We start from the raw sequence: 230,686 nt of genomic DNA on the forward strand, positions 1-230,686 counted from the left end.
TCCCTGAGAGAAGGATACATTAACCGGGAAAACGGGTAAACTTAACGAATAGGTCTAAAAATGCCTGTAGATATCATCTTGGCAAGTTATTCGCGACCATTACACATCTTAACCTGATGAAGGAGGCTGTATCTATATGTCTAAATACAGAACGATTGTGATCGGAACCGGACCTGCGGGTCTGACAGCAGCGATATACCTGGCTCGTGCGAATCTGAAACCGCTGGTGATTGAAGGTCTTCAGCCAGGTGGGCAATTGACAACGACTACAGACGTCGAGAACTTCCCGGGTTTCCCGCAAGGTATTATGGGGCCTGAGTTGATGGACAACATGCGTAAGCAAGCAGAACGTTTTGGGGCTGAATTCAAGAATGGCTGGGTGGAAGAGGTTGACTTCAGTAAGCAACCTTTTAAAGTAAGTGTGGGGGGCATTGGTGAATTGGAGGCAGACTCCATCATTATCTCCACAGGTGCTTCGGCTCGTTATCTCGGTATTCCGGGTGAGCAGGAAAACGTAGGGCGGGGAGTAAGTACTTGTGCAACATGTGACGGATTTTTCTTCCGCGGCAAAAAGATCGTTGTGGTGGGCGGTGGCGACTCCGCTATGGAAGAAGCAAGCTTTTTGACTCGCTTTGCTACAGATGTTACGTTGGTTCACCGCCGGGATGAACTGCGCGCATCCAAGATTATGCAGGATCGGGCCCGCAGCAACGAGAAAGTGAAATGGGCTTTGAACCGTACACCGCTTGAAGTTGTGCCTGAAGCAATGGGGGTCAAAGGGTTGAAGGTCCGCAACAATGAAACAGGCCAGGAAGAGTTGCTCGAAGCAGATGGTGTATTCGTTGCAATCGGGCACACACCAAACACTGGATTCCTTGGTAACGCTATTGCACTGGATGACCATGGGTATGTTGTGGTGAAGCCAGGAACAACAGAAACCAATATTCCTGGTGTATTTGCTTGTGGTGACGTTCAGGATACAAAATATCGTCAGGCTATTACAGCTGCAGGATCAGGTTGTATGGCGGCGATGGATTGTGAAAAGTTCCTGGAGGGAAGTATCGTGCACGATTGGAGCGAAACGCTGGATAAGTAATACGCATGACAGCCCTACGGTTTGGAATAAACTAGCATAAGAGACAACGGGAAGTCTCATGAACTGAGAGAAGCCGGAGGGCTTCTCTTTTTTTGAAACGATGATGGGCATGATTTCGTATACATAAGGGGTATATTAGCTGTGAGGTGAAGAAGTTGGGGGAAATGATAAAAGATTGGCTTCAGAATGCAACGGTTAGACGTTTTTTGATCCTGCTGTTGTTCTGTTTAATTTTGTTCAGTATGGGGAGTATGCTTCATATGATTCTGCTGTTGTTCCTGGTGACTTATGTCATGAACAGGCTACAGCATCTCATTACAAAAGGTTTGAATCGCTTTTTTCCAATCGACTATAAAGTCGTGGTCATTCTGCTGTATATGATTGTGATAGCCGGAATTGTACTTGGTATATCCAGATATTCACCACGGATTGTGGATCAGGTTGTGCAGTTAACCAACGAGATTATGAAATTTCTCGACACGGCTGATGGTGATAATTTTGCCTCCAAGATCGCAGGTTATCTGCAGTCCTTCGACATTAAAAATTATACCAACGAAGCGCTGAAATACATTTTTGCCTTTAGTAAATGGCTGGAATTCATCCTGTTGGTTATTATTTTGAGTTTGTTCTTCCTGTTGCAGAAAAAAGAAATCTATAAATTCACGTCCAAGTTCAAAACAAGTAAAATCGGTTGGTTCTATAATGAAGTGGCATACCTGGGCGACAAATTTGTATCTTCTTTTGGTAAAGTCATTGAAGCGCAGTTGCTAATTGCCGTATTTAATACGGTGCTGACGATGCTCGGATTGTGGATCTTAGGTTACCCTTACCTATTCGCGTTAACAATTATGGTCTTCCTGCTCAGTCTGGTGCCTGTTGCAGGGGTTATGATCTCCCTTGTGCCGCTCTGTCTGATCGGGTATCAAATGGGCGGATTGCAGATGGCCATCATCGTGATCGTTATGATCATCATTATTCATGCGCTGGAAACATACTTCCTGAATCCGAAGCTCATGGCGCACAAGACCAAGTTACCGATGTTTTACACCTTTATCGTGCTGATTCTGTCGCAACATTTCCTCGGCATCTGGGGCTTGATTATTGGTATTCCAATCTTTGTCTTCATGCTGGACATTCTGGATGTAAACAAGATGGAGAAGACCGAAGAGCCTGTGCGAGTAGAGACGAAGTTGTAATTTGATTCTTGAGAGTTTCTAAACTGTGCAAAAAAAAGAATAAACGCCTCCAGTGCTTCGCTGGATGGCGTTTTTTTGTTATACCCGCACCTGAGGTGAGGGGTATCATGGGTGATTTAGTTAACAATGTCATGGTGATCAGATGACCATTGTCATTTTGTATGAATGGAACGAGGGATAATGAAATATCATGAGTTGAGGCTCCCCTTTCTATCAGGGGAGGAGGGAGCATGGCGTTTTAATAGATTAAAATGAGGTTGTATACGCATTCAAAAATGGTGTGTGATGTCGTTCACAACCCTGCCAAAGCATGTTGCGCGTGAGGTCTTCTCGTCTTGACCCCGGCGTATCCTTCAATTATAGTTGGTACGTAGGACTTAAACTATTTTAGATAGATAAAGGTGGCTTGCAGCATGTCTGAGAAAATCTACGTTGGGGTCGATCTCGGCGGAACAGCAATCAAGGTCGGTATATGTGATGATCAAGGTCAGCTTATGCATACGTATGAAGGACCGACTGAAGTGGACCAGGGCGTTGACACGGTTATCGCCAACATCGAGAAGTATGTCCGTCATATCGTAGCCGAATCGCCATACAGCTGGGAACAGCTTGAGGGTGTCGGAGCAGGAGTCGCCGGTTTCACGAATGTACGCGAGGGGATTATTGTTCATGCTCCTAACATCGGATTTCGGAATGTAGCCATTCGTTCGGTTCTGGAAGAGCGTCTGGGCAAGCCTGTCAAAATAGATAATGATGCGAACGTTGCTGCTCTGGGTGAAGCTTGGGCTGGAGCCGGCAAGGGTGTAGACAATTGTGTATGCTTCACACTCGGTACAGGCGTTGGCGGCGGTCTCATCCTGAACGGTAAAATCTATCAAGGGTTTTCCGGCATGGCCGGGGAACTGGGCCACATCAGTGTTGTGCCTGATCTGGAAGCAATCAAGTGTGGCTGTGGTAAAATGGGATGTGTAGAGACGGTATCATCCGCAACAGGTATCATTCGCATGGCGAAGGATGCTGTAGAGCGTGGTGATCATACGTCCCTTGCTTTGGTAGACAAAATCGCTGCCAAGGAAGTGTTTGATGCGGCCAAAGCAGGCGATGAAGTGGCACTGCGGATTGTAAACCGTGCGGCTTATTATTTGGGCAAATCCATGGCAACCGTAGCGGCTGTACTGAACCCGGAATTATTCATTGTTGGCGGTGGAGTATCCAAGGCAGGCGACTTCTTGTTTGATGAGATTCGGACTGTGTTTGCTCAATTGACTCCAGAGCCGTTGCAACAAGGTGTTCAGATTTTGGAAGCTACACTGGGTAATGATGCAGGAATCGTAGGCGCGGCAGGTCTCCTCTTACGTTCGTAGTACCTTTGTAACACGATATATCCGACAGCAATATGATAAGGAGGGGACATTTATGCTTGACGGTGAAGGCTCACCAGGCACAGGCGCCACGCTCATTATCATTACGGGCATGTCCGGAGCGGGTAAAACGATAGCTGTGCAGAGCCTGGAAGATCTGGGGTTTTTCTGCGTAGATAATTTACCGCCTGTTCTAATTCCTAAATTCGCGGAATTGATCGAACAGTCGAATGGCAAGATTGGCAAGGTAGCGCTGGTCATCGATCTTAGGGGACGTGAATTTTTCACAGCATTGTCCGAGTCTTTAAACTATATCAAGGATCATTTTACGATTCACTGCGAAATTCTATTTTTGGATGCAACCGATTCGGTTCTGGTTCAACGTTACAAAGAGAGTAGACGTAGACATCCGTTAGCGCCAGAAGGTATGCCGCTGGATGGCATTAAGCTGGAGCGCAAGATGCTGGAGGAACTTAAAAATTCAGCAACTCAGGTGCTGAATACCAGCACCATGAAGCCTGCTCAATTGAAGGAGCGCATCATCTCACGTTTCTCTCACTTGGAGAGCCAGATGTTGTCCGTGAATATAACGTCCTTCGGATTTAAATACGGTATTCCGATTGATGCGGATCTCGTATTTGATGTTCGTTTTTTACCGAATCCGCATTATATTGATCATTTGCGGCCGAATACAGGACAAAATAGTGAAGTGTATGAATATGTTATGAAATGGCCGGAAACGCAAGCGTTTCTGACCAAGCTGCTGGATATGCTGCATTTTCTGATTCCGCAATACCGGAAGGAAGGCAAAAGCCAGGTTATTATTGGAATCGGCTGTACCGGAGGCAAGCATCGTTCGGTAGCAATATCGGAATATTTGGGCAAAATGCTCGGAAGCAGTGAGACTGAAGCTGTTACCGTAAGCCACCGCGACGCTGACCGGGACCGTCATTGAAGAGGGTGAAGGGATGAAAGAGGCCGGACCACGGAGAGAACGTCCGAGAATCGTTGTTATGGGCGGCGGAACCGGATTATCTGTGATGTTACGCGGTTTAAAAGAGAAGCCGATGGATATCACGGCCATCGTTACGGTTGCTGATGACGGTGGGAGTTCAGGGATCTTGCGCAGTGAGTTGCAAATGCCGCCGCCAGGCGACATTCGTAACGTTCTCACCGCGCTGGCAGATGTTGAGCCACTGCTTTCGGACATGTTAAAGTATCGTTTCAATACAGGCGCGGGGCTTGCAGGCCACAGCCTGGGTAATTTGATATTGGCTGCAATGACGGATATATCAGGCGACTTTGTGACCGCTGTGCGGGAGCTTAGCCGCGTGTTTGCCGTTAGAGGTCAGGTGCTTCCGGCAGCAGGTCAAGCTGTTGTGTTACACGCTGAGATGGAGGATGGATCAATTATTACTGGTGAGTCCAAAATCCCTGAAGCAGGCGGGCGTATTAAACGTGTCTTTCTTGAACCGGATCACGTGGAGCCGTTGCCAGAAGCTGTGGAGGCTATACGCCAAGCAGATGCGATTCTGATTGGCCCAGGTAGTCTATACACGAGCATCCTTCCTAATCTGCTTGTGCCCAAACTGGCAGAAGCTGTCGTTGAAACGGATGCGGTGAAGATGTTTATTTGTAACGTAATGACACAGCCGGGAGAGACCGATAATTATACAGTGAGTGATCATCTTAAGGCAGTGCATGATCATATTGGTCACCAGCTCTTTGACTACGTGATCGTGAACAATGGTGACATTCCGCTACAAGTGCAGAATAAGTATGCGGAAAAAGGAGCAAAACCGGTTGTTCTCGATATGAATGTGCTGAAAAGTTCAGGTTATCAGGTTGTCGCAGATACGCTGGTATTGTTCAAAACCTATCTGCGCCATGATGCTGATAAGCTCAGCCATCATATTTACCAACTGGTCCAAAATTGGATGTTACGGAAGAGGTGAAGTCCCATGTCATTTGCAGCACAGACCAAAAAAGAATTAACGATGATTGAAAGTGAAGCGTGCTGCGAACAGGCGGAACTTTCAGCCCTCATCCGTATGCTTGGTGCAGTGCAGTTATCGAATAAAAAAGTCATCTTGGATATTTCGACAGAGAATGCTGCGATCGCAAGAAGGGCATACTCTCTGCTTAAAAAGCATTTTCAAGTGCATACGGAATTGTTGGTTCGCAAAAAAATGCGGCTGAAGAAGAACAATGTGTATATTGTTCGTGTTCCGTCTATGGTTCAGGAGATTCTAAAGGAGCTGCACATCGTCTCTGAAGGATTCTTGTTTACTCCTGGCATTAATGAAGAGTTACTGGAGAAGAATTGTTGTAAGCGAGCCTATCTTCGTGGTGCGTTTCTGGCAGGTGGTTCCGTAAATAACCCGGAGGGCTCCTCATATCATCTGGAGATTGCGTCCATGTATGAAGAGCATTGTCAGGCACTGGTGGATTTGGCTAATGAATTTCATCTTAATGCCCGGTGTATAGAAAGGAAAAAAGGATTCATCCTATACATTAAGGAAGGCGAGAAAATCATTGAGTTGCTTAGCATCATTGGTGCTCACCAGGCCTTGTTCAAGTTTGAAGATGTTCGAATTATGCGGGACATGCGTAACTCGGTGAATCGAATTGTCAATTGTGAGACAGCTAATCTGAACAAAACGATTGGCGCAGCGGTTAGACAAATCGACAATATCCGTTTACTGCAAAAGGAAGTAGGTCTGGAATCTCTTCCGGATAAGCTACGTGAGGTAGCTGAGGTAAGGCTTGCTCATCCCGATATCAATCTGAAGGAAGTAGGCGAATTGCTAAAAGGTACGGTGAGCAAATCGGGCGTGAACCATCGCCTTCGGAAGATTGATGAGCTTGCTGAGAAAGTGCGTGCGGAACGTTAAAGTTGAAGGTTGAAACGAATCATTTAGGTTTAAGGTTTGTTATGACCTTACCAGGTCGTGTTGGGTTACTCGTGCGGGTGAAGGAGAGGCTTCGGCTCTGGATTTTTGCCTATGCTGGCGGGCTATGTTTTTTCTTCTAGTGTCCTGCACGGGTTAATGGTATAATGTTGTATAAATATAATTGTGTATTTAATGTCCAGATTTCATAATAGGGGGTAAGTTTCTATGACAAAGCACCCGGTAGTTGTCCGTTTGAAAACGGGTCTCCATGCCAGACCTGCAGCACTGTTCGTTCAGGAAGCGAATAAGTACTCATCTGAAGTGTTCGTCGAGAAGGACGATAAAAAAGTAAATGCTAAAAGTATCATGGGAATCATGAGCCTTGCGATCAGTACAGGTACAGAAATCCATATTAGTGCTGAAGGCGCGGATGCGGATCAGGCTGTAAACGCTTTAGTTAGTCTGGTTAGCAAAGAAGAGCTTGAGAATCAATAAGCTTCATGAACTCCATTCAATCCATGAAGAAGTCCCGCAAGGGGCTTTTTTGCGTTTTATATAAAATTTAATTAAACGGGTCCGTCAAGTGCAACATTATGGAATTTGTCCCGTCTGTTAAGGTATCAAATCGCTTCAAGTTTGAGAAGTTAACATATGAGGAGGTTATTCGTAATGGGTAAACAATGGATGAAACCGTTTGGTGCAGTGCTGGTGGCAAGTTCGTTGCTGGTCGGAGGAACGGCTTATGTAGCTCCAGGAAATTATGCTTATGCTGCCGAAGTTCAGGGCGTACAGCAAAATGTAATCAATGTCGTAGGTAAAGGTGAGATTCAAGTGAAGCCGGATATTGCCTATCTGTCCATCGGTGTGAACAGTACTGCCGATACTGCGGCGTCAGCTCAGAAGGCAAATGCTGCTAAGATTCAAAAGGTTACTAATTTGCTGAAAAACACATGGAAGATTAGTGCCGATGATATTCAAACCAGTCAATTTTACGTGCAACCAAACTACACGTATAGCGAAAAAGATGGACAGAAAATTAAAGGTTACACAGCACATCACACATTGACAGTAACATATCGTGATATGGACAAGATTGGTGAACTGCTGGATGCAGCCTCCCAAGCAGGGGCCAATAATATTGAAAATGTACGCTTTACAGTAGAGAATCCAGAGAAATACGAATCCGAAGTGATTGCTAAGGCGGTAGCTAATGCAGATGTGAAAGCAGGAGCGATCGCTAAAGCGGTTAAACGTCAGCTGGGTACTGTTCTATCGGTAAGTCAGCCGGATGCTAATGTTCCTGTGTTCTATGCATCAGAGCTCATGTCGCAAGCGAAGAGTGAATCAGATGCAGGTACACAGATCGAAGCTGGTCAGGTCAAAGTAAGTACCGTTCTGAATATCACATATGAGATGAAGTAAGGAACTTTGCACTTCACGGGATAAAATATTAAATATTAAGAATTTAAAATAATGACAAAAGCACTGTCCTTCGGGGCAGTGTTTTTTTGTTGCACATGCTGGCTTTGAGGAAGTAAGGGGAGAATTATTATTAAAATACCTACAGGAGAATAGGGTATATTATGTCGTTTTTGTATCATTGTTCGTGACAAAACGTTCATTTTAGATAGGTGAAATTGTCTGGTTTTCATCAATATTGTAACTGGAGCTGTAAATCTTTCGTTAGTTTAGCTAGCTATAATAAATAACGTAAGCGTCATGACCTACGCAATTAAAATAGTTTTACATAAAGCACTGGCGCAATAACACCAAAATGTTGAGAGGGGATTAATGAATGAAACCATGGAATAGTGCACTGCTCGCGGCAGGCATCTTAATAGGTGGGGGTTCCGTATGGCAGGGGAGTTTTGCTCAAGCAGCTTTCGTACCTTCTAAAGTAACAACTCCGATTGAAATTGCATTAAAAGCAGAAGGAAATAGCAAGGGAAGCACCTCCCCAACGCTGATCTCGAGCAAAGTGAAACAAAGCAAAGTAAAGGTATTATCAACTACCGCCAAAGTCCAGATTAAAAACACAGAGGTGGCTTTGGAATATCCCCAAGTGAGCGGATTGAACAACAAAAAGGCTGAATCGGCTATCAACAAGGTGCTGAAAAACGAGGTTGATGCATTGGTGGCAAATTTCAAAAAAGAAGCAAAGGGATTTGAAAAACCTACAGCAGAGCACCCGCATGAATTAATGAGTTCATATGAGGTGATGTATAACGAGAATGGTGTAATTAGTTTTGTAACGTCAAGTTACGCAATTCACGGAGGGGCAAACGGTAAAAATATTCGTAATGGACACACATTTGCACTGAGTACAGGCAAAGAGTTGACTCTGTATGATGTCTTGCAAAACAGTAAATCCATGCTTGATAAGCTCAGCAAGAACGTTGGGGAGCAGTTGGAAGCTAAATACAACGTCCGAAGCGAATATAAAGGTCTGGATAAAGATCAGGATTTCTATGTAACTCCTAAAGGGGTCGTGGTGTTCTTCCAACAATATGAGTACACTTCCCGTGCAGAAGGGTTTCCCGAATTTACTTTTAAATATAAAGAAGTTCTTCCTAAAGGAGCAGTACCTTTCAGTAACCTGAAAAAGAAATAAATGACGAACATGAAAAGAAGATTTAATTTCGCAAATTGGAACAATAGCTGCAGATCTTCCCAGGAATGGGTTAATGGTTAGTAAGAGGTTAGCGTGTGACTAATACACAATCGTCGTATATGGTGACGTAAGCAATGAATCTGAGGGTGAATAACAGAGAGGAGTTTTTTAGATGAAAACATGGAAAAAGTGGACGAGTGCATTATTGGCAGCAGGTGTAATTATGGGAGGAAGTACAGCGTGGGTGGATCAATCGGTTCAAGCAGCATCCGTATCTGCCAAAGTAACTGCACCGGCTGAAGTAACGTTGAAATCAGGTGGAAAAACCCTCACGCAAAAAGGGTTGCTCCAAGGTGGATCTACATGGGTGGCGCTGACAGCAGTTAAGGATGTAGCAGGTGGGACATTGAAATATGATGCAAAAACAAAGTCATATACCGTAACTGCAGCGAACAATGCAATGACTGTGAGTTTGATGGATGGACAGCCAAACGTGTATATTAATGGTTTTTATCCTCAAGTGGAAGCAAAGTTGATCCAGGGTCGTTTGTACATCCCGTTCTCTGCAATGAGAGATTATTTGGGTGTACAGGGTAACTGGGATGCCAAAACCAAAACACTGACCCTGAGTAAAGTGAAACAAAATAACGTTCAGGTAAAATCGACCAAAGCGAGTGTAACCGTTAAAAATGCTGAGGTGGATGTGCAATACCCGCAAGTGAGCGGACTAGCGAGCAAAGAGGCCGAAGCTGCGATTAACAAAGTGCTCAAAGATGAAGTGGACACCGCTGTTGCGGCGTTCAAAAAACAAACGTCAGAATTCGGTGGAGCAACCGCAAATCGTCCATATGCATTCGAAGCTTCTTATGTGGTGACTTACAATGAGAACGGTGTGCTGGGTCTGATCACTCAACGTTATGAGGACTATGCAGGCGCACATGGCATGACGACTCGCACCGGTCATACGTTTGCTCTCGACACAGGTAAAGAGCTGTCACTGGATGATGTAATTGCAAACAGCAAATCGATGCGTGAAACGATCAGCAAAAAGGTTGGCGAGCAACTGAAAGCGAACGCGGGAGCCCTGAACGACTACAAAGGCCTTAACAAAGATCAGGATTTCTACGTGACACCAACAGGCGCAGTGGTATTCTTCCAGTTGTATGAGTACACCGCGTATGCGGAGGGCTTCCCTGAATTCAAGTTCACTTACAAGGATATTCTGCCTGAAGGAACCGCACCATTCAGCAACGTAGCTTCTGAGAAGTAAGTTCGTTTTAGCTTAGATGAAATCATAAAATGAAATAAATTCAAGTCAAAACAAGACAAGAGCACTTATACCCTTTATTCGTGAAAAATAATAAACCAGAAGCCTCCGTCAAAGCAAGAATGACGGGGGCTTCTGGTTTATGCAGGCAAGGCACCCCAAGTCCGGGTGGTGAGATTGCCTGTTATAATTAAAAAGCACAGAGCGTGCTCACCTATATTCAAGTGATGCCCGCCCTGCGCTTATTTACGTTGTCTCCAGGCAGCTAAAGCTTAGATGCCTTGGGAGCCTACGTTTTGGATTACTTTATCGATGATACCATAATCGGCTGCTTCAGCAGCACTCATGAAGTAATCACGATCTGTATCTTTTTCGATACGCTCCAGGGGTTGACCTGTGCGCTCGGAGATGATGCGGTTCAAGGTATCACGCATTTTCAGAATGCGACGTGCACGGATTTCGATGTCCGAAGCTTGACCTTGTGCACCACCAAGAGGTTGGTGAATCATAATTTCACTGTTTGGCAACGCAAAACGTTTGCCTTTTGCACCGGCATTCAACAAGAATGCACCCATGGAAGCCGCCATACCTACGCAGATCGTAGATACATCCGGTTTAATGAACTGCATTGTATCGTAAATTGCCATCCCCGCTGTGATGGATCCGCCTGGACTGTTGATGTATAGGTGAATGTCTTTCTCCGGATCTTCCGCTGCCAGGAACAACATCTGTGCCATGATGGCATTCGCGACAACGTCATTCACGTCGCTGCCAAGGAAAATGATACGATCCTTCAGCAATCTGGAATAAATATCATAGGCGCGCTCACCCCGGTTGCTCTGTTCAACGACCATTGGAATATAACTCACGTGAAAAACCTCCTCGGAAATGTAAATGTTAAATGGTGTTTATACTTAAACTGTTACCGTATTAACCACATCATAAACAATCTCAAACAAAAAGTCAAAGAAAGTCAAACTAAGTTTGAAAAAAAAGAAACCTTTCCGGTTTCGTTGGTTAAATGCATTATGAGCTGTTAAAAAATTAAGTGGCGCGCCCGCCAAGAATCGAACTTGGATCTCAGGCTTCGGAGGCCTACGTCATATCCATTGGACCACGGGCGCAAATTATGTGACAGCAATAATGATTATAGCTTATGCACTGGTGAATTGCAAGCAGTTGCTTTGCATGAACATGGTGTGGTTTTCCTTACGATGAATGGGCTCACGTTGTCTTTCATGAATGGGCTGAGCTATTCCGAAGATGGTTTGAATTGTTTCGGAAATGATCATGATGAAGAAGAATGGATAAAGCTTGTATTTCGGTACATGCTATTAGAGGTTTTGGACATGCCCTATGAAAATGAAACACAGCAAGATATAGATGTTATGTGTGGACTTCTTCTATATATGGTGTGAGATCCTCATTTCCTTATCTCGATGTGTAAAGGTTGTGAAAATAGGCGCGTACAAACGCCTGCTAACCTGTCGAAATAAGCAATCGAAACACTTGCATCTCGCGTCAGTTTTAGGTAGAATGAACGTGGGACTTAAAAAGTTAACCCGGGACATTTTAAGGCCATGCAGAAAGCTTGGAACATGAAGCTTGCGGGAGTGGAAAGCATGCGAACGATCTTGGAAGTGCAAAAGCAGCTTCTGCCCGATCTCATGGATGTCTTGAAAAAACGCTATACGATTCTGCACCAGATCATGTTATCGGATGTGATTGGGCGGAGAACGTTAGCCAATTCCATGCAGATGACCGAGCGGGTTCTGAGAGCTGAGACCGATCTGTTAAAGGCTCAGGGACTTATCGAAATTGACAGTGCAGGGATGAAGATCAGCGAGGCGGGTTATAATTTGCTGCAGCAATTAGAACCTGTCGCGAAAGAGCTGTTTGGATTATCCGAGCTGGAAGAGCGAATCAAGCAAGCCTACGGTCTGCAAAAGGTAGTCGTGGTTCCTGGTGATTCGGATATATCTCCTTACGCCAAAAGGGAGCTTGGAAGAGCTGGAGCAAAAGCTCTCAGCAGTATCATGAATGACAACGACGTTGTCGCTGTAACAGGCGGATCAACAACGGCCGAAGTCGCAGAACAACTCACACCACCGACTTCAATGAAGGGTGTCTGGTTTGTACCAGCACGTGGCGGGTTGGGAGAGAGCCTGGAAATTCAGGCAAATACGATTGCATCCACGATGGCAAAACGGACAGGGGCTCAATACAAACTCCTGCATGTACCGGATTTGCTTAGTGACCATGCCTATGAATCACTGATCCAGGACCCGGGAGTTCAGGAGATTTTACAGCTGATCAGGCAATCGCGCATCGTAATTCATGGCATTGGTGATGCTGTGGAGATGGCGAAGAGACGCAAGCTTGCACCGGAGATCATTGACGAACTTCAGGAGCAGGGAGCTGTATCGGAGTCCTTCGGGTATTACTTCAATGGTCAGGGTGAGGTGGTACATACCATGCTTACGCTGGGCATGCGGCTTCAGGATATCGAACGCACCGATGTAGTCATTGGCATTGCGGGCGGCAAAAGCAAGGCAGCTGCCATCCATTCCGTACTGCGGTTCGGACAGGAAGATATTCTGATTATTGATGAGGCTGCGGCCGAAGTCATCGTCGCTGACATGGAAAAGATCTAACTTTTCAGAGATGAAATGGTTTTATTTTGAACACAACTCTTGTTGTCTTGACGGACTTTACCGTCTGTCTTGAATATATAGTTTCATAAAAAACTAATCAAAACTTGGGAGGAACTTACTCATGATTAAAGTAGGTATTAACGGTTTTGGACGTATTGGTCGTTTGGCATTCCGCCGTATTCAAAATGTAGAGGGCATTGAAGTTGTAGCAATCAACGACTTGACTGACGCTAAAATGCTGGCTCATTTGCTCAAATATGATACAACTCAAGGTCGCTTCGATGGCGATGTTGAAGTACATGATGGTTTCTTCAAAGTAAACGGCAAAGAAGTTAAAGTACTTGCTAACCGTAACCCTGAAGAACTGCCTTGGGGAGACCTGGGTGTAGACATCGTTCTGGAATGTACTGGTTTCTTCACAACAAAAGAAGCTGCTGAGAAACACTTGAAAGGTGGAGCTAAGAAAGTTGTTATCTCCGCACCAGCTACTGGCGACATGAAAACCATCGTTTACAACGTAAACCATGAAATTCTCGACGGTACTGAAACTGTAATCTCCGGCGCATCTTGCACAACAAACTGCCTGGCACCTATGGCAAAAACACTGCAAGACAAATTCGGAATCGTTCAAGGTTTGATGACTACAATTCACGCTTACACTGGCGACCAAAACACATTGGATGCTCCACACCCTAAAGGTGACTTCCGTCGTGCTCGCGCAGCAGCTGAAAACATCATTCCTAACACAACTGGTGCTGCTAAAGCAATCGGTCTGGTTATCCCTGAACTGCAAGGCAAATTGGATGGTGCAGCTCAACGTGTACCAGTAGCTACTGGTTCCCTGACTGAGCTTGTAACTGTTCTGGGCAAAAAAGTTACTGCTGAAGAAGTTAACGCAGTTATGAAAGAAGCTTCCGATCCACAAACTTTCGGATACACTGAAGACGAAATCGTATCTTCCGATATCCAAGGAATCACTTTCGGTTCCCTGTTTGATGCAACTCAAACTAAAGTTCTGACTGTTGGCGACCAACAACTGGTTAAAACTGTAGCTTGGTATGACAACGAAATGTCCTACACAGCTCAATTGGTTCGCACATTGGAGCACTTTGCAAAAATGATCAAGTAATATCTGTAATAACATAGAGCGGAAACAGATTGTTATTGTTTCCGCTCTTTATATATGGATATTTAGTTAATTTCTCATGAACACCAGGACTGACAAGGGATTCAGCTCTTGAAAGGTTCACCAAATACATGGGTGCGGAGGAAATAGAGATGAACAAAAAAAGTGTACGCGATATCGAATTGAATGGAAAACGGGTATTTGTCCGTGTAGATTTCAATGTGCCGCTCGAAGATGGTAAAATTACAGATGACAAACGTATTCGTGCAACACTGCCTACGATCAACTTCCTGATCGAAAAAGGTGCAAAAGTAATCTTGGCGAGCCACATGGGACGTCCAAAGGGTGAAGTTGTAGAATCCATGCGTTTGACACCAGCAGCTGAGCGTTTGTCTGAATTGCTGGGTAAACCGGTTACTAAAGCGGATGATTCCGTAGGTGAAGCGGTTAAGGCTCAAGTCGCGGCATTGAACGATGGCGACGTATTGTTGCTTGAGAACGTTCGTTTCCACGCAGGCGAAGAGAAAAACGATCCGGAACTGGCAAAACAATTTGCTGAACTGGCTGACGTATTCGTTAACGATGCATTCGGCGCTGCTCACAGAGCACATGCTTCGACTGAAGGAATCGCTCACTTGCTTCCAGCAGTGTCCGGTTTGTTGATGGAAAAAGAGCTTGATGTGTTGGGTAAAGCCATCTCCAACCCTGAGCGTCCTTTCACAGCAATCATCGGTGGTTCCAAAGTAAAAGACAAAATCGATGTGATCGACAACCTGCTTAACATTGCAGACAACGTAATCATCGGTGGTGGTTTGTCTTACACATTCATGAAAGCTCAAGGCCACGAAGTAGGTCAATCCCTGCTGGATGAGTCCAAATTGGATGTAGCACTTGGCTTTATCGAAAAAGCGAAAAAATTGGGTAAAAACTTCTACCTGCCAGTGGATATCGTAATCTCTGACGATTTCAGTGCGGACGCAAACACAAAAATCGTTGAAGTTGGCGACATTCCTGCAGATTGGGAAGGTATCGACATCGGTCCTAAAACACGTGAGATCTACGCTGACGTTGTTAAAAACTCCAAACTGGTTGTATGGAACGGACCTATGGGCGTATTCGAAATCGAGCCATTCTCCCACGGTACTCGTGCAGTAGCAGAAGCTTGTGCTACAACATCTGCTTACACAGTTATCGGCGGAGGCGACTCTGCAGCAGCAGCTGAGAAGTTCAAATTGGCTGACAAAATGGACCACATCTCCACAGGTGGCGGTGCATCGCTCGAGTTCATGGAAGGCAAAGTGCTTCCAGGCGTAGTTGCATTGAACGACAAGTAAGCTTTAAGCTATAGCATGAAGGAGTTGAAACCAATGAGAACACCAATTATCGCGGGTAACTGGAAAATGTTCAAAACGGTTTCCGAATCCAATGACTTCATTCAGGAAGTTAAAGGAAAAGCGGAAGTCGCAGGCGTAGAAACAGTAATCTGTGCACCTTTTACAAACCTGCCATCTCTGGTAGAAGCTGTGAAAGGCACTAACATCAAAATCGGTGCACAAAATCTTCACTTCGAAGACAATGGTGCGTTCACTGGTGAAATCAGCGGTATCATGCTGAAAGAACTGGGTGTTGATTACGTGATTATCGGTCACTCGGAGCGCCGTCAGTATTTTGCGGAAACCGATGAGACTGTCAATAAAAAGTTGCATGCAGCATTCCGTCATGGATTGACTCCAATCTTCTGCCTTGGTGAAACGCTTGAAGAGCGCGAAGCAAACCAAACAAAAGACGTATGTAAAGTGCAAACCGAAGCGGCTTTTGCAGGTCTGTCTGCAGAGCAAGCGGCACAAGTCGTTATCGCTTATGAGCCAATCTGGGCGATTGGTACAGGCAAATCCTCCACATCCCAAGATGCGAATGAAGTTATTGCTTACATCCGTACATTGGTGAAGGATCTGTACAACGAGCAGGTTGCAGATGCGGTTCGTATCCAATACGGCGGCAGCGTGAAACCGGAAAACGTAACAGAATACCTCGGACAAAGCGACATCGACGGCGCACTTGTTGGCGGTGCCAGCTTGCAGCCGGCTTCGTTCATCGCGCTTGTTGAGGGGGCGAAGTAAGATGACAGCTCCAAAACCTGTAGCACTGATCATTATGGATGGCTTCGGTCTGCGTAACACGGTGGAAGGCAATGCGGTAGCGCAAGCCAAGAAACCGAACTATGACCGTTTCATGAGCCAGTTCCCACACACAACTTTGACTGCATGCGGTGAGGCTGTAGGTTTGCCGGAAGGACAAATGGGGAACTCCGAGGTAGGTCACTTGAACATTGGTGCCGGCCGGATCGTATATCAGGATTTGACCCGTATCTCCAAATCGATTCGTGACGGCGAGTTCTATGACAATGAAACACTTGTCAAAGCGGTGCGCGAAGCGAAACAGAACGGTAAAAAGCTTCATCTCTACGGCTTGTTGTCCGATGGTGGCGTACATAGTCACATCGACCACTTGTTCGCGATGCTGGATCTGGCTAAAAAAGAAGAAATGAATGAAGTATACATTCATGCCTTCCTGGATGGCCGTGATGTTATGCCGGATAGTGGTAAAGACTTCATGCAGAAGCTGATCGCTAAGATTGATGAAGTGGGTGTAGGTAAAATCGCAACGGTTCAAGGCCGCTACTATGCTATGGACCGTGACAAACGCTGGGAGCGTGTGGAGAAATCTTACCGTGCCATCGTTTATGGTGATGGGCCGAAATACACTGATCCACTCAAAGCGGTTGAGGAATCGTATGAGAAATCCGTATTTGATGAGTTCGTTGAACCAACGGTTATCGTTCAAGCGGATGGTGAGCCGGTAGGTCTGGTAGAGAGTGGCGATTCCGTCATCTTCCTGAACTTCCGTCCTGACCGTGCAATCCAGTTGTCGCAAGTATTCACGAACTCCGATTTCCGCGGTTTCGATCGTGGGCCGAAGTTCCCTGTGGGCTTGCACTTTGTGTGCCTGACGTTGTTCAGCGAAACGGTTGAAGGTTATGTGGCTTACTCGCCTAAAAACCTCGACAATACGCTGGGTGAAGTGCTGGTACAGAATAACAAAAAACAACTGCGTATTGCAGAAACGGAGAAGTACCCGCACGTAACCTTCTTCTTCAGCGGCGGCCGTGACGTAGAGCTTCCGGGCGAAACTCGCGTGCTGATTAACTCACCTAAGGTGGCGACGTATGACCTGCAACCGGAGATGAGCGCTTATGAAGTAGCCGATGCAGCAGTCCGTGAGATTGAAGCGGATAAACACGATGCGATTATCCTGAACTTTGCTAACCCTGACATGGTTGGACACTCCGGTATGCTGGAGCCTACGATCAAAGCGGTTGAAGTGACGGATGAGTGCATGGGTCGCGTTGTAGACGCGGTACTTGCCAAAGGCGGCGTGGTGCTGATCACTGCGGATCATGGTAATGCGGATATGGTGTTTGATGAGCAAGGACGTCCGTTCACAGCTCATACAACGAACCCGGTTCCATTTATCGTGACTGATCCAAATGTAACGTTGCGTGAAGGTGGAATTCTGGCCGATATTGCGCCAACGATTCTTGACCTGATGCAATTGCCACAACCGGAAGAGATGACAGGTACATCTGTCATTGCTACCCGTAAGTAAGTTGCACAGCCAACATATATGAAATTGGGAAGTTTGGCGTTTGCCCCTGAACGGAGGCAGCAGAAATGGTCTGAAGAAGCGTGAGCGTTCGCCTTTATCACTAGGATTCCAACCTATGAGAATAAGTTCAAAGGAATCCGGGGATAACAGCGATCGGAAGACGATTCTGCTGATGTAGTGGATAAGGGGAAACACAAGTGGTCCTAATTTTTAATAAATTCAAAATTAAAGGAGATTATCACTCATGACTATTATTTCTGACGTGTACGCTCGCGAAGTCCTCGACTCCCGCGGTAACCCTACAGTTGAAGTTGAAGTATACCTGGAGTCCGGCGCAATCGGACGCGCAATCGTTCCATCCGGTGCATCCACTGGTGCCCACGAAGCAGTTGAGCTTCGCGATGGTGACAAATCCCGTTACCTCGGCAAAGGCGTTCTGCAAGCTGTTAAAAACGTAAATGAAATCATCGCTCCAGAAGTAATCGGTATGGATGCTTTGGATCAACTGGGTATCGACAGATTGATGATCGCTTTGGATGGTACGCCAAACAAAGGTAAATTGGGCGCAAACGCAATCCTGGCTGTATCCATGGCTGTAGCTCGCGCTGCTGCTGATGCTCTGGAATTGCCACTGTATGTTTACCTGGGCGGATTCAACGCGAAAGCATTGCCAGTACCAATGATGAACATCATCAACGGTGGTGAGCACGCTGACAACAACATCGACGTACAAGAGTTCATGGTATTGCCAGTTGGCGCACCTAGCTTCAAAGAAGCTCTTCGCGTAGGCGCAGAAATCTTCCACAACCTGAAATCCGTACTGAGCTCCAAAGGCTTGAACACAGCTGTAGGTGATGAAGGTGGTTTCGCACCAAACCTGGGTTCTAACGAAGAAGCAATCACTACAATTATCGAAGCAATCGAAAAAGCTGGTTACAAACCAGGTGTTGACGTATTCTTGGGTATGGACGTTGCTTCCACTGAGTTCTACAAAGATGGTAAATACACTTTGGCTGGTGAAGGTAAATCTTACACTTCCGCTGAGTATGTTGACCTTCTGGCTTCATGGGTTGAGAAATACCCAATCATCACGATTGAAGACGGTATGTCCGAAGATGACTGGGATGGTTGGAAATTGCTCACTGAAAAATTGGGTGACAAAGTACAACTCGTTGGTGACGACTTGTTCGTAACGAACACTGAGCGTCTTGCTAGAGGTATTGAGCAAGGTATCGGTAACTCCATCCTGATCAAAGTAAACCAAATCGGTACCCTGACTGAAACATTCGATGCAATCGAAATGGCTAAACGTGCAGGATACACAGCTGTAATCTCCCACCGTTCCGGTGAGTCCGAAGACAGCACAATCGCTGACATCGCTGTTGCAACAAACGCGGGTCAAATCAAAACGGGTGCTCCTTCCCGTACAGACCGTATCGCAAAATACAACCAATTGCTTCGCATCGAAGATCAATTGGATGAGCTTGCTCAATACAATGGTCTTAAAGGATTCTACAACCTTAAAAAATAAGCTGTGTACACAGCTTTTCGGGCAAGCCGGGTAACCGGCTTGTCTTTTTTATGATTATATATGGTGCTGTAGAGTGTGGATGTAGTAGCTATATGAATACTTGGTGTCCAATTTTGAAATTTAAGGGAAATAGGGTGTGGTGTACTACTTGTATCACGCCTATAGCTATGCTACAATTAAAGTAACTGTTTTTATGGTCAGATGTTATGCCCACATGGGTAGGAGGTGGAAAGAATGGATATTGCTTTGAAATTGCTGCTCGTTGTTTTCTCGATCGGTCTAATCACTGTAGTATTGCTGCAGCACGGGAAAAGCGCTGGTTTGGCGGGTGCCATCTCCGGTGGTGCGGAACATCTTTTCGGTAAAACGAAAGCGCGCGGATTGGATCTTTTCTTGCAACGTGCAACGGTGGTACTGGGTGCAGGATTTATGATTTTGGCTGTTATTGTTACGATCGTTTCGAAGTAACTTGCAGTCAAGTTACAGCAAGAAACCGAATAGCTGAAGCCAATGGCTTAACGGATAAACCTTCGTTTCGTGCAGAAACGGAGGTTTTTTAGTAGAAATTTATTGCTCCAAAGTTTTCCATTTATATTCTATATAGGCCATCTAGTCCTTCATGAAATTGAGGGATACTGTATTTTGCTTGTAACTTCTGTTCGATTCCCCCTTACTGTTTTAGAGACCCATTTCAGGCAGGTATGCCCCGGCGAGATGTAAAAATCCTGTGATTAATACTTCAAACGTATAGATGAGATTTGTGGTAAAACTAATTTTCTAAATGCTAATTTAAATCAGATCGGGCATATCACATACTGCATAAACTGTTTGAAGGAGCAGACTCAAACGGCTAACTTGGAACGTTAAGAGACCAAGGGTCTTTTTTGGGTAGCTACGGATGGGCTGGATTGAATTCGTGTATACTAGGGTATGAGATAGTAAGGGCGCGGTAATCATACGCATTTTACTATATGGCATCTGTACGAATACGGCACGAATTCCGATACATAAAGAGAAGAGATCAGACTATACTCTTACGTTTCCCGAGGTGAAAACTAATGATAACCGAACAACAATTGCTTGACTTCATGCGGGAGACCGCTTATAAACCGATGACTTATCAGGAGCTGGAACAGCACTTTCAGATTGAAGATGCTGCTGATTTCCGAGCCTTTTTGATTATGCTGAATACGCTGGAGGAATCCGGCCAAATTTTGCTGACCAGTAACAACCGCTATGGTATGCCAGAACGTATGAATCTGGTGCGTGGGCGCTTGCAGGCGCATGCGAAGGGGTTTGCTTTTCTGATTCCAGAAGACCGCGAACACCCGGACGTATATATCCATGCCAATGATATGAAAAGTGCAATGAATGGCGATATTGTGCTTGTGAAAGTAACGTCCCAAGGGCCGTCCGGTGGACGTCTGGAGGGTGAAATTGTACGGATTGTGACGCGTGCAATTACACAAGTTGTGGGTGTTTTTCAGAGCCACGAAGTGTATGGATTTGTAATTCCGGATGATAAACGGATTAATCGTGATATATTTATCCCGCGTACGAATTTTGCCGGTGCTGTAGATGGACAGAAGGTTGTTGCCAAGATTGTCAGTTATCCGGAAGGCCGTGCAGCCGCCGAGGGTGAAATTATAGAGATTTTGGGTCACAAGGATGAGCCAGGCATTGATATTTTATCGGTCATCCGCAAACACCAGCTGCCTGAAGCTTTCCCGGATGAAGTGATGCAAGAAGCGGAAAAAGCACCGGACTCCATTACGGATGAAGAGATTATTCAGCAGGGACGTCGCGACTTGCGTGGTCTGAACATCGTTACGATTGATGGTGAGGATGCGAAGGATCTGGATGATGCGGTTAACGTGGAAAAACTGCCGAACGGCAACTACCGTCTGGGCGTGCATATTGCCGATGTAGGTTACTACGTGCGTGAGAACTCCAAACTGGATCAGGAAGCATATAATCGCGGATGCAGTGTGTATCTCGTGGACCGGGTTATTCCGATGCTGCCACAACGTCTGTCGAACGGAATCTGTAGTTTGCACCCACAGGTGGATCGTCTGACGTTGTCTTGTGAGATGGAATTTAACGACCAGATGAAGGTTGTGAAACACGACATTTTCACGAGTGTTATCAAAACGAAGGAACGTATGACCTATACCAACGTACGCAAAATCCTGGAAGGCGAAGAGCCGGAATTGCTTGAACGTTATAAAGACTTGGTGGATGATTTCCACCTGATGAAAGAGATTGCCTTGAAGCTACGTGCGATGCGTATGCGCCGCGGGGCGGTTGATTTTGATTTTGAAGAGTCCAAAATCATTGTCGATGAGAATTGCAAACCGGTGGATATTGTGAAACGGGAGCGTTCCATTGCAGAACAAATCATTGAGGAGTTCATGCTTGCAGCCAATGAGACCGTAGCGGAGCATTTTCACTGGCTTAAAGTGCCGTTCATCTATCGTGTCCATGAAGACCCGGATCAGGAAAAACTGCAAAACTTCCTCGCTTTTGCGGCGAATTTTGGACACCAGGTCAAAGGGCGTGGCAATGCCATTCATCCAAGGGCGCTTCAATCACTACTGGAGGATATTAACGGTACGAAAGAGCAGACGGTCATCAGCACGATGATGCTACGTTCCATGAAACAAGCGAAGTATGATTCGGAGATGTCTGGCCACTTTGGTCTGGCTGCTGAGTTCTATAGTCACTTTACATCCCCGATTCGTCGTTATCCCGATCTGGTTATTCACCGGGTCATTCGTGAAGTGATTGAGAACAAAGGAGCATTACCGGAGAATCGCCAAGAGTATCTGGCAAGCCGGATGTCGGATATCGCCCAGCAGTCTTCAGAGCGCGAGCGTGTGGCGGTGGAAGCTGAGCGCGATACGGAGAAAATGAAGAAAGCCGAGTACATGCTCGACAAGGTCGGCGAAGAGTTCGAAGGCATCATCAGCAGCGTAACCAGCTTCGGTATGTTTATTGAGCTGGAGAACACGGTAGAAGGTCTGATTCGACTTAGCGTACTGACAGATGACTATTACCATTTTGATGATCAGCATATGGCCTTGATTGGTGAACGCACATCCAAAGTATTCCGCATTGGCGACGAAGTCAAAATTCGCGTAGCACGTGTGAGTATGGAAGAGTACACGATTGATTTTGAAATGGTCGATATGAAGCCTCGTCGAGAACGCGATGGCGGTTTCGATCGTGGTGCTCGCGGTGGTAAAGGTGGTCGTCCTGGTAGCGGCGGCGGCCGAGGCGGAGCCAAAGGTGGCTTCGGTGGAAACCGTGGCGGAAAAGGCGGTGCTGCAGCTGCTGGTTCAGGCAGTAAACGTGACCGCGGCGGCAGATCTGCAGAAGAGAGTGGTAAAGGTGCCCGCGGTGGCCGTGGTGGAGCGGCAAATGCCGGAGCAAGCGCAGGCTCATCAGCAGGTGGGTTTGCTGGTAAAGGCAGCGGTAGACCGAAAGGTGAACGTCGTGCGAGTGATGCAAGTGCAGGCACAGGCGCTTCAGGTAGTCGTGGTAAAGGTGCGGTAAGCTTTGGTTTTGGTTCGGGTAAAGGCGGATACAGCTCTGCCCCGGCTGGTCAGGATAGCGGATCAGGTGAACGTAGCCAAGGAAATAGCCTGAATGGTAGCAGCCGTGGAGAAGGAAGCTTCAAATCCGGTAAGGGCGGTAGCGGTAAAGGTGGCAAAGGCGGAGGTAAACGTAAGAACACCTCACCTAGCGGTATTTTTATCGGGGAAAATGCTACACCGGGCGGCGCGCAAGAAGGCGGAGCACCTCGCCGTAAACGTAAGAAAAACAAAGGCGGGGCCGGAAATGGGACAGCCGCTTTTGTTAGGAAGAAAAAGAAGTAAGTGAGAAGCCAGAAGGGGCGGCGCAGGCCGCCTCTTTCTTGATTTTAACAGCCGTCCTTGCTACAATTAAGGTCTGGCACAGGTTTTTTGGTGCAACATGGATGCTATGCTGGTACAGCATGGTACGGGTTTATTTTACGAAGAAGGAGTGAGGACATGGGCAAGAATGATGGGCAGAATAAAGTGCTTGCACAGAACAAAAAGGCTTCCCATGACTACTTCATTGAAGATACGTATGAAGCGGGCATGGTGCTGACTGGCACAGAAATCAAGTCGATTCGTAACGGTCGTGCGAACATTGGAGACTCATTTGCAACGATTCGTAACGGTGAGATTCATATTCACAATATGCATATTAGTCCTTTTGAACAAGGAAATCGGCATAATCCGCTTGATCCAACACGCACTCGTAAATTGTTAATGCATAAGGTGCAAATTCATAAGCTACTTGGGTTGTCCAAGCAGGATGGATACAGCATTGTGCCGCTGAAAATTTATATTCGTAATGGCTATGCGAAGCTGCTACTTGGCTTGGGTAAAGGTAAGAAGCAGTATGATAAACGTGACACTGCCGCGAAGCGGGATGCTCAACGTGATATCCAACGTGCACTGCGCGAGAAGCAGAAGGTTGCGCGTTAAAAGAGAACGACGTTTCGCCAATGTTCATTCGCATCGATTCGCAATGTGTAGGTATGTTAAGCCTTATAGCTTAGCTGGCCGAGGCAGAAAACGATAAGCGAAGAATGATTAGAAACTCGGAATCGATGGAGCCTCGCAGTTTGCCTATGTATGGGTGAGTGTGAGGCTTTTTATTTTGTAGATTGCGTAAATTTGTGCATCGGTGGGTAAATTAATTAAACCAACGGTTGTAGCTGGGTAAACTTTACTTCCGCTGAGTCACGCGGTATAATATGTAGACGATTGAGCCTGATGGCTTGGTTAGTTGGATAGTCTGGATAACCTTTCATCTGCGCTCAGTAGACTGGATTGCTTTCCAGCAATCTGCACTATATCGGTGCTTCGGGCTGTGATATGATTATTCATGTAGCAGACAGGAATGCCGAGTATGTAAGAAACATCTTTTCACCTTGGAGGGATTAGATGTGCAGCACCTTTGCTCCGTATTCACGGATTAATCCTGGAGCCCTTCTTAATTGAGGGGGCGTTTATGGATTCGACGGGGATAGTTCGAGCATGGGTAGCGGGTAGTGGGGACGCGTCCGCTTCATCAACGCTAAAGCCTATTAAACGGCAAACAACAAACAAACTACGCTTTCGCAGCCTAAGAAACTGTGTGCGTGCTTCTACCCTGCATCGCCCATGTGACAGGACTAGGGGCTAACAAGTAGTGGGATACGCTGTCACATCTCCGCCTGGGGTGTGCTGAAGAAGACAATCAGGCTGACCCAACGTATAGCCGGTTACGGGGCGATACTCGGGTGACATCAAAACTGTGACTACACCCGTAGAAGCTTATGTGTCGTTATCTTCGGACAGGGGTTCGACTCCCCTCGCCTCCATTAGATTCAAATCAAAAGCCATCAACCAGTGTTCTGGTTGGTGGTTTTTCTGTTTATGATATAATAAGCATAAATTTAGATTGGGGGACTCCAGATGTTTGAAACTCGAGAACAGCTCCAAGAAATCTTAAAAAAAGCCAATCAACATGCGCGGAAACAAGCTAAAGAATCAGGTGCCTCAATTTATTATATAAAAAACAACAAACGTGTTCGTGAGGATGCCGCGGGTAATAAATTTGAAATTATATTTGATGCTACTGGGAAACGCCAGGAGTTTGAGTATCATGAATGAAATCAGACCAGTCATGACTGTGTTTGCGGGTACCAATGGAGCAGGGAAAAGTACACTTAGCATGCAAATGAGAGAGTGGCTTGGTGAACTGGTTGATCCGGATCAAATTGCTAGAGATTTGAAGCCAGAGAATCCGCGCAGTGCTGACCTATCTGCTGGTAGGGAAGCTGTAAAAAGGATCCGATCTCTCATTAAAAGTAGTGTAAACTTCGCTATTGAAACGACATTGTCCGGATCATTTGTTTTAAAACATATGGAAATTGCAAAAGCAAACAGTTACGAAATTGTTGTTTACTATATCGGTCTTGAGGATGTTCAAATGCATATAGATCGAGTTGCATCTCGTGTTGAACAAGGTGGACATTGGATTGCAGAAGAAGACATTCGTTATCGATATGGTCAGTCATTGAAGAACCTTATACCGGCTCTGGCCATTGCAGATCAGGTAATCATTATTGATAATACATACGAGCCTTTAATTGTTGCGGAAATCAGACAGGGTAATTTGATTTATTGTGTGGAGTGCATACCCGCATGGGCTAATCCTGTTCTTAAGGATTACTGATACTCGGGTGACATCAAAACTGTGACTACACCCGTAGAAGCTTATGTGTCGTTATCTTCGGACAGGAGTTTGATTCCCCTGGCTTCTATGCCTCTATTAGAGTCAAAAAACCATCGATCAGTGTCTGATTGGTGGTTTTTCTGTAGATTAACGAAGTACATTAAAATATAAAGAAAGGAGCCCTAATTGATGTATATACGATATTTTAAAGGTGCAGGCGGTTCATTATTCATAAGTATTCTAATTTATCTATTAACGGTACCAATCTACAAAGAGTATCTCACATTTCAACTGGGAATGATCGCTTTATACATTTATGCTAGTTGCATATTGGGGATCATCGTATATTCAATCCTTGTTAAGTATAAAAAAGAGACAAATTATATATTTTGTTTCTTGTTATATATCCTATTAGGAGGTTTGGCAGCTATAGCCTACTGGCCGCTATTTTTCATTTTTATAGCAGGTTCCGTGGTGTTTTATTTAGTTCAAGTAGTACAAAAAATAAGTTCCCTATAGTGTTGTCCATATCGGGGCCCATATTCTTAATTATAATCCTTATTCTGAACTAATGAAAAAGATATGAGCTACCCTTTTACAGGCCAAGAAGTCGATCCATTCTGTCTCGAATTCAATAAAACTGGTGAACAAGAAATACTACATAAAGGAGTGAACCCCAGATGAGTGAAAAGCACTGGCTTGTCGTGCAATATCCGCTAAAGAGTGCCAACGGTAGCAAACGTGATCAGTGGTTGAAGGAGAAGGTTATGGATTATCTTGAAACTGCTCTAACCCAGCATGAACTGGGGGAAGTGGATGGATGCGACATGGGAAGCAGCGTGGCTGATCCGAAAAAATATGTGATGAACATCTTCTGTGTGGTGGCGGATGAAGAGCGGGGCATAGCATTGGTCAAAAAAGTACTTCGAGAGAGCCGGCTAGATTACACCCGCATCCTCGTTGCAACTATGCCTTACGGCACAGAAGGCAGCTACACGCTGAAATTTGCCTCCAAAAAGGGCGTCACTGAGTTCTCGCTATAATCTCAACTACGTATTCAATATGAGCGATCTTCACAGCTAACCGTGAAGGTCGTTTTTTTTACGCCGAATAGGACACATCCACATTGAGTTCAGCTTTTTTCCACCTAACGCCCAACCTCTCTACCAATACAAACCGGCACAAAGCGATAAAAGGTGTTGAGGCTCTTCCAGATCCAGGCATATAATATACAATTGTATGCAGTCCGAGGGAGCGTAAATCTCTCGGAAATCTGAGAAGAATGGAGGGTCCTGTATTGAGCAGGAAGTTAAATCTGATGTTACGTATAAGAGAGTTTATGCAGCGTAAACCCAAAACACTCGCCTTTAAAATTCCCTTTGCGTACTTTGTTATTATTCTGCTAACGGTGGCGTTTAGTGCGCTGGTGTTGAACCGTATTTCGGAAAATGATGCGCAACAGAAGATCAACGAAGCATCTCTGCAGACGATTACGTCGATCCAGACGAATGTCAATCTGATGATCGAGAATGTGAACAATTATTCGAAAATGATTTTCTCCGATCCGAACCTGCAAAACCTGCTAAGGCAAGGCAATGTATATTCTAATTTGCAGATGCAATCCAAGGTTAGTTCGTATTTGACCAACCTTATGCAAGCGGTTCCAATAATTGATTCAGTCTACATTTATGACAATTCGGGTCACCGTTTTTCGGTGGGTACACAGCAGTGGCCGGCTTTTCTCGAAGCGAATGTGAAAGATGCACCGTGGTATGAGCAAGCTCTAAATTACAAAGGGCGATACCTGCTCAGGCTGAATGGCGGTGACAGCAACGAAAAGGAAGCCGGAGTCGGAGCGGTAGCAGAGAACATTAACAACACTGTATACACATGGGCAGATGTAAAAGAGAATAAACGTCAGAACTCTCCTAATCATGAATTTGTTAACAAAGTGACGAGCAAGAACTCGAACAATAATGATCAAGGCTATGAGCAACTCAATAGAGAAATTCATGAAAACGAAAACACTAGCAACATGGACAGCAAAAATACCAACGATATAAACAATAGTCAAAATGTCGGCAGGACCCCGGCCAACGGAAAAAGTTCAGAAATGGAGACTGAGAACGAAACAGAACAGGGAGAAGAAAAAGATAAAGAAAATGAAAATAAGAAAGAGAAACAAAAAGAGAAAGTGGTCTCTTTTATTCGTCTAATGCGTGACCTGGATGATACCTCTCCACTCGGCTTTCTGGTCATGAATATCAAAGAGAAATCCATTGCGCAGGCTTACGCTAATCTACCGGCATCCGATTCATTTCAGGTAGCCATTCTGGACGAGCACCAGCAGATTATCGCATCGAATGCCACTACAAATACGGCAACGAACACCATGACAAATGCTGTAAAGAATGCAGATTCTACTTCTTCTTCAACATCTCTGGCATACACAGCCTCATCAAAATCTACCGCACATACGGCAACTCCAACAACTACGGAATCAGAAGAGGCAATTCCATCTGATGCTTCCTCGTCCACAGCTCAGAAACAAGCAAGTATGCAAGAGATTTTAGAGGCCAATCAAGCAAAGTTAAAACAGGCATTTCAGGAACAGCCTTCAGGCGTTCTGACTCTACATTCCGGAGGACAAGATTACGCGGTGACCTACCGCTCAGCAGGTGAAGATCAGTGGAAGTACATCAGCATGAGTCCATATCGTGCAACGGACACCCGCAACACATCTCTAGTTCTGCTTGCTTTTATGCTGCTGGCGGTGAATGGGTCTGTCTTTTTTGTCAGTTCTTTTATTATCTCTCGTAGCGTCATCAAGCCGATTCATAAGTTACTCCGATCCATGCAAAAAGCACCCAGTGGCAACTTCCGCAAAGTTAAAGTGGAGCTGAACAGTTACGAATTCCAACAGCTTTACAGTGGCTATAATCAGATGATTGAGCAGATCGAGCAGATGCTGAGTCGAATCATTCAGGAGCAACAGACGATCCGCCGAGTTGAGCTAAACACGCTCCAAGCACAGATCAAACCGCATTTTCTGTACAACACACTCGACTCGATTACTTCTCTGGCGATGTCGGGTATGAACGATAAAGTGTGCGAGATGCTGGAGGCACTCGGAAGTTATTATCGGCTGAGTGTGAGCAAAGGCAATGAGGTCATCACACTACGCGAAGAGGTTGAGATTGTACGTCATTATTTGATCATCCAGCAGGTACGTTATCCGGGTGTATTTGAGGTGCAATACGATATCGAGCCGGACTGTGAGCAGATGATGATTCCAAAACTCGTACTCCAGCCGTTGGTTGAAAATTCACTCTATCATGGCATTCGCGCCAAGGGCAGCTCAGGCATTATACGTATTCAGGCGCAGCAATCGGGAGATAGCGTTACTTTAACACTTACAGACGATGGAGCGGGGATGTCCGAGGAACAAGTGCAGCAGATTCAGTGCACAGAAAAGCACAAATTCTTAAGGCCTGTGCATGATCAGTCACAGTCTAGCTCCAATGTGAATGCAAGCTTTGGTCTGTGGGGAACGATGGAGCGGCTGCGTATTTTTTATGATCGTGAAGATGTGTTGAATCTTAAGAGTGTGCCTGGAAAAGGAACCACCATAACCATTACGATCCCGAAGGGAGACGTTGGATCATGGAACCATTAAAAGTATTGCTTGTGGATGACGAATATCTCATCCGAAATCTACTACGTATGCGCATCGATTGGCAGGAACAAGGCATGCAGATCGTTGGCGAAGCCTGTGATGCGGCAGAAGCCTTAGAGCAGATAGAGTTGTTACATCCCGACATCGTATTCACGGATATTTATATGCCCAAGATGGACGGCATTGAGCTGAGTGGTCTCATTTTGAAGCGTTATCCGAACATCAAAATTGTAGTGGTGACAGGACATGATGAATTTGAATATGCACGTCAGAGTGTGAAGCTGGGTATATCCGATTTTATTTTGAAACCCATTCGAGCTACTGAATTATTACAGGTCACCACCAAGCTGCGAGCGGCTATCGAGCAGGAGAGAGGAAGGGAATATGAGCTGTCCAAGCTGCGAGAGGAGATGAAGCGCAGTCTGCCGTATCTCAAGGAACGTTTTGTGAGTCAGTGGCTACAAGGGGTGTTGCATGAGGAAGAGGTGCGGGAACAGGTGCGTTTCTTCGGCATTCCAATCGCTGCGGACAATCCACAGTCTCGAGTAGCCATCATTGAGGTACAGGCCACGTTACCTTCACAAGCGGAGACTACTACAGAGGAAGTTCAGATCCTGATGCGTATGAATAGTTTGAAGCACGTACAGACCTATTACCAGCAGGATATATACAAAATCATTGTCATGGACACACACAATCGTATTGTCATCCTTACGACTCACCCTGATGCCAAGCTAACCGAGCAAGCTGAGCAAATTCTGGGAGAACTTCGATGTCTGCTGAAAGTTGACGGTTCCGAGGCAGACGTAACGATCGGGATTGGACAGCTGTATTCCGGGTGGGAGAGTGTCTGTATTGCTTACCGTGAGGCATGTCGTGCTCTGGAGTACCAGACGTTTGTGGGGAAAAACCAGGTCATCTGCTTCGAGGATCTCGTAATCGAAAGCGATAAACGAAGTCAGCCGTATCGCTCGGATAAAGGGCTTCTAGAGCAGCTGCAATTCTGCATTAGTGTTGGTGCGGGAGAGGAGGCTGTGTCTTTACTTCAACAGATCCTTGCTACCCCATTTTCCAATCCAGCACAGTTCCGCATGGCGGCTATGGATGTAATTACCGAATGCCAACGTGCAGCCATGGAGCAGCAACTTGAAGGTGAGCAGGTATTCAACCAGGAAGCTGTTGCCATGATGCTGATGTCAGAGCATTTACCAGACTTGAGGGCGATGCTGGAGCAACATGTCCGGGCCATATCAGGTGTGATTAAAGCCAAACGACAAGCGAAGGAAGTCAATTTAATCGATCAGGTCAAGGCATATTTGGAAGAGCAGATGAGCAATGCAGAGGTGGGGTTGTCGAGTACAGCCGCGGCTTTTTACGTAAGTCCGGGTCACTTGGGGCGTTTGATGAAAAAAGAAACCGGGCAGACGTTTGTTGAATATTTAACGCAGCTTCGTATGAAGAAGGCCGAATCATTGCTGAAGCAGACGGATTTGAAAGGGTATGAGATTGGGGAGCAGGTAGGCATCCCGGACCCGCATTATTTCAGCGTGTTATTCAAAAGACAGTTCGGCCGATCCATGAACGAGTACCGGAACGTCCGAAATTAACCCTTTACACTTCGAAATGGTCGCGCTTTCAATTGTGTTCGAATATTACAAGTCGATGCCTGTTTTCTAAATGGAGCACAGTGCGAACCACTACTAAAATATGGATACATAGTTGAATTACTTTTTACACTAAAACGGAGAAGACAGAAAAAACCTGAAGAAAAGAAGAGTTCGCCTTTATCACGGGATTTTACCCTTTCAAAAGGGAATCAAAAAAATCTGGGGATAACAGCGATCGTAAGGTTATTCTGTCATCGGAGTGTACGTGTAAATATCTGAGTTCAACGATGTACAGAACCAATAAAAAGATCAGGGAGGTCATATGATGAAAGCGCTATTAAAGAAATCTTTAAGTCTGTTTCTGGCTCTGGGACTTGCGGGAAGTCTGGCTGCATGTTCGTCCGATTCGTCTGGCGGAGCACAGGGGGGAAGCAACGGTAAGATCAAGCTGACGCTGTGGGATCAATCGGTTGGTACAACAGACCCGTCAGCCAAACTGCTACCTGAGATTGTGGAGAAATGGAACAGCGAGCATCCCGATATCCAGGTTGAACGTACAGGCACAACAGGTGAACAATACAAAACGAAAGTGAAAACATCCATCGCAGCTGGTGAGTCACCAGACCTGTTCTACGGAATGGGTGGGGGTAGCTTCATGCAGCCCTATATTAAATCCGGTAATGTACTGGAGATTACAAGTTATCTGACTGATGATATCAAGGAACGTATGGGTCCCGGGATGGCAGAAGCGATCAATATGGATGGCAAAATCTATACGCTGCCTGTGTACACACACATCGCCAACCTTTACGTGAATACGGAACTGTTCGAGCAGGCAGGTGCCAAAATCCCGACTACATATAACGAGTTGCTGGATGCTGTCACCAAATTAAAAGCGGCTGGAATTACCCCAGCTGTGATTGGTGAGAAAGACCGCTGGCCGGGCATGTACTGGTACGACATGATCGCGATGCGCCAAGCGGGGAATGCGGCGGTGATCGAGGCGTTCAAGGATCCGTCCAAGTGGGATTCACCGGACTTTGTCGCGGCCGCTACCAAGATGCAGCAGCTGGCACAGGCCGGAGCATTCAACAGCAGTATGTTCAGTATGAGTTATGACGAGATGCTTGGGGCGTTTAATGCAGGTAAAGGAGCGATGATGTTCCAAGCCAACTGGGTGAATGCAGGTATTGAAGACCCGTCTGCCTCGGCTGTCAAAGGCAAAGTGAAGGTGATTCCGTTCCCGGTATTTGAGGATGGCAAAGGCACCAGCACTGAAATCTTCGGCGGAGCCGTCGACGGTTTCTACATCAGCCAGACGACTAAACATCCGAAGGAAGCTACGGAATTCCTCATGTATCTGAGTGAGCAACTAGGCACACAAGGTTTCCTGGCGGGAGCGGGACTGCCAAGCTGGAAAACCGATTCACTCGACACCTCCAGCTTGTCTTCTCTCGATCTGTCTGCGGCGGACATTATGAAAACGGCCACTTCGTTTATCGCTTGGTGGGATAATATTCTGCCAGCTGAGTCTGCGGAAGCACACAAAAATCTGATCGCACAGCTGCTGGCTGGTGACGTGACGCCAGAGGAGTTCTGCAAACAGATGGCGCAGCTGAAACCAACGGAGCTAAGTCTATAGGTTAAACAGGCAAGTAAGTATAGGGAAATGCCATGTGCGCGTTCATTTACACTTGAACGGAGAGGACAGAAAAAACCTGGAAAAGCGGAGCTAAAAGCTTTCTGAAAGAAAGCTACATCGGAAGCATATGCTTCGCCTTTATCACCGGATTTTCCCCTTTAGAAAAGGGAGTCGAAAAAATCTGGGGATAACAGCGATTGTAAGGTTATTCTGTCATCGGAGTGGATTGTGTAAAATCATTGGTTCAACTTATATAACCATCAAAATAATGCCCAAACGAGGCGTGATCCGGGATTTCCGGTCACGCCTTTGAGAGGAGAAGAGTCATGAACTCTGTATTTTCCAATAAAGGTACGATTGCCGTTTTTGTACTACCTACACTGATTTTGTTCTGCGGCATTGTGCTGATTCCGATCTTTGTCTCCAGTTATTACAGTCTGCTCGATTGGAATGGCGTGGGGAAAGGCGCGTTTATCGGCCTGGACAACTATGTGGAGATGTTCAAGGATACCCGAGTGATTAACTCGATCAAAAATTCCCTGCTATTTGCAGGTGCCTCTGTATTCATTCAGTTGCCAATCTCACTGGTGCTGGCGCTGATTCTGGCCTCTAACATAAAAGGCGAGGGCTTTTACCGAACCGTATATTTTATTCCTGTACTGATCTCCACGGTCGTTATTGCCCAGTTATGGTCGAAAATTTATAATGCCGATTACGGTCTGCTCAATGTGATGCTACAGAATATCGGTCTATCCAGCTGGGCGCAGGATTGGCTGGGTCAGAAGGAGACGGCTCTGACGGCCTCCTTCATTCCAACGCTCTGGCAGTACATGGGATATCATATGCTGCTGATGTATGCTGGGGCAAAATCCGTTTCCCAGGATGTCTTAGAGGCGGCACGAATCGATGGTGCTTCCCGGATGCGTGTGGCATGGTCCATTATGATCCCGCTGATGAAGCCGATTCTGAAGGTATGTCTTGTATTTTCGGTAATTGGGGCGTTTAAGGTGTTTGACCTGATCTATGTACTGACAGGCGGCGGGCCATTTTACAGTACAGAGGTGCCGAGCACGCTGATGTACGCTACCATTTTTGACACGTTCCGGTACGGATACGGCAGTGCTATTTCTGTTTTTATTATCGTGGAATGTCTGGTGTGTACCATCCTTATTAATTCGTTGTTCAAGACAGAGTAGAGGGAGGGAAGACGTATGAGTACGGTTAACAATATCATGTTGCAAAAAAAGCCCCAGCCTCGGCGCTCCCTCACCGGAGCTATCGGCAAAGTGTTAATGCAGGCGTTTCTGATCCTGATCGCCGTCATTCAGATCTATCCGCTGATTTGGCTGGCCCTGTTTTCCCTGAAGGATAACAGTGAAATTTTCAGCGGCGACGTGGCAGGGCTACCCAAAGCCTTTCTGTGGAGCAACTATACCAAGGCACTGTCTGATGGGCATGTCCTGAACTATTTTATGAATAGCGTGCTGGTCACGGCGGTCTCCATTATTCTGGTGCTGATCCTGTCCTCGATGACGGGATACGCGATTACAAGAATGAACTGGAAGCTCAGTGGGCTGACGATGACGTTGATTCTGCTCGGAATGATGGTGCCGATTCATGCGGCGCTCCTGCCGTTATTTATTATTTTGAAAAACCTGAGTCTGCTCAACAGCTACTGGGCCTTGATCATTCCTTATGTAGCCTTCGGCATTCCGATGGCGGTCTTCATCCTGGGTAGCTTTTTCAAAGGTATCCCGAGAGAGATGGAGGAGTCTGCCGTTATCGACGGATGCGGGATTTACCGCACGTTTTTCTCCATTATCCTGCCTCTCGTAACTCCTGCGATCTCCACGGTAGCGATATTTACATTTTTGTCGTGCTGGAATGAGCTGATGTTTGCAGTCACGTTTATTAACAATACAGCGTATCAAACGCTGACGGTGGGCATGATGTCCATGGTTGGAACGTACATTACGCAGTGGGGCATCATTGGCGCGGGTCTAATGATTACAACCGTACCAACGGTTGTGATCTATCTGCTCCTGAACAAACAGGTGCAGAAGAGTATGATTGCTGGTGCGATTAAAGGTTAGCTTTTTGCTAGTGTGATTACTATATAAGTTCAACTATTTTTTACACAAAAACGGAAAGGACAGAAAAAATCTGGAAAAGCGAAGCTAAAAGCTTTCTGAAAGAAAGCTACATCGGAAGCATACGCCTCGCCTTTATCACCGGATTTTTCCTTTTAAAAAAGGGAATCAAAAAATCTGGGGATAACAGCGATTGGAGGGTTGTTCTGTCATTGGAGTGCTTGTGTAAACATATCAAGTTCAACTTATATGGACTAGACCCCAGCTTCCAGCCGTGGAATAATAAGGGGGAGTTGAACTGAGCAGTCAGAGAGGGGAATGTGGTTACATGATGGCGCAGTTAGTTGAGCAGGTATCTGTACAGGAAAAGGTTGTAGCTTTTACGTTTGATGATGGCCCGCATCCGGTGTATACCCATCAAGTGCTGGACATTTTCCGCCGTGCAGGCGGGCATGCAACGTTTTTCATGATCGGCAAGGAGATGGAAACATACCCGGACATTGCGGCACAGGTGCATCGTGAAGGCCATGAGATTGCCAATCATACATACACCCATCCGAACCTGACCGAGCTTACACTGGAGGAGGCCGGGGAAGAATTGCGGCAAGCAGAACGCCTTGTTCAAGAAGTCACGGGTGATGCTGCCCGCAGCTTCCGTCCGCCTTATTTTGGCGTGAACGGGGACATTCTAGCTCTGGCTGCGGAGCGGGGTTACCGGACGATCGGTGCGGTGAACGGCGGTGCACAGGATTGGGACAATCCCGGGGTTGAACACATTTTGGAACATACCCGTTCCGTGGTAAAACCCGGCAGTGTTTTGATCTTCCATGACGGATACGGGGAACGTTCCCAGACTGTTGAGGCAGTGCGTGTGCTGGTGGAGGAACTGACGGCAGAAGGGTATCGCATGGTCACGGTGAGTGAATTGTTAAGAATGGCCGAGTGACATGCTGCTGTAAGCTGTAAAACAAATTGTCATAAAATAGAGCAGACCCATCATTTTATAGATTGATGGGTCTTTTTGTTGTGTAAATGGAGGTAGAGCATCTCCCATGTGTTTTACTTTACTATAGAATCTACTCTATAATAGTAGGCTAAACTAGACTGCGTCAGGAGGAAGTTATGGATTTTATCAAAAAACAGTTAACGGAACTCGGCATGACTGAGCCTTCCCTTGGATACTTTTCCAGTGTAATTATGATTATTTTTATTGCACTGATCTCGATGATTGCCAATTATATTGCCAAACGACTTGTACTTAAGGCCGTGCATCGGATTGTGAGTCATAACCGGTTCAAATGGGGGCATATCGTTGTTCAGAAAAAGCTGTTCCAGCGACTATCACACCTTGTACCGGCTATTATCATCTATTATACGGCTTACATTTTCCCGGGTTATCAGGCTTTGATTGAAAAAGCGGCCATGACCTACATGATTGTTATCATGATTACGGTGCTGAATGCATTGCTGAACGTGTTCGATGATATCTATCGTACCTATGAAGTGTCTAAAATCCGCCCGATCAAGAGTTATATTCAGGTGGCTAAAATAGTACTGTTTATCATTGGCGGTATCATTGTGATCTCCAGTCTGGTCGGACAGAATCCGTTGATCATCCTCAGTGGACTGGGGGCTTTATCAGCAGTATTGATGCTCATCTTCAAAGATTCCATTCTGGGTCTGGTCGCGGGTGTGCAACTGTCATCCAATGATATGGTGCGAGTAGGCGACTGGATTGAGATGCCGAAATACAATGCGGATGGCGACGTGATCGACATTACATTGAATACGGTGAAAGTCATGAATTTTGATAAGACGATTACCATGATTCCGAGTTATGCGCTGATCTCTGACTCATTCCGAAACTGGAGAGGCATGCAGGTTTCCGGCGGCAGACGGATTAAGCGGAGCATTTTTATCGATATTAGCAGTATCCGTTTTTGTGACGAAGAGATGGTGGCTGAATTCGAAAAAATCCACTATCTCACCGATTATGTCACGTCGAAATTAAAAGAAATCGAAGCGTACAACGTAGAGCATCAGGTAAATCGGGAAAGCAACGTAAATGGCAGACAACTCACTAACATCGGTGTATTCCGTGAGTATATTCATCAATATTTGCGACATCATCCGAAGATTAATAAGGATATGACGATGATTGTGAGACAGCTTGCTCCGGAGGATCGCGGATTACCTCTCGAAATTTATGCGTTCAGCAATGACACCAACTGGGCTGTGTATGAGAATGTGCAGGCAGATATCTTTGACCATATCTTTGCAGTTGCATCAACGTTCGGGCTGCGTGCCTTCCAGAATCCAACAGGGCATGACATTGTACAGCTCAAGGAAAATAAAGAATACGTGCGAGAATATTAATGGGGTATCCTATCCATCAAGCACTTTTTGGGAGTGACTCTCCAATTCTTGCATAGTTTCATGATGTAGCTATACAAATAGCTCCAGTGAGTAGCGCTAGTATAGTTACACTACGTAGTTCAGAAGATATTTAGAATAGCCATTAACCTCTCCGGTTGATGGCTTTTTGTCTGTGATATAATAGGGCATATTTTAAGCACATAGTAATGAGGCGAGCATGGGAAGATGATGAGGAGTGGTAACGTTTCCCCTGAAAATCGCTATTGCTTCAATATACAGGTAAAGAATAACTGACTTCATAGAATTCGAGATACAGTACACGTACAGACAGGGGGGATGTTGATGGAGAGGATAATAGATTGGAATGCTTATATCGAGCAGTGGAGTCGAGCGACTGCACATTTACAGTCTATTCAGTCATATCATGTGAAGGGTAATCCAGCCCCTAATTTGTCCGAGCTCAAGCTTGAGGCAAGCACAGGTTTTTTCTTTATTCTTACGCGTGGAGAGATCGAGATCAGGATGTCCTATAAAATATATCGATGTCGCGCACCTTACATTTTCCACGGAGGAGCCGATAACAACATGAGTTTTGGAGTACCCAATGACAATCAGGAATGGGATGGTTATTTGGTTTTATATACAGCAGCATCTGCATCGTCGGAGGATCAGGGGAACCTAGCTCTGTCTTACGGGTTTACACCAAACGCAATGCTGCCAATTCAGGAAAAATGTGAAGCGATGGAACGTCACTGGAATAGCAATGAGCTTTTAGATCGGCTACAAGCCCAATCACTCTTTTTACCGATGGTGTACGAGGTTTTGAGCCAAAAACTGCAGACATTGGCGCAGCCAGAGTATACTAAAACCAACATCGTGACCGAGGCAATCAAATATATTAAAGCGAACTATATGGAGTCCATTACAGCGGAGAAACTGGCGGGCAGATATGATTGCAGCACGAGTTATTTATCGCGTTTATTCCGCAATCAGATCGGACTAGGGCCAATCGAGTATCTGATTCATGAGCGTGTCCACCGGGCCAAGCAGCTACTGTTGAAGTCGGATGCACGGATTCAGGATATTGCAACCAAGGTAGGCTATGCAGATGTATATTATTTCAGTCGATTATTCAAAAAACACACTGGTCGTTCCCCACTTCAGTTCCGCGCAGAATATCAACAAGCAGCTCAGGTTCAGAATAATCCATTACATGGGTTGGAATCGTCCATTGTCTCCCCTCCTTTTGATTCCCATAATGAGAATGAGTCTTATTATCAATTGAGTGAGGAAGGGGATACATCCATGTTTCGATTTTCAAGGCCTGCTTTTGGAGCCATGATGGTATTATGTACATCGTTGATTCTTAGTGCATGTCAGGCAAGCAATTCCACAGGAGGGGCTGCGGCAGCTCAAGAGCCTGCAAGCCAAACAGCAACGGCGACCAAATCAGACAGTGCTGCTGCGGAAACGAGAGTTTATAAACACTTAAAAGGCGAAACAGCCATCCCTGTGTACCCACAGCGTGTTGTTAGTTTCTTTCATCTTGGCGAGCTGATCGCACTTGGCGTGAAACCGGTGGGCACAACGACATATGTTCTGGACAACCCGCATATTAGCGACAAAACAGGCATTACCGATATCGGCATACCGCCAGATGCGGAGAAGATTCTGTCCCTGCAACCAGACTTGATTGTAACAACACCTGCATTAGCCGAGATTGTGGAGGGTGGGTATGATGCACTGAGCAAGATTGCCCCAACCATTGTGATCGAGCAGAATAATGAACCCATCAAAGATATAGAGATGTTTGGGGATATTCTCGGTAAACAGGAAGAAGCAAAGCAGTGGAATGAGAAGTTTACAGCCAAAATTGCAGAGTACAAAGCGAAAATCAGCCCTTATGTTCGTGCGGATGAAACGTTCTCCATATTAAACGTACGTCCAGATGCCCTTTTTGTATACGGAGATACCAATATGGGTGGCAATATTATTTATAAGTATCTTGGATTGAAGCCGGCAGCCAAGGTAGAGTCCGATGTCATTCATGGCGAAACGTGGGAGGTATCTAGCGAGGTGATTCCCGAGTTTATCGGTGACCGTCTGTTCCTGGCTGTGAATAAGGGGGCGGAGGACAAGCTCAAGGATGTACAGAAACTGGTCGATGCCTCACCAGCGGGGAAATCAGGCCATGTGTACTCTATTGATTTTGATCAGTTCCTTCCGAGTGACCCTATTGCGGTAGAGAAACAACTGGACATCATTACAGATCTAATTATAGGAGATGGCAAATAGAACGGGAGTTGCCCGAATTGATTCAAGCCGGCGTGAAGGGGTAGAATAACGAGAGAATGCTTTATATTTCCAGTGCTGTTCAGGAAAGATCATACCACCTTTTACAAAGGAGAGTTCTCGAATGAATCATATCCCGGAATACACGTTGAATGATGGCTTGAAAGTGCCTGCGATTGGATTTGGTACGTACAGTTTGAAAGGGGAAGCAGGGGTTCGATCCGTTGCGTCTGCGTTGGATGCAGGGTATCGCTTGATTGATACGGCATACAACTATGAAAATGAAGCTACCGTTGGTAGAGCAATCAAACAAAGCTCCATTGCGAGAGATGAACTGCTCATTACCTCCAAACTGCCGGGCAGATATCATGCCTATGACAAAGCGTTGGTCGCAATTCAGGAATCGCTGTATAGAGCCGATCTGGATTATTATGACCTATACTTGATCCACTGGCCTAATCCGAAGAAAGACATGTATGTAGAGGCATGGCAAGCTTTAATCGAAGCGAGAAAACGCGGATATATCCGCTCCATCGGTGTCAGCAACTTCCTGCCTGAACACAATGAAAGGCTGATTCAGGAGACGGGCGTCGCACCAAGTCTGAATCAGATCGAGTTACATCCGTTCTTCGATCAAGCGAAGCAACGGGAGCAGGATGCGAAGCATGGCATTGTGAACGAATCCTGGAGTCCCATCGGACGTGGGAACGATGCCTTGCAGGATATTTTGAAGGACGAGAATATTGTCCGCATTGCAGAAACGCATGGCAAAACGCCTACACAGATTATATTGCGCTGGCATATTCAGCTTGGCTCTATTCCGATTCCTAAGGCAGGCTCCTTGCAGCATCAGCAGGAGAACATTAATATTTTTGATTTTGAGTTGAACAAGGAGGAGATGCAGGTCATCGCTTCGTTTAAGCGTCCGGATGGACGGTTGTGGAATCAAGACCCGAGCGAGTATGAGGAATTTTGAGAGACTACCGAGATTACTGAGCATTTGAAATAGAACACATAGAAAAGAGTGTCCTCGTCCATAAGGACAAGCGGCACTCTTTTACATATGGAACGATGTACCGGCCAGCATCTAACCAGATTCCCGAACAGAACACATCTATGCTTTTACATCTTTTGGCATTCACCGCTTTATGACAAGCCTGCTCAGCCAGATGCCTTATACGCGCGGAATACGGAACGTCAGAATCTCGTAAGGCTTGATATCAAAAGCAATACGCGCGTTTTCCACACGGCACTCCGCTTCAATGTTCTCCAGCAAATCACATGCGTACGCTGTGACGTCTGTTCCCTCGGGCAATTGCAGGGAGGCACGGCTGCGGCGGCCATGGGCTTCATAGACACGGATGATCATGTCATCATTGTCCTCGGCCTTTTTAATAACCTCTAGCACGACATTCTCCTGATCCACAGAAGCGAGCGACCATGTACCCGGCAATGTTCCGGTTTGTGAACCTACTTCCAGACCAACCAGTGGACGGTTAAGATCATAAGCTGCCTGGATAACTCGTCCCTCACGGAAATCACCCTGATGCGGATAGAGGGAGTAAGTGAACACATGCTGCTCTTTGTCGGCATTTTCGTTCGGATAGGTTGCGCTCTTGATCAGGGATAGACGCATCACCGAATTGTGAATGTCATATCCGTATTTACAGTCATTTAACAGGGCAACGCCGTAGCCGCTCTCCGCCAGATCAGCCCACTTCTGACCACATACCTCAAAACGAGCCTGATCCCAGCTTGTATTGCGGTGTGTTGCGCGTTCTACGTTACCGTACTGGATTTCATAGACGGCTTTTTCACTCCAAATATCGAGCGGGAAGGCAGCTTTCAGCAACAAATGCTCCTGTTTCCAGTCTACGAAAGTGCGGAAGTCGATTCGCCGTGTATGTGCGTAGAAAATGATAGTCTGCTCAACGACAGAGTCCAGGAAATGTCTTTTCACTTGAAGCACGGACCGTACTGGGCCGCTTTCTACCCATCCCATCGACTGCAGGTCATTGATCTCCCACATATGCTGCTCATAATAATCATCAATGTTCCATGCCTCGTACTCTGCAGGGCGATCCTCGAATACTTGCAACACATTGCCGCGCTCGCCGGATTGAAGCAGTTCACGCCCCTCCAGCTTGTCCCACACGGATACAAATTCAGCACTATCATTCAGGCGAATATCATACCAAGGGGTCTCGATGGATTGCTGTTCGGACTGCCACTGGGCAACCGATACACCTGCACTGCCAAGATCAGCGGCGGCATCCGGCGTGATGCGGAACGTTTTGTATCCTGATGCAGGCACGTTTTCGGCAAGGAACACAAGTCCGCCTTCTGGCGTGTACTGACTTGGTACAGGACGATCTCCATCATGTACGGTTACTTTTTTCGCAAAAGCAGGCAGTTCCACCACATCTGTCCGTGCAAAGCCGGTAGGATTAAAGACAACGATGGCTTCGCCGTTCGACGTAATCTGGCTTACAATGCCGTTCAAGGCGCTGCTTTTCAACTCGTCCGTGACACGCAACACCTCTTCATATTGCTCCTGCGAATCGATGTATACTTGTTCAATGGAGCTGCCTGGCAAAATATCATGGAACTGGTTCAGCATCGTCAGCTTCCATGCATGTTCCAATGCGTCAGTTGGATATACGGCTTGTGCATCCGCCTGACGTTGAATCATAGAGAACAGCTCTGCATCGGACAGTGCAAATTCGCTGTGACGGTTATATTTTTTATTACGAGCCATGGACGTGTACGTACCGCGATGATATTCCAGATACAGCTCGCCCGACCAGCGCGGAACGGAACGTACGCCGTCTAAATTCTGCTCTAACTTTTCAAAAAAATCACGCACAAATGTACGTTTCACCGTGGGTACGCCGGGGAGTCCTTTTTCAAGCCGTCTGCCGTGCTCGAGCATTTCCTCCGTTGGTCCACCGCCGCCGTCTCCGAAGCCGAAGCATTGCAATACATCGGTGTTGATGGTTTTGTTCTGGTATCGTTGCCATGTGCCTTTCACTTGTGAAGCGTTAAAACGTCCGTTGTATGTGGTCTCGAAACGGTGCTTTCCAAATTCCGGATGTGGAATATAGTCTTTGGCCGTGATGAAATGTGTCAGAACCTCCGAACCGTCAATGCCTCTCCAGTACATCGTATCGTTTGGAATCTGGTTAGTGTCATTCCAGGCAATCTTGGTCGTCATAAAATAGTCGATCCCGCTCTTGCGCATAATCTGCGGCATCGCTGCGCTATAACCGAATACATCGGGCAGCCAGAGCACACGGTTCTCTACGCCGAATTCTTCCTTGAAGAAACGTTTGCCATAGATAATCTGACGGATCATCGATTCACCCGAGATCAGGTTGCAATCTGCTTCCAGCCACATCGAACCTTCTGCTTCCCAGCGGCCTTCGGCCACTTTTTCTTTGATTTTCTCATATAAAGACGGGAAGTCGGCTTTTAAGTATGCATAGAGCTGAGGCTGGGAGGACATGAAGGTGTACTCCGGAAATTTATCCATCAGATAGAGCACACTCGCGAAGCTACGGATAACCTTCTCACGTGTCTGATCCAGCGTCCACAGCCATGCTACGTCAATATGAGTGTGACCAATGCAGTGAACGGTCGGGATATGATCACTGTCGGGGCGAGTTTCTCCATAGATATGGTTTTGCAGATACTCACGTGCTTTCAGTACGGATGCGTGAAAAGCTGTGCTGTTCTCTTGGCGTAAATCAAGCAGATTTACAGCTTCGTTCAGCTGTTCGATCAACTTCAGACGCTCCAGATCATCCTCGCGTAGCAGGTCTGCCGCATCCAGTGCAGCCTTCAGGTCATAATACAAATTCGAGACAGGCTCATGATGCTCGGCAATATATACGTTCAGGAAAACATCGGCTGCGGACGTGCTACAGTAGGCATACAGCGCCAGCTCAAACTCTTCCCCTTTGACAGCGGATGGCGTCAGGTCAATCTCAGTATGATTCACATCCAGACCGCAGATGAGCTCTCCGTTCAGGAACGCCAGAAACTGCGGGTTATCGTAATTCCAAATATCTGTGGCACCGGTAACGATGGCGCAGACGACCTTTTTTCCTTCCAGATGGTCGGGAATGCGAATGCGGGTTTTGAAGCAGCTGTGTACATCTTTGCCGCCCCAGCCATCACCTTTGCGGAACACGTTCCATGAGGAAGGGTCTTCATGCACGAGATCCCAGGTATGGTATCCGCTCTCTTTATGATAAAGCTCGGGTATATATGTCTTTGACGTTAATCGTGCACTTTCCAAGTGTTTCACAATCGTATGGATTCGAGTAGACAAGGAATTCAATTTCATATGTGTTTCCCACCTTGGTATTTAGTAAGTACAGGCTGTAAGGGCTACTTCAACAACAATAGAAGCTTCATTATTGAAAACGCTGACATTTTAACTTTATCATATCAAACGAAAAATGCTAGAAACTACGTAATGTATGCTGGAAATGCCGTATTTTTATTGCATTTCATGCTAAAATAGACGTATGAATGATTAGGGCGTGTCTTGAAATCTACTGAAGTGCATCTTTTACCCCCTTTTCGCCCCCTGCTACGTCACTTCCCCTTGACGTGCCCCGGCACGCCTGCGGGAAACTTCCTTGCTTGGAACGAAAATTCGGCAAAATCTGCTTTCTTCAGCGTTTTCAGACACGCCCTAGGGAAGGAGCATGTCCATGACATCATCGGTTTTGACATATGAGAAGGGATATGCGATCCATGTGAACCAGCCAGGGGATTCGCTTTATTATTACCTGGATTACGACGAGCGTTCGCATGACCTCAATATGGAATTTCAGCATTTTCATAATTTCCATGAAATTTGCATTCTGCTGGATCGGACCGCTGCACATATTATTGAAGGCAGTTTATACGAGATGCAGCCCTATGATATTGTGTTGCTTCGGCCTGCTCTGCTTCATAAAACCCAATATCCGAAGGGTGTGCCACCCAAAAGGTTAATGATTAATTTTGCTATGCCTCGCAGTTTACCTGGACTTGAGAGCGGTTACAGCGAGCTGTTTACGATATTTAATGCGCAGGTTCCCATTTTCCGCTTCTCGGAAGAACGGCGTAAGGAAGTTCTTGCGCCCCTTAACGACATTTTTGCGATATCACAGCAGTTATCTCCTATTCAATCGGTAGCTATTCATCATAAGTTTGTCGAGTTTCTATGTGGTCTTCATCGCTATGCGGCGGAGAATAGTTATGTTCGCGAGGAAAAAGGATCATCCATGACTCAGCGGATGTATGCCATTGCTTCCTATATTCACAGTCACTATCAGCAGGAGATGTCGCTGGATGAGGTGTCCAGACGCTTTTATGTCAGTGCACATCATCTATCGCGCCAGTTCAACAAAGTCACAGGCTTCACATTTACGGAATATGTGCAGATGACCCGAATTCGAAATGCCCAACAAATGTTACTACATTCGAGTGAGAAAATTACGGATATTGCCGCCCAATGTGGCTTCACCAGCTTTTCGCAGTTCAATCGCATTTTTAATAAGCAGAATGGAATGTCGCCAAGTGCGTATCGACGTAGCAGACCAGCACGGGATGAACGTCAGATGGTAATTGTAGGAGGAGGGAAAAACGTAATAACCTAAGCGAGATGAAGAGAGGAATTGAATACAGAGTATCGTCTGAATTATGTGGGAGAGTCGAATGAGGGGAAATTGATTAGCGTAAAAAAGGAAGAGTCAGCAAAGAGGTTATGATGCTGGCTCTTTGTTATGGAATGAAAAAGTTATACATAATCTTAATTTTATTTCACACATCAAAATTTACAATATATTCCATCTTATGTTTGGACAAAGGAGAACATGAAGGATAGTATGATGTTTATAAAAAAATTGGAGGTTTCGTAATGTTAAAGAAATTAAAAGGTTTCATTGGTCTAACCGCGTTCATCCTGTTAGTCTCATCTTTTTTTGGATCGAGTGTAATGGCTGCAACAGTGGGTGAACCGTTATTAGCTGCTGAGCAAGGGTGGCACAGAATAGATGATAAGGATAGTAGAATTGTCTATAGTGGTAACCAGTGGACAACAACGACAGGACCTCAATTCTATGGGAATTCGTTGCATTATCTGCCGAATAATCCAACGAACTCTTCTCAAACTGTAAAATTCTCTTTTTATGGTACACAGTTAAGAATCATTAGTACCCTTTATCAAGACTACACATCAAATCTAGTAATCACCATCGACGGTGTTGATTATGCTCCCGTTTCTGTAACTGGACCATCAGTTCAAATCAATCAAGCTCTTGTGTTTGAAGTAGCTGACCTCGTTTCAAAAGAACATACTGTACAAATAAAATCTACGGATACTAAAAGATGGGTTCTAGACGCCATTGATATTGATGATACCGGTTATTTAATCAATCCTAATCTTGCTTCTCCGATCTTAAAAGCAGAACCGGTTGTTTCTAAGATTGATCTCAGCTGGAATACCGTTAATGGGGCAACTTCATATAATGTTAAAAGATCCCTTTCGGCTGATGGGCCCTACGAAACAATTGCTACAGTAAATTCAACTAACTATTCAGATTCTAACGTTACAGAGGGAACTACATATTATTATAAAATCACGGCCGTAAATAGTGTTGGAGAAGGGGCATCTTCCAATGAGGTTTCTGCCTCCCTTTTAATCATTCGAGAAAGAGCACTATTAACAATCACGTTGAACACGGGATTAGAGAAGGAATTTGATCTATCTATGCCCCAAGTAAATGCTTTTATTAATTGGTATGAAACAAAAGCTTCGGGTAATGGCCCCGTAATGTTTGTAGTCGATAAAGGCAAAAATAATATCGGGCCGTTTAAGAGTAGAAAAGACTATATCATTTTCGATAGAATCCTTACGTTTGAGGTTAATGAATATGTACCGACTACCACAGAATAAATAACAATAATAAAGAGCAGCAGAACTGAAAATAGTTTCTGCTGCTTTTTATCTTGAAAATGCTAGATAGCTAAATGAAGCAGTTATCCTACTAAAATAGTAGTTATCGGTTAAAGTTCATTCTAAGACGTTGCAGCGAGCGTTAAAATTCCGTCATTCATTCGGTATACCTTATCGCAGTACGCAAGCATACGCTCATCATGCGTGACCATAATGGCCGCTTTTTGGCGTGATTTCACCTCTTGTGCCATGAGACTGACCACTTCATGGGCTCGCTTGGTATCCAGACTTGCGGTGGGTTCGTCTGCCAGAATCAGGTTAGGATCATTCATTAAAGCACGAGCAATGGCTGTCCGCTGTTTTTCGCCGCCTGACAATTCCTCTGGGAATTTCCGCAACTTCTGTCCGAGTCCTAGCTCTTCCAATAGCTTCATGGCAAATTGTTGATCCTCCTTACTGACGGTTCCGGACATTCGTTTTACGACAAGGAGCTGATCAAGAACATGCAGATAAGGAACTAGATTAGATGATTGCATGATAAAACCGATTTCTTTGAGCCGTATCGTGGACAACTGTTTCTCCGTAAGCGTCGAGATCAGATTTCCATTTAGTCTGACTTCTCCCTCAGATGCTTTAAGCATCGCCCCAGCGATCGACAGAAATGTACTTTTACCAGATCCGGATGGTCCAACGACAGCAGCAAATTCTCCTGGTTCTACGGATAAGGACACATGGTCAAGAGCCTTCATCTGATTACTTCCTTCACCGTAAACCATTGTGACTTCATTCATCTGCAGACCTGTAGTCATTATTCAACCCTCCCGAGCGCTTTAAGCGGATCAATCTTGGTAATTTTGCGAACAGACACCAACGAGCTTAACATTGCAATCACGAGCAGAATGATGGAATAGGTCACAACAAGACTAGTCTCCAGCTTGAATGGCATACCTTTAGGCATAATCGCAGCAGTTCCATAAGTCAGCAAAATACCGACCAGAATACTTGTTACCGACAGCACAAATACTTGCGATACGATCGTTTTACTCAGAAATTTATTGCTGGCACCTATGGCTTTCATAATGCCGAATTGATTCGTCTTTTGCATCGTGATGACATAAAAGAATACACCCAGTACAAAGGCAGATATAGCGAGCAAAAAGGCCAGCATCATCAGAATCGTACCGTTCTCTTCTTTGTATCCGGGCATGCCTTGTACTGCTTCGCCCCGAGTAACGGTATCCGTACCAGACAACTTGTTATTGATTTCAGTTGCATCTATATTCTCGCCTTGCAGCATGATGGCATTCACAGGTTCAGCCAAGCCTTTATCGGAACCTGGAGCAGCAAAGGCAATCTTCCGCCATTGATCGATCGGTGTAAATACGGATGCAACGTGGTTATACGTCTCATTCTCCACAAAACCGATAATGGTTAGGGATTCGGTCGTACCATCTAATTGAAATGTATCTCCGATTTTGAAGCCCTCATCTTTAAGGGAAGTATTCACCACTACACTAGTAGGGTTATCCGAAGATAGAGGTTTACCCTCGACTACCTTCGGTTCTAGAAAACTTCCTGGAAGAATGCCTATAATCGCAATATCGACCTTATCTTCGTTCTTTGAATTTTCACCCTTCATTGCTGTCGCCATCGTGCTACCCATGGGTGCGGCAGCTTCAACATTAGGCAGCTTTTCAGCCTCCGGCACCCGTTGACCAGACAATAAAGACTTGCTCATGGAAGACTGGGATCCTTCTTCAAAAATGACATAGTCCGCTTTCATATTCTTAAAGGTAGATGCAGCTAGCGTGGATAACCCATTGCCTAGACCGGATAAAATAAATACCAGCCAAGCGATCAATACAAAAATGATGATAATCATTAGAAATTTCAATTTACTGTGCATTAATTCTTTTACAGCTAAAAACACTCTCTCAACCCCTTTTATGACACTTGTGTCAAATTTGAAGTGTCGCGACACACGTTCTCATTTATTAAACAATATAATTGACACTTGTGTCAAATTAGTCCCAAGAAGAAAACTCATCTCTTGGCTCCTCCAATCCACGTTTGAAAAAGCAGTTTACCCCAATCAGCTGTAGGCAAATTCATCATGTTAGGTGTATTAAACAAGTTAAAAAAGACACCAATAAGTACAGGTAGAGGGATATCTTGGCGGAGAGATTTATCCTGTTGAGCGCGTTCAAACAAACGTGATAATTGATGTTTGAGTGTCTGGTGCGCTTCTTCAATAAATTCAAGATCTCTTGCTGCTGCAGGAGAGTTGGAGGTATTAATTTTATTCGCATCCCCTAGAAGCTGATGGAGCGCTGCTTCTTCAACGTAAATAAGTAGCAGTTCTTCAAGTGCTTTCATTGGATCGGACTCATCAACGGCTGACGCATGTTCTAATACATTAGCGATGACTCTTTTCATGCAAGCAGCCACAATCTCCTCTTTATTGGCGTAATACTGATAGATGGTACTCCGAGCTCCGGAGAGATGCTGCGAAAGCAGCTTGAGGTGGAAACCGTCGTATCCATGCTCAAGCACCAATTTTTTGGTCATATCCAGCAGCTCTGTTTCCGTAAACGATTGCTTTCTTCCCATGAACAATCTCTTCTTTCGTCTGATTTAAAACTAAAACGTGTCTTGTGATCGTAAAATGGTGCAGCGACTGCAACACAATCTACTGAATATACTCAGTTTAGCATAAGATACCCGAATGCCGAATATAGACCATTGAAAATGACAGGGAATCCATCTTTATTCGTTGTCTCTAAAAGCATTACCGCTTTAACGATTCTTTTCGCCCCACTCGCACAGCTGTTCCAGCACCGGTAATATTGTCTGTGCTTTCGATGTCAGTGAATATTCTACTTTGGGCGGGATCTGTGGGAACTCCTTACGCGTAACTAATCCATCGGCCTCGAGTTCCTTGAGCTGTGCACTTAAAACTTTGTACGTGATCGCTCCAATCTGCCGCTGCATTTCATTGAAACGAACCGGTTGCTTGGCAGCGAGCAAATATAAAATAATCATCTTCCACTTACCACCGATGACAGACATGGTGTAGCCAAAAGGTGTATCTTGAATAGCTATATTCTCACCGTCATAGTCGGATATGCTCATGTTTACACTATCCTTTCAGATAGTACCTATCATTATTGTGCGTACTATCCTAATCTTTTTGCCCAGTCTATACTAGCCTTAATTTAAAGTAAAGGGGTTAGTTACATGACCACAATTCAAACGTACAATCATGATCTCTGGGATCACGGGATCTCTCAAGGCTACTGCGTCAACAATACGCTGTACATTTCTGGACAATTTTCTCACAACGCAGAAGGTAGCTTTGTTGGTGAGGGGGATATTCAGGCACAAGTATTACAGACATTAGAGAACTTGGATACCGTATTAGCACAGTTTGACGTAACCAGGTCTAATCTTTCATATGTTGAAATTTACTTGACTCAGGCGCAGAAGCACGGGGAAATCGCCATCGAAATGTTTAAAGAATATATTGGTGAGCATCGACCGGCAGGCAGTCTGATTGGAGTGAGTTATCTGGCATTCCCGGAACAGTGGGTGGAGATTCGAGGCGTTGCCCATGTTGGTTCATAAAAATGGGAAACTAAGGAATCGCAGCTGTTCTTTTCATTAGAGGTGTATGGATATAAAAAAAATAACAAGGCAAACCTTCGAATGAAGTAGGTTTGCCTTGGTTGATCTATATGATGTTTACTTTATAGAGCTATATACTAAAGGATTGCTCTCATTACACCAAGTCTTTCGGTGCAAGCTCAATGGCGGAACGGATGGCAGCCAGCATGCTTTTATCATCAGCGATGTTTTTGCCAACGATATCAAAGGCTGTGCCGTGGTCAACGGATGTACGGATGATGCCGCCTTTCAGTCCAACTGTGATATTCACGCCTTCCTCAATGCCCATCACCTTGATTGGGGCATGACCTTGGTCGTGATAGCAGGCTACAACGATGTCGAAGTCGCCGCGGCCTGCGCGGAAGAAGAGTGTGTCCGCTGGCAGTGGACCAACGACGTTAATGCCTTCCTGCTGCGCACGCTCAATGCCGGGCTGCAACTTCTCTTCTTCTTCCCCGTTGCCGAATAGGCCGTTCTCTCCGGCATGAGGGTTAATCCCGCATACCGCGACGCGTGGATTGTCAAAGCCTGCTTTTTTCAACGTATCATGAGCCAGCTTCACAACCGTGTAGGTTCTTTCCGGGTTAATGCTCGCAATAGCATCAATCAGACCCATATGAGTGGTCAAGTGAATGACGCGCAAGTTAGGCGTAGTGAGCATCATGGAGAAGTCCTCGGTGTCCGTCAGGTCTGCCAAAATCTCCGTATGGCCTGGATACAGATGGCCTCCCAGATGCAGTGCCTCTTTGTTAAGCGGTGCTGTGCAGATCGAGTGAATCTGTTTCTTTTTCGCCAAATCAATGGCCTTCGCTAGAAACTGAAATGCCGCATCTCCCGCGACAGCTGACACTTTGCCGTACTCCAGATCAGCTGGAACAAGGTTCAGATCAATGACATCGACAGTACCGAATTCATACTTTGCTTCTTCTGGTTCCTGAATAGAATTCACTTTCAAGTTGGAGCCGATCACGGGTAGCACACGCTCCAAAATCTTTGCATCACCGATCACAAGTGGGTTGCACTGATCATACACCTCTTGATGTGCCAATGCTTTCATAATAATCTCCGGTCCAATGCCTGCGGCATCGCCCATCGTAATACCTACTGTGGGTTTCATACGAGAATGCCCCCTTTTAATTTTTGAATCGCTCGGATAAAGACGTCCGGTTTGCCGAATCCGCCGGCTTTGGTAATCACATATAAATCTTCAATACCCATAAATCTGGAGATTGGCACGCCGATTTCAAGCTCGTCCAGCAGTTCGAAGCCGCTGATATTCCATTTCAGACAAATCTGTTTGGCGGTATCGCCGCCCGTCATGGATACTCCTTTGAAAAGTCCCTCTTCGAGCAATCTGGCGCAAATTTCGCCTATCGCACGTACGATTTCGTTGCTGACTTGTGTGTGATTTAATCCGCGATTCTCACCTGTTGCCCGTGCCAGCTCAATATCGATGGATTCAGCGGTGGAGTAAAGCACAACATCCTGTCCCTCCAACGCTTTAGTTCTGACCTCATCGTAGACACGTTCCATCTCCGCAGTACGATCTGCTTCTGCCGATACGGCTTTGAACGAATGAAACGATACGGACGCAATCCGAGACTGACGGAGCAAACGATACAACTGCTCCCGAGAGTTTTTATTCACACTGCCTACGACAGTCAAGATGGGGCCCGTATTCTCTGGGATCGTGAGTGCGGCGGATTTGGACTCTAGCTCATAGTGAGCGGGAAGATAGTTCGTAATCCCTGCTGAACCCGCCCAAGCAAATGTATATGGCATGTCCCGTGTCATCTGCAAAATCTGCTCCAAATGTGCTTCCCCCGTGGAATCCACTAGTACATACGGGATGTCGTTTTGTTTGAACTGCTCCAGTTTGGCGTGTATCTGTTGTTGTCCGGCTTCCAGATCACCAACTGTAATCTCGCCCACGCGGTATTTCGTCTGCTGTTTGAGCAGATCCGGCAGGTAAGAGATCGTTACGGGTGTTTTTGGATCAAGGGCAATTTCTGTCTCCGCAAGTGGCACGCCGTTTAGGTAATGAATGCCCTCTCGAATGGTACGGTTATTTTTGGGATAACCGGGGGCGATCATCATGAAATCAGGTTGTACAACATCATATACTGCATCGATCTCGATACCGATATTGCCTCGCATGGTGGAATCCATCTTTTTGAAAAGCGTATCGAACCCGTTCTCCGTCAGCAGCTTGGCTGCATGATACACGCGATTATAAGCTTCCTCTGCTGCAATAGAACGGCTATCCGTATCAAAAACAACGGTATCATAAGAGGCCAGTGAGGCCTCGTCCATATTAAATAGAACACTCGTCTTCAGGCCATGCCGGGCTAGCTGCACCCCGCTGTCATTGGCACCGGTCAAATCATCTGCAATAATGGCCAGTTTCATGCAGTCATCCCTCCTTTAGTTTTCGTTTGTTACATTAACCATATAAATTGAACCAAAGGTGTTTACACGGATCACTCCGATGACAGAATAACCTTCCAATCGCTGTTATCCCCAGATTTCTTGAATCCCTTTTCCAAAGGGGGAAATCCGGTGATAAAGGCGAACGCTTCGCTTCTCCAGGTTTTTTCTGTCCTCTCCGTTAATGTGTAAATAGATAGTTCAATTTATATGGTAAAAAATTCAAAAAAATTACTCAGTATTAATGCCCATTATTTATGAGGTCGGTCGTTCATTATATTTGGCGACCCCGCCTGATTTCTCCAGCCGTTTAGAGAGGAAACCGATAAAGATCGGCAACAAAATTGCCGTGGTCACAACACTTGCCGCAATCTGCACCGTAGCAATCTCCGCAATAGGGCCAAATGAAGCGTTGGCAGCTACGATGGCAGCTGGTGTACCTACCGCATTACCCGCTGTGGAACCTTCAGATGCGCCAACAATGGGATTCCAGCCGATGGCTTTGAAGAGCAAGTATCCAACCCCGCCTGTAAGAAGCACAGTCAGCACGCCGAGCAGAATTCCACCAAGTCCACCTTGGATAATAGAGGAGAAGTTGATGCCCATACCGAGTGCAAAGGCAAAAAACGGAACGAGCTTGTCACTGCCTTTGTGCAGCCATTCAGCCATATTACGATCCAGATTACCAATAATGACACCAACGATCAGTGGAAGCAATACCGCAACAAAGGACATCGGAGAGAACATACCGTTCGCAAAGCCCATCGCACCAAAGATCGAGAGCGCTACCATCGTTAGAAACGGTCCGTCACTAAGTGCGAGGAACGGGTAGGCTGCTTTGTCGTCTTCTTTACCATATTGACCCGCAAGTGCAATGTAGAGGCCACCGTTGGAATTCGTCATAGCTGCAATAATGGCAAGCGGAGCAAGTCCTAGAAATAAGCCGTTTGAGTCAGCGAGTAGAATAGCGATGAAACCAAGACCAGCACCGATTACCCACTTGAACGTAAGCAGGGTCAAACCTTTGCCGACAGAGGAACCAGCTGTTTTAAATGTGATCTGTGTACCTGCAATTAACAGGAATAATGCAATGAGTGTGCTCGCACTGTTTACAAAAAGAGCTTCTGTAAATCCGCCGATGCGTAGAGCATTCGGAAAAAATGTATTGATCGTTGCACCTAGCAACAGGGGAACAACCATCATACCGCCAGGGATGCGATCGAGAGTAGCTTTAATGTTCATAGTCGTAGCTCCTTATGAAGTAATCGTTTTCTTAAGCGCTTGCAGAGACTATGTTAGCTTATGTTGTTTAAATTAGCAACAATAAATTATTGTAAATTTAAAGTAAGTTCAAAATTGTTTAAAAATGCAACACAATCATCATGTGCAGTCCAATATCCATTGAACGAGCATAAGGAGTGCTGCTCTTGAAAAGAAGCCCGCAAAAAAAGCCCATAAAAAAGGCGTAAACTTAAAGTTAATCTTTAAGTTTACGCCATAATGTGGCTCGGTTAATCCCCAGACGCTCAGCGGCTTTGGATTGATTGTTATTTTCTTCCTGTAGCACTCGCTTAATGACTTCCTGCTCAATTTCTTTTAATGTACCACCAAGCTTCATTGCACTTACATTTGCCGCAGACTGTTGATGAAGTAGACGGTTTAAAGTGCCCCTCGTAATGACATAATCCGGTTCATTCAGCGCAGCTTGTTTGATCAGATGTTTCAGCTGATTGACGTTCATCTGTGCGGCCTGATCCCGAATTATCTGTAGTGCATCCTCCTTGATTCGTACAGCGGTAGTGCCGTATTTGTGATAATACCCCGTCAGGAAGTGCTGCATCAACGGTTCAAGATCCTCCGTACGTTCGGCCAGGCTTGGCATCATGAGTGTGTTCAGCTTCAGCCGGAGTGTCCAATTCGGATCAGGCACTTGCTCACTTAGAATAAACAGACCGATGTTGTTTTGGAGACAGGTCTCGATGAAGGTAAGCAGCTCAGGATCGTTCAGGCGTGATTCGATCTGATTCAGCTCGACCGTTTTCACCTTGGTTAACGGGATTTTGTGCAAATGGCCTGAAGGAACCTGGGAGAGATCAATTTGCAACAAAAGTCCACCGCCAGCATGTATCTGATGCATATGTTTGACCAGAAAGGATTTACCAGAGTCGGCTTCGCCCAATAAGTATATCGCTTCATTATGCGAATAGAGTGCGCGGATATTCTTTAATACAGCCTGCATGGCAGGTGATTCGGCAACGATGGGCTCCATCGAGGAATCGGTGAACGTGGTGATGCCGAATTGTGCAAATGCGTAAGGTTCTCCTTTTTCCAGCAGATACACCTTGTAGCTCTTGTTATCCAGCTTGGTTTCATAAGCCTGCACCGTCAATTGATAATCGTCTACCATAAACACGTTCTGAATTTTGGATTGATGGAACTCCAGACTTGTGTTCATTAGATACAAGTGATTTTCGGTGAGAGGATTATGATCGAAATCAGCCCAGTTTTCAAAAACTACTTCGTCCTGTTCGTCCAAAATCAGCAGATTCCGATGCTCTTGGGTCACGAGATCATGGAGTATGATGGAGACCGTCTGATTTTTGCTCAAATAACGGTAGACTAGCTGTGCATCCTCCATGGCTCTGAGAATGGATTCGGTGCCCGATTGAATCAGTAAACCGTCCAGACCGTAGGCCTTTGCGGTATTCACGGTAATAACGTCACCCACAATCTGCTGGTACCCAGAGGCCTTCAACTCCAGTAGTAACCTGGCGACCTCTTCGGAGCTATGTATGGTGTAAACTTTGAGCGGCAGATCCATCAGGTCGATTATGGACTGTGCGCCAGATGTAATGTTGGAGAATCCAACGATGGCCGTGTGTCCGTTAAACTGGCTTGCCAGTGTGAGAGAACGAATCATGTCATAGCCAGATAGCTGCACATCGATGACAGGAACGGCCACCGCCTGTTTAATAAGTTGCGCGGTTCCGCCGCGGCTAATAATAATTTCTGCACCGTTTTTTTCGGCTTGAATGGCCAGCTCTACCCCTTTTGCCAAGTCACCCACATCGGTCTGGATGGATAGCTCAGGATAGCGCGGGATGCATTCTTCTATAATAGGAATCATGGATTCATAAGGAGCGATGAAATGAACTCGTGTACGCATAGTTTTCCTGCCTTTTATAAAATCATTGATCCCTTTATTATAGCTAATTTGAGGAAGAAAGGCATCTTTGAAGAGGAGTGACGCGAGGTGTGAAGAACGATGTGACGAACTGCACTGAATCGAATGATCATTTATTTCAAAATTAAAATTAAAGCATTAGGGAAGGGATTTACCTGAGTGCATAGTTAGAGCGTGTTTGCGACATCAAAGTTAATTTATATAAAGGAGTCGAGACATATGCCAAATATACATAAAGCCGCTGATCCAGACCATATTATCCAGTGTGTGGTGGAGCGATTCCCCTGCAGAGTGCTGTGGAGCGAAGGCCGTCCGTGCCTGGAGTATCAGCGGCAAGAGGATGTGGCAGAGATTACAGAATACGTGCGGACTGCGTATGGTGTGGAGCTGCTGGATGTCTTTTTTACAGCGGTGGAAAGCCTCCCTGAGGAGATGTAGCCAGAGCTTAGAATCATTTTAATGAAACGTATGCGGTGTTATTCATGTATTATATTCATATGAACATACCCGAAGGAGGAACAAATGGTGGGAATCTTATCGAGGTTTAGAGACGTGATGAAGGCCAATGTGAATCACATGCTGAACCGGGCAGGCGACCCGGAGAAAACGGTGAACGAGTACATGCGGAGCCTGAGCAGTGACCTGGGACAGGTGAAAGCCGAGACAGCCGCGGTACTGTCGGATGAAAATCGGGCCAAGCGGGCACTGGATGAGTGCCAGGCTGAGGTGAACAAGTTGCAACGTTATGCGGAGAAATCAGCGGAGTCAGGTGATGTGGACAAGGCACGCAGCTTTTTGGAGAAAAAAGTGAAGCTGGCTGACAAACGCAATGAATTACAAGCGGCATATGACCGGGCCTCCGCCAAAGCGCAGATGATGAAACACATGAACGACAAACTTGTTGCAGATTTGGGGACATTGGAGGCAAGACATGCAGAGCTGAAAGGCCGAATGGCTGATGCGAAGGCAAAGCAGCAGTTGAATGAACAAAATGCATCTGCGAGCCGTGCTGAATCTGCGTTTAAAGCGATGGAAGATCAAGCGAATCAGGCATTAAATGAAGCGGAAGCACTTGCCGAGCTTCGTGCAGGCACACAGGAAGATGATCTGGATGAACTTATTGCACAGCTGGAGCGGGATATGAACGCGGATGCGGGTAATAGGAATAGAGAGAATCCAAGTCCAAGTGCGGACGAGGAACTGGCAGCGATCCAGGAGAAACTAGGGAAGTAAGACATCCGATTTAGACACGGAGGTGAACAGATGCCGGTATTAGAGTATAAATGTCCGAATTGCGGCAGCGGCATGATTTTTGATAGTGTGTCCGGTGCATTATCTTGTCCGAGCTGCGGGCGGCAGGACAACATTGAACAGCTCCCTGATCCCTTGAAGAAGCAGGTGTTTACGGAGGGGGAAGTGAAGGAATATCACTGCAACAGCTGCGGAGCAGATATCGTGACCGAACCGGAGACAAGTGCAACGACATGCAGTTTCTGCGGTGCGGCGGTGGTGCTAAGTGATCGGCTGACGGGCAATTTGGCCCCGGCGATGGTGATTCCTTTTTCCATCAACAAAGATCAAGCGAAACAGGCGTTCAAAAAATGGTGCAGAAACGGTCTGCTCACGCCCGGTGGCTTCATGACCGCTGATCGCATCCAGAGCGTTACCGGCATATACGTGCCGTTCTGGCTTTATGATTTACATAACCGAATTGAGGTCCATGCTCAGGGAACCAAGGTACGATCCTATACGCAGGGTGACTACCATTATACGGAGACGCAGCATTTTGATATTTATCGTAAAATTCGGTTGGAATACGTGAATCTGCCCATCGACGCATCGGAAAAAATGAACGACGAGCTGATGGATAAGCTGGAGCCGTTTCCCTACAATGAGCTGAAATTGTTCAAAACCCCGTATCTGGCGGGATATATTGCGGAAAAATACAGTTATTCCGAAGATGAGCTTTTCCCACGGGCCAAGGATAAGACGAGATCCTACATTGATTCTTACATCGCCTCTACCGTATCGGGATATACAAGCGTGAGCTACACCAATAAACATATCGATACCACGCTCAAAAATGCAGACTATGTCCTGTTACCCGTATGGATGGTCAACTATGATTACAACCACAAACAGTACACCTTTGCCATGAATGGACAGACGGGTAAAGTGGTCGGCAAACCACCGATCAGTAAAGCCAAAGTGGCTGGATGGTTTACGGGTGTCGCCGCCGTTTCACTGTTGTCGCTGAAGCTGGTGTCGTGGATGATGGGAGGCGGATTCCTGTGAGCCAAAAAAGACCCGTAGTTGCGATGGCAGCGCTAATTGTACTTCTAGTGACCATGCTCGCTCCGATCTTTCCGATATCATCAGCATCCGCAGCCGAGAACAAAAACCTCATCTACGATGAGGCTAACCTGTTAAGTGAACAGGATCGAAATGAATTAAATGCACTGGCGAATCAGTATTCGGCGGAGCGTCAGACGGACTTGATCATTTACACGACTAACAACGAGGAACAGAAGGAAGATAAGCTTCTGACTCAGGAATTCTACGATAACCGTGCACCGGGATATGATAAACCTCATGGGAACACCGTTATGCTGACATTGGATATGTACAATCGGAAGGTTTATGTGGCGGGTTTTTATAAAGGTGAAGAATACGTCGACAACGACCGAACCGCTAGAATTACAGACAAAATTTACTCGGATTTATCAGAAGGCAATTATCGGATCGCTTTTGAAAAGTTTCTGAACCTGTCTTACGAATATCTGGATCTCAAGCCTGGAGTGAACCCGGATAATATTTTATTCAAAACATGGTTTCAGCTTGCCGCATCTGTAGCGATTGGTGGTATTGTCGTTGGCGTCATGACCTATCGTTCGGGCGGACGTGTGACGGTCAACCGCGCTACTTATGAGGATTCGGCTAACTCTCATGTGATTGATCGTCAGGATCGATATATTCGCACAACGGTCACGAAGACCAAAATTGAGAAAAACAATAACAACAGCGGAGGCGGCGGTGGTGGAGGTACGACCGCAGGTGGACATTCGCACAGTGGTAGTAGCCGATCGTTCTAACCGCAATAACCAGACATATCGTCAACATTTATTGAATGATGGCACAACGTAGATGAAGCTTGATAGGGTTACTATAGAAGGGACGGGATCGAACATGGGATTTTTCAGAAATCAGTTCTCCAACGTAGTGGAATGGGAAGAATTCAGAGATGATATGATCTTCTGGAAGTGGAACAACCGAGAGATTAAAAAGGGCAGTAAGCTGATTATCCGCTCGGGACAGGATGCGATTTTCCTGAATAACGGCAAGGTGGAAGGGATTTTTGAGGACGAAGGTTCGTTTAATATCGACTCGGAGATTATTCCGTTTCTGTCCACGCTAAAAGGATTCAAGTTCGGATTCAACAGCGGTATGCGGGTTGAAGTTTTGTTCGTAAATACAAAAGAGTTCACTGTACGCTGGGGCACACAGAGTCCGGTATTGATTCCAACACCACAGCTTCCGGGCGGCATGCCGATTCGGGCGAATGGAACGTTTAACTTCAAAGTAAGTGACTATGTGACTCTGATTGATAAAATCGCAGGCATCAAACAGAGTTACCTGGTGGAGGATGTCAAAATCCGCATCACGTCTGTGCTGGATCAGCTACTGATGAAGTGGATTAGCCGTGAGGGCAAGGACATGTTCAATCTACAAGCGAATGCATCGGATATTGCACGCGGTATTCAAGAGGATCTGGATATGCAGATGATGGATATCGGGATTGGCATAACCGGCTTCCAGGTAATGAGCTTTAACTATCCGCAGGAAATTCAGGATATGATCACCAAAACGGCCTCCCACGAGATGATCGGCAATCTGCAAAAGTACCAGCAGGTGAGTATGACCGACGGGATCTCTTCCGGTAAAGTACAGGGCGGCGGTGCAGCTTCCGATATGGCAGGTATGATGATGGGTATGAACATGGCGAATGAAATGCTGAAAAACATGAACCAGAACAATCAGAACTCCAATCATCAAAATTCAAATAACCAAGGGAATAACCAAAGCAACCAGAATCAAAGTCAACAGCAGAATAATAATGCGGGTGCGCCTTCGTCTTCTGGTGGGGATGGCAAAAAGCCAAACTTCTGTCCGAACTGTGGTGCCAAAAATGAAGGAGCCAACTTCTGTCCGAACTGCGGACAAAAGCTGGCCTGATCGCTTGCCAAATCCGGATTCCCGATGTAACGGGATACTTAAGATTCAAATTCAACTTAAGCTTATCTAATATATGCTAAGTATAACTTCGAATAAAAGGTTAGTTCTACAGGAGATCATATCCGTAGAGCTAACCTTTTATTGATTTTAATTATATAGGAGCGATACGTTTGAAGGCGAAGTAAACCCGCTTAATTTTCATAAAAACAAAGTGTTGACAACCAAAACAAAATCAATTATCTTTATATTAAGATATTTAATTTGAATGAAAGTGACAGCAAGATTAACACAAGAATATACTCAAATAAATATCTTCAAATGATTGAACAGGAGGAGAGATCCAGATGATGATTCCAACATTGACGCGAATTAATGAACTCGCGAGAAAAGCCAAAGCAGGTGGATTGACGGAGATGGAACAGGCTGAACAGACTCGCCTTCGCCAGGAATATTTGCAGACTTTCCGTGGTTCAGTCAACGACATTTTGCTGAATGCCACCATCTACGATCCAAACGGCGATGACGTGACTCCAGATAAATTGAAACAAGAACAGGCTTCCAGACAGAATCCATAGATTTTGTTGCAGAAGCAGAGGGGCACTAAACGTTCCCTGATCGGGAGTTCACGATAAACTGTGCTACTCGTACGGATGTTAGTCTCAATCCGGAACTAGTAGCACAGACCATATATCTTAATTTAAAGATAATATAATTCCACTATAAATAAGCATACAAACCAAGGAGGAAATAATCATGAATATTCAAACGACAGGCATCCACCACATTACCGCTTTTGCTGGAGATCCGCAGGCTAACGTTGATTTTTACGCCGGAGTTCTGGGACTTCGTCTAGTGAAAAAAACAGTAAACTTCGATGCACCGGATGTATACCATCTGTACTTCGGAGATGAGCACGGCAGTCCGGGAACCATTATTACCTTCTTCCCGGCGGCTGGTTCACCACGAGGCCAGATTGGCGGCGGTCAGGTAGGCATCACTTCATATGTCATTCCACCGGGTTCTATGGACTTCTGGCAAAATCGTCTGGAAAGTTTTAATATCGAATTAACTCGCACTAACCGCTTTGATGAGGAATTGCTGCAATTCGAAGATAGCGAAGGCTTGCGTCTGGAGCTTGTTGAGCGGGAAGAAGGAGCGGCAAATACTTGGGTGCAGGAAGGTATTCCTGCTGAACATGCAATCAAAGGGTTCGGTGGAGCCGTACTGTTCAGTGTGAATCCGCAGCGTACGATGGATGCGCTTGAGCGTATTCTCGGATTTGTGAAAGTGGGCGAAAATGAAGAATATGCCCGTTTCCGTTCCATCGGTGACATTGGCAATATCGTGGATGTGCCTGTTACCCGCGTGCCACTTGGTATGGGCGGCGCAGGAACAGTACACCATATCGCATGGCGTGCAGTCGATGATGCACAGCACGCGCAGTGGAGTGAAGCCGTGCGCGGGTATGGCTACCAGCCGACTCCGGTACGGGATCGCCAGTATTTTAACGCGATTTACTTCAGAGAAGCTGGCGGCATCCTGTTTGAGATTGCGACTGATCCTCCAGGCTTTGCCAAAGACGAACCCGCCGAAGCACTTGGACAGAAACTGATGCTGCCAGAGTGGTTTGAGCAATACCGGACTCAGATCGAGGATAATCTGCAGCCGATTCAAGTCAGAACACTTACGCCTGTCACAGCTGTGACAGAGTGACTTAGAGAGATAAAGGAGCATTGAGGGATGATGGAGAAAAAAGTCACCTGGCTGGAGCTGTTCTATGATTTGCTTTTCGTCGCGGCAGTCTCCAAAGCAGGCCATGTCTTGTTACATGCCGAGCACGGCGTCATTACATTCGAATATTTATTAAAGTTCGTGTTAATCTTCATCCCGGTATGGTGGGCGTGGGTAGGCCAGACCTTATTCATCAACCGTTATGGTCAGGATATTCTGAGCCATCGGATTTTCCTCATCCTTCAACTGCTGTCGGTTCTCATTATGACGGCAAGTCTGTCCACTCATTTTGACGAACACTATCTATCCTTCTTCGTAGGTTATATTGGTTCCAGAGCATTTACCGCGATTCAGTACCTGACGATCCACAAATCGAAAAGCGAGCATCAGCAGCAGGCCGCCCGTTTCCTGGGCCTCTCGTTTATCATTGGCATCGTGATCTCATCGGGTTCGCTGTTCTTTGATTCTTGGGTGCGGTATGTAATTTTGTATGCCGGAATTGCCGTGGATATTATTTTACCGCTGCTTGGTCGTAAAAATCTGGTGAAGGTGCCTGTGCAGACCCATCATCTGCTGGAACGTTTTGCTCTCTTTACGCTCATTCTGCTAGGTGAATCCGTTGTCAGTATTATCGCGGTATTGTCGGCCGATCAATGGGATTTGAAATCAATCTTGTTTGCCGTCTTTACGTCCCTGTTTGTCATCGCCATGTGGTGGCAGTACTTCGATAACGTGGAGAAAAAAGTGAGCAAAGAGATGCAAACCGCCGGGCAGGCGATCATCTACGGGCATCTATTTATCTACATCTCCCTGAGCATGATCGCTGCTTCGATCCAACTGCTGTACCAGAACCTGCTGAGTTATGAGTTTATGCTTGCGTTTGTATTTGGCTCGGTGCTACTGTATTTCCTGTCAACAACCCTTGTGTTTCATCGCTACAGACACCCGCATCTTCGCCTCCGTCCAGTTCATATGATAGTCATGGTGGGCTTGTTAGTGGCCTTTGTGGTGGTGGATCTAATCTACCGCGTTCCCGGATATGTCATCATGGGTGAGGATATGTTGTTCTTTCTGGTATATGCGAAGCTGACGACTTGACCTGTGTTTATATAAAAAAGAAGCAAGAGCCACGGACGACTTTGTTCGTGGCTTTCATTTTTGCTATAAGAGCATAAATATTTCTCATATATTTTCATGTAGGCAATCTGTTAAGATGGGACTAGGTACAAGTAAATCAGCCATATCCATGAAGTTCGTTCTATTTTTAAATGAGCTTAGTCGGGGAAAGAGCGATATTAAGGTTATTTTGCCATCGTAGTAATGGGGGTACGATCTAATCTTGTTTATAAATAGCCGTTTCACACAGATATGGAGATAACATTTCAGGAGGGAAATCATTTGAGTACAAATCTAATTGGTGTTCCATTGGAAGGGTTTGCAGAGTTCAGCCGTACAGTGGCTGCCGAAGGAGCCGTTTTGCTTAAAAATGAAGGACAGGTGCTTCCACTTAGTCGTTCCGAAAACGTTTCAGTTTTTGGCCGGATTCAAGTGAATTATTATCGCAGTGGTACAGGTTCAGGCGGGAGTGTTCATGTCGCGTATACCACGAATCTGCTGGATGGACTACGCAGTAAAAAGAACATTACCGTTAATGAAGAACTGGCAGCGGTTTATGAGAAATGGATCGAGGAAAATCCGTTTGACGATGGCGGCAAAGTATGGGCGGCCGAGCCGTGGAATCAGAAGGAAATGCCACTCACGGACGAATTGGTCGCACAGGCAAGAAGTAAATCCAGCAAAGCTATTGTGGTCATAGGACGTACTGCAGGGGAAGATCAGGATAATGCAGATGCACCCGGAAGTTATCGTCTGACCGACGATGAGAAGGCGATGCTGAAGCATGTGACGAACCATTTTGAACATACAATTGTAGTACTTAATGTCTCCAATATTATGGATATGAGCTGGCTGGACGAAACGGTTTTGCATCCGATTCAAGGTGTAATTTACTCCTGGCACGGCGGCATGGAAGGCGGTAACGCGATCGCGGACGTACTGGCTGGAGACGTGACACCAAGCGGTAAACTGACGGATACGATTGCATATTCCATCGAAGATTACCCTTCTACAAGCAACTACGGAAATGAGTTCAAGAACCTGTATCAGGAAGATATTTATGTGGGGTATCGTTTTTTCGAAACGTTTCGACCTGAAAAAGTACAATTTGAGTTCGGTTATGGCTTGTCTTACACCACTTTTGCCACACAAATCGAGAAAGCTCGCACGGTGACCGAGAACGGTGAGACATCGATCGAGGTTCGTGTGAACGTGACCAACTCCGGTACAACCTATGCAGGTAAAGAGGTCGTTCAGGTGTATTATGAAGCACCGCAAGGGGAACTGGGACAACCGGTGAAAGCACTTGCCGCTTTTGGCAAAACAGGACTATTGCAGCCCGGCGATTCCGAGCTGTTAACGATCCGTTTCCCGGTAAATCACATGGCTTCGTATGATGATGCGGGTGTAACGGGATATGCTTCCGCATACGTGCTTGAAGCTGGAACGTACCGTCTGCATGTGGGTACGAGTGTGAAGCAGGTAGAGCATGTTGGCGTCGACGGCCAAGATGGCTACGTTGTGGACACGGTTCAACTGGTGGAGCAATTGCAGGAAGCGATGGCGCCAACGGAAGATTTTACACGGTTGAAACCGGGCATTCGCAAGGCAGATGGATCATACGAGCTGACTTATGTAGATGTTCCAAAGCGCAAAGTGTCTATCGCGGATCGCATCAAGCAGAACTTGCCGCAAACATTGGAGCAGACGGGAAATCAGGGTTACAAGCTGAGTGACGTGAAGGCGGGTAAAGTGAGTCTGGAGGCCTTTGTAGCTCAACTGAGCGATCAGGATCTGGCAGCAATTGTACGCGGCGAAGGCATGAGCAGTCCGCTGGTTACTTCGGGAACGGCATCGGCTTTCGGTGGTGTGAGTGACAGCCTGTTTAACTATGGCATTCCTGTTGCCTGTACGGCAGATGGCCCGTCCGGTATCCGTATGGATAGTGGGGAAAAAGCAACACAAGTATCTATCGGAACGCTGCTAGCGGCAACGTGGAATGCAGACTTGGTAGAAGAACTGTATGTGATGGAAGGACAAGAGCTGCTTCGCAATCAGGTAGACACCTTACTCGGACCTGGACTCAATATCCGCCGCAGTCCGCTGAATGGTCGTAACTTCGAGTACTTCTCGGAAGATCCGCTGATCTCGGGTGTATTTGCCGCTGCTTGTACGAAAGGTATTATGAAGGGCGGATCTAACGCCACACTGAAACACTTTGCCTGCAACAACCAGGAGAAACACCGTAGCAAAGTCGATGCTGTTGTATCCGAACGTGCGCTACGCGAAATTTATCTGAAAGGGTTCGAGATTGCGGTGAAAGAGGGTGGAGCGAACTCCATCATGACCTCTTACAATCCGATTAACGGACACTGGGCTGCATCCAACTACGATCTGAACACAACGATTCTGCGTGGAGAGTGGAACTTCGACGGCATTGTGATGACCGACTGGTGGGCCATTATGAACGATGTGGTAGAAGGCGGAGAAGCCGATCGCAAGTTCACGAACTGGATGGTTCGCGCTCAGAACGACCTGTACATGGTTGTGCCAAACTATGGCGCAGAGATCAACGGCTGGGACGATAATACAATGGAATCGCTCGAAAATGGAACTTTGACCCGCGGCGAGCTACAGCGCTCCGCGATCAATATCTGCAAATTCATCATGAACGCGCCGGTATCCTCACGCAAACATGAGATTGTAGAGAACGTGGCTTCGTTCCAGGCGAACGCGTCTCTGACTGCGGCAAACGCCCAGTCGCTGGCTGATAATGCACAGATAAAACCTGCGGTAACTGAGCCTGTATATATGAAAGTGGATGAAGCAGGCCAGTACCGGATTATCGTGCAGATTATGTCACCTGAGCCTGAACTGGCGCAAAGTGCATGTAATGTGCTGCTGAATGGTCAGCTTGCTACGACGATTCAAACGAACGGTACAGAAGGCAAATGGATCAGACAAAAGCTGGTGAAAGTGCAACTGGAAGCAGGGGCGTATGAACTCAAGCTTGACTTTACAAAACCAGGATTGCAGATCGATTGGATCGAATTCAAGCAAGTGTAGGTTAGGTTTTAACGGTATGCTTGCGATATAAAAGGTGACATGTAAATGGACTGGCACATGCATGCATTCGGGTCTCTTTCTAAGTAGAAGTGTAATAGTGTGGTGCTAAAACCGTTACTGGGATAATAACAAAGGACACTGCGTGCAGTGTCCTTTTGTTGTCACCGGAGGAGCAGACTGTTATGATCGAGTTACGGGATCGTGGTCAAACAGAATAATGGGGTCAGGGGTGTGGCAAACGATGAAAAGATACAATTACTTAAGTCCGATTTTGCTGATTGTTGTTGCATTGATCGTACGAGGACTGGTGACCAACGTATGTATGTTGTTTGGCTTGTCGCAAGAGGTGTCCAGCAATATTGCGATGCTTGCCATGATTATTGTGGCTTTGATTATGTTTAACCGAATGACAAAAGCCCGGCGTAACAAGTAAAACGGTGTGGTCTCCGATGGGACAAGTAGGTAGAAAAAAGCAATTTTGAAAGCCCTTTATTTTTTTTTTTTTTTGAAGGGTTAGGAATAGGTAAGAAAGATGCTAGCACAGGATACAAAGACGATGTAGAGATTCTTCTGCTTCGTCTTTTTTGCGTCATGTCTCAAAAATTTTTCGCCCATCAAAGGGTTGCATGGTAGATCGTGAATTCTATAAAGTTGTGGTTTTAGAGTTCACCTTCGGGTATTGACGTTCACTACCTAACGTTTTAGACTGAAGCTATAATTGAATAACAAATAAAATAACAAAAATAACAAATGGTGATGGTAGTCAAAGCAATAAAAGTCATGGAGGCAGTGAAAGAAGTAAAAGGCAGGAGGCTCACTCATGATCATGATGGCAGAGAAACAATATGTTTTTCGAGAAGGACAGCTTTTTCAGAGTAGTCATGCATCCACAATTGCTGTCCTGCCAGGTGGTGTGGTTATTGCAGCTTGGTTTGCAGGTTCGTATGAAAAATCCAGCGACACCGCCATCTGGATGGCTATTCAGGAGCAAGATGGCTTGTGGTCAGCGCCGCGCAAAGTAGCGGATGAAGAAGGCATTGCCCATTGGAACCCGGTGCTGTATGCACATGGGTGCTCACTTGTCCTCTTTTACAAGGTGGGACACGAAATTACAGACTGGCATACGCGCATCATGCGCTCGGAGGATGGCGGGCAGACGTGGACGGCTGCTCGTGAGTTGGTCCCCGGTGATGTGGGGGGCCGTGGTCCGGTGCGCAATAAACCTGTACGACTAGCGGACGGAACGATTTTGGCTCCAGCTTCTATTGAGCGAATGGACACGGAGAATCTGGGCAAGCAGGTGTGGGAAGCTTTTGTTGATATTTCAACCGATGAGGGCAAGACATGGAGGAAAAGTGAACCCGTGCCGATGAATTTGTCTGTTTATGTGGGGGCGGATCATTGGATTGCAAAAGGTCTGATTCAGCCTGCTCTTTGGACTTCAAGTGCTAATGATGCACATATGCTGCTTCGCAGTACGGAGGGGAGGATTTTCCGTAGCGACTCGGTGGATAGCGGCAGGACATGGTGTGAAGCGTACCCGACAGAACTGCCAAACAACAATAGCGGAATTGATGTCACACGCCTGGAGAGTGGCATGCTTGCGCTTGTTTACAATCCCGTGAGCGGATATGCGACAGAGAGTCCCCGGACACCACTGGTAGTTGCTTTTTCGAATGACAATGGTCAGAGCTGGGGAGATGAATGGGTGCTTGAAGATGAGCCGGGCGAGTATTCTTATCCTGCCATCGTATCTCAGGGACAAAACCTTTACATCTCGTATACGTGGAAAAGAGACCGGGTTGCGTTCTGGAAACTGAACGTTCAAACATGGGAATAAGCAAGGGCCGCAGAAACGCTGATCAAGCGTTTAATCGGTCCTTTCTGTCGTGGTTACTTGTGAGGAGGTGTTCCTATGAATAGGCGAGTCAACAACTTAAAGCCAATATTGGAAGTCATTGCGCTAGACGCGGCAGATGCCCAAGCGGCTGAGCAGGGGGGAGCCGATCGGATCGAGCTGGTATCGGCTATGAGCGAAGGTGGTCTTACGCCCAGTTATGGGCAGATTGAACAGGTTGTATCCAAGGTGTCGATTCCAGTGTATGTCATGATAAGGCCTCATAGCCGCTCGTTCTGCTATAGCGCTAATGATCTTCAGGCGATGATCCAAGACATACGTGTGGCGAGGGAGCTTGGTGCCGCAGGCATCGTGATTGGAGCTCTCACCGATGAGGGAGAAGTAGATCGCTCCTTTTTACAAACTTGTCTGTTAAGCGCTCAGGGGATGGGAGTTACGTTTCATCGCGCCATCGATTCGAGTGCACATGTGGTGAGAGCACTGGAGAGCATTGGTAGCGTCAATGGAGGGAACGAGGGCAAGGGCAGGTATGAATATGAGAGGGAGATGAAGAACAAGAAAAAGAACAAGAACAAGAACAAGAGCGAGAGTGAAAGTAATAACAGGAGCAGTAGCGAGAATAACAGCAAGGACAAGAGTGAGTGTGAGAGCAAGAGCAAGAGTGCAAGTGTTAGTAAGAGCGAGAAGAGTGTCGTTGAGCGTGTACTTACATCGGGAGGGAAACTTACAGCACCTGAGGGTTTGCTCGAACTACAGCAGTTGCAGGAGATAGGACAGACGTTGAATATATCGATTATGGCGGGTTCTGGTGTCACGATTGAAGGGATTCCAACCATCGTGAGCCGAACGGGGATTACCGAGATTCATATGGGATCGGGTTTGCGACATGGATGGAGTTTTGATCATTCTGTAGATACGCAGCTTGTCGCTCAGGCCAAAGCAGCGTTGATTCGTGTAGTACAAGAGTTGCGGTAATAGTGTCCATTGTGTGGGTGCTGTTAGAAACAGCCAACATAGCGGTAGTTAAAGAAGCGGATGAGCAGCTAGAACAAAGCAATAAAAGCAATGAAAGCAAAATGCACTTTTCATATAAGGGAGTGTGAGCCATGAATTCAAAGCTTTTACCAGCACCAGCGGATTGGATTAAAACAGCGGCACAGGTTAGCCCGTCCGAGCGCCAAATGCGATGGCAGGAGATGGAGTTTTATGCTTTTATTCATTTTACGGTGAACACATTTACGGATCGGGAATGGGGGACGGGTGAGGAAGACCCGGCGATCTTTAACCCTACTGAGCTACATGCAGGGCAATGGGTGGAGGCGTGTAAGGATGCAGGCATGAAAGGGTTGATTTTGACATGTAAACATCATGACGGATTCTGTCTATGGCCCAGCCGTTATACAGACCATACGGTCGCAGCAAGTCCATGGCGAAATGGCTCTGGTGATCTGGTTCGAGAAGTTGCGGATGCCTGTCGTGACGCCGGGTTGAAATTTGGGGTGTATCTCTCTCCATGGGATCGCCATGAAGCATGTTATGGGGATTCGGAACGGTATAACGCCTTTTTTCTTCATCAACTGCGCGAACTGCTGACGAACTACGGTGACATCTTCTGTGTATGGTTTGATGGAGCGTGTGGCGAAGGGCCCAATGGGAAAAGGCAGATCTATGACTGGCACGCCTATTACGCGCTTATTCGTGAACTCCAGCCAGAAGCGGTCATTTCGGTTTGTGGTCCGGACGTACGCTGGTGTGGCAATGAGGCAGGACATACGCGCGAATCGGAATGGAGCGTTGTGCCGGCGCATATGCAGGATAATGAGAAGATTCAGGAGCAGTCGCAACAGGTGGATGATGGAGCGTTTGCGAGGAAAATCAATACACAGGACCGTGATCTGGGGAGTCGGAGCGTTATCCGTGATTATGCAGATCAGCTGGTGTGGTATCCTGCCGAGGTGAATACTTCGATACGTCCGGGCTGGTTCTATCATGCGAGTGAGGATGATCAGGTCAAAACGCTGGAGGAACTGCTGTCCGTTTATTACGGGGCCGTGGGCGGCAACGCCTGTTTTTTGCTTAACCTGCCTCCAGACAAGCGTGGTCTGATTCATGAAAATGATGTTCAGCGACTGCGGGAGTTAGGTTCAGCGCTGCGTACCACGTTCAGTGAAGACTTGGCGCAAGGCGCACAGGCGAAGGCTTCGGAGACGATGGACGAAGCACATGATGCTTCACAAGTGCTAAATCCGTATGGAGAGCGCAAACCAAAAGCTTATTGGTGCCCACGCGAAGGAACAGAGCAGGCGTGGATTGAATTGATTTTGCCGGAAGAAAAGACCTTCGACCGTGTGATGCTGATGGAGCACATCCAATCGGGGCAACGGATCGAACGATTCACGCTGGAAGTATGCGGTGAGGATGGTCGGTGGCAGGATATCTATGCCGGAACGGTGGTTGGGTATAAGCGGATTTGCTGTTTCCCAAAAGTGACTGCACGCCGGGTTCGAGTAACCATTCAGGAGTCCAGATGGTTCCCGACGTTATCTAGATTCAGTTTATTTTACAGTGAACGGGAGGACATGTGAGATGGCAGTACTGACGGCTCAGGGGTCACAATTCATACTGGATGGAGAACCAATTCAGATTCTATCAGGGGCCATTCATTATTTTCGAGTCGTGCCCGAGTATTGGGAAGATCGGCTGCTGAAGCTGAAGGCCTGCGGGTTCAATACGGTGGAGACCTATGTGCCATGGAATGTGCATGAGCCGCAGCCAGGAGAGTATTGTTTTGAAGGCATGGCGGATGTGGAGAAATATATTCGACTTGCTGGGAGCTTGGGGCTGCATGTGATCATTCGTCCAAGTCCTTACATCTGTGCGGAGTGGGAATTTGGCGGATTGCCTTCCTGGCTGCTTGCCGATGACCATCTGCGGCTTCGTTGCAGTGATTCGGCGTTTCTGGCGCATGTGGATCGGTATTACGATGTACTTTTACCCACATTAAAACCTCTTCTGAGCACCTCTGGCGGCCCCGTTATTGCATTGCAGATTGAAAATGAATATGGCAGCTTCGGGAACGATGCGAGTTATCTGCAATATTTGCGAGATGGCATGGTGAGGCGGGGCATGGATGTGTTCCTGTTCACCTCGGATGGGCCAACCGATCATATGCTGCAGGCTGGTTCCGTGCCAGGACACTTGGCAACAGTGAATTTTGGATCGGGGACAGAGTGGGCGTTCGCTAAGCTGCGTGAATATCAGGTAGAGGAACCTCTTATGTGTATGGAGTTTTGGAATGGCTGGTTCGATCACTGGGGCGAATCTCATCACACTCGGGAAGCAGAAGATGTAGCTAAAGTGCTGGAGGAAATGTTAGAAGCAGGCGCCTCGGTGAATTTCTACATGTTCCATGGCGGTACGAATTTTGCATTTTATAATGGAGCGAACTGTCAGCAAAAGGATCAATACGAACCAACCATTACGAGTTACGACTATGACTCTTTGCTTAGTGAATCGGGAGAACTCACAGCGAAATTTTATGCGGTGAGGGAGGTTCTCTCGCGGTATAGCGGTTCTAAAAAAGATGATCGTAGCTCTGAACCGAGAAATATGGTTTTACCGGAACCTATAGGAACGGCTGCTTACGGTAGGGTCGAGATGGCGCAGCGAGCTAGCTTGATGCAACAACTGGACGCACTGGCTATTCCAATGCACCGTACAAACCCGGAGCCGATGGAGAAGCTGGGGCAGGATTATGGGTTTATCAGCTACCAGACGCGGATATCCGGGCCAAGAGAACGACAGGAGTTCGTTGTTCAGGAGGTTCGTGACCGGGCAATGGTGTTTGTAGATGGCCTTTTACAGGGAGTACTGGAACGTGGGAATCCCACGGCGACAACGATATCCTTTGAAGTACCCGCGGAAGGCACGGAGTTGCTCATTCTCGTTGAGAATATGGGGCGAATCAATTATGGGCCGTACCTGAGAGATCCGAAGGGAATTACGGAGGGTGTGCGGCATGGATTTCAGTTTTTATACGATTGGACGATTCATTGTTTGCCGATGACCGATCTTTCGGGTTTATCCTTCGCTGTGCTGTCTGAGCTTGAGAGTAGCGTAAGAACAGTAACAGAGGAGCCATTTTTTTATCGAGGAAGTCTTCATATTGAAGATGTGTTGGATATAAAGGATACTTTTCTTCGTCTGGACGGCTGGACAAAAGGGGTTGCATTTGTAAACGGATTCAATCTGGGGCGCTACTGGAATAAAGGCCCGCAACAGACGTTGTATGTCCCTGCGCCTCTTCTCCGTCTAGGGGAGAACGAGATCATCATATTTGAGCTTCATGGGACAGCAGATGCCGCCGTCATTTTCGTGGATCAGCCGGATTTGGGCTAGAAAAGGAAAATCGGTGAGCCATGCGATTATTGGCAATTGCTCTATGGACTGAAACAAGGTATACGTTGGGTATGGACACCCATCACAGGAGAGGGAGAGGATGAGGAAGATGAAAGTTGGACTCAGCACATACAGTTTGCAGCAAGCGTTGGATCGTAAGGAGCTGACTGTGCCGGATGCCGTTCGGTGGATTGCGGAGCAGGGCGGGCAGCATGTGGAGATTGTACCGATGGGCTTCAGTTTGATCGATAATCCAGCGTTAATTGAGGAAATCAAAGCTACGGCTCGGGAGGTTGGTGTCGACATCTCGAATTATGCCATTGGAGCAAACTTTGCGGTTCAGGAGAATGCCGAGACTTTGGAAGAAGAAATTCAGAGTATTATGCGCCACGTGGATGTCGCCGCTGCCCTGGGTGTGAAGCTGATGCGCCACGATGTGGCTTTCCGGCCTGCACCGGAGGGGACTGTAGCACAGTTTGAAGCCGACCTGCCCGTACTCGTCAAAGCCTGTAAGCGAATTGCCGACTATGCGGCAGGCTTTGGCATTACAACAAGTGTGGAGAACCACGGATATTATGTGCAATCGAGTGAGCGGATTCAGCGGCTTTTACATGAGACGGGTCGGGAAAATTTCAAAACAACACTGGACATCGGCAATTTCCTCTGTGTGGATGAAGATCCGGTGAGTGCGGTGAAAAATAACATTGCTCACGCGTCTATCGTTCATGCCAAAGACTTCTACTGGCGTCCTTCTACCCGGAGTCCCGGCGAAGGCTGGTTCCAGACTTCTCACGGCAATTATCTGCGTGGGGCCATCGTGGGTCATGGTGATATCGACATGCCTGAAGTGTTCCGTGTGATGAAGCGGTCCGGTTACGACGGATATATCTCGGTTGAATTCGAAGGCATGGAGGATTGCCGAACCGCCTCGCGCATTGCAATGGATAACGTGCGCCGTTTGTGGGATGAGGCGTGACAATATGTAGTTATGTGTCTTTCTATGATATGGGATCGCTATGCTATCCCGTGTCGATTGGTTTAGTGCTGTGAGGTGGAGTGTAGTGTAGCGAGTAACATGGCGTATGTTTAAATAGAGTTCATCCAAAAATCGGCTGTTGAAAGCAGCCGCAGTCAATGTAATTTTTCAAAGTTTAACAAATATAAGCGTGATTTGCGGATCGTAAGACTTTTATTTCAAAGATGGCTCTGCCGAGCTGAACGATATTCTTTTTCATTTTTAACAGTGGAGGGGTAGTGAAATGTCCAACTTGAAAATCGCCGTTATCGGCGCCGGTTCCATATCTGATTGCCACCTGCAAGCGTATGCCAGTAATCCGGAAGTAGAGATTTATGCGATCTGTGATCTGAACGAAACCCGTGCCGCCGATGTGGCGAAGCAGTATGGAGCAACCCATGTGTTTACGGACTATAGAGACTTGCTCGCTCTGCCGGAAATCGATTCGGTTAGCATCTGTACCTGGAATGACTCGCACGCGGAGATCAGTATTGCTGCGCTTGATGCGGGCAAAAACGTGCTCTGCGAGAAACCCCTGTGCCAGACGGTGGAGGAAGCGCTTGAGGTAGAAAAAGCCGTCCATCGCAGTGGAAAGCTGCTGCAAGTCGGCTTTGTTCGCCGCTATAGTGACAATGCTCAGATTCTTAAAAAGTTCATCGACGAAGGTGAGCTCGGCGAAATCTATTATGCCAAAGCTTCCAGTCTGCGCCGTCTTGGCAACCCTGGTGGCTGGTTTGCGGATAAAAGTCGCTCCGGCGGCGGCCCGTTAATTGATATCGGCGTACATGTCATCGACATTTGCTGGTATCTGATGGGTAGACCGAAGGTGAAATCCGTTTCCGCTAACGTCTCCAATCGTCTCGGCAACCGGGCTAACATTCGCAATCTTTCGTTTTATAAGGCCGCCGATTACGATGCGGAACAGAACACCGTGGAAGATATGGCGAATGCATTGATCCGTTTTGAAAATGGGGCAAGCCTGCTGGTCGATGTCAGCTTCACTCTGCATGCAAAGGCTGATGAAACAGCAGTTAAGCTGTATGGCGACAAAGGCGGAGCCGAGCTGGAGCCCGAGATTTCAATTGTTGGCGAGAAGTTCGATACCATTCTGAACATGACACCGCAGGTCGATTTCAAATCCTTTGACTTCATGGGTTCGTTCCGTAATGAAATCAACCACTTTATCGATAGCACGCAGGGCCGAAAAGAAACCCTCAGCCCCGTCGAAGACGGCGTAGAGGTAATGAAAATGCTGTGCGCCATCTACGAATCCGCGCGCGAGGGCAAGGAGATCACGTTGTAAAAACCTCCATTTACACGAAAACGAAGAGGTCAGAAATAATCCGAAGAAGCGAAGCGTGCGCCTTTATCCCCGGATTTCCCCATTAGGGAAATAATTCGAAGAAATCCGGGGGTAACAGCGCTCGGAGGATTGTTCTGACCGCGGAGTGGCCTAGTGTAAATTCACCAGTGATCTTAAGTCATTTGCTCTACCCAAAACGGAGGGATAAGTAACCCGACGTATCCAAGTTACCCGATCGACGAGGTGAAACTGTCTTTGGCGTTGTAAAAACATCCATTTACACGTGAAACGGAGAGTGCAGAACCAATCTGGAGAAGCGAAGCGCTCGCCTTTACCACCGGATTTCCCCATTAGGGGAATCGTTCGAAGAAATCCGGGGGTAACAGCGATCGAAAGATGGTACTGCAATCGGAGTGCCCCAGTGTAAATCCACCAGTGATCTTAAGTCATTTGCTCTACCCAAAACGGAGGAATAAGTACCCCGACGTAACCAAGTTACCCCATCGACGAGGTGAAACCGTCTTAGGCGTTATAAAAAATCCATTTACACGTGAAACGGAGAGTGCAGAACCAATCTGGAGAAGCGAAGCGCTCGCCTTTACCACCGGATTTCCCCATTAGGGAAATAATTCGAAGAAATCCGGGGGTAACAGCGCTCGGAGGATTGTTCTGACCGCGGAGTGGCCTAGTGTAAATCTCAACTCGTTACAACGTCAGAAATTTCAACTAAAGGAGATGCTTTATTTTGACTCAAACCAATTCCCCCCTGCCAGAGCAGGAAGAGCACATCGTTGAAGCAGGCGTACACAACTTTAGTAAAGAGGATGAGTGGGTAAAGCCGGATGATCCACTGTTGCTGGAGCGGCTGGAGTGGTTCAAAGATCAGAAACTCGGTTTGATGATGCACTGGGGGCCATACTCGCAGCTCGGCTTGGTGGAATCATGGGCGCTGAGTGATGAGGATGGCGACTGGTCGAGGGATGATGTGGACTGGATGGACGACATGGAGGACTTCAAACGTGAATATTTTGACCTGAACAAAACGTTTAATCCGATCCGGTTCCAGCCCGAGGAATGGGCACAGATGGCCGCTGACAACGGCTTTAAATATTTCCTGTTTACGACCAAGCACCACGACGGTTTCTGCATGTGGGATACCAAAACAACCGATTACCGGATTACGGGCAAGGATACGCCGTTCCACAAGCACAAATATGCCGATATCTGCCGTACGCTATTTGATGCCTTTCGAGCGAAAGGGCTAGGTATCTCTGCGTATTTCTCCAAAGCAGACTGGCACACACCGTATTACTGGGCACCCGGTATGGAGCGTGGACGCCATATGTGGCGCGGGCCTTCCTATGATCCACACAAGTATCCATGGATGTGGGAAAAGTTCGTGGAGTTCACCCATGAGCAGATCATGGAATTGCTGACGAATTACGGACGGATCGAGTGTTTGTGGCTGGATGCAGGCTGGGTACGTGAAGGCCGCCACGGTCAGGATATTCGGCTTGGTGAAGTGGTCGAGCGGGCGAGAAAGAGCACGCAGCCTTGGCTTCTGTCTGCAGATCGCACCGTAGGCGGGCCGTATGAAAACATCGTCACCCCGGAGCAGACGATCCCCGAGCATCCGATGAATATCCCGTGGGAGAGCTGTATTACCGTCGGGCACTCCTTTGCTTTTGGCTTCGATGATCAGTATAAATCGGGCCGGCAGCTTGCACATATTTTGCTTGAGGTGGTATCCAAAGGCGGGAATCTGGCACTGAATGTTGGGCCGCAGCCGGACGGACGTCTACCTAAAGGGGCGATTCGAGGCATCCAGGGGCTCGGCGAATGGTTGAACACACACGGCGAAGGCATCTATAGCACCCGTATTTGCGCACCGTTTTACACGAAGGATTGGGCATTCACACAGAAAGAAGACGTGCACACCGTCTATGCCTTCCGCATGTATCGCAACGAGAGCGAGACCCCGGAAGAGCGACTGATCATTCCTTATGTGGAAAAGGTAGAGCGTATTGAACTCATCGGTACGAATGACGTACTTTCGTTTCAGCAGACCGAAGAAGGGCTGCTCGTGGAGTTGCCACGATCTGCTACAAGCAACCAAGCACCGATCACTCATACATTTAGATTGATCACCAAATCATAAAAATGCATGTCAATTCCGGGGGAGATATCAGCGCCTCCGGAATTTTATTTTTGTACATATAAACATACAGAACCCCACAGAACATGGCTTTAAACACTTGCTGCACAAGGGTTTTTAGAATAAAGAGAGGTCAGAGAAAATTGCAAATTGATCAAAAAGACCTCGGCAAGGTACTATCAAATTAAGAAAGCGCTACCTGATATGATTGTTAACATTGATTGGATTCAAGGCAACAAACGAGCATCGAAAATGAACGTTTAAGAGATGTGAATGTAATGTATTATTACACTTGAGGCTGAGAAGGAGTGACGCAAATGAGTCGAGGTACAGATAGCATACCTGCGAACATAGAGCTGCAGCAATTACGTCAGACAGCGCCCAAGAAGCAGCATCCGTTTATCAAAAGCTTCAAAAAGCACTGGGAGCTGTACCTGCTTGTGCTACCTCCGGTGTTGTATCTATTGATCTTCAAATACATTCCGATGGTGGGCGTGCAGATTGCTTTTAAGGATTTCAGCGTGGTCAAAGGCATCTGGGGTAGCCCATGGGTGGGGCTCAAACATTTTGAAGCCTTCTTTAATTCCCCGAACTTCTGGCTACTGATCAAGAACACCATTGGCATCAGTTTCTATTCCCTCATTGCAGGTTTCCCTATACCGATCTTGCTCGCCTTGGCACTGAACGAGATTCGAACGGGTTATTTTAAAAAGACCGTACAGATGGTCACGTATGCACCGCATTTTATCTCCACCGTTGTCATGGTATCCATCATCATTCTAATGCTCTCGCCGCATGTAGGCGTCGTAGACAAGTTATTTACCTGGTTGGGTTTCCCGATGACCAACTTCATGGGGATTCCCGAATATTTCAAATCAATCTATGTCTGGTCCGGGGTATGGCAGGGCATGGGGTATTCCTCCATTATCTACATTGCGGCCTTGGCGGGAGTTGATCCATCCCTGTACGAAGCGGCCAAGATGGATGGCGCCTCAAGGTTGCGGAAAATCTGGCACATCGACCTTCCCACCCTTGTTCCGGTCACCGTAATCATGTTGATTCTAAGTCTGGGCAGCATTATGGGCGTAGGTTTCGAGAAAATTTATCTTATGCAAAATCCGCTGAATACAAGTGCTTCGGAGGTCATCTCCACGTACGTGTACAAGGTCGGTCTGATCGGAGCGAATTTCAGCTTCTCCGCGGCTGTCGGATTCTTTAACTCCATCATTAACCTGATTCTGCTGGTCATCGTCAATAGCATTTCACGCAAAGTATCCGAGAACAGCTTGTGGTAAAGGAGGAGCATGTCCATGTTTAATCTGATCAATCGGAACCGAATCAAAGATCCCATTGGCGACCGTATTTTCATGACCATCAACTATATCTTTCTGATTGCCATTCTGTTAACGGTGTTCTATCCGCTCTTGTACATTGTCAGCTCCTCGTTCAGCTCGTCACGTGCCGTAACATCCGGCCAGGTGTGGCTGTTCCCGGTTGATTTCAACATCAAGGCATACATCTCCATTTTCAAAAGCCAGCAGCTCATGCTCGGGTTTTACAACACGATCATTTACACCGTGGTTGGTACGTTCATTAACGTTGCGCTGACCGTTATGCTGGCTTACCCGCTCTCCCGTAAGTCGTTCTACGGACGAGGAACGATCATCATCTTCATGATGATTACGATGTTTTTTGACGGGGGTCTGATTCCGACCTACCTGCTGATGAAAGACCTGCATCTGCTGGATACCCGCTGGGCGATGTGGCTGCCCGGAGCGCTTGCCGTGTTCCAGGTCATCGTTGCTCGCACCTTCTTCCAGTCGTCGATCCCCGAGGAGCTTGGTGAAGCTGCCGAGATGGACGGGTGCCGGGATATTCGCTACCTGATCAGCGTGGTGCTGCCGCTCTCCAAACCGATTTTGGCGGTCATGACCCTGATGTACGCAGTAGGCCACTGGAATGCATACTTTGATGCACTCATTTACCTCCGTTCAGAGAAACTGTTCCCATTACAATATGTGCTTCGCAACTTGTTAATTCTGAATGCGGCTGACCCGGCCATGCTTGCGAATACAAGCCAGCAGATGCGAGATCAAGGGTTTGAGCAGGTGCTGAAATATGCGCTGATTGTGGTCGCAAGTATTCCGATTCTGATTATGTATCCTTTTGTGCAAAAACACTTCGTCAAAGGGGTTATGGTGGGTTCACTTAAAGGATAGACGGTAGCCGGTTTATGAAAGGAGGTGGGGGCACACGCCGGCTATATCAACCCAACAGCTTAACCAAAGGTTTGCCGTTATGAATAAAAAGGAGGAGTCAGTTTGAGAAAATCCTGGATTTCAATTCTGTGTTTGGTCTTCGCTTCGATAACGATATTGTCCGCATGCAGTTCATCTGAAAAAGCGGGTACAGGTAGCGAGGGGAGCGGAGAGAGCGGCGGCCCTGTAACGATGACTTTTTTTGCTCCGCAAGGTAAAGCGCCGATGGAAGACAATGAATTCACCAAGTTTATCGAAAAAAAGTTCAACGTGACCTTGAAATGGGATCTGGCCCCGACAGACGCTTTGCAGGATCGCAGACAATTGCTGCTAGCCAGTGGGGATTATCCCGAAGTGTTCCTGCACGGCAAATTCACCACCTCGGATCTTCAAACCTATGGTAAACAAGGCGTGTTCCTCCCGCTTCAAGACCTGATCAAGCAATACGGCCCGAACCTCACCAAAGTGATGGAAGAGAAGCCTTATTTCAAGGATGCCATAACGGCACCGGACGGTAACATCTATGCATTGCCTATTTTTAATGAATGTTACCACTGTACGTATGCGCAGAAGTATTGGATCAACCAAGAGTGGCTGGATAAGGTGGGGCTGAAAATGCCAACGACGACGGATGAACTGTATACCGTTCTGAAGGCGTTCAAAACCCAAGACCCGAACGGTAACGGCAAAGCCGACGAGATTCCGCTCACAGGTGCACCGAACAAATATGTGTGGAACGGCAACATCGATGCCTATCTGATGAACAGCTTCATATACAACGATAACGATAAATACCTGATCGTGAACGATGGCAAGGTGAGTTTTGCCGCCAACCAGGAGGGATGGAAGAAAGGGCTGGAGTACATGCACAAGCTGTACGCGGATGGCCTGATCGACCCGGCTTCTTTCACACAGAATGACCAGGCGATTGGTCAACTGGGGAACAAAGAAGGAGATGAAGTGGTTGGTTCCATTACAACGGCACTGGTGAGCTATCTGGTGAATACGTATGACAAAAAAATTACCCGTCACCAGCACTGGGAGATCGTGCCCCCACTCAAAGGACCGGACGGTGTGCAGACGACTGGAGCAACGCAAAGTGTAGGTGAGTTTGAATTTGCCATCACCAACAAAGCGACCGAAGCACAACAGATCGCAGCGATCAAAATTGTAGATTACATGTTCAGTGAAGAGGGTGCACTCTACGCAGAGTACGGCCCAACGGAAGGAAAGGGCTGGAAGAAAGCAGACCCGGATGAGAAAAACATCAACGGCGAACCTGCCAAATACAGCTATTACAACCTGCCTGAACGTGATCCCAACGTGGTTGTGAACGAGAGCTGGTCACAGATCGGTGCGCATGATTTGTCCAATACGTTCCGTAATCTGTTTGCAGAGGGTCAAGATCCACTGTCTGCTGAAGGATACGGTACAAGGCTTGCTCAAGCGACGAAAGTATATGCTCCATACGCTCCGAAAGAAGTATACCCTGCCAACGTATTTATTCGTCCAGAAGATACCGAGACAGCAGCTCAACTGACCACCGCGATCAAAGATTATGTGCAGACGAATATGGCTCAGTTCATCATCGGCAGTAAGAGCATTGATAAGGACTGGGACTCATACGTGAAAGGTTTCGATGGGCTTGGATTAAGCAATTATCTGGATATTTATCAGCGTGCAATTGAGAAAAAGTGATGCAAAAGGACTGTCCCGCCTGTCACCCGTGACCGGGGCAGTCTTCTCCTATGACAACCCCACGTCATTCGATATAATGAACGAATAATTATGAAAACTTTGTGAACAGAAGCAAGGTGCAAGTGGTTTGTCGTCATGCAACATGAAATGGATTGGTGGGGGGCGCGGAGATGAACAACAATTGGTTCAGACGTTTGCTGATATCGTATTTGCCTATTTTTTTTATTGTGACGACGATTTTATTTTTTATTTTCTTTCAGGTATTTAATGAGCAGAACCGGAGAGAAGCGCTCAAGGCCAATGAATTTTTGGCTTCACAGGTGACACAGTATCTGGATAACTCCTTGCGTTCTATCGATTTCAAGGTACTGCGCGAGATTTTGACCAACTCGAATCTGAAAAACTATTTCTCGGTATCTGGCCGCGAGGATGTCTATGCCGGCATTCAGGCCGTTAAGGTCATCGATGAATTGAAGATAGAATATCCGCTGATTGACTCGGTCTACTTGGTCAGGTACAGCGATAACACCGTTTTTAGCAATGGCAAGGCCGTTCCGATCAACGAATTCCCCGATGCAGCCTTTATTGCAGACAGCCGGACGAAGGATGAGCAGAAGTGGGTCGGCGCACGGTCATTCAAGGCGTTTCCTTCCCAATCGGCGGAGCAGGTCATTACGATTGTGCGAAATGTCGGGAACGGCAGAGGTCTTGTAGTGACCAACGTGGAGTTGAATACGCTGCAAAAGTCCATTATGCAGATGTACGACCCTGAATTTACGTTTGTGAACATCTATAACCGATCCGGGGGAAGTCTCTGGCATGGTAGTAAGCCTGATGCTGAGATACTTGCTTCCAAGCCAGCTTCCGCTTCGGGAGAGGTTTTCTCTGAATTCACATCCAGCTATAGTGGCTGGAAGGTACAGACCGGGCTAAATAACGGGAAAATCATCAAGTTTACGCTGCAATTTTATAATATCTGGTTTATTTTCGCTGTTGCTGTTGTGCTGATCGGGGTTGTGTGGGTCGTCTATGTGACGCGTAGAAACTATAAACCGATCCAGCAGATTGTTACCCTGATTCAGACGGTCTCCTTACAGAAACCGTCTGCACTAAACTATGGCAAGGAGAATGAATTCCGTTTCATTCATACCACGCTGGAGCGCATGATCGACCAGACGAAGCAATATCAGGAGGAGCATGAAGAGAATCTGATTTTGCAAAAGAAGGTGTTCTTTCAGGAACTGCTGGAAGGTACGCGGGAATACACATGTCATGAGTTATCTGCGGAGATGAGCAAGTTCAAGCTACCGGCATTAGAGCATCGCTGGGCTGTAATGGTGGTGGAGATGGATCGATACGACGTGTTTGTGGATGAGTATCATCAGCAGGATCAAGCCCTCCTGAAATTTGTGCTGTCGAGCATTTTGCAGGAAAGTGCAAGGCAAGAAGAAACCGAGGTATGGGCAGAGTGGGTTTCGAGTCAGCGATTGTATGCCATCCTGTGGCTACCTGAGGCCGAACAATCTGAAGAGACAGAGCGACGCTTGCTCAGTGGTTATCTGGATCAGGTGGGTCAGTATTTGAATTTTACCGTAACCATTGGTGTGGGCAGGGTTGCTGTGGATATTCGCGGGCTTCGAGCTTCGCTTAAAGAGGCTGTGCATGCCCTGGAGTACAAGGCGGTTCTGGGCACCAATCAGATCATACCGTGCGGAGATGTGCCGAGTTCGACGAATGACGTGTATGAGTTTCTTAAGACCATCTCCTTGCTCGTGCAGGCGATGCGGCTGTCAGACGATGTTTGGGAACAGCATTTTGAACGGCTGTTTAAGCAGATTCGTCAGTCAGTTCTGTCTCGTCAGGAGATTATGAACACGGTTCAGCTGTTGTTTCAGCATTATAATCGTGAATTTGCCGAGCTTCCGCGTGAATATCAGGAGTCATGGGCGGCGATATTTACGCCATTGTTGCCGCGGCTAGAAGGTTGGGAGACGCTGGATGATCTGCACGAGTTGTGCCTGGAAGGGTTCCGTGAGCTGGCGAAGCAGATGGAGACACTGCAATGCTCTCGTAAACATCGGTCACATATTCTGGAGATTCGCAAATATATCGAAGAGCATTATAACAATCCCGATCTGTCGCTGAATTACCTTAGTGATCTGTTCGATATCAATCCGAAGTATCTGAGCAAGCTTTTCAAAGATGAGATCGGGGAGAAATTCGTGGATCTGCTCATCAGTCACCGGATCGAAAAAGCAAAACAGCTCATGCAACAGACGGACAAAGCCATTCAGGAGATCAGTGAGGAAGTGGGATATACCAATTACAATTCCTTCAACCGCGCTTTTAAAAATGTCGTGGGCATGGCTCCAAGTGACTATCGCAAGGCGATGTAAGCTCCACGTATGACCAACTCACAGGCAGGAGGAGAATGTGCACATGCAAACGCAAACGGGCTATAAAGATGCATCACTTCCCATTCAGGAGCGGGTACAGGATCTGCTCGAACGAATGACTACCGCAGAGAAGATCGGACAGTTGATCCAGCCTATGGGGTGGAAAACGTACAAGAAAGCGGCAGACGGTACGGTACAGGTAACCGAAGAATTCGAGGCAGACATGGCGCAGGGTGGTGTCGGCTCCTTGTATGGTGTACTCAGGGCTGATCCATGGACAGAAGTTACTTTGGATACAGGGCTGAGGCCACGGCAAGGAGCGGTGGCCACGAATGTGATTCAGCAATATGCGATAGAGCATTCCCGGTTAGGGATTCCGATTCTGTTCGGAGAGGAATGTTCCCACGGGCATATGGCCATTGGTGCAACGGTCTTTCCTGTGCCGTTAACGGTAGGCAGCACATGGAATACCGATCTATATCGCAGGATGTGCGAGGCGATCGCTGTGGAAACCCGGAGTCAAGGCGGCGCAGCTACATATTCTCCGGTGCTTGATGTTGTGCGTGACCCACGATGGGGACGGACGGAGGAATGTTTTGCCGAAGACGCTTATCTCATCGGGCAGTTTGCCGTAGAAGCCATCTATGGATTGCAGGGCGAGCGTCTTGATTCCGACCGGACGGTGGTGGCGACACTCAAACATTTTGCAGCGTATGGCAGTTCGGAAGGCGGGCGCAATGCGGCGCCAGTGCATATGGGAATGCGTGAGTTGCACGAAATCGACTTGCTGCCGTTCAAACAAGCAGTAGAAGCCGGAGCCTGCTCGGTCATGACGGCCTATAACGAGATCGATGGCGTACCGTGTACATCCAGTACGTATCTGCTTCATGATCTTTTGCGGAAAGAGTGGGGTTTCGACGGATTTGTCATTACCGATTTTGGGGCGATCCAGATGCTGGTGAACGGACACAACACGGCAGAGAATGGAGAGCAGGCTGTGACACAGTCCCTTCGGGCAGGTGTAGATATGGAGATGTCCGGATTCATGTACCGCAAACATCTGGCACAAGCGCTTCAACAGGGTTTACTGGATGAGAAGGAACTGGACTTGGCAGTGTGGCGGGTGCTGGAGACGAAATTCAAGCTGGGATTGTTCGAACAGCCGTATGTTGATCCTGATTTTGCAGAAAAGGTTATCGGGTGTGACGAGCATGTTGGGCTTGCACGGGAGGTGGCACAAGAGGGAATCGTCCTGTTGAAAAATGAAGGACATGTGCTTCCGCTTGCTACTCAGGGAGCCAAATTGGCTGTGATTGGGCCGAACGCCAACCATATCTATAACCAGCTTGGAGATTATACCTCACCGCAGCCGAGAGAGCAGATTGTGACGGTGCTGGATGGTATTACGCGCAAACTCGGTGGGGCGGATTCTGCTCAGGTGCTGTATGCACCCGGATGTCGGATCAAGGGGGATTCGAGAGAAGGCTTTGCGCAGGCGCTGGCATGTGCAGAGCAGGCCGATGTCATCGTTATGGTGATGGGTGGATCGAGTGCGCGTGATTTTGGCGAAGGAACGATTGATTTGCGAACAGGGGCATCCGTGGTAACCGACGATCCGTGGAATGACATGGAGTGCGGGGAAGGCATAGACCGTTCTTCGTTGAACCTGATGGGTGTGCAGCTGGAACTGGTACAGGAAATACATAAGCTGGGGAAACCAGTCGTTGTGGTGTATATTAACGGGCGCCCTATTGCCGAACCGTGGATCGACGAGCACATTCCAGCCATTCTGGAAGCATGGTATCCGGGGCAGGAAGGGGGCAATGCCATCGCCGATGTACTGTTTGGGGATGTGAATCCATCGGGGCGACTGACCGTATCCATTCCCAAACATGAAGGTCAGCTTCCCGTGTACTATCATGCGAAACGGACGCGTGGCAAACGGTATTTGGAGATGGATCTAACGCCGCAATATGCTTTCGGACATGGGCTGAGCTACACGGACTTCAAGTACGGCAATGTTCGAGTGACACCGGAAGTGATTGGACCGGACGAAGAGGCACAGGTGCAGGTCGAAGTGACGAATGTGGGTGCTGTGGCAGGCAAAGAGGTCGTGCAGCTGTACATTAGCGATGTGACGGCTTCCGTTACCCGGGCTGAAATTGCCCTGAAGGGTTTTAGCAAAATCCATCTGGAGCCAGGAGAGACCCGAACCGTAACGTTCTCTGTGCAAAAAGAACATCTCGCACTGATCGACTCCCGTCTCCAGTCTGTGGTAGAACCGGGTGAGTTCAAGCTGATGGTCGGACGCAGCTCTGTGGACTGGACGGCTTGCAGTCTGCATGTACAACAGGTGGAGGTGAAGGTATGATCCGAATTCAGCGGTTTATCGAAGATTTGAAGCAGAAGCAGTGGTTGGAAGTCGTTGAGCTTCCCGAGTGGCAGATGCAGCGAGCCCGATATATTCGGCCGGGAGAATACGAGTATGAGCAGGGATATGCGTATGGTCAGGATCGAGCATCTGAACAGGAAGGGCACGAGGTAATCCAGTATTCCCTTAATCCCTTAAACAGCACACACGGAACGACGTATTTTCTGAGCAAAAGAGTGCAGATTCCTGAAACGTGGCAGGGTGAGGCTATCGGATTCATTTTTGAAGCGGGTGGGGAAGGGTTGATGAAGGTCAACGGTGTTCCGTATCACGGGCTCGATCGCAATCATACCTTCGTACCTCTTCCAAGAGAACGTGTGGGAATCTCGCCACAGCTGGAGATCGAGCTGTATGACCCTATCCCTGAACCGCATGATCCCTTGAATCGTCAAGCGGTAATTCAGCCCCCGATTCAGGGGATACGAGCGGCGCTGGTGCATGTGAATCAACCGTTGCAGAGCCTGATGTACAGCATAATGGTACTTTCAGAATCGCTGCAGGCTTTACCGGAGAAAGATTTGAAACGCACAACACTGGTTCGGTCTGTCCATCAGGTGATGGATGAGATGTACCATGATTCGGGACGCTGGCAGGATGGTGTATGGCTACATGAGCTGGAGCAGAGAATCGTCCAGACCGTCGAGCGTCCAGACCCGGAGCAGCATCGAAGCGGGTTGTTGCATCTGGTTGGACAGTCTCATATTGATGTGGCTTGGCTCTGGCCTGTGCGGGAAACCGTGCGCAAAACGAGCCGAACGTTCTCTACGATGTGTACGCTTATGGACACATACCCGGATTTTGTGTACTCCCAGAGCCAGCCTCAACTATATGCTTTTGTTAAGGAGCATTATCCTGAGCTGTATGAAAGGGTGAAGGCACGAATTGCTGAAGGACGTTGGGAACTTGTTGGTGGCATGTGGGTGGAGCCGGATCTGAATATCCCAAGTGGTGAGTCCCTGGTGCGGCAGATTTTGTACGGACAGCAGTTCTATCAGTCGGAGTTTGGCAAACGTTCGAACATTGAATGGCTGCCGGATACGTTTGGATATTGTGCTTCACTGCCTCAGATTCTGAGGCTTGCCGACATTCCTTATTTTATGACGACCAAACTAAACTGGAATGATACGAATGTGTTTCCGTATGATCTGTTCGACTGGGTGGGGATTGACGGTACCTCCGTGCTGTCTTACCTGAATCATGGTGTAAACGAACATACGCGTCCCAAAGATGTGCATGAACACTGGCAGTCTTACAAGCAAAAAGACGTTCATGCAGAGCAGATGTTGCTTTATGGACACGGCGATGGTGGCGGCGGTGTGACGAACGAAATGGTGGAGTTTGCGGAGCGTTCTCACCTGATGGCAGGGCAGCCGATCAGTCAATTCAGCACGGCGGGCGCCTTTTTTGAAGGCATTGCAGCGAGTAAGCCAACACTGCCGAAGTGGCATGGTGATCTATATCTGGAGCTGCATCGCGGCACATATACAACCCATGCACGGAATAAACGCAGCAACCGTAAGGCCGAGGTACTCTATCGCGAAGCAGAAATCTGGAGCCAGTGGGATCAGAATCACGGCCGAATGTTGGATCGCAAGGAAGTGCTTGAAGAAGGCTGGAAGCTGATCATGTTGAATCAGTTCCATGATATTATTCCGGGTACGTCGATTCCCGAAGTGTATGTAACTTCTGCAGAGGAGTATACGAAGGTGTTTGCGCTTGGTGATGAAGTGTTACAGGGATCACTCGATGTGCTCACGGATAACATTGCGACGAATGAAGTATCAGGTAAGCCGTACGTTGTATTCAACAGTCTTGGCTGGGAGCGGAGTGAAGTGATCTGTATCGCAGGGGATACGGATTGGGATGGCTTGGCGGCGTATGATCGCTATGGAAATCGTTTGATTAGCGAGGTAGAGCGGGAAGAGCAAGAAAATAGGGTTAGATTGCATGTTCTTGTTCCTTCGATTCCTGCCTTTGGGTATATCACCATATGGTTGCGCGAGACAAAAGAAGAAGTAGAACGATATTCAAAAGAAGAAATAGCGGTAACTGTAGAACAGGGAGCGGATAGCGCATTAGGAGCAATAGGTGAGGGCGACATCCCGGTAGGAAAAAGAATAACAGATGCAGTTCTAGAAGTGGGTTCAGCGATCCAAAAGACAGCTAAGCTTGAGCAGATACCTGCATGTTGGGAAACCGAGTTCTATTTGCTCGAATTCAACGACTTGGGTGAGATCACAAGATGGTATGACAAGACCGTAGAGCGTGAATGGTTGAAACCGGGTGACCGAGCGAATGAGTGGCAGTTTTTCCATGACAAACCGACGTATTGGGATGCATGGGATATCGACCCGAGATTTGAATCTCAGCGGGCGGGCGCTGTACAACTGATCACCAGAGAGATTGTGCAACGCGGCTCGGTGCAGGATGTACTGCGTTTCCGCTGGAAGCTGAATGAATCCGAGATTAGCCAGGATGTAATTTTGTTTCATCATCAGCGACGCGTTGATTTTAAAACTCGGGTAGACTGGAATGAAAGTCACAAGCTGCTCAAGGTGGCGTTCCCGGTAGATTTGGTGGCGGCTAAAGCAACCTATGAAATTCCGTTTGGTGCCTTGGAACGGGCAACGCATAACAATACGAGTTGGGAACGGGCGCAGTTTGAGGTGTGCGGGCATCGTTGGGCTGATCTTTCTGAGGGCAATAGCGGCTTTAGTTTGCTGAATGACTGCAAGTATGGCTACGACATTAAGGATCGCACGATTCGTCTTTCACTTTTGCGAGCACCAAAATGGCCTGATGTACATGCCGATCAAGGGCAGCATGAATTCACTTATTCGGTACTGCCACATGCAGGAGACTGGCGTCAGGCAAATGTGGTGCAACGTGCGATGGAACTGAATCATCCGGTCCAGGTGATTGCACCCACACCACATGGAGGCGCAAAACCCTCGGAACACAGCTGGGTTCAGTTCCATAGTGAACATGTCATTTTGGATACGATTAAGGTGTCGGAGGACGGAACAGGAACGGTACTGCGTTTCTATGAATCAAGTGGAGGCCGGGAAACGGTACAGGTGCAGTGGAATGAACGAAACGTGAGTGCTTCGATCATTAATCTGCTGGAAGATGAGCTTGCCCCGCTCACTTGCGAGGGTGGAGCGTTTAAACTGACGTTTAAGCCCTATGAAATCAAGTCGGTAAAGCTTGTGCCATCAAGTTGATACGATATAAGTTGAACTATTCATTTACACTATAACGGAGAGGACAGAAAAAACCTGAAAAAGCGAAGCGCTCGCCTTTATCACCGGATTTTCCCCTTTGGAAAAGGGAATCAAAAAAATCTGGGGATAACAGCGATTGGAAGGTTATTCTGTCATCGGAGTGTTCCGTGTAAAAAACCTTTAGTTCAACTTATATAGCTTGATTTTTGAATTCACGGATGCACGATGGATTGAAACGTCAAAGAGCAGCATAACTCATCTAATCTCATGGGAGGTACGACATGAAATTAACCAATAAGATCGGTGTAATCGTGGACAGTTTTGGCGTAGGTGTGCGGGAAGGGCTGTTGAAAGCCAAGGATGCAGGTGCAGAAGGCGTACAGATCTACGCGGTGAAGGGGGAGATGGACCCGGAAAATCTGTCGCTAGCGGCTCGTAAAGAGCTTCGTAGTTATATAGATGGTCTCGGTCTTGAGATCTCAGCATTGGTTGGTGATCTGGGCGGTCACGGATTTCAGGTCAAGGAAGACAATGCATGGAAAGTAGAAAAGTCTAAACGAATTGTTGATCTTGCTCTCGATCTGGGCACAAATATTGTGACCACACATATCGGTATTGTTCCACATGATCCTTCTTCCGAAGTATACGAAACACTGCACGCTGCCTGTGAAGAACTGGGACAGTACGCCAAAAGTGTCGGAGCCTACTTTGCGATCGAGACAGGGCCAGAAACGGCTGCTGATCTGAAAATTTTCTTGGATACCCTCTCCACGAACGGGGTATCGGTCAATTTTGACCCGGCAAACATGGTGATGGTGACAGGAGATGATCCGGTACAGGGTGTGAAGCTACTCAAGGATTATATCGTGCATACACATGTGAAGGATGGTTTGCGTCTGAAAGAGGTCGATCCACGGGACGTGTACGGTGCGGTGGGTTATGCTCCGATGGATCATGAGAAAATTGCCGAAATGGTAGCTTCCGGTGCCTTTTTCCGCGAAGTACCACTGGGCGAGGGAGCTGTTGATTTTGATGCTTATTTTGCCGTGCTGCAGGAGATTGGCTATACAGGGTATCTGACCATTGAGCGCGAAGTGGGAGACCAACCGGAAGTAGATATTCGCAAAGCCGTGCAGTTCATCAAACAATATCGATAGGAGTGAAGCAGATGAAGGTAGGTCTGAGCACGTACAGTTTGTTGAATGATCTGAATTCGGGAACCATGACGGTGCTGGATGTAATCGACTGGATTGCAGCGAACGGCGGCGAGCACATGGAGATGGTTCCCTACGGATACACGGTAGAGGATAATCATGAGCTAGCGGATGCGATTCGGGAGCGAGCCGCAGCAGCAGGGATTGAGCTGTCGAACTATTCGATGCCGGCCAACTTTGTGCAGGAGACGGAAGATGCTTTTGAAGAAGAGATGGCTCGGGTCAAAAGACATGTGGATGTCGCACACCGGATGGGTGTCAGGCATCTGCGCCACGACGTTACTGCATTCAGGCTACCCAAGGAGAGCACAACCATTGCCTGGTTTGAACAGCATCTGCCGCTCATGGTTAGGGGAAGCCAGATCATTGCGGATTATGCTGCGCAGTACGGAATGACCACAACGATTGAAAATCATGGGTTCAGTGTGCAGGCTAGTGATCGGGTTCAGCGAGTATTGCATGCCGTAGATCGGCCGAATTTTAAAACAACGCTGGATATTGGCAACTTCATGTGTGTAGACGAAAATCCGATTATCGGTGTGATGAAAAATCTGCCGTACGCTTCGCTCATTCATTTCAAAGACTTCTACTTCCGTCCGTATGACGAGCATCCGGGGGAAGGGGAGTGGTTTACCACAACCTATGGTAACTTCCTGCGCGGTGCGATCGTGGGTCAAGGTGATATCCCCATTCGTAAAATCGTCAAGCTGATCAAAGATTCCGGTTACGATGGCAATATCACGGTGGAGTTCGAAGGCATGGAGGAATGCAAAGCCGCTTCCAAAATCGCCATGGACAATCTGCGTCGTTTCTGGGATGAAGCATAGAGGGAATATTAATAGTGATTTGGTATAGGGCCGCATTTTCGTGGCTCTTTTTGTCATATACAGCATATGAACTAGGAGGTCATTTTGTAGTGCCATAAAGAGGAATAAGTGACGATAATCACAAGTATGCTATACTGAATGTACGCAGCCTGAAAATAACTGGCTATGGATAGGAGAGATCGTGAATCTATGCAGGTATTTGAGGACTGGAACCAAAAGGTAAAGAAGACGTTCAACGCAACGAATCCCGAAGTGGTATTGACGGTAACTGAGGCGGGCAGCCTGCTAGGGCTGAGTAAAGACCAGATGAAGTTATACGTGGATAAAAACAAACTCACCAAAGTACCTATTATGAGAAGTGTGCATCGATATCTTTTGTTAAAAAGTGAAATCGATCGCATTGTGCAGGCGCAATAATTGAGTAGGAAAAAGGCAAGCAGTCTTAGTTGACCGGGGTAATAACTGAATAGAACATTTATAGCCATTTGACCGGACAGTACTCGGGAGAGTGGCTTTTTTCTTGAATAGAGAGGGGGAGTCAGGCATGCTCGGCAGGTTATCATCAGGTTTATATCGGTATGTAAACTGGAAATGGGTTGTCGTTGCGACCATTGTCTTTGGGTGTTTTATCGCATTCGTTCTACCTTGGCAGGCGGAAAAGTCAAAGGAGGCAACAGGCGGCGGAGAGTCACCGGATTCGTCGTTTCTATACAGCGCCGATGATTTGTATCGGATGGCTGAGCACTATGGAGAGAGCGGGCGAAGCGCCTATATTCAGGCTAGGTTTACGTTTGATATGATCTGGCCGCTGGTCTATCTGTTCCTGCTCGTCGTTTTGATATCCATGCTGTATCGAGTACTTCCTGCCACAAGCCGCTGGAGGTGGATAAATCTGCTGCCCTTTATGGGCTGGGGGATGGATATGCTGGAAAACCTGGGGGCATCTCTGGTCATGTTCCGGTATCCCGAGCGAACACTTGTGATTGCTGAACTGACTCCTGTATTTACGTTGTTAAAATGGTTTATGATCTACGCCAGTTTTGCCGTTCTTGTACCCGGGGATGGTGATCATGGTTGTGCATTACCTTCGCAAGCGTAAGGTTTAAATGGTGAAGTTGAATGAAGTAGAGAATGGGAGAAGAAGATGTTGGGAAATATAGCTCAGTAACGGTCACCGTATAGAGTGGAAATTTGTGCTTGTCAAAGGACAATTCGCTCCTATATACTCATGTCGCAAGTGACCTGACCCATATATACTACACAAATCCAAGGAGATGAACAATCCATGGCAATTAACTTGAATGTATACCTTGTTACCAATGGTAACGGGCGTGAAGCTGTCGAGTTCTACAAAGAGGCATTTGGTGCGGAAGTGCTCGCAATGCAGACGTTTGGGGAAGGCCCATCCAGCCCGGATCATCCAATTCCACCAGAAGCCAAAGACTGGATTATGCATGCGTCTCTGCAAATCGGCAGTTCGGTGCTGATGTTATCGGATACGCTACCTGGTATGCCTCACACCGTTGGAGATAACATCACGGTGACGGTCAATACGGACACAGCTGAGCAAGCGAAGGACATTTTCAGTAAACTTGAAGTGGGCGGTAAAGTGAATATGCCGATTCAGGAAACGTTCTGGAGCCCGGCTTACGGTAATGTTACTGATAAATTTGGTGTGCAGTTCCAAATCAGTGCAACTCCTGGACAAGCATAGGGACAGCTACAGTCTGGGCTTATGTGCTAAATATCAAGCATTAAACTATAAAACACGTAATAACTAAATAACTATCTGGAAAAAACCTCCATTCGCTACATCAGGTAGCGTGGAGGTTTTTTTGTGTACTTTTTTGTGAAAGAAAACTAATCTTCCTTCTGAATCTTGGAAGGGTTGTTGATTTTGTATGGCACCGGATTACGGGTTAGCTTCTTTTTGATAATTTTAGCTTCAAAGGTTAGCACATCGCCAACTTCTAATTCCTGTTTCTTCATCGTTGCACTGTGACTGGACCAAGCCTCTCCGACCTCAATGACATCAGGCTCCGTAATGGTTACAGACTCATAAATGATAACTTCATCGTCATTGTCCGAGAAATGGTTGGGTACTGTCGTAAACTCCTTAACCACCCCGCTCATCTTCACTTTGCCTTCGGGCAGATCGATTTTAACGGCTTTTGTTTTCGGTGCAGCTTTGGTTTTGGATTTGGTTTCTGAAGTCGCATCGGCATTGTTCCCTGCCTGAGGCCCGATGTATTCCTCCACCAATCCGTCAGGATCACCTTTGAGCTCGGAGAAGGAATCTGGCCCATCCATGTCATCCTCAGGATCAACCAGCTCGGCTGGCGAGTCGTCCTGGGCAGATGTTTCAGCGGAATCAGGGGCTTGTGCAGTGTAGCCCTGTTCCGTTCCCGTCTCTGCTCCCGCTCCGCTTAATCCTCTGGTGCTGTAACCCGAAGCCTGCATTTCTTTGAGATAGGAGGGGTGAATGCAGTGTTTTTGCCCATTATCCAGCTCGATTACAGCCGTCATGTGATCCACAAAACCTAGAATGGTGCAGGGCAGATTCAGCCCGTTCCCTTTATAATAAAATGTTTTGAGTTTGGTCGCTTTCGCCGAAATTAGACCCCATTCCTGACACTTGGCAATTAACTCAGGCCCGTTGTCCAGTGCATAATATTCCGGTGGTTCAATCGTAAAAGCGTATGTCATATTGGATTTCCGCCTTTCAGTTGCTCTTATGTTCATCGTTTCCAAATTACCATCAGTGTAACACAATTATGTACCCGAAAGATGCAGATTCTGAAAGCTTGTGTGCAGGGGCTGTGCTATAATTTGAACAAAATATGAGATAAAAATATGATCATTGAAGTATTCAGGAAAAGCCTGTTTAGTCGTTCGACTTATATAGCTTCGAATCGCTTGATTCATACGTAGAGAAAGGATGACTTTATGTGGAGAAAAAGGTGAATCATCAGGCACTTTGGCTCGGAGTCGGTGTGGCGCTTGGTGCAAGCTTTGGTACAGCTACGGGGCAGATTGGACTGGGCATCGCTTTTGGTGCTGCTCTTGGCGTGGTGATCGGTTCCGTGGTCAGTAAACGTACAGGCGCCGATTCACATGAGATGTTAAGCGAGCATGTGCTGGAATTGCATAAACTGGAGGATTGGCAAGAGGCGCTCCAACGTTCGCAAGAGCATCCGGTGCTTTTGCTGAAACACAGCACAACTTGTCCCGTTAGTGCGCGAGCATATAGAGAGTTCATGGCTTTTGTCGGCACCAATGCATCCGATCCGAAACAGACGATGGAATATCGTATGGTGAAAGTTATCGAGAACCGTCCGTTATCCCGTCACATCTCCGAAGAGACCGAGGTTCGCCATGAATCGCCGCAGGTACTCCTACTCGATCAGAGGCAGGTTATTCAACACACTTCACATGGACGGATCACCAAAAAACGGCTGACACAGTGGGCGCAGAATCCGTTCGGGTAGGGAGGGCTCTGGATCTAATTCTTGATTTCCTTTTTGTTGTAAAACCTTGAGATCTAAAATGTTTCCCCCGCTGGCATTAAGGGCAGGACTACTCGCAGTTCTTAAAAAAAAGATGACCTATTCAATGTAATCCTTAGTCCTACATTGATATGCATCTACGTCAGACCCGTTCTTTCAGCTGATCGCTGAGAAGAACGGGTCTTTTTTACGCTTTTTTTACAGCCAGAGCGGGGTTTCTTTACCCCCTTTTTACAGCGATTCGTATTACGATTTTACTTGTAGCAAGCGAGAGGAACGGTAGAGAAGAGAGGATGAAGGACGCATGGTGAATGATGCAACGATGATTGGACTGATCGTACTGTTGTTTGCGGTGTTTTGGGGCTTTGTAAAATTTTGCGAGAAGGCCTGAAGGCAGGAAGGAAGGGCGAAAAAGATGATTTTCATCGGCGTAATTGTCATGGCTCTGATTGTCTATCTCGGGTACGTGCTGGTGAAGCCAGAGAAATTCTAACGTAACTGTTCAGATCATGTGCCTGAAGCTGAAGATAAAGAGTAGGTTAGTGGGAAACACCAAGGTTGGAATTAGGGAGGATATGCAGATATGGGTATCGGTGTAGTGCAAGTAGCGGTCACGCTGCTAATCATATTGCTGCTGGTGAAGCCGGCGGGTAGTTATTTGGTGAGGGTATTTGACAGGCAACGAACGGGACTTGATCGTGTGTTTGGAGGACCGGAGCGATTATTGTATCGGCTGATGGGTGTACGGGAAGATGAAACGATGGGGTGGAAAAAATATTTGTCTGCCGTGCTCATCTCCAATGCGGTCATGTTGATCCTGATGTTTCTGGTGTTACGGCTGCAAAAGTTCCTGCCCCTCAATCCGGATGGGATCGATAACATGCCGGCTGCGCAGTCCTTTAACACAGCGGCATCGTTTATGACCAATACCAACTGGCAGTCCTATACGGGAGAGAATGCTCTGTCGTATCTGTCACAACTGCTCGCGGTAACGTTCCCGATGTTCACCTCGGCGGCAACGGGATTCGCGGTGGCGATTGCCTTTATTCGCGGATTAGTAGGCCGCCGGGATGATCTGGGTAACTTTTATGTCGACCTGGTTCGGTCGATTACTCGTATTTTTTTACCGCTCAGCTTCATTGTGGCCTTGTTCCTTGTATTTCAAGGGGTGCCGCAGACGCTGGCCGGTGCGGTGAACGCAACCACGCTGGAGGGTGCACAGCAGACCATCACCCGCGGATTAGTGGCTTCGCTGGAGTCGATTAAACACATTGGAACCAACGGCGGGGGCTGGTTCGGCACCAATGCAGCGCATCCATTTGAAAATCCAACCGCGCTGAGCAATCTGGTGCATATCGTTTGTATGATGTTGCTACCGACAGCGCTGGTGTATGCATTTGGCTTGATGGTGAATAACCGGAAGCAGGGCTGGGCGTTGTTTGCTGCAATGGGAGTTCTGTTCCTAGTGATGCTGACGACGGTATTTGTTTCCGAATATCGCGGAGTGCCCGCGCTGGATGCGAATGGACTACAAACCAACATGGAAGGTAAGGAGGTCAGGTTTGGGATTCCCGAATCGGCTCTATTTACGGCTGTAACTACGGCGGCAACGACGGGGTCAGTGAACAATATGCATGAGTCACTTACTCCGCTTGGGGGATTGGTTTCTCTTGCTCAGATGATGCTGAACAATGTATTTGGCGGCAAGGGTGTAGGTTTGTTGAATGGTCTGCTGTATGTGATCATTGCGGTCTTTATCTGCGGGTTGATGGTTGGCCGGACACCGGAGTTCCTGGGCAAAAAGATCGAAGGCAAAGAGATCAAGCTGGCCTGTATCGCCTTGCTGATTCATCCCTTGATTATTCTTGTGCCAACCGCACTCGCTTTAATAAATCCGGAGGCCGTGGCTTCCATTTCCAATGGAGGTACTCATGGACTAACCGAGGTGTTGTACGCTTTTGCCTCAGGAGCGGCCAATAACGGATCGGCTTTTGCCGGACTGAACGCCAACACGGACTTTTACAATATCGCTATAGGGATTGTGATGTTGCTCGGAAGATATATCTCGATGATTGCCATGCTGGCTATAGCAGGTTCACTTGCCGTGAAACGGGTTGTCCCGGTTACCACAGGAACGCTACGGACGCATACACCGCTATTTGCAGGCATTCTGGTCATGATGATTGTGGTCGTAGGCGCGCTGACATTCTTCCCTTCGCTGGCTCTAGGTCCTATTGCAGAGCATTTGTCGATGGTGCGATGAGTGGCAGGTGAACGATGCGAGGTGGTGTTAGGTGGAAAAATCCGCGAATGAGTAAGCCAGCGGAGCGACAGCGACACAGCCCATAAAAATGGAAGCACGATAAAGGATTGAAGTAAGCACGTATAGTATGGAGGTGGCATTCACAATGAATGCAGTGGAACGAAACAAAGAACAAATTCATCAACGCATTAACGACGTTCAGCATCATCCTGGGTCGAAACGATCCTTAAATAAATCAATGTTGCTCCAGGCCATGCGAGATGCATTCAAAAAGCTGAATCCGATGGTCATGATCAAAAATCCAGTCATGTTTATCGTGGAAGTCGGTACATTCATTACGTTGCTATTATGTATTGATCCCAATCTATTTACCGCTTCGGATGCAGGGCGAGGATACAATGTGGCTGTATTTTTTATTTTGCTCTTCACGTTGCTATTTGCCAATTTTGCCGAGGCGCTAGCGGAAGGGCGGGGCAAAGCACAGGCGGATACCTTGCGTAAGACAAAATCGGATACGATGGCCAATCTATTGCAGAAGGATGGAACTGTGAAACAGGTCGCTTCGACCGAGTTGAAAAAAGGGGACCTCGTCCGTGTGGAAGCCGGGGAACTCATTCCAACGGACGGTGAGATTACCCAAGGTTTGGCCTCTATCGATGAATCGGCTATTACAGGGGAGTCCGCCCCGGTGATCAAGGAAGCCGGCGGCGATTTCTCTTCAGTCACCGGAGGTACACGGGTGACCTCTGATTACATCATCATGCGAGTGCAGACCGATCCCGGCGAATCGTTTCTGGATCGAATGATCTCTCTCGTGGAAGGCGCACAGCGTCAGAAAACGCCAAACGAGATTGCCCTGACTACCCTTCTTGCCGTATTAACGCTAATCTTCCTGATCGTCATTGTGACGATGGTCCCTATGGCAAATTATCTCGGCATCCGGCTCGATCTGGCTACCTTAATTGCTCTGCTTGTGTGCCTGATTCCAACTACGATCGGCGGTCTGCTGTCTGCCATCGGGATTGCTGGCATGGATCGGGTGACACAGTTTAACGTGCTAGCGATGTCGGGGAAAGCGGTGGAAGCGGCTGGCGATATCGATACGTTGATTCTGGACAAAACAGGCACGATCACATACGGCAACCGGATGGCTTCTGAATTTATTCCGGTTCAGGGTGTAACTGTACCCGAGATGACACGGGCGGCGCTTCAAGCTTCAGTGCGAGATGAAACACCAGAAGGTCGTTCTGTCGTCGAACTTGCAAGTAAGCAGGGGCAGAGCTGGGAGGAAAGCAACTACACCAATGCCGATCGTATCGAGTTTACTGCGGAAACACGCATGTCTGGTCTGAATCTGAGTGATGGAACCAAAATCCGCAAAGGCGCAGTAGATGCAATCAAGCGGTATGTGACCTCCGAAGGCGGACGTGTACCCGGTGATCTGGACGAAATAGCGACGCGGATTGCAAAGGCCGGGGGGACACCACTGGCGGTAGCGATCCATAACCGAATCTATGGTGTGATTTATTTGAAAGACACCGTGAAACCCGGTCTCAAGGAGAAATTTGCCGAGATGCGTGCCATGGGTATCAAGACAATCATGTGCACCGGCGATAACCCGCTGACAGCAGCGACGATCGCACTGGAGGCGGGTGTGGATGATTTTATAGCGGAAGCGAAGCCTGAGGACAAGATTGCGGCGATCAAAAAAGAACAGCAGGAGGGCAAACTTGTCGCCATGACAGGCGACGGCACCAATGATGCTCCTGCTCTGGCGCAGGCCGATGTGGGCCTGGCGATGAATTCGGGAACGATGGCGGCAAAAGAAGCGGCCAACATGATCGATCTGGACTCTGACCCGACCAAGCTGTTGTCGGTAGTCTCCATAGGCAAGCAACTGCTGATTACACGCGGCGCACTGACCACCTTTTCCATATCCAACGATATCGCCAAATACTTTGCCATCATTCCAGCGATGTTCATTCTCGCCATGCCACAGCTTCAGGCACTGAACATTATGAATCTCTCTTCGCCGCAATCTGCAATTCTGTCCGCACTGATCTTCAATGCGATTATTATTCCGTTGCTCATTCCGATTGCGATGAAGGGTGTGAAATATCGTCCGATGTCTGCCGAACGGCTGCTGAGTCGCAACGTGTTCATCTATGGTGTTGGCGGTGTGATTGTACCGTTTATCGGCATCAAGCTGATTGACCTGGTTTTGTCAGGTTTGATGTAAATGTCATTGTAGCTGTGAAGTACAGGTGGTGTCATTCATGGTGAAGATGACGTGGTTGCCCTTTTTGACGAATACATTAAATCCATTCAGGAAGTGATTTGTATGAAGATGTTTATACCCGCGTTGCGGTTGTCTGTCGTGCTCATGCTAGTCTGTGGTCTGCTCTATCCGCTTGTCACAACGGGGGTGGCCCAATTGTTGTTTCCTTCACAGGCGAACGGCAGTCTCATGGTTCAAGATGCAAAAGTCATCGGCTCATCTCTGCTGGCGCAGGAAGTGAAGTCACCGGGATTGTTCCAGCCTAGGGCATCCAAAGCGAATTATGATCCAACCGCTTCCGCAGGGTCTAATCGAGCGGTGGCCTCGCCGGAGTATATTGCAGAGATGAACCAGAAGCTGGCTACACTCCGCCAGGAAAATCCTGCTCTGCCGCATCAGATTCCTGCCGATCTGGTTACGGGTTCCGGTTCAGGGCTTGACCCGGACCTGTCTCCTGAAGCGGCTGAGGCCCAGATTCCGCGGATTAGTCAAGCGACAGGACTCAGTAAGCAGAAGTTGGCTCAGCTTATTCAGGATCATACACAAGGCCGCCAGTTAGGTATATTTGGGGAGCCTCGTGTGAATGTGATGGAGCTAAATCTGGCACTCACTACAGCACAGAAGAAGTAGAAGTGGAGTTCATTATAGGAAGGAGAGGAGGAGAGCGACAGCATGGAGGGCAGCTTCAAGCGGAAATCGCCGGAAGAGATGTTGCGTATGATTTCGAAGCTACAAGAGGGCACGTTTAAAATCTACATTGGCCCGGTCAGCGGTTCAGGTAAAACGTATCATATGCTCAGAGACGGCAATCATTTGCGCGAGCAGGGCATAGATGTCGTCATATGTGCGGTCTCCACGATGAGAAGACCGGAAACGGTAGAACAGCTCGGTGAGCTTGAGCGTGTGCCCAGCATCCACTGGATTCGGAGCAGTGACGGAGCGGAGATGAAAGACTTGAATCTGGACGCATTGTTAGTTCGCAATCCGGAGGTTGTTCTGGTCGATGGGTTGGCACATCGAAACCGGATAGGGGCAAGACATGCGACGAGACTGGAGGATATCCGTTTTCTATTGCGTCACAACATCAGTGTCATAACTACCGTGAATGTGTATGAACTGGAGGGGTATACCGAACTCGCCAGACAGCTCACGGGAATTAAGGTGTCACATACCGTGCCGGCAGATACGTTGGAACTTGCGGATGAAGTAAAGCTGATCGACGTTACGCCAGAAACCATTTTGAGTCGTCTTGCGGAAGGTCATCTGCAAGGTCACGGAAGTGCGGATGTTTTCCGCCATGGTAATCTCGGAATTTTACGTGAGCTGGCACTGAAAATTGTTGCAGAAGGGGTCAACGAGTCTTTACGTGAACATCGCGAGGAAATGGGTCTTCCGCCCGCAACAGGCATTATGGAACGTATTCTTGTCTCCGCGCAGTACCACTGGAACGGTTCGATCTACATTCAGCGCGGACAGCAGATTGCCCGTCGATTGAACGGGAGCTTGCATGTCGTTGTCTTCCGTCCCATGAAACAGCCACTAACGAGGGAAGCGACGGTATTCCGCCGCAACATGATGAAACTGGTGGAGAAAATCGGCGGACACATGGAGGAACTTCCTGTCATACATCACCGCTATATCCCGGCAACATTGGCGCAGTATGCGATCAAACAGCAGATTACCCGGATTGTTATGGGGCATTCGCGGCGTACACGCTGGCAGGAGTTATGGCAGGGCTCCCTCATTAACTCACTACTACGCAAACTGCGGGGTGTCGATTTACTACTTGTTGCGGATCGGTCGGCGCGGGAGGGCGAACGGGTTGTGCCGGCAAAAGTAAATGACACGGAACAAAAAACCTATCGCAGACTCAGTGAGCAGGAGATGAAGGAACAGATTGGACTAATTCGGCGTGGTACGTTCAAAATCTATATTGGAGCTGCTCCCGGGGTTGGCAAAACCTACATGATGCTGCGGGAAGGCAATGATCTGTTGCGCAAAGGCATCAACGTGCATATCGGGTTGCTGGAAACCCATGGACGAGCGGACACGGTGGAACAAATCGGATCCTTATCCATCATCCCGCGAGCGCAGAAGGTATATCAAGACACATGCTTAGAGGAAATGGATACAGAAGCGATATTACAATTGCATCCCGAGGCGGTGCTTGTGGATGAGCTTGCGCATACCAACGTGCCTGGAAGTGCCCGGCAAAAGCGTTACGAGGATGTACTGCGGCTGCTGGACGCAGGCATATCCGTCATTACAACCGTGAACGTACAGCATCTTGAAAGCTTGAATGATGCCGTTGAGCATATTACGGGTGTACGGGTGCGAGAAACGGTACCTGATCGGATCATGCAATTGGCGGACGAGGTGCAGCTGATTGATGTCGCTCCCGAGGCCTTGCGGCAGCGCATGCGAGAGGGTAAAATCTATGCAACTGCCAAGGTGGAGCAGGCGCTTGCGAATTTTTTTAAAATGGGTAATCTGATCGCACTGCGTGAACTGGCTCTACGCGAACTTGCGGACGATGTGGATGAGCGGCTTGAATTGCAATCATCCGCGCGTACATTACGAGGACCATGGCGCCGTGAGGAGTCCGTTTTTGTGTGTGTCAGCAGCGACCGTCACGCCGAGCGGTTAATTCGCAGAGGTTTTCGCATGGCTTATCGGCTGAAGGCATCCTGGCATGTCCATCATGTACACATCGGCACAGGCATGGTAATGGCTCCCGAAGTGAAGGAGCACCTCGCAGGTTTGGAGCGGCTCACTGTGCGGCTAGGGGGGCATTTTCATATCCATCAAAGTGCAAAGTTGCGGGAGGTACCAGGTATTTTGGATGCAAAGGCCACGGAAGCGAAGGCAACACAACTGGTGGTGGGGCAGGCGAAACGAGTATGGTGGCTGAATGGCCATCGCGGCTCAGGCTCGGTGGTGAATCAGCTTGTTCGTCTGTCGAGACATCGCGATGTGCTGAGCGTAGCTGATGATGATTATAAATAAAGCGGGTGGAATTGAATTTGTCTGAACATCAGGAAGAGGGCAAAGATCAGGAAAGATTACAGGGAATCTCTCGCCAGAAAAGGGTTCCCGCCTATATATGGGTAACACTTGCCATCATCCTGTTAACCGTACTGCTTCATATCATTGGGATGAGTGATGACTTGGTCAACGTTGCACTGGTGTACCTGTTTCCCATACTGATTAGTGCTGTATATTGGGGAATGGGGCCAGCAGTATATGCAGCGACCCTTAGTGTTGTCATGTTTGATTTCTTTTTTGTTCCACCTTATCTCAGTTTTACGATAGAGGATTTGCGATATCTGATTTCGTTTGGGGTGTATTTGGCTGTCGCCGTCATGACAGCAAGTCTCGCCGGACGTTTACGGCAACAGCTGGATCGGGTTAAATCTCGTGAAGCCACAACGAATGCCCTGTATGATCTTAGTCGACAGATCACTGCAATTACTAATCTGGATACCTTGTTGGATAACATGGCGAGCCAGATATCCCTTATGCTCGGAAGTCCAGCCGCCATATATCTGCCGGATCAACAGGGTGAACTGAAGCTTTGGACGAAACAGAGACCTGCGTCTGAGATCGGGACAGAGAAGAGTGCCTGGGGAAGCCGTTCTTCGGAGCTGGCTATCGCGGATTGGGTCTACAAACAGGGACAGACCGCAGGCAAAGGATCGCCCAAGCTGGGTGAATCGGCGGGGCTGTATGTTCCGCTGCAAACAGAGAACCACATTCACGGTGTACTTGCTGTATACATGACTACTAGTGAGCCGGAAAAGCAACAGGAACAGCGCCAGCTGCTGGAAGCCTGCGGCAGTCTTGCGGCAGGTGCAATCGCCCGGGTGAAGCTGGCTGAGGAAGCGCGCCTTGCTCAAGTTACCGCTGAATCAGAGCGCATCCGAACTGCGCTGCTGGATTCGGTATCCCATGAGCTACGTACGCCGTTAACTGCCATTATCGGTTCAGCCACAGGGCTGATGGAGAATGACAGTCTTTTTACACCCGAGGATCGCTTAGAATTGACTGGCAACATACGTGACGGCGCGTTGCGTATGAATCGTCTCGTGACCAACTTGCTTGGCATGGTGCGGCTGGAGAGCGGTATGCTACAACTTAATCGCAAATGGTGTGATGTAGGGGATATGATTAGCGTTGTTTTGGCAAAAGTCAGAGAATTCAGTCCTCATCGTGAAGTTACGGTACAACTGCCAGAAGAACCGGTTTTTTTTGACGGAGATGAGGCGCTGCTTGAGCAGGTACTTGTGAATATCGTCAGCAATGCATTCAAATATTCACCCGACGAGAGCATGGTGATCATAAGGGTGAAGAATGAACCGAGACAGAGTTGTGTGACCTTTATCGTAGATGATCAGGGTGTTGGAATTGAGGAACCGGAGCGAACTCGCGTGTTCGATAAGTTCTATCGCTCACCCTCCACGCAGCATATTACGGGAACCGGGCTGGGACTTGCCATCTGCAAAGGTATTGTGGAGGTTCACGGAGGTACAATCCATGCTGAGGGCAATCCGGATGGAGGAACAAGAATACGTATAGAGTTGCCTGTAGGAAGGGATGAAGTTCCATTTTCCTATACAGGGCAAGGAGAGGTTGGAGATTAGATGAATGCCGCATTAGGGGCTCGCATTCTGGTGATTGATGATGAACCGCAGATTCGCAAACTGCTAAAAGTGACTCTTCAGGCTCACCAATATGATCATTATGAGTGTGCTAACGGAGAGGAGGGTATTACGCAGGCAAGTGTGGTGCATCCCGATTTGATCATTCTTGATCTAGGTTTACCAGGCATATCTGGCATGGACGTGCTTCACCGAATAAGGGAATGGTCACAGGTGCCAATTATTGTGCTGACAGCAAAAGATCAGGAGGCTGATAAGATTGCCGCACTGGATGCAGGTGCAGATGATTATGTGACGAAGCCGTTTGGCATGGGTGAACTGGTTGCCCGAATTCGGGTAGCGCTTCGGCATGTCGCCAAAACAACGGATGAACCCATTTTGCGATTTGGCTCACTGGTTATCGATCTGGCTCTCAGGCAGGTTGAGCTGGACGGAGAGCAGGTCAAATTAACGCCAACCGAATATGAGATGCTGAAGGTGCTTGCCTCGAATGCAGGCAAAATTATTACCCAGCGCCAGCTTTTACAGCAAGTATGGGGTGCGCATCATCATGAATCGGACAGCCATTATTTGCGAGTTTATGTGGGTCATTTGCGTAAAAAGCTAAAGGAAGATCCCACCCGGCCCTCCTATATTCAGACGGAACCAGGGATTGGATATCGTTTTCTACTGCCTGCGGAGTAATGGAGTAATCTGAAAATAAGTGAAAAAAAGCACCGTCCCCTTCGATTTCGAAAGGCACGGTGCTCTTTTTGTATATCTTAGTTATGCATCTGGTTATACATTCTGTTTACATATCTTCATTTGTACGTCTAAACGTTTAGATTATGAGAATTTAGGCAGCCAGTCGCCGTGGGCTTCAATCAAATCGTCACACATCGCCACGATGTCGTCCATGGACAGCTCAGCAGCCGTATGCGGATCGAGCATAGCCGCGTGATAGATATGCTCTTTTTTGCCTGTCATAGCCGCTTCGATGGTGAGCAACTGGGTGTTGATATTGGTACGGTTCAGCGCTGCCAGTTGTGGCGGCAGGTCACCAATATACGTCGGGCTGATGCCGGAACCATCAACCAGACAAGGCACCTCGACACAAGCTTCTCGTGGCAGGTTGGTGATGAGCCCGTTGTTGATAACGTTGCCGCCAATTTTGTACGGGCGATCCGTCTCCATCGCTTCCATGATATGCGAAGCATATTCATGACTGCGGGTATGTTGAATATTTTCACTCGCAAACAGCTTCTCTCGCATTTCCTTCCATTCTGCAATCTGGTTTACACAGCGACGCGGATACTCATCGAGTGGAATGTTGAAGCGTTCGATCAGTTCCGGATAGTTGCGTTTGATAAAATACGGATGATATTCCGCACTGTGCTCAGAAGACTCGGTAACATAATAACCGAAGCGATGCATCAGTTCATAACGTACCATATCATCATGTGTCTCCTGCTGTTTCTGTCTCGCAAGACGTTTGATCTCAGGATAAAGATCGACACCATCCTTTGTTACTTCCAGGAGCCATGCCATGTGGTTAATCCCGGCGATTTTGGCAACGACGCCCGTCTGGTCAATCCCCAGCGTATCGAACAGATGAGGTACGCAGACTTGTACACTGTGACACAGACCGATCGTTTTAATTCCGCCATGTACGTTCATGACATTAGTGAGTACAGCCATCGGGTTCGTGTAGTTCAGGAACCAGGCATCCGGGCATACTTCCTGCATATCCTTGGCGAAGTCCAGCATCACCGGAATGGTACGCAAGTTACGGAAGATTCCGCCAATGCCGAGCGTATCGGCAATCGTTTGACGCAGGCCGTATTTCTTCGGAATCTCAAAATCGGTAATCGTACACGGGTCATATCCGCCTACCTGAATGGCATTGATGACATATTTAGCTCCGCGGAGTGCTTCCTTGCGATCATGGTATGTTTTAACGGAACAGCGGCTTCCTAGCGAATGTGCCAAACTTTTTAACAAACGCTCCGAGTCACTTAGACGTTCAGCATCAATATCAAACAAGGCCAGTTCAAAGTCCTGCAAGGCCTCCGTCATCATCACATCACCCAATACATTTTTGACAAAAACGGTGCTGCCTGCACCGAGAAATGTAATTTTGTTCATTTCAACTTCATCCTTCCCGAAAAATGTTGTACCCCAACTATAGGCCGAACAGGCTCATATCACTATGGCTCAAACCCTCTCAAATATGGCATAATCCCATTTTTGTTTTCGTTTTCAGCAAGATTTCCTCTCTTCTACCTGTTATAATTTGTTATGTGTACTGGTAAGGGAATATGTGAGCTCACATTAAGATATCTTTAACCTCATCGTCGAAAGGAGGGAAACATGAGTCGGAAAGTGGAAATGAATGTGGTCTCTGCCGGCTGGACGCAGATGGAACTGGTCTTGTTATTTTATGGATGGGAGGCATGTGATCCTGCCCACTATTGGGGGCCGGGGGTACGTGATTCCTATATCGTGCATTACGTACATGAGGGTTATGGTACGGTATATATGGGAGATCGGGAATATCCTCTGGGCGAGGGCCAAGGATTTCTCATTTTACCCGACACGGTCATTCATTATGAGGCCGATGCTGAGGAGCCTTGGACATATTCATGGTTTGGCTTCAGAGGTGTACAGGCGAAGGCTTTTATGCAACGTGCGCAGTTAAGCGAGGAGCACCCGGTATTTACTGCTCATGATAAGAGTATGATGGCAACGCTGTATGACGAGATGCTTCAGGCCGGAACGAGCTCCGTTGCAGGAGGGGATGTGTTACATCAAAGCCTGTTATACCGACTTATGGCGGCATTAATCGCATCCTCACCGATCAAAGAAGAAGAAAATCCGCTCCTTTCGACGAAAGAGACTTATATTCGGCAGGCTGTGCAATTTATGGAGAACCGGTATAGCCAGCGTACTTCTATTCTGGATATCGCACAGGCGGTCGGGCTGGATCGAACGTATTTATCGGGGTTGTTCAAAGAGCGATATGGCAAGTCGCTGCAAGCCTTTTTCCTGGAGTATCGCATGAATCGTGCAGCGGAGTTGCTTCGTAACCCGATGCTGTCTGTGAGTGAAGTAGCCCACTCCGTTGGATACACCGACCCGCTGCTTTTTTCCAAAATGTTCAAACGTGTGACGGGGGTGTCGCCCAAGGGCTCGCGAGTGCGAGATTAGCCGCATTCATGATTTTAAATTTTGAAAGAAAAGTTTTGAACATTATTCCGTATGCCGCTATACTGATACAGAAGTGTAACAGATACCAACTTTTAGTGAATTGAATACGTGGAACTTGGTGCTCTACCCGCTGGGGTAGAAGCTTAAAAGGGAAGTCCGGTGTGATGCCGGCGCGGTCCCGCCACTGTAACAGAGGAGTCAGGCAGCATATCCACTGGTCTTACGAAGACCGGGAAGGAGCTGTTATGGCAATGATACTGGAGCCAGGAGACCTGCCAGGTTGGACAAACACAGCAGTACCCTACGGGAGATAGGAAGGTGTTTAAAGAGCATGATTTTTTTCTGAAAATCTGTTTATTTAAGGCGTCCTTATCCCGTGAAACGGAAAAGGGCGCTTTTTTGGCTTGAATTGGCTTGAATTGAATTGGCTTGTATTGAATGGAATGAGAATGAAGGCGTACACGCGCATTAAACCGGGAAGGGCGTTTTATTATTGGGCAGATATATCGTTAAACGGTTATTACAACTGGTCGCCGTTCTGTTTGGAATCACCTTCCTGACATTTCTATTAACGTATCTGTCTCCTGGAGATCCCGCCAGACTGATGCTGATGTCTACCGGAGTCACACCTTCGGATGAACTAGTCAGACAGGTGAGGTCAGAGCTTGGGCTGGACAAGCCATTTCTGGTTCGGTATGGCACATGGCTGGGACAAGTAGTTACTGGAGACTTTGGTACGTCGTATAAATATGACCGTCCGGTGCTGGATGTGTTAATGGCCCGCCTTCCAGCAACGCTCAAGTTAACCGGGAGCGCAATGTTTCTGGTGATTTTGATTTCCTTTCCGCTCGGAGTTCTTTCGGCTGTACGCCGGAATCAATGGCTGGATTATGTGATTCGCCTGTTTTCGTTTGCCGGTCTATCCATGCCGAGCTTCTGGCTGGGGATGTTGCTGATGCTGGTATTTGGTGTGCAGCTGAAGCTGCTGCCGGTCATGGGTAGTTCCGGCTGGAACAGCCTGATCCTGCCTGCTGCGACACTCGCGATTCCATTGATCGCCCAATATAGCCGGCAGATTCGTGCAGTCATGCTGGAGGAGACAAGCCAGAATTACGTAGTGGGTGCAAGAGCAAGAGGTATGAAGGAATCAATGATTATTTGGCGACATATTTTGCCCAATTCACTGTTGCCAATTGTGACCTTGCTAGGCATGACAACAGGAGCACTACTTGGCGGAGCAGCAATTGTGGAGAGTTTATTCGTATGGCCGGGAGTAGGACAGATGGCGGTGGATGCCATTTTCACCCGCGATTACCCCCTGATACAGGGTTATGTAATCTGGATGGCAGTCATCTATGTCACCCTGAATCTGATCGTGGATCTCTGGACACATCTTCGCGATCCGCGCATTCAACTGGATGTGGATGTGTAGATGGTGATGAAGATTCGAGAATATCTGACACAACGTCGTCTATTTATTTTCTTGCTATCCCTGACAACAGGCTGGATCGTTCTGGCTCTGATTGCGCCGCTTCTGGCGCCTCACGATCCACTTGCTACGAATTTTGCCAAAGTGTTGCAGCCATCCAGCCCCGAATATCCACTCGGTACGGATCAGCTTGGGCGATGTGTCCTGTCCCGACTTTTATATGGAGCACGCACCTCTCTGTTGCTCACGTTTATGATGATCGGTATTGTTTTCGGCTTAGGCGTAGCGGTTGGTGTCGTCGCAGGTTTTCTGCGAGGGTTGGTGGATACGTTGCTGATGCGGCTGTGCGATACGTTGATGGCATTTCCAAGTTTGATTTTTGCGATTGCCGTAGTAGGCATGTTAGGGCCGGGGTTATTTAACACGGTGGTCGCACTGTCAGTTGTCTGGTGGGCAAAGTATGCACGGATGGCCCGAAGCCTGGTCATTTCTCTTCAGCAAAAAGAGTTCGTCACTGCCGCCGCGTTCAGCGGTGCGCGTAAAATCCAGATCATTAGCAGAACGATTCTGCCGAATATGTTGCCACCCTTGATCGTCATGGCCATGATGGACGTGGGTGGCATGATGTTGTCGATTTCGGGTCTGTCCTTTCTCGGACTTGGTGCACAGCCCCCTGATCCCGAGTGGGGAGCGATGTTAAATGAAGGTAGAAGATATCTGCAGACTGCGCCTTGGCTGTTAATCTATCCGGGGCTTGCGATATTTAGCACGGTTATCATTTTTAATTTGCTGGGGGATAGTCTGCGAGATGTGCTTGATCCCAAGAAAAATACAGTGTAACTGAAGGGAATGGAAAGCATGAGCAAGGTTCAAAAAACATGGTTGCTGGCTATCATATCAATGATGACTATTCTGTTGCTCGCGGCCTGTGGTAACGACAAAAATTCAACACCTTCATCATCCGATGCTACGGGGAAAAAGGCAGGAGTGAATGCGAGTGGTGCGACTGGTGAGGACAAGAAATCACATCTGAATGTGGCCTTGTTCTGGCTGGGGAGTAGCCTTGATCCTGCGGAGGAATGGAACGGCTGGACGCTGACGCGCGCGGCTATTGGAGAGACGTTGATTCAGTTTGATGAGCAGATGAAGATCGTCCCCAAACTTGCCGATAAGTGGGATCGGATCGATGATACAACCTGGCATTTTCATATTCGCGACGGAGTAACGTTCCATAATGGCAATCCCGTGACTGCGGATGCGGTAAAAAAATCAATCGAACGCTCCATCTCGCTGAATGAGAGAGGTCAATCCACACTGCCAATTGCGTCAATGACTGCCAAGGGGCAGGATCTGACGATCAAAACAACACAGCCAGATGCCTCACTGTTAGGCAATATTGCAGAGCCGCTGTTTATTATCGTGGATACGAGTGCAGACACATCAAAATTCAAGAGTGAGCCCATCGCTACCGGGCCGTTCATGGTTACAGGATATACGCCCGACCAGGAGATTCAGGTGAAAAAGTACGATAAGTACTGGGGTGGCGCGGCTGATCTGGATACGATGACACTAAAATACATCAAGGATGATAATACACGGGCGCTGGCACTGCAATCAGGGGAAATCGATGTAGCGAGTAATGTGGGACGCAGCCAGATGCCTCTTTTTCAGGATAAAACACAATATACGATTGATGAAATTCCGAGCCTCCGTACGCAGTTTGTGTGGTTTAACACGACCCATTCACTGCTAAGCGATATAAAGGTTCGCCGTGCCATATCTTACGGAATTGACCGCGAAATGTACGCGAATACGCTGGTGGGTGGACAAGCAGCCAAAGGTCCGTTTACCTCTGCATTGCCTTTTGGGTACGACAAAATTACCGGATATGATTACGAACCCGCGAAGGCAACACAATTGCTGGATGAGGCTGGATATCAGGATGCTGATGGAGATGGTATTCGCGAAAAGGATGGGAAGAAGCTATCGTTACAACTGATTCTTAACTCAGCTTATGAATCCGATTCCGTTGTGGCTGCTGCGATGCAGTCCCAGCTTAAAGAAATTGGGGTTGGGCTGGAGCTCACCTCATATGAGGATCTCACTGACCATCAGAAGAGTGGGAATTATGATTTGGCTCTGACGAGCATTAATACAGGCATCACGGGTGATCCGCAGTATATTCTCGACTTTTATTTCAAAACAGGCGCAGAGTGGAATGTTGGCGGATACAGCAATCCGAAGCTGGATGAGCTTATTGAGCGTCTTCACTCGGAGTTTGATGTGGAGAAGCGTTATGCACTTGCGGCAGAAGCGCAACAGATGATTCTGAACGATGCTGCTTATATGTTCTTGACATATACACCGATTAATATCGTCAGTAAAAGTAATGTAAAGGGTGCAACAATGTACCCGATCGACTTCTATCTGCTAGATCGCAACATTAAGGTCGAGTAGTGATGACGTCCTTGCGTGGGAGAACGACATCTTTGCTTGTTGAGATGAAGAATCTGTCTGTAAGTTACAAGGAAGGCGTGCCTTCCTTGCGAGATGTATCCTTTTCGATGAAGCCAGGAGAGATCATTGGCATTGTGGGGGAAAGCGGAAGCGGGAAGTCGACCCTGATCGGGGCTTTGCTGGGACTACTGCCTGTAGGCGGACGATACACCGGAGGAGAGATTATTTTTCGGGAACGGGTGTTGCTACGTGACTCGCAACAAGATTGGCAGGGGATGCGTGGCAAACGAATCGCGATGGTTTTTCAGGACAGCGGTTCATATCTGAATCCGATTCGTAGTATTGGAAGTCAGTATGTGGAGGCGATTCGTGCCCACCTGCCTATGTCCCGTAAAGAGGCTTGGAGATTGGCCGTTCACACACTGACCCGTATGGGGCTGGATGATCCAGAGAGAGTCATGCATGCCTATGCTTCCCAGCTTAGCGGGGGGATGAAGCAACGAACCGCGATCGCAATGGCGGCTGCGTTAGAGCCGGAACTGCTGCTGGCGGATGAGCCGACGAGTGCGCTGGATGTTACGACTCAAAATGAAGTAATGAATCAATTGAGCAGGCTTTGTGCGGACAAGGGAACGGGCATGATGCTCGTGACGCATAATATGGCGGTTGCGGCCCATATGGCTGATCGGATCGGTGTGATGTTAGACGGCAGGTTAGTGGAACTGGGAGATACACTGCGTGTCATATCGAATCCTGACCACGAGTATACCCGCAAACTGTTAGAAGCTGTACCTGAACTGGAGGGGAACCATACATGATCAATGCCGGATCACCCATTCTAAAACTGAGTAACGTATGTAAAACGTACGAGATGAAAGGGAGGCAGGCTGTTCAGGCTTTACAGAATGTAGATCTTGCTTTATATCCCGGGGAGTGTCTGGGCATTGTCGGGCAGAGTGGAAGCGGCAAAAGCTCACTGGCCAAGTGTGTAACTCAGCTGGAACAGGTGACTTCAGGAGAGATTTGGTATCATGGGCAGGAGATTACCCGTTTGAAAGGTGAGAAGCTGCGCCAGATGCGTAAGCAGATTCAGATGGTCTTTCAGGAGCCTGCGGCGATTTTCAACCCACGCATGAAGGTGGGCATGTTTATCGGTGAGCCTCTGTTGAATTATAAAATGATGAAACGGCAGGCGGCTGCTCAGGAAACACGCAGATTGCTGGAGCGCGTTGGATTGTCTGCTATGGATGCGGATAAGTATCCACATGAATTAAGCGGCGGGCAACAACAGCGAGCTGTCATTGCTCGTGCGATTGGTTTACGGCCTGAGATCATTTTGTTTGACGAAGCTACCTCTGCTTTGGATGTTTCCATTCAGCAACAGGTTTTGGATCTGCTTATGGAACTACGTAGGGAGACGGGAGTGTCCTCCATATTCATATCACATGATCTTGCTGTGGTGCAGCAAGTGAGTGACCGTATTGCAGTCATGCATCAAGGGAGAGTGGTGGAGGTTGTGGACAGTGCCAAGCTGACCAGTTCGGCCAATCATCCGTATACCCGAAGTCTGATGTCCTCCGCTCTGTCGTTGAGAGAGCTGAAGGGTGAAATGCAGAGGCGGGAGCGTGTGGTGGTATTAGCGGGAAGTAGATAGATCATGCTAATTATGAATAAAGATTAGAGGAGAAAAGGGTTATCTGGAGTTGAATTCTGTTGATGAATGAATTCATTCGAGATAACCCTTTTGCCTTTTTTGATAGTTGTCATCTATACGGAATGAGAATGATCTTGCTGTTTCTGCCCTGGGTTAAACTTTATCCTGATATTCATTCTCCAGATCTTTATCAGTCATCCGTAACTCTATTTCTTAATGAGGCACCTGAGACTGAAAGTCATTTCGACTAGACTGGTCTGCATAATAGAAGAGAATATCGCCATCCTTCAATAGCCATCTACTGCTGTGGTTAGTGCTGTTATTGAATGCAGGTGGGTGGTTGAAACCCTCCAACTGCCACTGATTCATAAGTGGAGCATGGATATATTGCAGATGCGGTACCTGTGTATTGCCGTTGCGTAGACTCTCGATATTAAAGTTGACGACGATGTACCCATTTTTCAAAAAGATATCAGATTGTTCATCCAGCTTATTCTGTCTGGCAAGGGGTTCAAGATTTGTGCCTTTGGGAACAGCGTACACATCTGCCGGCAGACTGTATTCCCCGTACCACCGCTGGATTGCAGCATTGGCCCTGTCAACGTTAACGCTGGTAGGGATATTTGTTTTAGGCCCAATCAGTGTACGAATCGGTGCCGTCAGAATCATCCAGTCATAACGGCCTGTCCAGGTTTTTTGGTGTGAAGTCTGGTTGGCGACTTTGACCATATGTTCTGCTAATGTGAGACGATTGCGTTCGTCTGGTGAAAATTCATACGTATATTGGTAACGTGCCGCATCGCTCAATTCGGTGCCGGGTACATTACGCAGTCGTGAGTTCAACACAACAAATCGTTTCTCCATATCCTGCGCTGAACCAATTCGAATAAGACGTTCCTGCCCCCGATGGTAGTATAGATCAACATCCTGACGGGAAGAGTTATCCTTGTTTATAAAAGAGAATGTGGGTGTTATTCGAATACCATCCTGTTTTCCGAACATATTACCCTTCGTCTTGAGATCAAACTTGAAGTGATAGCCTGTTTTCACAGCAACGTTCCGAAATCCTTCGACCGGATGACTGCCAGGCCGAATCGGCAATACAAATGGAGCAAGGTTTCCTCGGGGGTCACCATCGATGCTACGTAATCCGCTCCAGTAGCTATGACCTGTAGGTTCCGGGCCACCTGGTCGTTTGCGGAATACACTCTCCCAGTTATAGTCGGATACATCCGTCACATGAAAGTCATACAGCCTGCCGATTACATCTACAGGTATCTTATCGCTTGCAACATGATGAGTTAGATCGGTGTTGGCATCGGGTTGCTCTGTGAAGTTTGCTGGTGAATTCTCGGCGATGTTCCGAAATTCGATGGTATATTTCCCCTCGTCCACCCATACTGGCAGATAGAATGTTGTATCCATTTGGTTCACCGGAATGTTGACCCATGTGTGGCTTGGGATGAACTGTGTTCGATCTGCTGTGTAGACGTCAAACGGGAATAACACCTGTTTGATACGAAAATATTTGGCATAGTCCCGGTTGCCATATCCGGGATAACTGGATGCATCTAGGTGCTGTCCGGATGTAGGGATACGCACAATGAAGGGGCGCTCCAAAATCAGTGCAGCACGGGTAGGGTCAGGTGTTGTTTTCTGATTATGCGGCTGATCGTCCGACACCCATGCGTAGTTTACGACGGGGGTGTGCACCGTAACAGTGTTTATCCCATGAATCGGAAGTATCTTGTTGGCTCCGCCGTCCACGTTACCTGGTAGTAGATCATAATAGATCTGGCCAGAACTTTCCGTGTTGGCTTTGTTTCGCAGGGAACTGCTGATCCTGTGGTTGGGAGTGTACAAGACATCCCGTCCAATTGTTGTTGGTGAAGGAATGTTGTTCGGCAGTGGCCCATCCTTGGTAGTTTCGTTATCATTCATGATCACTGCATTATTGAACTTCACCAAATCATTTTTTACGGTGCTTTGTGGTGTGTTAGTTTCCGCCATTCCCTTTAATAGGGCTGTGTCATCTGGTAAATCCGGGGGTGCATTCAAGCCACCTGTTAGTTTGGATGGAGTATAAGAGATGGATGACGTTTGTCCTGGCCTCACATGACGTTCAACGGCAGAGTCATTGCTGGATTCAAGTGTCGGTGGAACATAACCAGCAGGATTCATCGTAATGGTTTCGCCAGGCAGTGCATAATTTTTCATCGTTGCTTTGACGAGCTTGTACACTTCAAGATTGCTAATCATCCAGTAGGAATAGTCTCGTGTAATTTGAAAGTTGTATGGTTTAGGAACGGTATCATTTTTAGGTATAGGTGTGCCATCCCTACATCCGTCGTCATTACAGACCTGCGGTCCAGGTACGGTCCATTCTCTATCATAGGAGATGGTGATATTACAATCATATATCACTTTGCCGCTCATTTTGGTCCAGGCTTGCTTGAATAGATAATTGTCCGCGAAGGCGTTAGTGTAAAGAGACTCGGAAGTAGGAATTCCTTTCAATACATCGAATGTTTCATTTCCTCTGTTATCTGAATTTATTATACCTGTAGCGTTGGGATCAAGGTCACTCATATTCATCGTTGTACCTGGAGATGGTGATCCAATCGTAGGCGTACAGCCACCACCGCCTCCGCTATCTCCACCGCCGGTATTCCCGCCTCCGTCGTCACCACCACCACCGGTTCCCTGTTCAACACCAATGGTTGTGCGGGTTGTTAATTGGAATCCGTCTTTTTCCCATAAAACCGTGATAGATGTAGTACCCCTGCTAATCGCTTGTACCATCCCGGAATTACTTACCGTTGCAACAGAGGGATTGGAGGACTCCCAGGTGGTCGTTCCTCCGCTGCCCGTGTTTACATTGGTTTCTGCACCAAAGTTACCATCCCCTGTTTTGGTTTTAACCATCGCATTGAGTTGTTTGGTTTGATTTAACCGGATTTGCCCTCCAGGGGAAAGGTTTATTTCTTTGGTGGTTTCGGCTTGGCCTTTCCAGTAAAGGTCAGTATTAAAAATATAATCAGCTGACCATTTAGGGGGATTATAAGGTCTAGCTGCTGTCGCTGGAATGATACCTCCGATTTTCATAATAAATTTTGTCCTTCTACCATTAAAAGATTCGACAGAGAGGAGTTGAGGCATGTTTAAGTCCGCATCATAGTGTTTTGTATCATCCATATAATGAGGTACTAACGACACTTCAGTTAGTTCTGATCTTAGATGGGGCTCTTCATTTTTATCTATGTATATCGTAGGTTTATATTCATCCTTATCCAAATCGAGATCTACGCAAATTGTTGACGAAACGGGCCTGTTCGTTGCTGGATCATTGTTGAGCAAAGTGTTAGGTCCATTACAACCACCTTCAACACGCCATCGGTGATCATCATGTTGATAAATATATATACCGATATTTGTCATTTTCTCGCCTTCAACAGGTATAATTTTTTTTTGAGATTTGGCAGGTGTCGCAGGAACTATATAGGGAGATCTTATCTCAGGTTTAGTGCCTGGGCCACCACCTGCATATACCAAAGAAACAGGGTTTATTACCACGCTAATAGTTAAAGTGGTTATCAGAATTTTTTTAATAAATCTTTGCATCCTTAAAAGATTGTTATCTAAATTATTTTGTATCGAAGACACTGTATACCTTCCCCTCCTTAGTTTCTATTGTTAAGGCTCTCGTCAGCGATTGATTAAAATGTAATAGTCCTTGCCCCCAATAAACAGGATTTTTGACTCCGAATGCCCCTTTGTTCAAAGTGTAATCTCCTGTTTTAGGTGCTTCGTAAGATAAGAATGCCTTTGATTGTGGTGATTTTAAAGGGTTGAATGTCGCTGAGTTAAGAAGCCCCCCAGCTTGAAGCTGATTCATAGATTCTGATCTGATATTTAGCACAAATTCCACAAAGGAAAACTGTCGTCCATTCTGAAGCTTAACACCTTCATCTACGAAAACAGGGTAATAAATACTGCGATTATTACTAGGGACGTTAGTGTCTACAACAATCCAGTTTAAAATTTTCAAATCAGCATAATTTGTCTCAGTGACGATGTATTTGTTGCGGACTAATGAAAAGTCATCCGTTACTACATCCTCATACTTCTGATTACCTGTTAAAAGTATCTTCCTTTCAGGGGTCTTTTTAAATGATTTGGATATCACACTCAGATTGGTGCCTGTCAATCCCACCTGCCGTAGCTCATTTAGCCCTTGAAGATCGGCAGGTTTGGTTTTGGCCACGGACGCGTAACGACTGAGCAACACCGCGACTTCTGCCCGGGTTGTGGTGCGGTTTAAGCCAAATGTTTTATCATTCGCAACGCTCATCAGCCCAGTTCCAAGGGCAACGGCGACAGCATTTTTTTGCGAGTCGGCCAGCTTGCCTGTAAAATATTCCTTCGCAGGAATGACGGTGTTTGTTACATCCGAGAGAGCCTGTCCATAGTCTGAATCCACTACACTCAATCCTTGTGTTAACCATTCTGCCATTTCGCCCCGTTCAAGTGCAGCTTGAGCACCCAGTTTGTCCTTATAGCTGGAAGGATGGATAAATCCTTTGGCAATCGCCGTAGAGACACCATTTTTAGCCCACTCCGGTACATCTGTAAAATGATTCGGTTCAGCAGTCGGTAGCTCCGGCTGATCATTCAAACGTGCTAAAATACTAGCCATTTCAGCTTTGGTGACGGGTAAACCTGGTTTAAACGTTCCGTCGGCATATCCCTTGAAATAACCTTTCTCTACTGCGGAATAAATTGCTGAGGATGCCCAGTGGGATGCGGGTACATCTTTAAATGAGCTGACGGCTTGCGCTGCTTCGACTGTACTAGTGCCGCCCATTCCCGCCAAACTTGCATATCCCCCTACGAATAAAGCTAGTGCTGCTAAACTGGAAATCATCTGTTTTCTCATGAATCTAACTCCTCTCAATGGATATAGAATGGCCCTGATATGTACTTACTAGGATTCTATTTGCTAAATTTGTAATAATAATCAATATTCTACCATGTATATCCTCTCGGAAACACAAAAAAGGCCACGAATCCGCAGATTCATAGCCTTATGCTTTAAGGTCTCTCGAAATATGTAATTCATTTCAGTTATTGCTCAATACATAGAGAATACTCCATTTTCCAACATTTGAAAACCCTATGTACATAAAAATAAATTTAAGCAATCGGTGTTCCATTCGGTAACGGATGATCTGGGGAGAGCAGGACGACATCACCTTCGCCGGGAACACCGCCCAGTACAAGTACCTCGGACACGAAACCGGCAATCCGCCGAGGTGGGAAATTCACGACAGCAACGACCTGTTTGCCAATCATCAGCTCGGGCGTGTAACGGTGGGTGATCTGGGCACTGGAATTTTTTAAACCGAGTGGCCCGAAATCTATTCTCATCTTAATCGCAGGAACACGAGCCTTCAGGAAAGGTTCAGCCTCCACCACGGTACCTACCCGAATATCATGTTGCATGAACTCTTCAAAAGTAGCCATAGATAAACTCCTCTCAACGAAACGATGTCATATAGTATAGATGATATATCCATCCCCGAAAACAAAAAATCCAGATTACGCTGTATCGTAACCTGGATTAATCCCTGAAAAACTCCTGTTATCCTATATGCAACTTTGATTAAGATCTGTTCCAGTTTTCTCCCGTGAGATATTTCTCGGTAAGAATGGACAGCATCTGAATCCCTACTTCATTATGCCCACCCTCAGGGATGATGATATCCGCATACTTTTTGGACGGTTCGATAAACGCATCATGCATCGGTTTTACCGTTTCGAGATATTGTTTGTACACGGATTGAATCGAGCGTCCACGCTCTTCCATGTCCCGCAGTACTCTGCGCAGAATGCGTACATCGGAGTCGGTATCTACAAATACCTTGATATCCAGCAGTGTACGAAGATGCTCATCAATTAGAACGTGTAACCCTTCGACAATGATGATGTGGTTTGGCGCAAGCTCAATCGTTTCGCCTGCAGCGCGGTTATCTATGGTGAAGTCATACACAGGAGCATACGCTGGCTGGCCCTTTTTTAACAGGGTAAGATGCTCAATCAACAGATCGTTATCAAAAGCAAACGGGTGATCGTAATTCGTCAGTCTGCGTTGCTCTGGTGTGAGGTCTGACTGGTCTTTGTAATAATTGTCTTGGGATATGAATGTAACTTTGGCTGATCCCAGACGTTCAATAACGGAGCGAGCTACCGTTGTTTTGCCGGAGCCGGTTCCTCCGGCGATACCAATAATGAGCATGGTTGTTCCATAAACCTCCCTAAAGTGGCAGCATGATCAATCGATAAAGAGTGCCCAAAATGTTTTATTTTTAAGCGCGATTTGCATGTCTGTCTGCGAATACACAATTCCTTCATTGTATCACAGCTCGCGAACTTTTTCACCTTGAGGAACAGACCATGTTTTGCCTTCAAAGGAGGAAGTTCATTTTCACTATGGCAGCTGGATTTTCATTTCCATCCCCTTAATGAATTGATCGTCTTTAACCTCTTCGGCAAAATCATCTTTCACCTTAAAAGGCTTCACAATCAGGTATTTCACATCCTTGGCTGTGGTAGCATAGATATTTTCCCAGTTCAACTGGTTTGCTTGATACACACCTTCACCGCTCAATGCAGTCAATTGTCGGCCTTGATCATCATAGACAGCGAATCTGATTTCACGTAGCTGTTTCTCTTCTTTTTTACTTAACGTTTCTTCCCCTTTTAACGCGATCGAAGCAGTTAGACGAGTCGTAATAGGGGTGACCTCGGCTTTGTTCACAGTGACCGTGTACAGATCATTTTCTATCGTGCTATTCGGCTGAACGTTATGAGTGTCCGTTGTAGATTTAGTGAACGGAACGGTCAATTCGAACTCATGATCCATACCTTGCAACTTCAACTTCACTTTAGCTTCGAACTGATCCGGGATGGCGCCTGTGTGATCTGCAGGAATGACCTGTTCAAAAAGCAACGTATCAGGCTCGTTCGCCCCGGCTGAACTATAGAACAGACCGCTATCTGGACGAGAATCGTTCACATCGAAAAATACATTTTCAACGCCACTGCTCAGCTTTACGATATCTTTGCCATTGTCGTACATGCCCTGATTGAGATTAGGTGCAGTAACATGAACGAGAAACGCTGCACGTGTGCCGTCATAGACCGTTTCTAATACTTTGAATTTCACATCCTGATAAGTGAAAGAGCTGTTCACTGGTGTAGTCAAACCTTCGTTGCCTGCTGTTCTCAGACCCATATCAGCTTCAATCGAGCTGAAGAGACTGCCTATCAGTGGAATGTTGCGCAACGAGTCAGCCATTGCTGGAGAGACAAAACCGGATGCAAATACCGTTAAGCCCAGCACACCTGCTGCGACAGCAGCTCCTGCGGTACGGCGTAGTGGCTTATGAACACGTTTTGATGGATGAGCCTGAAACGACTCCATATTCATTTGGCTAGCTGATTCCGGAAGGGAATCCAGTGTGGCATCAATGCGGTTACGTACGATTTTAGACATGGCAGGACGCTCCTTGGCTTGTTCTTTTAATTTTTGATCGAGATTAAACGGGTTCGACATGTAATTTTACCTCCCGAAAGTTTTTGAATTTTTGATATAGCTCTTTCCTTGCCCGGCTCAGCCTCATCTTCACGGCGCTTTCGGACAGGCCCAGTGTATCGGCGACTTGACGCAGGCTCATATCTTCAAAGTAGTGCAGTACAATCACAATGCGTTTGGTTTCTTCCAGCTGATCGACTGCTTCTCGCATATCCACCTCATCGTATGGACTGGATTGTGCCTGATGTTCTGCGGGTACTTCTGCGTAAGAAGTGGAGAGAGAGCGGCGGGATAACAAGGTATTGCATTCATTGATGAGAATACGGAACATCCAGGTTTTGAAATACTGTGGTTCCCGAAGGGTATGCATGGATTTGTAGGCTTTCAGGATCGTCTCCTGAATCGCGTCCGCGGCATCCTCTTCTTTGCGCAGCATGGATATGGCGGTATTGTATAGGGAATTTTCGATCTCTCGAATCAGCCTGATGAAAGCTTCACGATCTCCCTGGATAGCCTGTGTGATGAGATCGGGTGAATCCATAGTTAACAGCTCCTTTCATAACGGGTTTATATCGTGTTAGAGATACATCTCTTGGCCGGTTTTACATAGATTAGACTGCCGGGTGGGGCAGATGGTCACATTTATTTTTGAATAAAAAAGTTCTAGTTTGTTAGACGCTTAGGAGCAACAGATGCCCTTCATGCGTAGCAAAATGCCAAAGTACAGGTTACATAGGAAGCAGGCTCTGATTCTCCTGATATTAACCAATTGACTTTTCGAAGGATGTGCCTATAATAAAAGTATATTGTTAACACGGACTGTTACTGGGGAAACCAGGCATGACCGAATTCGATTGCTTTCGTGTAATCGCTTTCGGTCTTTTTATATTTCTAACGGGGGGTGAGAACATTGAAGGTTATCAAAAAAGTGAATAATAACGTGGCCATTGCGATTAATGAGCATAACGAAGAGGTATTCGTGGTGGGCAAAGGTGTAGGGTTTCTCAAAACCCCATATGAGCTGACCGAGACGGATCTGGTGGAGAAAATCTTCGTGGCCCCGAAGAACATCCGGATGTATGACCTGCTAAACAGCATTCCGATTGAGGATATCTATCTCGCGGAGGAAGTGATGAAGCTGGGCAGTGAGATTTTGAACAAAACCTTTAACCCGAATCTGCTTCTCACCCTGTCCGACCATATCAGCTTTGCCCTTTCCCGAACCAGAGAGGGCATCAACATTAAAAATCCACTGGAATGGGAAGTACGGACACTGTATCCGAGTGAGACCCGGGTAGGGGAAGCTGCACTGAAGCTGATTCAGGAGAAAACGAATTTGGCTCTGCCGTCAGCCGAGATCACCTTGCTTGCCCTGCATTTTGTGAATGCACAGGTAGGTTCTGGCGAGATGAGTGATACAACCAAGGTAACTACCGTGACGGGAGAGATCCTTTCCGTAATCAAATACGCACTCAAGATTGATTTTCAAGAGGACTCCATTCATTTCATGCGGTTCGCTACACATATAAGATACTTCATCATGCGGCAGATGAGCGGCAAGTCGCTGAAAGATGAGAATGAGTCCCTGTATACGATGGTGAAGGAAAAGTTCCCGAAGGAACTCGCTTGTGTGGAGAAGATTGCTGATTTCCTGAAAACAAACTATGGCTGGACATGTTCCGATGATGAGAAGTTGTATCTGATCCTGCACATCCAGCGATTAACCACTAACGAACCAGCAGAATAACAGCTACTCTCCAGGTTCTTCTGTCATCGAAGTGTCAGTGTAAATGATCCTTAGCTTTAACTAGTAGGACAACTGAATACTCATTAATGGACTGTTACTGATTCGATCAGGCATGACCAAGCGTAGGGAATGACGATTCCCCGGCTTGGTCATTTTTCATATATATCTAATTATCCATCATGAAGCAGAGGAGAACAGGATTATGAATAATAAAGACTTGGCTAAAAACGTGCTTGAGCTCGTTGGCGGCGAGCAAAATATATCCGGACTTACACACTGTGCTACCCGTTTGCGTTTTGTATTGAAAGACGATGGTAAGGCCAATTTGAAGGAGCTGAATCAGCTGGAAGGTGTGCTTAAAGCGCAGAACTCCGGGGGGCAGGTTCAGATCATCATTGGAGCGAAAGTAGATGCTGTTTACAATGAAGTCAAAAACTTAACCTCAGATCGACTTGAAAATTCCGAGGAATCCGCAGCAAGCAGTGGATCGAAGAAAAAACGCAATCCGTTCAATGCGGTACTTGAAACGATTGCCGGTATTTTTACGCCGATCCTGCCAGCACTGGTTGGTTGCGGCATGATCAAATGTTTTGCCACGGTAATGGCAGCACTCGGATGGTTGGAAGGGTCTGGGTTCATGGTCATTATCAATATGATCGGTGACTTGATCTTTTATTTCTTGCCGTTCTTCCTTGCTGTCAGCGCAGCACATAAGTTCAAAACAAATCCCTATCTGGCAGTAGCGCTTGCCGCTGGACTGATGCATCCGACGATTTTGAATGCGGCAGCTAAAATAGCTGAGACAGGTGTGAGCACCGTTGATTTTCTGGGCATGCCGATCCTGTTAATGAAGTATTCATCCTCGGTTATTCCTATTATTCTGGCTGTTTGGATTATGAGTTACTTATATCCACTCGTCAATCGAGTGATTCCTAAGTTTTTGCAAGTGTTGCTTACGCCAATGATCGTGCTGTTTATTATGGTTCCACTTGAACTTATCGTGTTTGGCCCTGTGGGTTCACATATTGGTGACTGGCTGACGAACGGTATTAACTCACTCTTCTCCACGGCGGGTGTTCTGGCAGGGGCGATTCTCGGATTCTTTAAACCGATTATGGTTATGTTTGGTATGCACTATGCCATCATGCCGATTCAGATTCAACAGGTGGCTAAACTGGGTGCAACGGTGCTGATTCCTACAGCACTGGCAGCGAATCTGGCGCAAGCTGGCGCGGCCTTTGGTGTATTTGTCCTAACGAAGAACAAAACGATGAAATCTGCTGCGGGATCTAGTGGCATCACGGCGTTATTCGGAATTACGGAGCCAGCAATCTATGGTGTAACGTTGAAATATAAACGCCCTTTCTTCGCAGCTTGTTTGGCTGGTGGTATCGTTGGTGGATTTTACAGTCTGGTTCATACCACGGCTAATGCAATTGCACTTCCAGGTTTATTGGCGCTAGGCACGTACACAGCAGATCGTTACATCTATGTCATCATCGGGTGTATTGCTTCAGTGGTATTAGCCTTTGTATTTACCCTGATTGCGGGCATTAAGGAAGATACAGACGGAAGCCCGTCGCAGAAAACTTCTGGCACAGTAAACACCGATCAATCGAATGCAGTGGCAAGCACAGTACAATCAGAAAAGTCTATTTTGAACGACACTTCTTCTTCAGACATGCTCATCGTAAGTCCGATGACGGGTGAGATTAAACCGATCTCCGAAGTAGAGGATCAAGCTTTTGCACAAGAACTGATGGGAAAAGGGATTGCGATCGTGCCAACGGAAGGCAAGGTATATGCCCCGTTTGACGGAGTGGTTGAAGCTCTTTATCGCACGAAACATGCTATTGGTTTAAAGGCAAATAACGGCGTAGAGATTCTGATCCATATCGGGGTAGACACCGTCAGCCTGAAAGGCAAATATTTTAACGCACACATCAAACAGGGAGAGACCATCCAAGCAGGAGATTTGTTGGTGGAGTTTGATCCAGACGGCATTAGATCAGCAGGCTATAACACGATTACATCGATTGTTGTTACTAACATGCAACAATATGGAGATGTGCTCACGACAGCGAGCAGTGGCCCGATCCGGGAGAGTGAAGCTTTAATTAAACTTATTCCTTAAATAAAAATACAGGAGGAAATTACAATGACGAATATGAGCAAATCCCATTTTCCAAAAGACTTTTTATGGGGCGGTGCACTGTCTGCTTGTCAGGCAGAGGGAGCTTATGGTGTGGACGGCAAGAGCCTGACCATTCCCGAGGTCATGAAGTTTAACGAGAAGAACGACCGCAAAGTAACCAAACAGATTCGGGTGAACTGGGAGATGATTGAGGAAGCTCGAAACGACCCGAATGCGGCGAACTATCCGAAGCGGCGAGGAATTGATTTTTATCATCGATTCCGTGAGGATATTGCGTTGTTTGCCGAGATGGGCTTCAAAGTGTTCCGTTATTCGATTGCGTGGGCGAGAGTGTTTCCGGGCGGGGATGATGCTTCTCCAAACGAGAAGGCATTGCAGTTCTACGATCAGGTCATTGATGAATGTTTGAAGTATGGTATGGAGCCGTTGATTACTATTAGCCATTTTGATACTCCGATTGTACTGATGGACAAGTTCGGTGGCTGGTACAACCGCAAGCTCGTGGATCTATATGTGAAGTATTGCGAAGTGCTGTTCAATCGCTACAAAGGAAAAGTGAAATACTGGGTTACGTTCAACGAGATTAATATGAGTGTCAAAGCATCGGCTAAAACGCTCGGTATCATTGATTATGACGCGCCTAATTACGAGGAAATGCTCTTTCAGGGTCTGCACCACCAGTTTGTGGCTGCTTCCAGAGCAACCAGACTGGCACATGAGATTGATCCGAGTAATCAGATTGGCAGCATGGTGGCCTATTTCACCACGTATCCGTACACGTGCAAGCCGGAGGACGCGTTACAGATGCAGCAGGATGATCAGATGAAAAATCAGTTTTATCTGGATGTGCTCAACAAGGGAGAATACCCGTACTACAGCAAGACGTATTTTAAAAATAAAGGCATTCAGCTACGCATTGAGGATGGCGACCTGGAAGGAATTCGGGCACATACGGCTGACTTTGTAGGCATGTCGTATTACAACTCCATGATCTCCAGCAGTGATACCGAGCAGCTTGAATTAACAGCGGGTAATGTGCACAGCGTGTACAAAAATCCGCATCTACCCGCAAACGAGTGGGGATGGCAGATTGATCCGATCGGCCTGCGTTATACATTGAATCTGGTCTATGACCGGTATCAAAAACCTGTGTTTATTCTGGAAAACAGTTCCGGTTTTTATGACACACTGAATGAAGATGACACGGTGAATGATCCCTATCGGATTGATTTTTTAAGCAAACATATCGAACAGATGGGACTGGCCATCGCGGATGGCGTCGAGGTACTTGGGTATACGATGTGGGGTCCGATTGATATGATCAGTTCAGGTACATCGGAGATGAGTAAGCGCTACGGATTTATCTATGTGGATCAGGACGACTACGGTAAGGGTACGCTGAAAAGGATTCGCAAAGACTCGTTCTACTGGTATCAGAATGTAATCCGTACCAATGGGGCAGAACTGTAACCGCATGGCACCTGTATCTATAGTGAAGTTGTGGTTAATTCCTAGTAGTTTCCAAAAGGCTTAAGACTAGAAACAGTAATAAAACAGCACGTACCCATCAGATCATGACGGATACGTGCTGTTTGTGTTGTGTAAATTGTTGCAACATTCATTTATATAAAAGCTCATGGGGGAGCTGAGGTATCTTACAGACCAAGCAATTCTTTGACACTTTCAGCTACGGCTTTGCTGGATTGCGGGTTTTGTCCCGTAACCACACGTCCATCTGTTGTCACATAGGAAGTGTAAGGAGAGGATTTAACGTACTCGGAAGCACGTTCCCGAAGTGCATCTTCGAGCAGGAATGGAACATATTTCGTTTGTTGTGCCAGTTCTTCTTCCTCATTGGTGAAGCCGGACACTTTTTTATCGTTAATCAGAAGCAAGCCATTGGACAGCTTCACATTCAGCAGGGCAGTAACCCCGTGGCACACGCCGGATACTACGCCACCTTTTTCATAAATATCACGTGATAGCGCTTGAAGTTCGGCATTGTCCGGGAAATCCCACATTGTACCGTGTCCACCTGTGAAGTAGATGGCATCGTAGTCGCTTGCGCTTACTTCGCTCGGTTTCAATGTATTTTTCAATTTGTTCATGAAGGATTCGTTCTCGAAATAAGCTTTGGTGCTGGCATCCAGAGAGTCGCCCAGACTTTTCGGATCAAGTGGCACGTTGCCACCGTTCGGGCTAACCAGATCAATCTGCACATTATCGTTATGGTCGAACTCTTCAATGAAGTGAGTGGCTTCACTGAGCCACAGACCTGTAGGTTCATCTTTGGTTGCATATTTATCGACATTGGTCAAAACAACTAATACTTTTTTCATCGTGAAAACCTCCTGTACATGCTTGTAATTTAAATTGTGTAAAATATAATCGTTAACAACTTCATGCAGACAATATATCATACTCATTTGTTAAAGTAAACTAAAACGATGAAATTCGTATAGTTAGTTTATTCTATCTATTTTGTCCAGGCATGGTATACTCATTATATTGTCCAATTTGGAGCAATTGACGCAGCATGAAGGAGGTACCCCCTTGAAACGTTTGGAAAATTCACAAAAACTACTAACCAAAATCATTCCGGTTCTGCGTGCAAAGTCCATCAGTTCACTGCGCATGGATGACATCGCGAAACATATGGATATCAGCAAGGCAACCCTATATAAATATTTCTCATCCAAAGAGGAAATTATCCAGAACGTACTGAACGTGTATATTGAGGAGATTCATGATTCCCGGGCAACGATGGACGATGATACGATCTCGTACGAGCGTAGATTTCAGATTGCCTATGAGCATGCGATGACCCATGTGTTGTATCTTCCCGAGTTCTTTTGGAACGAGGTGAAGAAGCTTTACCCGGAATTATACGAAGGCATTGCTTCCGCCTTGCGGCATCATAGTGAACAGTTATGTTCCTTTTTTGAAAAGGGAATAGAACAAGGTATTTTTAATCGCATTAGCCCAGTGTTATACATGATTCAGGATGAAGCGGTGATCCGCAAAATTGCTGAACCTTCGTTTTCCATTACACATGATATGACCATCCGGCAGGGTTTGTTTGACTTCTACATCCTAAAGAAACATCAGTTACTTAACCCGTCAAGGATTAAGAATCTGGATGATCAGCCGGTGAAATCATACATTAACGAACTGATTCAACAGCTATCACGGACGATGTAATTAGCAGATATGAGAGTTTATTGGATGGCTAGCTCTGGATATAACAACGGGAAGTATATATTTTATTTCAAATTTAAAATAAATAGATTTAAAGTCCTAGGTCTTCTGATATAATCATGTCGAAAGATGTCAATTATGACCAGATGTCTTCTACATATTTTGGGAGGTCTACCCTATGAAAAAGTCAACAAAGCTTCTCTCTTCAACAGCTATTGCTGCAATTGCAGCAGTATCGGTTGTCACTTCTGCATCGGCAGCAAGTGCAACTGTGGCAAATTCCGTTTCTTCATTGTCTGGTATTAACATCTCCTCTATGGATATTGAAACGGCCTTGATGATGGTGCAGCAGGAGCGCACCAGATTGCTGGATGCTCAATTGCAAACACAAATTCAAGAGGTACAGAACCGCAATCAACAGATTGCTGATCTCAATGCAAAATTGCAAGTGGCTCAGCAAAACGGAGATCAAGCCGCTGTGCAAACATTGAAAGGCCAGATTGATGCCCTCAGCAATTCGCAACAAATGGATATGCTTCGTTTACAGTCCATGTCTAACAAGCGGAATGAAGCTTTTGATCTCATGACTAATTTCATTAAAAAGATGCAAGACTCCAGATCCTCTATCATCGGTAACATGCGCTAGAACTGGGATCCCAATACAAGGTTTAGAATGGTACTTTCATCAAGAAGCACAACGTTACAAAAGCAAAAAGAGCGAAGCCGGAATCCACATTCCAAAGCTTCGCTCTTTTTTTATTTTACTCAGCCAGCTTAACCAGACCAGTCCCGGCGACGCGTGAACAAATCCTTCAGCTCATCGGTCGACAGTTCGGTAATCCAGTTCTCCGAACTCGTGATGATGTTGTCACTAAGTTGTTGCTTGCTCTCCAGCATCTCGTCGATGCGTTCCTCGAGCGTACCGAGAGAGATAAACTTGTGCACCTGCACGTCCTTGGTTTGTCCCATCCGATAGGCCCGGTCTGTTGCCTGGTTCTCCACTGCGGGGTTCCACCAGCGGTCAAAGTGGAAGACATGATTGGCCGCCGTCAGATTTAGCCCAACACCACCAGCCTTGATGGACAGAATGAAGACCGAAGGTTGCTTGTCCGCAGGCAGTGTGCGAGACTGGAATTCCTCAATCATACGATCCCGTGCTGTCTTCGACGTACCGCCATGCAGGTAGAGTACAGGCTCTTGCAGCTCCTGCCGTAGCACTTGCTGTAATATCTGCCCCATGCCGATATATTGTGTGAAAATCAGGCAGCGTTCGCCCTCGTCACGTAGCTCACGAACCAGCTCCATGAGCCGTTCCAGCTTGGCCGAGCGGCTGATCAGCATCGCCATGTCCTGCGGACTGTACACGTCATAGGTTGATGTTGCCGGATCATCCGCAGGCAGTTCTTCAGGCAACGTTTCCTTGGTGAGCAACAGCGGGTGGTCACACAATTGCTTCAATTGGGTTAACGCGGAGAGAATCGCGCCTTTGCGCTTGATGCCCTCCAGCTCTTTCATTTTATCCATCAGGGCTTGCACCGATTGGTCATATAATGCACTCTGTTCACCTGTGAGGTGAATATATGTTTTCATCTCATTTTTGTCCGGCAGATCGAGCTGGATATTCGGATCTTTTTTCTTACGGCGAAGCATAAAAGGTTTCACCAGTTGTTGCAGATCCTGCATGCGCTGCTCATCCTTATCCTTTTCAATCGCACTGATGAAGCGGGTTTGAAATGCCCGGGCACTGCCCAGATAACCCGGATTAATGAAATCATAGATCGACCACAGTTCGGATAACCGATTCTCGATCGGCGTACCTGTAAGCGCAATGCGATGTTTCGCCGGGAAGCTGCGTACAGCCAGGGACTGTTTCGTCTGGGCATTCTTGATATTCTGTGCTTCATCGAGGCAGATAGCAGCCCATGTATAGGTTTCCAGCAGTTCCTGATCCAGCGTCGCCGTGGCGTAGGAAGTAATGATAATATCCGACTGTTCGGCTTGCTCCCGGAATTCTTCTCCGTTTAACCGGCGTGCCCCGTAATGCAGACTGACACGGATGGAAGGAGCAAAACGGCTGATTTCCTTCTGCCAGTTCCCGAGTACGGATGTTGGACAAATCAGAAGGGCAGGTGCTTGTCCAGGTAGTCTTGGCTCATGATCTTTAATGTGCAACAAATACGTAATGAACTGAATCGTTTTCCCAAGACCCATATCATCAGCAAGACAAGCGCCTAAGCCGAATCTGCGCAGAAAACCAAGCCAAGCAAAACCTTCCTTCTGGTAGGAACGTAGCTCTGCGTGAAGTCCCTCCGGAACGGGCAGGGAAGGGGCTCCGCCTTGTCCGCCTCCGAGCTGAGCGATGACCCGGTTCAGATGATCATTTAACTCCACCTCAAGCCGGATACTCTCGCTGGTCTGAGATGGCTCTGGTTCCTGTTCGCCCTCGGCCTGTTGACCTTCCTTCCATTTCTGCTTGGCATATTCACGCTGTTCATTGTGAAGTAGATGCAGATGCAGAATATCCTGGAAAGAGAGTCCTTCCTCCCGATCTACACCACCCATCGCTCTGCGAATTTGCTCCAGCAGATCGGGGTCGAGCGGAACCCATTCGCCGCGGAATCGGACGAGTCGTTCATTACGGGCGACGAGATCTGCAAATTCTTCTTCACTAAGATCACTATCCCCAATAGCGATGCGCCAGTCAAAATGAATGATGGAGTCCAATCCAAAGAACGATTGGCCCCGCTCACTGCCTTCCTCCGGTTTTACCTTGGCTCGCAGCTTTGGTTTTTTCTTCCGGGCGGCTTCCCACCAGCCCGGCAATAGAACTTGCCATCCCGCGGCTAGCAAGCGACCGCTCTCTTGGGTCAGAAACTGCCAGGCTTGCTGATCATCCAGCGGATCGCTCAGAATATCTCGTCTGCCGCTGATGGAACTGCCAAGACGCGGCAGTTGCGCACGCAGCTGATCCAGCCAGCCAGCCGAGCGATCCAGAACAAATGGCGTCCAAGCTTCGGGCCATTCGCCCTCCAGTCGTCCGCGTGAATCAAGCATGACGGGCACGAGAACGGCAGCATCCAGCTTGTTCTGCAATACCAAACGCAGTCGCCAGGAGAAGTCATCCTCGTCCGGCTCCTGCAATTGCAGCATCGGGCGGAAGGGTGCAGCATCGGCTTTCCAACCGATGGACACCAGCCACGACCGAGCATCAAGGCCGCCTGTTCGCGGAAGCACTCCGCGCTCGGGGAAGAGCTGTGGGAACTCCCGCCGCAGGTCGGTGGCTGCTTCTTCGGAGCTATACCAGCGCTGGAACACAGCGGCGGAGTAAGCTGCGTCAAGTCCTTCAGCGAAACTTTCATCCGTCTGCTGCATGGCTTGGTGAAGTGCAGCCAGATCCTGCTTTTTCAGACTATCCGAGTCCCACGTCCATTGCAGTTGTCCGGCACGATAAGCCTCAAAGCTGGGTACATGCTTGCGATTATCAATAGACGAGGACAGTATCGGGGCTAGTCGGATCAGGTACTCAGCCTGTTCATCCCACTTCCACTCAATATGAATCAGAGTCTTCATCTCTGCAAAGAATGGGAGAACCTCTTCCGCAGGCAACACCACAAGCTCAATCTCTTCAATCTGCCGGATTTCAAGCTCCGTGCCGTAAAAGGAAGGAGCATGCCATGCGAATAGACGTTGTTTCAACGACTGGCCTGACACAAAGTGATGTGTATTCAGCGCACCGTAAAATAGCGCATCGCCATAGCCGGTCAACGCCACGTGTACCTCAATCGTTTCTGTGTAGGGGTGAATTAGACTCATGGAATCAGCTTACCTTTCCGAAGCTCCTCCTGCAGGGCGCGCAATCGGCTGTTGCGAACAGCCAGTGCAGTAATGAACTGCTCCCACGGCTCCTCTCGCTTCATTTTTTTATATATTTTGGACAGTCGTTTCAGCAGCTTTACTGCGGCTTTGTAACCATCCCTGTTCTTGTGTGCAATATAACGCTCCACCGCCTGATGATAGAACGGCAAAAGCAACTCAGGGGCGTCCTTCTCAATGGGTTGCAATACAGCTACTCGGAATTCGAGAGGTTCAGTGCCTGTGCTCAGCTGAAAATCAATCCACCTGCGCCACTGCCCCCGAGAATGCATGGCATCCTCATAAGCAGGCCTGGAGTGGGGAAGCATGCTGACCAGCGTGTCCCACATCCGGTGCTCTGCATCCGGGACATGCTGGATTGCAGTATCCCACAATCGCATATAGTCCTGTAAAGGAGCATTGCGGCGACCCGCCAGCAGGGGCCCGAGCTGTACCAGCCATTCGGACAGACGTGTCCATTCAGCTGCATCGGTCAGTGTATGGAGAAAGTACAACAGATGTTCCGGCGGAATGACATAGGCTGAGCTGCCATGGACAAGTTTCTGCCAAGCTGATGAATCCTGTTCCAGATGGTAGTACATCCAGCTCTGTGCCAGAACAAGCGGTAAGGGTAAAGATCCTTTTCTGACGTTCTTCTCTCCGCCGGGGACAGCTCCTTCTGGCGAAATGATCTTTGCTTCTGCTTCGTTCAGTAGATGAAGTTCTGACTCCAACATCGCCTGTTTACCTTGAAGCCAGGGCACAATCCAGTTCAGCCAAAGCTTGGAGTAAACGGGTGAGAAGAACATCATATTAGCTGTCTCCGGCAACATCTCTGTCCGCAAATAAGCCGAAGTTTCTTCGAGCCTTGCCCAGACTTGTTCAAATGCCGTGCCCTTCAATCCGGACAAGTCCAGCGACTGGAGCAGAAGGGTCTCAATTCCTTTTTGGAGAGAGTCTACCGCCAGCTGGGCAGGGTAACTTAAATACACAGGAGTATGCGTAATCGAGTTGCGCGCGGGTGGTATACAGTATCGCATGAGGTAAAGCTGAACATGCAGCTCAAACAGCTGATCCATCGCCACTGACATCTTGGGTTTGATCGCGTACAGTTCATCTGCAGCTTCCTGAATGTAGCCCGTCGTTGCCGTTCCTGTCCCGAGTCGCTTAAGGGTCGCTCGAAATAGTTCATGCCATTCAACAATGTCCATTCCAGCGAGTTCGGTTGCCCGCTCCTTAATTGTGCTATACTGGGGTCCATCCGAGGAGATATTGTCTTGGACAGCCTCCTCTTGTTCCGTAACATCGCTGAAGCTATAAGCTCTCGCAGATGTCGAACCTGCCGGTTTGCTGGTTTGTTTCAAGGCAGTACTCGCATGTGCATTGACCAGTGCAGGAACGGGGCGTCCTTGCTGTTCGGCATAACTCATCAATACAGCAGCCATATGTTTGCATGGAGAGTTAACCGGGCAGGCACAATAACTGGTGGACAAGTCCTGCATACGGAGCACAACCTCGTAAGATTCTGATCCTTGTACCTCGGCGGTAATAGACTGAGCATCGTTGAAATTTATAGATATAACACGTTTCTGTTTATAATATTGGAATCCACGCATGATCGTCAGGTTGTTAAAAAGATCTGCAACTTCACGAATCAGTGCTTGCCACTGCGTGTCATCCATGATCTGATCCTTAGGTATGTTCATCATTCCATCTCCTGGGGTATACATGGTTAACTAATGATGACGTCTTCGACGTCAAGGTCTAGAGTTTCAATGCTTCTATCATATCAGTTCTGGAGATGCTCGTGCAGACGTCATCGGAATCTACTGCACGAATACTCCATATTGTGTATGCTTATCTTATAACGTATGTATTCATTTCAGGAGCAGTACTGGCTGCGCGGCGGCCATATGAAGACTATATTCAACAACAGGAGCGAGCATAGAGATGAAAATCCTTACATTAAATGTCCATGCTTGGGCGGAAGAAAACCAACGAACCAAGATCAGTCAGCTGGCTGATTTTATCAATACACATCAATTTGATATCATATCGATGCAAGAAGTGAACCAGCCGATTCAAGAAACGGCTCTGACCCAAGAGGAATTGCAGACGTATACAGCAACCGAAGCGGATGTGACGATCAAAAAGGATAACTACGCTCATGTCCTGCTACAGCAACTAACCGAGACGTATTACTGGACCTGGATTCCAACACATATCGGGTTTCGTACATACGATGAGGGGCTGGCGATTCTAAGCCGGACACCCATTACTCGTTCATTCGGCGAATACGTGTCCCACATGCGGGATTATAACAACTATCGAACACGCAAAATCGTCGGGATTGAGACTACCCTGGAAGGTGAGTCCACATCCACATGGTTTGTGAATGGACATTATAACTGGTGGGATGATGCACAGGAACCTTTTAAGGGGCAATGGGATTTGACCGAGCGTGTGCTTGCACCTTATATGCATCAACCGTTGTATCTGATGGGGGACTTCAACAATGTCGCGGAGATTCGTGGACAAGGCTACGATTACATGATGGAACATGGCTGGAATGATCTGTATACGACAGCCGAACAAAAAGACGACGGGGCTACTGTGGTTAAAGCGATTGCCGGCTGGGCGAACAATGAACAACCGCTAAGAATTGATTATATTTTCTCGAATCGTCCTGTTCAGGCGCAGACCTCCAACGTTGTGTTAAATGGTAAAAAGGGACCTGTCGTATCCGATCATTTCGGTGTTGCGGTAGAGATATAAGGATCTTCCGAGTTTATGCTTTTGCACGTACATTCTCTTTCTCGTGTACGCCTGAATGCTATATTTGATCATGTAGATAGAAAGCCTCCGCTCATATCCCGAACAGGGAATGACTGCGGAGGCTCTTGGTGTGTTATGAAAAACTCATTTCTTATGTAAATCGTGCTGCTTAAATTAAATTTTTCTAAGATTCATTGTTGATCAATAAATGTTTACTCAAGCGTGAGCATCTGCTCTACAAACTTTTTCAAGTTTGCGCTAGTCTCACTCAGTTGTTCAATACTTTGCATAAATTCAGTCACAAGCTTGGCTTGATCTCCAGTTGCTGTCGTAATCTGGCCAATCTCTTGCTCCATATATTTCATGGAATGCTGCACACTGCCCAGAGAGGTCTCTATATCCGACGCAGCTTGTTTCGTATGATCGGAGAGCTTGCGGACTTCACTAGCTACGATGCCGAATCCGGCACCTTGCTCACCGACACGAGCGGCCTCGATCATTGCGTTTAATCCAAGCAGATTGGTTTGCTCGGAGACTTCACGAATCACGTTAGTGACTTTTGTGACGTTAATCGAATTTTCGGATGCCTTTTGAGAATTTCGCAAAATTTCCTCCGAGGTTGTTGACAGCTGCTCCGAATGAGCTGCAATTTGCTGAATGCCACCAACAAGGGAGTTGATTGTTGTTTCGCTTTCGCTAATCAGCTTTTCCAGTGTAAGGTGATTATCAAGTGCATAGTTGACCCCCAGGATGCCGACTACTTGTCCGTTTTCTTTTACAGGGATGAGGATGGAATCGAACGGCCTTCCCTGAAGATCACCAGGCATGCGCACAACGGTGCGGGAGTCCTTATTGCTCAGCATTTTGAAATGCTTGTAGTCATCATGTAGTTCGTCGCCGGCTTTTACACCAATATCTAGACTTTGGGCTTCGGAGAAATATAATACCTTTTCATGATCATTGATCGATATGGAGATATCGTCACGGAACATTTGACGTACAAAAGGCATCGTATTGACCAGAGATTCAAGCGTATTCAATATAAATCTGTCCTTTCCAAATTAGTATGGGTTGTTATTAAACTACCTAGTATATATCGGTTGCGTCTCGAATTTCTTTTAACCATGATTGTAACAGGTACCATATATTTCTTGATTTTGGTAAGCAAAGCGAGGATTTGCGAATACAGTGTAAGCGTAAACAAAAATCTGTAGCCACCATGAGCTGTGTCAGTTATACTAGGATTATTAATCGATACGAATGGTAAAAGAAACTCTGTCGCTTGCTCATAAAGGGGTATCCTTATTGAGGTTAAGCGCTATATCTATATCATGAAAATAAGTGAACAACGTCCTGTAAACAAGCATGGGCTTTTATAAGATTGAGAAGTACTTCAACATGAGAGGAATGTGGCATTCAATGACAACGTATTTCAGTGAACCGCAGAGCATGTATTATCGATTCGGAGAAAATCAGGAGCAGGTATTGAAGGTGCTTGCCGAGAGATATATTGGTGCCAATGCACAGGCTGATTTTGTATACCGTGCGTTTCAGCAATCCGGCATTTTGCAAAATGATAAAGGGCTCTATGATCTGAATCTTGGTAAACGCTTTCCAGACGCGCCGAAAGATCATATCTCCTACGCCGCAGCGCTGATATGGGGGGATGAGAATCGCAATCTCGATGTGCTGGTACGTTGCTATGGACCGGTACGTTTTTATTTTAACAACGAGTTGATCTACCGTTCTACGGTCATTGATGAGATAACGCCAGATGCCACGGTGAAGCTTGGAATCGACATCGAGCCCGGCTGGAATACCGTGTGGCTGGAGATGAAAAACACCCCTGCCGGATTCGGATGCCAGTTCGGTTCCGATGAAGGCAAAGTACGTATTCTGAATGTACTTGCTCCTTTTCAAGAGCGTTCGGGGCAAGCGGGATGGGTCTTCTCTGAACCTGTTACATCCGCACAAGCCCAGCCAAACCTGCTCGCGAGTCAAGGAGAGAGTAATCTAAAATGGTTGCCAGAGACCCAGTGGTCTGCTTCCGAACAGAATAAATCGGCTTTGGAACGAATCTATGGACTGCTTCCAGGCAGACACGCTTATGCATGGACGAATCTGAACAATCGTGATACCTCTGGACGTCCGGTTCGATTATCTGGACAATCCTCTGGTCCAATACAGATCTGGCTCGGGGACAAGTCAGTTGCAACAATAAAAAACGCAGGATCGTTTGAAGTGGAGGTTGAAGCTACATTTGGCCGAAATGATCTTCTGGTACGAAGTGAATGTCAAGCCGGTGCTGGCTCATGGGGATTTGACCTGAAAGCTTCTGTCGGTACAGAGTCTCTTCAGTTGGAGCTTCCGCAACGAGTGCAGGGAGCATTGGAAGAATGTTGGTTCTATGCAGGTCCATTTGAATCTGGAGCCGAGCCGGAACTTGCAGATTTGATGCGTTTGGATCGTGTGTACCGGACTAATGCAGGACAACAAGGCACAGGAACGAGCGGCGTTTCGCAAGCAGGGCGGACGTACTGGCGTTTGGATCGGCCGGATACGTTCATCCGACCTTATTATGAAAATGCGATGCTGAGCAATAAATGGACCGTGGGTAGTGTAACCAACTATGGACGTTGGGATTACCCGCTGGGTGTCACCGTCTATGGCCTGCTCCAGGCAGGACGATATATGCAAAGAACAGATATTACCCGTTATGCCGCAGAACATGTACAGTCATGCACTCAGATGTATGAGTATTCTCTATGGGATCGTGAGCAGTATGGTTTCCCTTCTATTAATCAGCAGTTAATTATGTTGAAAATGTTGGATAACTGTGGTTCCTTCGGCTCAGCGATGTTGGAATCATATACGGAATGCAAGGAACCAACCTTCCTTCCCATTGCTGAACGAATCGCGGACTTTATGCTTAACCGTTTGGAGCGTCAAGCGGATGGGGCGTTCTATCGGACATGTGCTGGGGAATATGCCGAGAATACGATGTGGGCAGATGACCTTTACATGAGTACACCATTCCTTGTGCGGTATGCTCGTGTGACAGGGAAATCCGAAGCACTCGATGAAGCGGCCAAACAGTTTTCATTGTATCGCAAATATTTGTTTATGCCTGAATACAAGATCATGTCTCATGTATATGATTTCAAATATAAACAGGCGACTCAGATTCCTTGGGGGCGTGGTAACGGGTGGACTCTTTTCTCCCTGACAGAAGTACTGGAGGCATTGCCTGAAGACCACGCGGAGCGTCCCGCTTTAATCGAGTTTTTCAACGAGCTATGCGAGGGCTATGCAGCACTGCAAAGTGAGAGCGGGCTCTGGCATCAAGTATTGAATCATTCGGAAACGTATCTGGAAGCCTCCTGTACAGCTATGTTTGCGTATGGTTTCGCACGTGGTGTACGTTTCGGCTGGTTTAAAGATCCTTCGGCATACGTTACGGCAGCTCAGCGGGCTTGGAAGGGACTAGTGAGCAACGCCATTGACCGTCAAGGGAACGTTCACGGCGTATGTAGCGGATCAAGATATGCATTCACAGCTGAATACTACGATCAAGATTTGCGGACGGTTACTAATGACAACCATGGGATCGGGATCATGATGCTGGCTGGAACAGAGGTAGCCAAAATGGAGAAACATTTATCGGAGCGCACGGCGAAGTCTACAGCGTCTACTGTACATTCCGGATAGAACGAGGTTGTATCAGCTTCCCACCTGCTTCATTTTTTAGGTTTGTTCATCATGAAGAGATAAGCGCCACCGGGAATGTGGTTTCTGGTGGTTTTTCTTTCCTGTGAACCCCTTACTTTTTTGACAGGATAGCTTACTTTTGTTTATGTCATGTACAGAGACAGGCGATTACAATAGTTTTGTAAGCGATTTCATATAAGCAAAAAGGGGAGGAAATTCATTCATGATCATCACCAAAAAGTGGGTAACCCTGTTCTGCCTGTCCCTGTTATTATTCGCTACAGCCTGTTCTGGAGGAACCTCAAGCACACCGGCATCTTCCGGTGATTCAGGCCAAGGCGGTGCTTCTGACAAAGTTGAATTGCGCATGACCTGGTGGGGATCACAGACCAGACATGATTTGACAACCAAAGTGATCAAACTGTTTGAAGAGAAACATCCAGGCATTACGATTAAAGCTGAATATTCGGGCTGGGATGGATATTTTGACAAACTTACGACTCAGGTTGCCGGTTCGAACGCTCCGGATATCATCCAGATGGACTACGCGTTTCTGACGGACTTTGCACGGCGCGGTGCTTTGCTTGACCTGACGCCATATGCAGATAAAGAGCTGCGAATCAAAGACCACGACAAGAGCATGATTACAGCCGGATCGATCGACGATAAACTATATGCCATCACCCTTGGAGTGAATGCGCCAGGTGTCATTTATGACGCAACATTATTCCAGCAACTGGGCATTGAAGAGCCGAAGGAAAGCTGGACATGGGACGACTTTTCAGCGATAGCAGCCAAGATTGCTGCAGCGAAGGGAGACGGATTCTACGGTTCGGCTGACATTTCCGGTGCTACGAATATGTTTGAGGTATTTGTACGCCAGTCCGGTAAAGGGTTGTTTGAGGATGGCACCATGACAGCAACAAGTGACCAATTGAAAGAGTGGTTTGAGATGTGGGCTGCATTGCGTGAGAACAGAGGAGCTACATCCGCTGAAGTCGCTGCTTCCACAACCAATGCACTCGAAACCAGACCGATTTCTTTGGGTACAGCAGCTATGGACTTTGCGTGGTCCAACCAACTGCTTACGTTCCAACAAGTGAACAAAAACCAGGATCATAAGCTTGGCATTCAAGTGTTGCCACATGGTGTGAACGAACAACGGATCGGTGAGTATCTGAAGCCAGGCCAGTTCCTGTCCGGTTATGCGAAATCCAAGCATCCAAAAGAAGTAGCTATGTTCATAGACTTTATGGTGAATGACCCTGAAGCGACAGCGATTCTTGGATCAGAGCGCGGTGTGCCAGTCAATGCGAGCATCCGTGAGCAGATGCAGCCGAAGCTGTCAGATGCAGAGAAAGTCATTTTCCAATTCATTGATACGGTATCCAAACATTCCAGTGAAATTAGCCCGCCATACCCGCAAGGTTTTGCTGAAGTGGACACGAGTTTCAAAAGTGCAAGCGAACAGATCGCTTTTGGTCAAGGTAGTATGACAGACATCATTGCCCAGTTTATTGAGGGCGCCAAAGCAACGCTTGGATCAAGCCAGTAAAGAGAATAGAACTTGTAGCTATAGACGAGTTTTACCTGTATCTGTATTTGTGGATATGTCTACAAGATATATCTACAAATACACCTGGCAGAAACCGTTCCGATGAATTCAAATACTGCGGGGAGGTTGCGAAAATGACGACATCACAGGTCAGTCAAGCCAGAATCGAGAAAGTAGCCGCCCGGCGCATGAAACATCGATACGCCCATAATGGAGCCGCTCTGCTCTTTCTCGCTCCTTGGCTTGTCGGATTAGTATTTCTGACCCTGGGTCCCATGCTTGCTTCGTTATACATTTCCTTTACCGATTATAGTATTCTTGCCGCTCCGAACTGGGTCGGTCTGAGTAACTACGTCACCATGTTTACGTCTGACAAGTTGTTCACCAAGTCCCTTCAGGTGACATTTACCTACGTTGCTATCTCCGTTCCACTCAAACTGATTTTTGCCTTATTTGTCGCGATGCTGCTCAACAAAGGCATTCGCGGACTTGGCATATACCGCACCGTGTATTACATCCCTACATTGCTGGGAGGAAGCGTAGCTATCGCAATGTTGTGGCGCAAAATGCTGGGCGGTGACGGATTGCTCAACAGCGTACTGGCGATGGTAGGCATTAAAGCACCTGACTGGGTGGCTAATCCGAAGTACGCACTGTATTCCATTGTTCTTTTGTCTGTATGGCAGTTCGGTTCATCCATGATCATCTTCCTGGCAGGACTCAAACAGATTCCACCGGAGTATGATGAAGCTTCTGCGGTAGACGGTGCGGGGCCGATGCGGAGATTTTTCTATATCACGTTGCCGATCCTGTCACCTGTCATCTTCTTTAACTTAGTTATGCAGCTGATTACGTCCTTTCAATCGTTCACACAGGCCTTCATTATCAGTAACGGTAGCGGGGGTCCGGTAAATTCCACATTGATGTACTCTCTCTATCTGTACAAAAAAGGGTTCTCCTTCTTCCAGATGGGTTATGCTTCTGCCATGGCGTGGGTGCTGGTAATCCTGATCGGCGTATTTACATTGCTCGTATTCCGCAGCAGCAAGTTGTGGGTACACTATGAGGATGGTGGAAAATCATGATTGGACAACGTAACTCCGTAGCATGGATTGTCACCAAACATGTACTGATTTCAGGTATTGCCCTTGTGATGCTCTATCCTGTTCTATGGATGCTGGGCAGCTCGTTCAAGCCGGGGCACATGATTTTTACAGAAACTTGGTTCTGGCCAAAGGAATGGAATTGGCAAAATTACATGACGGGCTGGTCCGGCGCTCAGGGGAATGCCTTTTCCAAATTTTTGACCAACTCCATCGTTTTGTCGCTTGGAGCCGTGCTGGGCAATGTGATCTCCTGTTCGATGGCGGCCTATGCCTTCGCCCGGCTAAACTTCCGCTTCAAAGCGATCTGTTTCGGGCTAATGCTGATGACGATTATGCTGCCGCACCATGTTACGCTAATCCCGCAGTATATTCTCTTTAATCAGTTGGAGTGGGTGAATACGTACTTGCCACTTGTTGTACCCAAATGGCTGGCAACGGATGCATTCTTCATCTTCCTGATGGTACAGTTTTTCCGGGGATTACCGCGGGAACTGGATGAAGCAGCGACGATCGATGGTTGTGGCCCGGTAAGAATCTATACCAAAATTATTATCCCTCTCGCTTTTCCGGCACTGGTAACGACGATGATCTTTACGTTCTTGTGGACATGGGATGATTTCTTCAGTCAATTGATCTACCTGAGCGATGTGAGCAAGTACACCGTTCCGCTGGGACTACGCCTGTTCCTGGATTCGAGCTCACAGTCCGATTGGGGTCCAATGTTTGCCATGTCTGTTTTATCCCTTGTGCCATGTTTTTTCGTATTTATCGTGTGTCAGAAGTACTTCGTGGAAGGAATCGCGACCTCTGGGCTCAAAGGGTAATTCCAAGACGAAACGAGTTGATTCCGAGTGCGAAAAACAAGATGGTCTGCCTACATTCTTCAAAAGTTGCAACAAAGCAAGCTCTCCACATTGATGGTGACTTGCTTTATTGCGTTTAATTTGCTGCTTGTCTCCATTATTGTATGGCTGGCTTATCAATCCTTCTCTGCGGTCACATTTACCGAAATCAGCAAAGCACGTCTTGCTCTTTTGAATGAGAGCACCAGGCGGGGCTTTGATTTTATTACTGGGGTAACGGGCACGTCCTATGGGCTCGCAAGCAACAGGGAGTTGTCTAACTTGCTGGATACATCCAATACGGGCAGGTTGGCACAGATTCATCAGCGGAGAGAGGTTTCAAAAATTCTGGATCATACCATGGTGGTGAGTGATGGAATTACCTCGATTGAGCTGTATACGGATGCTTTTAATGAAGTGACAGTTACCATGGCTGATCGTATTTTCCCTGTAGATGCTATATCGAATGATTCATGGTTTGCCGCACTGGAGAAGGCGGACGCAGCCTGGGTTCCGCTTCGTGAGAATGAATCGGGACAATCCTTGGTTGGGTATGCACAGCGGATCTATGATAGTCGAGGCGGGACGGTCGCTTATGTGCTCATTCGTCTAAGCAGAGCGGATATCGTACGCAGGTTTGCCGATGTTCCAATGGTGCTCGATGGCAAAGTGCTACTGGTGGATACCGCCGGCAATGTGGTGATGCAGATGGGGAAGGCTGATCCGTCAGGGGGAAGTACAGGTCAGTTCGATCAAGAAGATCAATCACGTCCCGAAGGAAAGCAGACTATATCTCAAGGAACGGTGGACGGGACTGACTCATCTTCTTCTATTATAGATAGTGCCTGGATTCAGGAGCATGCTCGTCCTGGAGAAGACGGATTCGAAGTAGTATCAGGTCAACCGGGAGGGGCACAACTGGTGCTGTACTCCAGACCTGCTATGCTTCAGTGGCGTCTTGTGCAGACGATTCCTGTCTATACCTTGTTATCCCCGGTGCGCCAAGCAGGCTGGCAGATTCTCGGCATCGCTGTGCTTGGATTGTTATGCTCGGCTGTGCTTGCTTATTTGTTTGTACGGCAGATTATTCGACCTCTGCGCCAACTGATCAAACGAATGAGACAACTCGAAAAAGGGGACTTCGATACGCGTGTAAAACTGTCGTTTACAGAGGAGTACGCCCATCTGGCCTATGGTTTTAACCATATGGCTTCACAGCTTACGATGCTGATGGAGCAGGTCAAAGAAGAGAGTCGAGCGAAACGGGAAGCACAAACCAGCTTGCTTGAGGCTCAGATCAAACCTCATTTCTTATACAATACGCTGGATATGATTCACTGGCGTGCACTTGATTATGAAGCGAAGGACATCAGTCGTATGATTGTGCAATTGAGCAAGCTGCTGCGGATCGGGCTGAGCGGGGGCAGGTTGTTTATCCGTGTAAGGGATGAATTAGAGCATGCCCGTTGTTACGTCAGCATTCAATCTGAACGCTTACCGTTCTCGATTCAATATGAGGAGCGGATCGACCCACGTATACGTGGGTGTCACATTCCCAAGATCATCTTGCAACCCTTTATTGAAAATGCCGTGATGCATGGGCATCCATTGGAAGGAACATTGCGTATCCAAGTATGTATTGCCCCAGCGGAAGGGGCTGTTGCTGATATCACCATTCGAATCACGGATAATGGACAAGGTTTGCCGGAGGATTGGAACATGGAGGATGCACGAGGTATCGGTGTTCGTAATGTACATCAACGTATTCAGTTGTATTGTGGACAAAGGTATGGCGTGCAACTACGGAATGGAAGTTCAGGCGGTGTCGAGGTGGAGATTACACTACCGCGCATTGAGACCGAAGAGCAATTAAATCTGTGGCTGGACGGTGAAAAATGATGAAAACCATTATGCTTGTCGATGACGACCCGCATATTATTAAAGCGCTGACCGAGCATATTAACTGGCCCTCCCTGGGCCTGAGTATTGCTGGTACAGCTGCGAATGGAGTGGATGCACTTGAGCTGTTCCAGCGCGTGCATCCGGATCTTGTCATGACCGACGTATACTTGCCGGGCATGACCGGACTTGAAGTCACGCAGGAGTTGCGGCGTGACTATCCCCACTTGCCGATTATCATCCTTAGTGGATATGACGAGTTCGAAAACGCCAGAGCGGCTATGCGCTGGGGCGTGAATCACTTTTTGCTAAAGCCAGCGGAGGTGGAAGAGATTGAGTCAGTGCTGCGGGAAGTGTTGCTGGAACAAGATGTGCGAGAGCGGCGAGAGCGGCTGGAGCGGACGTATAAACAAGAAGCGGGAAGAGTGCTCCCTTACTTACGCAAACAGTTTCTTCATGAATTGCTGACCACACGTTATCGAGCGGACGAATTGCCCGAAGCACGGATGGATTATATCGGGTTTCAAATCTATGATAAGGTTCGTGCAGTCAGTTTGCAGTTGAATCGTCCGGGTTTTATGACACGTATGAAAGAGCGAGACTGGCAACTGTTACGTTATGGAGCGGCGGATATCATCCAAGAGACAGTGAAGCAACAGACTGCTGAGATGGCGAATTTCCAAGTGGAGGTTGTGGATTATTCGGATCAGGTATTTGTACTCGTTATGCTTGGAGACAAGGATTATTTTGAGGACTTGCAGGCTCTCGTAGGTCGGATGATTGATCAGATCTTTACGTATCTGAAAATTGAAGTTAGCGCCGGCATTGGTCGGGTGAAAGAGCATCCCTGCGAGGTCATCGATTCTTATCTGGAGAGCAGGGAAGCGGTAGAACGAGCGGAGTTTCAGGGTGGGAACCGCATTTATCATGTGGAGACATCGGAAGAGGTGGAGCGAAGTGCGACAGATTATTCATTGTTGCTTCATCAATGGGATGAGGCGTGGGCCGATCTGCGGATTAATCAGGCGGAGGAGGTCTGGCTTCAATTATTCCATTCGCTACAAGAGGGAAACTGTGCAAGCATTCAGGATGCCCAGGTGGTAGCGGTTAGTTTATTTGATACGATGATGCATAGCTGGAAAAAGCAGCAACCGATGCTGACACCTCCACTCACGATGAGTGACTTCCTGCGTGAAATACAGTCTAAATATGCTTTGCATGATCTGATAAACTGGATGGATGGCGTCATTAAGGGATGGCTGGAGCAGATCCGCAAGGAGATGGGCGAGAAGAAAAGCAACAAACTTATCGCTCAAGTGAAACAATACGTTGAGGAACATTACGCAGAGGAGATCAGTTTCGAGGCCATCGCGAAAGGTCTTTTTGTGCATCCCAAGTATTTAAGCCAGCTATTCAAAAGGGTAACCGGAGAGAATTTCGTCAGCTACCTGAACGGATACCGTATCCAGCGGGCAATGGAGCTTTTGCAGTCGGGACATTATATGGTGTACGAAGTTAGTGAGATGACGGGGTTCCGCAATGCGACGTATTTTAGTCAGGTGTTCAAGATGTTGACAGGGAAAAGCCCGTCAGAGATTGGTTGAGTGGATTAGTTGTCAGTCTGGCAAGTTGAAGATTCGGGATTCTAAGTCAGATCGAGTGAGGTTGGTGCACCGAACAAAGCAGTATATAGAAGAGAGTAAGACAAGGTGAGTGTGGAATGTAGCCTAAACGGAGTTGATGATGTTGTTAATGTTAAGCGTGAAAGGTGTGAGAGAGGCGAGATGATTATTGATGATCAGGAGTACCTAGTCAAAGGGATGCAATATACCATTCGTTCAGCCGTGGAAAAGGATGCCGATACGTTGTGCTCACTTCGTGTGCAGCTAGACGGTGAGACGGATAATATGGATCGTGAAGCGGGCGAAGCCTACATTGATGCTTCGGGGTTCCAAGAGTTGATTCGCATGGATACCGCAAAACGTAACAATCTGTTTCTGGTTGCTGTGGCATCAGGTGACATTGTCGGGTACTGCAGGTGTGCTGGATCTGAGTTGAAGCGTTTTTCGCATCAGGCCGAGTTTGGGGTATGTGTTGCCCGTTCCTTCTGGGGATATGGTATAGGAAGAGAGTTACTGAAATCGTCCTTACATTGGGCGGATGAACAAGGGATCGAAAAGGTAACGTTAAAGGTACTTGCAACGAATGATAAAGCGATACGATTATATAAGACAAGCGGTTTTGAGATTGAAGGAGTCCTCAAGCGAGATCGACGGCATGCGGATGGACAGTATTACGATACCGTGATGATGGCCAGATTTGCCCATAGAACGAGATAGCATATAAAATTAGGGGGGCTTTGTTTAGTAGCTAGAATACACGCATCAAAGGTTACCATAGATAGTTTTATCCCTAATGCTAGATGGAAGGGTTGTATGATTAATACAAGCTAACTGAGAACAACCATTTAAAAAAATAAGAGCTGGTCTAGTATCACAGGATTCCTTGGATAGATTTAAATGATGAGTATTCTATAAGGTGTATTTCATGTGTAGCTGAAACAAGTAGGGTAAGTAAAGGAATGTAGTGTGTGAGGGCAGTTTCAATTATCATTATAGAAGCATGCTGTTATATGGTTGTGATCTAAAGTTGATTTACTAATGGGATATTTTACAAGTTGCCAAAGGGTTGTATGTTATGATATATTCTAAATCCGGCCAAGAAAACACAGTTTACACGGTGCGGTAAGCCAATAAAAATAAGCTTCGAAAGAAACTTGAAAAAAGAGCTTGCAAAGTTGGTTCGGAAATGATATGATATAAAAGTTACTGAAGCGAATGAGTGACAGTGACTGAATATGTTTGATCTTTGAAAACTGAACAACGAGTGAGTATCGATCTTGCTTGCAAGATCAAAAATGAGATTTTTAATCTCGTCAGATTCAAAATGAGCTTATCGCTCTTTTCAATAACTTTATTGGAGAGTTTGATCCTGGCTCAGGACGAACGCTGGCGGCATGCCTAATACATGCAAGTCGAGCGGACTTGAAGAGAAGCTTGCTTCTCGGATGGTTAGCGGCGGACGGGTGAGTAACACGTAGGCAACCTGCCCTCAAGCTTGGGACAACTACCGGAAACGGTAGCTAATACCGAATACTTGTTTTCTTCGCCTGAAGAGAACTGGAAAGACGGAGCAATCTGTCACTTGGGGATGGGCCTGCGGCGCATTAGCTAGTTGGTGAGGTAACGGCTCACCAAGGCGACGATGCGTAGCCGACCTGAGAGGGTGATCGGCCACACTGGGACTGAGACACGGCCCAGACTCCTACGGGAGGCAGCAGTAGGGAATCTTCCGCAATGGGCGAAAGCCTGACGGAGCAATGCCGCGTGAGTGATGAAGGTTTTCGGATCGTAAAGCTCTGTTGCCAGGGAAGAACGCTTGGGAGAGTAACTGCTCTCAAGGTGACGGTACCTGAGAAGAAAGCCCCGGCTAACTACGTGCCAGCAGCCGCGGTAATACGTAGGGGGCAAGCGTTGTCCGGAATTATTGGGCGTAAAGCGCGCGCAGGCGGTCATGTAAGTCTGGTGTTTAATCCCGGGGCTCAACCCCGGATCGCACTGGAAACTGTGTGACTTGAGTGCAGAAGAGGAGAGTGGAATTCCACGTGTAGCGGTGAAATGCGTAGAGATGTGGAGGAACACCAGTGGCGAAGGCGACTCTCTGGGCTGTAACTGACGCTGAGGCGCGAAAGCGTGGGGAGCAAACAGGATTAGATACCCTGGTAGTCCACGCCGTAAACGATGAGTGCTAGGTGTTAGGGGTTTCGATACCCTTGGTGCCGAAGTTAACACATTAAGCACTCCGCCTGGGGAGTACGGTCGCAAGACTGAAACTCAAAGGAATTGACGGGGACCCGCACAAGCAGTGGAGTATGTGGTTTAATTCGAAGCAACGCGAAGAACCTTACCAGGTCTTGACATCCAACTAACGAGGCAGAGATGCGTTAGGTGCCCTTCGGGGAAAGTTGAGACAGGTGGTGCATGGTTGTCGTCAGCTCGTGTCGTGAGATGTTGGGTTAAGTCCCGCAACGAGCGCAACCCTTATATTTAGTTGCCAGCACTTCGGGTGGGCACTCTAGATAGACTGCCGGTGACAAACCGGAGGAAGGTGGGGATGACGTCAAATCATCATGCCCCTTATGACCTGGGCTACACACGTACTACAATGGCCGGTACAACGGGCTGCGAAATCGCGAGATGGAGCCAATCCCAACAAAGCCGGTCTCAGTTCGGATTGCAGGCTGCAACTCGCCTGCATGAAGTCGGAATTGCTAGTAATCGCGGATCAGCATGCCGCGGTGAATACGTTCCCGGGTCTTGTACACACCGCCCGTCACACCACGAGAGTTTATAACACCCGAAGTCGGTGGGGTAACCGCAAGGAGCCAGCCGCCGAAGGTGGGATAGATGATTGGGGTGAAGTCGTAACAAGGTAGCCGTATCGGAAGGTGCGGCTGGATCACCTCCTTTCTATGGAGAATCGTTTCCCGCGTGGAAACATTCAAATATGCAGCTCAGCTGCAAACCACTCACTCGTTGCTCAGTTTTGAGAGCTCAAACTCTCAAAACTTCTCGTTTGTTCGACCGACACATCCGTGAACGGCCCGAACCAAACGATTTGTTCTTTGAAAACTAGATATCGAAACGAAACAAACGCGAATTAGAACATTCCTTTTTAGCTGAACTTGTGTATAACAAGTTTCAATAAAAACGGTAGATTGCTGGAGCGAGTGATCGAAATGGAACGACTTTTGGCTTTGCGCAAGCAAACCAAGGGAAGTGACAGCTCGAACACGAGCGACCTGGTTAAGCTACTAAGAGCACACGGAGGATGCCTAGGCGCTAGGAGCCGATGAAGGACGTGGCGAACAACGAAACTGCCTCGGGGAGCTGTAAGCAAGCTTTGATCCGGGGATGTCCGAATGGGGAAACCCAGCTGGGGTAATATCCAGTTACTCATAACTGAATACATAGGTTATGTAGAGGCATACCAGGGGAACTGAAACATCTAAGTACCCTGAGGAAGAGAAAACAATAGTGATTCCGTCAGTAGCGGCGAGCGAACGCGGAGAAGCCCAAACCAGAGAGCTTGCTCTTTGGGGTTGTGGGACGTCTCACATGGAGTTACAAAGGAGTCAGTTAAACGAAGAGGTCTGGAAAGGCCCGCCAAAGAAGGTAAAAGCCCTGTAATTGAAAGTTGATTCTCTCCGAGACGGATCCCGAGTAGTGCGGGGCACGTGAAACCCCGTATGAATCCGGCAGGACCATCTGCCAAGGCTAAATACTTCCTAGCGACCGATAGTGAAGCAGTACCGTGAGGGAAAGGTGAAAAGCACCCCGGAAGGGGAGTGAAATAGAACCTGAAACCGTGTGCTTACAAAAAGTCAGAGCCCGTTTTAGGGGTGATGGCGTGCCTTTTGTAGAATGAACCGGCGAGTTACGTTCCCGTGCAAGGTTAAGGTGAAGAGCCGGAGCCGCAGCGAAAGCGAGTCTGAATAGGGCGAGTGAGTACGTGGACGTAGACCCGAAACCGGGTGATCTACCCCTGTCCAGGGTGAAGGTGCGGTAACACGCACTGGAGGCCCGAACCCACGCATGTTGAAAAATGCGGGGATGAGGTGGGGGTAGCGGAGAAATTCCAATCGAACTCGGAGATAGCTGGTTCTCCCCGAAATAGCTTTAGGGCTAGCCTCGGAAAACAGAGTCGTGGAGGTAGAGCACTGATTGGGTGCGGGGCCCGCAAGGGTTACCAAGCTCAGTCAAACTCCGAATGCCATAGACTTACTTCCGGGAGTCAGACAGTGAGTGCTAAGATCCATTGTCAAAAGGGAAACAGCCCAGACCATCAGCTAAGGTCCCCAAGTGTGTGTTAAGTGGGAAAGGATGTGGAGTTGCACAGACAACCAGGATGTTGGCTTAGAAGCAGCCACCATTGAAAGAGTGCGTAATAGCTCACTGGTCGAGTGACTCTGCGCCGAAAATGTAACGGGGCTAAACACACCACCGAAGCTATGGCTTGATGCTTGCATCAGGGGTAGGGGAGCGTTGTATAAGGGTTGAAGGTGTACCGTAAGGAGCGCTGGACATTATACAAGTGAGAATGCCGGTATGAGTAACGAAAAGATCAGTGAGAATCTGATCCGCCGAAAGCCTAAGGGTTCCTGAGGAAGGCTCGTCCGCTCAGGGTAAGTCGGGACCTAAGGCGAGGCCGAAAGGCGTAGTCGAAGGACAACAGGTCGAAATTCCTGTACCACCGTAAATCGTTACGAGCGATGGGGGGACGCAGTAGGGTAGTGACGCAGGCTGATGGATGCCTGTCCAAGCAGTGAGGCTGGTTAGTAGGCAAATCCGCTAACCGTAAGGCTGAGCTGTGATGGGGAGTGAAAATTACAGTAGCGAAGGTCATGATCTCACACTGCCAAGAAAAGCCTCTAGCCAGATGAAGGTGCCCGTACCGCAAACCGACACAGGTAGGCGAGAAGAGAATTCTAAGGCGCGCGGAAGAACTCTCGTTAAGGAACTCGGCAAAATGACCCCGTAACTTCGGGAGAAGGGGTGCCCCGGTAGTGTGAATAGCACGAGGGGGCCGCAGTGAAAAGGCCCAAGCGACTGTTTAGCAAAAACACAGGTCTGTGCGAAGCCGTAAGGCGAAGTATACGGGCTGACGCCTGCCCGGTGCTGGAAGGTTAAGGGGAGTGGTTAGGGAGTAATCCCGAAGCTGTGAACCGAAGCCCCAGTAAACGGCGGCCGTAACTATAACGGTCCTAAGGTAGCGAAATTCCTTGTCAGGTAAATTCTGACCCGCACGAATGGCGTAACGACTTGGGCGCTGTCTCAACGAGAGATCCGGTGAAATTTTAATACCTGTGAAGATGCAGGTTACCCGCGACAAGACGGAAAGACCCCATGGAGCTTTACTGCAGCTTGATATTGAATTTGGGTACGATCTGTACAGGATAGGTGGGAGCCTTTGAAGCGTGAGCGCCAGCTTGCGTGGAGGCACCGTTGGGATACCACCCTGATCGTATCTAGGTTCTAACCTGGTACCGTAATCCGGTGCGGGGACAGTGTCAGGTGGGCAGTTTGACTGGGGCGGTCGCCTCCTAAAGAGTAACGGAGGCGCCCAAAGGTTCCCTCAGAATGGTTGGAAATCATTCGAAGAGTGCAAAGGCATAAGGGAGCTTGACTGCGAGACCTACAAGTCGAGCAGGGACGAAAGTCGGGCTTAGTGATCCGGTGGTACCGCATGGAAGGGCCATCGCTCAACGGATAAAAGCTACCCTGGGGATAACAGGCTTATCTCCCCCAAGAGTCCACATCGACGGGGAGGTTTGGCACCTCGATGTCGGCTCATCGCATCCTGGGGCTGAAGTAGGTCCCAAGGGTTGGGCTGTTCGCCCATTAAAGCGGTACGCGAGCTGGGTTCAGAACGTCGTGAGACAGTTCGGTCCCTATCTGTCGTGGGCGTAGGAAATTTGAGAGGAGCTGTCCTTAGTACGAGAGGACCGGGATGGACGTACCGCTGGTGTACCAGTTGTTCCGCCAGGAGCACCGCTGGGTAGCTATGTACGGACGGGATAAGCGCTGAAAGCATCTAAGCGTGAAGCCCCCCTCAAGATGAGATTTCCCAGTATGTAAGACCCCTTGAAGACGACGAGGTAGATAGGCTGGGGGTGGAAGTGCAGTAATGCATGGAGCTGACCAGTACTAATCGGTCGAGGGCTTATCCAATAGCAAGTTTTAAATCGCGTGCGTTTCGTTTCGAATCTAGTTTTCAGAGAACAACACTCTGAATGAAGTGAAAATCGGTACATCACGGAATGTGTGTATGATTTTCAGTTCTGAATGAATGGAAGAAGCTATGCTTCGACCAATCGCGTTTGGTGGCGATGGCGGAGGGGTTCCACACGTACCCATCCCGAACACGACCGTTAAGCCCTCTAGCGCCGATGGTACTTGGACCGCAGGGTCCTGGGAGAGTAGGACGCCGCCAAGCGGAACCCCAATGGGGTATTTTTTTTCGAAAGATAGGGGCCTTTAGCTCAGTTGGTTAGAGCGCACCTCTGATAAGGGTGAGGCCGGTGGTTCGAGTCCACCAAGGCCCATAGTAACTTCATAAGAGATATGTATGGGGCCATAGCTCAGCTGGGAGAGCGCCTGCCTTGCAAGCAGGAGGTCAGCGGTTCGATCCCGCTTGGCTCCACCATTTTCCCTGATAGCTCAGTTGGTAGAGCACTCGACTGTTAATCGAGTTGTCACAGGTTCGAGTCCTGTTCGGGGAGCCATTAAGGCCCGTTGGTCAAGGGGTTAAGACACCTCCCTTTCACGGAGGTAACAGGGGTTCGAATCCCCTACGGGTCATATTTACGGAGGCTTAGCTCAGCTGGGAGAGCATCTGCCTTACAAGCAGAGGGTCGGGGGTTCGATCCCCTCAGCCTCCACCATATAATTTTTGATGACGCGGGGTGGAGCAGCCCGGTAGCTCGTCGGGCTCATAACCCGAAGGCCGCAGGTTCAAATCCTGCCCCCGCAATTGTAGCTTTCCTAACCGAAAGTGATCTGGAACCGTGGTGTAGTTGGCCTAACATGCCTGCCTGTCACGCAGGAGATCGCGGGTTCGAATCCCGTCGGTTCCGCCATCTTTATATGGCTCGGTAGCTCAGTCGGTAGAGCAGAGGACTGAAAATCCTCGTGTCGGCGGTTCGATTCCGTCCCGAGCCACCATGAACATAACAATTTGATACGCCGGTGTAGCTCAACTGGTAGAGCAACTGACTTGTAATCAGTAGGTTGGGGGTTCAAGTCCTCTCGCCGGCACCACTTTATGGAGGATTAGCGAAGTGGCCAAACGCATCAGACTGTAAATCTGCTCCCGTACGGGTTCGGTGGTTCGAATCCATCATCCTCCACCAGTTCTATTATGAGTCATTAGCTCAGTTGGTAGAGCACCTGACTTTTAATCAGGGTGTCGAAGGTTCGAATCCTTCATGACTCACTTTTATTATATGCGCGTGTGGCGGAATTGGCAGACGCACTAGACTTAGGATCTAGCGTCTTTGACGTGGGGGTTCAAGTCCCTCCACGCGCATCCCTTATTTTGCGGAAGTGGCTCAGCGGTAGAGCATCGCCTTGCCAAGGCGAGGGTCGCGGGTTCGATTCCCGTCTTCCGCTCCAATATTTGCGCCCTTAGCTCAGCTGGATAGAGCGTTTGACTACGAATCAAAAGGCCGGGAGTTCGAATCTCTCAGGGCGCGCCATTATAACTAAATTTAAACTATGCCGGCGTGGCGGAATGGCAGACGCGCTCGACTCAAAATCGAGTGGGAAACCGTGGAGGTTCGAGTCCTCTCGCCGGTATATTTAACGGGATGTAGCTCAGCTTGGTAGAGCACCTGGTTTGGGACCAGGGGGTCGCATGTTCAAATCGTGTCATCCCGATTTTTTTGTTTATGCGGGTGTAGTTCAATGGTAGAACTTTAGCCTTCCAAGCTAATAGCGTGGGTTCGATTCCCATCACCCGCTTCATATATTGAAGAAGAAAGAGACACAATCTGTGTTCTCTTTCTTTTTTTGCATGAACAAGAGGTTTTTCCCCTTTTCCTATATTACGTGCCCAAGCCTTCGTCGTATTTCTGCAGCTATTTTCTCAATTAACATTCAATGCACATTCAATGAACTCTCTTGTTACACTCCAAGCTATTATTTGTTGATCATTTATACCTTACATTCCTCCAGCATCGTACGATCTCACCCCTTATTTTACGCAAATCTAACCTAATTTTAATAAAACGCTTACAAAAATAGCTTGCGAAAATGCTCAGCCTGTAATACCATATGAATTAAGCGCTTAACCTTTAGGGGTAAGGCGCTTAAACTTAACTTAGATTAAGCGCTTAACCCGTAAAGGAAAGGATGGCGATCAATTCATGACAACGATTCGACTAACGATGGCTCAGGCCTTGCTTCGATACCTGGATCAGCAGTATATCTCGGTAGATGGGGTAGAAACCAAGTTTGTAAAAGGAATTATCGGAATATTTGGACACGGGAATGTAACAGGAATCGGGGAAGCATTAGAACGCAGCTCTGGAAACCTGACGTATATGCAAGGTAAAAACGAACAAGGTATGGTGCACACAGCTGCAGCTTATGCCAAACAGAAGAACCGCAAACAGATCTACGCATGCACTACGTCTATTGGCCCTGGTGCATTGAATATGATTACTGCCGCAGCAACAGCAACGGTGAATCGCATTCCGGTATTGCTTCTCCCAGGAGATAACTTTGCTACGCGAGAGCCAGATCCAGTATTACAACAACTCGAAGTAAGCAGTGACTATACCATATCGGCTACAGATCCGTTCAAAGCGGTCAGCAAATACTGGGATCGCATCGTGCGCCCGGAACAGTTGATGGTTGCAGTTACCAATGCTATGCGTGTATTGACCGACCCAGCTGAGACAGGAGCTGTTACGCTGGCATTACCTCAGGATGTGCAGGCAGAAGCGTATGACTACCCGGAATCTTTCTTTGCCCGTAAAGTGCATTATCTGGATCGCAGGCCACCTGTTCAGGCAGCCATTGAACGGGCAACGAAACAGATCACCCATAGCAAAAAGCCCCTGCTCGTTGCAGGCGGTGGGGTGCTCTACTCCGAAGCATCTGCACAACTGATCGAGTTCGCGGAAGCCTTCGGTATTCCAATTGCTGAAACACAAGCAGGCAAAAGCGCAGTATCTTGGGAACACCCGCTTAATGTGGGGGCCATCGGGGTTACCGGTTCTCTGGCAGCCAATCGCTTGGCTAAAGAAGCGGATGTCGTGATCGGCGTGGGTACGAGGTTCTCCGATTTTACCACGGCCTCACATGCTGCTTTTCAAAATCCAGAAGTATCCTTTATCAACATTAACTTGAATAGTATGGATGCTGCCAAGTTAGGCGGGGAAGCCATTCTGGCTGATGCCCGTGAAGGTTTGCAGGCGTTGCAACAAGAATTGAAGGCACAACAGTACAGCAGTGCATATGGTTCATCTGAAGTGGCTGAACTTCGTGATCAATGGAATACAGAGGTGGATCGACTCTACGCTGCCGAGCATGAAGCTGGTTTAGCGCAGACGAAAGCCATTGGTATCGTGAATCGCACAATTGATCCATCCTCGGTAATTGTCTGTGCGGCAGGTAGTCTCCCAGGGGACTTGCACCGTTTGTGGCGTACTGCTGAGCCGAAGACATACCACATGGAGTATGGATTCTCTTGTATGGGATACGAGGTTAGTGGTGCATTCGGCGCGGCTCTCGCGGAGCCGGATCGTGAAGTATATGCCATGGTGGGTGACGGTAGTTACCTGATGTTGCATTCGGAACTGGTTACAAGCTTGCAGGAACAGAAGAAAATGACGGTTCTTTTATTCAATAATAATGGCTTCCAGTGCATTCATAATCTGCAACGTGAACATGGCAGTGACGGATTCGGAAACGAATTCCGTTATCGCGAAACAGAGAGCGGCCGTTTGACGGGTGAGTATATGCCTATGGATTTTGCGGCTCACGCTCGTAGTATGGGAGCGAAAGCATATCGTGCGGAAACCGCAGAGCAACTGGAACAGGCGCTTCGGGATGCCAAGAACGAGACGGTAACAACGTTGATTGAAATTCCGGTTGTACCGGGAACCAACACAGGCGGATATGAGTCATGGTGGAATGTCGGGGTGCCTGAAGTATCTGTTGAGGAAAAAGTCGTTCGTGCCCACGAAACGATGAAATCGAATCGCGGTAAAGCAAAACGGGTGTAATTCACGCTACTAATCTCATCTACTCATTTATTTTATAAATAAATCTCTTCTCATAAAGATAAAGTCTGACAAAGCTGAACAACAAAAGGAGCCGTGGAATCATGAGCAAGCTGCCATTCCAGCTTGGGATTCATCCGATCAATTGGGTCGGCGAAGATGTAAAGGAACATGGTGATGATACAACTTGTGCGCAGATTCTGGACGATATTCAGCGTCTGGGATTGAAGGGTACTGAGATGGGACGCAAGTATCCGACCGATCCCGCTACACTGCGTGAAGAACTGAGCAAGCGTAATATCAACCTGATCTCCCAGTGGAAATCCGTACTGTTCTCGGATCCGGCATATCGCCAAGCGGAGCTGGACGATTATCGCAGACATGCTGAATTTCTGCAGTCCATGGGCAGCAAGGTCATTAGTACAGCCGAGGTTGGCGGGTCACTTCATTTTGATCCAAGACGGACACCGAATGAAAAAGAAGTGCTTAGACTCAGTGATGCCGAATGGCATGTTCTTGCTGAAGGTTTGAACCAAGCTGGTGCCATTGCTCAGGAGTATGGGCTGAAACTCACCTATCACCATCACGGAGGCACGGTAATTGAGCAACCTGAGGAAATTGATCGTTTGATGGAGCTCACAGACCCATCACTGGTTTACTTACTCTTTGATACAGGCCATGCCTATTATGGCGGCGCTAATCCACTTGAGGTGCTGCGTAAACATTACGACCGGATTGCCTACATCCATCTGAAGGATATTCGCCCGGATGTGCTGGATCAGGCACGAGCGGAGCAATCTGACTTTGTTGGCTGTATTCGCAGGGGGGTATTCACGGTACCAGGAGATGGTTGCATTGATTTTGCACCGATCCTGCAGGAACTGATCACTCGCGGGTATAACGGCTGGGCGATGCTCGAAGGAGAACAAGATCCTGCCATTCATAATCCGTATGAGTATGCAAAACGCTCTCTGAGTTACATGGAGTCTCTGTACTAGGGCAGTAAAGACAACGCAACGAAAGACTGCTGGCCAGCCTAGCCTCTATATGTGTAGCAAATTAAAAAGAACCAATATGAATTCATATCAATGGAGTAGAAATCATCTCCTAACCAATCGAGATTCCACCATAGAAAGGGGCTCAAACGCAATGACTTACGTATCCTTTCCAGCATCCAGGAAGAAGGATTTCACTGCCATTGGCCGCTTGTGCATCGATTTGAATGCCAATGAGATCAACCGTCCGATGGAAGAGACGATGACGTTCACCAAATACGTCGGCGGTTCTCCGGCCAATATTACGATCGGCATGTCCAGACTTGGCATGGAGACGGCTTTCATCGGCAAAATTGCAGGTGACCAGATGGGCAGATTCATCCAAAGTTATCTGGAGAAGAACGGGATCGACACCTCCAATGTAGTGACTGATAACACGGGGGCAGTAACCGGACTTGCTTTTACCGAGATCAAAAGCCCGACAGACTGCAGTATTTTGATGTATCGAGACAACGTAGCGGATCTTTTATTGCAGGCTAGCGAGGTACAGGAACAGCTGATTGCGGATTCCAAAGTGTTGTTGATCTCCGGTACAGCTCTCGCACAGAGCCCATCACGGGAAGCAGTTATTCAAGCTCTGACTTATGCAAAAAAACATGGCACTGTCATCGTATTTGATTTGGACTACCGTCCATATACTTGGACATCGGATGAAGAGACAGCAGTCTATTATAACCTCGCTGCCGAGAAATGCGATATCATTCTGGGAACACGAGAAGAGTTCGACATGATGGAGACATTTGAGAATAACCCGGATCATAATGATCAGGTGACGGCACAGAAATGGTTTGATTTTTCAGCGAAAATCGTTGTGATCAAGCACGGAAAAGAAGGCTCCATCGCGTATACACGTGAAGGGCTCTCACACCGGGCTAACAGTTACCCTGCTCGTGTCGTAAAAACATTCGGTGCAGGCGACTCCTACGCTGCGGGATTCCTCTACGGCTTAATGCAAGGCTGGACGATTGAGCGCAGTATGGGCTACGGAAGTGCTGCAGCAAGTATCGTTATCTCCAGTCACAGCTGCTCGGATGCAATGCCGACTGTAGAACAAGTGAATGAGTATATCGAACGCTGCAACCGGGGCGAGATTATTCCGTCTTGATGCAGCCGTAAATAGATGGCTTTGTTCTAGATGATCTATATTGGATCAATGGGAATTCGTGATACAAAAATACGCACTGGATAGGAAAGAAACGCATAGAAGTAACGCACATAAACGAGGGGAGACAACACACATGGGAAAAGGGACTTCAGAAACGTCTGCAACAGTGACGAACGTACAAAACTGGATCGGGGGTACTTGGGTAAACCCGACGACAACACGAACCGAAGCGGTTGTTAACCCGGCTACAGAAGAGATTATTGCATACGTGCCGCTGTCTGAACAAGCGGATGTGGATCAGGCCGTACAGGCTGCAAGGACAGCATTCAAATCGTGGAGCACCACACCGGTTCCTCGCCGTGCCCGCATTTTGTTCCGTTATCAGCAACTGCTGGTAGAGCACTGGGAAGAGCTGGCCAAACTGGTGACACTGGAGAACGGTAAAAGTTATGCCGAAGCTTATGGCGAAGTATTGCGCGGCATTGAGTGCGTTGAGTTCGCGGCAGGTGCCCCGAACCTCATGATGGGCAAACAGTTGCCTGACATCGCTACAGGACTGGAATCAGGCATGTACCGTTACCCAATCGGGGTCATCGGAGGAATCACTCCGTTCAACTTCCCGATGATGGTACCTTGCTGGATGTTCCCGCTGGCGATTGCTTGCGGTAACACATTTGTTCTGAAGCCGTCAGAGCGTACTCCGCTCCTGGCCGGACGTTTGGCAGAACTTTTCAAAGAAGCGGGACTTCCAGATGGAGTACTCAACATCGTTCACGGTGCACATGACGTTGTAAACGGATTGCTTGAGCATAAAGAAGTTGCGGCTATTTCCTTTGTCGGTTCACAACCTGTTGCTGAATACATCTACAAAACAGCTTCTGCACACGGCAAACGTGTTCAGGCACTTGCTGGTGCGAAGAACCACTCCATCGTTATGCCGGACGCTGACCTTGATCTGACCGTAAAAGAGATCACAAGTGCAGCGTTTGGTTCAGCTGGCGAACGTTGTATGGCTTGCTCCGTTGTGGTTGCTGTTGGCGATGTGGCGGATGCTTTGGTACAAAAGCTGGTGGAAGCTGCTGACCGCATCAACATTGGTAACGGCATGGACGAAGGCGTATTCCTGGGTCCAGTGATCCGCGGACTTCACAAAGAGCGTACACTGGGTTACATTGAGTCAGGTGAACAGGAAGGCGCAACCTTGATTCGGGATGGACGTAAGGATCAAGCGACAGACGGTTCCGGTTATTTTGTAGGGCCAACTGTATTTGATCATGTAGATAGCACCATGAAAATCTGGAAAGATGAAATCTTTGCTCCAGTACTTTCGGTGGCAAGAGTAGAAACACTGGAGGAAGCGGTAGAACTGGCAAACCGTTCAGACTTTGCTAACGGGGCATGCCTATTTACTCGCAGCGGTGCGAATATGCGCCAGTTCCGTGAAACGATTGAAGCGGGTATGCTGGGCGTGAATCTGGGTGTACCAGCACCGATGGCCTTCTTCCCATTCTCCGGTTGGAAGAAATCCTTCTACGGTGATCTGCATGCTAACGGCACGGATGGTGTGGAGTTCTACACTCGCAAGAAAATGGTAACTACACGCTGGTAATCGATCAACGCACAGCGTACAGCATGCAATATAGGGGCTGAGCAAGGGCTCAGTTCCCAGACACCATAGGGATGCATATAGGGAGGATAACGGAATGGGCAAGGACAAAGTAAGAATTGGCATTATCGGTGCTGGACGTATCGGCAAAATCCATGCAGACAACCTGCTGCGTAACCCGAATGCCGAGATTGTAGCGATCAGTGATTTGTTCGCAGGACCTGAACTGGAGGCGTGGGCCTCTGAACGCGGCATCTCTGTTGTCACCAAAGACAGCAGTGAGCTCATTGCAATGTCAAACATTGATGCAGTATTAATCTGTTCCTCAACAGATACACATGTACCGTTGATCGAGCAAGCAGCACAAGCGGGTAAACATATCTTCTGTGAAAAGCCGGTAAGTATGGACTTGTCCCAGACCGAAGCGGCTGTAGCGGCTGTAGCAAAGGCTGGCGTGAAACTTCAGATCGGATTTAACCGCCGCTTTGACCACAACTTCAGAAGAGTACGCTCTCATGTGTTGGAAGGCACGATTGGTGATCCACATATTCTTAAGATTACTTCCCGTGACCCGAGCCCACCACCTGCGGAATATATCCGGGTATCCGGCGGAATTTTCATGGATATGATGATTCATGATTTCGATATGGCCCGTTATTTGTCCGGCAGTGAAGTAGAGGAAGTTTACGCCAAAGGCAAGGTACTCATTAACCCGGTATTCGCAGAACATGGTGATGTGGATACAGCCATCGTTACGTTAACGTTTGCTAATGGCGCAATTGGTGTGATCGACAACAGCCGTCAGGCCGTGTACGGATATGATCAACGTGTGGAAGTATTCGGTTCGCTGGGCAGCGCTTCGGCGGATAATGATCATCCGAATACAGCGGAGATCAGCACAGCAGCTGGACTGATGCGCGACAAACCACTGCACTTCTTCCTTGAACGTTACAATGAAGCATATGTGCAGGAGACTGCTCTTTTCATCGATGCCATTATTCATGATAAACCCGTCATTGTAGACGGTAACGATGCAGTACAGGCAGAGCGGATCGCTTTGGCAGCCAAGATGTCCATGGAGCAGGGAAGACCTGTGAAGATGACAGAAGTTCCAGGTGCATCGCGTGAGACGCAACCGGCAAATTAAGTAGAATTTAGTAGAAGTTGCAAAGCAATTTTCTCTTCAAAATGAATGAATGTTACCTATGTCAAACACACAAGGATCAGATCAAGTGATAGCAGACGAGTATGGAAGGAGTGGATCAATAACATGTCAGAACTTATTGTAAAACCTGCCGCAAACCCGGAGGCAGACGGGACAATATTATCGGTGACACCGGAATCTGCTGGCTGGGAATACGTCGGATTTCAGGTTGCGAAACTAGCAGCAGGGGAGAAGCTAAGCCGTGAGAGTGGAGACCAGGAGCTATGCGTGGTGCTTCTCAGCGGGCTTGCGAATGTAAGTACTCGGGAGCATACATGGGAGAATATCGGGAAACGCATGAGCGTTTTCGAAAAAATTCCTCCGTACTCCGTCTATGTGTCCACGTCAGATCAGATTGAGGTTACGGCACTTACCGAGCTGGAGATCGCGATTTGTGTTGCTCCAGGGAAAGGTACGTATCCTTCACGCTTGATCGCTCCTGAGGATGTAGGTGTGGAAGGGCGCGGTTACGGCAATCTGGAGCGTCATATCCATAACATTTTACCGGAGCAAAAGGAAGCCGACAGCCTGCTGGTCGTTGAAGTGTTCACACCGGACGGTCACTGGTCGAGCTATCCGCCGCATAAACATGATCAGGATGCGTTGCCGGATGAATCACTGCTGGAGGAAACGTATTATTTCCGTGTGCAGCCGGAGCAGGGGTTTGCCATTCAACGCGTGTACACCGATGATCGTTCTGTGGACGAGACGCTTGCCGTGAAAAACGGCGAGGTCGTGCTTGTGCCGAATGGATACCATCCGGTAGGTGCGCCTCCGGGATATGAAGTCTATTATCTGAATGTGATGGCTGGGCCGACACGGACTTGGAAGTTCCATAACGACCCGGATCATGAGTGGCTTTTCAAAAAGTAAAAGTCATAAGTAATTCTGTCTTCGCATTGCGTAAGCAGTATTCCCCCTTCATAATAAGAAGAGAATAATCATCTATGTATAATGAATTTATATATAGCACAAATGGGGAAAAACGATGAAAGCAACCATTTACGATATAGCACGCGAGGCGGGGGTATCGATTGCCACCGTCTCGCAGGTGATTAACGGCAAAGGCAAGATCAGCGAGAAGCGCCGTGCCGAGATTATGGAGATCATGGAGCGGCTTCACTATCAACCGAGCGCAATTGCTGCCGCACTGACCGGTAAACAAACGTATACGCTAGGCCTGCTTGTGCCGGATATTTCGAATCCGTATTTTGCCGAACTTGCCCGGGCAGTAGAGGATCGTAGCCGCCAGTTGGGATATAGCGTGGTGATCTGTAGTACGGATAACAAGGACGAGCGAGTAGAGCGATACCTGAACCTGTTGCAGCAAAAAAGAGTCGACGGCATGATGATCGGAACCGGGATCGATAATGCCGAAATTCTGTCACCGCTCTTGCAGCAGTCGATGCCTGTTGCGCTGATTGCCCGCCATATGCCCGCGTTGTCAGTGCATACGGTCACCATTGACGATAGACTTGGCGGCTTATTGGCTGCGCAACATCTGCTTGAACTTGGACATACGCGTCTGGCAGTCTTGTCTGAGCCATCCAAAGTCAGTAGCAGTCAGGAACGGATACGTGGCTTCCGTGAAGCATTAAATAAGGCAGGATACGTACTGGAGCCTGATCAGATCCGTGAATCAGCTGCAGATCTAGGCTCTGCCAAACAAGAAGCATTGCGGCTACTCGGTGAACAGAATCATCCGACAGGCTTATTCTGTTGTAATGATATTCAGGCGATTGGTGCACTTCAAGCAGCCAAGGAGTTAGGACTACGTGTACCGAGAGATGTATCCATTATCGGATTCGACAATACGATTCTCGCTTCAGTAACGAGTCCACCCCTGACCACGATTGCCCAACCAATTGAAGATTTGGGCCGCCGGGCAGTGGATTTGTTGATCGATGAGCTAAAGGATGAACAGAAGGCTCCACAAAAAATTGTACTTAAACCCGAGTTGGTGGTTCGGGATTCGGCAGGTCAAGCACCAGCAGAGCTGCGTAAATAGTCGTAGCATTTAATGTAAAACACGGGATCTAACTGCACCTGTTGATTATTTATCTGCTGCGGTACCATGCAAAGTTTCAATGGTGTCTGTGACACATAACCAAACAGTAAACAGACCTCATTATGCACCATCTGGGAGCATAATGAGGTCTGTTTTTTATATCTATAATACTGATTTTTTGATTTAATCAGCTTGGATATGCATTTCCTTTTGCAGAGGTCATCCGTATCGATATTGAAGATTACACTTTAAACTTTTTCACCTCGCCGGCCAATGCTTTGGACTGCTCAGCCAATTCATTGGAGCGCTCGGAGATGCTGGTAATATAATTGAATTGCTCTTGTGTGGAAGAAGCCACTTCTTCCGTCGAAGCAGCGCTTTGCTCCGACATCGCCGCAACGCTGGAGATCACCTCGGCAACTTTGCCAGCATTGTCGTCCAGTTCCGTCGTTGCAGAGGAGACTTGTTTCAACTGAACTTCAATGCCCTCAATCGACTGTTGAATGCGGACAAAGGATTCACGCATATTGTGCACGGCAGCAACCTGTTGTTCCACACCCTGTTCAGCAGTGCGTACTTCGTTAACACTCATGCCGCTGGCAGTCTGAATTTCATTCAGCAGTATGATAATGTCTTTGGCAGAAGCGGCAGATTGCTCGGCAAGTTTGCGTACTTCTTCTGCCACAACAGCGAAGCCCCGTCCGTGTTCACCTGCTCGTGCGGCTTCAATTGAAGCATTTAACGCCAGCAGATTGGTTTGAGAGGCGATACCTTGAATCATAGCAACGATGCCCTCAATCTTCTGAGACTTGTCGGCAAGCAGTGTAATGGATTCACCTACCCGGTCAATGGAGTGACGATTGCCGTCTGCCAGTTCAACCTGGTGATCCACGGCTTGCAGACCTGTGAGCATCGCTTCACCGGCGTCACGTATCATCTCCACCGATTGTTCTACACTGCGGTTAATACCCCCAACATTGTCACTCATAATAGCCAGACGACCTGATCCATCGTAGACGGATTCAGCTTGTGTGCTGGAGCCTTGAGCCAGCTCATCTGTGGCAATCGAGATTTGTTCAGCAATTCGTTTGGTATTTTCCGTGTGTTCCTGCATCTCTCCTGATATGCTGTGTACCCGGTCAGCCGAGGTGGTGACTTGGCGTAGCAGTGTGCCGAGTTGATCTGACATCTGGTTAAAGGCGATGCCGAGTTCGGCAAATTCATCTTTGCCCTTCGCGTTAACCCGTCCCGTGAAGTCACCGCCTGACATTTGCATGGAAGTCTGGTGCAGCTGTTTCAACGGTTTGATGAACAGTGTCGCAATCCAGTAAGCTCCTGCCAGTACAGCCAGAAGTGTAGCTCCAATAATTAGAATATAGTTATTACGCAACTGATAAAATTCAGCATAGGCAAGTTTTTTTGAAATCACGGAACCAATCACCCAGCCTGTACTAGGAATCTGGTTATAGAATAACAGGTAATCTTCGCCGTTAGATTGAAACGACTTCTCCCCTGAAGGGTTACTCTGCATATCTGCGAGCAGGGGGCTTAATTCAGGATTATCTTTAACAGATGTGTTCACGATTTTAGCGTCTGGATGAGCGAGAAGTAACCCGTTTTTGTCTATTAAAAAGGAATACCCGAGTCCGTTCAGATTAATTTTTTTGACCGTGTCCGTTAATTTAGAGAGCAATAGGTCGCCTGCAACGACACCTTGCAGACCCCCTTCCTTGTTATGTACAGGCATCGCGATGGATACGGCATACTCTTTGGTCATCATATCCTGGTAAGGGTCGGAGAACATCAGAGCATCCGCTTGTTTAGCCTGCTCATACCATGGACGTTTACGGGGATCATAGCCGGCATCTGGAGACCAGTCGGAACCGTTCATGAAAGTCCCGTCCTTTTCCGAGCCAAAATATAGATCAGACAGATTTTCTTTATTACTGCCTTTGTTCATAACATTAAAATAGTCTTCAGTAAGCGCCCCTTCAGGTACGCCATCTTCAATAACAAAGCCTAATGTTTCAATAATTTTGGCATTACTTGAAATCCAGCCGTCCAACTGGTTAGCCGAAGAGGCCATCACACCCTTAAGTGCGGAGTCAACATTACGAGTGGCTTGTTTCTCCGTCTGATACAAACCAAGTAATGCGATTGGCAATGCAGCGATCAGCACAGCTGTCAGAAACATCATCATTAATTTAGGTTTGAGCTTCATTCCAATTCCCCCCACATGCTAATCTCTTTTTTCTTGGCAAGCTTATGCAATATATCGTCATTTCGAAATCAAATTTTAGTTCTTTCTCAAAAGTTAGCGGCCTAAATGTTCCAATGCCAAAAAGAGGCTCCCCGCTGGAGAACCCCATTGTCTATATAAGAGTTATATTTCGCATGTTTATTTCAATAAAAATGCCAATGCCTCATCATATGTTTCCCATTGAAATTCCGTCTGATGTTCTGATTCTTTGGAGATTCGATTAAGTTGCATCTTGGCGATCGCTCCACCTACAGCTACACTAGCCCGCTTCATGCCCAGTTCTTTTGCTCGTTTTTGATGTGCAACCATCTTATCTTTGGTATCTTGTGGAAAGGCTTTCAAATTTCTCATGTCGACGAGCACATCAAATGCGTTACCCAGCTCGGGAGCAATTCTCTCGATCTCCGTATTAACGTGTTCAACCTGCTCTGGTGAAACAATCCCTTCCCAGACAATCTCAATAATGGGTTTAGGTGAATCCAAACGTCTAACAGACATACAGGCAACTCCTCATTCATCAATTTATGTGTGTAAGCCTAATGGCCTATTAATCATACTCCTTTACACGTTAAATAAAAATGTATACACATATCATCATAGTACGAATGGACTATTTTTTTGTTGAATCATAAAAAGCCGCCCGGAATAAATCCCCAGACGGCTTTTATGAATATCAGTATTGCTAGGGAAGTACCAGGAACGGTTATAAGCCAATCTTCAGGCTTTCCCCTTCCGTAGCAATTCCCTTGGAAAGAGTAATGCTTAATTTCTGCTCTGGAGTGAATCCAAGAGTTTCACCATCATGCAGGGTAACATCATTTTCAACAACATAGGTAGTTGTCATAAACATCATCTCAAAGACATCACTTAATGGCTTGGGCGATCCAGTAATCTCCATCTCAACTTTCCCGAAGTTACGCAGGCCGTACGTATAAGCTGAAGCACCTTCGGTGTTTTGATACAGACCAATGAACACCCACAGAGGTACCGGTAATTCATCCTCTTTGAGCCCACGGCTTACCTCCACATACTTACCTGCTTCAACGACAAGTGGAGACATGTAGATTGCGAGAGCATGATCCAATTGCAGTAATGCGGATGCGGTTTGAGTAAAAAGGATGTGTCCTTGAATAGCATCTGTTGCATTCAGAACAGATACAATGATCTGAGACTGGTGCCTTGCAGTTACCTGTTCAGCTTCTGGCCAAAGAATGTTTAACTTCGCATTCTCCTCGACCTCGCGATCGGGTACAGGTGCGGCAATGTGAGCGCACACGACCTGCATTCCATCAACTTCAAAGAAGAGGTTGCCTTCCTCGGCTTGTTCATTAATCTCAATATTCCATTCCATCTTCATCCGGTCGACAAAAAGATTAAAATCACAGTCTTCCCGTTCTAATAGCACAAATCCGACAATGGTTTGACTATAATCCGTCTGTGGAGCAACAACGCTGGATTGTACCTTTTCCTTTTTGCGCCGACGCAGCTTGTCAAACAGTCCCATGACATGTTCCCCTTTCTACTCCCAGAACCATTCTGGTGATTGGCAAGATATACTTCCTACCTTACCATATCCGAGGGTCCAGTCGCAGATTATGCTCGTTTGAAACAAGCTACAGGAACAATACAAGCAAAAGTGCAATGATTGCCGGCAAGCCCTGTTTGATAATAATGGATCGTGAAGAAGTTGCACCACCGTAGAGAGCCGCAATGATTACACATGCTAAGAAGAAAATCTGAATATGAAGCCCTACACTGGAATCCGGATACAACAGGCCCCAGATCAGACCGGCTGCAAGAAAACCGTTGTACAGACCCTGATTAGCGGCAAGAGCTTTGGTGGAGTTAGCAAACTCCGGTGTAGTGCCAAACGTTTTCATCGTGCGTGGACGTGTCCACATGAACATCTCCATAATCATGATATAGAAGTGTTCAACAGCTACAAGAGCGACAAAAATAGTACCTATCAAAAGAAACACCCTGCTTTCTACTATGTAATGAACTCCTAACATACTTAATATATAGATTAGCATATAAACGTGGAATTTCAAATTAATTTTTTGCAATTTAATTGCGTATACTGTAATTGAATTTTATTCGTGATTTTCTTCTAACTTCGAAAAGTGGGTAAGATAATAAGACATACCTTTTACCTATCAGCATCTACCGATTATCAAAGATTCATACACAGAGTAATAACACTTAGAGTAACAGGGGAAAGTGAATGATTCAGAAAGTGAATGATCCAGAAAGGGAGGGAAGTTTAATGGGAACAGCTCAATTTGTTCTGCTTGCAGATGATCCGTCTACATTTGTAACAAGGGTAGTGCCCTTTATAGATATTGAACTTGCTGGAATACCCGGTGATCGGCATTACGGTCTGTTAAGACCAGCAGATTCCCGTCAGAAAATCTACAAACGGGGTACGCCGATTGCCAATCGCCGGCAGATCAGCATCGTTTCTGAGGAAGAGTGCGCTTTGATCGCCCAGAAGATGAACATTCCGGAAGTGCGTCCCGAGTGGCTTGGTGCCAATATACTGGTTCGAGGTATAGAGCAATTGACTGAACTGCCCGTGGGAACCAGACTTCTGTTTCCTGATGGAACAGGCTTGATCTGTAAAGGAGAGAACCTGCCTTGTGTGCATCCTGGAAAAGTCATTGAACAGTTCTACGGACAGGAGGGTTTGCGCAAAAAGTTTGTGCCGGCCGCCCGCAAGAAACGCGGTATCGTCTGTTCCGTTGAACGTGAGGGTACCATTCATACAGGTGACACGATTGAAGTGATCCGTTTGCCTTAGGTATCTATCCTGGTGGCTGTATTTCATAGATTCTCATCCTGCATGGTTTCCGCTTCTGCTTCATGGAACAGATGCAGACAACAGCATATACTCTTCGGGTGTGCTGCCAATGATGGATTTGAAGTCTTTAATAAAATGAGATTGATCATGGTATCCCAGGTCTTGAGATAACTTGCCCAGGTCGCAGGCTAAGCCGCGTTCGATGCATTCAGAGGCATTTTGCAGACGATATAATTGGATGACTGTTTTGGGGCTGATACCGACATATTGATTAAACAGACGCTGGAGTTTGCGTGTATGCAGATTCCAGTGGGATGACAGCTGATCTACTCTCAGCATATCCCGATCTTGCTCAATATGCTGCACAATAGCACAGGTTAAACTTGCGTCAATGTCCTTCGCGGGAAGGCGTGCAGAAAGCATTTGATCCATATAGCGGGCTTTTTCCTCCATAGCGTCTTCACCAAGCAAAATATCTTCTAATGCTCCGGCACGGATGCCGAGCAGACCCGATACCTCAAGTGGTTTCCCGTAGAGAGTAGAAACGGGTGCCTGAAGGAAGGGATAGAATCCTCCCGGTCTGAACTTTACGCCAAAAACACAACCTTTGCCGTGAATAGCGTACGTAAACTTTTGATCAGAAGGCCCGAAAAAAAATGTTTTGTTTCGTTCAACAACCAGATTGACGCAGGGGTTAGGCACGACATGCTGGGGATACGGGTCACTGCCCGCAAGATCCCAGTACACCATCCAGTAATGTTTGACAAATGGATTCAGTACCTCGGCTGGAGGCAACCGCAGTAACTGATATTGTTGCCTGCCTACTTCCAGATGAAGCAAACCCATGGGGGGCGGATCGAGCTTGTCTGTCTTGTTCATCACCTGTGTACTCCCCTTCCTTTCTGGAAAAGATGGTGAAGCGATCTGGCTGAATGAATCTTCTTTAGTATAACGGATTTTTCGTCGTTGTCGCGTTTTTACAATACGAGCAATAGGGTTTAAAGGTAGGATAGAAATACGGGAAAAACAACCGTAGTTTGAGTGTATGAAAGGGAGTGCGTAGCTGATGGAATTAAAATATGAATTTTATATCAATGCAGGACGTGAAGAAGTATGGAATGCCCTGATTTCCTCGGAGGGTACGCGCAGTAGCTTCTTTGGCAGTGAGCTTCGCTCGAATTTTCAACCTGGACAGCCCTTTGCTTATGTCGGGCCCGGTAATGATGGTGAGGAAACCGTCCATGTATATGGTGAAATTCTGGAGTTTGAGCCGCTCTCCACACTTGGCTACCTAGAACATCCAGGGCCCTCGTATCATTCCAATCATGCCGAGCTTCAGTCGAGAGTCATCTTTCAGTTGGAGAACGTAGGGGAGTGTACCAAGCTGACGCTGATCAATGATGAGTTTACAGAAAATCATCCTTCCTTTGCCAATGCGCAGAATAGCTGGTGGATGATTCTAAGCAACATCAAGACATGGGTAGAGACGGGCAAGACGCTTAATTTCGGATGGTCGTAGAGAATTATTTTTACGTAAATCGGAGTTATACAAAAAACAGAATATCATCTAACAACGTGGATCTTCTCCAACTGAGGGGGATTTGCGTTTTTTTTTTACATTGGAGACTTTAGACCTACACTTATTGTCAATATATGTCGAAGAATATATAAAGACACCTTACATAAGAGGGGATACCGCGATGTTTTTGAAACGTAGTGAAGTAAGCAAATCAAATCGTATAGATTCACGTGAACAATTGCTGAGTTACAGCCGTCGTTTACTTGAGAACGCTCAGAAGGGCCAGTTTTGGAGCGGGACAGATGCTGATGCACAAGGCAATGATGAAATTTTGGGAAATATTCAAAAAGCAGTACAACTGATGCAATCACAGCATGAGGTTGCGCAAATGCGTCTTACCATGTTGAATCAGGCACTCCAAGCGGCGATATGGGAGTCGAAGATCGTTGCAGGTAATCCGCTGGATCACAATAACATCGTTTCATTCTCGGAAGAGTTCCGGAAGATGCTGGGCTATAGTAATTCGAAGGACTTCCCCAATGAATTCGCCAGTTGGGCTAAATCTGTGCACCCAGAGGACAGACCACAGCTTGTGGAGGATATTACGAGACATGTGAATGATCCGAATGACCAAGCGGGATATAATGTTACAAGCCGTATGGTTTTGAAAAACGGAGATGTTCGTTGGTTCAGATGTCTTGGACGACTTCTGAGAGATGCTACAGGTGCTCCGGTTAAGTTAATTGGAGTCATGTTCGACGTTCATGAGGAGAAGATCAAGTCAGATGAACTCGAGGCGCTTGTTACCCGTTATGATCTCGTCAACCGTGCACTTGTAGAAGCGCCGTGGGATATGACGGTCGTTGCCGGGGATGTAGTCAATCCAAACAATGAATTCTGGTGGTCGCCACAATTCCGAAGAGAACTCGGTTTCAAGAATGAAGAAGATTTTCCGAATGTGTTCAGCAGCTGGAGCTCTCGTCTTCACCCTGAAGACCATGACCGTGTCATCAATGATTTTGCCAAACATATGAATGACTACAGTGGCAGAACGCCGTATGATCTCGATTACCGTTTGCAACGGAAAGACGGGGAGTATCGCTGGTATCATGCGGGTGGTGAAACCATTCGTGACGAGAACGGGGTACCGCTTCGTGTTGCTGGTACGATTCGGGATGTTACTCACCAGAAGAACAAAGAAGTCATTGTTGAAGCGATGAATTTGAAAACAAAACAATTGTCCGACTCCATCGAAGAGATGGTGAACGGCATTAACTCCATTACGGATCAGGCACAGGAGCTGGTTAATGCTCAGGAGTTATCCGCTGATGCGGCAACGCAAGTTCGAAATAGTGTGGACGATACGAAGAGTATTACAGCGTTTATTCGAGAGATTGCCAGCCAGACGAATCTGCTCGGTTTGAATGCAGCCATCGAAGCCGCACGTGCAGGCGAACTCGGTTTGGGCTTCGGCGTTGTAGCTGGGGAAGTGCGGAAGTTGGCTGATCACAGTTCGGAGGCAACGGTCAACATTGAAGATAGCATGCAGAAAATGAAAACGTTAATTGATCATATTTTGCAGCATATCGGTAACATGTCCACATTGACTCAGAATCAGGCAGCCCTGACGCAGCAGGTCAATGCCTCAATGGATGAGATCAACAACATGTCACAGGATCTGGTTAACTATTCGCGCAACTTGTAGAACGATGTTAATTGAAGTAAGGTGTTTACACGGAACACTCCGATGACAGAATAACCTTTCAATCGCTGTTATCCCCAGATTTTTTTGTTCCCTTTCCTAAAGGGTAAAATCCGGTGATAAAGGCGAGCGCTTCGCTTTTCCAGGTTTTTTCTGCCCTCTCCGTTTCTGTGTAAAAAAATAGATCGATTTTTTCTCGTTCAGCTTTTAATTTAGTAAGTAAAAGAGGAAAACCAAAAAATCCACCGGATTTCACATCCCGGTGGATTTTTGATTTCATACTTTTTCGCTATGCCGCGATTCGTAATTATACTTGCAGTACTTTAATCAGGTTGGTGTTACCGGATTGGCCGATTGGCACACCAGCTGACAATACGATAATGTCACCTTTTTCAATGTAACCTGTTTTGATCGCATTGCGTGTTGCAGATTCGAACATTTCATCCGTTGTTGTCACTTTATCACCCATTACCGGAATAACGCCGGAGAGAAGGCAGATTTTGGATAGCACTTCCTCATGTTGAGTGACTGCGATGATCGGTGCTTTTGGACGATATTTGGAGATCATGCGAGCTGTGAAACCACTCTCTGTCGAAGTAATAATCGCTTTAGCATTCAGAACGAGGGAAGAACTCACTGCTCCCTGACTGATAACTTCGGTAATGTCAGCCACTTGCTGCGCAGACTTTTGGTTGAATTGTTCTTTGTAATCGATCATTGTTTCTGCGCGACGTGCAACAGCAGCCATTGTACGAACAGATTGGATCGGATATTTACCAGCAGCGGATTCGCCAGACAACATTACAACGTCTGCGCCTTGCAGTACCGCATTTGCCACGTCACTTACCTCAGAACGTGTTGGACGAGGATTTACTTGCATGGATTCCAACATGTGTGTAGCGACGATAACCGGTTTGCCGGCTTTGTTACATTTGTCGATCATTTCTTTTTGCATCATCGGTACGTCTTCAATAGGAACTTCAACCCCGAGGTCACCACGAGCTACCATAATGCCGTCGGATGCTTCGATGATATCATCCAGGTTGGTCATGCCTTCTTGGTTCTCGATTTTGGAGATGATCTGTACATGGTCTTGACCGCGTTCTTTGAGAATGCTACGGATTTCACGAATGTCATCGCCTTTACGAACAAAGGATGCTGCGATAATCTCGATGTTGTTCTCGATTCCGAATCCGATGTGCATTACGTCACGCTCGGTTACGCCTGGCAAAGTCGTTTTGATTCCCGGCAGGTTCACACCTTTACGTGGTTTCAGGATACCGCCGCTGATGATTTTGCAGTGAATCTCTGAACCTTCGACAGACAATACAGTCAGATCAACCAAGCCGTCGTCAATCAGAATGCGATCTCCTGGTTTAACAACCAGATTCAATTCAGGATAGTTTACAGAGATCCGCTCTACATCGCCAAGAATATCCTCAGTAGTCAGCGTAAGTTCTTTACCTGCCTGCAAGTGAACCGAAGCCTCTTTTAATTTACCGATCCGTACTTCCGGTCCTTTGATATCCATCATAATGGGGATATATTTGTTCAGTTCAGCAGCAGCTGTACGGATATTGTTAATCCGTCCCACGTGATCTTCCAGCTCTCCATGAGCCATATTTAGACGGGCAACTGTCATACCTTCCTGAATCATTACTTTCAACGTTTCGATTGAGTCACAAGCAGGTCCCATAGTACAGATAATTTTGGTTTTCAACATGCTAATATCCTCCTCATATTTAGTGCTTATGTGTACATTGTAGCGTTTTCTGTCGAATCACGATATGAACTATAGTACAATGATTAGAGTATAGTCCGATAATGAGGTGTTATATGGTTACTCCACTTGAAGTACATCATGTGAATGGCGTAGGGTGGTACGAAGAAGCCGTGCAACCACAAGGGATTTGGCGTCTTAGCTTGGTTACATATGGAAAATGTGTATATTGGGTGAACGGAGATAAACAGATCATGGAAAAGGGTGAATTGTTACTTATTCCTGGTGGTACACCCTATTATGGAAAGAGTATTCCAACGGTTACGCACACCCAGTTTGTTATTTTGTTGAGGCAAAATGAGACTGCAGAACTGCCTGCACTCGAACAGTGTGAACCTTTGAGGCATAAACCAGGCTGTTACGAATTGATTCATCAGCGAATGAAGGGCATTCAGCAACAATGGGAAGAGCGTCCTTCTTATTATGTCATGATGAGCCAGGCCTTATTGATGGAAGTCCTAATTTATATTAACCGGGAACTCGATCGCGGTATCATTCCGCCAGAGAGGCATCGGTACGTGGAACGGATGAAACGGTATATTGAGCAGCATTATCGGGAGAAGGTAACGAAGGAAGAGCTTGGTGACGAGATCGGAAAGTCTCCCAATTATGCTGCCTCCCTGTTCAAAACTGTAACGAATCAGACGATTAGCGAGTACGTTCATGACCAACGGATGAAAAGGGCTCTGTACCTGCTCACCGAGTCGCAGCTCTCTATTCAGGAAATTGCCGAATTTCTCGGCTACCGGGATCTGTCTTATTTTTACCGCATATTCAAACGGCTTATGGGCAGCCCACCCTCCGATCTCTTGCATGAGCGTCCCCCGATAGTCTAACGAATGGTAGCCCGTACTGGTCTAGTGGAATTTATAATCAATAACTTTAGTCTGAAGAATGCAATAAAAAAAGAGGGCATCTGAGCCCTCTTTTTTATTGTTTTGTTGTTGTTATTGTTGAAATGTAACATGTCGCAACCTGTTTATCTATAATGTTTGTCCTGGAACTACGTTATGCATTTCGGCTTGGCTGCGTGGATCGGAGTGGTTGCTTGCTGTTTTTTGCGGTCTGTCCCAGACGTTTGGCAAAGACATGAACTGTCCAATAAGCGGCTTCAGCAAAAGCAATGCCACCAACGACGTCCAGCATGGAATGCTGTTTAACGAAGACAGTTGAAGCAATGATGAGCCATAGCCAGACGGAGCCGAAGATTCGCACGGCAGGTTTAACGTTCAGATGTCGGTTGAGAATGATGAACAACATGTAGCTTGTTAAACAATGGACGCTTGGAAAACAGTTCACAGGCGCATCATTGGAATAGATGAATTGCACGAGTACACTGCTTAGATCTGTTCCAGTCACTTCCGGACGTGGTACATACGAGGGGAATACCACAAAACAAACATTCGCTGCCATCACCCCGACGTTATAAATGAGCAGTGTCCGCCAGAATAACGACTTATTCGTTAAACCAAGATAGAGAAAGCTTAGATATAGAATAGGCATCCAGCTGACATATGGAATAATAAATTCTTTGATAAAAGGAATTTGTGTATCAATCCAGGCATAATTGTAAAATACATCACTTCCCGCTTGACTACCTAGGAACATATAAATGGAGCCTTGAAGTGGTATACATAGAATGGCCAGCAGATGTCCCCATCGTTGAAAAAATGCTTTCATAAAATCCTCCCTGATTCGATATGCATTATCAATTTCATCGTTATCTAAGTTTCATAGTCATTTGACGCTAAATAGATGAAGCGCCCCTGCAGTTTCAATCTTAAGTCTTACTATAATGGACAGGCAGAGGGATAAGCCATACCTGATTTTAGGATAAAATACAATTAGATGTATCTCTTTTTTGTTACTTTTTATGTTTTTATCCATCCCATACGAAGCATTCAAGCTGTTCATGCAAGGTATTATATTACGCTCTCTCTGGAATGGGTACACTTGCTCTGAAAAGGATTGTAGAACGTTTAATTTTCCTTCGTTCTAACTCTGTCCTTTCCTATTTTTCGTATTTTCCACAATCGTGGTATACTTTAGACGGTAGAAAGTCAGGCAAGAAAAGATTGACCACGTTGTAATTGAAGAACGGCAGGTGAAAGAATGGAAAAGACGGCGCAAGACGTAGCTGAATGGATGGTTGCTGAGATTAAGTTTACAGGCACGCTTCGTCAGGAAGTAGCAATAGAATATGTAAGAACTCATTACGGAGAGCATTTTGTTTTTGTTAATGAGAACGGTAATGCTTCCTTGTCCAAAGAGGTGAAAAAAGCATTTCGCAAGCTTCATGGCGGGCGGGTTGCTTGGGATCGCGATGCTTTTATGTGGGCATGGACTTAGTTGTGTAGTTAAGTCGGGTGCCGACATATCGTTGCATTGACTCTGAGTAAGATGGGCAGTAGTGGCCTGAGTATGATGGATATGCAAGACAGAACATTTTCACAGATCATGTATAAGTTGGATGGGAACTGCATATCCTTTCATAAGACCGCAGAAAGACGATCTTTCACAGGGGACAACACAGACTGATCATGGCATGAAGATAATAAACAGGTATTTCCAAAGCTGTTTGAAAAGAAAATACAATGATTTGCTTTTTGAATCAATTAGAGGTATACTAATAATCAAGTTGTACAGAGCAGAGTGGAAAACCTAATTCACATATTGTAAAGGGCGATCACTTATATTTTATGACTGGTACCTTTTTCAATGTGTGAATTTTTATTTGCTTGCTGCAAAGAACAAAGGAACATGTTAATCTTTATTTGGAGGTGTAATTCACATGCAAAACGGAACAGTAAAATGGTTCAACGCTGATAAAGGCTTCGGTTTCATCGAAGTTGAAGGCGGAGAAGATGTATTCGTACACTTCAGCGCTATTACAGGCGAAGGCTTCAAAACGCTGGACGAAGGTCAACGCGTGCAATTTAAAATTGTACAAGGAAACCGTGGTCCTCAAGCAGAAGAAGTTGTAAAACTGTAATTAAAGCATAGCTGCCTTTAACATGTTATAATGATAAAGGCAGCTTCTTTTTTTTGATTTATAGATGAAGTTGGCCCAACCGTTGTCGAGGCAGAAGTTCGGCGGATGTTACACTTCCGCTAAGCAGTGGCTTTTGTGAAATAACGTCAGTAAGATGTGTTTCCATAACAAAGGGGGTAGAAGTCATGTATAATCGCAAAAAACCGTTGGAAGAAATTCCACAAGCAGATGCGGCAATCTGGGAATGTACGAGTGATACGTGCAAAGGATGGATGCGGGACAATTTTGCGTTTGATACCGTACCTACTTGTCCAATATGTGCTTCTGAGATGGTGAGCACGACTAGGATGCTGCCATTGCTTGAGAATTCGAATAGTAACCTGAAAACGATGTCTAAAGGAAATCGGATTTAATATAGCTTACCCGCCTCTCGCGAGGTGTTTTTTTTTAGATAATGTGAACATCCGTGACTGAGGTAGGGAATTAAATAAGAACATCCTGGCATTCGTTTAAGGCGAATGCCTTTTTTGTTGCAGAAAAAAAGCCTCTTCATGTTCCGTAATTGGACAAGAAGAGGTTTTGTTGATTGCTCATATACATACAATAGCTGATTGTTTTGAGATTTAGATAAATAAGAATGGAAGAAGGAACAACGTAGCAATCAGGGCAACGTCATAGCCAGCTCCGTATCCGTAACCGCCATAACCACCATAACCACCGTACCCACCGCCATATGGGTAGCCACCATAAGCTGAGGATTTAGCTTTTCTGGCTGATGATAATTTCTTTTTACTTACTCTGCGCAGTTGTTGCTTGGATTGGACGGAAGACAGGCGCGGACCTTGAAAACATTCATTCAAGTAGACCTTCCCGTCCCGGCAACCTCCAAGTGTGCCATACATATGCGTGCCGTCTCTCATAACAAGACAGACAGGGCGTCCCACATGCGGTGACACTGTTTCTTCACAAACCGGATGAATTCTGTGCATGCATATCCCCCTCATAGTTGCGGTTTGCCGCCTGAAATCAACGGTTTGTATATCATAGTAAGAAACGAGTGGATTGGTATGGACGAGTACCCGGTTATCTCCATAGTCAGGAGCCGTTTTTCGGTTTGTTCCATAGACTGGAGGGAGGGAAGGAGGGGGAGTCATGGATTATCATGATTTGCTTGCTCGTTTAGGAGAAGGAAGTGCTCATCCTGGTGGATTTTCGGCCACACTGCAACTGCTTGATTCATTATCGCTTCCTGCTGGGGTTCATGTTCTGGAGATTGGGTGTGGTACGGGAAGAACAGCATGTTATCTGGCCCGTCAGGGGTACAACGTAACTGCAGTTGATCTGCACCGTCACATGCTGGATAAAGCGGTAAGGCGTGCGCGTAAAGAGCGGGTTGATGTGCGTTTTATTCAAGCTGACGCTACAGCATTACCCTTACCAGATCATCACGTGGACGTGGTGTTTATCGAATCGGTCACGATTTTCACCTCATGGCGCAGAGCACTGGCTGAGTACCGAAGAGTGCTAAAACCTGGAGGACTACTTGTCGATCGGGAAATGGTTTTATCGGGAAGGAAAACAGAGCTGATGAGTCGCAGACTGAAGCGATTTTATGGGATACGTACACTGGCAACGGTGTCAGCTTGGAAGAAACGACTGAGGGGATGCGGATTCTCCAAAGTTGAAGTGAAGGAGCAATCGCGTACAATGGGCAAGTGGGGAGTCGATCACGACCCTTTACGAGAGATGGATATGAACTGGATTGAGGATAAAAATATACAGCGAATGAGTCGTACCAATGACCGGTTGCTTCTGAGATACGGAAAAAGGCTGGGATATGCCGTATTTGCGGCTAGAGTTCCTACAGAAGCTGGGACGAATTAAAAAAGAGGCAACTCACCTTCGTTATGATGTGAGTTGCCTCTTACGTTTATAAGTAGTAGGTTACAGCATGTCGTTATCGATAATACGCCAGTGATGTTTGAGCAGTGCTTCCAGCTGTGGTTTGTCCTTCGCACGAAACGCACTTAAAATCTGTCTGTGCTCCTCATTGACTTCATGTAGCACCTCGGATAGTTTTGGCTTGTTATCACTGACATAGGATTGACGGATAAAGCTATTCTTAAGTGTGTTCAACATTTCGATGACGGTGGCGTTGCCGCAGCGCTGGATGTATAGGTTGTGAAACAGATACTGATCTTTGCTGTAGGCAGCCAGATCGAGTTGATTGATGTCTTCATCCATACGGGCGATCAGGGCTTCCATTTCTATAAGTTCTGACGCTTTGAGGTGATCCACTGCCAGCGTGGCGGCTAATGCCTCCAGTGCACCGATGGCCTGCGAGAATTCGAGCTTTTTGCTTGTGTCAAAAGGAGCAACAATGAATCCCCTGCGTGGGATATATTGCAATAGATTGTCAGAGGTCAACTGAAATAAAGCTTCCCGGGTAGGGGTACGACTGATATCCAGCTTTTTGCAAATTTCGGCTTCGTTAATCTTCTGGTTGGGAAGTAGCGTCCCGTCCTGAATCTTCTGAGCGATGTAATCGTAGACGTGATCTTTCAAGGAACGGTATTTAGGAACCTCCATACAAATTCTCCCTTCTATATGTATAGTGATGATCGATGGTTAATGAAGCCATACAGGGCGCGCTGTTCCGGGTGTTTCAAGTTTTTATCATCTTACCATCGAGGGGGGAGTTGGGCAAGCAAAGTTCACATGTGGGGAGATACATAAGTGGCAATGTTCAGTGAACATTTTTTGGAATTATAGTATGGAAATGATCGAAAAAGCGTTGTCATCCTCGTATGGGTTTGCTACTATTGAAGATATAAACAAGCGCATATCATACTATGTATATTGTATACAAAATTAAAATGGGTTCACACTGGTTCTTCATCCGAGGGCTATTGGTTCATCTTTAAGAAAGATAAAGCTATTTTGATATGTTGGAGTGCTGGTATACAAACAGGGCGGATGCGGAAAAAGAGGAAACAAGTCGTAAACGCGGATCAACTCGCATACACTGTTACTGTATTTTGTATACAATATTATGCGGAAGGTTGTGAAGGAATGCCAGATACCGAGATGTTCATTCAATGGTCGGAAACGTATGCTGCGCCTAATTATCATCCACTTCCCATCGTCATTGAACAGGCAGAAGGGGTGTGGGTAGAGGACCCTGAAGGCCGCCGATATATGGATATGTTAAGTGCGTATTCAGCACTGAATCATGGACATAGACACCCTGTCATCATTCAAGCGTTGAAAGATCAGGCAGACAAGGTCACATTGACATCACGGGCATTTCACAGCCATGCTGCAGCGATATTTTATCAAAAACTGTCCACGTTTACGGGTAAAGCCAAAATATTAGCTATGAATACAGGAGCAGAGGCGGTTGAAACAGCGATAAAGGCTGCACGCAGATGGGCATATCGTTGTAAGGGGGTACCTGAAAATCGTGCTGAAATTATTGTATGTTCTGGCAATTTTCATGGAAGAACCCTGACGGTTACTTCTTTTTCTTCATCTGCTGAATATAAAAAGGATTTTGGACCGTTCACACCTGGATTTCGAATTATCCCTTACGGTGATCTGGAGGCGTTGAGACAAGCGATCACACCGAATACGGCGGGTTTCCTTGTTGAGCCCATTCAGGGCGAAGCGGGAATTATTATTCCTCCAGCTGGATATTTGTCCGAGGCGTTTGAGATATGCAGACAGCAGCGAGTCTTGACCATGGCGGATGAGATCCAGACCGGATTTGGAAGAACGGGACGCCGATTCGCCTCTGATTGGGAGGGTGTCGAACCAGATATATGGATTATGGGCAAAGCTCTTGGGGGTGGTGTGATGCCGATTTCGGCGATCGCTGCCGGAGCAGACATCCTGGATCTGTTTGAACCGGGATCACACGGTTCTACGTTTGGGGGTAATCCACTTGCCTGTGCGGTAGCAGTTGCCGCTTTGGATGTTTTGGAAAATGAGCAGCTTGCGGAGCGGTCAGAGCGGCTGGGGAATTATTTTATGGAACAACTTCAAGGTATTCAGAGCTCTGCCATTCGGGAAATTCGGGGTAAAGGTCTATTCATTGGGGTTGAGCTCGATGGTCCTGCACGACCTTATTGCGAACGTCTGATGTCGGCGGGGTTACTTTGTAAAGAAACGCATGAAACAACCATTCGTTTTGCTCCCCCACTAACTATCAACGAATCTGAGATTGATTGGGCTATAGAGATCATTAAAGAAGTGCTTAGTGATGCTTCATCGTAAAGGTAAGGCGGCATCAGTGGACTATAATTCGACAACGATGAAAAGGAGCGATACTTTATGAAGAATGAGGATGTTTTGGCTTCGCGGGAGCAAGGGATACCAAATGTATCTGGTCAGGACACTCGCCATGTTGAGACTCATCAACAAGAAGTGGCTCTGATTAAAGTTCCTTTTGGATTAGCTGGTGCTAGAAATGGGGCCGAGTTAGGCCCCGATGAACTGATCACCGCAGGGTTGAAGCGTGAAATTGCGAGTTTGGGGTTTCTCTTGAATAGAGAGGTGCGTGTGGATTGCCCTACACAATCAGCAACTTCACTTGGGCGCAAGACGGTAAAGTATCTGAATGAGGTTCAGCAGGTCAGTGAGCATGTGTGTCAAGAAGTAGCATCTGCTCTTGAAGAGGGAGCCTTTCCAGTTGTGCTTGGGGGAGACCATAGTGTAGCCATCGGTACTTTGGCCGGGTTAACTGCTCATTACAGCAATTTAGGTGTGATCTGGTTCGATGCTCATGCAGACTTGAATACCGAAGAACATAGCTTGACTGGGAATATGCATGGAATGAGCGTGGCTGCGTTTCTGGGGCATTCGGCTTTTAATTTGTCACAGATCAGAGGTGCTGGTTCCTTTGTGAATCCGTCCAATCTGGTGTATATCGGACTTCGTGATCTGGATGAGTACGAGAAGGAGCAGATCAGAGCATTGGGCATTCGAGCTTTTACGATGCATGATATTGATCGAATGGGGATGCAACACGTCATTGATCAGGCGATGATGATTGCGGGAGATGGGACGGACGGTATTCATGTTAGCTTTGACATGGACTGCCTTGATCCGCGTGAAGCGCCAGGGGTGGGGACACCTGTACCGGGTGGGTTGAGTTATCGAGAAGCGCATTTTGCAATGGAGTGTTTAGCTACGAGCAACCAGGTTGTATCTATGGAATTGGTCGAAGTGAACCCGCTACTTGATCAGAACCGGCATACGGCACGGCTTGGTGTTGGATTAATTGCATCTTTGTTAGGGAAATCTATTCTATAGAAGGAAGCGGAAAGTGCTCAGAGGGAACAGGTGTGATCTATAAGGTATGTTGCAGGGGAGTTGTGTTATTGGTCGGTCGAAATATTTTGCTGATCATATAAGCGGCTTCCCTGTATTTATTACGTTAATAAATGTTGTGGTACAGCTGTGATCGTTCGTCTGATGTCATATTACAGTTTCTATCCGGTTTCGGTTTGTGGAATGAGCGCGACGTCGTGAGTGTATTACACAGCTTCATAAGTTGGATATGGTGTCTTAAAGTTCATGTGTATAATGATATAAGTCTAGTTTGATATGAGGGAATCTGATGAAATTGTATATTTTTAAAATAAGTATTGCATTGTTATGTCATACATGGTATATTCTAATTCCGGCCAAGAAAACACAGCTTACACGGTGCGGCAAGCCATTGAAAACAAGCTTCGAAAGAAACTTGAAAAAAGAACTTGCAAAGTTGGTTCGGACATGATATTATATAAGAGTTGCTGAAACGAACTGATTTCGGTAGCGAGAACAAGTTTGATCTTTGAAAACTGAACAACGAGTGAGTAAACATTCTGCTTGCAGAATGACGTGAAGGTTTTTGGTACATGCCATCTGGCTGTATGGAAACTGGAACACAAATGAGATTTTTAATCTCGTCAGATTCAAAATGAGCTTATCGCTCTTTTCAATAACTTTATTGGAGAGTTTGATCCTGGCTCAGGACGAACGCTGGCGGCATGCCTAATACATGCAAGTCGAGCGGACTTGAAGAGAAGCTTACTTCTCGGATGGTTAGCGGCGGACGGGTGAGTAACACGTAGGCAACCTGCCCTCAAGCTTGGGACAACTACCGGAAACGGTAGCTAATACCGAATACTTGTTTTCTTCGCCTGAAGAGAACTGGAAAGACGGAGCAATCTGTCACTTGGGGATGGGCCTGCGGCGCATTAGCTAGTTGGTGAGGTAACGGCTCACCAAGGCGACGATGCGTAGCCGACCTGAGAGGGTGATCGGCCACACTGGGACTGAGACACGGCCCAGACTCCTACGGGAGGCAGCAGTAGGGAATCTTCCGCAATGGGCGAAAGCCTGACGGAGCAATGCCGCGTGAGTGATGAAGGTTTTCGGATCGTAAAGCTCTGTTGCCAGGGAAGAACGCTTGGGAGAGTAACTGCTCTCAAGGTGACGGTACCTGAGAAGAAAGCCCCGGCTAACTACGTGCCAGCAGCCGCGGTAATACGTAGGGGGCAAGCGTTGTCCGGAATTATTGGGCGTAAAGCGCGCGCAGGCGGTCATGTAAGTCTGGTGTTTAATCCCGGGGCTCAACCCCGGATCGCACTGGAAACTGCGTGACTTGAGTGCAGAAGAGGAGAGTGGAATTCCACGTGTAGCGGTGAAATGCGTAGAGATGTGGAGGAACACCAGTGGCGAAGGCGACTCTCTGGGCTGTAACTGACGCTGAGGCGCGAAAGCGTGGGGAGCAAACAGGATTAGATACCCTGGTAGTCCACGCCGTAAACGATGAGTGCTAGGTGTTAGGGGTTTCGATACCCTTGGTGCCGAAGTTAACACATTAAGCACTCCGCCTGGGGAGTACGGTCGCAAGACTGAAACTCAAAGGAATTGACGGGGACCCGCACAAGCAGTGGAGTATGTGGTTTAATTCGAAGCAACGCGAAGAACCTTACCAGGTCTTGACATCCAACTAACGAAGCAGAGATGCATCAGGTGCCCTTCGGGGAAAGTTGAGACAGGTGGTGCATGGTTGTCGTCAGCTCGTGTCGTGAGATGTTGGGTTAAGTCCCGCAACGAGCGCAACCCTTATATTTAGTTGCCAGCACTTCGGGTGGGCACTCTAGATAGACTGCCGGTGACAAACCGGAGGAAGGTGGGGATGACGTCAAATCATCATGCCCCTTATGACCTGGGCTACACACGTACTACAATGGCCGGTACAACGGGCTGCGAAATCGCGAGATGGAGCCAATCCCAACAAAGCCGGTCTCAGTTCGGATTGCAGGCTGCAACTCGCCTGCATGAAGTCGGAATTGCTAGTAATCGCGGATCAGCATGCCGCGGTGAATACGTTCCCGGGTCTTGTACACACCGCCCGTCACACCACGAGAGTTTATAACACCCGAAGTCGGTGGGGTAACCGCAAGGAGCCAGCCGCCGAAGGTGGGATAGATGATTGGGGTGAAGTCGTAACAAGGTAGCCGTATCGGAAGGTGCGGCTGGATCACCTCCTTTCTATGGAGAATCGTCTTCTGCAATGAAGACATTCAAATCTAAAATCTAGCCAGGTCGGCTAGTTACTCACTCGTTGCTCAGTTTTGAGAGCTCAAACTCTCAAAACTTCTCGTTTGTTCGACCGACACATCCGTGAACGGCCCGAACGAAACGATTTGTTCTTTGAAAACTAGATATCGAAACGAAACAAACGCGAATTAGAACATTCCTTTTTAGCTGAACTTGTGTATAACAAGTTTCAATAAAAACGGTAGATAATGCAATTGCGATGGTATCGGTTGGGAGCGACTTTTGGCTTTGCGCAAGCAAAACAAGGGAAGCGAGCAGTCGAAACCGGAGCATATGGTTAAGCTACTAAGAGCACACGGAGGATGCCTAGGCGCTAGGAGCCGATGAAGGACGTGGCGAACAACGAAACTGCCTCGGGGAGCTGTAAGCAAGCTTTGATCCGGGGATGTCCGAATGGGGAAACCCAGCTGGGGTAATATCCAGTTACTCTTGTCTGAATACATAGGGCAAGTAGAGGCATACCAGGGGAACTGAAACATCTAAGTACCCTGAGGAAGAGAAAACAATAGTGATTCCGTCAGTAGCGGCGAGCGAACGCGGAGAAGCCCAAACCAGAGAGCTTGCTCTTTGGGGTTGTGGGACGTCTCACATGGAGTTACAAAGGAACCGGTTAAGCGAAGAGGTCTGGAAAGGCCCGCCAAAGAAGGTAAAAGCCCTGTAATTGAAAGTCTGTTCCCTCCGAGACGGATCCCGAGTAGTGCGGGGCACGTGAAACCCCGTATGAATCCGGCAGGACCATCTGCCAAGGCTAAATACTTCCTAGCGACCGATAGTGAAGCAGTACCGTGAGGGAAAGGTGAAAAGCACCCCGGAAGGGGAGTGAAATAGAACCTGAAACCGTGTGCTTACAAAAAGTCAGAGCCCGTTTTAGGGGTGATGGCGTGCCTTTTGTAGAATGAACCGGCGAGTTACGTTCCCGTGCAAGGTTAAGGTGAAGAGCCGGAGCCGCAGCGAAAGCGAGTCTGAATAGGGCGAGTGAGTACGTGGACGTAGACCCGAAACCGGGTGATCTACCCCTGTCCAGGGTGAAGGTGCGGTAACACGCACTGGAGGCCCGAACCCACGCATGTTGAAAAATGCGGGGATGAGGTGGGGGTAGCGGAGAAATTCCAATCGAACTCGGAGATAGCTGGTTCTCCCCGAAATAGCTTTAGGGCTAGCCTCGGAAAACAGAGTCGTGGAGGTAGAGCACTGATTGGGTGCGGGGCCCGCAAGGGTTACCAAGCTCAGTCAAACTCCGAATGCCATAGACTTACTTCCGGGAGTCAGACAGTGAGTGCTAAGATCCATTGTCAAAAGGGAAACAGCCCAGACCATCAGCTAAGGTCCCCAAGTGTGTGTTAAGTGGGAAAGGATGTGGAGTTGCACAGACAACCAGGATGTTGGCTTAGAAGCAGCCACCATTGAAAGAGTGCGTAATAGCTCACTGGTCGAGTGACTCTGCGCCGAAAATGTAACGGGGCTAAACACACCACCGAAGCTATGGCTTGATGCTTTGCATCAGGGGTAGGGGAGCGTTGTATAAGGGTTGAAGGTGTACCGTAAGGAGCGCTGGACATTATACAAGTGAGAATGCCGGTATGAGTAACGAAAAGATCAGTGAGAATCTGATCCGCCGAAAGCCTAAGGGTTCCTGAGGAAGGCTCGTCCGCTCAGGGTAAGTCGGGACCTAAGGCGAGGCCGAAAGGCGTAGTCGAAGGACAACAGGTCGAAATTCCTGTACCACCGTAAATCGTTACGAGCGATGGGGGGACGCAGTAGGGTAGTGACGCAGACTGATGGATGTCTGTCCAAGCAGTAAGGCTGGTTAGTAGGCAAATCCGCTAACCGTAAGGCTGAGCTGTGATGGGGAGTGAAAATTACAGTAGCGAAGGTCATGATCTCACACTGCCAAGAAAAGCCTCTAGCCAGATGAAGGTGCCCGTACCGCAAACCGACACAGGTAGGCGAGAAGAGAATTCTAAGGCGCGCGGAAGAACTCTCGTTAAGGAACTCGGCAAAATGACCCCGTAACTTCGGGAGAAGGGGTGCCCCGGTAGTGTGAATAGCACGAGGGGGCCGCAGTGAAAAGGCCCAAGCGACTGTTTAGCAAAAACACAGGTCTGTGCGAAGCCGTAAGGCGAAGTATACGGGCTGACGCCTGCCCGGTGCTGGAAGGTTAAGGGGAGTGGTTAGGAGCAATCCGAAGCTGTGAACCGAAGCCCCAGTAAACGGCGGCCGTAACTATAACGGTCCTAAGGTAGCGAAATTCCTTGTCAGGTAAATTCTGACCCGCACGAATGGCGTAACGACTTGGGCGCTGTCTCAACGAGAGATCCGGTGAAATTTTAATACCTGTGAAGATGCAGGTTACCCGCGACAAGACGGAAAGACCCCATGGAGCTTTACTGCAGCTTGATATTGAATTTGGGTACGATCTGTACAGGATAGGTGGGAGCCTTTGAAGCGTGAGCGCCAGCTTGCGTGGAGGCACCGTTGGGATACCACCCTGATCGTATCTAGGTTCTAACCTGGTACCGTAAACCGGTGCGGGGACAGTGTCAGGTGGGCAGTTTGACTGGGGCGGTCGCCTCCTAAAGAGTAACGGAGGCGCCCAAAGGTTCCCTCAGAATGGTTGGAAATCATTCGAAGAGTGCAAAGGCATAAGGGAGCTTGACTGCGAGACCTACAAGTCGAGCAGGGACGAAAGTCGGGCTTAGTGATCCGGTGGTACCGCATGGAAGGGCCATCGCTCAACGGATAAAAGCTACCCTGGGGATAACAGGCTTATCTCCCCCAAGAGTCCACATCGACGGGGAGGTTTGGCACCTCGATGTCGGCTCATCGCATCCTGGGGCTGAAGTAGGTCCCAAGGGTTGGGCTGTTCGCCCATTAAAGCGGTACGCGAGCTGGGTTCAGAACGTCGTGAGACAGTTCGGTCCCTATCTGTCGTGGGCGTAGGAAATTTGAGAGGAGCTGTCCTTAGTACGAGAGGACCGGGATGGACGTACCGCTGGTGTACCAGTTGTTCCGCCAGGAGCACCGCTGGGTAGCTATGTACGGACGGGATAAGCGCTGAAAGCATCTAAGCGTGAAGCCCCCCTCAAGATGAGATTTCCCAGTATGTAAGACCCCTTGAAGACGACGAGGTAGATAGGCTGGGGGTGGAAGTGCAGTAATGCATGGAGCTGACCAGTACTAATCGGTCGAGGGCTTATCCAATAGCAAGTTTTAAATCGCGTACGTTTCGTTTCGAATCTAGTTTTCAGAGAACAATAACTCTGATGAATGGAAGAAGCTATGCTTCGATCCAATCGCGTTTGGTGGCGATGGCGGAGGGGTTCCACACGTACCCATCCCGAACACGACCGTTAAGCCCTCTAGCGCCGATGGTACTTGGACCGCAGGGTCCTGGGAGAGTAGGACGCCGCCAAGCGATTCCCTTTGGGGTATTTTTTTTGCCCCCTCGTTAGGGATATGGGATGTATATGTGGGCCTTTAGCTCAGTTGGTTAGAGCGCACCTCTGATAAGGGTGAGGCCGGTGGTTCGAGTCCACCAAGGCCCATAGTAACTTCATAAGAAATACATGAATGGGGCCATAGCTCAGCTGGGAGAGCGCCTGCCTTGCAAGCAGGAGGTCAGCGGTTCGATCCCGCTTGGCTCCACCATTCCCTGATAGCTCAGTTGGTAGAGCACTCGACTGTTAATCGAGTTGTCACAGGTTCGAGTCCTGTTCGGGGAGCCATGGAGAGGTGTCCGAGCTGGCCGAAGGAGCACGATTGGAAATCGTGTAGGCGTCACAAGCGTCTCGAGGGTTCGAATCCCTCTCTCTCCGCCATAATTCTTTTTTAGTGAGGCCCGTTGGTCAAGGGGTTAAGACACCTCCCTTTCACGGAGGTAACAGGGGTTCGAATCCCCTACGGGTCATAGTTATTTTAATAACTAAAGAGTGGGATAAGAATCCCAAAGATGGAGGCTTAGCTCAGCTGGGAGAGCATCTGCCTTACAAGCAGAGGGTCGGGGGTTCGATCCCCTCAGCCTCCACCATATAATTTTTGATGACGCGGGGTGGAGCAGCCCGGTAGCTCGTCGGGCTCATAACCCGAAGGCCGCAGGTTCAAATCCTGCCCCCGCAATTGTAGCTTTCCTAACCGAAAGTGATCTGGAACCGTGGTGTAGTTGGCCTAACATGCCTGCCTGTCACGCAGGAGATCGCGGGTTCGAATCCCGTCGGTTCCGCCATTTTAATACTTTACACCTTGCCGGTGTAGCTCAACTGGTAGAGCAACTGACTTGTAATCAGTAGGTTGGGGGTTCAAGTCCTCTCGCCGGCACCATTTTAGTATTTTGCAATTAGAGGTATATCAGTTGTATAATATAGGCTCTGATGGTAATACTAAAATACTCATGCAATATTGTTTTACTTTATGGCGATCGTGGCGAAGTGGTTAACGCACCGGTTTGTGGATCCGGCATTCGGGGGTTCAATTCCCCTCGATCGCCCCATAGTTTTCTTATTGGGGATTAGCCAAGCGGTAAGGCAACGGACTTTGACTCCGTCATGCATAGGTTCAAATCCTATATCCCCAGCCATTTACTATGAGTCATTAGCTCAGTTGGTAGAGCACCTGACTTTTAATCAGGGTGTCGAAGGTTCGAATCCTTCATGACTCACTTTCATATTTTGCGGTCGTGGCGGAATTGGCAGACGCGCACGGTTCAGGTCCGTGTGGGCTAACCCCCCGTGGAGGTTCGAGTCCTCTCGACCGCACCATATATTTGCGGAAGTGGCTCAGCGGTAGAGCATCGCCTTGCCAAGGCGAGGGTCGCGGGTTCGATTCCCGTCTTCCGCTCCAATATTTGCGCCCTTAGCTCAGCTGGATAGAGCGTTTGACTACGAATCAAAAGGCCGGGAGTTCGAATCTCTCAGGGCGCGCCATTATTTCCTTTATATCGGGATGTAGCTCAGCTTGGTAGAGCACCTGGTTTGGGACCAGGGGGTCGCATGTTCAAATCGTGTCATCCCGATTTTTCGTTTATGCGGGTGTAGTTCAATGGTAGAACTTTAGCCTTCCAAGCTAATAGCGTGGGTTCGATTCCCATCACCCGCTTACGATTTAAAGAGTTCTTGCATAATGCAAGAGCTTTTTTTTTATTATTATTAGTGAGTAACAATTGGCTTATACGGATCAAGTGAACCATATGATGAAATTTTGTGGTAATCTATTCTTAATAAACATTAGAAAAGATACAGGAGGGTATTAAATGGGTCCTTTTCTTGTCTTAGTAATGATCGTGATAATTATTTTTGGTATAACCCAAACGAGAAAATCGAACAGATTAAAGAAAAAATATGGTGCAGCATTACATTCAGTCGGAATTCATCATTCAGGTCTACCTCAGGTGCCGGAGGGTAAGAAAGTGGATGTACTACCAGGTAACGGAAACTTATACATACAAGCAGATCAACAAATATTCGAGCTGTCACTAAGTAAAGTGAGTGGCGTACATCACCCTAACCAACGAGAAGTAATGAAATTCCAAAGTTTTCTGATTATTGGTTACCATATGAACGGCAGACATCGAAAAATAAAATTAGCTTTTTTTAAGTCTGCAGTAGCTAAAACATTTTTATGGGAGATCGAGAGACAGTTGTTCACTAATAACTCAAGTAATGGGGTAATTCGATTGTAATTCGTGATCGCTTAGTTTTAGTGGTGTAGAATATACATAGTTAATATATATCCTCCGGAAAAAGAACATTATCTTGTGAAAGCTAATTTTTAAATTATCGGATAAATATGATGAAAATCAAAAGCTCCTCCTGCTTCTATCTAAAGAAGCAGGAGGAGCTTTTGTTTCTACTGCATATCGCTCTACATTAATACCGTTCCAGGATGGTCTGTGTTTTCAGACCGTCGGCAGGGATCAACCAGTTTTTGTTTTGAAGCAATTGTAGTAATTGGTTACGTAGACCAGATACGGTTGCTGCGTCATCTGTTTTGAATGAAACCTCGACGATATTTTCAATACCCGTACCTGCTGCGTTGCGAATCGGCCATACTTCCAGGGTAAGCTCCTGACCGTTCCATGTACCTTCATACCGTTGGAAGGTGATTGGGCCATAGGCACGGGCCTGTGTAAGTTGTTGTTTGCCCCAGTTGGAGGCAGACCAGTTTTTTAATTTACCGGGAAGCTTGTCCAGTAGCAGGTTCAAGGCATCCTTTTCGGAAGGCAACTGTGTGCCAGTTGTTTTGGTGTCTACTTTTTTCGTGTTGGAGAAGCTAAGTGTTTGTTTACCGTATCCCCAGTCAATTTCAGCCTCGTAGTTATCATCTGATGAATCGAAGCCTTCCTGATTTGCAAGTGTCAGTGCTGCATTGATATCCCCGTTAATGACAGGATAACGCTTCTTGTAGGTTAATTCGAAGTTGTTTTTATCATCCTTTTTGCGAAAACGGACGTTCCAACCTTGGGCATCCAATCCGAGAGCATTGGTGTCAAAGTAATCCACATTGATATTTCGTGGTGTAGCGTTAAGCCCCAGGGTCTGGATGACCTCACTGCGCGGTGTTCCATTGGCGTTTAACACAAGCTCCGGCTTGGCGAGGAACTTCACTTCATAAGCGGGAACGGCGTTGGCAGCGGCTGAAGCCTGCGGCGTATCCAGAAATGTTAGTCCACTTCCCAGGGTGACGATGCTGAGCATCAACGAGGCGGTTACTTTTTTCCACTTTTTCAAAACCAATCACTCTCCTAATCTGGATTAACGTACAGACCCCACTTTACCGTGCAAGTTTCTGAATACGATTAACGGGAAGCGCACATTACGTTAACCTTGCATAGATTTCATGAATGGCCCGCGATAGTTTATATAGGTTCAACCGATAGGCTGATGGAGTAAAGGCTGTGTGTTCATAACTTCGTGTAGAACTTCGATGAACCGATTGACCTGAACAGAAGGGTGGCGATCCTTGTTATGAACGGTATAAATATGGCGTGGTGCCTGCTCCCCCGGAATGGGAAGCACCTGAATAAGACCCTGCTGTTCCTCCCACTGAACGGCCATCCGCGACATGAAGGAGATGTGACCGCCAAGTAACACAAGCTGTTTGATCGCTTCCAGGGAATCCATCTCCACGGTGCTCCGCAGCCGGATATCGTGCTGTACAAGCCAGTGGTTGGTCAGCCTTCGCGTACTGGACTCATCACCGTGTAAAGCAAAAGGCACCTGTGCAATATCCTCAGGATGCAACGATTCTTTCTGAGTCAGCCCATGTTGCGGAGAGCAGATGAGCACAAGATCGTCCTCACATAACGTTTCGGCGTGTAATACCGACCCAACAAAAGGTTCGGATGAGATGATGCCCAGATCAAGTTGATGCCGGATGACCATCTCGCGGATAACCGGGGCTGGTTTGACAGACAACAACATCCGAATACCCGGAAACTCTTGAGAAAACGTATGAAGCATCGCGGGTAGCAGATAGGTAGCTGGAACATAACTTGCTCCAATATGGAGCGTACCCCGGTACAGGCTGTCGTATTCCTTGACGACGCGGCGGGCCTCCTGGGTCAGGGCATTGATTTTGACACTATAATGAAGCAAGGCTTGTCCAGCTTCGGTCAGAAATGTTTTTCCACTGCGAGATTCGAATAAACGAACCCCCATCTCCTCTTCCAGTGACTTCATATGAAACGTAACCGTTGGTTGCTTGATGCCCAGAATCTCGGCCACACTTGTCATATGATGATATTTGTCGATCAGTTCAACAATTTGTAATTTGATCAGGTTCATGTTTCTCCCACACTCCTCTGTTCTACAACTTCGCGGTATGTATAATAATCCGATTCCTCCATGGAAAGCACATAGAAAATTCAATGAAAGATCATACCGTGTCTATCTATAGATTTAATCTATGAACATCAACAGAATTCATCTAAAAAGTTAATTCTCATTTTACAAACATAACAAACAACTCTTGAAAGCGAGCGCTAGACTGAAAACAGTACAAGAGCAGTTTAAAGGGGATAAGCTCAAGCAGATCAATATTAGCTAGATAAGCTAAGCCAGAGCAACAGCAACAGAAGAAATCGAAATAACGGAGAAACACGATAACAGAGTAAAACAAGAGAGTAGTTCAAGGGATACGCAAAAAAAGTTTAGTAAAGAGGACAGGCAGGGGTGCTTATGAAACTGGAGTTAACAGGAATTCAAAAATCATTTCATCAAACGCCTGCACTATTGCCCACGGATCTGACGCTTGAACACGGAAAATTCACCACTTTGCTTGGCCCTTCGGGTTGCGGCAAAACGACGTTGCTCCGCATGATTGCCGGGCTGGAACAGCCGGATGCGGGGGAGATTCGTGCAGATGGGGAGTACTTCTACTCTACAGCAAAGCGGATTGATAAACCGACACACAAGCGTAATCTGGGCATGGTGTTTCAGGATTTTGCATTATGGCCGCATATGACGGTATATGAAAATGTAGCTTTTGGCTTGAAAGCAGGCAAACAGAAGTCTGATCTGCGGCAAAAGGTGAATGAAGCACTTGGCATGGTTCGCCTGCAAGGCATGGAAGATCGGTATCCTCATCAGCTGTCGGGTGGACAGCAGCAGCGGGTTGCTTTTGCCAGGGCGGTAGCGGTGAAGCCGGGTGTTATCTTGTTTGATGAGCCGCTGAGTGCACTGGATGCTGTGCTGCGAGAAGAGATGCGGATTGAGATGATGTCACTGGTACGCGATATGGGACTCACTGCCCTGTATGTGACACATGATCAGATTGAGGCCATGTCGATGTCAGATGAGATCGTGGTGATGCAGAAGGGGCGGATTTTGCAAAAAGGTACCCCGGAAACGATCTACTCTGCGCCAAGTGACTCTTATGTCGCATCGTTTATCGGAAAGTCCAATTGGCTTACGCCAAACGAATCCATGGTTCGGCCGGAACATGTCACCTGGAACAAAACAAGCCACGATGATCTGGGCTACCCCGGAATTATTCTCAGCGTCAGCTATGTGGGAGAACGCTACGAGGTACGTGTGCAGATGGAAGGACTGGGCGTGTGGACAGCATATGCGAATCATAGATTAAGCGTTGGAGAGAAAGTTCAGCTCTATGTATCGCCAGAACGAATCTGCCGAATGCATGATGCGCAGAGCCAGGAGGGCAGTCCAAAGCTGGATATGAAACATGATATGAAGCCGAATGCTAGTGTTAAACAGCGAGAAGTGATCGCCGTAGCTCGATAGATAGCGACTTACAATGAACTACAGCGACAAAGCTTTTCAAAACGTAAAGCACAATGAAATGAAGACAATAAAAGAAAAAAATAAAGAAGATATGATCGATGAAGAAATGGAAGCAAACACTTGCAGTTTTACTCTAATTCGAATCTAAGGGAGCTGGAATGGACATGTTCGGTATGAAATCAAGTAAAAAGAGTGCAACACTTTTATTAACAGCAGTGATGAGTCTGAGTCTATTCGGATGTAGCACGGGGAATACAACGACTGGAAACACAGCACAGCCCGCAGGGGAAGGAAATGCAGCAGCGGCAGCGGAAGCGCCGAACAAAGCAGCAGGCGGCAAACTGGTATTGTACAGTGCAGGTCCACAGAAGCTGGCAGACAATATCGTGAATGGATTTACAGCGAAGACAGGCATTGAGGTCGAGATGTTCCAGGGAACGACGGGTAAAATTTTGGCTCGTATGGAGGCGGAAAAAGCCAATCCGGTAGCAGATGTCGTTATTCTGGCTTCCTTGCCTTCGGCACAAGCTCTGAAAGCGGATGGACTCACATTGCCATATCCGGAAGCCGCGAATGCGGACAAGCTGAATAAGGAATGGTCGGATGCAGACGGAAATTATTTTAGCAGTAGTGCATCTGCACTGGGCATCGTGTATAACAGCAAACTGGTGGCAACGCCGCCTACAAGCTGGGCTGAACTCGCAACATCCGCATGGAAAGATAAAGTGAATATTCCTGATCCGACCCTATCTGGCTCCGCACTTGATTTCATTACAGGTTACCTGAGCGCCAATGGTGAAAAAGGATGGAATCTGCTGGACGCCTACAAAGCGAACGGTGTAGCGATGGCAGGAGCGAATCAGGAAGCCCTTGACCCGGTGATTACGGGTGCGAAAAGCATTGTGGCAGCAGGTGTAGACTATATGGCTTATTCCGCCAAAGCCAAAGGGGAACCGCTGGATATCGTATACCCTGAAGAGGGTACAGTGATCAGCCCAAGACCGGCGGCCATTCTGAAATCCAGCCCTAACGTAGAGAATGCCAAAGCATTTATCGACTACCTGTTGTCGGATGAAGCACAGAAGCTGGTTACAGATGCATACCTGATTCCAGGACGCGAAGATATCGAAGCAACCAACCGTGCCAACGTGAAGGATATTCCGCAACTGAAAGTGGATTGGAACTGGATGAGCGAGCATGGTGATGAAACCGCAGCACGTTTCTCCGAAACTTTTAAATAAGTGGACGTATGAGTGCTATGGATAAGCTGACTAATGAGATTTTTTAAAGAAACGGAGAGGACAGAAAAAAACTGGAGAAGCGAAGCGTTCGCCTTTATCACCGGATTTTCCCTTTAATAAAGGGAATCAAAAAATCTGGGGATAACAGCGATTGGAAGGTTATTCTGTCATCGGAGTGTTAGTATAAATCATCTTTATTCAGCTTATGGAAGAACAAATACAGAAACGGTGGACAACAGGTGATGCTGCTGTCTTGATGTGGAAAGTCATGTGAGGTGAGCGTAGTGAAACCTGTTGTAACAGATAACAACCGTATTTTTCGGAGAGTGGGGGTGGTGTTGGCCCTCTTTCTGCTGACAATTAGCATTGGTGTGCCGCTGTTACTCATCTTCTGGCAAAGTGTGTACCCGAACGGGCAATGGGATTGGATGGCCCCGCTCCGCACGATTACGGGGCATCATCTATCCGGTGTGTTGCTGAATTCCGTGTGGTTGGGCATCTGCGTGGTGGCGATGACAACACTACTGGCGTTACCGCTTGCCTGGATGATGTCCAAAACCCGAATGGGAGAGCATCGCTGGGTGGATGTCATCCTGATGATTCCGTTCATGACCCCGCCGTATATCGGCTCCATGGGATGGATTCTGTTTATGCAAAAAGGGGGATACCTCCAGCAATGGATACCCTCCTCTGCGAACTGGACGGAGCTGTTCTTCAGCTTCTGGGGCATGGTGATGATCATGAGTCTGCACTTGTTCCCCTTCCTCTACTTGTTGCTACGTGATGCGTTAATCCGCATCGGCGGTAATTTGGAAGAAGCGGGAGCCGTGCACGGTGGGCGTGCCGGATACCGATTCAGACGGATTATTTTACCCTTATTGCTGTCATCTTACGGGATGGGAATTATGCTTGTTTTTGTCAAAACGATTGCGGAGTTCGGCACACCCGCGACCTTCGGGCGCAAAATCGGCTACTATGTGATGACTTCCGAGATTCATAAATACATCTCCAGCTGGCCGATCGACTTCGGTAAGGCGACTTCACTGGCATCGGTGTTGCTGTCCGTCTGTCTGGTTATGTGGTACATGCAGTCAGCAATCAGCCGGAAGTTCACATATCGGTTGGTAGGCGGTAAAGGACAACGCTCGAAGCGCTATTCTTTGCGGGGGTGGGCAGGATGGTTATGCGGTGCATATCTTGCCATTTTGCTCATTCTATCCATCGGAATCCCGTATTTCTCGATCATAGCGGCATCCACGATGAAGCTACGGGGAGTAGGACTTGCGCTGGACAATCTGACATTGGAACACTATCGGGAATTGTTATCTTGGGATTCAGTAAGTATGAAGGCGATCGGTAACAGTCTCGGATTATCTCTGGCAGCTTCTACGGTGGCAGTAATCATTGGTACGGGGTTTGCGCTGGCCATTGGCAAGTCATCTTCGTTCATGCAGCGGGTCATCGACTTGTTCAGTCTGCTACCAAACACGGTGCCGGGTATTGTTATGGTAGTTGGTCTGATTCTGTTCTGGAACTCGCCTTGGATGCCCGTGACGCTGTATAACACGTATGGGATGGTGGTGCTTACGTATGTTGTGCTGTTCCTGCCATATACCGTGCAATATGTAAAATCAAGCTTTACCCAAATCGATGGCACGTTGTTTCAGGCGGGTCAGGTGTTTGGCGGTAAGCCGCTGTATATTCTGCGGCGCATCCTTGTTCCGCTGATCCTGCCCGGTATGCTGGCGGGCTGGATGATGACCTTTACGATTGCGACCCGAGAATTGGTCGGCTCGCTTCTGATTCTTCCGCCGTCGATGCAGACGTCGGCGACGTATATTTTTGCCCAGTTTGAACAGGGTCAGGTGTCACTTGGTATGGCGATGGCTGTGGTAACCGTCGGAATGACGGTGCTAATGTTACTCGGAATTGAAATGCTGAATTCAAAGAGAAAGTGGAATGCTTCATGATCAAACTGAATGTATGGGGCGGTGCGGGCGAGCACGGACGTTCCGCCTATCTGCTTAGCGGGAGCCGTTACCGGCTGTTGCTGGACTGTGGTGTGAAAAAAGAAGGCAACGGCGAATATCCGCTCATCGAACCGGAGGTTGTGCCACAACTGGATGCGGTGTTATTATCCCATGCCCATGAGGATCACTCCGTTGCCATCCCACTACTTTACAAGCTGGGGTATACGGGTGAAGTGTGGACAACACGCGAGACGAAAGAGCAGTTAACAACTTACTTTCGATCATGGCGTAACAATATGGAACGTGCAGGTCAATCTTTGCCCTATGATGAAGTAGATGAAAAACGGATTCGCTATCGATTTTTAGAGGATGAGGCTGAGCGTGAGTACTGGTTTGAATTGTTACCTGGTATATCGGTCATGTGGGGACGTACTGGACATTTGGCTGGATCAGTCTGGTTCGGGCTGGAAATGGAAGACAAGCGAATACTGTACTCTGGTGATTACACGTTGGAGTCTATGCTATTACAGGCAGATGATGTAGCTGACGGGTTCAGGCAGGCTGATCTGAAGAGGCAGAGACTGAAAGAAGTCATGCCCGTTGCTTCTGTGGCAGGTGGAGCTCAACATTTGTCCTTGTCCAGCAACGCATCCGTTACGAGTAGCAGGCAAGCCGTGGAGTATGCTCCTTTGGAAGTACAAATGGAACCTGTCATCAGACTGGATTTGGCTATTATCGATGCAGCCTACGGAACAGATCGTGATGCTCAGGCAGACAAGTTACAGCAGCTGGAAAGTGCCATCCAGAATGCTCTTCATCAAGGGGGTAAGGTGCTCTTGCCCATGCCTGCGGTTGGCCGAGGACAGGAACTGATTCTGTGGGCACAACATCGTTTTGCAGATGTACCTTTGATTGTGGAGCAGAGGCTTGTAGATGGCATGAAGCAGTTGCATCGTGCATCTTTTTGGCTTAGAGAGCTGGAAGGTGAAGTCACCGAAAGTGCGCCTGCTCATAGGATTGCAACATTTCTGAGCGGAGAGGGCTGGGAAAGCGTGAGTACACCCGAAGAGCGGACAACGTTGCTTGAAAAATATGAAGCTTCGCTCTGGTTCATTCCGGATGGCATGATGCAGTCTTCACTCGCACGCTGGTATTACGGGATGTGGGCACCTGAAGTGCAAAATCTGATTTTGCTTACGGGACATACTTCTGCCGGTACATTCGCACATCAATTGCTCGAAAGTCCTGAGCAATACGGCACATGCAGGGTGGAAAAGGTCCGATACAAGGTTCATCAAGGATGGCATGATGTGGAGCGGATGTTGAACCGGGTCTCCGCCCGGCACAACGTGCTGGTTCATACCGATATTGCAGAGACAGGGCGGCTAAGACAGGGATTGCTCGCTGAACAATTTCGATCGGGTACAGATATTGATCTATTATCTCCTGGGGATGAGTTAATTTTTTGAAGAATAGCTTAACGATCATCTCAGTTTTGATTTCGAAAGGATACGGACAAAGAATAGCTTTAACAGCCAGAAAGGCACCTCGTGTGCCTTTTTTGTCGTATGGCTAAACTATTATTTTTTTCAATTTCTAAGGAAGCGTCTGTCCTAAGGGGGATGGCCTGCTCTTACTATTGAACCTGAATATTACCTGATCGAGTTATCACGTGTATTTGATGTGTTCCCTGACCTGTAACCCCTTGTGATATATGTTTATTTTCGTTCATCTGCCGCCATTCAAGAGCAAAAGAACGCCTTCCGCTACGGGATTCGAGTGTCCAACTTACATCAGGTACAGGCTCCGCGATCCTTAGCGATATCTTACCACTGGTGGAGGCAAGGCGAATATCTGAAACAATACGGTCTGCGGTCAGTTCAATGGAGCCGCTAGTTCCATCCACTACCAGACTATTCTGAGGCCGAATGATGTTTACGCTTCCGGACGAACTGTTGATCTGCAGACTCCCCTTATAATGTAGAGGGATTTTGACGACCATGACGGGCTTATTGGCCAAGTTAAAGATGCGAAACAGATGATTGTTGGCTGCGATTCGAATGTGTTGCTGGCTTCGTTCTATTGTGAAAGCAGGTTTACGATCAGGAGCAGTACTGGACACTTCCAACGAATCAAGGTCGGATATGGTTTCTATGGTTACGGGAGTGCTGCCATTATCAATAGAAATGACTTTAGCTGTACCAAGAGGGGTGGTCTGATTGTCTGTAAAAGGGGCATGAGGCGGATTGCAGGATACCAGAATGAGAAGCATACAAAGCCACACAGGCCAAACTTTCTTCATTAAATCACCTCGTAATAAGAAATGGATTAGGAACAGGGTATGTTCATCCATCGTACAAGATGACGTTACGTAAGGATCAAGTTTTTTTGCATAATGATTAGGAGTTGAAGCTGACGTTACGTCATTTTATATAATAGTCACAAGTCAAAAAGGTCTTGTTTTGCAAATAGAGGAGGTGCGAACATGAAAACTGGGGATGTCCTCATATACAGTTGTGTTATCATCGGGGCAGGCATCGGACTAATCATGGATTATGTATTTCCAGGTGTATTAATCGGGTTGGGTGCTGGTTATCTTCTGAAATATGTGTGGTCTGGAGAACGGAAAAACAAAGATACCTGAGCGAATTGTACAGGATGCCTGAGAGGTGAATGAACGTTGTATATTCATATTAATGAACTTGCACGTAAGACGGATATTACTGTAAGAACACTGCGATATTATGATTCAATCGGTCTTTTAAAGCCATCCTCTAAGACTGATGGTGGTCACCGTTTGTATGTAGAGAACGATCTAAAGAAGCTTCAGCAGATTCAGTTTCTCAAAGATTTGGGTTATGCGCTCAAAGATATCCAGGAGATGTTATCGGATGCGTCTTGGAATTGGGAACATTCTTTGCGTAATCAGCTGGATTACATTGTAGAAGAGCAACAACGGCTGAAATCGATGGAGGTATCGATCAGGGAGATGTTGCACAGCTTAGTGCTGGAGCAGGGAGATCAGCATGAAGCGATCGAAAAGCTGATTCAACTCTCCAAACCCAATGTTGCCAAGCGGCCTTCTTTAAGAGAGGAATTATTTAGTCATGATGAAATGATGATGTGGCGGAAGTTACCACGGATGCGAGCAAACGACCCCCATTCGCTGGAGTGGATTGCACTGCTTGGGCAGCTTAAGAGTCATATGCATGAACCGCCTAAACATGAGAAAGTACAGAACATTATCAGGCGAATGATGGAGAAGCAACGAGAGGACTTCGCAGGGCAGGATGATTTTTTAAACAAACTATGGGAGGCGAGGAAATCGGCTGAAGTTTCCGAAGAGCTTGGCTTTTACCCCTTGGAGCCTGAACTTTTAGATTATATGGAGGCGGCCTATGACATTTTTATAACCAACGAAGGTGAAACAGCTGAATGAATGCTGAAATGTTGCTCTATGTTGGAGGTCTCGCATTTCTGGATATGTTAAGCCCAACACTTCTGGGGGTAACCGTCTATTTGATGGCGTTGGGGCAAAGACAATTCGGTTCGCGATTGGCTGTGTATTTGCTGACCGTTACGGTACTATACTTTCTCCTTGGCTGTATACTTATGCTGGCGATGGAGTTTGTACAAGATTATTTGAGTTCCTTTTTCCATAACAAGATTGCAAGTTGGTCGATATTTATCATTGGTGCGTTGTTGTTTGTGGTAAGTTTCTGGATTAAACCCAATTCTCGAAAAAATAATCGAATCCATTTTTTACGCTCTACTGGTACTGTGGGAGTAGTCTTAATGGGGTCTACAACGTTTTTGCTGGAAGCAGGCACAGCCTTACCATATTTCGGTGCAGTAGGTCTCATGACGAGTAAGGGGCTCTCATGGTTGGAGTGGTTGCCGATACTAATCAGTTACAATATTTTGATGATTATGCCGTCTGTGCTGATCTATCTGCTGTACACTTGGATCGGGTCATTCATTCAATACCACTTGGAGAAGTTGCATCGTAAGCTGGTTGAACATTCAGACTCTATGCTCTCGTGGGTTATGTGCATAGCTGGACTTATTCTTATTTTCAACGTACTCGATTATTTGTAGCGTTTCGTCTATGTAGTAGAAAGAGCAGATATAAGAAATATGGAGTGCGAGATAAAAGAAGTGTATGGGTGTGTAATTAAATTTCAAGGTATAATTGACTTGTGAAATTTTGTATCATATACTGATTGAAATATGGACAGGACGGGGCAGGTGGAGCATCCGGTCTAGGGAGGTTGGCATACGTATGGACACACGAGGAGATATCAGCAGTTACCCGATGTGGGCAAAGTACCGTTCTAAACGGGAGCACCTGGTGATTGGATTGATGTCTGGAACGTCGCTGGATGGAACGGATGCGGCACTGGTACATATTCAAACCGATGAGAGCGGAGCAATGCAACGGCTTGAACTTATTGATTTTGTCTGTACACCATATACGAATGAGCTCAGAGAGAAGTTGATTCGCTTATGTTCTCCCGAAACAGCTCGTGTTGATGAGCTGACAACAGCCCATTTCGGTGTATCCGAATGGTATGCACAGAGTGTACAGGAGCTGCTGCAATCCGCTGGTGTCTCAAGCAGCCAAGTCGATGTAATCAGCATGCATGGGCAGACAATCTGGCATGCACCGGTGCCTTCTGCGTTTCCAAGCCCATTGGGTACCGGCAGTATGAAAGTAAGCTCTACACTGCAAATCGGCGAGTGTGCTGTAGTAAGAGAGCGCACCGGGCTGCCCGTTATTGGTAATCTGCGTGCACGTGATATGGCTGCAGGCGGAGAAGGTGCTCCGCTGACGCCCTATGCAGATGCATTAATGTTCCGTAGTGTTACGGAAGGACGTCTGGTGCAGAACATTGGCGGGATCGGCAATGTGACTGTGCTTCCGTCAGGATCATCCGAGACGGAGGTTTCGGCTTTCGACACAGGACCAGGGAATATGGTGATAGATGCACTGGTTCGTCATGCTACCGAAGGGAAGCAGCATTACGATCCTAATGGAAGTATAGCAGCGAAGGGAACCGTGCACCCCGAGCTGGCCGCATACTGCTTGAATGATGAGTACTTTCGTCGACAACCGCCCAAGAGTACCGGACGTGAAGTTTATGGTGCAGATTATGCCAAACGACTTATGGAATTTGCGGCTTTGCATGATCTGTCACTGGAAGATCTGTTAGCTTCCGCAACTTGGCTTACAGCAGAAACAATTGTACGGGCGATTGAGGATTTTGTGCTGCCCAAGACGTCAATCTCGGCAATGCTTACCTGCGGCGGGGGAACGTCCAATGACACATTAATGAAGATGATTCGGCTAAGACTTCCAGAATCCATACGTCTGGAGCGTACAGCAGATTACGGTGTTCCGGATGATGCCAGGGAAGCGATGGGGTTTGCGCTGCTTGGACATGAGGCTTTGATGGGTAGAACCAATACACTTCCTCGTGTAACAGGTGCGGCACACGCTGTTATTTCGGGACATCTGACTCTGTAGTGGCCATTGAATTGCCAAGGTAAGCTGTGTCTCCCGTTAGACGTGGCCATAAATATGAGATAAAATGCTTGTACAGATAACAGTACGGAGAGGAGGAGCGGATGGAAGGTATGAAAGGTGGACTTGTACGTTTACGCGCATTACTGGATGATCTGACTCCGTCAGAACGAAAGATCGGAGCTTACATTCTGGAACACCCCCAAGAGACAGTGCAGTCGTCCGTTGCGCAACTGTCTGAACGAAGCGGAGGCAGTCCAGCCGCTATTATCCGGTTGTGCAAATCCCTGGGTGTAACCGGTTTTCAGGAGCTGAAGCTCAAGATAGCGGGGGATTTACAGACCAATGAGCAATTTCAATATACAGAGATTCGTCCTAAAGACTCCATCGAGAGTATTATTCAACATGTGTCTACAAACAATATTCAATCGATCAAGGACACGGTTCATATTTTGGAACCAAGGCTTGTAGATCAGGCGGTTAACATGCTGAATGGAGCCAATCGCATTTTTTTCTACGGCGTGGGGGCGTCTAATTTGATCGCATTGGATGCACATTACAAGTTTATGCGAATTAACCGAACCAGCTTTTCGTTCGCCGATCCACATATGCAGATTTCGTCTGCGACGACGTTGCGTGAGGACGATGTTGTGGTCTGTATCTCTTATTCAGGCGAGACCTCCAATGTGATTTCCTGTTTGAAGCATGCCCGTGAAGGTGGTGCAGGAACAATCAGCATTACCAAGTGGGGCAGTAACACGCTGAGCAGTCTTGCTGATGTTCCTCTTATGATTACGTCGATGGAGAGCGATATTCGCAGTGGAGCTACCTCTTCACGCATTGCACAGCTTAACGTCATTGATATTCTTTATTTGGCTATTGCCAGCCGGGATTATAATCAGTCGGTGCAGTACCTGGAGAAGAGCAGACAAGCGATTCAGGAGCATAAATGAGCAACGAGATTATGATGTGTTTAGAACATAGAAACGTGGAGAATCCCGTACAGTCACATGTACCAGGGATTTTTTTGATGAGGAAATACAATTGTACGCTAGGAAAAATAGAAATAGAGAAGCCAACCGGGCAGGCAAGGCTTCTCTCATGTAAATAACCATCTCTCAGCGCCGGGAAAGCTCGCCTATACGTACCAAATGACTTGCAGCTAACCAGGTGCCGTCCCGATTAGCCTGATCCGGCTGATCCGGCAATAGCATGACGTACAAAACCGTCTGCATTCTCTAGCCGACGCCCGGCTTCGTCTGCATCGACATCCGCCATCAGCATCACAATAGCTGTTTTGACATGTCCATTCGCTGCGGTAAAGGCTTGTTCAATTTCGGTTTCCTGCGCTCCAGTCGCAAGCTGTATCATGCGTTTTGCCCGGTGTACAAGCTTTTCGTTGGACGGATTCAGATCCACCATGAAATTTCGATATACCTTACCTAAACGGATCATCGCTGTTGTCGTCAGCATGTTCAGAATCATTTTCTGGGCGGTGCCGGCTTTCATGCGAGTCGACCCCATCACAACCTCTGGTCCCATAACCGCTTCAATACTCACATCCGAGATTGCTCTCATAGGTGTACCTGCATTATTGCTCAACCCGATGACTACAGCACCAAGCTGCCTGGCATAATTCATAGCTCCAAGCACATAAGGGGTGCGTCCACTTGCTGCAATACCAACGACAACATCGTTGGCGCGTAGTCCGTGCTGCTTCAAATCCATTCCCCCGGCTTCCTCACTATCTTCTGCGCCTTCTACCGGATCTTTAACTGCCCGAAACCCGCCTGCAATAATGCCCTGCACCATAGAAGGTGGAGTACCATACGTAGGGGGACATTCCGATGCATCGAGAATACCCAGCCTGCCGCTTGTACCTGCACCTACATAAAACAGTCTTCCTCCCGATTGAAAGCTGGTTACGATGTGGTCTGCGGCTTGAGCAATGACTGGAATTAGTGGCTGAATAAGCTCAGCTATGCGGCGATCTTCCCGATTGATGAGTTCCATAATTTCGCCTGAAGGCAGTTGATCCATATCATCTGTCTGTGGGTTAGGCTGTTCCGTTACTAATGAGTTAAGGGTATGATTCATCCGTAAGCCCTCCTTTTTGTTTAGAATGATTTATCCAAGTGGCATTGTAGTCTTGCTAATTGTGCCGCACCGACTGCCGGGACAGGAGCATTTTCCGAGCAGACAACCTGTTGTTGATCGTGCACTTCGGTAAGATGTTGAAGGAATGTATTTCGAAACAGGGAAGAGTAGCGAAATATGGAACCGGAAAGTGCCATAGGAGCCGTGGCAAAAGAAACATGTTGGCGTATGAGCGCTTTAGCGGTATCGGCCAGTTGCTGTGCCTCATCCATCAGAAGGACACGTGCTACCTCATCCCCTCCAGCAGCGGCTTCTATTGTCAGGCGAGCTATGGAAGCCATACTTGATTTGTTCCAGTCCGCTTGGTATACCACGTACTTTAATTCCGGTGGATGCTTGACTTGCAACTCCTGCAATACGAGTGATGTCAAAATGGTTGTAGGCAAAACGCCATCATGACTCTTCATAACGCTTTGCAGTGCGCGCTGTCCAATTCGATAACCGCTCCCCTCATCTCCGAGTAGATGTCCCCACCCGCCTGCCCGGTTCACTTTACGTGCTGGTGTGATTCCATAGATGATTGAGCCGGTTCCTGAAATGGCAAGCAAACCGTGCGGTTGCCCAAGCGAGGCCATTAGCGCGATTTCTCCCTCCGTGACAACATGGATCGTACAGTTTACATGAATGGAATCAGCCGTGTTTTTTTTGCTTTTCATATAGTCATTAACGTGAGCGGTGATCCATTGTTGCTCCTGATCTTCAGCTATACCTGACATACCAAGACATATACTCTCACAATTAGACAAAAAATCTACATCGGATGAAAATAGAACATCTAAGAGATGTAGTAACTCCTTTATAGCTTCGTGAGGCGGTACACTATGTGGATTCGTTGCACCGCCACGAGCTGTTGCCAGAATGTCCCCAGATTCAGAAATGATTGCTGCATCAGTTTTGGTACCGCCTCCATCAATTCCTACGTATACTCGCAAGCGTGCTCACCTCGTTAGGGCATATTTTCTTTTTTTCATAGTATAGAGGCTTAAAACGAAAAAGTAAAATTAAATTTTATAAATAAATTTATTGTTGAATTTTTATTTTACACCTCATATAATGAATTCAATCCACAATTTTGGAAGAAATCGATACGATTGATGTTACATTAATTAACGTTAAAGTTTCATTAGTAAAACTAGACCTTGCCGAACAGGTCGATCTCCAAGGAGGTGTAGATTTCGGCTCTGTGCCAGGCTGTGAACAGAGGGTTACGAAAGGGAAAGGTAACAGAAGGGCACCAGCAATAGACATTCATAATGGGCGTAGGACAAGAGAAGACGACATGCAAAAGGAGATGAAGGGTATGAAAAGGAAGGGTCTTGTTTTGGCAATGGTGTTATTGATGGTCTGGATCACAGCCTGTGGCAACAGAGGTGGAGCAGATTCGAATGATCCAGGTGCGAATGATACGGTGACGGTATGGACATACCCGGTTCATGGCACATACGAGGATGAATTGAAGGACTTAATTGCTGATTTTAATAAGGAACACCCGAATATTACGGTGAAAACGGAAATGCTCTCCTGGGCTGAGGGGCCCAAGAAATTTGATGTCGCTTTAAACGCGGGAAATCCGCCTGATCTGTACTTCCATAGTGTGGACGGTACATATGTGAATACCGGACTGGCACTGGAACTGGACAGTTATCTGACCCCTGAGATCAAAGATGACTATCTGCCGGGCACTTTGGAACTGGGGCAGATTCAAGGGAAACAATACGGTCTGCCTCTTTATCAGTTCCAGTGGGCCTGGGGCGGTAACAAACGTATTCTCGATGAAGCGGGCATTGATTGGAAGAGCATCCAGAAGAATGGCTGGACCTGGTCAGAGTTTAACGAAGCCGCGGCCAAGTTGACGAAAACACTGGATAACGGAAGTAAACAATATGCCTTGGTGACAGATGGTACTTCGCTTGATTTTATCGAAATGCTGTCCCGTAACAACGGCATGATTGATGTGCTGGACGAAACCGGAAAGTTCCAGTGGAATGATGGACGGATTCTGGACACGCTCTCTTTTATCAAAAATTTGATGGATCAGGGTTATATGCCGAAGGAAACGGCAGCACTTGCTCCGGCGAAGCGGACGGACATGTTCTATGCCGGTGAAACGGCAATCATCTCGAAGGCGATTCCTTATTATGATGTCATGATTCAGAACCGCAACAAAGATATTGACGATGGCAAGGTGCAGGGTGAAAAGATTGATTTTGTATTGCTGCCCGTACCGCACAATGATAATCAGCCTGCGGCAACAACGATGGGTGGCGAGGGTTATGTGGCCTTCAAACAGAAGAAAGACAAGGGCGAGCAGCATGCCAAAAATACTTTTCTTGTAATGGAGGCGCTTAGCGGTGCTAAAGCAGGGAACTCGGCTAATGAGCTGGCTCTTCCTTTTGTTAGACAATCGCAAGCTGACTTATTCAAAGGCAAGGAGCTGGGACAGCAGGTAAATCTGGATGCAGCCAGAGAAATGGCCAAACACATCGCGATGCCGGTCGTGCTCAAGCTGGACATTGACAAAGCATCACAGCAAAAGCAATTCAAGGAACAGGTTGTGAAACCAAACATTCAGGCGCTGTTCTCGGGTGAGAAAACCCCGGAGCAGATTGCGGAAGACTTCAAAGGCAAAGGTCAGCAGATGTTCGGGCAATAAATAACTTCGCAGTGATACTTTGATTCGGAGAGGAGGATTCGCCATGCAGACCGCCCTTGCGCCGGAGCCTGCACCCCGGCATTCCCGGGTTGTCCGGTTCTGGCGAGATTACGGGTGGGCGTATTTGTTTATTTTGGCGCCTGTCCTGCTGTTTCTCGTTTTTACAATGTACCCCGTATTAACAGCTCTTGTTATGAGCTTTCAGAAATACAACATCATGAACTCCACGTGGGTGGGATTGGACAATTACGAACGTCTGGTGAAGGACGAAACCTTCTGGAAATCGATTAAAAATACCGTCATTTTTACACTTGGAACAGTACCCGTCAACATCCTGATTACATTTGTGCTCTCGTATTTTATCTTCCAGATGAAAAGCAAATGGCAGACGTTCTTCAAGGCCACACTTTATCTGCCTGCGGTAGCATCGGGAGTGACGATCTCGATCGTGTGGCTCGCCATTTTTGACCCGACGGATTCGGGACTACTCAATCGCTTCCTGGGCTTTTTCGGCCTTGACCCGGTCATCTGGCTTGGCCAGTCAGGGACAGCCCTCTTTTCTCTAATCTTGATGAATTGGCTTGGTTCCCACGGTGCAGGCATCATTCTGTATCTTGCAGCTATGGGAGGTATCCCTAAATCGCTGTACGAGGCTGCCGATATCGATCATGCGAGCGGATGGACACAATTCAGCAAGATCACATGGCCCCTTTTGAAACCAACGACGCTCTACTTGCTTGTGACTGGCGTCATTACGTCCTTTCAAGTGTTTATTTCCGTATACCTGATGACCCAAGGCGGGCCTAACTTTGCGACCACTACGATTGCTTATTTAATCTATGAGACGGCCTTTAAGTTTTACGAGTTTGGATTAGCCTCGGCACAATCCTTTGTACTGGCAGTCATCATTATTGTCATCTCCGTGATTCAATTCAAATATTTCTCCAGTGATATCGAGTATTAATTAGGGCTTTCATTAGGCATCCGGGGGTGAATACACGTATGAATTCAACACGAAAAAAGATGTTGCTTGTTATAGCGTCTGTTTTGCTCGCTGGCTGGGCACTGATTACGATTATTCCGATGTACTGGATGCTCGTCGGATCGGTGCAAGACACAACGATGTCAGCTTCGTTTAAGCCACAGATGATACCCGAGCAGTTGTCCATGTCGCCGTATGAACGTTTTTTTGCCAAAACGGATGCATGGCGCTGGCTCTATAACTCGCTGCTGATCTCCATTATATTGACAGTCACCAATGTGTTCTTTGCTTCGCTGGCAGGATATGCATTTGCTAAATTAAAATTTCCGGGCAGCCAGGCCGTGTTCTGGGTGCTGCTTGGAACCATGATGATTCCTGCACAGGTGACGCTGATTCCACTCTACATTTTGATGGTCAACGTATTTGATCTGGGAGACACGTACACAGCGATTATCCTTCCCGCAGCAGTCAGTGTGGGCAATATCTTTCTGATGAAACAATTTATGTCCACCTTGCCGACGTCACTCATTCACGCGGCTCGAATCGATGCGTGCAGTGAGTTCGGCATCTTCTGGAAAGTGATTCTGCCTATGGCAAAGCCAGGCATCGCGGTGCTGGCGATTTTCACTTTTGTCGCCTCATGGAATGAATTTTTCTGGCCTTTCCTGATCACCAATTCGAATGAAATGCGGACGGTACAGGTTGGACTCGCATCCTTTGTTTTTGCTGAATCCACCGACTTCGGTGCCATGATGGCTGGAGCTACAATTGGTGCATTGCCGATGATCATTCTGTTCTTCTCATTGCAACGTTATTTCTTGCAAGGCATCACGATTGGAGCCGTGAAGGGATAACCACTGCAACCTATGCAGTTACAACAGGTGACAATGTAAAAGGGGGATTAACCTATGGCACGCGTGGAGTTTCGCCAAGTGCGCAAAGAGTTCAAAGACGACCATAAAGGAACGTTCACGGCGGTCGCCGGTTCGGACTTTGTAATAGAAGATAAGGAATTTGTCGTGTTTGTTGGGCCTTCGGGCTGCGGTAAAACCACTTCACTGCGAATGATCGCAGGGCTTGAAAAACAGACCAGCGGGGACATCGTGATCGGGGATCGCATTGTGAATGATCTGCATCCCAAGGATCGGGATATCGCGATGGTCTTTCAGGATTATGCCTTGTATCCTCATATGACCATTCGGGAGAATCTGTCCTTCGGTCTGAAAAATCTGAAGAAACCCAAAGCCTATATTGATGAGCAAGTACAGAATGCTGCTTCAATCCTTGGCCTGGAAGCTATGCTGGAACGTAAGCCTCGCGAATTGTCCGGAGGACAGCGCCAGCGTGTCGCTGTGGGACGAGCGATTGTGCGTGATCCACAGGTTTTTCTGTTCGATGAGCCGCTCTCAAACCTCGATGCCAAGCTGCGTGTGCAGATGCGTGTAGAGCTTGGCGAGCTGCATAAAAGGCTGGGCGCTACAATCGTTTATGTTACACATGATCAGGTCGAGGCTATGACGCTTGGCGAGCGCATTGTAGTGATGAATCATGGGGATATTCAACAGGTCGCATCACCGAAAGAGCTCTATGCAAGTCCGCGCAATATGTTTGTCGCCGGTTTTATCGGCTCGCCTGCAATGAACTTCATTGATGCTCACATCGAAGGTACGCAAGTGAAGGTGGAGGGTACATCGTTCACGTTACCAGCGGATGTGCTAGAGCGCTTAAACAGCTATCAGGGCAAACGAGTCATCCTTGGACTGCGTCCAGAGCATATTTTTGGTGATGATGTGGCACCCAATGTTCCGCAAGATCACATGCTTCAAGCACGTGTTCAGGTGGTGGAGCATCTGGGTTCGGAAAATTTGCTCTACTTCCGTCTCGGAAGCCGGACGGTGACAGCCAAGGTTCATCCTGAGACCCATGCATATGTGGGTATGGATAAGACCTTTGTGCTAGATATGCGCAAAGCGCATTTTTTTGACCCGGAGACGGAGATGGCGATCGGACGGGAATAGAATATCCGTCATGATGGAGAGCGTAATCAAACTCTTAACGAATAACGGCTTTCACAAATTACAGGGAGGAGAGCTTTTATGCGTAAACTGAGCGAAGTGGTGGTCAAGTCAGGGGTAGAGATCTACCGGGATATTATTCCGGTGGCGCTGTTCAGTGCGGGCAGCTCCGTGCTGCTCATTCCGATTCTCATGTTTGCGCCGATACCGGTGGCCGTGCTGCTACTTGCCATCATCTATATGCCGCTCTTGTTCGGTGTCTGTTACGCAGTGCATCATCGGCTGGAGCGGAAAGAGCGCCGAAACGCGCTGCGTGATATATGGGAAGGTACGTTGAGGGGGCTGCTTCCAGGCGGTGTGACGGGGCTGTTGTTTGCACTGCTCGGTTTCATCCTCTGGTCAACCTGGTGGTATTACGGAGGGAAAGGCAACATGACGGGCATGGCAGTAGGCATGTTTCAGACGTTTTTTGTCATCTTGGCGTTCATCTCACAGTTCTACACTTGGCAGCTTATGTTGCAAAAAGGAATGGGCTTCCTGCAGGCGATGGGAGAGAGTGTGAAGTTGTTCTTCCGTTATCCGGGGTATACGATTGCGGCCTGCTTCCAAGTGGTGTGCCTTAGCGCGTTGCTTATGCTGACGGTTGTGGGATTCGGAGCGTTGTTTGCAGGTATGTTTGCCATCTATCAGCATAAGGCCACAAGTAATCTGATTGAACCTGAAGAGGAGCCTGTATTGTCTCGTGGTAATGATCATCAGCAAGCCGGTTGGGTAAGCGAAGGTCATGTATCATGAGGGTGAAAACAGGAGCGGATGTGCTGGCTGAGGGAGCAGCACATCCCTGGTTAACTGGTGGCGCACGAATCGGTTTGGTGACGAATCCGACGGGCATCACAGCAGACTTTGTCTCCACGGTGGATGTATGTGCAGGCTTGGTGGATGCCAAGTTGACGGCTTTGTTTGCATGTGAGCATGGGCTGTCCGGAGAGCTGCAGGCAGGTATTCCTTTTCCAGACTCGGAACACTCCCGTTATGGCATTCCGGTATACAGCTTGTACGGTATAAATAAAAAGCCGCAGCCTTACATGCTGGCTGATGTGGATACGGTCCTTTTTGATATTCAGGATGTGGGTGTAAGGTATTATACGTATGCTTCGACGTTAATTGAGATGATGGAGGCTTGTGGCGAGTCGGGAAAACGTCTATTAGTGCTGGATCGGCCCAATCCGCTTGGCGGTATGGAGGTGGAGGGTGGTTTACTCCAGGCCGGGTTTGAATCCTTCGTAGGAGCCTGGGCTACATCCATTCGTACCGGGATGACGATGGGGGAACTGGCTTTGCTTGTCAACGCCGAGCATCATGTGCCCTGTGAGTTAGACGTCATAGCGATGGAGGGTTGGCGGCGAAGCATGACTTTTACGGAGACGGGGCTGCCTTGGATGATGCCTTCGCCTAATATGCCAACGGTAGATACCGTGCGTTCTTATGCGGGAACGTGTCTATTGGAAGGTACGAATGTATCGGAAGGTCGAGGCACGACAAGGCCATTTGAATGGCTGGGTGCCCCGTGGATCGATGGCCAGCAGCTAGCAGATGCGATGCAGTCTCATGGTTTGGACGGGGTGTATTTCCACCCGGTGTATATGACACCGGCCTTTTCCAAACATGCAGGAGAACGATGTGGAGGTGTAAGGCTCTTTGTCACAGAAGAAAAGCAATTCCGTTCCGTGGAGACAGGTTTGTTGCTTTTGCATGAGATAGCCGTTCAATACCCCGAACAGTTCAAGTGGCTTGAACCTCCGCGTAAGGGCTCCCGATATTTTATTGACTTACTTACTGGAGGGAGAGAGGTTCGCGAGATCATTGGAGACGGTAGTAGTTTATTTCGTTTAATGGCAGCTTGGCGTGAACAGGAGAAGATGTGGCAGGAACGCCGCAGACCCTATTTGCTATACAATGAATGACGGGCTTAATGGGCAGATAGGGATGAATGAAGAGTAGCGTGACAGAGGGATGCTGCTCTTTGGCACGAGGGTCCTGAGGTTCATGGGAGGAGGAGACGTAATGCTAATGCGTAGCTTGAAGGACAGGGTGAAGCAAAGAATCGGACAGATGAGCTTAAGGGATAAGATCGGGCAGATGCTGTTATGCGGATTTCATGGAACAGAGCCGGAAGGCGGGATAGAGAAGCTGCTTGGAGATTACCCGATTGGCGGTATCGTTTATTTTGCAAGGAATGTGGTTTCGCCTGAGCAGGTAGAGCGGCTATCTGGCGGTTTGCAGAACATTGCGCAAGCAAGTGGCAATGTACCTCTCTGGATTGCTATTGACCAGGAAGGCGGCATGGTGGCTCGAATTACAGAGGGGATTGCACTTATGCCTGGACAGATGGCCATTGCTGCGGCCGGATCGGTGCAAGATGCTTATGCAGCGGCACGGATCAGTGGAACGGAGCTACAATCGATGGGCATCAACATGAATTTTGCACCCGTACTCGACGTGAACAACAATGCGAGCAACCCGGTCATTGGCGTGCGTTCCTTCGGGGAATCCGCGGAAAAGGTAGCTGACTTCGGTGCGGCCTCCATTGCTGGATTTCAGCAAGCGGGTATAGCTGCAACCGCCAAACATTTTCCCGGCCATGGAGACACGGATACGGATTCCCATCTGGATCTTCCTGTGATTACACATGACAGAACAAGGGTGGATCAGGTAGAGCTTGTGCCATTTCGTGCAGCCATTGCAGAAGGTGTAGACGCAATGATGTCTGCTCACATTTATTTTCCGGCACTGGAGCCAGAACGTCTGCCGGTGACATTATCTCATTCTGTTTTGACCGGACTGCTGCGTAAGGAGCTTGGATATGAGGGTATGATCTTGACCGACTGTATGGAGATGAAGGCGATCGCTACTCACTACGGCACGGTCGATGCGGCAGTGATGGCGGTTGAAGCTGGAGCAGATATGGTACTGATCAGTCATACGGCACAGTTACAGGTGGAAGCTTTTGAAGCATTGATGAATGCGGTGAAGAGTGGACGTATCAGTGAGCGGCGGATTGATGAATCTGTTAAACGTCTGCTGACATATAAAATGAAGCGTGGGCTGATGAATGTGGAGATGTCTGTCAGTATGAGCGGGATATCTGGTGTGGATGATATCCATGCGACCCCGGCGGTTGTTCACAATTCCATAAATTCCATGAATGTAAATCAGCCAGTTGCAGTTCCGTTTCAACGTAATAGTCCACCGCATCAGGAGGTAGCTCAGCGAATCAGTGAGAAGAGCATTACGTTAATTCGGGATGCACAGCATATGTTGCCGCTAAAACAAGAGAGAACACTTGTCATTACGGTTGCCGCAGAAGTGACAAGTATTGCGGATGAACAGTTGGATGGAGGGGCAACGCTCGGAGCGGCTTTGTCAGCTCAAGGTTTGGAAGTAGTGGATATGAGGGTAGCAGCGGATGAAATTGCGCTATCCTCGGCTCGTTTGCTTCAAGCCGCAGAAGCGGTGGATGTTGGGCAGATCGTGATCGGCACTCATAATGCAGGCAGCCCTTCCGGTGACCCGCAATGCCGGTTGATCGGCTGGCTTCAGCAACTTGGCAAACCACTGGCTGTAACCGCACTTCGCAGCCCGTACGACCTACAGAAGTTGCCGGATGTGCAGACTTATATCGCGGCATATGAGAGCCGGCCTCTCGCGATGAGTAGTGCAGCGAAAGCGATGATGGGACAGATCCCGTTCAAGGGCGAGCTTCCTGTCACGATTGATTAAATAGATGCAATTCTATATATGACGCAATCTGACGGGACTTGACGTAGCTGAAACTGAACCTTTAAGGATATGAGGGATGAGCTGGTGTCTCGTCACATAGCCGGAATAACAAACGATGTATGAGAATAACAAAAGGGACGAGGCTGTTCATGCTTCGTCCCTTTGCGTGTTGCATACTCTTATTATTGTACATGCAGAAAGCATTATTAATGGGATAACCCAAACCGTAACCGGTTCTAGTGACCACGCCTGATGATATTTGGTTCATTTTCGTGGATTCTAAAATCTAACGATCTCCAGAAACGTTATTTGGGTGATATTAGCAGGTTTTATATTCTAACGATCACAGGAAAGCTTATTTAGAGAAATAGATACGAAATTGGGCGTTGAGCATGTGTTTTTAGAGAAATAAGGTTACTGGTGATCTTTACAATTTCTGAAGGGTGATTATCGCTCAAATAAGCTCATCTGAGATCGTTAGAATAAACAGGGGGGTGGGTTGAAGACTGTGTAGCCAACGCAGACCTCACCCCCAACCGTAATCTTCAACTCTACCTAACTCTAACCCCAATCAACCCGCAACCCAATCTCAGCTACTCCTTGACCTCAACCTACTCTAGCCCCGAACCGCCAACACCAATCAGAGAACAACCATTAACCAAAATGCAAAACACCAACCTCAAACTTCCAACCCCGCTGAATTGGTGGCTTCGTGCGGCTACGTTATGATGCTTCAAGCGACCATCACAATTGCAAGGCTTTGGCCGTTCTTGTCTCTATATCACTTAGCAGTGTGGTCATATCCATGCCTGCATGATTACCGAGCAGGATAATGGTAATATCATCGGATAGATTGCGTGAAAATGCTGTGGAAAACCCACCGCCGCTTCCATTGTGGAAGACGGTGCGTTTTGTTCCGTTTTCCTTGAGTATCCAGGCATAGCCGTAATTTTTATTGGAATAGGGCTCATACATCGTTTCAATCGTTTCCTGATTTAAAATCTGGTCAGTATATAGTGCCCGATCCCATTTCAGCAGATCATCCACGGTCGAATAGATCGTACCTGACCCAGATTGTGAAACATAGTAAGGTGCAGGCACCCATCCTTTTCCTTGCTGAACAAAGCCGCTGTTCGTATGCACTTTGCGGGATGCTTCTCCGGAGTCTTTCATACCGAGCGGCCCCAGAATGGTTTGTTGCACATAGTCTGCATAGCTCATGCCAGATACCTGCTCCACAACGTACGCAAGCAATACATAGCCGCTATTGCTGTACAGGTAGGCACTGCCGGGTTCGAACTTCAACGTTTTGTGGCGAATCTCTTCTACCGTTTTTTCAAGTGTATCGCCTTCCCCGCGACCGAAGGCCGACGGCAGACCCGACGTTTGGGACAGTAACATATGCAGGGTAATCTGATCTCCCTTCGGGATGCCAGAAATATAGGTGGAGATTGGATCTTGAACATCCAACTTGCCTGCTTCTGCGAGACTCAAAATGGAAGCCGCAGTGAATGACTTGCTCAAGGAGGCGATACGGGTCTTCTGGTCCGGACGATTCATGGTCTGTTCGTCAGCAAGACCATAACCCTGTTTGAGCAAGACTTCGCCGTCTCGTGCAATCAGAGCCATCCCCGGATAGTTGATCTCGCGCAGATATGTGTCTACGCTAGCCACTTCAGGATTTAACACGCTGACCTGGTCAGTCGTTATACCAACATTCATCTGGCCTGAAAGCGTTCGCTGGACTTGAATATCAGCCTTCAAAGCATTCGCCAGGGTCCGGACAGGAATCATTAATGTGCCGTTAATGGTGCGTGAATTCACTGGAGAAGCCAGAGATACCTGGTTTACTTTAATGGATCTACTTCCGGCTTGATGCACCAGTGTGTCCCTTCCAACGGTGATGGTAGCTGTGTTGGTACGAGCATCCCACTTCAGATCCCCTTTAACAGATTGGACTACATCTCGTAAGGGAACGAACGTTGTACCTTTTAGAATAAGCGGAGCGTTGTTCCAGAATTGTGGCTCTCCGTTGACTTCAATATGCACGGCTTGTGTAGTCTGCGCTGCAGAAACCGTAGGGTTGTTAAACAGCCCGAATACCGGGCCTGCGCATAGAATGATTGCGAATAGAATACGAAGCATGGATGAATAACCACTGCTAAATACAGGTTGTTGCGTGTGAAACTTGCGTAAGATTTGAACCCTCTCCTTCCAAGTGTTTCTTAATAATCCATTATATAAATATTGTAAACGATCCCAACAAGGGGGTCAAAAAGAGAGTATATCTAAGTAATAGGATCAAATCATTAAAATTGCGATTATTTAGTATGGATACATAATGTTTCGCGGCGAACTTTCCGATAAAAAGAGTTGAACTTAATGATGGGAGATAGATAGATAATGAGAAAAGGGCTTCAAAAAAGACTTCAAAAAAAGCCTCAAACAGGGCATAAAGTGAAGGGGAGGTTTCAATCATGGTTTACGTTGACGGTAAAAAAACGGCTGATTGCCGCATTCCTTTTGTTCCTGATTGTACCCAGCCTTAGTGTAGGGTGGCTTGCTTATCTTAAGGCAGCAGATCAGGTTAAAATGGAGATTACTCGTTCTGCACAGGCCAAAACGGAAATGCTTAGTCTGCAGATTGATCAGATGCTCAATATGGAGAAGGACAACGCTGCACAGATGGCATCGGGTATTACATCCGAAGACATTATTAACAAGTCACCTGCGCTTCAAGCTCAGATGGATCGGATGTCCAAAAACCATAAAGAACTCGGGGTGCTTACGGCTGGAGCGAAGGATGGAAGTTGGATGAAATCCCCTGATCCCGGTAACCAGATCTATGATCCTCGTGAACGCACATGGTATAAGATGGCTCTATCACAATCTGAGCCAGTCATCTCGGATACTTTCCAGTCCGCAACGACTGGGGAATGGGTGGTGACAGCAGCGGCCAAGCTAGCAGACGGACAAGGTGTTTTTGGAGCCAATGTAAGCTTGAATCATTTGAAGGAGACAGTGGATCAGATCCATATCGGTAAAGCAGGGAAACTGTATATGCTGGATAATGGCGGGAAATTTTTATTCCATTACAAGATTGAATCCGGTACTCAGTCTAATCAAAGTTACATCAACGAGATGTATACGAAAGATCAGGGAACCGTGAAGTATACATATGATGGTCAACCGATGGAGGCTGTATTTTACACAAATACGGCAACGGGTTGGAAAATTGTCGGCGAGATGATTCCCTCCGAAGCGGCAGAGTCCGTGCAGCCTATTATGATCCGAGCAATCACTCTTGTCGGCGTAGCGGTTATGGTGGGGATTGTGCTGCTGATCTTTATTATCCGTAGCATTCACCGTCCATTGCAACAGTTAACCCAAGCGGCTTCTCAAGTAAGTGCAGGGGACCTGACGGTTCGTGTAGGCCTGCGGCGCAAGGATGAGTTCGGTCAGCTTGGAGAAAGCTTTGATACCATGACGAATTCACTGCGTCATGTCCTGGGCGAAGTACATGATACATCGAGTCAGCTGGCGGCATCATCGGAAGAGTTGATGGCAAGCTCTGAGCAGACCTCGAAAGCAACGGAGCAAGTAGCGGAGTTGATGCAAGATGCAGCTGCAGGAACAACGATGCAGAATGAAAGTCTTGCAGCGACAGAGCAACTTGTCGGTGAGATGTCACTTGGTGTGAAGGAGATTTCTGCAAGAGCCGGAGATGCAGAACGTATTGCCATTGAAGCATCCTCCAAATCGGAAGCGGGTATGGTCACGATGCAGCAGGCCGTGTCCCATATTCAGCAGGTGAATGATGAGAGCAAGGATATGGAGGCTGTCATCGAAGATCTGCGAGCGAAAAACGATGAAATTCTGGAGATTGTAGCGGAGATTACAGCCATCGCCAAGCAGACGAACATTCTGGCACTGAATGCTTCCATTGAGGCTTCGAGAGCAGGCGAGCATGGCCGGGGATTCGCTGTGGTTGCGAACGAAGTGAAATTGCTTGCGAACAGCTCAGGTGCTTCGGCAGAGCGAATCAATGAGCTTATGCGGGAGATGCATGAGAAGACTCATGCTGTTCAGTCTACCTTTGCACGTACAGGTGAAGGTATGGTGAAAAGCTCGCAGATGATTGCAGAGGCCGGAGAAGCCTTCGAGACGATTCGTGATGCGGTTCGAACCGTTGCGTCCCAGGCCGAAGAGGCAGCTACAGCTTCCCGTCAGATCGATCAAGGAATGGGACATGTGAACAAAGCTGTAAACGAAACGATGGTTCTCTCTAACCGGATTGCTGCGGGAACCGAGGATGGATCGGCGGCTGCTCAGGAGCAGCTTGCTACAATGGAGGAGGTTGCAGCATCTTCAGCGGCTTTGTCTCGCATGGCAGAGGATCTGCAGAGCATGATTGAACGATTCAAATTGTAACTGAGGGAGTATGAACGCGGGTATGAAGGCTGTCGGGGTAATGAACCGGCAGTCTTTTTTCTTTTTTTGCAGGAGATTGGATTATGATTGAGGTATCTAATCTACCTCGTTAGTTTGACAATAAACAAATATAATTATATTATGTCTATAAATAAACAAACAAATTAATTAAATAGAGTTTTTTTAAATGAATTTCCCGTATGAATCAATACAGATTAACTTGGAACTCCAAATAACTCACAAATCAAAATACATTAGATGATTGATAGAAAGGACGGCGAAGGATGAAAGCCTCGGATTCAAGATTGCAGACAGCATCTCTCGAAGAGATCAAACGCGGATATGTGGAGGAAGGAATGGCCTATTCCTGTATTTGTTGCGGTTTTACAACAGAACCGGGAATTGTTTACCCTGACGAAGGTGTGCTCTATGATGCGGTTCGTTACATGGGTGTTCATATTGAGAAGGTCCACGGTTCGGTATTTGAATATTTGCTGGAGCTGGATAAAAGTGTGACCGGATTGTCGGATGTACAGCGAGGTCTGCTGGCCCAGTTCTATGAAGGGAAAAAGGATGCAGAAGTGCAACAGGCTCTGGGCATCGGCAGTGCGTCTACCATTCGAAACCATCGATTCGTTTTGAAGGAAAAAGAGAGGCAGGCCAAAATATTTCTGGCGTTAATGGAACTGTTGAAAAATAAAGACCTGCATGCTCCGGCAACATGGGTGTCGCCGATTATGAAACAAGGTCATACGATTCATCAGCATTCCTTTGATATATCCGAAGAGGAACGGGAACAAGTGCTACGCAGCTACTTTCCCGAAGGCACAAGCGGCCCAATGACTACGTTCCATATGCAGCAAAAGCATAAGTTTATCGTACTCACAGAGATTGCCAAACGTTTTGAATCCCGGCGTCAGTACACCGAAAAACAAGTGAACACACTCTTGGAGAAGGTACATGCTGACTATGTTGAGATTCGGAGATATCTGGTGGATTACGGCTTGTTGGAGCGAAAAGAGGATGGAAGCCAGTACTGGCTGGGTAGTGCAGCAGAGGAACAAGGTAACGGTAGAGGGGATGGGAAACAGAAGAAAGGATCATCAACAATATTATCAGATAATTCATCTGCATCCCCAGCCATGGAACAGCAATTTCCAGCAGTAAAAGCAGGTAAAGGAGAGAAAAGCATGAATCGACGCAAAGAGTTACAAGAGCAAGCCAAAGAAGTCAAAACAGAAGCAGGCGTTTATCAAATTCGGAATGAGCGAAACGGCAAAGTGTACATCGACAGCACGCCTAATCTGAAGACCATTAATGGGCAGCAATTTATGCTGCAGATGGGAAGCCATCTGAATCGACGTTTGCAGGCAGAGTGGAATGAATACGGTGAGAGTGCATTTACGATTGAGGTATTAGAAGTCATGAAAAAGGATGACAATCCCTACGCCGATCCGAAGGATGCGCTGGCCAAATGTCTGGAAAGCTGGTTTGAGAAGCTGGAGCCTTACGGGGATCGTGGATACCACGGGGAGACAAAACCATCGAATTAGTAGGTGAATAGAGTTCAATTTCAGTATTGAACACTACGAACTTAACATTTTAATTTTGAACAGCTAGTTCATCCTCAGCATGAAGCATAGTATAACGGGCAGTGACTCTAACGATCCCAGAGGAGCTTAATTTGGCGATACTGGTTTTCTGGAAATGTAACGATCACCAGAAACCTTATTTCACTAAAACACACGATATCCGTTCATTTTCTCTTTATTTTTACTAAATAAGCTTCCCTGAGATCGTTAGAAAATAAAACGGTATGATATTATCCAAATAGCGTTCCTGGGGATCGTTAGAAAATTATCCAGCTAGATCAGGCGATGCAGGGCAGTCACTTCTGGGCGGAATATTGTGATTTAGCCTTTTTAATAAGTTAGTAAGCAAGCAAGTGGCAAGTAAGTAGTGAGTATGTATGACTATCCTAAATGAAAAAAAATCCCTTTGCTGTAGAGTCGGCAAAGGGACTTTTTAAGTTGATGTGCTCTAAAATGCTCGCCAAATGGCGAAAGATTTGCGTTGGTTGCCCATTACAGCTTGAATTGCTCCACCAGCTTCTGCAGCTTATTAGCCAGATGCGCAAGGGAATCGGCAGAGGATGAGATTTCCTGCATGGACGCCACTTGCTCTTCCGTCGCAGCGGAGATATTCTCTGTGCCATCGGCATTGGTTTCCGAGATGGTATGAATGTGGTCGATAGACTGCACCACTTCTGCTGTGCTGGCAGACATCTCTTCTGATGCCGCTGCGATATTTTCAAGCTGCTGATTGACCACCCCAACGGCCTCGCTAATCTGCACAAATGCATCATCGGCAAATTGTACAGCTCGGATGCCGTTGTCTACATCTTTTTGTCCCAGACGAACATTCTCATTAGCCCTGGATATTTCTTGCTGAATGGATGCGACCATCTCCACGATCTTCTGACCGGATTCGCTGGACTGCTCCGCCAGTTTGCGGACTTCACTTGCTACAACGGAGAATCCGCGTCCATGCTCACCTGCACGGGCTGCTTCAATGGAAGCATTCAGCGCAAGCAGGTTGGTTTGGGCTGCGATATCCGTAATGACAGATACCATCTCACCGATGGAGCTGGAATGCTGATCCAGCCGTGTCGCAGTTTCTGCGATACCTTGCACAAAATGCTGGATGGAACCCATCTCCGATACAGCCGTTTTGATCGTCGAGTTCCCTTGTTGCGCGAGTTCGCTTGCTTGCATTGCAGCTTCGGATACTTGCTGTGTACTGTTGGTTACTTGTCCAACCCCTCCGGCAAGTTCATTCATCTGTTGTGCGGTATGTTTCAGGCTGTTTGCCTGCTTTTCAATGCCAGCTGCGGACTGTTCTGTAATGAGGGCCACTTGCTCCGTAGCTTTGGTTGTCTCGGACGAATTGATGGCAAGCTGTGCAGAAGATGTTGTAAGCTCGTCAGCTGTATTACGCACATCCTGAATGACGGTTCGTAAAGATTGACTCATTTTGTTAAAGCTGTTGCTGAGTTTTCCAAATTCATCCTGACCGTGCACAGCAACCTCAATGGTCAGATTTCCATCGCTGATTTCGTTGGAGGCTTTGACAAGGCGATTGAGCGGTCTCGTAATGGCTTGTACAATCCAGAAAATAATGATGGAGCTGACAACTATAGCAATTGCAATAACAATCAGGGTAGTGTACAGGATTGGACGAACGGTTTCCGTAACTTCGTCGTTATCGATAACACCGACAACTGTCCAGCCTGTCGTTTCATTGGTTACGAAGAAAGCATGCTCACTTTTTCCGTTCAACGTATACTGCAGATCGCCATTTTTTTGGTCAAAAATTTGTTTATAGGGTTCCATCGTGCCTTCGGTACCTGGTTTTTCGGTTGGATGCACGATGATTTTATTTGCATTATCGATAATATAGATATATCCTCTTTGCCCGATTTTCGTGGAATTTACCGTCTGGGAAAGAGCTTCAAGGGAAAGGCTGACCGAAACAACACCATGACCGTCACCGGTCGTCTGAGCGACCGAAGCAACCACGTTACCTGTATTGCTTGAGATGTAAGGTGTAATTACAGTTGGCACGTCTTTGTTCTCCGAAGCAGCTTTAAACCAAGGACGTTCACGGGGATCATATCCCGGCTTGTTAACGGCGGTGACCGGGGAGTTGATGTAGACACCTTTATCCGTTCCGACGGAGGCAAGTTCCACGTCATTGTGTGTATCTTTGTAAGCATCAAGTAAGGTACGAATGGTATCCGTTTCGTCCCCTTGAACCGGACCCACATTACCAGCATCCAACTGACTTGCCAGGAAGTCTACATTTTTACGTGTAGCCCCAATAATCTGGTCAATGGTCTGATTCAGTACACTTACGCTACTGTTGGCATTCTCAAACATTTTTTCTTCGACTTTGGTAGCCGCTGTCTGGAATGAAATGATGCCTAAACTGATTGTCGGGATCAGCAGCACGATAGCAAATGAAAGTATCAGTTTCTCTCTCATCTGTAACGTTCGTTTCCCCTTTGGCTGCTTCACTTTCTTCATAGTACATTCTCCCCCTGTCAACTCTCCCGAACTGACATAAAATATGGTATATTTCTAAGTTAATGCAAACCAATTCTGCATTCATTATTCCAAATCTCTGATTCAGAATGGTATGTATCGATATATATCGGCTGACAGTGATTAAAATTAGAGAGGAGTTGTACGAGAGTTGAATGAAAGTGCACCAAGATTATCTGCACATGAAAAAAGTGTGGAAATCCAGGATAAAGCAACATTTATGCAGGGGGTTCGAGATTGTGTACCTACCCTGCTTGGATACTTAAGTATTGGCTTTGCAGCGGGGGTCATCGAGATGACTGCAGGTCTCAGTTTTGCCGAAACGGCATTGTTGAGCCTGATTTTGTATGCAGGTTCTGCCCAGTTCATCGCAGCAGGGATGCTGGCTTCCAACGGATCGGCGTTAGCGATCATCTTCACTATATTTTTTGTGAATCTGCGTCATCTGCTGCTTAGCGCAGCCGTATCTCCGTATTTCAGACATCTGACACCGCTTAAAAATATGTGGATTGGCTCACTGCTTACGGATGAGTCATTCGGTGTGGCGATGACACGTGCAATCGGCAGAAAAACGCTCAGTGAGCGCTGGATGCACGGTCTGAATATTACGGCGTACTTGAACTGGTTTATCGCGAACATGGCGGGAGCGTACTTTGGACGCTGGATCACGAACCCGGATCGGTTTGGACTGGACTATGCGTTGCCAGCGATGTTTATCGGTCTAATTGTGCTTCAGTTGGTACATCGCAAAAGCAAAAAAATACATATCAATGTAGCAATCATTGCGGTCGTGTGTGTTATCTTAGCAAGCATGGCTTCACTAGGTAGTCTGAGCATTATCATAGCGGCAGTGGTTGCAGCAACGATGGGAGTGTTTATGGAACGATGGAAGTAAGATGGGATGTATTCTGGATTATTATGGGCTCGGCACTACTCACGTTTATCCCCCGGGTATTGCCGCTTATGCTCTTCAGTAAAATACAGATTCCGGTGTGGCTGATGCGCTGGCTCGAATATGTGCCTGTTGCTGTCATGGCCTCACTCATTGGTCAGGAATTGTTTATGTCAGGCAATCGTCTTGTCCCCATTACAGAAAATGCCGCCTTGTGGGCAGCATTGCCCACAGTGGCTGTAGCCATCTGGACACGCAGTCTGCTCGGTACGGTGCTGGTTGGTATTGTATCCATGATGATATTACGTTACCTCATGGGATAGGAAGGTAGCATCGTGATGAAAACGCTATTTTCTAATGAACCTAAAAGGGATAAGATGGAGAAAGCAACATGAAATAGTCTGTTGTGCCATGGATATAGTAGAAGGATTTCATCAACTATTTTGAGCGAAAGGAACGATGTCTAAGATGAAACCAAGTCCATCGACGATTTTGTTTCAAGGGGATTCCATTACCGACGGAGGAAGATCACGGAATGAGGATCTGAATCATGTTCTCGGTCACGGGTACGCTTATTTAATCTCAAGCAGACTGGGCATGGAACTGGCGAGCAAGCAAAAAACGTTCTATAACCGAGGCATTAGCGGAAATCGGGCATCCGATCTGTACGCACGCTGGAATGAAGACACATATAGTCTGAAACCCGATCTGATCAGTATCCTGATTGGGGTTAACGATGCTTGGCGTTTCATGAATGATGAACCAAGAGGATATACAGATCGTTTTGCCCGGGCGTATCGTCACCTGCTGGAGGAAACACGGGAAGTTATACCGGATACCGGACTTGTACTGATGGAGCCTTTCATTCTGAAGACAGGGGCGACACTGGAGAAATGGGAGGGCTGGGAAACGCTTATGGCTGAATACCAGCAACAGGTTCGAGAAATGGCCGAGCACTTTGGGGCGGTGTGGGTCCCGCTACAGCAAACGTTCAATGCGGCATTGGAGCAAGCCGATGCTTCATACTGGTTATGGGATGGCGTTCATCCTACTGCGGCAGGTCATGAGCTAATTGCTCGTCAGTGGTTGTCTGTGGTGCAGCAATCTCCACTTGCTATTGTGTAGCTTATCTTAAATTCCATTAGTGAAGCGTGGTGAATCCTTTGCAAGGCTCTAATCACGAAATCGGAAACGAACATCATGAAATGCGTGTAAGACACGCTGTAGATGAATCTGAGGTACTCGACTGGCCAGACGAAGAGCGAATCCAGCAGGTGTTTCGTCACATGAACAAGCGTAATGATGGTCAAGAGATAGCGGGATTTAAGACTGATGAACTGCGGGAAAAGTTGTCCCGGCACGAATTCGCTGAGATGCTCACCGATTTACGAAGGTATGGAGAGCAAGCATTAAGAGAACCGCTACCTCTTCTGACATTTCAATTATTTCGACAGTTCGGCAGGGCGGGAGACCGCAAAGCATACGAGCAGGTTTACTTCGAAAGGCGCGGTAGATTAGCAGCCGTTGCCATGCTTGCTCTCGATGCTGGCACCCCTCATATGGTTCATGCTCTCGAAGAGATGTTGTGGGCGGTATGTGATGAATATACCTGGTGCCTTCCGGCACATCTGGGAACGGGAGAGGCGGAGCAGGTAGCAGGCAATATCGACCTCTTCGCGGCAGAGACGGTACATATGCTTGCGGAGATTGTGATACTTCATCGTCATCATCTCGATGCTCTGGTTGTTGAACGGATACGTAAAGAGGCGGAGCGACGTATCTTTACGCCGTTATACAGGGAAAAGAGGGCATATCACTGGCAGATAGCCGATCACAACTGGTCTGCTGTCTGTGGGGGATGTTGCGGCATGGCTGCTCTGTTATTGCTGGAGGATCAGGCGATTCTGCTGGAGGCCAACAGACAGACAATCAATTGTATGAAGGCGTTCTTAAGCGGGTATGGCGAGGACGGCGGCTGTGCTGAAGGGATTGGGTACTGGGTGTATGGCTTCGGTTATTTCGTCTATTATGCCGAGATGTTACTGGACTACACAGAGGGAGCGTTGGACTTGTTACAAGGTTCCAAAATAGCGGCGATAGCGGCATTTCCGCTACGAATCCATCTGTCGGGCGGTACATTTATCAATTATTCGGATAGCTCGGAGCATGAGGAGATACCTTCGGGGCTCCTGTCTCTGTTAGCTGTACGTTTCGGAATGGAAGTGGATTTGCCCTTGCGTATTCCCAGGCTGACAGACGACCCTTGTCGTCGTTGGGCCCATCTGCTACGGAACTTGATGTGGAGCGATCCGGTGGTATATAAACGTATACATGGAGAAGCGGCTGAGCGGGCGAATGGAGGGTTTATTTTTCAACAGCTGGAATGGATGGTTGCTAAACATGCCCTTCATATGCCGCCGAATGTACAAGGGGAGACGAGCAGACGGTGTTCAGACCGTGAGTGGGTTCAGGTGGCATGTTCGTTTAAAGGGGGTCATAATGATGAACCCCACAATCATAATGATCTGGGACAAGTGATTATCCATTGCGGTGGCGAAAATATACTTTGTGACCCTGGAGCAGGGTTGTACACTCAGGCGTATTTTGCTCCAGGGCGCGAGCAGTTATTTCATATCTCATCTGCCGGGCATAACGTGCCCCTGATCGGAGGTTGCGAGCAACGTTCGGGTAGAAAGGCTGAAGCCGAGTTGCTGGAATTCAGGCTTGAGCCGGATGGAAGTGAAATGCAGGCCTTGTTCGACCTGACGCGTGCATATTCCGAAGCAACAACACTACACCGATATACACGTCATCTGAGCTGGAAGGCCGGACAAGATTGTGTTGGAATGAATGGGACTATGGAAGTTAAGGAAAGAGGCGGCAGTTGTTGTAGTACGGGGAATCCTTCTGATCCGGGTGTGCATGTAGATATGGCGACCTTGCGGATTATGGACAGATTCCAATGGAAGATGGACAGAGAAGCGGATACCACGAAGTCTTCGTTGAACGAGCCATATGTTGAAGCACAAGTCGTTGAGCGTTGGATAAGCCGGGTAAGTCCGACAATGGAAAAGGAAGGCAGACTTCGGTGGCAGGCTTCGCAGGCTAATCTGTACATGAACTATGATGCTGTCCTGTGGCGGGTGCAGACAGAAGCTGTGCATACCGTGGATCACGATCAGGTCCCTGTTACATTTTATCGTACATCACTTGTTTGGAAAGGGAACGAAGTTACAGCGACAAAGAGCGAGGATGAACGAGTTGAAGATGCCGAAACCGCCAACGGTGCTCCGCTAGAGATTGTATGTCAGATTGATTTTATGGTTGAACCCCATTAAGGAGAAGCCGAGGTGAGTCCACGTGAGTCGTTATACAGCCACAGCGACATATCCATGGAAAAATGAACTTGAAAGGTATCGCACATTAGCAGCTGAAGCTGGCTCTGCACCGGCAGATGGCTGGAGCAGGGAGCGTAAGCTGGCACTCGTGAAACAAATTGTGTGCGCTTACACGAAATATCAGGATAGTAACGGTGCAATTATCGATCCGTATTCAGGAATGGAACGGTACTACTCCACCCCGGCCTACGCTATGGCAGCTGCAGTACTGGTGGATGCAGGGCACATGGAGCTGCTGGATTCTGCATCGGCAGCTCTGTCCCATAGCATTGATGCGGTGGTAAGTGGCAGTGCCCCAGACCATCATCCGGATTTTTTTCCTGTACTGATGATGCGGGCATACATGTTGCTAAGATCTCATCGACCTGATCAGGCCTCTATCTGGGCCGAGGCACTTCGGACGATTGATCCCGAGAACGATTATGTATTTACGATGAGTAAGATGAATAATGCCAATCGCATGATTAACTGGAATGCCATTATGATCTCTGGTGAATACCTGCGATGGAGCGAACATCTTGCGAATGAGGATACAACGTGGATGGATCGTTATCTGGAAGCATACCATCTGCCGCGTTTTACTCCGCTCGGTCTGTATCAGGACGGTCCGCTGGATCGGCCGAATTGTCCGTTTTCCTATGATATTGCTACCCGTTATCATCTTGAAGTGATGCTTGATGGAGGTTATGAAGGGGCAGTCGCAGATGCATTACGAGAGAAGCTGAATCATGGTGCGTTCAGCTCACTGCTGATGTTGTCTCCGCTGGGAGAAATACCGCCGCGTGGTCGCAGCTCCCAGCACCAATGGAATGAAGCAGCGGCGGCATATGTTTGCTCGGTACACGCCAAGCTGGCGATGCAGGCTGGGGATTCGGTGATGGCCGGGGCGTTTGCACGAGCGGCAAATCGTTGTTTTGAAGCCGTAGAGCGCTGGCTGATGCCGGATGGACGATTGAAAATTGTACGCAACGAATATGCGCCGGAGAAACGTCACGGCTACGAAGTATACACCAACCACACCTGTTACAATCTGTGGACGGCAGCCGCGCTTGCACATGCCTGTCTTCGTGATTTAGATGAGGAGATTGTGCATTCCTATCTCCCCTCCGAGATTGGAAGCAGAGTACTTCAGGCGGACGGCTGGTTCGAAACCCTGCTGGCCTCTGTGCCAGGTCAGCAGTTGGTTTTGCACACTGCGCTGAATGACCCGTATACGATTCCGGGGCTGGTACGAGTGCAACAGGCAGGTCTGCCGGGATTAATAGGCCCCTCCGCAGCCAGTCATGTACAGGCAGGATTTACGGAATTTGCTGAAGGTGTTGTACAGCCTCTGAGTTATTGCCCCGCTTGGAAGACAACGGATGGGGTGTGGCATAGTCTGGCTGAGGGCATACCATCAGGTAGTGAGTATGACCGTGATGCGGGAATTGATCCGGCACACGGTGGCGGTTCAATCATATTTAAAATGGCGACCCGGATGGGTGAGAGTTCGGCGGATAATGAGCTACAAGAAACCGTGTCAGCAGTTGGTTCAAATATTGTGAAGAGCACTGCTGAGCATGATACGAGAAAAGCTTCTGAGCAAACTAAGAGGGAAACTGCCGAAAAAGCCATGTTGAATACAACCGAGAATGATTTTGAAATTACCTGGACGGGGCCTTTACCTGGGATGCGATCTATCATTAACCGTTATGTGCATCGAGCAGATGAACTGGTAGTGACGTATATATTTGAGGGTGAGATTGAGGCGGTGGGAGCTGTGATTCCACTGATGTTTAGCGATGGTCGGGAGCAGGCTGTGATTACCTATACGGAGCGCAGTGTGCGCACAACGTACCTGGGAGCATACGTTGAATCGACAATTCAAGATGCAAAAGCTGTGATTCAGCTGAATCCACAGGAAGTGGCTTCACGCAACGGGCTGCTCAAGCAAGCACGGATGGAAGTTTACGATGCACAGCAACTGACATTCACTATTCGATTGGGACGCGATCTCACATAGGAACAGGAGGACATGATCATGAATACCTCAACATCCGCAACATGGCTGGAGGAAGCATGGCAGCAAGGGGTTCACAAGACGATTCGAAATGCGAAACGAATCCAGGATACCTTTCCTCATATTTCACCGCAGGGTGTGTACGACAAAAATGATCCGGAATGGTGGACAGCCGGTTTCTGGCCCGGACTGTTGTGGCTGGTGTACCGTGATGATCCGCAGCATGAAGCGGCCGCGGATCTGCGGCATATCGCCGCTAGCTGTGAGCGACAGCTCGAAGATTGTCTGCGTGATCCAGACCTGGTGGATCACGATCTGGGTTTCATCTGGCTGCTTAGTGGCGTAGCCAGCTATCGCCAGATGGGCAGCGAGGATGGGCGCCGCCGCGGCATGCTTGCCGCGAATCTGCTCGCTGCCCGCTTTCACGTGCGCGGTGAGTTCATCCGCGCATGGAACTTCGGCTCGTCGATGATGGACACGCGCGGCGTTGCCATCATCGACAGCATGATGAACCTGCCGCTGCTCTACTGGGCATCCGAGCAGAGCGGCGATCCTCGCTTCCGATGGCTGGCGGAAGCGCATGCGGACACCGTGGCGCGCGAATTCGTCCGCGCAGACGGGTCCATCTGCCACGTGGTGGAGTTTGATCCACACACGGGGCAGAAGCTGCGGGAGCATGGCGGCCAGGGCCATGCTCCCGGGTCCGCCTGGGCGCGGGGCACCGCCTGGGCGTTGCACGGGTTTGCGCTGTCTTTCCGGTATACGGGCGAAGCCCGATATCTGGAGACAGCGGAGCGGGCGGCCGATTTCTTCCTCGCCATGCTTGGCGAAGACATCGTGCCGGTGTGGGATTTCCGCGCGCCTGCCGAGCATCAGGCGGCGTGGGACTCGTCCGCTGCGGCGATTGCCGCGAGCGGTCTGCTTGAGCTCGCGAAGCTGTCGCCACGCGGGCAAATCTACGCTGCCGCGGGAGAGCGCATCGTCCGCGGCTTGTACGAGCGCTACAGTCCTGCTGAATCTGTAGCGGAAGAAGGGCTGATTATGCAGGGAACGGTGCATTACCCGGAAGGCCGGGGAATCAATGTGCCGATTATTTACGGCGATTACTTCTATATGGAAGCGCTGGCGAAGTTGCGTGGAAACGAGGGATTATTTTAACGGAAAACGCTGAAGAAAGCAGAATTTCCGAAAATTCGTTCCAAGCAAGGAAGTTTCCCGCAGGCGTGCCGGGGCACGTCAAGGGGAAGTGACATAGCAGGGAGCGAAAAAGGGGGAAAGATGCAATTCAGTAGGTTTCAAGATACGCCTAGCCAACCGCCCTGCATAGGGCGGTTATTTATGTTGTTTCTCTGCTGTATCTTCAGGAAGTGAACTTACTTCGCTGGCGAACGTCTCAGAATGACAAAGTCGGCAGAGGATTGCTCGGGATATCGCTGGCGTATGATCTCATGCACTTTGAAATCGGGATAATCGAATAGATAGTGGAACAGATTCCGATCCTGGATAGTTTTCACGCCGGATTCTCCTTGCTCCTTCAGCCTTGTATAGAGCACCACCCATTGAGTTGAAGTGTGGAGAACATCGCGTAAGGTCGCCCGAAAATCCGTTTCATCTGTAATATGATACAGCACATCCAGACACACGGTCAGATCAGCTTGGAGAAAACCGCGATTGACCCACAGGCCCGGTGTATACACCATGAAGCTTTTGGAAGGATCGCTGGCATATAGCGAAGCGCATTGTTTTATAGACGAGGATGCCACATCCATGCCCAAGTATTCAACATAGTTCATATATTTCAACTGGTTTCCATCTCCGCAGCCGAATTCGATGACCCGATGAATACCTTCGCGCTGGATTAACGCATTGACCACCTCGGCTTTGAATTCCGCCAGCACGCCATATGAACCCCTGCCCGACGTTTTACCCGAAGAATAAGTCTGCTCCCAATAATGGATGTAATCAAATGACTGATTCACACCGATTTCCCCCGATACTGAAAAATGATGTTGTGTAAGACAGCAAGCCTTATATTCAGGTTATGCGCAGCGGGAATCGTTATGAATTAGACTTAGCAAATTGGCGACTTTTCCTCCACTAGGTGTTCGCATGGCGTCCATCGTAGAATGATAGATGAGACTATAGTATGAATTTCCATATAATTACCTGAAAATATCCTGAAAGTCTAAACATCTGGAAAGTTCTTGCCGACATTAATTAGAGTAGGAAAAAATTGACGATTAATCGGAGGGAAATGATGTTTAAGCCAAGATTGACCAAGTACATGGTGATGATGCTGGTGTTGATACTGAGTATTTCCAACGTAGGCTTGGCCGCTGCGGCAGAGAAAGAACTGTCCAAAATTGTGGTTTCCAAAAATGAAATGTCGCTCGAAGTCGGCGATTCCGGGTCGGTTACCGTAACGGGGGTATACTCAGATAATTCCTCGGCAAACGTTACCATTAGTTCATCCTGGACGAGCAGTGATGCTTCGGTAGCATCTGCATATAATGGTTCAATAACAGCCAAAAAAGAAGGTACAGCCACGGTTACAGTGGCATATCAGGGGCAAAGTCAACCTATTCAAATCAAAGTGACAAAGAAAGTCAAAGCCCTTTCAAAAAATGTGCAGGATCTTGATCTCCGTACAGGGGTTACCAAGGATATTTTGCTGACTGCAACTTATAGTGATAATTCAACGAATGAGCAGGCGGCCAGCAGTGCTGAATGGTCAACAAGTAATGAGAAAGTGGCAACAGTGGTCAACGGTAAAGTGACGGGTCAGAGTGCAGGCACAGCGTTGATTACGGCGAAACTGGGCAGTCAGAGCGTAACCGTAGATGTTAATGTGGAAGTGGTTAAACGTGTGGATGTAGACAAAAGCCAGATCAGTCTGCTTCTTCAACAGAAGGAAAGTGTCAAGTTAACAGCGACCTATCCAGATGGATCTACCAAAGATGTAACCGATCTGGCAGAGTGGACGTCAAGCAACGAAAAGGTTGCAGATGTACTGAAAGGCAACATTACAGGTTATTCGGCAGGTTCTGCCACAATTACAGGTAAATATGGTACCAAGTCGGTATCCGTAGATGTGGATGTAGATCTGACGAGCAAGCTGAGCGTAGCCAAACAGAGCATCTTCTTCCGCTTGAGTGATACGAATAAAACGGCCAATGTCGCGGTTACAGCTTCATATCCAAACAGTAGTGATGTGAATGTAACGGATCAGGCAACGTGGACATCCAGCAATGAGAAGGTGGCTACGGTGTTCAAAGGCCAGATTACAGCAATAAGTGCGGGATCAACAACGATTAAGGCTGCATACAGTGGCAAAACGGTAGAGATCGCTGTCGATGTAGATACGGCGAGATATCTGGATATCAAAGATGTTACAGACAAACTTGCCATGAGCGTTACCGGTGACAATAGAAAGAAACAACTTACAGCAAACGCTGAATACATCGATGCAAGCAAGGAAGATGTAACGTCCAAAGCGACGTGGACGTCCAGCAATGCAGATATTGTATATGTATCGGGCGGTGAACTGATTGCATACAAATCGGGTACAGCTACCATTACCGCAGCATATGGCGGCAAAACGGTAAAATTCACAGTAAACGTAGACGTGCCTGACAAGTATGAGATGGATAAAAAGAAAGCAACCGTTGCTGTTGGCGGAACCACTGCTGCCAAAGTGCTTGCCGTATACGGTGAAACTTCCAAGGATGTATCTGACGATGCAACGTGGAGCAGCAGCAGCGAGAAAATTGCTGAGGTAGACAGCAAAGGGGTTATTACGGGTGTAGCGACAGGCAAAGCAACGATTACTGCTAAAATCGAAGGAAAAACGTTGACACTGCCTGTAGAAGTAGGAATGGCGAGCGGGCTAGAAGCGGATATGAACTTTGTCGTGCTGTCGGCAAAAGAAACCCAAGCCATTGTCCTTACGGGTACGGATGGGGACGGTAATACGAAAGACGTTACAGCCGATGCAACTTGGAAATCGAGCAATGCCCGTGTAGCTGATGTGAAAAAAGGTGTAATCACAGGTAATAGCAGTGGTAAAGCGAACATCACAGCTGAATACGGCTCACAGAAAATCACAATTCAGGTTGAAGTCGATGTCATTTCTCGGATTGAAGCATCTGAACCAGCTCTTTCCCTGAAATCCGGTGAAACCGTGGATTTGAAGTTGACTGCTACCTTGAGTGATGGCAGTGAGCGGGATGTTACAGACAAAGCAGAGTGGAAATCAAACAGTTACAAAGTGGCTCAAGTGACCAAAGGCAAAGTGAAGGCACTGAGCTCAGGTAAAGCAAGAATCACTGCGAAGTACGGTAGCAAAACGGTTACGATTGCGCTGGACGTAGATACATTGAAATATTTACAGACGGATAAAGTCACGTTAACGATGAAAGTTGGCGATAAAGCAACCGTAGTAGCCACCGCAACATATTT

Annotated in this window: 171 protein-coding genes, 35 tRNA genes, 6 rRNA genes, 1 other RNA gene and 1 riboswitch (1 of these 214 only partly in view); of the genes, 172 read left to right on the forward strand and 41 right to left on the reverse strand. The window is 47.5% G+C overall.

The window, feature by feature from the left end; all coding sequences use genetic code 11:
* Positions 1 to 136: 136 nt before the first annotated feature.
* The 10 genes from trxB to MKY23_RS00890 all read left to right on the forward strand — a co-directional run bounded on the left by trxB (position 137) and on the right by MKY23_RS00890 (position 10,428).
* The gene (gene trxB / locus MKY23_RS00845) at positions 137 to 1,096 is read left to right on the forward strand and encodes a thioredoxin-disulfide reductase (protein WP_339834557.1); all 960 of its coding nucleotides are present in this window, start codon (positions 137 to 139) and stop codon (positions 1,094 to 1,096) included.
* A 164-nt stretch (positions 1,097 to 1,260) separates the two neighbouring features.
* Positions 1,261 to 2,292, forward strand: coding sequence for an AI-2E family transporter (locus MKY23_RS00850; RefSeq protein WP_090924787.1), 1,032 nt, complete (start codon positions 1,261 to 1,263; stop codon positions 2,290 to 2,292).
* Between the two features lie 413 nt (positions 2,293 to 2,705).
* On the forward strand, positions 2,706 to 3,656 hold the full coding sequence (locus tag MKY23_RS00855) for an ROK family glucokinase (RefSeq protein ID WP_123066169.1): 951 nt from the start codon (positions 2,706 to 2,708) through the stop codon (positions 3,654 to 3,656).
* Positions 3,657 to 3,708: 52 nt separating this feature from the next.
* Positions 3,709 to 4,608 (forward strand): RNase adapter RapZ, encoded by a 900-nt coding sequence (rapZ, locus tag MKY23_RS00860; protein ID WP_090924789.1) that lies wholly within the window; start codon positions 3,709 to 3,711, stop codon positions 4,606 to 4,608.
* Between the two features lie 13 nt (positions 4,609 to 4,621).
* A complete protein-coding gene (locus MKY23_RS00865) occupies positions 4,622 to 5,608 on the forward strand; it encodes a YvcK family protein (RefSeq protein WP_090924790.1) in 987 nt (328 codons plus the stop codon).
* A 6-nt stretch (positions 5,609 to 5,614) separates the two neighbouring features.
* Positions 5,615 to 6,547 carry a DNA-binding protein WhiA gene (gene whiA / locus MKY23_RS00870; protein ID WP_090924791.1) on the forward strand — a complete coding sequence of 311 codons (933 nt, stop codon included), beginning with the start codon at positions 5,615 to 5,617 and terminating at the stop codon, positions 6,545 to 6,547.
* Between the two features lie 225 nt (positions 6,548 to 6,772).
* On the forward strand, positions 6,773 to 7,042 hold the full coding sequence (locus MKY23_RS00875; protein ID WP_090924792.1) for an HPr family phosphocarrier protein: 270 nt from the start codon (positions 6,773 to 6,775) through the stop codon (positions 7,040 to 7,042).
* 174 nt (positions 7,043 to 7,216) lie between these two features.
* Positions 7,217 to 7,969 (forward strand): SIMPL domain-containing protein, encoded by a 753-nt coding sequence (locus MKY23_RS00880; protein WP_154891557.1) that lies wholly within the window; start codon positions 7,217 to 7,219, stop codon positions 7,967 to 7,969.
* Between the two features lie 373 nt (positions 7,970 to 8,342).
* On the forward strand, positions 8,343 to 9,158 hold the full coding sequence (locus MKY23_RS00885; protein WP_339834565.1) for a DUF3298 and DUF4163 domain-containing protein: 816 nt from the start codon (positions 8,343 to 8,345) through the stop codon (positions 9,156 to 9,158).
* A gap of 172 nt (positions 9,159 to 9,330) precedes the next feature.
* Complete coding sequence (locus tag MKY23_RS00890; RefSeq protein WP_339834568.1) at positions 9,331 to 10,428, forward strand: DUF4163 domain-containing protein; 1,098 nt, start codon at positions 9,331 to 9,333, stop codon at positions 10,426 to 10,428.
* Positions 10,429 to 10,697: 269 nt separating this feature from the next.
* Here MKY23_RS00890 and clpP read toward each other — a convergent pair whose 3' ends face one another.
* Both clpP and MKY23_RS00900 read right to left on the reverse strand, forming a co-directional pair.
* A complete protein-coding gene (clpP, locus tag MKY23_RS00895; protein ID WP_090924795.1) occupies positions 10,698 to 11,294 on the reverse strand; it encodes an ATP-dependent Clp endopeptidase proteolytic subunit ClpP in 597 nt (198 codons plus the stop codon).
* Between the two features lie 180 nt (positions 11,295 to 11,474).
* Positions 11,475 to 11,549, reverse strand: a tRNA-Arg gene (locus MKY23_RS00900).
* A gap of 498 nt (positions 11,550 to 12,047) precedes the next feature.
* On the opposite strand from MKY23_RS00900, the gene MKY23_RS00905 reads away from it, so the two are divergent.
* The 22 genes from MKY23_RS00905 (at position 12,048) to MKY23_RS01010 (ending at position 40,316) form a co-directional block, all read left to right on the forward strand.
* Positions 12,048 to 13,079: a sugar-binding domain-containing protein gene (locus tag MKY23_RS00905; RefSeq protein WP_221790187.1), complete on the forward strand. Its 1,032-nt coding sequence runs from the start codon at positions 12,048 to 12,050 to the stop codon at positions 13,077 to 13,079.
* A gap of 121 nt (positions 13,080 to 13,200) precedes the next feature.
* Complete coding sequence (gene gap / locus MKY23_RS00910; protein WP_056695277.1) at positions 13,201 to 14,208, forward strand: type I glyceraldehyde-3-phosphate dehydrogenase; 1,008 nt, start codon at positions 13,201 to 13,203, stop codon at positions 14,206 to 14,208.
* Positions 14,209 to 14,357: 149 nt separating this feature from the next.
* The gene (locus MKY23_RS00915) at positions 14,358 to 15,539 is read left to right on the forward strand and encodes a phosphoglycerate kinase (protein ID WP_090924797.1); all 1,182 of its coding nucleotides are present in this window, start codon (positions 14,358 to 14,360) and stop codon (positions 15,537 to 15,539) included.
* 33 nt (positions 15,540 to 15,572) lie between these two features.
* Entirely contained in the window at positions 15,573 to 16,325 is a 753-nt protein-coding gene (gene tpiA / locus MKY23_RS00920) for a triose-phosphate isomerase (protein ID WP_221790108.1), read from the forward strand.
* Between the two features lies 1 nt (position 16,326).
* Entirely contained in the window at positions 16,327 to 17,871 is a 1,545-nt protein-coding gene (gpmI, locus tag MKY23_RS00925) for a 2,3-bisphosphoglycerate-independent phosphoglycerate mutase (RefSeq protein ID WP_154891553.1), read from the forward strand.
* Positions 17,872 to 18,115: 244 nt separating this feature from the next.
* Positions 18,116 to 19,402 carry a phosphopyruvate hydratase gene (eno, locus tag MKY23_RS00930; protein ID WP_090924800.1) on the forward strand — a complete coding sequence of 429 codons (1,287 nt, stop codon included), beginning with the start codon at positions 18,116 to 18,118 and terminating at the stop codon, positions 19,400 to 19,402.
* A 234-nt stretch (positions 19,403 to 19,636) separates the two neighbouring features.
* Positions 19,637 to 19,870 carry a preprotein translocase subunit SecG gene (gene secG, locus MKY23_RS00935; protein WP_090924801.1) on the forward strand — a complete coding sequence of 78 codons (234 nt, stop codon included), beginning with the start codon at positions 19,637 to 19,639 and terminating at the stop codon, positions 19,868 to 19,870.
* A gap of 590 nt (positions 19,871 to 20,460) precedes the next feature.
* Complete coding sequence (gene rnr, locus MKY23_RS00940) at positions 20,461 to 23,280, forward strand: ribonuclease R (protein WP_339834582.1); 2,820 nt, start codon at positions 20,461 to 20,463, stop codon at positions 23,278 to 23,280.
* Between the two features lie 156 nt (positions 23,281 to 23,436).
* A complete protein-coding gene (gene smpB, locus MKY23_RS00945) occupies positions 23,437 to 23,919 on the forward strand; it encodes an SsrA-binding protein SmpB (protein WP_090924803.1) in 483 nt (160 codons plus the stop codon).
* Positions 23,920 to 24,438: 519 nt separating this feature from the next.
* Positions 24,439 to 24,803: a transfer-messenger RNA gene (gene ssrA / locus MKY23_RS00950) on the forward strand.
* A 91-nt stretch (positions 24,804 to 24,894) separates the two neighbouring features.
* Complete coding sequence (locus MKY23_RS00955) at positions 24,895 to 25,092, forward strand: hypothetical protein (protein WP_056695291.1); 198 nt, start codon at positions 24,895 to 24,897, stop codon at positions 25,090 to 25,092.
* On the forward strand, positions 25,085 to 25,657 hold the full coding sequence (locus MKY23_RS00960; protein ID WP_339834587.1) for a zeta toxin family protein: 573 nt from the start codon (positions 25,085 to 25,087) through the stop codon (positions 25,655 to 25,657). Before MKY23_RS00955 ends, MKY23_RS00960 begins: the two co-directional genes overlap by 8 nt.
* Positions 25,658 to 26,337: 680 nt before the next feature.
* Complete coding sequence (locus MKY23_RS00965) at positions 26,338 to 26,700, forward strand: hypothetical protein (protein WP_339834588.1); 363 nt, start codon at positions 26,338 to 26,340, stop codon at positions 26,698 to 26,700.
* Positions 26,701 to 26,975: 275 nt separating this feature from the next.
* A complete protein-coding gene (locus MKY23_RS00970) occupies positions 26,976 to 29,333 on the forward strand; it encodes a sensor histidine kinase (RefSeq protein ID WP_339834591.1) in 2,358 nt (785 codons plus the stop codon).
* On the forward strand, positions 29,321 to 30,940 hold the full coding sequence (locus MKY23_RS00975) for a response regulator (RefSeq protein ID WP_339834593.1): 1,620 nt from the start codon (positions 29,321 to 29,323) through the stop codon (positions 30,938 to 30,940). Before MKY23_RS00970 ends, MKY23_RS00975 begins: the two co-directional genes overlap by 13 nt.
* Positions 30,941 to 31,262: 322 nt before the next feature.
* Complete coding sequence (locus tag MKY23_RS00980; protein WP_308723430.1) at positions 31,263 to 32,582, forward strand: extracellular solute-binding protein; 1,320 nt, start codon at positions 31,263 to 31,265, stop codon at positions 32,580 to 32,582.
* Positions 32,583 to 32,908: 326 nt separating this feature from the next.
* Positions 32,909 to 33,778 carry a sugar ABC transporter permease gene (locus MKY23_RS00985; protein WP_154891546.1) on the forward strand — a complete coding sequence of 290 codons (870 nt, stop codon included), beginning with the start codon at positions 32,909 to 32,911 and terminating at the stop codon, positions 33,776 to 33,778.
* 15 nt (positions 33,779 to 33,793) lie between these two features.
* Complete coding sequence (locus MKY23_RS00990; protein ID WP_221790116.1) at positions 33,794 to 34,675, forward strand: carbohydrate ABC transporter permease; 882 nt, start codon at positions 33,794 to 33,796, stop codon at positions 34,673 to 34,675.
* A gap of 325 nt (positions 34,676 to 35,000) precedes the next feature.
* Positions 35,001 to 35,618 carry a polysaccharide deacetylase family protein gene (locus MKY23_RS00995; RefSeq protein WP_339834600.1) on the forward strand — a complete coding sequence of 206 codons (618 nt, stop codon included), beginning with the start codon at positions 35,001 to 35,003 and terminating at the stop codon, positions 35,616 to 35,618.
* Between the two features lie 176 nt (positions 35,619 to 35,794).
* A complete protein-coding gene (locus MKY23_RS01000) occupies positions 35,795 to 37,048 on the forward strand; it encodes a mechanosensitive ion channel domain-containing protein (RefSeq protein WP_090924269.1) in 1,254 nt (417 codons plus the stop codon).
* A 342-nt stretch (positions 37,049 to 37,390) separates the two neighbouring features.
* On the forward strand, positions 37,391 to 39,343 hold the full coding sequence (locus MKY23_RS01005; protein WP_339834603.1) for an AraC family transcriptional regulator: 1,953 nt from the start codon (positions 37,391 to 37,393) through the stop codon (positions 39,341 to 39,343).
* Positions 39,344 to 39,464: 121 nt separating this feature from the next.
* The gene (locus tag MKY23_RS01010) at positions 39,465 to 40,316 is read left to right on the forward strand and encodes an aldo/keto reductase (RefSeq protein ID WP_339834604.1); all 852 of its coding nucleotides are present in this window, start codon (positions 39,465 to 39,467) and stop codon (positions 40,314 to 40,316) included.
* 198 nt (positions 40,317 to 40,514) lie between these two features.
* Here MKY23_RS01010 and MKY23_RS01015 read toward each other — a convergent pair whose 3' ends face one another.
* Entirely contained in the window at positions 40,515 to 43,688 is a 3,174-nt protein-coding gene (locus MKY23_RS01015) for an alpha-mannosidase (protein ID WP_339834607.1), read from the reverse strand.
* Positions 43,689 to 44,061: 373 nt separating this feature from the next.
* On the opposite strand from MKY23_RS01015, the gene MKY23_RS01020 reads away from it, so the two are divergent.
* Entirely contained in the window at positions 44,062 to 44,994 is a 933-nt protein-coding gene (locus MKY23_RS01020; RefSeq protein WP_339834610.1) for an AraC family transcriptional regulator, read from the forward strand.
* A 260-nt stretch (positions 44,995 to 45,254) separates the two neighbouring features.
* A complete protein-coding gene (locus MKY23_RS01025; RefSeq protein WP_339834612.1) occupies positions 45,255 to 46,292 on the forward strand; it encodes a fibronectin type III domain-containing protein in 1,038 nt (345 codons plus the stop codon).
* Between the two features lie 122 nt (positions 46,293 to 46,414).
* On the opposite strand, the gene MKY23_RS01030 is transcribed toward MKY23_RS01025, so the two are convergent.
* From MKY23_RS01030 to MKY23_RS01045, 4 genes are all read right to left on the reverse strand, one after another.
* Positions 46,415 to 47,101 (reverse strand): ABC transporter ATP-binding protein, encoded by a 687-nt coding sequence (locus MKY23_RS01030; RefSeq protein WP_154891540.1) that lies wholly within the window; start codon positions 47,099 to 47,101, stop codon positions 46,415 to 46,417.
* Positions 47,101 to 48,222, reverse strand: a complete 1,122-nt coding sequence (locus MKY23_RS01035; RefSeq protein ID WP_339834615.1) for an ABC transporter permease — start codon at positions 48,220 to 48,222, stop codon at positions 47,101 to 47,103. Before MKY23_RS01035 ends, MKY23_RS01030 begins: the two co-directional genes overlap by 1 nt.
* Positions 48,223 to 48,335: 113 nt before the next feature.
* Positions 48,336 to 48,902 carry a TetR/AcrR family transcriptional regulator gene (locus tag MKY23_RS01040; RefSeq protein WP_339834618.1) on the reverse strand — a complete coding sequence of 189 codons (567 nt, stop codon included), beginning with the start codon at positions 48,900 to 48,902 and terminating at the stop codon, positions 48,336 to 48,338.
* A 186-nt stretch (positions 48,903 to 49,088) separates the two neighbouring features.
* Positions 49,089 to 49,424, reverse strand: a complete 336-nt coding sequence (locus MKY23_RS01045; protein WP_339834621.1) for a helix-turn-helix domain-containing protein — start codon at positions 49,422 to 49,424, stop codon at positions 49,089 to 49,091.
* 105 nt (positions 49,425 to 49,529) lie between these two features.
* Here MKY23_RS01045 and MKY23_RS01050 point away from each other — a divergent pair, with 105 nt between their 5' ends.
* Positions 49,530 to 49,916 (forward strand): RidA family protein, encoded by a 387-nt coding sequence (locus MKY23_RS01050; RefSeq protein WP_339834624.1) that lies wholly within the window; start codon positions 49,530 to 49,532, stop codon positions 49,914 to 49,916.
* 154 nt (positions 49,917 to 50,070) lie between these two features.
* On the opposite strand, the gene pdxA is transcribed toward MKY23_RS01050, so the two are convergent.
* The 4 genes from pdxA to MKY23_RS01070 all read right to left on the reverse strand — a co-directional run bounded on the left by pdxA (position 50,071) and on the right by MKY23_RS01070 (position 55,548).
* Entirely contained in the window at positions 50,071 to 51,072 is a 1,002-nt protein-coding gene (gene pdxA, locus MKY23_RS01055) for a 4-hydroxythreonine-4-phosphate dehydrogenase PdxA (protein WP_339834627.1), read from the reverse strand.
* On the reverse strand, positions 51,069 to 52,364 hold the full coding sequence (locus MKY23_RS01060) for a four-carbon acid sugar kinase family protein (protein ID WP_339834630.1): 1,296 nt from the start codon (positions 52,362 to 52,364) through the stop codon (positions 51,069 to 51,071). The genes pdxA and MKY23_RS01060 overlap by 4 nt, the downstream gene beginning before the upstream one ends.
* Before the next feature lie 273 nt (positions 52,365 to 52,637).
* Positions 52,638 to 53,624 (reverse strand): 2-keto-3-deoxygluconate permease, encoded by a 987-nt coding sequence (locus MKY23_RS01065; protein ID WP_339834633.1) that lies wholly within the window; start codon positions 53,622 to 53,624, stop codon positions 52,638 to 52,640.
* Positions 53,625 to 53,859: 235 nt separating this feature from the next.
* The gene (locus tag MKY23_RS01070; RefSeq protein WP_154984857.1) at positions 53,860 to 55,548 is read right to left on the reverse strand and encodes a PrpR N-terminal domain-containing protein; all 1,689 of its coding nucleotides are present in this window, start codon (positions 55,546 to 55,548) and stop codon (positions 53,860 to 53,862) included.
* A 237-nt stretch (positions 55,549 to 55,785) separates the two neighbouring features.
* On the opposite strand from MKY23_RS01070, the gene MKY23_RS01075 reads away from it, so the two are divergent.
* The 28 genes from MKY23_RS01075 to MKY23_RS01210 all read left to right on the forward strand — a co-directional run bounded on the left by MKY23_RS01075 (position 55,786) and on the right by MKY23_RS01210 (position 92,203).
* Positions 55,786 to 56,004, forward strand: a complete 219-nt coding sequence (locus tag MKY23_RS01075) for a hypothetical protein (RefSeq protein ID WP_090924252.1) — start codon at positions 55,786 to 55,788, stop codon at positions 56,002 to 56,004.
* Positions 56,005 to 56,091: 87 nt separating this feature from the next.
* Positions 56,092 to 56,799, forward strand: a complete 708-nt coding sequence (locus MKY23_RS01080; RefSeq protein WP_186809812.1) for a PspA/IM30 family protein — start codon at positions 56,092 to 56,094, stop codon at positions 56,797 to 56,799.
* Positions 56,800 to 56,829: 30 nt separating this feature from the next.
* Positions 56,830 to 57,861 carry a TFIIB-type zinc ribbon-containing protein gene (locus tag MKY23_RS01085; RefSeq protein ID WP_154891530.1) on the forward strand — a complete coding sequence of 344 codons (1,032 nt, stop codon included), beginning with the start codon at positions 56,830 to 56,832 and terminating at the stop codon, positions 57,859 to 57,861.
* A complete protein-coding gene (locus tag MKY23_RS01090; protein ID WP_261764631.1) occupies positions 57,858 to 58,658 on the forward strand; it encodes a TPM domain-containing protein in 801 nt (266 codons plus the stop codon). The genes MKY23_RS01085 and MKY23_RS01090 overlap by 4 nt, the downstream gene beginning before the upstream one ends.
* A gap of 94 nt (positions 58,659 to 58,752) precedes the next feature.
* Positions 58,753 to 59,799 carry an SPFH domain-containing protein gene (locus MKY23_RS01095; protein WP_154984859.1) on the forward strand — a complete coding sequence of 349 codons (1,047 nt, stop codon included), beginning with the start codon at positions 58,753 to 58,755 and terminating at the stop codon, positions 59,797 to 59,799.
* Positions 59,800 to 60,146: 347 nt separating this feature from the next.
* The gene (locus MKY23_RS01100) at positions 60,147 to 60,374 is read left to right on the forward strand and encodes a DUF896 domain-containing protein (RefSeq protein ID WP_090924289.1); all 228 of its coding nucleotides are present in this window, start codon (positions 60,147 to 60,149) and stop codon (positions 60,372 to 60,374) included.
* Positions 60,375 to 60,552: 178 nt separating this feature from the next.
* The gene (locus tag MKY23_RS01105) at positions 60,553 to 61,512 is read left to right on the forward strand and encodes a ring-cleaving dioxygenase (RefSeq protein ID WP_154891528.1); all 960 of its coding nucleotides are present in this window, start codon (positions 60,553 to 60,555) and stop codon (positions 61,510 to 61,512) included.
* 27 nt (positions 61,513 to 61,539) lie between these two features.
* The gene (locus tag MKY23_RS01110) at positions 61,540 to 62,628 is read left to right on the forward strand and encodes a low temperature requirement protein A (RefSeq protein WP_339834644.1); all 1,089 of its coding nucleotides are present in this window, start codon (positions 61,540 to 61,542) and stop codon (positions 62,626 to 62,628) included.
* Between the two features lie 300 nt (positions 62,629 to 62,928).
* Entirely contained in the window at positions 62,929 to 65,712 is a 2,784-nt protein-coding gene (locus MKY23_RS01115; RefSeq protein ID WP_221790133.1) for a glycoside hydrolase family 3 C-terminal domain-containing protein, read from the forward strand.
* Positions 65,713 to 65,953: 241 nt separating this feature from the next.
* Positions 65,954 to 66,145 carry a hypothetical protein gene (locus MKY23_RS01120; protein ID WP_090924244.1) on the forward strand — a complete coding sequence of 64 codons (192 nt, stop codon included), beginning with the start codon at positions 65,954 to 65,956 and terminating at the stop codon, positions 66,143 to 66,145.
* Positions 66,146 to 66,532: 387 nt separating this feature from the next.
* Positions 66,533 to 67,552, forward strand: coding sequence for a sialidase family protein (locus MKY23_RS01125; protein ID WP_339834651.1), 1,020 nt, complete (start codon positions 66,533 to 66,535; stop codon positions 67,550 to 67,552).
* Positions 67,553 to 67,627: 75 nt separating this feature from the next.
* Complete coding sequence (locus MKY23_RS01130; protein ID WP_339834654.1) at positions 67,628 to 68,545, forward strand: copper homeostasis protein CutC; 918 nt, start codon at positions 67,628 to 67,630, stop codon at positions 68,543 to 68,545.
* Positions 68,546 to 68,676: 131 nt separating this feature from the next.
* A complete protein-coding gene (locus MKY23_RS01135; RefSeq protein ID WP_154984863.1) occupies positions 68,677 to 70,155 on the forward strand; it encodes an alpha-L-fucosidase in 1,479 nt (492 codons plus the stop codon).
* A 1-nt stretch (position 70,156) separates the two neighbouring features.
* Entirely contained in the window at positions 70,157 to 71,968 is a 1,812-nt protein-coding gene (locus tag MKY23_RS01140; protein ID WP_339834659.1) for a beta-galactosidase, read from the forward strand.
* A 109-nt stretch (positions 71,969 to 72,077) separates the two neighbouring features.
* Positions 72,078 to 72,944 (forward strand): sugar phosphate isomerase/epimerase, encoded by an 867-nt coding sequence (locus MKY23_RS01145; RefSeq protein ID WP_339839128.1) that lies wholly within the window; start codon positions 72,078 to 72,080, stop codon positions 72,942 to 72,944.
* 283 nt (positions 72,945 to 73,227) lie between these two features.
* Positions 73,228 to 74,286 carry a Gfo/Idh/MocA family oxidoreductase gene (locus tag MKY23_RS01150; RefSeq protein ID WP_154891522.1) on the forward strand — a complete coding sequence of 353 codons (1,059 nt, stop codon included), beginning with the start codon at positions 73,228 to 73,230 and terminating at the stop codon, positions 74,284 to 74,286.
* 745 nt (positions 74,287 to 75,031) lie between these two features.
* Positions 75,032 to 76,444 (forward strand): alpha-L-fucosidase, encoded by a 1,413-nt coding sequence (locus MKY23_RS01155; RefSeq protein WP_339834663.1) that lies wholly within the window; start codon positions 75,032 to 75,034, stop codon positions 76,442 to 76,444.
* 314 nt (positions 76,445 to 76,758) lie between these two features.
* Complete coding sequence (locus MKY23_RS01160; protein ID WP_154891520.1) at positions 76,759 to 77,736, forward strand: ABC transporter permease subunit; 978 nt, start codon at positions 76,759 to 76,761, stop codon at positions 77,734 to 77,736.
* A 15-nt stretch (positions 77,737 to 77,751) separates the two neighbouring features.
* Positions 77,752 to 78,660 carry a carbohydrate ABC transporter permease gene (locus tag MKY23_RS01165; protein ID WP_339834667.1) on the forward strand — a complete coding sequence of 303 codons (909 nt, stop codon included), beginning with the start codon at positions 77,752 to 77,754 and terminating at the stop codon, positions 78,658 to 78,660.
* 102 nt (positions 78,661 to 78,762) lie between these two features.
* Positions 78,763 to 80,397, forward strand: coding sequence for an ABC transporter substrate-binding protein (locus MKY23_RS01170; RefSeq protein WP_339834670.1), 1,635 nt, complete (start codon positions 78,763 to 78,765; stop codon positions 80,395 to 80,397).
* Between the two features lie 170 nt (positions 80,398 to 80,567).
* Complete coding sequence (locus MKY23_RS01175) at positions 80,568 to 82,793, forward strand: helix-turn-helix domain-containing protein (RefSeq protein WP_339834673.1); 2,226 nt, start codon at positions 80,568 to 80,570, stop codon at positions 82,791 to 82,793.
* 43 nt (positions 82,794 to 82,836) lie between these two features.
* Positions 82,837 to 85,164 (forward strand): glycoside hydrolase family 3 N-terminal domain-containing protein, encoded by a 2,328-nt coding sequence (locus tag MKY23_RS01180; protein ID WP_339834676.1) that lies wholly within the window; start codon positions 82,837 to 82,839, stop codon positions 85,162 to 85,164.
* Complete coding sequence (locus MKY23_RS01185) at positions 85,161 to 88,448, forward strand: alpha-mannosidase (RefSeq protein WP_339834679.1); 3,288 nt, start codon at positions 85,161 to 85,163, stop codon at positions 88,446 to 88,448. The genes MKY23_RS01180 and MKY23_RS01185 overlap by 4 nt, the downstream gene beginning before the upstream one ends.
* A gap of 281 nt (positions 88,449 to 88,729) precedes the next feature.
* Entirely contained in the window at positions 88,730 to 89,605 is an 876-nt protein-coding gene (locus MKY23_RS01190; protein WP_339834682.1) for a sugar phosphate isomerase/epimerase family protein, read from the forward strand.
* Between the two features lie 11 nt (positions 89,606 to 89,616).
* Complete coding sequence (locus MKY23_RS01195) at positions 89,617 to 90,489, forward strand: sugar phosphate isomerase/epimerase family protein (RefSeq protein WP_339834685.1); 873 nt, start codon at positions 89,617 to 89,619, stop codon at positions 90,487 to 90,489.
* A 189-nt stretch (positions 90,490 to 90,678) separates the two neighbouring features.
* The gene (locus MKY23_RS01200; RefSeq protein ID WP_090924231.1) at positions 90,679 to 90,906 is read left to right on the forward strand and encodes a DNA-binding protein; all 228 of its coding nucleotides are present in this window, start codon (positions 90,679 to 90,681) and stop codon (positions 90,904 to 90,906) included.
* Positions 90,907 to 91,033: 127 nt separating this feature from the next.
* Entirely contained in the window at positions 91,034 to 91,588 is a 555-nt protein-coding gene (locus MKY23_RS01205; protein ID WP_339834689.1) for a hypothetical protein, read from the forward strand.
* A 186-nt stretch (positions 91,589 to 91,774) separates the two neighbouring features.
* Positions 91,775 to 92,203: a VOC family protein gene (locus MKY23_RS01210; protein WP_090924229.1), complete on the forward strand. Its 429-nt coding sequence runs from the start codon at positions 91,775 to 91,777 to the stop codon at positions 92,201 to 92,203.
* Between the two features lie 146 nt (positions 92,204 to 92,349).
* Here MKY23_RS01210 and MKY23_RS01215 read toward each other — a convergent pair whose 3' ends face one another.
* Positions 92,350 to 93,195 (reverse strand): hypothetical protein, encoded by an 846-nt coding sequence (locus MKY23_RS01215; RefSeq protein ID WP_339834692.1) that lies wholly within the window; start codon positions 93,193 to 93,195, stop codon positions 92,350 to 92,352.
* Between the two features lie 242 nt (positions 93,196 to 93,437).
* On the opposite strand from MKY23_RS01215, the gene ytxJ reads away from it, so the two are divergent.
* From ytxJ to MKY23_RS01250, 7 genes are all read left to right on the forward strand, one after another.
* Positions 93,438 to 93,977, forward strand: coding sequence for a bacillithiol system redox-active protein YtxJ (gene ytxJ / locus MKY23_RS01220; RefSeq protein ID WP_339834695.1), 540 nt, complete (start codon positions 93,438 to 93,440; stop codon positions 93,975 to 93,977).
* Between the two features lie 607 nt (positions 93,978 to 94,584).
* Positions 94,585 to 96,258, forward strand: coding sequence for a potassium-transporting ATPase subunit KdpA (kdpA, locus tag MKY23_RS01225; protein ID WP_339839131.1), 1,674 nt, complete (start codon positions 94,585 to 94,587; stop codon positions 96,256 to 96,258).
* A 145-nt stretch (positions 96,259 to 96,403) separates the two neighbouring features.
* On the forward strand, positions 96,404 to 98,497 hold the full coding sequence (gene kdpB, locus MKY23_RS01230) for a potassium-transporting ATPase subunit KdpB (RefSeq protein WP_339834698.1): 2,094 nt from the start codon (positions 96,404 to 96,406) through the stop codon (positions 98,495 to 98,497).
* A gap of 102 nt (positions 98,498 to 98,599) precedes the next feature.
* On the forward strand, positions 98,600 to 99,166 hold the full coding sequence (kdpC, locus tag MKY23_RS01235; RefSeq protein ID WP_339834701.1) for a potassium-transporting ATPase subunit KdpC: 567 nt from the start codon (positions 98,600 to 98,602) through the stop codon (positions 99,164 to 99,166).
* 42 nt (positions 99,167 to 99,208) lie between these two features.
* Complete coding sequence (locus tag MKY23_RS01240; protein ID WP_339834704.1) at positions 99,209 to 101,542, forward strand: histidine kinase; 2,334 nt, start codon at positions 99,209 to 99,211, stop codon at positions 101,540 to 101,542.
* 17 nt (positions 101,543 to 101,559) lie between these two features.
* Positions 101,560 to 103,176 (forward strand): DUF4118 domain-containing protein, encoded by a 1,617-nt coding sequence (locus tag MKY23_RS01245; protein ID WP_339834707.1) that lies wholly within the window; start codon positions 101,560 to 101,562, stop codon positions 103,174 to 103,176.
* Positions 103,177 to 103,878 carry a response regulator gene (locus MKY23_RS01250; protein WP_154891505.1) on the forward strand — a complete coding sequence of 234 codons (702 nt, stop codon included), beginning with the start codon at positions 103,177 to 103,179 and terminating at the stop codon, positions 103,876 to 103,878. It begins immediately after the preceding gene.
* A gap of 141 nt (positions 103,879 to 104,019) precedes the next feature.
* On the opposite strand, the gene MKY23_RS01255 is transcribed toward MKY23_RS01250, so the two are convergent.
* Complete coding sequence (locus MKY23_RS01255; RefSeq protein WP_339834712.1) at positions 104,020 to 105,318, reverse strand: alpha-glucosidase/alpha-galactosidase; 1,299 nt, start codon at positions 105,316 to 105,318, stop codon at positions 104,020 to 104,022.
* A 225-nt stretch (positions 105,319 to 105,543) separates the two neighbouring features.
* Between MKY23_RS01255 and MKY23_RS01260 the strand changes: the two genes are divergently transcribed.
* The 6 genes from MKY23_RS01260 to MKY23_RS01285 all read left to right on the forward strand — a co-directional run bounded on the left by MKY23_RS01260 (position 105,544) and on the right by MKY23_RS01285 (position 111,920).
* A complete protein-coding gene (locus tag MKY23_RS01260) occupies positions 105,544 to 106,380 on the forward strand; it encodes an AraC family transcriptional regulator (protein ID WP_154984876.1) in 837 nt (278 codons plus the stop codon).
* Positions 106,381 to 106,479: 99 nt separating this feature from the next.
* Positions 106,480 to 106,675: riboswitch (cobalamin riboswitch) on the forward strand.
* Between the two features lie 198 nt (positions 106,676 to 106,873).
* Positions 106,874 to 107,812, forward strand: a complete 939-nt coding sequence (gene nikB, locus MKY23_RS01265; RefSeq protein WP_339834717.1) for a nickel ABC transporter permease — start codon at positions 106,874 to 106,876, stop codon at positions 107,810 to 107,812.
* A gap of 6 nt (positions 107,813 to 107,818) precedes the next feature.
* Positions 107,819 to 108,649 carry a nickel transporter permease gene (nikC, locus tag MKY23_RS01270; protein WP_339834720.1) on the forward strand — a complete coding sequence of 277 codons (831 nt, stop codon included), beginning with the start codon at positions 107,819 to 107,821 and terminating at the stop codon, positions 108,647 to 108,649.
* A gap of 18 nt (positions 108,650 to 108,667) precedes the next feature.
* Positions 108,668 to 110,266, forward strand: a complete 1,599-nt coding sequence (locus tag MKY23_RS01275) for an ABC transporter substrate-binding protein (RefSeq protein ID WP_261771705.1) — start codon at positions 108,668 to 108,670, stop codon at positions 110,264 to 110,266.
* Between the two features lie 2 nt (positions 110,267 to 110,268).
* Complete coding sequence (locus MKY23_RS01280) at positions 110,269 to 111,084, forward strand: ABC transporter ATP-binding protein (RefSeq protein ID WP_154959855.1); 816 nt, start codon at positions 110,269 to 110,271, stop codon at positions 111,082 to 111,084.
* A complete protein-coding gene (locus MKY23_RS01285; RefSeq protein ID WP_154959854.1) occupies positions 111,081 to 111,920 on the forward strand; it encodes a dipeptide/oligopeptide/nickel ABC transporter ATP-binding protein in 840 nt (279 codons plus the stop codon). Before MKY23_RS01280 ends, MKY23_RS01285 begins: the two co-directional genes overlap by 4 nt.
* A 213-nt stretch (positions 111,921 to 112,133) precedes the next feature.
* Here MKY23_RS01285 and MKY23_RS01290 read toward each other — a convergent pair whose 3' ends face one another.
* The 6 genes from MKY23_RS01290 to MKY23_RS01315 form a co-directional block, all read right to left on the reverse strand.
* On the reverse strand, positions 112,134 to 115,025 hold the full coding sequence (locus tag MKY23_RS01290; protein WP_339834729.1) for a DUF5704 domain-containing protein: 2,892 nt from the start codon (positions 115,023 to 115,025) through the stop codon (positions 112,134 to 112,136).
* A 538-nt stretch (positions 115,026 to 115,563) separates the two neighbouring features.
* Positions 115,564 to 116,856, reverse strand: coding sequence for an S-layer homology domain-containing protein (locus MKY23_RS01295; RefSeq protein WP_154959852.1), 1,293 nt, complete (start codon positions 116,854 to 116,856; stop codon positions 115,564 to 115,566).
* A 257-nt stretch (positions 116,857 to 117,113) separates the two neighbouring features.
* A complete protein-coding gene (gene csaA / locus MKY23_RS01300) occupies positions 117,114 to 117,443 on the reverse strand; it encodes a chaperone CsaA (RefSeq protein ID WP_154959851.1) in 330 nt (109 codons plus the stop codon).
* A 139-nt stretch (positions 117,444 to 117,582) separates the two neighbouring features.
* Entirely contained in the window at positions 117,583 to 118,215 is a 633-nt protein-coding gene (udk, locus tag MKY23_RS01305) for a uridine kinase (RefSeq protein WP_090924213.1), read from the reverse strand.
* A gap of 192 nt (positions 118,216 to 118,407) precedes the next feature.
* Complete coding sequence (locus tag MKY23_RS01310) at positions 118,408 to 119,535, reverse strand: DUF4179 domain-containing protein (protein WP_339834735.1); 1,128 nt, start codon at positions 119,533 to 119,535, stop codon at positions 118,408 to 118,410.
* Entirely contained in the window at positions 119,519 to 120,055 is a 537-nt protein-coding gene (locus MKY23_RS01315; protein ID WP_339834738.1) for a sigma-70 family RNA polymerase sigma factor, read from the reverse strand. Before MKY23_RS01315 ends, MKY23_RS01310 begins: the two co-directional genes overlap by 17 nt.
* Before the next feature lie 360 nt (positions 120,056 to 120,415).
* On the opposite strand from MKY23_RS01315, the gene MKY23_RS01320 reads away from it, so the two are divergent.
* The 3 genes from MKY23_RS01320 to MKY23_RS01330 all read left to right on the forward strand — a co-directional run bounded on the left by MKY23_RS01320 (position 120,416) and on the right by MKY23_RS01330 (position 124,886).
* Positions 120,416 to 121,261 carry a PRD domain-containing protein gene (locus MKY23_RS01320; protein WP_251511027.1) on the forward strand — a complete coding sequence of 282 codons (846 nt, stop codon included), beginning with the start codon at positions 120,416 to 120,418 and terminating at the stop codon, positions 121,259 to 121,261.
* A gap of 202 nt (positions 121,262 to 121,463) precedes the next feature.
* The gene (locus MKY23_RS01325; protein WP_339834743.1) at positions 121,464 to 123,395 is read left to right on the forward strand and encodes a beta-glucoside-specific PTS transporter subunit IIABC; all 1,932 of its coding nucleotides are present in this window, start codon (positions 121,464 to 121,466) and stop codon (positions 123,393 to 123,395) included.
* Between the two features lie 24 nt (positions 123,396 to 123,419).
* Positions 123,420 to 124,886, forward strand: a complete 1,467-nt coding sequence (locus MKY23_RS01330; protein ID WP_339834746.1) for a family 1 glycosylhydrolase — start codon at positions 123,420 to 123,422, stop codon at positions 124,884 to 124,886.
* A 185-nt stretch (positions 124,887 to 125,071) separates the two neighbouring features.
* Here MKY23_RS01330 and MKY23_RS01335 read toward each other — a convergent pair whose 3' ends face one another.
* Positions 125,072 to 125,755, reverse strand: a complete 684-nt coding sequence (locus MKY23_RS01335) for a type 1 glutamine amidotransferase domain-containing protein (protein WP_154959846.1) — start codon at positions 125,753 to 125,755, stop codon at positions 125,072 to 125,074.
* Positions 125,756 to 125,969: 214 nt separating this feature from the next.
* Here MKY23_RS01335 and MKY23_RS01340 point away from each other — a divergent pair, with 214 nt between their 5' ends.
* Both MKY23_RS01340 and MKY23_RS01345 read left to right on the forward strand, forming a co-directional pair.
* Entirely contained in the window at positions 125,970 to 126,617 is a 648-nt protein-coding gene (locus MKY23_RS01340; RefSeq protein WP_154959845.1) for a TetR/AcrR family transcriptional regulator, read from the forward strand.
* A 175-nt stretch (positions 126,618 to 126,792) separates the two neighbouring features.
* Entirely contained in the window at positions 126,793 to 127,260 is a 468-nt protein-coding gene (locus MKY23_RS01345; protein ID WP_154891489.1) for a hypothetical protein, read from the forward strand.
* A gap of 128 nt (positions 127,261 to 127,388) precedes the next feature.
* Here MKY23_RS01345 and MKY23_RS01350 read toward each other — a convergent pair whose 3' ends face one another.
* Positions 127,389 to 130,418 (reverse strand): DEAD/DEAH box helicase, encoded by a 3,030-nt coding sequence (locus MKY23_RS01350; RefSeq protein ID WP_339839134.1) that lies wholly within the window; start codon positions 130,416 to 130,418, stop codon positions 127,389 to 127,391.
* A gap of 5 nt (positions 130,419 to 130,423) precedes the next feature.
* Positions 130,424 to 132,175 (reverse strand): SWIM zinc finger family protein, encoded by a 1,752-nt coding sequence (locus MKY23_RS01355; protein ID WP_186811763.1) that lies wholly within the window; start codon positions 132,173 to 132,175, stop codon positions 130,424 to 130,426.
* Positions 132,176 to 132,416: 241 nt separating this feature from the next.
* On the opposite strand from MKY23_RS01355, the gene MKY23_RS01360 reads away from it, so the two are divergent.
* Entirely contained in the window at positions 132,417 to 133,241 is an 825-nt protein-coding gene (locus tag MKY23_RS01360; RefSeq protein ID WP_251511036.1) for an endonuclease/exonuclease/phosphatase family protein, read from the forward strand.
* A 212-nt stretch (positions 133,242 to 133,453) separates the two neighbouring features.
* Here MKY23_RS01360 and MKY23_RS01365 read toward each other — a convergent pair whose 3' ends face one another.
* Positions 133,454 to 134,281: a methyl-accepting chemotaxis protein gene (locus MKY23_RS01365; protein ID WP_154984890.1), complete on the reverse strand. Its 828-nt coding sequence runs from the start codon at positions 134,279 to 134,281 to the stop codon at positions 133,454 to 133,456.
* A gap of 358 nt (positions 134,282 to 134,639) precedes the next feature.
* Between MKY23_RS01365 and MKY23_RS01370 the strand changes: the two genes are divergently transcribed.
* The 34 genes from MKY23_RS01370 to MKY23_RS01535 all read left to right on the forward strand — a co-directional run bounded on the left by MKY23_RS01370 (position 134,640) and on the right by MKY23_RS01535 (position 161,177).
* A complete protein-coding gene (locus tag MKY23_RS01370) occupies positions 134,640 to 136,949 on the forward strand; it encodes a glycoside hydrolase family 88 protein (RefSeq protein ID WP_339834763.1) in 2,310 nt (769 codons plus the stop codon).
* Between the two features lie 223 nt (positions 136,950 to 137,172).
* The gene (locus tag MKY23_RS01375) at positions 137,173 to 138,504 is read left to right on the forward strand and encodes a sugar ABC transporter substrate-binding protein (protein ID WP_339834766.1); all 1,332 of its coding nucleotides are present in this window, start codon (positions 137,173 to 137,175) and stop codon (positions 138,502 to 138,504) included.
* Positions 138,505 to 138,692: 188 nt separating this feature from the next.
* Positions 138,693 to 139,589: a sugar ABC transporter permease gene (locus tag MKY23_RS01380; protein WP_339839137.1), complete on the forward strand. Its 897-nt coding sequence runs from the start codon at positions 138,693 to 138,695 to the stop codon at positions 139,587 to 139,589.
* Positions 139,586 to 140,434 (forward strand): carbohydrate ABC transporter permease, encoded by an 849-nt coding sequence (locus tag MKY23_RS01385; protein ID WP_339834769.1) that lies wholly within the window; start codon positions 139,586 to 139,588, stop codon positions 140,432 to 140,434. The genes MKY23_RS01380 and MKY23_RS01385 overlap by 4 nt, the downstream gene beginning before the upstream one ends.
* Positions 140,435 to 140,461: 27 nt before the next feature.
* Positions 140,462 to 142,351: a sensor histidine kinase gene (locus MKY23_RS01390; protein ID WP_339834772.1), complete on the forward strand. Its 1,890-nt coding sequence runs from the start codon at positions 140,462 to 140,464 to the stop codon at positions 142,349 to 142,351.
* Complete coding sequence (locus tag MKY23_RS01395) at positions 142,348 to 143,955, forward strand: response regulator (protein ID WP_339834775.1); 1,608 nt, start codon at positions 142,348 to 142,350, stop codon at positions 143,953 to 143,955. The genes MKY23_RS01390 and MKY23_RS01395 overlap by 4 nt, the downstream gene beginning before the upstream one ends.
* 180 nt (positions 143,956 to 144,135) lie before the next feature.
* On the forward strand, positions 144,136 to 144,690 hold the full coding sequence (locus MKY23_RS01400) for a GNAT family N-acetyltransferase (protein WP_154959838.1): 555 nt from the start codon (positions 144,136 to 144,138) through the stop codon (positions 144,688 to 144,690).
* Positions 144,691 to 145,324: 634 nt separating this feature from the next.
* Positions 145,325 to 146,880 (forward strand): 16S ribosomal RNA (locus tag MKY23_RS01405).
* A 334-nt stretch (positions 146,881 to 147,214) separates the two neighbouring features.
* Positions 147,215 to 150,141 (forward strand): 23S ribosomal RNA (locus MKY23_RS01410).
* A gap of 148 nt (positions 150,142 to 150,289) precedes the next feature.
* Positions 150,290 to 150,406: ribosomal RNA gene (rrf, locus tag MKY23_RS01415) — 5S ribosomal RNA — on the forward strand.
* The 16S, 23S and 5S rRNA genes sit together here with 17 tRNA genes alongside, the layout of an rRNA operon.
* A 35-nt stretch (positions 150,407 to 150,441) precedes the next feature.
* A tRNA-Ile gene (locus tag MKY23_RS01420) sits at positions 150,442 to 150,515 on the forward strand.
* A gap of 25 nt (positions 150,516 to 150,540) precedes the next feature.
* Positions 150,541 to 150,616 (forward strand) — tRNA-Ala (locus tag MKY23_RS01425).
* Between the two features lie 3 nt (positions 150,617 to 150,619).
* A tRNA-Asn gene (locus MKY23_RS01430) sits at positions 150,620 to 150,695 on the forward strand.
* A 4-nt stretch (positions 150,696 to 150,699) separates the two neighbouring features.
* Positions 150,700 to 150,771 (forward strand) — tRNA-Glu (locus MKY23_RS01435).
* Between the two features lie 7 nt (positions 150,772 to 150,778).
* Positions 150,779 to 150,854: transfer RNA gene (locus MKY23_RS01440), tRNA-Val, on the forward strand.
* A 15-nt stretch (positions 150,855 to 150,869) separates the two neighbouring features.
* Positions 150,870 to 150,943 (forward strand) — tRNA-Met (locus tag MKY23_RS01445).
* A 28-nt stretch (positions 150,944 to 150,971) separates the two neighbouring features.
* A tRNA-Asp gene (locus tag MKY23_RS01450) sits at positions 150,972 to 151,049 on the forward strand.
* 9 nt (positions 151,050 to 151,058) lie between these two features.
* Positions 151,059 to 151,134 (forward strand) — tRNA-Phe (locus MKY23_RS01455).
* Between the two features lie 20 nt (positions 151,135 to 151,154).
* Positions 151,155 to 151,230, forward strand: a tRNA-Thr gene (locus MKY23_RS01460).
* Between the two features lie 6 nt (positions 151,231 to 151,236).
* Positions 151,237 to 151,322, forward strand: a tRNA-Tyr gene (locus MKY23_RS01465).
* 10 nt (positions 151,323 to 151,332) lie between these two features.
* Positions 151,333 to 151,405 (forward strand) — tRNA-Lys (locus MKY23_RS01470).
* Positions 151,406 to 151,417: 12 nt separating this feature from the next.
* A tRNA-Leu gene (locus MKY23_RS01475) sits at positions 151,418 to 151,498 on the forward strand.
* Between the two features lie 11 nt (positions 151,499 to 151,509).
* Positions 151,510 to 151,584, forward strand: a tRNA-Gly gene (locus MKY23_RS01480).
* A 6-nt stretch (positions 151,585 to 151,590) separates the two neighbouring features.
* Positions 151,591 to 151,667, forward strand: a tRNA-Arg gene (locus MKY23_RS01485).
* 21 nt (positions 151,668 to 151,688) lie between these two features.
* Positions 151,689 to 151,767: transfer RNA gene (locus MKY23_RS01490), tRNA-Leu, on the forward strand.
* A gap of 7 nt (positions 151,768 to 151,774) precedes the next feature.
* Positions 151,775 to 151,848 (forward strand) — tRNA-Pro (locus MKY23_RS01495).
* Between the two features lie 13 nt (positions 151,849 to 151,861).
* Positions 151,862 to 151,932 (forward strand) — tRNA-Gly (locus tag MKY23_RS01500).
* 404 nt (positions 151,933 to 152,336) lie between these two features.
* Positions 152,337 to 154,202, forward strand: coding sequence for a 3D-(3,5/4)-trihydroxycyclohexane-1,2-dione acylhydrolase (decyclizing) (gene iolD / locus MKY23_RS01505; RefSeq protein ID WP_339834780.1), 1,866 nt, complete (start codon positions 152,337 to 152,339; stop codon positions 154,200 to 154,202).
* A gap of 101 nt (positions 154,203 to 154,303) precedes the next feature.
* On the forward strand, positions 154,304 to 155,197 hold the full coding sequence (gene iolE / locus MKY23_RS01510; RefSeq protein ID WP_339834783.1) for a myo-inosose-2 dehydratase: 894 nt from the start codon (positions 154,304 to 154,306) through the stop codon (positions 155,195 to 155,197).
* A 151-nt stretch (positions 155,198 to 155,348) separates the two neighbouring features.
* Positions 155,349 to 156,359 carry a 5-dehydro-2-deoxygluconokinase gene (gene iolC, locus MKY23_RS01515; RefSeq protein ID WP_154985913.1) on the forward strand — a complete coding sequence of 337 codons (1,011 nt, stop codon included), beginning with the start codon at positions 155,349 to 155,351 and terminating at the stop codon, positions 156,357 to 156,359.
* A 133-nt stretch (positions 156,360 to 156,492) separates the two neighbouring features.
* Positions 156,493 to 157,968, forward strand: a complete 1,476-nt coding sequence (locus tag MKY23_RS01520; protein WP_339834787.1) for a CoA-acylating methylmalonate-semialdehyde dehydrogenase — start codon at positions 156,493 to 156,495, stop codon at positions 157,966 to 157,968.
* A gap of 94 nt (positions 157,969 to 158,062) precedes the next feature.
* Positions 158,063 to 159,112: an inositol 2-dehydrogenase gene (gene iolG, locus MKY23_RS01525; RefSeq protein ID WP_221788344.1), complete on the forward strand. Its 1,050-nt coding sequence runs from the start codon at positions 158,063 to 158,065 to the stop codon at positions 159,110 to 159,112.
* A gap of 123 nt (positions 159,113 to 159,235) precedes the next feature.
* Positions 159,236 to 160,042, forward strand: a complete 807-nt coding sequence (iolB, locus tag MKY23_RS01530) for a 5-deoxy-glucuronate isomerase (RefSeq protein WP_221788345.1) — start codon at positions 159,236 to 159,238, stop codon at positions 160,040 to 160,042.
* Positions 160,043 to 160,157: 115 nt separating this feature from the next.
* Positions 160,158 to 161,177 (forward strand): LacI family DNA-binding transcriptional regulator, encoded by a 1,020-nt coding sequence (locus tag MKY23_RS01535; protein ID WP_090924982.1) that lies wholly within the window; start codon positions 160,158 to 160,160, stop codon positions 161,175 to 161,177.
* A gap of 241 nt (positions 161,178 to 161,418) precedes the next feature.
* Here MKY23_RS01535 and MKY23_RS01540 read toward each other — a convergent pair whose 3' ends face one another.
* The 4 genes from MKY23_RS01540 to MKY23_RS01555 all read right to left on the reverse strand — a co-directional run bounded on the left by MKY23_RS01540 (position 161,419) and on the right by MKY23_RS01555 (position 165,449).
* Positions 161,419 to 163,398: a methyl-accepting chemotaxis protein gene (locus MKY23_RS01540; RefSeq protein ID WP_221788346.1), complete on the reverse strand. Its 1,980-nt coding sequence runs from the start codon at positions 163,396 to 163,398 to the stop codon at positions 161,419 to 161,421.
* Positions 163,399 to 163,575: 177 nt separating this feature from the next.
* The gene (locus tag MKY23_RS01545; protein ID WP_090924980.1) at positions 163,576 to 163,935 is read right to left on the reverse strand and encodes a hypothetical protein; all 360 of its coding nucleotides are present in this window, start codon (positions 163,933 to 163,935) and stop codon (positions 163,576 to 163,578) included.
* Between the two features lie 205 nt (positions 163,936 to 164,140).
* Complete coding sequence (locus MKY23_RS01550; protein ID WP_339834794.1) at positions 164,141 to 164,941, reverse strand: DUF4261 domain-containing protein; 801 nt, start codon at positions 164,939 to 164,941, stop codon at positions 164,141 to 164,143.
* A gap of 109 nt (positions 164,942 to 165,050) precedes the next feature.
* Complete coding sequence (locus tag MKY23_RS01555) at positions 165,051 to 165,449, reverse strand: DUF1304 domain-containing protein (RefSeq protein ID WP_090924989.1); 399 nt, start codon at positions 165,447 to 165,449, stop codon at positions 165,051 to 165,053.
* A gap of 254 nt (positions 165,450 to 165,703) precedes the next feature.
* On the opposite strand from MKY23_RS01555, the gene MKY23_RS01560 reads away from it, so the two are divergent.
* Complete coding sequence (locus tag MKY23_RS01560) at positions 165,704 to 166,237, forward strand: MOSC domain-containing protein (protein ID WP_339834798.1); 534 nt, start codon at positions 165,704 to 165,706, stop codon at positions 166,235 to 166,237.
* 60 nt (positions 166,238 to 166,297) lie between these two features.
* Here the strand turns inward: MKY23_RS01560 and MKY23_RS01565 are convergent, their stop codons facing one another.
* Positions 166,298 to 167,116, reverse strand: coding sequence for a helix-turn-helix transcriptional regulator (locus MKY23_RS01565; RefSeq protein WP_339839140.1), 819 nt, complete (start codon positions 167,114 to 167,116; stop codon positions 166,298 to 166,300).
* Between the two features lie 187 nt (positions 167,117 to 167,303).
* Between MKY23_RS01565 and MKY23_RS01570 the strand changes: the two genes are divergently transcribed.
* Positions 167,304 to 167,756 (forward strand): SRPBCC family protein, encoded by a 453-nt coding sequence (locus MKY23_RS01570; RefSeq protein WP_339834801.1) that lies wholly within the window; start codon positions 167,304 to 167,306, stop codon positions 167,754 to 167,756.
* 181 nt (positions 167,757 to 167,937) lie between these two features.
* Positions 167,938 to 169,461, forward strand: coding sequence for a PAS domain-containing protein (locus MKY23_RS01575; RefSeq protein ID WP_339834803.1), 1,524 nt, complete (start codon positions 167,938 to 167,940; stop codon positions 169,459 to 169,461).
* Positions 169,462 to 169,519: 58 nt separating this feature from the next.
* On the opposite strand, the gene MKY23_RS01580 is transcribed toward MKY23_RS01575, so the two are convergent.
* Positions 169,520 to 169,738 carry a hypothetical protein gene (locus tag MKY23_RS01580; protein WP_339834806.1) on the reverse strand — a complete coding sequence of 73 codons (219 nt, stop codon included), beginning with the start codon at positions 169,736 to 169,738 and terminating at the stop codon, positions 169,520 to 169,522.
* 27 nt (positions 169,739 to 169,765) lie between these two features.
* Entirely contained in the window at positions 169,766 to 171,181 is a 1,416-nt protein-coding gene (gene pyk / locus MKY23_RS01585) for a pyruvate kinase (RefSeq protein WP_090924974.1), read from the reverse strand.
* Between the two features lie 113 nt (positions 171,182 to 171,294).
* On the opposite strand from pyk, the gene MKY23_RS01590 reads away from it, so the two are divergent.
* Positions 171,295 to 172,074: an AraC family transcriptional regulator gene (locus MKY23_RS01590; RefSeq protein ID WP_154892212.1), complete on the forward strand. Its 780-nt coding sequence runs from the start codon at positions 171,295 to 171,297 to the stop codon at positions 172,072 to 172,074.
* Positions 172,075 to 172,246: 172 nt separating this feature from the next.
* On the opposite strand, the gene MKY23_RS01595 is transcribed toward MKY23_RS01590, so the two are convergent.
* Entirely contained in the window at positions 172,247 to 172,918 is a 672-nt protein-coding gene (locus MKY23_RS01595) for a phosphatase PAP2 family protein (protein WP_090924972.1), read from the reverse strand.
* A gap of 432 nt (positions 172,919 to 173,350) precedes the next feature.
* On the opposite strand from MKY23_RS01595, the gene MKY23_RS01600 reads away from it, so the two are divergent.
* The 3 genes from MKY23_RS01600 to MKY23_RS01610 all read left to right on the forward strand — a co-directional run bounded on the left by MKY23_RS01600 (position 173,351) and on the right by MKY23_RS01610 (position 174,643).
* Positions 173,351 to 173,587 (forward strand): hypothetical protein, encoded by a 237-nt coding sequence (locus MKY23_RS01600; RefSeq protein ID WP_145336681.1) that lies wholly within the window; start codon positions 173,351 to 173,353, stop codon positions 173,585 to 173,587.
* A 442-nt stretch (positions 173,588 to 174,029) separates the two neighbouring features.
* Positions 174,030 to 174,230, forward strand: coding sequence for a cold-shock protein (locus MKY23_RS01605; protein WP_024633772.1), 201 nt, complete (start codon positions 174,030 to 174,032; stop codon positions 174,228 to 174,230).
* Between the two features lie 185 nt (positions 174,231 to 174,415).
* Complete coding sequence (locus MKY23_RS01610) at positions 174,416 to 174,643, forward strand: cold-shock protein (RefSeq protein ID WP_090924970.1); 228 nt, start codon at positions 174,416 to 174,418, stop codon at positions 174,641 to 174,643.
* A 210-nt stretch (positions 174,644 to 174,853) separates the two neighbouring features.
* On the opposite strand, the gene MKY23_RS01615 is transcribed toward MKY23_RS01610, so the two are convergent.
* The gene (locus MKY23_RS01615) at positions 174,854 to 175,219 is read right to left on the reverse strand and encodes a hypothetical protein (protein ID WP_339834813.1); all 366 of its coding nucleotides are present in this window, start codon (positions 175,217 to 175,219) and stop codon (positions 174,854 to 174,856) included.
* A gap of 163 nt (positions 175,220 to 175,382) precedes the next feature.
* Between MKY23_RS01615 and MKY23_RS01620 the strand changes: the two genes are divergently transcribed.
* The gene (locus MKY23_RS01620; protein ID WP_154892210.1) at positions 175,383 to 176,114 is read left to right on the forward strand and encodes a class I SAM-dependent methyltransferase; all 732 of its coding nucleotides are present in this window, start codon (positions 175,383 to 175,385) and stop codon (positions 176,112 to 176,114) included.
* A gap of 60 nt (positions 176,115 to 176,174) precedes the next feature.
* On the opposite strand, the gene MKY23_RS01625 is transcribed toward MKY23_RS01620, so the two are convergent.
* The gene (locus MKY23_RS01625) at positions 176,175 to 176,819 is read right to left on the reverse strand and encodes a GntR family transcriptional regulator (RefSeq protein ID WP_154960770.1); all 645 of its coding nucleotides are present in this window, start codon (positions 176,817 to 176,819) and stop codon (positions 176,175 to 176,177) included.
* A gap of 483 nt (positions 176,820 to 177,302) precedes the next feature.
* On the opposite strand from MKY23_RS01625, the gene MKY23_RS01630 reads away from it, so the two are divergent.
* The 23 genes from MKY23_RS01630 (at position 177,303) to MKY23_RS01740 (ending at position 187,521) form a co-directional block, all read left to right on the forward strand.
* A complete protein-coding gene (locus MKY23_RS01630) occupies positions 177,303 to 178,505 on the forward strand; it encodes an ornithine--oxo-acid transaminase (protein ID WP_339834816.1) in 1,203 nt (400 codons plus the stop codon).
* 57 nt (positions 178,506 to 178,562) lie between these two features.
* Complete coding sequence (gene rocF, locus MKY23_RS01635) at positions 178,563 to 179,543, forward strand: arginase (RefSeq protein ID WP_339834818.1); 981 nt, start codon at positions 178,563 to 178,565, stop codon at positions 179,541 to 179,543.
* Positions 179,544 to 180,222: 679 nt separating this feature from the next.
* A 16S ribosomal RNA gene (locus tag MKY23_RS01640) occupies positions 180,223 to 181,778 on the forward strand.
* Between the two features lie 344 nt (positions 181,779 to 182,122).
* Positions 182,123 to 185,048: ribosomal RNA gene (locus tag MKY23_RS01645) — 23S ribosomal RNA — on the forward strand.
* 97 nt (positions 185,049 to 185,145) lie between these two features.
* Positions 185,146 to 185,262, forward strand: a 5S ribosomal RNA gene (gene rrf / locus MKY23_RS01650).
* Between the two features lie 56 nt (positions 185,263 to 185,318).
* Positions 185,319 to 185,392, forward strand: a tRNA-Ile gene (locus MKY23_RS01655).
* A 27-nt stretch (positions 185,393 to 185,419) separates the two neighbouring features.
* Positions 185,420 to 185,495 (forward strand) — tRNA-Ala (locus MKY23_RS01660).
* 1 nt (position 185,496) lies between these two features.
* A tRNA-Asn gene (locus MKY23_RS01665) sits at positions 185,497 to 185,572 on the forward strand.
* 1 nt (position 185,573) lies between these two features.
* Positions 185,574 to 185,665 (forward strand) — tRNA-Ser (locus tag MKY23_RS01670).
* A 17-nt stretch (positions 185,666 to 185,682) separates the two neighbouring features.
* A tRNA-Glu gene (locus MKY23_RS01675) sits at positions 185,683 to 185,754 on the forward strand.
* A gap of 44 nt (positions 185,755 to 185,798) precedes the next feature.
* A tRNA-Val gene (locus tag MKY23_RS01680) sits at positions 185,799 to 185,874 on the forward strand.
* Positions 185,875 to 185,889: 15 nt separating this feature from the next.
* A tRNA-Met gene (locus MKY23_RS01685) sits at positions 185,890 to 185,963 on the forward strand.
* Positions 185,964 to 185,991: 28 nt separating this feature from the next.
* Positions 185,992 to 186,069: transfer RNA gene (locus tag MKY23_RS01690), tRNA-Asp, on the forward strand.
* Between the two features lie 19 nt (positions 186,070 to 186,088).
* A tRNA-Thr gene (locus MKY23_RS01695) sits at positions 186,089 to 186,164 on the forward strand.
* A 93-nt stretch (positions 186,165 to 186,257) separates the two neighbouring features.
* Positions 186,258 to 186,333: transfer RNA gene (locus tag MKY23_RS01700), tRNA-His, on the forward strand.
* Positions 186,334 to 186,345: 12 nt separating this feature from the next.
* Positions 186,346 to 186,420 (forward strand) — tRNA-Gln (locus MKY23_RS01705).
* Positions 186,421 to 186,428: 8 nt separating this feature from the next.
* Positions 186,429 to 186,501: transfer RNA gene (locus MKY23_RS01710), tRNA-Lys, on the forward strand.
* A gap of 12 nt (positions 186,502 to 186,513) precedes the next feature.
* Positions 186,514 to 186,601, forward strand: a tRNA-Leu gene (locus MKY23_RS01715).
* 7 nt (positions 186,602 to 186,608) lie between these two features.
* Positions 186,609 to 186,683 (forward strand) — tRNA-Gly (locus tag MKY23_RS01720).
* 6 nt (positions 186,684 to 186,689) lie between these two features.
* Positions 186,690 to 186,766, forward strand: a tRNA-Arg gene (locus MKY23_RS01725).
* Positions 186,767 to 186,781: 15 nt separating this feature from the next.
* Positions 186,782 to 186,855 (forward strand) — tRNA-Pro (locus MKY23_RS01730).
* Positions 186,856 to 186,867: 12 nt separating this feature from the next.
* Positions 186,868 to 186,938 (forward strand) — tRNA-Gly (locus MKY23_RS01735).
* A gap of 154 nt (positions 186,939 to 187,092) precedes the next feature.
* Positions 187,093 to 187,521, forward strand: coding sequence for a hypothetical protein (locus MKY23_RS01740; protein WP_339834820.1), 429 nt, complete (start codon positions 187,093 to 187,095; stop codon positions 187,519 to 187,521).
* Between the two features lie 187 nt (positions 187,522 to 187,708).
* Here the strand turns inward: MKY23_RS01740 and MKY23_RS01745 are convergent, their stop codons facing one another.
* On the reverse strand, positions 187,709 to 188,569 hold the full coding sequence (locus tag MKY23_RS01745; RefSeq protein WP_339834822.1) for a CYTH domain-containing protein: 861 nt from the start codon (positions 188,567 to 188,569) through the stop codon (positions 187,709 to 187,711).
* Between the two features lie 138 nt (positions 188,570 to 188,707).
* The gene (locus tag MKY23_RS01750) at positions 188,708 to 189,625 is read right to left on the reverse strand and encodes a LysR family transcriptional regulator (protein WP_154892066.1); all 918 of its coding nucleotides are present in this window, start codon (positions 189,623 to 189,625) and stop codon (positions 188,708 to 188,710) included.
* Positions 189,626 to 190,018: 393 nt separating this feature from the next.
* Here MKY23_RS01750 and MKY23_RS01755 point away from each other — a divergent pair, with 393 nt between their 5' ends.
* From MKY23_RS01755 to MKY23_RS01770, 4 genes are all read left to right on the forward strand, one after another.
* On the forward strand, positions 190,019 to 191,083 hold the full coding sequence (locus MKY23_RS01755) for an ABC transporter ATP-binding protein (RefSeq protein WP_339834825.1): 1,065 nt from the start codon (positions 190,019 to 190,021) through the stop codon (positions 191,081 to 191,083).
* 164 nt (positions 191,084 to 191,247) lie between these two features.
* Positions 191,248 to 192,324: an ABC transporter substrate-binding protein gene (locus MKY23_RS01760; protein WP_339839142.1), complete on the forward strand. Its 1,077-nt coding sequence runs from the start codon at positions 191,248 to 191,250 to the stop codon at positions 192,322 to 192,324.
* A gap of 284 nt (positions 192,325 to 192,608) precedes the next feature.
* Positions 192,609 to 194,294 carry an iron ABC transporter permease gene (locus MKY23_RS01765; RefSeq protein ID WP_339834827.1) on the forward strand — a complete coding sequence of 562 codons (1,686 nt, stop codon included), beginning with the start codon at positions 192,609 to 192,611 and terminating at the stop codon, positions 194,292 to 194,294.
* Positions 194,291 to 195,763 carry an MBL fold metallo-hydrolase gene (locus tag MKY23_RS01770; protein ID WP_339834829.1) on the forward strand — a complete coding sequence of 491 codons (1,473 nt, stop codon included), beginning with the start codon at positions 194,291 to 194,293 and terminating at the stop codon, positions 195,761 to 195,763. Before MKY23_RS01765 ends, MKY23_RS01770 begins: the two co-directional genes overlap by 4 nt.
* A 167-nt stretch (positions 195,764 to 195,930) precedes the next feature.
* On the opposite strand, the gene MKY23_RS01775 is transcribed toward MKY23_RS01770, so the two are convergent.
* Complete coding sequence (locus MKY23_RS01775; RefSeq protein ID WP_339834831.1) at positions 195,931 to 196,596, reverse strand: DUF4097 family beta strand repeat-containing protein; 666 nt, start codon at positions 196,594 to 196,596, stop codon at positions 195,931 to 195,933.
* A 183-nt stretch (positions 196,597 to 196,779) separates the two neighbouring features.
* Here MKY23_RS01775 and MKY23_RS01780 point away from each other — a divergent pair, with 183 nt between their 5' ends.
* The 5 genes from MKY23_RS01780 to MKY23_RS01800 all read left to right on the forward strand — a co-directional run bounded on the left by MKY23_RS01780 (position 196,780) and on the right by MKY23_RS01800 (position 200,771).
* Positions 196,780 to 196,938 (forward strand): hypothetical protein, encoded by a 159-nt coding sequence (locus MKY23_RS01780; RefSeq protein WP_339834833.1) that lies wholly within the window; start codon positions 196,780 to 196,782, stop codon positions 196,936 to 196,938.
* Positions 196,939 to 196,974: 36 nt separating this feature from the next.
* Positions 196,975 to 197,733, forward strand: a complete 759-nt coding sequence (locus MKY23_RS01785; RefSeq protein ID WP_339834835.1) for a MerR family transcriptional regulator — start codon at positions 196,975 to 196,977, stop codon at positions 197,731 to 197,733.
* Positions 197,730 to 198,392, forward strand: a complete 663-nt coding sequence (locus MKY23_RS01790; RefSeq protein WP_339834837.1) for a GAP family protein — start codon at positions 197,730 to 197,732, stop codon at positions 198,390 to 198,392. The genes MKY23_RS01785 and MKY23_RS01790 overlap by 4 nt, the downstream gene beginning before the upstream one ends.
* 184 nt (positions 198,393 to 198,576) lie before the next feature.
* Positions 198,577 to 199,821: an anhydro-N-acetylmuramic acid kinase gene (locus MKY23_RS01795; RefSeq protein WP_339834839.1), complete on the forward strand. Its 1,245-nt coding sequence runs from the start codon at positions 198,577 to 198,579 to the stop codon at positions 199,819 to 199,821.
* Positions 199,822 to 199,931: 110 nt separating this feature from the next.
* Positions 199,932 to 200,771 (forward strand): MurR/RpiR family transcriptional regulator, encoded by an 840-nt coding sequence (locus MKY23_RS01800; protein WP_154960041.1) that lies wholly within the window; start codon positions 199,932 to 199,934, stop codon positions 200,769 to 200,771.
* Positions 200,772 to 201,000: 229 nt separating this feature from the next.
* Here the strand turns inward: MKY23_RS01800 and murQ are convergent, their stop codons facing one another.
* Entirely contained in the window at positions 201,001 to 201,915 is a 915-nt protein-coding gene (gene murQ, locus MKY23_RS01805) for an N-acetylmuramic acid 6-phosphate etherase (RefSeq protein WP_253498469.1), read from the reverse strand.
* Positions 201,916 to 201,935: 20 nt separating this feature from the next.
* Positions 201,936 to 202,907, reverse strand: coding sequence for a BadF/BadG/BcrA/BcrD ATPase family protein (locus MKY23_RS01810; protein ID WP_339834843.1), 972 nt, complete (start codon positions 202,905 to 202,907; stop codon positions 201,936 to 201,938).
* A gap of 368 nt (positions 202,908 to 203,275) precedes the next feature.
* On the opposite strand from MKY23_RS01810, the gene MKY23_RS01815 reads away from it, so the two are divergent.
* From MKY23_RS01815 to nagZ, 7 genes are all read left to right on the forward strand, one after another.
* On the forward strand, positions 203,276 to 204,628 hold the full coding sequence (locus MKY23_RS01815) for an extracellular solute-binding protein (protein ID WP_090919052.1): 1,353 nt from the start codon (positions 203,276 to 203,278) through the stop codon (positions 204,626 to 204,628).
* Between the two features lie 43 nt (positions 204,629 to 204,671).
* Positions 204,672 to 205,592 carry a sugar ABC transporter permease gene (locus MKY23_RS01820; RefSeq protein WP_154959941.1) on the forward strand — a complete coding sequence of 307 codons (921 nt, stop codon included), beginning with the start codon at positions 204,672 to 204,674 and terminating at the stop codon, positions 205,590 to 205,592.
* A gap of 38 nt (positions 205,593 to 205,630) precedes the next feature.
* Positions 205,631 to 206,464, forward strand: coding sequence for a carbohydrate ABC transporter permease (locus MKY23_RS01825; protein WP_154892058.1), 834 nt, complete (start codon positions 205,631 to 205,633; stop codon positions 206,462 to 206,464).
* A 54-nt stretch (positions 206,465 to 206,518) separates the two neighbouring features.
* The gene (gene ugpC, locus MKY23_RS01830; protein ID WP_339834847.1) at positions 206,519 to 207,628 is read left to right on the forward strand and encodes a sn-glycerol-3-phosphate ABC transporter ATP-binding protein UgpC; all 1,110 of its coding nucleotides are present in this window, start codon (positions 206,519 to 206,521) and stop codon (positions 207,626 to 207,628) included.
* A 78-nt stretch (positions 207,629 to 207,706) separates the two neighbouring features.
* On the forward strand, positions 207,707 to 208,420 hold the full coding sequence (locus tag MKY23_RS01835; protein ID WP_339834849.1) for a hypothetical protein: 714 nt from the start codon (positions 207,707 to 207,709) through the stop codon (positions 208,418 to 208,420).
* Positions 208,417 to 209,589, forward strand: coding sequence for a DUF1343 domain-containing protein (locus MKY23_RS01840; protein ID WP_339834851.1), 1,173 nt, complete (start codon positions 208,417 to 208,419; stop codon positions 209,587 to 209,589). The genes MKY23_RS01835 and MKY23_RS01840 overlap by 4 nt, the downstream gene beginning before the upstream one ends.
* A 100-nt stretch (positions 209,590 to 209,689) precedes the next feature.
* Positions 209,690 to 211,405, forward strand: a complete 1,716-nt coding sequence (gene nagZ / locus MKY23_RS01845; RefSeq protein ID WP_339834852.1) for a beta-N-acetylhexosaminidase — start codon at positions 209,690 to 209,692, stop codon at positions 211,403 to 211,405.
* A 744-nt stretch (positions 211,406 to 212,149) separates the two neighbouring features.
* Here nagZ and MKY23_RS01850 read toward each other — a convergent pair.
* Complete coding sequence (locus MKY23_RS01850; RefSeq protein ID WP_154892054.1) at positions 212,150 to 213,550, reverse strand: serine hydrolase; 1,401 nt, start codon at positions 213,548 to 213,550, stop codon at positions 212,150 to 212,152.
* Between the two features lie 342 nt (positions 213,551 to 213,892).
* Here MKY23_RS01850 and MKY23_RS01855 point away from each other — a divergent pair, with 342 nt between their 5' ends.
* Both MKY23_RS01855 and MKY23_RS01860 read left to right on the forward strand, forming a co-directional pair.
* The gene (locus MKY23_RS01855) at positions 213,893 to 215,836 is read left to right on the forward strand and encodes a methyl-accepting chemotaxis protein (RefSeq protein WP_336121317.1); all 1,944 of its coding nucleotides are present in this window, start codon (positions 213,893 to 213,895) and stop codon (positions 215,834 to 215,836) included.
* 284 nt (positions 215,837 to 216,120) lie between these two features.
* A complete protein-coding gene (locus MKY23_RS01860) occupies positions 216,121 to 217,389 on the forward strand; it encodes a DUF2087 domain-containing protein (protein ID WP_154892052.1) in 1,269 nt (422 codons plus the stop codon).
* 531 nt (positions 217,390 to 217,920) lie between these two features.
* Here the strand turns inward: MKY23_RS01860 and MKY23_RS01865 are convergent.
* On the reverse strand, positions 217,921 to 219,921 hold the full coding sequence (locus MKY23_RS01865; protein WP_339834856.1) for a methyl-accepting chemotaxis protein: 2,001 nt from the start codon (positions 219,919 to 219,921) through the stop codon (positions 217,921 to 217,923).
* A 238-nt stretch (positions 219,922 to 220,159) separates the two neighbouring features.
* Here MKY23_RS01865 and MKY23_RS01870 point away from each other — a divergent pair, with 238 nt between their 5' ends.
* The 6 genes from MKY23_RS01870 (at position 220,160) to MKY23_RS01895 (ending at position 227,386) form a co-directional block, all read left to right on the forward strand.
* Positions 220,160 to 220,834, forward strand: coding sequence for an AzlC family ABC transporter permease (locus tag MKY23_RS01870; RefSeq protein ID WP_090919048.1), 675 nt, complete (start codon positions 220,160 to 220,162; stop codon positions 220,832 to 220,834).
* Positions 220,825 to 221,154, forward strand: a complete 330-nt coding sequence (locus MKY23_RS01875; RefSeq protein ID WP_145334208.1) for an AzlD domain-containing protein — start codon at positions 220,825 to 220,827, stop codon at positions 221,152 to 221,154. Before MKY23_RS01870 ends, MKY23_RS01875 begins: the two co-directional genes overlap by 10 nt.
* 145 nt (positions 221,155 to 221,299) lie before the next feature.
* On the forward strand, positions 221,300 to 221,956 hold the full coding sequence (locus MKY23_RS01880) for an SGNH/GDSL hydrolase family protein (RefSeq protein ID WP_339839146.1): 657 nt from the start codon (positions 221,300 to 221,302) through the stop codon (positions 221,954 to 221,956).
* 80 nt (positions 221,957 to 222,036) lie between these two features.
* Complete coding sequence (locus tag MKY23_RS01885) at positions 222,037 to 224,169, forward strand: heparinase II/III family protein (protein WP_339834859.1); 2,133 nt, start codon at positions 222,037 to 222,039, stop codon at positions 224,167 to 224,169.
* 22 nt (positions 224,170 to 224,191) lie between these two features.
* Positions 224,192 to 226,231 (forward strand): glycosyl hydrolase, encoded by a 2,040-nt coding sequence (locus MKY23_RS01890; RefSeq protein ID WP_154984983.1) that lies wholly within the window; start codon positions 224,192 to 224,194, stop codon positions 226,229 to 226,231.
* 18 nt (positions 226,232 to 226,249) lie between these two features.
* Positions 226,250 to 227,386: a glycosyl hydrolase gene (locus MKY23_RS01895; RefSeq protein ID WP_339834863.1), complete on the forward strand. Its 1,137-nt coding sequence runs from the start codon at positions 226,250 to 226,252 to the stop codon at positions 227,384 to 227,386.
* A gap of 215 nt (positions 227,387 to 227,601) precedes the next feature.
* On the opposite strand, the gene MKY23_RS01900 is transcribed toward MKY23_RS01895, so the two are convergent.
* Positions 227,602 to 228,207 (reverse strand): class I SAM-dependent methyltransferase, encoded by a 606-nt coding sequence (locus MKY23_RS01900; protein ID WP_339834865.1) that lies wholly within the window; start codon positions 228,205 to 228,207, stop codon positions 227,602 to 227,604.
* 305 nt (positions 228,208 to 228,512) lie between these two features.
* Between MKY23_RS01900 and MKY23_RS01905 the strand changes: the two genes are divergently transcribed.
* Positions 228,513 to 230,686 carry the 5' portion of an Ig-like domain-containing protein gene (locus tag MKY23_RS01905; RefSeq protein WP_339834866.1) on the forward strand. It continues 172 nt past the right edge of the window, so 2,174 of the gene's 2,346 nt are visible here — the first part of the coding sequence; its start codon is at positions 228,513 to 228,515; its stop codon lies off the right edge, out of view.

The organism is Paenibacillus sp. FSL R7-0272 (assembly GCF_037969905.1).
Classification (GTDB): domain Bacteria; phylum Bacillota; class Bacilli; order Paenibacillales; family Paenibacillaceae; genus Paenibacillus; species Paenibacillus polysaccharolyticus.

Excerpts from the sequence above, each read along its gene's own strand:
- MKY23_RS01355 (WP_186811763.1), bottom strand. The coding sequence starts at position 132,175 with ATGATGAACATACCTAAGGATCAGATCATGGATGACACGCAGTGGCAA.
- MKY23_RS01860 (WP_154892052.1), top strand. The coding sequence starts at position 216,121 with ATGAAAGCCTCGGATTCAAGATTGCAGACAGCATCTCTCGAAGAGATC.
- MKY23_RS01075 (WP_090924252.1), top strand. The coding sequence starts at position 55,786 with ATGCCAAATATACATAAAGCCGCTGATCCAGACCATATTATCCAGTGT.
- MKY23_RS01100 (WP_090924289.1), top strand. The coding sequence starts at position 60,147 with ATGATTCCAACATTGACGCGAATTAATGAACTCGCGAGAAAAGCCAAA.
- MKY23_RS01030 (WP_154891540.1), bottom strand. The coding sequence starts at position 47,101 with ATGACTACAGGTCTGCAGATGAATGAAGTCACAATGGTTTACGGTGAA.
- MKY23_RS01020 (WP_339834610.1), top strand. The coding sequence starts at position 44,062 with ATGACATCATCGGTTTTGACATATGAGAAGGGATATGCGATCCATGTG.
- MKY23_RS01620 (WP_154892210.1), top strand. The coding sequence starts at position 175,383 with ATGGATTATCATGATTTGCTTGCTCGTTTAGGAGAAGGAAGTGCTCAT.
- MKY23_RS01780 (WP_339834833.1), top strand. The coding sequence starts at position 196,780 with ATGAAAACTGGGGATGTCCTCATATACAGTTGTGTTATCATCGGGGCA.
- MKY23_RS01870 (WP_090919048.1), top strand. The coding sequence starts at position 220,160 with ATGCAGGGGGTTCGAGATTGTGTACCTACCCTGCTTGGATACTTAAGT.
- csaA (WP_154959851.1), bottom strand. The coding sequence starts at position 117,443 with ATGGCTACTTTTGAAGAGTTCATGCAACATGATATTCGGGTAGGTACC.
- MKY23_RS01130 (WP_339834654.1), top strand. The coding sequence starts at position 67,628 with ATGAATAGGCGAGTCAACAACTTAAAGCCAATATTGGAAGTCATTGCG.
- MKY23_RS01040 (WP_339834618.1), bottom strand. The coding sequence starts at position 48,902 with ATGGGAAGAAAGCAATCGTTTACGGAAACAGAGCTGCTGGATATGACC.
- MKY23_RS01205 (WP_339834689.1), top strand. The coding sequence starts at position 91,034 with ATGCTCGGCAGGTTATCATCAGGTTTATATCGGTATGTAAACTGGAAA.
- MKY23_RS01815 (WP_090919052.1), top strand. The coding sequence starts at position 203,276 with ATGAAAAGGAAGGGTCTTGTTTTGGCAATGGTGTTATTGATGGTCTGG.
- MKY23_RS01280 (WP_154959855.1), top strand. The coding sequence starts at position 110,269 with ATGACGTCCTTGCGTGGGAGAACGACATCTTTGCTTGTTGAGATGAAG.
- MKY23_RS01200 (WP_090924231.1), top strand. The coding sequence starts at position 90,679 with ATGCAGGTATTTGAGGACTGGAACCAAAAGGTAAAGAAGACGTTCAAC.
- MKY23_RS01760 (WP_339839142.1), top strand. The coding sequence starts at position 191,248 with ATGTTCGGTATGAAATCAAGTAAAAAGAGTGCAACACTTTTATTAACA.
- MKY23_RS01800 (WP_154960041.1), top strand. The coding sequence starts at position 199,932 with ATGAAAGGTGGACTTGTACGTTTACGCGCATTACTGGATGATCTGACT.
- MKY23_RS01180 (WP_339834676.1), top strand. The coding sequence starts at position 82,837 with ATGCAAACGCAAACGGGCTATAAAGATGCATCACTTCCCATTCAGGAG.
- rnr (WP_339834582.1), top strand. The coding sequence starts at position 20,461 with ATGATAACCGAACAACAATTGCTTGACTTCATGCGGGAGACCGCTTAT.
- MKY23_RS01395 (WP_339834775.1), top strand. The coding sequence starts at position 142,348 with ATGATGAAAACCATTATGCTTGTCGATGACGACCCGCATATTATTAAA.
- MKY23_RS01195 (WP_339834685.1), top strand. The coding sequence starts at position 89,617 with ATGAAGGTAGGTCTGAGCACGTACAGTTTGTTGAATGATCTGAATTCG.
- MKY23_RS01135 (WP_154984863.1), top strand. The coding sequence starts at position 68,677 with ATGAATTCAAAGCTTTTACCAGCACCAGCGGATTGGATTAAAACAGCG.
- MKY23_RS00865 (WP_090924790.1), top strand. The coding sequence starts at position 4,622 with ATGAAAGAGGCCGGACCACGGAGAGAACGTCCGAGAATCGTTGTTATG.
- MKY23_RS01085 (WP_154891530.1), top strand. The coding sequence starts at position 56,830 with ATGCCGGTATTAGAGTATAAATGTCCGAATTGCGGCAGCGGCATGATT.
- MKY23_RS00850 (WP_090924787.1), top strand. The coding sequence starts at position 1,261 with ATGATAAAAGATTGGCTTCAGAATGCAACGGTTAGACGTTTTTTGATC.
- MKY23_RS01570 (WP_339834801.1), top strand. The coding sequence starts at position 167,304 with ATGGAATTAAAATATGAATTTTATATCAATGCAGGACGTGAAGAAGTA.
- MKY23_RS00905 (WP_221790187.1), top strand. The coding sequence starts at position 12,048 with ATGCGAACGATCTTGGAAGTGCAAAAGCAGCTTCTGCCCGATCTCATG.
- MKY23_RS01315 (WP_339834738.1), bottom strand. The coding sequence starts at position 120,055 with ATGGATTCACCCGATCTCATCACACAGGCTATCCAGGGAGATCGTGAA.
- MKY23_RS01880 (WP_339839146.1), top strand. The coding sequence starts at position 221,300 with ATGAAACCAAGTCCATCGACGATTTTGTTTCAAGGGGATTCCATTACC.
- MKY23_RS01615 (WP_339834813.1), bottom strand. The coding sequence starts at position 175,219 with ATGCACAGAATTCATCCGGTTTGTGAAGAAACAGTGTCACCGCATGTG.
- nagZ (WP_339834852.1), top strand. The coding sequence starts at position 209,690 with ATGCTAATGCGTAGCTTGAAGGACAGGGTGAAGCAAAGAATCGGACAG.
- MKY23_RS01895 (WP_339834863.1), top strand. The coding sequence starts at position 226,250 with ATGAATACCTCAACATCCGCAACATGGCTGGAGGAAGCATGGCAGCAA.
- smpB (WP_090924803.1), top strand. The coding sequence starts at position 23,437 with ATGGGCAAGAATGATGGGCAGAATAAAGTGCTTGCACAGAACAAAAAG.
- MKY23_RS00995 (WP_339834600.1), top strand. The coding sequence starts at position 35,001 with ATGATGGCGCAGTTAGTTGAGCAGGTATCTGTACAGGAAAAGGTTGTA.
- MKY23_RS01025 (WP_339834612.1), top strand. The coding sequence starts at position 45,255 with ATGTTAAAGAAATTAAAAGGTTTCATTGGTCTAACCGCGTTCATCCTG.
- gap (WP_056695277.1), top strand. The coding sequence starts at position 13,201 with ATGATTAAAGTAGGTATTAACGGTTTTGGACGTATTGGTCGTTTGGCA.
- MKY23_RS01330 (WP_339834746.1), top strand. The coding sequence starts at position 123,420 with ATGACGAATATGAGCAAATCCCATTTTCCAAAAGACTTTTTATGGGGC.
- nikC (WP_339834720.1), top strand. The coding sequence starts at position 107,819 with ATGAAGATTCGAGAATATCTGACACAACGTCGTCTATTTATTTTCTTG.
- MKY23_RS01885 (WP_339834859.1), top strand. The coding sequence starts at position 222,037 with ATGCGTGTAAGACACGCTGTAGATGAATCTGAGGTACTCGACTGGCCA.
- MKY23_RS01210 (WP_090924229.1), top strand. The coding sequence starts at position 91,775 with ATGGCAATTAACTTGAATGTATACCTTGTTACCAATGGTAACGGGCGT.
- MKY23_RS00970 (WP_339834591.1), top strand. The coding sequence starts at position 26,976 with ATGTTACGTATAAGAGAGTTTATGCAGCGTAAACCCAAAACACTCGCC.
- MKY23_RS01140 (WP_339834659.1), top strand. The coding sequence starts at position 70,157 with ATGGCAGTACTGACGGCTCAGGGGTCACAATTCATACTGGATGGAGAA.
- MKY23_RS00890 (WP_339834568.1), top strand. The coding sequence starts at position 9,331 with ATGAAAACATGGAAAAAGTGGACGAGTGCATTATTGGCAGCAGGTGTA.
- MKY23_RS00885 (WP_339834565.1), top strand. The coding sequence starts at position 8,343 with ATGAAACCATGGAATAGTGCACTGCTCGCGGCAGGCATCTTAATAGGT.
- MKY23_RS01875 (WP_145334208.1), top strand. The coding sequence starts at position 220,825 with ATGGAAGTAAGATGGGATGTATTCTGGATTATTATGGGCTCGGCACTA.
- MKY23_RS01015 (WP_339834607.1), bottom strand. The coding sequence starts at position 43,688 with ATGAAATTGAATTCCTTGTCTACTCGAATCCATACGATTGTGAAACAC.
- MKY23_RS00880 (WP_154891557.1), top strand. The coding sequence starts at position 7,217 with ATGGGTAAACAATGGATGAAACCGTTTGGTGCAGTGCTGGTGGCAAGT.
- MKY23_RS01610 (WP_090924970.1), top strand. The coding sequence starts at position 174,416 with ATGTATAATCGCAAAAAACCGTTGGAAGAAATTCCACAAGCAGATGCG.
- MKY23_RS01565 (WP_339839140.1), bottom strand. The coding sequence starts at position 167,116 with ATGAACAAGACAGACAAGCTCGATCCGCCCCCCATGGGTTTGCTTCAT.
- MKY23_RS01070 (WP_154984857.1), bottom strand. The coding sequence starts at position 55,548 with ATGCGTACACGAGTTCATTTCATCGCTCCTTATGAATCCATGATTCCT.
- MKY23_RS01560 (WP_339834798.1), top strand. The coding sequence starts at position 165,704 with ATGGGAACAGCTCAATTTGTTCTGCTTGCAGATGATCCGTCTACATTT.
- MKY23_RS01590 (WP_154892212.1), top strand. The coding sequence starts at position 171,295 with ATGGTTACTCCACTTGAAGTACATCATGTGAATGGCGTAGGGTGGTAC.
- MKY23_RS01370 (WP_339834763.1), top strand. The coding sequence starts at position 134,640 with ATGAGAGGAATGTGGCATTCAATGACAACGTATTTCAGTGAACCGCAG.
- MKY23_RS01605 (WP_024633772.1), top strand. The coding sequence starts at position 174,030 with ATGCAAAACGGAACAGTAAAATGGTTCAACGCTGATAAAGGCTTCGGT.
- MKY23_RS01045 (WP_339834621.1), bottom strand. The coding sequence starts at position 49,424 with ATGAGCATATCCGACTATGACGGTGAGAATATAGCTATTCAAGATACA.
- rapZ (WP_090924789.1), top strand. The coding sequence starts at position 3,709 with ATGCTTGACGGTGAAGGCTCACCAGGCACAGGCGCCACGCTCATTATC.
- MKY23_RS00855 (WP_123066169.1), top strand. The coding sequence starts at position 2,706 with ATGTCTGAGAAAATCTACGTTGGGGTCGATCTCGGCGGAACAGCAATC.
- MKY23_RS01595 (WP_090924972.1), bottom strand. The coding sequence starts at position 172,918 with ATGAAAGCATTTTTTCAACGATGGGGACATCTGCTGGCCATTCTATGT.
- MKY23_RS01175 (WP_339834673.1), top strand. The coding sequence starts at position 80,568 with ATGAACAACAATTGGTTCAGACGTTTGCTGATATCGTATTTGCCTATT.
- MKY23_RS01625 (WP_154960770.1), bottom strand. The coding sequence starts at position 176,819 with ATGGAGGTTCCTAAATACCGTTCCTTGAAAGATCACGTCTACGATTAC.
- MKY23_RS01120 (WP_090924244.1), top strand. The coding sequence starts at position 65,954 with ATGAAAAGATACAATTACTTAAGTCCGATTTTGCTGATTGTTGTTGCA.
- secG (WP_090924801.1), top strand. The coding sequence starts at position 19,637 with ATGGATATTGCTTTGAAATTGCTGCTCGTTGTTTTCTCGATCGGTCTA.
- MKY23_RS01050 (WP_339834624.1), top strand. The coding sequence starts at position 49,530 with ATGACCACAATTCAAACGTACAATCATGATCTCTGGGATCACGGGATC.
- MKY23_RS01285 (WP_154959854.1), top strand. The coding sequence starts at position 111,081 with ATGATCAATGCCGGATCACCCATTCTAAAACTGAGTAACGTATGTAAA.
- MKY23_RS01290 (WP_339834729.1), bottom strand. The coding sequence starts at position 115,025 with ATGAAAATCGGAGGTATCATTCCAGCGACAGCAGCTAGACCTTATAAT.
- kdpB (WP_339834698.1), top strand. The coding sequence starts at position 96,404 with ATGAATGCAGTGGAACGAAACAAAGAACAAATTCATCAACGCATTAAC.
- MKY23_RS01360 (WP_251511036.1), top strand. The coding sequence starts at position 132,417 with ATGAAAATCCTTACATTAAATGTCCATGCTTGGGCGGAAGAAAACCAA.
- MKY23_RS01190 (WP_339834682.1), top strand. The coding sequence starts at position 88,730 with ATGAAATTAACCAATAAGATCGGTGTAATCGTGGACAGTTTTGGCGTA.
- MKY23_RS00955 (WP_056695291.1), top strand. The coding sequence starts at position 24,895 with ATGTTTGAAACTCGAGAACAGCTCCAAGAAATCTTAAAAAAAGCCAAT.
- MKY23_RS01165 (WP_339834667.1), top strand. The coding sequence starts at position 77,752 with ATGTTTAATCTGATCAATCGGAACCGAATCAAAGATCCCATTGGCGAC.
- MKY23_RS01535 (WP_090924982.1), top strand. The coding sequence starts at position 160,158 with ATGAAAGCAACCATTTACGATATAGCACGCGAGGCGGGGGTATCGATT.
- MKY23_RS01540 (WP_221788346.1), bottom strand. The coding sequence starts at position 163,398 with ATGAAGCTCAAACCTAAATTAATGATGATGTTTCTGACAGCTGTGCTG.
- whiA (WP_090924791.1), top strand. The coding sequence starts at position 5,615 with ATGTCATTTGCAGCACAGACCAAAAAAGAATTAACGATGATTGAAAGT.
- MKY23_RS01400 (WP_154959838.1), top strand. The coding sequence starts at position 144,136 with ATGATTATTGATGATCAGGAGTACCTAGTCAAAGGGATGCAATATACC.
- MKY23_RS01380 (WP_339839137.1), top strand. The coding sequence starts at position 138,693 with ATGAAACATCGATACGCCCATAATGGAGCCGCTCTGCTCTTTCTCGCT.
- MKY23_RS01755 (WP_339834825.1), top strand. The coding sequence starts at position 190,019 with ATGAAACTGGAGTTAACAGGAATTCAAAAATCATTTCATCAAACGCCT.
- MKY23_RS01550 (WP_339834794.1), bottom strand. The coding sequence starts at position 164,941 with ATGGGACTGTTTGACAAGCTGCGTCGGCGCAAAAAGGAAAAGGTACAA.
- MKY23_RS01065 (WP_339834633.1), bottom strand. The coding sequence starts at position 53,624 with ATGAACATTAAAGCTACTCTCGATCGCATCCCTGGCGGTATGATGGTT.
- MKY23_RS01790 (WP_339834837.1), top strand. The coding sequence starts at position 197,730 with ATGAATGCTGAAATGTTGCTCTATGTTGGAGGTCTCGCATTTCTGGAT.
- MKY23_RS00985 (WP_154891546.1), top strand. The coding sequence starts at position 32,909 with ATGAACTCTGTATTTTCCAATAAAGGTACGATTGCCGTTTTTGTACTA.
- MKY23_RS01295 (WP_154959852.1), bottom strand. The coding sequence starts at position 116,856 with ATGAGAAAACAGATGATTTCCAGTTTAGCAGCACTAGCTTTATTCGTA.
- MKY23_RS01145 (WP_339839128.1), top strand. The coding sequence starts at position 72,078 with ATGAAAGTTGGACTCAGCACATACAGTTTGCAGCAAGCGTTGGATCGT.
- trxB (WP_339834557.1), top strand. The coding sequence starts at position 137 with ATGTCTAAATACAGAACGATTGTGATCGGAACCGGACCTGCGGGTCTG.
- MKY23_RS01865 (WP_339834856.1), bottom strand. The coding sequence starts at position 219,921 with ATGAAGAAAGTGAAGCAGCCAAAGGGGAAACGAACGTTACAGATGAGA.
- iolG (WP_221788344.1), top strand. The coding sequence starts at position 158,063 with ATGGGCAAGGACAAAGTAAGAATTGGCATTATCGGTGCTGGACGTATC.
- iolE (WP_339834783.1), top strand. The coding sequence starts at position 154,304 with ATGAGCAAGCTGCCATTCCAGCTTGGGATTCATCCGATCAATTGGGTC.
- MKY23_RS00965 (WP_339834588.1), top strand. The coding sequence starts at position 26,338 with ATGAGTGAAAAGCACTGGCTTGTCGTGCAATATCCGCTAAAGAGTGCC.
- iolC (WP_154985913.1), top strand. The coding sequence starts at position 155,349 with ATGACTTACGTATCCTTTCCAGCATCCAGGAAGAAGGATTTCACTGCC.
- udk (WP_090924213.1), bottom strand. The coding sequence starts at position 118,215 with ATGCTCATTATTGGTATCGCCGGAGGAACCGGCTCCGGCAAAACAACG.
- MKY23_RS01310 (WP_339834735.1), bottom strand. The coding sequence starts at position 119,535 with ATGTCGAACCCGTTTAATCTCGATCAAAAATTAAAAGAACAAGCCAAG.
- MKY23_RS01555 (WP_090924989.1), bottom strand. The coding sequence starts at position 165,449 with ATGTTAGGAGTTCATTACATAGTAGAAAGCAGGGTGTTTCTTTTGATA.
- MKY23_RS01820 (WP_154959941.1), top strand. The coding sequence starts at position 204,672 with ATGCAGACCGCCCTTGCGCCGGAGCCTGCACCCCGGCATTCCCGGGTT.
- MKY23_RS01335 (WP_154959846.1), bottom strand. The coding sequence starts at position 125,755 with ATGAAAAAAGTATTAGTTGTTTTGACCAATGTCGATAAATATGCAACC.
- gpmI (WP_154891553.1), top strand. The coding sequence starts at position 16,327 with ATGACAGCTCCAAAACCTGTAGCACTGATCATTATGGATGGCTTCGGT.
- murQ (WP_253498469.1), bottom strand. The coding sequence starts at position 201,915 with ATGAATCATACCCTTAACTCATTAGTAACGGAACAGCCTAACCCACAG.
- MKY23_RS01545 (WP_090924980.1), bottom strand. The coding sequence starts at position 163,935 with ATGTCTGTTAGACGTTTGGATTCACCTAAACCCATTATTGAGATTGTC.
- MKY23_RS01600 (WP_145336681.1), top strand. The coding sequence starts at position 173,351 with ATGGAAAAGACGGCGCAAGACGTAGCTGAATGGATGGTTGCTGAGATT.
- MKY23_RS01000 (WP_090924269.1), top strand. The coding sequence starts at position 35,795 with ATGGATTTTATCAAAAAACAGTTAACGGAACTCGGCATGACTGAGCCT.
- MKY23_RS00960 (WP_339834587.1), top strand. The coding sequence starts at position 25,085 with ATGAATGAAATCAGACCAGTCATGACTGTGTTTGCGGGTACCAATGGA.
- MKY23_RS00915 (WP_090924797.1), top strand. The coding sequence starts at position 14,358 with ATGAACAAAAAAAGTGTACGCGATATCGAATTGAATGGAAAACGGGTA.
- MKY23_RS01010 (WP_339834604.1), top strand. The coding sequence starts at position 39,465 with ATGAATCATATCCCGGAATACACGTTGAATGATGGCTTGAAAGTGCCT.
- MKY23_RS01375 (WP_339834766.1), top strand. The coding sequence starts at position 137,173 with ATGATCATCACCAAAAAGTGGGTAACCCTGTTCTGCCTGTCCCTGTTA.
- pyk (WP_090924974.1), bottom strand. The coding sequence starts at position 171,181 with ATGTTGAAAACCAAAATTATCTGTACTATGGGACCTGCTTGTGACTCA.
- pdxA (WP_339834627.1), bottom strand. The coding sequence starts at position 51,072 with ATGAAACCCACAGTAGGTATTACGATGGGCGATGCCGCAGGCATTGGA.
- MKY23_RS01345 (WP_154891489.1), top strand. The coding sequence starts at position 126,793 with ATGAAAAAGTCAACAAAGCTTCTCTCTTCAACAGCTATTGCTGCAATT.
- MKY23_RS01580 (WP_339834806.1), bottom strand. The coding sequence starts at position 169,738 with ATGAAATCAAAAATCCACCGGGATGTGAAATCCGGTGGATTTTTTGGT.
- MKY23_RS01150 (WP_154891522.1), top strand. The coding sequence starts at position 73,228 with ATGTCCAACTTGAAAATCGCCGTTATCGGCGCCGGTTCCATATCTGAT.
- MKY23_RS01005 (WP_339834603.1), top strand. The coding sequence starts at position 37,391 with ATGGAGAGGATAATAGATTGGAATGCTTATATCGAGCAGTGGAGTCGA.
- iolB (WP_221788345.1), top strand. The coding sequence starts at position 159,236 with ATGTCAGAACTTATTGTAAAACCTGCCGCAAACCCGGAGGCAGACGGG.
- MKY23_RS01840 (WP_339834851.1), top strand. The coding sequence starts at position 208,417 with ATGAGGGTGAAAACAGGAGCGGATGTGCTGGCTGAGGGAGCAGCACAT.
- MKY23_RS01795 (WP_339834839.1), top strand. The coding sequence starts at position 198,577 with ATGGACACACGAGGAGATATCAGCAGTTACCCGATGTGGGCAAAGTAC.
- ugpC (WP_339834847.1), top strand. The coding sequence starts at position 206,519 with ATGGCACGCGTGGAGTTTCGCCAAGTGCGCAAAGAGTTCAAAGACGAC.
- kdpC (WP_339834701.1), top strand. The coding sequence starts at position 98,600 with ATGAAGATGTTTATACCCGCGTTGCGGTTGTCTGTCGTGCTCATGCTA.
- MKY23_RS01825 (WP_154892058.1), top strand. The coding sequence starts at position 205,631 with ATGAATTCAACACGAAAAAAGATGTTGCTTGTTATAGCGTCTGTTTTG.
- MKY23_RS01125 (WP_339834651.1), top strand. The coding sequence starts at position 66,533 with ATGATCATGATGGCAGAGAAACAATATGTTTTTCGAGAAGGACAGCTT.
- MKY23_RS01775 (WP_339834831.1), bottom strand. The coding sequence starts at position 196,596 with ATGAAGAAAGTTTGGCCTGTGTGGCTTTGTATGCTTCTCATTCTGGTA.
- MKY23_RS00875 (WP_090924792.1), top strand. The coding sequence starts at position 6,773 with ATGACAAAGCACCCGGTAGTTGTCCGTTTGAAAACGGGTCTCCATGCC.
- MKY23_RS01105 (WP_154891528.1), top strand. The coding sequence starts at position 60,553 with ATGAATATTCAAACGACAGGCATCCACCACATTACCGCTTTTGCTGGA.
- MKY23_RS01835 (WP_339834849.1), top strand. The coding sequence starts at position 207,707 with ATGCGTAAACTGAGCGAAGTGGTGGTCAAGTCAGGGGTAGAGATCTAC.
- MKY23_RS01325 (WP_339834743.1), top strand. The coding sequence starts at position 121,464 with ATGAATAATAAAGACTTGGCTAAAAACGTGCTTGAGCTCGTTGGCGGC.
- MKY23_RS01095 (WP_154984859.1), top strand. The coding sequence starts at position 58,753 with ATGGGATTTTTCAGAAATCAGTTCTCCAACGTAGTGGAATGGGAAGAA.
- tpiA (WP_221790108.1), top strand. The coding sequence starts at position 15,573 with ATGAGAACACCAATTATCGCGGGTAACTGGAAAATGTTCAAAACGGTT.
- MKY23_RS01575 (WP_339834803.1), top strand. The coding sequence starts at position 167,938 with ATGTTTTTGAAACGTAGTGAAGTAAGCAAATCAAATCGTATAGATTCA.
- MKY23_RS01255 (WP_339834712.1), bottom strand. The coding sequence starts at position 105,318 with ATGAACAAAATTACATTTCTCGGTGCAGGCAGCACCGTTTTTGTCAAA.
- MKY23_RS00975 (WP_339834593.1), top strand. The coding sequence starts at position 29,321 with ATGGAACCATTAAAAGTATTGCTTGTGGATGACGAATATCTCATCCGA.
- MKY23_RS01240 (WP_339834704.1), top strand. The coding sequence starts at position 99,209 with ATGGAGGGCAGCTTCAAGCGGAAATCGCCGGAAGAGATGTTGCGTATG.
- MKY23_RS01385 (WP_339834769.1), top strand. The coding sequence starts at position 139,586 with ATGATTGGACAACGTAACTCCGTAGCATGGATTGTCACCAAACATGTA.
- rocF (WP_339834818.1), top strand. The coding sequence starts at position 178,563 with ATGAAGAATGAGGATGTTTTGGCTTCGCGGGAGCAAGGGATACCAAAT.
- iolD (WP_339834780.1), top strand. The coding sequence starts at position 152,337 with ATGACAACGATTCGACTAACGATGGCTCAGGCCTTGCTTCGATACCTG.
- eno (WP_090924800.1), top strand. The coding sequence starts at position 18,116 with ATGACTATTATTTCTGACGTGTACGCTCGCGAAGTCCTCGACTCCCGC.
- MKY23_RS01275 (WP_261771705.1), top strand. The coding sequence starts at position 108,668 with ATGAGCAAGGTTCAAAAAACATGGTTGCTGGCTATCATATCAATGATG.
- MKY23_RS01185 (WP_339834679.1), top strand. The coding sequence starts at position 85,161 with ATGATCCGAATTCAGCGGTTTATCGAAGATTTGAAGCAGAAGCAGTGG.
- MKY23_RS00980 (WP_308723430.1), top strand. The coding sequence starts at position 31,263 with ATGATGAAAGCGCTATTAAAGAAATCTTTAAGTCTGTTTCTGGCTCTG.
- MKY23_RS01740 (WP_339834820.1), top strand. The coding sequence starts at position 187,093 with ATGGGTCCTTTTCTTGTCTTAGTAATGATCGTGATAATTATTTTTGGT.
- MKY23_RS01520 (WP_339834787.1), top strand. The coding sequence starts at position 156,493 with ATGGGAAAAGGGACTTCAGAAACGTCTGCAACAGTGACGAACGTACAA.
- MKY23_RS01750 (WP_154892066.1), bottom strand. The coding sequence starts at position 189,625 with ATGAACCTGATCAAATTACAAATTGTTGAACTGATCGACAAATATCAT.
- MKY23_RS01160 (WP_154891520.1), top strand. The coding sequence starts at position 76,759 with ATGAGTCGAGGTACAGATAGCATACCTGCGAACATAGAGCTGCAGCAA.
- MKY23_RS01850 (WP_154892054.1), bottom strand. The coding sequence starts at position 213,550 with ATGCTTCGTATTCTATTCGCAATCATTCTATGCGCAGGCCCGGTATTC.
- MKY23_RS01770 (WP_339834829.1), top strand. The coding sequence starts at position 194,291 with ATGATCAAACTGAATGTATGGGGCGGTGCGGGCGAGCACGGACGTTCC.
- MKY23_RS01630 (WP_339834816.1), top strand. The coding sequence starts at position 177,303 with ATGCCAGATACCGAGATGTTCATTCAATGGTCGGAAACGTATGCTGCG.
- MKY23_RS01110 (WP_339834644.1), top strand. The coding sequence starts at position 61,540 with ATGATGGAGAAAAAAGTCACCTGGCTGGAGCTGTTCTATGATTTGCTT.
- MKY23_RS01215 (WP_339834692.1), bottom strand. The coding sequence starts at position 93,195 with ATGACATACGCTTTTACGATTGAACCACCGGAATATTATGCACTGGAC.
- MKY23_RS01250 (WP_154891505.1), top strand. The coding sequence starts at position 103,177 with ATGAATGCCGCATTAGGGGCTCGCATTCTGGTGATTGATGATGAACCG.
- MKY23_RS01260 (WP_154984876.1), top strand. The coding sequence starts at position 105,544 with ATGAGTCGGAAAGTGGAAATGAATGTGGTCTCTGCCGGCTGGACGCAG.
- MKY23_RS01060 (WP_339834630.1), bottom strand. The coding sequence starts at position 52,364 with ATGAAACTGGCCATTATTGCAGATGATTTGACCGGTGCCAATGACAGC.
- MKY23_RS00990 (WP_221790116.1), top strand. The coding sequence starts at position 33,794 with ATGAGTACGGTTAACAATATCATGTTGCAAAAAAAGCCCCAGCCTCGG.